At 57.1% G+C, this 230686-nt stretch carries 210 protein-coding genes, 7 tRNA genes, 1 other RNA gene, 2 pseudogenes, 2 riboswitches and 1 other annotated feature (1 of these 223 cut by a window edge); of the genes and pseudogenes, 113 read left to right on the top strand and 107 right to left on the bottom strand.

Going from position 1 to position 230686, the window contains the following annotated elements; genetic code table 11:
- From DV520_RS00005 to DV520_RS00020, 4 genes and pseudogenes are all read right to left on the bottom strand, one after another.
- Positions 1 to 468, bottom strand: a pseudogene (locus tag DV520_RS00005) (threonine--tRNA ligase); the annotation flags it as partial.
- 458 nt (positions 469 to 926) lie between these two features.
- Positions 927 to 2855 (bottom strand): ABC transporter ATP-binding protein, encoded by a 1929-nt coding sequence (locus tag DV520_RS00010; RefSeq protein ID WP_117141381.1) that lies wholly within the window; start codon positions 2853 to 2855, stop codon positions 927 to 929.
- A complete protein-coding gene (locus DV520_RS00015; protein ID WP_021919849.1) occupies positions 2855 to 4603 on the bottom strand; it encodes an ABC transporter ATP-binding protein in 1749 nt (582 codons plus the stop codon). The genes DV520_RS00010 and DV520_RS00015 overlap by 1 nt, the downstream gene beginning before the upstream one ends.
- Complete coding sequence (locus DV520_RS00020; RefSeq protein ID WP_021919850.1) at positions 4566 to 5066, bottom strand: MarR family winged helix-turn-helix transcriptional regulator; 501 nt, start codon at positions 5064 to 5066, stop codon at positions 4566 to 4568. The genes DV520_RS00015 and DV520_RS00020 overlap by 38 nt, the downstream gene beginning before the upstream one ends.
- A gap of 271 nt (positions 5067 to 5337) precedes the next feature.
- Between DV520_RS00020 and DV520_RS00025 the strand changes: the two genes are divergently transcribed.
- On the top strand, positions 5338 to 6747 hold the full coding sequence (locus DV520_RS00025; protein ID WP_117141383.1) for a polysaccharide deacetylase family protein: 1410 nt from the start codon (positions 5338 to 5340) through the stop codon (positions 6745 to 6747).
- Between the two features lie 78 nt (positions 6748 to 6825).
- On the opposite strand, the gene DV520_RS00030 is transcribed toward DV520_RS00025, so the two are convergent.
- Together DV520_RS00030 and DV520_RS00040 are read right to left on the bottom strand one after the other, a co-directional pair.
- Positions 6826 to 8265 (bottom strand): S-layer homology domain-containing protein, encoded by a 1440-nt coding sequence (locus DV520_RS00030; protein WP_117141384.1) that lies wholly within the window; start codon positions 8263 to 8265, stop codon positions 6826 to 6828.
- A 299-nt stretch (positions 8266 to 8564) separates the two neighbouring features.
- A complete protein-coding gene (locus DV520_RS00040) occupies positions 8565 to 9746 on the bottom strand; it encodes a coenzyme F420-0:L-glutamate ligase (protein ID WP_117141386.1) in 1182 nt (393 codons plus the stop codon).
- Between the two features lie 217 nt (positions 9747 to 9963).
- Between DV520_RS00040 and DV520_RS00045 the strand changes: the two genes are divergently transcribed.
- From DV520_RS00045 to DV520_RS00055, 3 genes are all read left to right on the top strand, one after another.
- Positions 9964 to 11088, top strand: coding sequence for a radical SAM protein (locus DV520_RS00045; protein ID WP_021919854.1), 1125 nt, complete (start codon positions 9964 to 9966; stop codon positions 11086 to 11088).
- 102 nt (positions 11089 to 11190) lie between these two features.
- A complete protein-coding gene (locus DV520_RS00050; RefSeq protein WP_021919855.1) occupies positions 11191 to 11811 on the top strand; it encodes a recombinase family protein in 621 nt (206 codons plus the stop codon).
- Between the two features lie 206 nt (positions 11812 to 12017).
- Positions 12018 to 15671 (top strand): S-layer homology domain-containing protein, encoded by a 3654-nt coding sequence (locus DV520_RS00055; protein ID WP_117141388.1) that lies wholly within the window; start codon positions 12018 to 12020, stop codon positions 15669 to 15671.
- Positions 15672 to 16396: 725 nt separating this feature from the next.
- On the opposite strand, the gene rplL is transcribed toward DV520_RS00055, so the two are convergent.
- From rplL to rpmG, 7 genes are all read right to left on the bottom strand, one after another.
- Positions 16397 to 16774 carry a 50S ribosomal protein L7/L12 gene (rplL, locus tag DV520_RS00060; RefSeq protein ID WP_021920283.1) on the bottom strand — a complete coding sequence of 126 codons (378 nt, stop codon included), beginning with the start codon at positions 16772 to 16774 and terminating at the stop codon, positions 16397 to 16399.
- A 69-nt stretch (positions 16775 to 16843) separates the two neighbouring features.
- Positions 16844 to 17383, bottom strand: a complete 540-nt coding sequence (gene rplJ, locus DV520_RS00065; protein WP_021920282.1) for a 50S ribosomal protein L10 — start codon at positions 17381 to 17383, stop codon at positions 16844 to 16846.
- A gap of 29 nt (positions 17384 to 17412) precedes the next feature.
- Positions 17413 to 17547: a sequence feature (ribosomal protein L10 leader region), on the bottom strand.
- 80 nt (positions 17548 to 17627) lie between these two features.
- On the bottom strand, positions 17628 to 18320 hold the full coding sequence (gene rplA, locus DV520_RS00070; RefSeq protein WP_117141389.1) for a 50S ribosomal protein L1: 693 nt from the start codon (positions 18318 to 18320) through the stop codon (positions 17628 to 17630).
- Positions 18321 to 18337: 17 nt separating this feature from the next.
- Positions 18338 to 18763 carry a 50S ribosomal protein L11 gene (rplK, locus tag DV520_RS00075; protein WP_021920280.1) on the bottom strand — a complete coding sequence of 142 codons (426 nt, stop codon included), beginning with the start codon at positions 18761 to 18763 and terminating at the stop codon, positions 18338 to 18340.
- A gap of 79 nt (positions 18764 to 18842) precedes the next feature.
- Positions 18843 to 19361, bottom strand: a complete 519-nt coding sequence (nusG, locus tag DV520_RS00080; protein WP_021920279.1) for a transcription termination/antitermination protein NusG — start codon at positions 19359 to 19361, stop codon at positions 18843 to 18845.
- Positions 19362 to 19377: 16 nt separating this feature from the next.
- Positions 19378 to 19692: a preprotein translocase subunit SecE gene (gene secE / locus DV520_RS00085; RefSeq protein WP_021920278.1), complete on the bottom strand. Its 315-nt coding sequence runs from the start codon at positions 19690 to 19692 to the stop codon at positions 19378 to 19380.
- A 41-nt stretch (positions 19693 to 19733) separates the two neighbouring features.
- Positions 19734 to 19898: a 50S ribosomal protein L33 gene (rpmG, locus tag DV520_RS00090; RefSeq protein WP_021920277.1), complete on the bottom strand. Its 165-nt coding sequence runs from the start codon at positions 19896 to 19898 to the stop codon at positions 19734 to 19736.
- Between the two features lie 401 nt (positions 19899 to 20299).
- Here rpmG and ruvX point away from each other — a divergent pair, with 401 nt between their 5' ends.
- From ruvX to DV520_RS00135, 9 genes are all read left to right on the top strand, one after another.
- Complete coding sequence (ruvX, locus tag DV520_RS00095) at positions 20300 to 20740, top strand: Holliday junction resolvase RuvX (RefSeq protein ID WP_329989613.1); 441 nt, start codon at positions 20300 to 20302, stop codon at positions 20738 to 20740.
- Positions 20737 to 21522 (top strand): uridine phosphorylase, encoded by a 786-nt coding sequence (gene udp, locus DV520_RS00100; RefSeq protein WP_117141391.1) that lies wholly within the window; start codon positions 20737 to 20739, stop codon positions 21520 to 21522. The genes ruvX and udp overlap by 4 nt, the downstream gene beginning before the upstream one ends.
- Positions 21519 to 22172 (top strand): DUF1847 domain-containing protein, encoded by a 654-nt coding sequence (locus DV520_RS00105; protein WP_021919201.1) that lies wholly within the window; start codon positions 21519 to 21521, stop codon positions 22170 to 22172. Before udp ends, DV520_RS00105 begins: the two co-directional genes overlap by 4 nt.
- 71 nt (positions 22173 to 22243) lie before the next feature.
- Positions 22244 to 22801: a hypothetical protein gene (locus DV520_RS00110; protein ID WP_133308813.1), complete on the top strand. Its 558-nt coding sequence runs from the start codon at positions 22244 to 22246 to the stop codon at positions 22799 to 22801.
- A gap of 82 nt (positions 22802 to 22883) precedes the next feature.
- Positions 22884 to 23288: a Mini-ribonuclease 3 gene (locus tag DV520_RS00115; RefSeq protein WP_117141393.1), complete on the top strand. Its 405-nt coding sequence runs from the start codon at positions 22884 to 22886 to the stop codon at positions 23286 to 23288.
- Position 23289: 1 nt separating this feature from the next.
- Positions 23290 to 25041: an Rqc2 family fibronectin-binding protein gene (locus DV520_RS00120; RefSeq protein WP_117141394.1), complete on the top strand. Its 1752-nt coding sequence runs from the start codon at positions 23290 to 23292 to the stop codon at positions 25039 to 25041.
- Positions 25042 to 25056: 15 nt separating this feature from the next.
- Positions 25057 to 25254 carry a hypothetical protein gene (locus DV520_RS00125; RefSeq protein ID WP_021920560.1) on the top strand — a complete coding sequence of 66 codons (198 nt, stop codon included), beginning with the start codon at positions 25057 to 25059 and terminating at the stop codon, positions 25252 to 25254.
- A gap of 114 nt (positions 25255 to 25368) precedes the next feature.
- A complete protein-coding gene (locus DV520_RS00130; RefSeq protein ID WP_021920561.1) occupies positions 25369 to 26505 on the top strand; it encodes a cysteine desulfurase family protein in 1137 nt (378 codons plus the stop codon).
- A gap of 227 nt (positions 26506 to 26732) precedes the next feature.
- Complete coding sequence (locus DV520_RS00135) at positions 26733 to 28112, top strand: uracil-xanthine permease family protein (RefSeq protein WP_021920562.1); 1380 nt, start codon at positions 26733 to 26735, stop codon at positions 28110 to 28112.
- Positions 28113 to 28229: 117 nt separating this feature from the next.
- Here DV520_RS00135 and brnQ read toward each other — a convergent pair whose 3' ends face one another.
- Genes brnQ through DV520_RS00150 form a run of 3 tightly spaced genes read right to left on the bottom strand, consistent with a single transcriptional unit; the run spans position 28230 to position 31809 of the window.
- The gene (brnQ, locus tag DV520_RS00140; RefSeq protein ID WP_021920563.1) at positions 28230 to 29516 is read right to left on the bottom strand and encodes a branched-chain amino acid transport system II carrier protein; all 1287 of its coding nucleotides are present in this window, start codon (positions 29514 to 29516) and stop codon (positions 28230 to 28232) included.
- Positions 29517 to 29573: 57 nt separating this feature from the next.
- Positions 29574 to 31322 (bottom strand): arginine--tRNA ligase, encoded by a 1749-nt coding sequence (gene argS, locus DV520_RS00145; protein WP_021920564.1) that lies wholly within the window; start codon positions 31320 to 31322, stop codon positions 29574 to 29576.
- A 34-nt stretch (positions 31323 to 31356) separates the two neighbouring features.
- Positions 31357 to 31809 (bottom strand): YwiB family protein, encoded by a 453-nt coding sequence (locus DV520_RS00150; RefSeq protein ID WP_021920565.1) that lies wholly within the window; start codon positions 31807 to 31809, stop codon positions 31357 to 31359.
- A gap of 288 nt (positions 31810 to 32097) precedes the next feature.
- On the opposite strand from DV520_RS00150, the gene DV520_RS00155 reads away from it, so the two are divergent.
- The 3 genes from DV520_RS00155 (at position 32098) to DV520_RS00165 (ending at position 33628) form a co-directional block, all read left to right on the top strand.
- Entirely contained in the window at positions 32098 to 32517 is a 420-nt protein-coding gene (locus DV520_RS00155; RefSeq protein WP_021920566.1) for a hypothetical protein, read from the top strand.
- A 168-nt stretch (positions 32518 to 32685) separates the two neighbouring features.
- Positions 32686 to 33345: a GOLPH3/VPS74 family protein gene (locus tag DV520_RS00160; protein WP_021920567.1), complete on the top strand. Its 660-nt coding sequence runs from the start codon at positions 32686 to 32688 to the stop codon at positions 33343 to 33345.
- A 19-nt stretch (positions 33346 to 33364) separates the two neighbouring features.
- Positions 33365 to 33628: a helix-turn-helix domain-containing protein gene (locus DV520_RS00165; protein ID WP_021920568.1), complete on the top strand. Its 264-nt coding sequence runs from the start codon at positions 33365 to 33367 to the stop codon at positions 33626 to 33628.
- A gap of 58 nt (positions 33629 to 33686) precedes the next feature.
- Here DV520_RS00165 and DV520_RS00170 read toward each other — a convergent pair whose 3' ends face one another.
- The 5 genes from DV520_RS00170 to DV520_RS00190 form a co-directional block, all read right to left on the bottom strand.
- Positions 33687 to 34820, bottom strand: a complete 1134-nt coding sequence (locus DV520_RS00170; protein WP_117141395.1) for a D-alanyl-D-alanine carboxypeptidase family protein — start codon at positions 34818 to 34820, stop codon at positions 33687 to 33689.
- 130 nt (positions 34821 to 34950) lie between these two features.
- On the bottom strand, positions 34951 to 36687 hold the full coding sequence (locus tag DV520_RS00175; RefSeq protein ID WP_117141396.1) for a phospho-sugar mutase: 1737 nt from the start codon (positions 36685 to 36687) through the stop codon (positions 34951 to 34953).
- A gap of 57 nt (positions 36688 to 36744) precedes the next feature.
- Complete coding sequence (rlmH, locus tag DV520_RS00180) at positions 36745 to 37227, bottom strand: 23S rRNA (pseudouridine(1915)-N(3))-methyltransferase RlmH (RefSeq protein ID WP_117141397.1); 483 nt, start codon at positions 37225 to 37227, stop codon at positions 36745 to 36747.
- A gap of 117 nt (positions 37228 to 37344) precedes the next feature.
- Positions 37345 to 38643, bottom strand: coding sequence for a UDP-N-acetylglucosamine 1-carboxyvinyltransferase (locus DV520_RS00185; protein ID WP_117141398.1), 1299 nt, complete (start codon positions 38641 to 38643; stop codon positions 37345 to 37347).
- 565 nt (positions 38644 to 39208) lie between these two features.
- Entirely contained in the window at positions 39209 to 39445 is a 237-nt protein-coding gene (locus DV520_RS00190; RefSeq protein ID WP_021920573.1) for a hypothetical protein, read from the bottom strand.
- Between the two features lie 213 nt (positions 39446 to 39658).
- Here DV520_RS00190 and DV520_RS00195 point away from each other — a divergent pair, with 213 nt between their 5' ends.
- Genes DV520_RS00195 through DV520_RS00215 form a run of 5 tightly spaced genes read left to right on the top strand, consistent with a single transcriptional unit; the run spans position 39659 to position 44528 of the window.
- Positions 39659 to 40204, top strand: coding sequence for an NUDIX hydrolase (locus tag DV520_RS00195; protein ID WP_021920574.1), 546 nt, complete (start codon positions 39659 to 39661; stop codon positions 40202 to 40204).
- A 20-nt stretch (positions 40205 to 40224) separates the two neighbouring features.
- A complete protein-coding gene (locus DV520_RS00200; protein ID WP_021920575.1) occupies positions 40225 to 40935 on the top strand; it encodes a response regulator in 711 nt (236 codons plus the stop codon).
- 27 nt (positions 40936 to 40962) lie between these two features.
- Positions 40963 to 42738 carry an ATP-binding protein gene (locus DV520_RS00205; RefSeq protein WP_117141399.1) on the top strand — a complete coding sequence of 592 codons (1776 nt, stop codon included), beginning with the start codon at positions 40963 to 40965 and terminating at the stop codon, positions 42736 to 42738.
- A complete protein-coding gene (locus tag DV520_RS00210) occupies positions 42735 to 44021 on the top strand; it encodes a hypothetical protein (protein WP_117141400.1) in 1287 nt (428 codons plus the stop codon). The genes DV520_RS00205 and DV520_RS00210 overlap by 4 nt, the downstream gene beginning before the upstream one ends.
- 12 nt (positions 44022 to 44033) lie before the next feature.
- Complete coding sequence (locus DV520_RS00215; protein WP_117141401.1) at positions 44034 to 44528, top strand: hypothetical protein; 495 nt, start codon at positions 44034 to 44036, stop codon at positions 44526 to 44528.
- A 78-nt stretch (positions 44529 to 44606) separates the two neighbouring features.
- Here DV520_RS00215 and DV520_RS00220 read toward each other — a convergent pair whose 3' ends face one another.
- The 6 genes and pseudogenes from DV520_RS00220 to dusB all read right to left on the bottom strand — a co-directional run bounded on the left by DV520_RS00220 (position 44607) and on the right by dusB (position 50744).
- The gene (locus DV520_RS00220; RefSeq protein WP_117141402.1) at positions 44607 to 45797 is read right to left on the bottom strand and encodes a glycoside hydrolase family 3 protein; all 1191 of its coding nucleotides are present in this window, start codon (positions 45795 to 45797) and stop codon (positions 44607 to 44609) included.
- A 161-nt stretch (positions 45798 to 45958) separates the two neighbouring features.
- The gene (locus tag DV520_RS00225; protein WP_117141403.1) at positions 45959 to 48034 is read right to left on the bottom strand and encodes an elongation factor G; all 2076 of its coding nucleotides are present in this window, start codon (positions 48032 to 48034) and stop codon (positions 45959 to 45961) included.
- Between the two features lie 184 nt (positions 48035 to 48218).
- Complete coding sequence (locus tag DV520_RS00230; protein WP_117141404.1) at positions 48219 to 49163, bottom strand: anti-sigma factor family protein; 945 nt, start codon at positions 49161 to 49163, stop codon at positions 48219 to 48221.
- A pseudogene (locus tag DV520_RS00235) lies at positions 49160 to 49603 on the bottom strand (RNA polymerase sigma factor); the annotation flags it as partial. The pseudogene DV520_RS00235 and the gene DV520_RS00230, both read right to left, overlap by 4 nt.
- Before the next feature lie 15 nt (positions 49604 to 49618).
- Positions 49619 to 49774: an RNA polymerase sigma factor gene (locus DV520_RS12465; protein WP_242984609.1), complete on the bottom strand. Its 156-nt coding sequence runs from the start codon at positions 49772 to 49774 to the stop codon at positions 49619 to 49621.
- Positions 49755 to 50744, bottom strand: a complete 990-nt coding sequence (dusB, locus tag DV520_RS00240) for a tRNA dihydrouridine synthase DusB (RefSeq protein ID WP_021919335.1) — start codon at positions 50742 to 50744, stop codon at positions 49755 to 49757. Before dusB ends, DV520_RS12465 begins: the two co-directional genes overlap by 20 nt.
- 206 nt (positions 50745 to 50950) lie before the next feature.
- Here dusB and DV520_RS00245 point away from each other — a divergent pair, with 206 nt between their 5' ends.
- From DV520_RS00245 to DV520_RS00260, 4 genes are all read left to right on the top strand, one after another.
- Positions 50951 to 52285, top strand: a complete 1335-nt coding sequence (locus DV520_RS00245; RefSeq protein ID WP_117141405.1) for a chloride channel protein — start codon at positions 50951 to 50953, stop codon at positions 52283 to 52285.
- A gap of 205 nt (positions 52286 to 52490) precedes the next feature.
- Entirely contained in the window at positions 52491 to 52841 is a 351-nt protein-coding gene (locus DV520_RS00250; protein WP_021920062.1) for a PadR family transcriptional regulator, read from the top strand.
- On the top strand, positions 52823 to 53497 hold the full coding sequence (locus tag DV520_RS00255; protein ID WP_117141406.1) for a hypothetical protein: 675 nt from the start codon (positions 52823 to 52825) through the stop codon (positions 53495 to 53497). The genes DV520_RS00250 and DV520_RS00255 overlap by 19 nt, the downstream gene beginning before the upstream one ends.
- A gap of 116 nt (positions 53498 to 53613) precedes the next feature.
- Complete coding sequence (locus DV520_RS00260; protein WP_117141407.1) at positions 53614 to 54042, top strand: EamA family transporter; 429 nt, start codon at positions 53614 to 53616, stop codon at positions 54040 to 54042.
- Between the two features lie 69 nt (positions 54043 to 54111).
- On the opposite strand, the gene DV520_RS00265 is transcribed toward DV520_RS00260, so the two are convergent.
- The 9 genes from DV520_RS00265 to DV520_RS00305 form a co-directional block, all read right to left on the bottom strand.
- Positions 54112 to 55017, bottom strand: coding sequence for a bifunctional riboflavin kinase/FAD synthetase (locus DV520_RS00265; protein WP_021920059.1), 906 nt, complete (start codon positions 55015 to 55017; stop codon positions 54112 to 54114).
- A gap of 4 nt (positions 55018 to 55021) precedes the next feature.
- Complete coding sequence (truB, locus tag DV520_RS00270; RefSeq protein ID WP_117141408.1) at positions 55022 to 55891, bottom strand: tRNA pseudouridine(55) synthase TruB; 870 nt, start codon at positions 55889 to 55891, stop codon at positions 55022 to 55024.
- On the bottom strand, positions 55884 to 56834 hold the full coding sequence (locus DV520_RS00275; protein ID WP_117141409.1) for a DHH family phosphoesterase: 951 nt from the start codon (positions 56832 to 56834) through the stop codon (positions 55884 to 55886). The genes truB and DV520_RS00275 overlap by 8 nt, the downstream gene beginning before the upstream one ends.
- Complete coding sequence (gene rbfA / locus DV520_RS00280; protein ID WP_117141410.1) at positions 56831 to 57190, bottom strand: 30S ribosome-binding factor RbfA; 360 nt, start codon at positions 57188 to 57190, stop codon at positions 56831 to 56833. The genes DV520_RS00275 and rbfA overlap by 4 nt, the downstream gene beginning before the upstream one ends.
- A gap of 69 nt (positions 57191 to 57259) precedes the next feature.
- On the bottom strand, positions 57260 to 59668 hold the full coding sequence (infB, locus tag DV520_RS00285; RefSeq protein WP_021920055.1) for a translation initiation factor IF-2: 2409 nt from the start codon (positions 59666 to 59668) through the stop codon (positions 57260 to 57262).
- Between the two features lie 109 nt (positions 59669 to 59777).
- Entirely contained in the window at positions 59778 to 60248 is a 471-nt protein-coding gene (locus DV520_RS00290) for a L7Ae/L30e/S12e/Gadd45 family ribosomal protein (RefSeq protein ID WP_021920054.1), read from the bottom strand.
- Positions 60241 to 60516: an RNase P modulator RnpM gene (rnpM, locus tag DV520_RS00295; RefSeq protein WP_021920053.1), complete on the bottom strand. Its 276-nt coding sequence runs from the start codon at positions 60514 to 60516 to the stop codon at positions 60241 to 60243. The genes DV520_RS00290 and rnpM overlap by 8 nt, the downstream gene beginning before the upstream one ends.
- A 31-nt stretch (positions 60517 to 60547) precedes the next feature.
- Positions 60548 to 61804 (bottom strand): transcription termination factor NusA, encoded by a 1257-nt coding sequence (nusA, locus tag DV520_RS00300; protein WP_117141411.1) that lies wholly within the window; start codon positions 61802 to 61804, stop codon positions 60548 to 60550.
- A 25-nt stretch (positions 61805 to 61829) separates the two neighbouring features.
- Positions 61830 to 62285 (bottom strand): ribosome maturation factor RimP, encoded by a 456-nt coding sequence (locus DV520_RS00305; protein ID WP_021920051.1) that lies wholly within the window; start codon positions 62283 to 62285, stop codon positions 61830 to 61832.
- A 426-nt stretch (positions 62286 to 62711) separates the two neighbouring features.
- Here DV520_RS00305 and DV520_RS00310 point away from each other — a divergent pair, with 426 nt between their 5' ends.
- Positions 62712 to 63827, top strand: a complete 1116-nt coding sequence (locus tag DV520_RS00310) for an LCP family protein (protein WP_021920050.1) — start codon at positions 62712 to 62714, stop codon at positions 63825 to 63827.
- Positions 63828 to 64295: 468 nt separating this feature from the next.
- Complete coding sequence (locus DV520_RS00315; protein ID WP_021920049.1) at positions 64296 to 65789, top strand: hypothetical protein; 1494 nt, start codon at positions 64296 to 64298, stop codon at positions 65787 to 65789.
- 197 nt (positions 65790 to 65986) lie between these two features.
- Here the strand turns inward: DV520_RS00315 and dcd are convergent, their stop codons facing one another.
- On the bottom strand, positions 65987 to 66526 hold the full coding sequence (gene dcd / locus DV520_RS00320) for a dCTP deaminase (RefSeq protein WP_117141413.1): 540 nt from the start codon (positions 66524 to 66526) through the stop codon (positions 65987 to 65989).
- A 63-nt stretch (positions 66527 to 66589) separates the two neighbouring features.
- A complete protein-coding gene (locus tag DV520_RS00325) occupies positions 66590 to 66922 on the bottom strand; it encodes a DUF3870 domain-containing protein (RefSeq protein ID WP_117141414.1) in 333 nt (110 codons plus the stop codon).
- Positions 66923 to 67188: 266 nt separating this feature from the next.
- On the opposite strand from DV520_RS00325, the gene DV520_RS00330 reads away from it, so the two are divergent.
- The 7 genes from DV520_RS00330 to DV520_RS00360 all read left to right on the top strand — a co-directional run bounded on the left by DV520_RS00330 (position 67189) and on the right by DV520_RS00360 (position 77175).
- Complete coding sequence (locus tag DV520_RS00330; protein WP_117141415.1) at positions 67189 to 68463, top strand: 4Fe-4S binding protein; 1275 nt, start codon at positions 67189 to 67191, stop codon at positions 68461 to 68463.
- Positions 68460 to 71990 (top strand): pyruvate:ferredoxin (flavodoxin) oxidoreductase, encoded by a 3531-nt coding sequence (gene nifJ, locus DV520_RS00335; protein WP_021920044.1) that lies wholly within the window; start codon positions 68460 to 68462, stop codon positions 71988 to 71990. Before DV520_RS00330 ends, nifJ begins: the two co-directional genes overlap by 4 nt.
- Positions 71987 to 73354 (top strand): FAD-dependent oxidoreductase, encoded by a 1368-nt coding sequence (locus tag DV520_RS00340; protein ID WP_021920043.1) that lies wholly within the window; start codon positions 71987 to 71989, stop codon positions 73352 to 73354. Before nifJ ends, DV520_RS00340 begins: the two co-directional genes overlap by 4 nt.
- A 76-nt stretch (positions 73355 to 73430) precedes the next feature.
- A complete protein-coding gene (locus DV520_RS00345; RefSeq protein ID WP_117141416.1) occupies positions 73431 to 74198 on the top strand; it encodes a GNAT family N-acetyltransferase in 768 nt (255 codons plus the stop codon).
- 107 nt (positions 74199 to 74305) lie between these two features.
- Positions 74306 to 75157: a penicillin-binding transpeptidase domain-containing protein gene (locus tag DV520_RS00350; protein WP_117141417.1), complete on the top strand. Its 852-nt coding sequence runs from the start codon at positions 74306 to 74308 to the stop codon at positions 75155 to 75157.
- A gap of 27 nt (positions 75158 to 75184) precedes the next feature.
- Complete coding sequence (locus tag DV520_RS00355) at positions 75185 to 76183, top strand: DUF4003 family protein (protein ID WP_117141418.1); 999 nt, start codon at positions 75185 to 75187, stop codon at positions 76181 to 76183.
- Positions 76184 to 76356: 173 nt separating this feature from the next.
- Entirely contained in the window at positions 76357 to 77175 is an 819-nt protein-coding gene (locus tag DV520_RS00360) for a MerR family transcriptional regulator (protein ID WP_117141419.1), read from the top strand.
- Positions 77176 to 77240: 65 nt separating this feature from the next.
- On the opposite strand, the gene DV520_RS00365 is transcribed toward DV520_RS00360, so the two are convergent.
- Positions 77241 to 77570: a helix-turn-helix domain-containing protein gene (locus tag DV520_RS00365; RefSeq protein ID WP_021920038.1), complete on the bottom strand. Its 330-nt coding sequence runs from the start codon at positions 77568 to 77570 to the stop codon at positions 77241 to 77243.
- A 132-nt stretch (positions 77571 to 77702) separates the two neighbouring features.
- Here DV520_RS00365 and DV520_RS00370 point away from each other — a divergent pair, with 132 nt between their 5' ends.
- On the top strand, positions 77703 to 78041 hold the full coding sequence (locus DV520_RS00370; protein WP_021920037.1) for a hypothetical protein: 339 nt from the start codon (positions 77703 to 77705) through the stop codon (positions 78039 to 78041).
- 64 nt (positions 78042 to 78105) lie between these two features.
- Here the strand turns inward: DV520_RS00370 and DV520_RS00375 are convergent, their stop codons facing one another.
- Genes DV520_RS00375 through DV520_RS00400 form a run of 6 tightly spaced genes read right to left on the bottom strand, consistent with a single transcriptional unit; the run spans position 78106 to position 82189 of the window.
- A complete protein-coding gene (locus DV520_RS00375; protein ID WP_021920036.1) occupies positions 78106 to 79272 on the bottom strand; it encodes an iron-containing alcohol dehydrogenase in 1167 nt (388 codons plus the stop codon).
- A complete protein-coding gene (locus DV520_RS00380) occupies positions 79262 to 79606 on the bottom strand; it encodes a carboxymuconolactone decarboxylase family protein (protein WP_187422444.1) in 345 nt (114 codons plus the stop codon). The genes DV520_RS00375 and DV520_RS00380 overlap by 11 nt, the downstream gene beginning before the upstream one ends.
- Before the next feature lie 36 nt (positions 79607 to 79642).
- Complete coding sequence (locus DV520_RS00385) at positions 79643 to 80485, bottom strand: aldo/keto reductase (RefSeq protein WP_117141558.1); 843 nt, start codon at positions 80483 to 80485, stop codon at positions 79643 to 79645.
- Positions 80486 to 80520: 35 nt separating this feature from the next.
- Positions 80521 to 81246, bottom strand: coding sequence for a RibD family protein (locus tag DV520_RS00390; RefSeq protein ID WP_021920033.1), 726 nt, complete (start codon positions 81244 to 81246; stop codon positions 80521 to 80523).
- 9 nt (positions 81247 to 81255) lie between these two features.
- Positions 81256 to 81675, bottom strand: a complete 420-nt coding sequence (locus tag DV520_RS00395; RefSeq protein ID WP_117141420.1) for a cupin domain-containing protein — start codon at positions 81673 to 81675, stop codon at positions 81256 to 81258.
- 1 nt (position 81676) lies between these two features.
- The gene (locus tag DV520_RS00400; RefSeq protein WP_117141421.1) at positions 81677 to 82189 is read right to left on the bottom strand and encodes a flavodoxin; all 513 of its coding nucleotides are present in this window, start codon (positions 82187 to 82189) and stop codon (positions 81677 to 81679) included.
- A 126-nt stretch (positions 82190 to 82315) separates the two neighbouring features.
- Here DV520_RS00400 and DV520_RS00405 point away from each other — a divergent pair, with 126 nt between their 5' ends.
- From DV520_RS00405 to DV520_RS00415, 3 genes are all read left to right on the top strand, one after another.
- Positions 82316 to 83242, top strand: coding sequence for a LysR family transcriptional regulator (locus tag DV520_RS00405; RefSeq protein WP_117141422.1), 927 nt, complete (start codon positions 82316 to 82318; stop codon positions 83240 to 83242).
- A gap of 73 nt (positions 83243 to 83315) precedes the next feature.
- Positions 83316 to 84698: an MATE family efflux transporter gene (locus tag DV520_RS00410; RefSeq protein ID WP_117141423.1), complete on the top strand. Its 1383-nt coding sequence runs from the start codon at positions 83316 to 83318 to the stop codon at positions 84696 to 84698.
- Positions 84695 to 85297, top strand: a complete 603-nt coding sequence (locus tag DV520_RS00415) for a TetR/AcrR family transcriptional regulator (RefSeq protein ID WP_117141424.1) — start codon at positions 84695 to 84697, stop codon at positions 85295 to 85297. Before DV520_RS00410 ends, DV520_RS00415 begins: the two co-directional genes overlap by 4 nt.
- A 37-nt stretch (positions 85298 to 85334) precedes the next feature.
- On the opposite strand, the gene DV520_RS00420 is transcribed toward DV520_RS00415, so the two are convergent.
- The 4 genes from DV520_RS00420 to DV520_RS00435 form a co-directional block, all read right to left on the bottom strand.
- Positions 85335 to 86042, bottom strand: a complete 708-nt coding sequence (locus tag DV520_RS00420; protein WP_117141425.1) for a Crp/Fnr family transcriptional regulator — start codon at positions 86040 to 86042, stop codon at positions 85335 to 85337.
- A gap of 126 nt (positions 86043 to 86168) precedes the next feature.
- Entirely contained in the window at positions 86169 to 89060 is a 2892-nt protein-coding gene (locus DV520_RS12470; protein ID WP_117141426.1) for a DUF11 domain-containing protein, read from the bottom strand.
- A 5-nt stretch (positions 89061 to 89065) separates the two neighbouring features.
- Positions 89066 to 90703 (bottom strand): SdrD B-like domain-containing protein, encoded by a 1638-nt coding sequence (locus DV520_RS12475; RefSeq protein WP_117141427.1) that lies wholly within the window; start codon positions 90701 to 90703, stop codon positions 89066 to 89068.
- Between the two features lie 140 nt (positions 90704 to 90843).
- Positions 90844 to 91686 carry a TrmH family RNA methyltransferase gene (locus DV520_RS00435; protein ID WP_117141559.1) on the bottom strand — a complete coding sequence of 281 codons (843 nt, stop codon included), beginning with the start codon at positions 91684 to 91686 and terminating at the stop codon, positions 90844 to 90846.
- Between the two features lie 267 nt (positions 91687 to 91953).
- On the opposite strand from DV520_RS00435, the gene DV520_RS00440 reads away from it, so the two are divergent.
- A complete protein-coding gene (locus DV520_RS00440) occupies positions 91954 to 92340 on the top strand; it encodes a metal-dependent transcriptional regulator (protein WP_021920024.1) in 387 nt (128 codons plus the stop codon).
- A gap of 126 nt (positions 92341 to 92466) precedes the next feature.
- Here DV520_RS00440 and DV520_RS00445 read toward each other — a convergent pair whose 3' ends face one another.
- The 6 genes from DV520_RS00445 to DV520_RS00470 form a co-directional block, all read right to left on the bottom strand.
- Complete coding sequence (locus DV520_RS00445) at positions 92467 to 94170, bottom strand: ABC-ATPase domain-containing protein (protein WP_117141428.1); 1704 nt, start codon at positions 94168 to 94170, stop codon at positions 92467 to 92469.
- A 118-nt stretch (positions 94171 to 94288) separates the two neighbouring features.
- Complete coding sequence (locus tag DV520_RS00450) at positions 94289 to 95428, bottom strand: endonuclease NucS domain-containing protein (RefSeq protein WP_165849998.1); 1140 nt, start codon at positions 95426 to 95428, stop codon at positions 94289 to 94291.
- 82 nt (positions 95429 to 95510) lie between these two features.
- Complete coding sequence (locus tag DV520_RS00455; protein ID WP_117141430.1) at positions 95511 to 96248, bottom strand: hypothetical protein; 738 nt, start codon at positions 96246 to 96248, stop codon at positions 95511 to 95513.
- Positions 96249 to 96334: 86 nt separating this feature from the next.
- A complete protein-coding gene (locus DV520_RS00460) occupies positions 96335 to 97024 on the bottom strand; it encodes a tyrosine-type recombinase/integrase (protein WP_242984610.1) in 690 nt (229 codons plus the stop codon).
- A gap of 452 nt (positions 97025 to 97476) precedes the next feature.
- Positions 97477 to 98670, bottom strand: a complete 1194-nt coding sequence (locus tag DV520_RS00465; protein ID WP_133308815.1) for a DUF4417 domain-containing protein — start codon at positions 98668 to 98670, stop codon at positions 97477 to 97479.
- 136 nt (positions 98671 to 98806) lie between these two features.
- Positions 98807 to 98882, bottom strand: a tRNA-Pro gene (locus tag DV520_RS00470).
- Positions 98883 to 99043: 161 nt separating this feature from the next.
- Here DV520_RS00470 and DV520_RS00475 point away from each other — a divergent pair.
- From DV520_RS00475 to DV520_RS00540, 14 genes are all read left to right on the top strand, one after another.
- A complete protein-coding gene (locus DV520_RS00475; RefSeq protein WP_021920016.1) occupies positions 99044 to 99886 on the top strand; it encodes a transketolase in 843 nt (280 codons plus the stop codon).
- A gap of 1 nt (position 99887) precedes the next feature.
- Positions 99888 to 100847 carry a transketolase family protein gene (locus DV520_RS00480; RefSeq protein WP_021920015.1) on the top strand — a complete coding sequence of 320 codons (960 nt, stop codon included), beginning with the start codon at positions 99888 to 99890 and terminating at the stop codon, positions 100845 to 100847.
- A 207-nt stretch (positions 100848 to 101054) separates the two neighbouring features.
- Positions 101055 to 101139: riboswitch (glycine riboswitch) on the top strand.
- A 150-nt stretch (positions 101140 to 101289) separates the two neighbouring features.
- The gene (locus tag DV520_RS00485) at positions 101290 to 102693 is read left to right on the top strand and encodes an alanine/glycine:cation symporter family protein (protein ID WP_021920014.1); all 1404 of its coding nucleotides are present in this window, start codon (positions 101290 to 101292) and stop codon (positions 102691 to 102693) included.
- A 315-nt stretch (positions 102694 to 103008) separates the two neighbouring features.
- Entirely contained in the window at positions 103009 to 104412 is a 1404-nt protein-coding gene (locus DV520_RS00490; RefSeq protein WP_117141433.1) for an alanine/glycine:cation symporter family protein, read from the top strand.
- A 163-nt stretch (positions 104413 to 104575) separates the two neighbouring features.
- Positions 104576 to 104656, top strand: a riboswitch (ZMP/ZTP riboswitch).
- A 90-nt stretch (positions 104657 to 104746) separates the two neighbouring features.
- Positions 104747 to 105238 carry a 5-(carboxyamino)imidazole ribonucleotide mutase gene (purE, locus tag DV520_RS00495; protein ID WP_117141434.1) on the top strand — a complete coding sequence of 164 codons (492 nt, stop codon included), beginning with the start codon at positions 104747 to 104749 and terminating at the stop codon, positions 105236 to 105238.
- 28 nt (positions 105239 to 105266) lie between these two features.
- On the top strand, positions 105267 to 106688 hold the full coding sequence (locus tag DV520_RS00500; RefSeq protein ID WP_021920011.1) for an amidophosphoribosyltransferase: 1422 nt from the start codon (positions 105267 to 105269) through the stop codon (positions 106686 to 106688).
- Positions 106689 to 106699: 11 nt separating this feature from the next.
- On the top strand, positions 106700 to 107737 hold the full coding sequence (purM, locus tag DV520_RS00505; protein WP_412246388.1) for a phosphoribosylformylglycinamidine cyclo-ligase: 1038 nt from the start codon (positions 106700 to 106702) through the stop codon (positions 107735 to 107737).
- Positions 107731 to 108345 (top strand): phosphoribosylglycinamide formyltransferase, encoded by a 615-nt coding sequence (gene purN, locus DV520_RS00510; RefSeq protein ID WP_021920009.1) that lies wholly within the window; start codon positions 107731 to 107733, stop codon positions 108343 to 108345. Before purM ends, purN begins: the two co-directional genes overlap by 7 nt.
- On the top strand, positions 108342 to 109052 hold the full coding sequence (locus DV520_RS00515; protein WP_117141436.1) for an IMP cyclohydrolase: 711 nt from the start codon (positions 108342 to 108344) through the stop codon (positions 109050 to 109052). The genes purN and DV520_RS00515 overlap by 4 nt, the downstream gene beginning before the upstream one ends.
- Before the next feature lie 15 nt (positions 109053 to 109067).
- Positions 109068 to 110246 carry a phosphoribosylaminoimidazolecarboxamide formyltransferase gene (locus tag DV520_RS00520; protein ID WP_021920007.1) on the top strand — a complete coding sequence of 393 codons (1179 nt, stop codon included), beginning with the start codon at positions 109068 to 109070 and terminating at the stop codon, positions 110244 to 110246.
- A 16-nt stretch (positions 110247 to 110262) separates the two neighbouring features.
- A complete protein-coding gene (gene purD / locus DV520_RS00525) occupies positions 110263 to 111537 on the top strand; it encodes a phosphoribosylamine--glycine ligase (RefSeq protein WP_117141437.1) in 1275 nt (424 codons plus the stop codon).
- The gene (locus DV520_RS00530; RefSeq protein WP_117141438.1) at positions 111538 to 115224 is read left to right on the top strand and encodes a phosphoribosylformylglycinamidine synthase; all 3687 of its coding nucleotides are present in this window, start codon (positions 111538 to 111540) and stop codon (positions 115222 to 115224) included.
- A 17-nt stretch (positions 115225 to 115241) separates the two neighbouring features.
- Positions 115242 to 116747, top strand: a complete 1506-nt coding sequence (locus tag DV520_RS00535) for an IMP dehydrogenase (RefSeq protein WP_021920003.1) — start codon at positions 115242 to 115244, stop codon at positions 116745 to 116747.
- 105 nt (positions 116748 to 116852) lie between these two features.
- A complete protein-coding gene (locus DV520_RS00540) occupies positions 116853 to 118520 on the top strand; it encodes a formate--tetrahydrofolate ligase (RefSeq protein WP_117141439.1) in 1668 nt (555 codons plus the stop codon).
- Positions 118521 to 118570: 50 nt separating this feature from the next.
- On the opposite strand, the gene DV520_RS00545 is transcribed toward DV520_RS00540, so the two are convergent.
- The gene (locus tag DV520_RS00545; protein ID WP_117141440.1) at positions 118571 to 119761 is read right to left on the bottom strand and encodes a tRNA(Met) cytidine acetate ligase; all 1191 of its coding nucleotides are present in this window, start codon (positions 119759 to 119761) and stop codon (positions 118571 to 118573) included.
- Positions 119762 to 119923: 162 nt separating this feature from the next.
- Here DV520_RS00545 and DV520_RS00550 point away from each other — a divergent pair, with 162 nt between their 5' ends.
- On the top strand, positions 119924 to 121141 hold the full coding sequence (locus DV520_RS00550) for an acetate/propionate family kinase (RefSeq protein ID WP_021920000.1): 1218 nt from the start codon (positions 119924 to 119926) through the stop codon (positions 121139 to 121141).
- Positions 121142 to 121225: 84 nt separating this feature from the next.
- Here the strand turns inward: DV520_RS00550 and DV520_RS00555 are convergent, their stop codons facing one another.
- Entirely contained in the window at positions 121226 to 123604 is a 2379-nt protein-coding gene (locus tag DV520_RS00555) for a cation-translocating P-type ATPase (RefSeq protein WP_021919999.1), read from the bottom strand.
- Between the two features lie 150 nt (positions 123605 to 123754).
- Positions 123755 to 125134: a radical SAM/SPASM domain-containing protein gene (locus tag DV520_RS00560; protein ID WP_117141441.1), complete on the bottom strand. Its 1380-nt coding sequence runs from the start codon at positions 125132 to 125134 to the stop codon at positions 123755 to 123757.
- A gap of 527 nt (positions 125135 to 125661) precedes the next feature.
- Between DV520_RS00560 and DV520_RS00565 the strand changes: the two genes are divergently transcribed.
- Positions 125662 to 126327 (top strand): DUF2461 domain-containing protein, encoded by a 666-nt coding sequence (locus tag DV520_RS00565; protein WP_117141442.1) that lies wholly within the window; start codon positions 125662 to 125664, stop codon positions 126325 to 126327.
- A 3-nt stretch (positions 126328 to 126330) separates the two neighbouring features.
- Here the strand turns inward: DV520_RS00565 and DV520_RS00570 are convergent, their stop codons facing one another.
- From DV520_RS00570 to DV520_RS00595, 6 genes are all read right to left on the bottom strand, one after another.
- Positions 126331 to 126984, bottom strand: a complete 654-nt coding sequence (locus DV520_RS00570) for a Crp/Fnr family transcriptional regulator (protein ID WP_117141443.1) — start codon at positions 126982 to 126984, stop codon at positions 126331 to 126333.
- A gap of 87 nt (positions 126985 to 127071) precedes the next feature.
- Entirely contained in the window at positions 127072 to 128325 is a 1254-nt protein-coding gene (locus tag DV520_RS00575) for a CapA family protein (RefSeq protein ID WP_021919995.1), read from the bottom strand.
- A 104-nt stretch (positions 128326 to 128429) separates the two neighbouring features.
- Complete coding sequence (locus DV520_RS00580) at positions 128430 to 129722, bottom strand: hexokinase family protein (protein ID WP_021919994.1); 1293 nt, start codon at positions 129720 to 129722, stop codon at positions 128430 to 128432.
- Between the two features lie 162 nt (positions 129723 to 129884).
- Positions 129885 to 131039: an iron-containing alcohol dehydrogenase gene (locus DV520_RS00585; RefSeq protein WP_021919993.1), complete on the bottom strand. Its 1155-nt coding sequence runs from the start codon at positions 131037 to 131039 to the stop codon at positions 129885 to 129887.
- 332 nt (positions 131040 to 131371) lie between these two features.
- Positions 131372 to 131563, bottom strand: a non-coding RNA gene (gene ssrS / locus DV520_RS00590) — 6S RNA.
- A 40-nt stretch (positions 131564 to 131603) separates the two neighbouring features.
- Positions 131604 to 131903 carry a DUF1292 domain-containing protein gene (locus DV520_RS00595; protein ID WP_021919992.1) on the bottom strand — a complete coding sequence of 100 codons (300 nt, stop codon included), beginning with the start codon at positions 131901 to 131903 and terminating at the stop codon, positions 131604 to 131606.
- A gap of 248 nt (positions 131904 to 132151) precedes the next feature.
- Between DV520_RS00595 and DV520_RS00600 the strand changes: the two genes are divergently transcribed.
- The 11 genes from DV520_RS00600 (at position 132152) to DV520_RS00650 (ending at position 146488) form a co-directional block, all read left to right on the top strand.
- Positions 132152 to 134581, top strand: coding sequence for a transglycosylase domain-containing protein (locus DV520_RS00600; protein ID WP_117141445.1), 2430 nt, complete (start codon positions 132152 to 132154; stop codon positions 134579 to 134581).
- 187 nt (positions 134582 to 134768) lie between these two features.
- Positions 134769 to 135209 (top strand): ACT domain-containing protein, encoded by a 441-nt coding sequence (locus tag DV520_RS00605; RefSeq protein WP_021919990.1) that lies wholly within the window; start codon positions 134769 to 134771, stop codon positions 135207 to 135209.
- A 49-nt stretch (positions 135210 to 135258) separates the two neighbouring features.
- Entirely contained in the window at positions 135259 to 136449 is a 1191-nt protein-coding gene (locus DV520_RS00610) for a homoserine dehydrogenase (protein ID WP_021919989.1), read from the top strand.
- Between the two features lie 107 nt (positions 136450 to 136556).
- Positions 136557 to 137771 carry an aspartate kinase gene (locus DV520_RS00615; RefSeq protein ID WP_021919988.1) on the top strand — a complete coding sequence of 405 codons (1215 nt, stop codon included), beginning with the start codon at positions 136557 to 136559 and terminating at the stop codon, positions 137769 to 137771.
- A gap of 384 nt (positions 137772 to 138155) precedes the next feature.
- The gene (locus tag DV520_RS00620; protein ID WP_021919987.1) at positions 138156 to 138965 is read left to right on the top strand and encodes an electron transfer flavoprotein subunit beta/FixA family protein; all 810 of its coding nucleotides are present in this window, start codon (positions 138156 to 138158) and stop codon (positions 138963 to 138965) included.
- Between the two features lie 21 nt (positions 138966 to 138986).
- Positions 138987 to 140006, top strand: coding sequence for an electron transfer flavoprotein subunit alpha/FixB family protein (locus tag DV520_RS00625; RefSeq protein ID WP_021919986.1), 1020 nt, complete (start codon positions 138987 to 138989; stop codon positions 140004 to 140006).
- Positions 140007 to 140090: 84 nt separating this feature from the next.
- Positions 140091 to 141236: an acyl-CoA dehydrogenase gene (locus tag DV520_RS00630; protein ID WP_021919985.1), complete on the top strand. Its 1146-nt coding sequence runs from the start codon at positions 140091 to 140093 to the stop codon at positions 141234 to 141236.
- 80 nt (positions 141237 to 141316) lie between these two features.
- Positions 141317 to 141886 (top strand): prolyl-tRNA synthetase associated domain-containing protein, encoded by a 570-nt coding sequence (locus DV520_RS00635; protein WP_117141446.1) that lies wholly within the window; start codon positions 141317 to 141319, stop codon positions 141884 to 141886.
- Positions 141887 to 141977: 91 nt separating this feature from the next.
- Positions 141978 to 143588: an NAD(P)/FAD-dependent oxidoreductase gene (locus DV520_RS00640; RefSeq protein ID WP_117141447.1), complete on the top strand. Its 1611-nt coding sequence runs from the start codon at positions 141978 to 141980 to the stop codon at positions 143586 to 143588.
- Between the two features lie 234 nt (positions 143589 to 143822).
- Positions 143823 to 145517, top strand: a complete 1695-nt coding sequence (locus DV520_RS00645; RefSeq protein ID WP_117141448.1) for a glutamine--tRNA ligase/YqeY domain fusion protein — start codon at positions 143823 to 143825, stop codon at positions 145515 to 145517.
- 161 nt (positions 145518 to 145678) lie between these two features.
- Positions 145679 to 146488, top strand: a complete 810-nt coding sequence (locus DV520_RS00650; RefSeq protein WP_117141449.1) for a hypothetical protein — start codon at positions 145679 to 145681, stop codon at positions 146486 to 146488.
- Positions 146489 to 146540: 52 nt separating this feature from the next.
- Here the strand turns inward: DV520_RS00650 and DV520_RS00655 are convergent, their stop codons facing one another.
- Positions 146541 to 147161 (bottom strand): thiamine diphosphokinase, encoded by a 621-nt coding sequence (locus tag DV520_RS00655; protein ID WP_117141450.1) that lies wholly within the window; start codon positions 147159 to 147161, stop codon positions 146541 to 146543.
- A gap of 128 nt (positions 147162 to 147289) precedes the next feature.
- On the opposite strand from DV520_RS00655, the gene DV520_RS00660 reads away from it, so the two are divergent.
- A complete protein-coding gene (locus DV520_RS00660; RefSeq protein WP_117141451.1) occupies positions 147290 to 147937 on the top strand; it encodes an HAD family hydrolase in 648 nt (215 codons plus the stop codon).
- A gap of 63 nt (positions 147938 to 148000) precedes the next feature.
- On the opposite strand, the gene DV520_RS00665 is transcribed toward DV520_RS00660, so the two are convergent.
- From DV520_RS00665 to DV520_RS00675, 3 genes are read right to left on the bottom strand one after another with little or no spacing between them, the layout of a single operon-like run.
- Positions 148001 to 149401 carry a GH25 family lysozyme gene (locus DV520_RS00665; RefSeq protein ID WP_117141452.1) on the bottom strand — a complete coding sequence of 467 codons (1401 nt, stop codon included), beginning with the start codon at positions 149399 to 149401 and terminating at the stop codon, positions 148001 to 148003.
- Between the two features lie 26 nt (positions 149402 to 149427).
- A complete protein-coding gene (locus tag DV520_RS00670; protein WP_021919977.1) occupies positions 149428 to 149976 on the bottom strand; it encodes a hypothetical protein in 549 nt (182 codons plus the stop codon).
- A gap of 25 nt (positions 149977 to 150001) precedes the next feature.
- Positions 150002 to 151342 (bottom strand): AI-2E family transporter, encoded by a 1341-nt coding sequence (locus tag DV520_RS00675; RefSeq protein ID WP_021919976.1) that lies wholly within the window; start codon positions 151340 to 151342, stop codon positions 150002 to 150004.
- 289 nt (positions 151343 to 151631) lie between these two features.
- On the opposite strand from DV520_RS00675, the gene DV520_RS00680 reads away from it, so the two are divergent.
- Complete coding sequence (locus tag DV520_RS00680; protein WP_021919975.1) at positions 151632 to 152066, top strand: NfeD family protein; 435 nt, start codon at positions 151632 to 151634, stop codon at positions 152064 to 152066.
- 53 nt (positions 152067 to 152119) lie between these two features.
- Positions 152120 to 153055: an SPFH domain-containing protein gene (locus tag DV520_RS00685; RefSeq protein WP_117141454.1), complete on the top strand. Its 936-nt coding sequence runs from the start codon at positions 152120 to 152122 to the stop codon at positions 153053 to 153055.
- An 84-nt stretch (positions 153056 to 153139) separates the two neighbouring features.
- Here DV520_RS00685 and DV520_RS00690 read toward each other — a convergent pair whose 3' ends face one another.
- Positions 153140 to 153652: a ferritin gene (locus DV520_RS00690; protein ID WP_021919974.1), complete on the bottom strand. Its 513-nt coding sequence runs from the start codon at positions 153650 to 153652 to the stop codon at positions 153140 to 153142.
- Between the two features lie 209 nt (positions 153653 to 153861).
- On the opposite strand from DV520_RS00690, the gene DV520_RS00695 reads away from it, so the two are divergent.
- The 3 genes from DV520_RS00695 to DV520_RS00705 all read left to right on the top strand — a co-directional run bounded on the left by DV520_RS00695 (position 153862) and on the right by DV520_RS00705 (position 157098).
- On the top strand, positions 153862 to 154614 hold the full coding sequence (locus tag DV520_RS00695; protein WP_165849999.1) for an alpha/beta hydrolase: 753 nt from the start codon (positions 153862 to 153864) through the stop codon (positions 154612 to 154614).
- Between the two features lie 176 nt (positions 154615 to 154790).
- Positions 154791 to 155642 carry a DegV family protein gene (locus DV520_RS00700; RefSeq protein WP_021919972.1) on the top strand — a complete coding sequence of 284 codons (852 nt, stop codon included), beginning with the start codon at positions 154791 to 154793 and terminating at the stop codon, positions 155640 to 155642.
- A 133-nt stretch (positions 155643 to 155775) separates the two neighbouring features.
- Positions 155776 to 157098 (top strand): murein hydrolase activator EnvC family protein, encoded by a 1323-nt coding sequence (locus DV520_RS00705; protein WP_117141457.1) that lies wholly within the window; start codon positions 155776 to 155778, stop codon positions 157096 to 157098.
- 129 nt (positions 157099 to 157227) lie between these two features.
- Here DV520_RS00705 and tsaA read toward each other — a convergent pair whose 3' ends face one another.
- A complete protein-coding gene (tsaA, locus tag DV520_RS00710) occupies positions 157228 to 157917 on the bottom strand; it encodes a tRNA (N6-threonylcarbamoyladenosine(37)-N6)-methyltransferase TrmO (RefSeq protein WP_021919970.1) in 690 nt (229 codons plus the stop codon).
- A 206-nt stretch (positions 157918 to 158123) separates the two neighbouring features.
- Between tsaA and DV520_RS00715 the strand changes: the two genes are divergently transcribed.
- On the top strand, positions 158124 to 159767 hold the full coding sequence (locus DV520_RS00715) for an acyl CoA:acetate/3-ketoacid CoA transferase (RefSeq protein ID WP_021919969.1): 1644 nt from the start codon (positions 158124 to 158126) through the stop codon (positions 159765 to 159767).
- A 12-nt stretch (positions 159768 to 159779) separates the two neighbouring features.
- Positions 159780 to 160610 (top strand): NAD(+) diphosphatase, encoded by an 831-nt coding sequence (gene nudC / locus DV520_RS00720; RefSeq protein WP_021919968.1) that lies wholly within the window; start codon positions 159780 to 159782, stop codon positions 160608 to 160610.
- A gap of 111 nt (positions 160611 to 160721) precedes the next feature.
- Here the strand turns inward: nudC and DV520_RS00725 are convergent, their stop codons facing one another.
- Complete coding sequence (locus DV520_RS00725; RefSeq protein WP_117141458.1) at positions 160722 to 161429, bottom strand: DUF554 domain-containing protein; 708 nt, start codon at positions 161427 to 161429, stop codon at positions 160722 to 160724.
- A gap of 301 nt (positions 161430 to 161730) precedes the next feature.
- Here DV520_RS00725 and DV520_RS00730 point away from each other — a divergent pair, with 301 nt between their 5' ends.
- From DV520_RS00730 to DV520_RS00750, 5 genes are all read left to right on the top strand, one after another.
- Positions 161731 to 163278 (top strand): ABC transporter ATP-binding protein, encoded by a 1548-nt coding sequence (locus tag DV520_RS00730; RefSeq protein ID WP_021919966.1) that lies wholly within the window; start codon positions 161731 to 161733, stop codon positions 163276 to 163278.
- The gene (locus DV520_RS00735; protein ID WP_117141459.1) at positions 163275 to 164531 is read left to right on the top strand and encodes an ABC transporter permease; all 1257 of its coding nucleotides are present in this window, start codon (positions 163275 to 163277) and stop codon (positions 164529 to 164531) included. The genes DV520_RS00730 and DV520_RS00735 overlap by 4 nt, the downstream gene beginning before the upstream one ends.
- Complete coding sequence (locus tag DV520_RS00740; protein WP_117141460.1) at positions 164528 to 165559, top strand: ABC transporter permease; 1032 nt, start codon at positions 164528 to 164530, stop codon at positions 165557 to 165559. Before DV520_RS00735 ends, DV520_RS00740 begins: the two co-directional genes overlap by 4 nt.
- Positions 165560 to 165658: 99 nt before the next feature.
- On the top strand, positions 165659 to 166174 hold the full coding sequence (locus DV520_RS00745; RefSeq protein ID WP_117141461.1) for a cysteine hydrolase family protein: 516 nt from the start codon (positions 165659 to 165661) through the stop codon (positions 166172 to 166174).
- Positions 166175 to 166197: 23 nt separating this feature from the next.
- Positions 166198 to 167091, top strand: coding sequence for a carbohydrate kinase family protein (locus DV520_RS00750; protein WP_165850000.1), 894 nt, complete (start codon positions 166198 to 166200; stop codon positions 167089 to 167091).
- 41 nt (positions 167092 to 167132) lie between these two features.
- On the opposite strand, the gene DV520_RS00755 is transcribed toward DV520_RS00750, so the two are convergent.
- On the bottom strand, positions 167133 to 167789 hold the full coding sequence (locus tag DV520_RS00755) for a CatA-like O-acetyltransferase, family 2 (protein WP_276876880.1): 657 nt from the start codon (positions 167787 to 167789) through the stop codon (positions 167133 to 167135).
- A gap of 46 nt (positions 167790 to 167835) precedes the next feature.
- Positions 167836 to 168042 (bottom strand): helix-turn-helix transcriptional regulator, encoded by a 207-nt coding sequence (locus DV520_RS00760; protein ID WP_021919961.1) that lies wholly within the window; start codon positions 168040 to 168042, stop codon positions 167836 to 167838.
- Positions 168043 to 168302: 260 nt separating this feature from the next.
- Between DV520_RS00760 and DV520_RS00765 the strand changes: the two genes are divergently transcribed.
- Entirely contained in the window at positions 168303 to 169637 is a 1335-nt protein-coding gene (locus tag DV520_RS00765; protein ID WP_165850001.1) for a Na+/H+ antiporter NhaC family protein, read from the top strand.
- 41 nt (positions 169638 to 169678) lie between these two features.
- Here the strand turns inward: DV520_RS00765 and DV520_RS00770 are convergent, their stop codons facing one another.
- The gene (locus tag DV520_RS00770) at positions 169679 to 170557 is read right to left on the bottom strand and encodes an MBL fold metallo-hydrolase (RefSeq protein WP_117141464.1); all 879 of its coding nucleotides are present in this window, start codon (positions 170555 to 170557) and stop codon (positions 169679 to 169681) included.
- Between the two features lie 145 nt (positions 170558 to 170702).
- On the opposite strand from DV520_RS00770, the gene DV520_RS00775 reads away from it, so the two are divergent.
- Genes DV520_RS00775 through DV520_RS00790 form a run of 4 tightly spaced genes read left to right on the top strand, consistent with a single transcriptional unit; the run spans position 170703 to position 175760 of the window.
- The gene (locus DV520_RS00775; protein WP_117141465.1) at positions 170703 to 172781 is read left to right on the top strand and encodes a M56 family metallopeptidase; all 2079 of its coding nucleotides are present in this window, start codon (positions 170703 to 170705) and stop codon (positions 172779 to 172781) included.
- Position 172782: 1 nt separating this feature from the next.
- Positions 172783 to 173148 (top strand): BlaI/MecI/CopY family transcriptional regulator, encoded by a 366-nt coding sequence (locus DV520_RS00780; protein WP_187422445.1) that lies wholly within the window; start codon positions 172783 to 172785, stop codon positions 173146 to 173148.
- A gap of 1 nt (position 173149) precedes the next feature.
- A complete protein-coding gene (locus DV520_RS00785) occupies positions 173150 to 175204 on the top strand; it encodes a M56 family metallopeptidase (protein ID WP_165850002.1) in 2055 nt (684 codons plus the stop codon).
- Complete coding sequence (locus DV520_RS00790; RefSeq protein ID WP_117141467.1) at positions 175194 to 175760, top strand: hypothetical protein; 567 nt, start codon at positions 175194 to 175196, stop codon at positions 175758 to 175760. Before DV520_RS00785 ends, DV520_RS00790 begins: the two co-directional genes overlap by 11 nt.
- Positions 175761 to 175825: 65 nt before the next feature.
- Here DV520_RS00790 and trxA read toward each other — a convergent pair whose 3' ends face one another.
- From trxA to DV520_RS00805, 3 genes are all read right to left on the bottom strand, one after another.
- Positions 175826 to 176134, bottom strand: a complete 309-nt coding sequence (gene trxA, locus DV520_RS00795) for a thioredoxin (protein ID WP_021919954.1) — start codon at positions 176132 to 176134, stop codon at positions 175826 to 175828.
- A gap of 222 nt (positions 176135 to 176356) precedes the next feature.
- Positions 176357 to 177067 (bottom strand): response regulator, encoded by a 711-nt coding sequence (locus DV520_RS00800; protein WP_021919953.1) that lies wholly within the window; start codon positions 177065 to 177067, stop codon positions 176357 to 176359.
- A 17-nt stretch (positions 177068 to 177084) separates the two neighbouring features.
- The gene (locus DV520_RS00805; protein ID WP_165850003.1) at positions 177085 to 178698 is read right to left on the bottom strand and encodes an ATP-binding protein; all 1614 of its coding nucleotides are present in this window, start codon (positions 178696 to 178698) and stop codon (positions 177085 to 177087) included.
- A gap of 196 nt (positions 178699 to 178894) precedes the next feature.
- On the opposite strand from DV520_RS00805, the gene DV520_RS00810 reads away from it, so the two are divergent.
- The 9 genes from DV520_RS00810 to sigK all read left to right on the top strand — a co-directional run bounded on the left by DV520_RS00810 (position 178895) and on the right by sigK (position 186003).
- Complete coding sequence (locus DV520_RS00810; RefSeq protein WP_021919951.1) at positions 178895 to 179584, top strand: F0F1 ATP synthase subunit A; 690 nt, start codon at positions 178895 to 178897, stop codon at positions 179582 to 179584.
- A 48-nt stretch (positions 179585 to 179632) separates the two neighbouring features.
- Positions 179633 to 179851: an ATP synthase F0 subunit C gene (gene atpE, locus DV520_RS00815; RefSeq protein ID WP_021919950.1), complete on the top strand. Its 219-nt coding sequence runs from the start codon at positions 179633 to 179635 to the stop codon at positions 179849 to 179851.
- A gap of 15 nt (positions 179852 to 179866) precedes the next feature.
- A complete protein-coding gene (atpF, locus tag DV520_RS00820) occupies positions 179867 to 180352 on the top strand; it encodes a F0F1 ATP synthase subunit B (protein ID WP_021919949.1) in 486 nt (161 codons plus the stop codon).
- Positions 180352 to 180876: an ATP synthase F1 subunit delta gene (gene atpH / locus DV520_RS00825; protein WP_117141469.1), complete on the top strand. Its 525-nt coding sequence runs from the start codon at positions 180352 to 180354 to the stop codon at positions 180874 to 180876. Before atpF ends, atpH begins: the two co-directional genes overlap by 1 nt.
- On the top strand, positions 180873 to 182390 hold the full coding sequence (gene atpA, locus DV520_RS00830; protein ID WP_117141470.1) for a F0F1 ATP synthase subunit alpha: 1518 nt from the start codon (positions 180873 to 180875) through the stop codon (positions 182388 to 182390). The genes atpH and atpA overlap by 4 nt, the downstream gene beginning before the upstream one ends.
- Positions 182378 to 183331, top strand: coding sequence for an ATP synthase F1 subunit gamma (atpG, locus tag DV520_RS00835; RefSeq protein WP_117141471.1), 954 nt, complete (start codon positions 182378 to 182380; stop codon positions 183329 to 183331). The genes atpA and atpG overlap by 13 nt, the downstream gene beginning before the upstream one ends.
- 17 nt (positions 183332 to 183348) lie before the next feature.
- Complete coding sequence (atpD, locus tag DV520_RS00840; protein ID WP_021919945.1) at positions 183349 to 184746, top strand: F0F1 ATP synthase subunit beta; 1398 nt, start codon at positions 183349 to 183351, stop codon at positions 184744 to 184746.
- Complete coding sequence (gene atpC / locus DV520_RS00845) at positions 184746 to 185147, top strand: ATP synthase F1 subunit epsilon (protein ID WP_021919944.1); 402 nt, start codon at positions 184746 to 184748, stop codon at positions 185145 to 185147. Before atpD ends, atpC begins: the two co-directional genes overlap by 1 nt.
- Before the next feature lie 169 nt (positions 185148 to 185316).
- A complete protein-coding gene (gene sigK / locus DV520_RS00850) occupies positions 185317 to 186003 on the top strand; it encodes an RNA polymerase sporulation sigma factor SigK (protein ID WP_021919943.1) in 687 nt (228 codons plus the stop codon).
- Between the two features lie 58 nt (positions 186004 to 186061).
- Here the strand turns inward: sigK and DV520_RS00855 are convergent, their stop codons facing one another.
- Positions 186062 to 187345: an adenylosuccinate synthase gene (locus tag DV520_RS00855; RefSeq protein ID WP_021919942.1), complete on the bottom strand. Its 1284-nt coding sequence runs from the start codon at positions 187343 to 187345 to the stop codon at positions 186062 to 186064.
- 234 nt (positions 187346 to 187579) lie between these two features.
- Between DV520_RS00855 and DV520_RS00860 the strand changes: the two genes are divergently transcribed.
- The 9 genes from DV520_RS00860 to DV520_RS00900 all read left to right on the top strand — a co-directional run bounded on the left by DV520_RS00860 (position 187580) and on the right by DV520_RS00900 (position 190892).
- A complete protein-coding gene (locus tag DV520_RS00860; protein ID WP_021919941.1) occupies positions 187580 to 187888 on the top strand; it encodes a YerC/YecD family TrpR-related protein in 309 nt (102 codons plus the stop codon).
- Positions 187885 to 188655, top strand: a complete 771-nt coding sequence (locus DV520_RS00865; RefSeq protein WP_021919940.1) for a class I SAM-dependent DNA methyltransferase — start codon at positions 187885 to 187887, stop codon at positions 188653 to 188655. Before DV520_RS00860 ends, DV520_RS00865 begins: the two co-directional genes overlap by 4 nt.
- A gap of 12 nt (positions 188656 to 188667) precedes the next feature.
- On the top strand, positions 188668 to 189543 hold the full coding sequence (hslO, locus tag DV520_RS00870; protein WP_117141472.1) for an Hsp33 family molecular chaperone HslO: 876 nt from the start codon (positions 188668 to 188670) through the stop codon (positions 189541 to 189543).
- 149 nt (positions 189544 to 189692) lie between these two features.
- Positions 189693 to 189768: transfer RNA gene (locus DV520_RS00875), tRNA-Val, on the top strand.
- 7 nt (positions 189769 to 189775) lie between these two features.
- Positions 189776 to 189852 (top strand) — tRNA-Asp (locus DV520_RS00880).
- A 29-nt stretch (positions 189853 to 189881) separates the two neighbouring features.
- Positions 189882 to 189957: transfer RNA gene (locus DV520_RS00885), tRNA-Phe, on the top strand.
- A gap of 26 nt (positions 189958 to 189983) precedes the next feature.
- Positions 189984 to 190059 (top strand) — tRNA-Gly (locus tag DV520_RS00890).
- A 3-nt stretch (positions 190060 to 190062) separates the two neighbouring features.
- Positions 190063 to 190136: transfer RNA gene (locus DV520_RS00895), tRNA-Cys, on the top strand.
- Positions 190137 to 190208: 72 nt separating this feature from the next.
- Positions 190209 to 190892, top strand: coding sequence for a response regulator transcription factor (locus DV520_RS00900; RefSeq protein WP_021920624.1), 684 nt, complete (start codon positions 190209 to 190211; stop codon positions 190890 to 190892).
- Positions 190893 to 190993: 101 nt separating this feature from the next.
- Here DV520_RS00900 and hydF read toward each other — a convergent pair whose 3' ends face one another.
- The 4 genes from hydF to DV520_RS00920 form a co-directional block, all read right to left on the bottom strand.
- Positions 190994 to 192187 carry a [FeFe] hydrogenase H-cluster maturation GTPase HydF gene (gene hydF / locus DV520_RS00905; RefSeq protein ID WP_117141473.1) on the bottom strand — a complete coding sequence of 398 codons (1194 nt, stop codon included), beginning with the start codon at positions 192185 to 192187 and terminating at the stop codon, positions 190994 to 190996.
- A gap of 1 nt (position 192188) precedes the next feature.
- Positions 192189 to 193172, bottom strand: coding sequence for a biotin synthase BioB (locus tag DV520_RS00910; RefSeq protein WP_021920622.1), 984 nt, complete (start codon positions 193170 to 193172; stop codon positions 192189 to 192191).
- Between the two features lie 36 nt (positions 193173 to 193208).
- Positions 193209 to 194222 (bottom strand): ABC transporter substrate-binding protein, encoded by a 1014-nt coding sequence (locus DV520_RS00915; RefSeq protein WP_117141474.1) that lies wholly within the window; start codon positions 194220 to 194222, stop codon positions 193209 to 193211.
- A gap of 181 nt (positions 194223 to 194403) precedes the next feature.
- Positions 194404 to 194781 carry a desulfoferrodoxin gene (locus DV520_RS00920; RefSeq protein WP_021920620.1) on the bottom strand — a complete coding sequence of 126 codons (378 nt, stop codon included), beginning with the start codon at positions 194779 to 194781 and terminating at the stop codon, positions 194404 to 194406.
- 163 nt (positions 194782 to 194944) lie between these two features.
- On the opposite strand from DV520_RS00920, the gene DV520_RS00925 reads away from it, so the two are divergent.
- Positions 194945 to 195595 (top strand): Crp/Fnr family transcriptional regulator, encoded by a 651-nt coding sequence (locus DV520_RS00925; RefSeq protein ID WP_117141475.1) that lies wholly within the window; start codon positions 194945 to 194947, stop codon positions 195593 to 195595.
- A 90-nt stretch (positions 195596 to 195685) separates the two neighbouring features.
- Here the strand turns inward: DV520_RS00925 and DV520_RS00930 are convergent, their stop codons facing one another.
- From DV520_RS00930 to DV520_RS00960, 7 genes are all read right to left on the bottom strand, one after another.
- The gene (locus tag DV520_RS00930; RefSeq protein ID WP_021920618.1) at positions 195686 to 196084 is read right to left on the bottom strand and encodes a cell division protein SepF; all 399 of its coding nucleotides are present in this window, start codon (positions 196082 to 196084) and stop codon (positions 195686 to 195688) included.
- 279 nt (positions 196085 to 196363) lie between these two features.
- Positions 196364 to 196753 carry a metallopeptidase family protein gene (locus tag DV520_RS00935; protein ID WP_117141476.1) on the bottom strand — a complete coding sequence of 130 codons (390 nt, stop codon included), beginning with the start codon at positions 196751 to 196753 and terminating at the stop codon, positions 196364 to 196366.
- A gap of 103 nt (positions 196754 to 196856) precedes the next feature.
- Positions 196857 to 198410 (bottom strand): putative ABC exporter domain-containing protein, encoded by a 1554-nt coding sequence (locus tag DV520_RS00940; RefSeq protein WP_117141477.1) that lies wholly within the window; start codon positions 198408 to 198410, stop codon positions 196857 to 196859.
- A complete protein-coding gene (locus DV520_RS00945; RefSeq protein ID WP_021920615.1) occupies positions 198407 to 199111 on the bottom strand; it encodes an ABC transporter ATP-binding protein in 705 nt (234 codons plus the stop codon). Before DV520_RS00945 ends, DV520_RS00940 begins: the two co-directional genes overlap by 4 nt.
- A 40-nt stretch (positions 199112 to 199151) precedes the next feature.
- On the bottom strand, positions 199152 to 199928 hold the full coding sequence (locus DV520_RS00950) for a hypothetical protein (protein ID WP_133308816.1): 777 nt from the start codon (positions 199926 to 199928) through the stop codon (positions 199152 to 199154).
- On the bottom strand, positions 199912 to 200805 hold the full coding sequence (locus DV520_RS00955) for an ABC transporter ATP-binding protein (RefSeq protein WP_117141479.1): 894 nt from the start codon (positions 200803 to 200805) through the stop codon (positions 199912 to 199914). Before DV520_RS00955 ends, DV520_RS00950 begins: the two co-directional genes overlap by 17 nt.
- Positions 200795 to 201163 (bottom strand): GntR family transcriptional regulator, encoded by a 369-nt coding sequence (locus DV520_RS00960; protein ID WP_021920612.1) that lies wholly within the window; start codon positions 201161 to 201163, stop codon positions 200795 to 200797. Before DV520_RS00960 ends, DV520_RS00955 begins: the two co-directional genes overlap by 11 nt.
- Positions 201164 to 201387: 224 nt before the next feature.
- Between DV520_RS00960 and DV520_RS00965 the strand changes: the two genes are divergently transcribed.
- Positions 201388 to 203757, top strand: a complete 2370-nt coding sequence (locus DV520_RS00965) for a M13-type metalloendopeptidase (protein ID WP_117141480.1) — start codon at positions 201388 to 201390, stop codon at positions 203755 to 203757.
- Between the two features lie 14 nt (positions 203758 to 203771).
- On the top strand, positions 203772 to 204191 hold the full coding sequence (locus DV520_RS00970; RefSeq protein ID WP_021920610.1) for a PaaI family thioesterase: 420 nt from the start codon (positions 203772 to 203774) through the stop codon (positions 204189 to 204191).
- A gap of 89 nt (positions 204192 to 204280) precedes the next feature.
- Here the strand turns inward: DV520_RS00970 and dapA are convergent, their stop codons facing one another.
- Together dapA and asd are read right to left on the bottom strand one after the other, a co-directional pair.
- Positions 204281 to 205171 (bottom strand): 4-hydroxy-tetrahydrodipicolinate synthase, encoded by an 891-nt coding sequence (gene dapA / locus DV520_RS00975; RefSeq protein ID WP_021920609.1) that lies wholly within the window; start codon positions 205169 to 205171, stop codon positions 204281 to 204283.
- A 115-nt stretch (positions 205172 to 205286) separates the two neighbouring features.
- Positions 205287 to 206372, bottom strand: a complete 1086-nt coding sequence (gene asd, locus DV520_RS00980; RefSeq protein ID WP_117141481.1) for an aspartate-semialdehyde dehydrogenase — start codon at positions 206370 to 206372, stop codon at positions 205287 to 205289.
- A gap of 356 nt (positions 206373 to 206728) precedes the next feature.
- Between asd and queA the strand changes: the two genes are divergently transcribed.
- Entirely contained in the window at positions 206729 to 207760 is a 1032-nt protein-coding gene (gene queA / locus DV520_RS00985; protein ID WP_021920607.1) for a tRNA preQ1(34) S-adenosylmethionine ribosyltransferase-isomerase QueA, read from the top strand.
- 127 nt (positions 207761 to 207887) lie between these two features.
- On the opposite strand, the gene DV520_RS00990 is transcribed toward queA, so the two are convergent.
- The 3 genes from DV520_RS00990 to DV520_RS01000 are packed head-to-tail and all read right to left on the bottom strand — an operon-like array spanning position 207888 to position 209760.
- On the bottom strand, positions 207888 to 208646 hold the full coding sequence (locus DV520_RS00990) for an ABC transporter permease (protein WP_117141482.1): 759 nt from the start codon (positions 208644 to 208646) through the stop codon (positions 207888 to 207890).
- On the bottom strand, positions 208643 to 209560 hold the full coding sequence (locus DV520_RS00995) for an ABC transporter ATP-binding protein (RefSeq protein WP_021920605.1): 918 nt from the start codon (positions 209558 to 209560) through the stop codon (positions 208643 to 208645). The genes DV520_RS00990 and DV520_RS00995 overlap by 4 nt, the downstream gene beginning before the upstream one ends.
- Positions 209557 to 209760: a PLDc N-terminal domain-containing protein gene (locus DV520_RS01000; RefSeq protein WP_117141483.1), complete on the bottom strand. Its 204-nt coding sequence runs from the start codon at positions 209758 to 209760 to the stop codon at positions 209557 to 209559. The genes DV520_RS00995 and DV520_RS01000 overlap by 4 nt, the downstream gene beginning before the upstream one ends.
- 169 nt (positions 209761 to 209929) lie before the next feature.
- Between DV520_RS01000 and DV520_RS01005 the strand changes: the two genes are divergently transcribed.
- The 5 genes from DV520_RS01005 (at position 209930) to DV520_RS01030 (ending at position 214462) form a co-directional block, all read left to right on the top strand.
- Positions 209930 to 210499, top strand: a complete 570-nt coding sequence (locus tag DV520_RS01005; RefSeq protein ID WP_242984611.1) for a helix-turn-helix domain-containing protein — start codon at positions 209930 to 209932, stop codon at positions 210497 to 210499.
- Positions 210500 to 210674: 175 nt separating this feature from the next.
- The gene (tgt, locus tag DV520_RS01010; protein ID WP_021920602.1) at positions 210675 to 211805 is read left to right on the top strand and encodes a tRNA guanosine(34) transglycosylase Tgt; all 1131 of its coding nucleotides are present in this window, start codon (positions 210675 to 210677) and stop codon (positions 211803 to 211805) included.
- Between the two features lie 99 nt (positions 211806 to 211904).
- Complete coding sequence (yajC, locus tag DV520_RS01015; RefSeq protein WP_021920601.1) at positions 211905 to 212183, top strand: preprotein translocase subunit YajC; 279 nt, start codon at positions 211905 to 211907, stop codon at positions 212181 to 212183.
- A gap of 497 nt (positions 212184 to 212680) precedes the next feature.
- On the top strand, positions 212681 to 213286 hold the full coding sequence (locus DV520_RS01025) for a hypothetical protein (RefSeq protein ID WP_021920599.1): 606 nt from the start codon (positions 212681 to 212683) through the stop codon (positions 213284 to 213286).
- A gap of 192 nt (positions 213287 to 213478) precedes the next feature.
- Positions 213479 to 214462 (top strand): tyrosine recombinase XerC, encoded by a 984-nt coding sequence (locus DV520_RS01030; protein ID WP_117141484.1) that lies wholly within the window; start codon positions 213479 to 213481, stop codon positions 214460 to 214462.
- Between the two features lies 1 nt (position 214463).
- On the opposite strand, the gene DV520_RS01035 is transcribed toward DV520_RS01030, so the two are convergent.
- The 7 genes from DV520_RS01035 to murD all read right to left on the bottom strand — a co-directional run bounded on the left by DV520_RS01035 (position 214464) and on the right by murD (position 222695).
- On the bottom strand, positions 214464 to 214793 hold the full coding sequence (locus tag DV520_RS01035; protein ID WP_021920597.1) for an ArsR/SmtB family transcription factor: 330 nt from the start codon (positions 214791 to 214793) through the stop codon (positions 214464 to 214466).
- A 127-nt stretch (positions 214794 to 214920) separates the two neighbouring features.
- Positions 214921 to 216924, bottom strand: coding sequence for an NAD-dependent DNA ligase LigA (ligA, locus tag DV520_RS01040; protein WP_117141486.1), 2004 nt, complete (start codon positions 216922 to 216924; stop codon positions 214921 to 214923).
- A gap of 41 nt (positions 216925 to 216965) precedes the next feature.
- Positions 216966 to 218216, bottom strand: a complete 1251-nt coding sequence (locus tag DV520_RS01045; protein WP_117141487.1) for a methionine gamma-lyase family protein — start codon at positions 218214 to 218216, stop codon at positions 216966 to 216968.
- A gap of 22 nt (positions 218217 to 218238) precedes the next feature.
- Positions 218239 to 219228: a M42 family metallopeptidase gene (locus DV520_RS01050; RefSeq protein ID WP_117141488.1), complete on the bottom strand. Its 990-nt coding sequence runs from the start codon at positions 219226 to 219228 to the stop codon at positions 218239 to 218241.
- Between the two features lie 11 nt (positions 219229 to 219239).
- Complete coding sequence (locus DV520_RS01055) at positions 219240 to 220268, bottom strand: M42 family metallopeptidase (protein ID WP_117141489.1); 1029 nt, start codon at positions 220266 to 220268, stop codon at positions 219240 to 219242.
- Complete coding sequence (locus tag DV520_RS01060; protein WP_242984612.1) at positions 220258 to 221298, bottom strand: zinc-binding metallopeptidase family protein; 1041 nt, start codon at positions 221296 to 221298, stop codon at positions 220258 to 220260. The genes DV520_RS01055 and DV520_RS01060 overlap by 11 nt, the downstream gene beginning before the upstream one ends.
- 11 nt (positions 221299 to 221309) lie before the next feature.
- Positions 221310 to 222695, bottom strand: a complete 1386-nt coding sequence (murD, locus tag DV520_RS01065; RefSeq protein WP_117141490.1) for a UDP-N-acetylmuramoyl-L-alanine--D-glutamate ligase — start codon at positions 222693 to 222695, stop codon at positions 221310 to 221312.
- Between the two features lie 429 nt (positions 222696 to 223124).
- Here murD and DV520_RS01070 point away from each other — a divergent pair, with 429 nt between their 5' ends.
- Positions 223125 to 223490: a metal-dependent transcriptional regulator gene (locus DV520_RS01070; protein WP_021920590.1), complete on the top strand. Its 366-nt coding sequence runs from the start codon at positions 223125 to 223127 to the stop codon at positions 223488 to 223490.
- 81 nt (positions 223491 to 223571) lie between these two features.
- Here DV520_RS01070 and glnA read toward each other — a convergent pair whose 3' ends face one another.
- The 5 genes from glnA to vanR form a co-directional block, all read right to left on the bottom strand.
- Positions 223572 to 224990: a type I glutamate--ammonia ligase gene (gene glnA, locus DV520_RS01075; RefSeq protein WP_117141491.1), complete on the bottom strand. Its 1419-nt coding sequence runs from the start codon at positions 224988 to 224990 to the stop codon at positions 223572 to 223574.
- A 220-nt stretch (positions 224991 to 225210) separates the two neighbouring features.
- Positions 225211 to 227730 carry a heavy metal translocating P-type ATPase gene (locus DV520_RS01080; protein WP_117141492.1) on the bottom strand — a complete coding sequence of 840 codons (2520 nt, stop codon included), beginning with the start codon at positions 227728 to 227730 and terminating at the stop codon, positions 225211 to 225213.
- Positions 227731 to 227789: 59 nt separating this feature from the next.
- Positions 227790 to 228092, bottom strand: coding sequence for a metal-sensing transcriptional repressor (locus DV520_RS01085; RefSeq protein WP_117141493.1), 303 nt, complete (start codon positions 228090 to 228092; stop codon positions 227790 to 227792).
- A 159-nt stretch (positions 228093 to 228251) separates the two neighbouring features.
- The gene (locus DV520_RS01090) at positions 228252 to 229379 is read right to left on the bottom strand and encodes a sensor histidine kinase (protein WP_242984613.1); all 1128 of its coding nucleotides are present in this window, start codon (positions 229377 to 229379) and stop codon (positions 228252 to 228254) included.
- Positions 229372 to 230067, bottom strand: coding sequence for a VanR-ABDEGLN family response regulator transcription factor (gene vanR / locus DV520_RS01095; RefSeq protein ID WP_021920585.1), 696 nt, complete (start codon positions 230065 to 230067; stop codon positions 229372 to 229374). Before vanR ends, DV520_RS01090 begins: the two co-directional genes overlap by 8 nt.
- Before the next feature lie 237 nt (positions 230068 to 230304).
- On the opposite strand from vanR, the gene DV520_RS01100 reads away from it, so the two are divergent.
- A tRNA-Ser gene (locus tag DV520_RS01100) sits at positions 230305 to 230396 on the top strand.
- 72 nt (positions 230397 to 230468) lie between these two features.
- Here DV520_RS01100 and DV520_RS01105 read toward each other — a convergent pair.
- Positions 230469 to 230686 carry the 3' end of an ABC transporter permease gene (locus DV520_RS01105; protein WP_117141495.1) on the bottom strand. 1930 nt of this gene lie beyond the right edge of the window, so the window shows 218 of its 2148 coding nt (coding positions 1931-2148); the start codon falls outside the window, past its right edge; the stop codon is at positions 230469 to 230471.

Below are 230686 nucleotides of genomic sequence, written 5' to 3' on the forward strand. Positions count from 1 at the left end.
CCCCCGCCAGTAGGCGGCGTTGCAGGCGGTGAGCTTGATGGCGTTGCCCTTAATGCGCCCGGTGGAGTCCAGGTGGGGGCCGGCGCACAGGTCGGTGAATTCCCCCTGCTTGTAGAAGGAGATGGTGGCGTCCTCGGGCAGGTCGTGGATGAGCTCCACCTTGTAGGGCTCTCCCTTCTCCTCCATAAACTGGATGGCCTCGGCCCGGGGCAGCTCGAACCGCTCCAGCTTCAGCTTTTCCTTGCAGATCTTCCGCATCTCCGCCTCCAGCTCGGCCAGCTGGGTCTCGGAGAAGGGCTCGGGGGTGTCAAAGTCGTAGTAGAAGCCATTCTCAATGGCCGGGCCGATGGCCAGCTTCACCTCGGGGTGCAGGCGCTTCATGGCCTGGGCCAGCACGTGGGAGCAGGTGTGCCAGTAGGTCTTTTTGAATTCGGGGTTTTCAAAGGTGTACAGGTTTGCATCAGACATGGTGTGTTCCTCCTTGTAGCATTTGGGGCAAAGAAAAATCCCGCCCCTGATGATGTCAGGGGCGGGACGGATATCGTCTCGCGGTTCCACCCTGCTTGCCTGTCCTTGGGGACAGGCCGCTTCGTTTCCGCTGTAACGGGCGGTGCCCGGCCCAGCCTACTGCCCAGAGGGGTTCGGGGGGCGGCTCGGGGAGGGTGCTTGATCCGGTCCTGGGGGCAGGAGCGCTTGCAGCCGATGACGCTCCCTCTCTGTGCGCCGGGACCGGAAAGGTTCCCGTCGTTGCCTGTTTCTGATGGGGGTATTATATGCCTGCTGGCGAGAAATGTCAAGGCTTTGCCCGGCTGGGTAAGACAGGATTCTCTGTTGCTTCAGCGTTGTGAAAAAATATCCCTGCCCCACAGGGGCGAAGAGCCTCGCCCCCATAGGACAGGGAATAGAACTGCGATGGGACAGGCGCCTCACGCTGGCGGATTGCCGGTGTAGAGCTGGTAGTAGCGCCCCTTCTTCTCCATGAGTTCGTCATGGCTGCCCCGCTCGATGATCCGGCCCTGCTCCAGGACCATGATGCAGTCGGCGTTGCGCACAGTGGACAGCCGGTGGGCGATGACGAAGGTGGTCCGGCCGTACATGAGGCCGTCCATGCCCTGCTGCACCAGCATCTCGGTGCGGGTGTCAATGGAGGAGGTGGCCTCGTCCAGGATGAGCACCGGGGGATCGGCCACCGCAGCCCGGGCGATGGCCAGCAGCTGGCGCTGGCCCTGGCTGAGGTTGGCGCCGTTGCCGGTGATCCAGGTGTTGTAGCCCTCGGGCAGCCGGCGGATGAATCCGTCGGCGTTGGCCAGTTTGGCCGCGGCGATGCACTCTTCGTCCCGGGCGTCCAGGCGGCCGTAGCGGATGTTGTCCATGACGGTGCCGGTGAAGAGGTTGGTGTCCTGAAGGACAATGCCCAGGGAGCGGCGCAGGTCAGCCTTCTTGATCCGGTTGATGTTCACCCCGTCGTAGCGGATTTTGCCGTCCTGAATGTCATAGAAGCGGTTAATCAGGTTGGTGATGGTGGTCTTGCCCGCCCCGGTGGAGCCCACAAAGGCGATCTTCTGACCGGGGGTGGCGTAGAGCTTGATGTTGTGCAGGACCATTTTCTCGTCGGTGTAGCCGAAGTCCACGTCATCGAAGGTCACGTCTCCCTCCACCCGGACATAGGTGGGGGCCTGCCCGTCCTGGCCGGGGCGCTTCCAGGCCCACACGTTGGTGCGCTCTTGGGTCTCCACCAGAGTACCGTCGGCCCCTTCCTTGACGTTTACCAGTTCCACGTTGCCTTCATCGGTTTCGGGAACCTCGTCCAGGAGACGGAAGACCCGGTCAGCACCGGCCAGGCCCATGATGACCGCGTTGAGCTGCATGCTGATCTGGGCGATGGGCATGTTGAAGCTCTTATTAAAGGTCAGGAAGCTGGCCAGGCCGCCCAGGGTGAAGCCACCCACTCCGCCCAGGGCCAGGATACCGCCCAAAATGGCGCAGAGGACGTAGCTGATGTTGCCCAGTTGGGCGGAGACAGGCATGAGCATGCTGGCGAAGGTGTTGGCGTTCTGGGCGCTCTGGAAGAGGGCCTCGTTGCGCCGGGTGAACTCCTCCACGTTTTTCTCCTCGTGGCAGAAGACCTTGACCACCTTCTGGCCCTCCATCATCTCCTCGATAAAGCCGTTGAGGCTGCCCAGGTTTTTCTGCTGGGCCACAAAGTACCGGCCCGACAGACCGGAGAACTTCTTGGTGGTGAAGAGAACCACCGCCACCATGGCCAGGGTGAGGAGGGTCAGGGGGATGCTGAGCACGATCATGGACACCAGGACGCTGACCACGGTGATGGTGCAGTTGAGCAGCTGGGGCATGCTCTGGCTGATCATCTGGCGCAGGGTGTCAATGTCGTTGGTGTAGATGGACATGATGTCCCCGTGGGCATGGGTGTCAAAATACCGGATGGGGAGGGTCTGCATGTGCTGGAACATCTCATTGCGCAGGTCCCGCAGGGCCCCCTGGGTGACATAGATCATCACCCGGGCCTGGAGCAGGCTGGCCAGCACGCCGCAGGCGTAGAAGAGGGCCACCCGGGTGATGGCGTGGATCAGGCCGGAGAAGTCGGCGGTGCCGCCGGCCTGGACGGTTTTCACCAGGGGCAGGATATAGCTGTCGATGAGGGTCTTGGTGAACAGGGTGCCCTGGACCATGGACAGGACACTGACCACAATGGCAATGACCACCACGATCAGGTGGAGCCAATACTTTTTCCCCACAAACCCCAGCACCCGCCCCAGGGTCTGCATGGGGTGCTCCAGCTTGGGTTTGGGGCCCCGGCCTCGGGCGCCCGGTACGGTTCTTGCCTTTTCTGCCATCAGTGATCACTCCCTTCGTCAAAGTCGCCGTTTCCGCTGGTCTGGGATTCGTAGACATCCTGGTAGATGGGGTTGGTTTTCAGCAGGTTCTCATGGGTGTCAAACCCGCTGATGACCCCGTCGTCCAGCACCAGAATCCGGTCGGCGCCGGACACGCTGGAGACCCGCTGGGCGATGATAAATTTGGTGGTGTCCGGGATTTCCCGGGCAAAGGCCTGGCGAATGCGGGCGTCGGTGGCGGTGTCCACCGCGGAGGTGGAGTCATCCAGGATGAGCACCTTGGGCTTTTTCAGCAGGGCCCGGGCGATGCACAGCCGCTGACGCTGCCCGCCGGAGACGTTGGTGCCCCCTTGTTCCAGGTAGGTATCATAGCCATCGGGCATCTTTTCGATGAACTCATCGGCGCAGGCCAGCCGGCAGGCCCGTTTGCATTCCTCCAGAGAGGCGTTCTCGTCGCCCCAGCGCAGATTCTCCAGAATGGTGCCGGAGAAGAGGACGTTTTTCTGGAGCACCACGGAGACCTGGTCCCGGAGGGACTCCAGGTCGTATTCCCGCACGTCCCGTCCGCCCACCAGCACCTGCCCGGCGGTGACGTCGTACAGCCGGCTGATGAGACTGACCAGGCTGGTCTTGGCGCTGCCGGTGCCGCCGATGATGCCGATGGTCTCGCCGGAGCGGACGGAGAGGTTGATGTCCTTGAGGACCGGCTTGTCGGCGTTTTTCCGATAAGCGAAGTCCACGTGGCGGAACTCCACGGAGCCATCGGCGATGGTATGCACTGGATGTTCCGGGTTCACCAGGTCGGGCTCCTCCTTCAAAACTTCACAGATTCGCTCGGCGCTGGCGGTGCTCATGGTGATCATCACAAAGACCATGGAGAGCATCATAAGGCTCATGAGGATGTTCATGCAGTAGGTCAGCAGGTTCATGAGCTCCCCGGTGGTCAGGGAACTGCCCACGATCATGTTGGCCCCCAGCCAGCTGATGAGCAGGATGCAGGCGTACACGGTGAAGTTCATCAGCGGCGCGTTCCAGGAGAGAATCTTCTCGGCGGAGAGGAAGGTCTTGTAGATATTCTGGGAGGCTTTCTGGAACTTCTTGTTCTCATGGTCCTCCCGGACGTAGGCCTTCACCACTCGGATACCGGTGACGTTCTCTTGGACGCTGGCGTTCATGTCATCGTACTTTTGGAAGACCTGCTTAAAGTATTTCATCGCCCGGCTCATGATGAGGAAGAGCAGCACGCCCAGCACCACCACCGCCACCAGGTAGATACTGGCCAGCTCGGCGTTGATGGAGAAGGAGAGCACCATGGCCACCAACAGGCTGGCCGGGGCCCGGCTGCACATCCGCAGGATCATCATGTAGGCGTTCTGGACGTTGGTCACGTCGGTGGTCAGACGAGTGATCAGGCTGGAGGTACTGAACTTGTCAATGTTGGAGAAGGAATAGGTCTGAATCTTTTCAAACATGGCCTGCCGAAGGTTCCGGGCCAGACCCGCTGAGGCCTGGGCGCCAAACCGGGCGCTGAGCAGCCCCAGGCACAGGCTGACCACCGCCAGCAGCAGCATCCAGAGGCCGGTGGTTTTGATGTGGTCGATGTTTCCCGCCGTGACGCCTTCGTCGATGATGGAGGCCATGAGCAGGGGAATGACCATCTCCAAAATGACCTCCCCCAGCACAAAGACAGGGGTGAGGATGGAGACCCGCTTAAACTCCTTGACTTGGGACAGAATGGTTTTTAGCATGGGCACACTCCTTTTGGGGAATTAGATTGGTTTGGATGGCATCGCACAGGGACAAGAAGGTCTCCACCTGCTCCGGGGACAGCCCCCGGATGGCCAGGCCTTCCACGTGGTGGAAGGCCTCCATGGACTGCTCACAGGCCCGGGTGCCCAGGTCTGTGAGGGAGAGTTTTTTCAGCCGGGCGTCTCCCTGGACGCTTTGGCGGAGGATGTAGCCCTTTTGTTCCATCAGTTTCACGATGCCCGCCACAGAGGAACGGGTGATGTTAAAGTGTTCCTCAATATCTTTCTGGTAGACATCCTTTGGTCGGCTCCAGTAAAGATACCCGAGGATCCGGCCGTGCATGCTGGTCAGTTCCTCCACACCGTTGGCGCGGGCGGTCTCCATGAATTTACGGTTGAACGCATGGTATAAGAACTTGATCCGGGGACCGAGGTACCGGTCCGGGGTTTCCAGGTGACGCACAGGCATCCCCTCCTCTTAGAAAGTTCGGACATGAACTGTTCGGTAACGTACATTTTAATCAAATGGTGTTTCTTTGTCAACTGTGATTTTTTACAATACCCTACCAGTTTAACGGGGAAATTTTTTAGGGGGCGGTGGGGCGCCGCCGGGCCGCCGAAACAAGGGGAGAACACAGACCGGCGGTTGACATCTGAGGAAGAATCCGGTATCTTGGTCTTAGTAAAGTGTCTCCGAGATCCGTCCCGGACCACGGAAAGAGAGGAACTTGCCCATGAAAACCTGGAGGAAACGGCTCGCTGCCGGGCTGCTCACCTTGGTGCTGGGGGTTAGCCTGGTGCCGGGGGCCTTTGCTGCCTCGGCCTATGACTGTCCGGGCCAGAAACTGGCCGCACTGACCTTTGACGATGGTCCCGGGCGCTATTCCGCTGCCATTCTGGACACCCTGAAGGCCCACGGGGCCAAAGCTACCTTCTTTATGAATGGGTATAATATTTGGATTTATGCGTCCCAGGTGCAGAGAATGGTGGCGGAAGGGCATCAAGTTGCCAACCATACCTACAACCACCCCGATCTGGTCCAGAGTTCCGACGCTTTGGTCCGGCAGGAGGTCGACAGCTTGGCCCAGGCCCTCACCCAGATCACCGGGCTGAAAGGGACGGGGAATACGAGCTTTTACCTGCGCCCGCCCTTTGGCAGCCGGAACCAACGGGTGCTGTCCCTGGCGGGGACCCCGGTGGTCTGCTGGTCGGTGGACTCCAGCGACTGGAAGTACCGGGACGCCAACCATTTGGTCAGCTACGTCTCCTCCCAGACCAGGGACGGGGACATCATCCTGGTCCATGAGACGGTGCCCTCCACCGCCCAGGGGCTGGACCGGCTGCTGACCCAGCTGCAGTCCCAGGGCTTTGAACTGGTCACGGTGGAGGAACTGTTCTGGCGGCGGGGCATCACCCCCCAGGCGGGCAAGCTCTACTTCTCCGCCCAGAACACCGGGGTGAACCGGTGCGCCAAGGCCCTGTATTTTGACGAGAGCAAGCTGGATACCCACTGGGCCTACCCCGCCATCTCCTTTGCCCTGGAGCAGGGCTTCATGTCCAAAAACCAGTATGGGGAATTTACCCCCAACTTCCCTCTGACCCGGGGCATGTTTGTCACCGCCCTGGGCCGTCTGGCGGGGGGAACGGCGGAAGAGGTGGTGCCCTCGGGCTTTACGGACATTCCCATAGACCACTATGCTGCGCCTTACGTCACCTGGGCCAAGGAAACCGGCATCATGAACGGGGTCTCGGCGGACACCTTTGGGGTGAACAGCCCCTTGACCCGCCAGCAGATGGCGGCGGCCCTGGCCCGGTATGCCCGGTACCAGGGGGCACAGCCCGGTGCCTTTGATTTGAATACCTATTCCGACAGTGCCTCCATTGCCGCCTGGGCCCGGGAGGACGTGGCTGACTGCTCGGCCCTGGGCCTGCTCAACGGGTCCGACGGTGCCTTCCGCCCGGAGGAGACCACCACCCGGGCCATGGGGGCGGCCATCCTCCAGCGCCTGGCCCGCTACCCCTGGCCCGAGATTCCCACAGACCCCGATGTGCCGACGGACCCGGATGTGTCCACCGATCCCAACATACCTTCTGTTCCGGAAACTCCCACGGACCCGGACACGACCCGGCCGCAAAACACCTGATGGCGAACAACCAAAACGCCCCCGCATCCCGGAGATGGGATGCGGGGGCGTTTTTCAGAATGTGGTGGGGCAGCGTCCTCATACCCAGAGGGGAGAGCCCAGGTAGCGCCAGAGCATGGCGGCCACTTGCCCTCGGATGGCGGGTTCCCTGGGAATAAGGGTGCCATTGTATCCCTGGACGATCTTCTGGTCCACGGCCCAGGTCATGGCGTCCGTAGCCCAAGTGGAGAGGTCAGCCAGGTCGGGGAAGTCCATAACCGTGCCCGCACTGGGCGCAGGGCTGCCGTCGTAACGCCAGAGCATGGTGGCCAGCTGCTCCCGGGTGACCTGGCTGTCAGGGGAGAAGGTGGTGGGGCTGGTACCTTGGATGACCCCTTTCTCCTGGGCCCAGGCCACAGCCTGGGTGTACCAGGTGTCGGCGGGTACGTCGGAGAAGGTGACGTCGCCGGAAACCGCTGGCTCCCCGGCCATGCGGTAGAGGACGGTGGCCACCATGGCACGGGTCATGGGGGCGTAGGGAGAGAACGTGGTCTCACTGGTGCCCTGCATGATGCCGGCGGCATAGAGATAGCTGGCAGCAGTGGTGGCGTAGTAGGGGGCAGGGTCTTCGTAGGGGTAGACCAGGGGGTCGGATAGTACAAAGTTGACATGGACTTGGAAGGGAGAGGCGGGCATGACAAAGGAATAGCGTCCGTTGCCCAGGTCTTTATAATCCATGGCAAGGAAGAGCCGTTTTAACTTGTAGTGGGGGGCGGGGGTGACGGTGAAGGTGACGGTGTCCCCCTTGGCAGGGTTGGTGTCGGAGAACGTCACCGTGCCCTCTCCCTCAAGGATGACAGCACTGACGGGATAGTGAAGGGGATCGCCGCCGGTCTTGGGGAAGACGGCGGTGACAACTCCTCTGTTGTCATAGGAATAGGAGACTTCCGTGGCACCGGGAACCTGGAAGAAGTCCTCGCTGAGTCCGTCCAGGGTGTAGGTGGGCTTGGCCTCCAGATAGACGGTGGCGGTGTAAACGGTGTCGGGGGCGAAGGTGCCCTCATGGAGTTCAGGGTCCCAGAAGATCCCGCGGGGAAACCGGTACTGGTCGGTTTCGGGAAGTTCCTGCATGGGGACCTCCCCGGCCACCGGTGGGGTGATGGCCAGTTGGCGCAGGGTGATGTCATTTAGGCGGGCGTGGAGGGTAACCACCTGAGAGGCGATGGTTTTCTCCCCGCTGGTGGCCAGACAGCGGTACTGCCAGCCGTCCATATCCGGGTAGACTCGGGAGATGGTATAGGTAGGCTGAGTGACGAGGAACAGGTTTTCCCAGGTATCACTCTTTTTCAGCTGCCACTGATAGGTAGGAGCGGGATCGCCCACGGCCTGGACGGAAAAGACAGCGGTATCTCTTCCGGGCATGGCAGTACAGTCCTGGGGCTGCTGGGTGAAGGCCAGCTGGGTCCCCGCCGCACCGGCCCCCAAGGGAAGGACACTCAGCAGCAGGACCACGGCCAACAAGAGGGAAACGCGTTTCATGGTACATTCACTCCTTTTCTCTGGGGATGGCTTCCATTCTATTCATAAGACGAGCGCAGCCCCCCAAAAGTCTCTCCTTTATGATACAAGAAACCGGGAGAAAAAGCAATTTATTTTGTCAAAAATAACAAAAACGACGCCCCGCCAAAAAAGCGCAGCAGACTTCCAGCGCCCGCAGGCGCAGGAACAAATGAGCCCCCAAATGTGAACTCCCCGGCCGAAAGCGGCCGGGGAGTTTGCGCGCAGGGGAGCGCGGCCCCTCAAATTTGGGAGCCCAGCGAAGGGGGTCCCCAATTTCCTCACTCTGCGTAGTTGGTGAAGTAGTTCTGAATGACGATGAAGGGGGTCCCCTTATCGCCGGAGCCGGAGGTCAGATCGCACAGGGAGCCCAGCAGGTCGGTGTACTGCCGGGGGGTGGTGCCCTCGGAGCTCATGTCCCCCACCAGGTCGGCGTTTTTGGCCTTGATCTCCTGGCGGATGGCCTCTTGGAGGGCCTCCCCGGACAGGTCGGCAAAGTCGTTGTCGGCCAGGAACTTCAGCTTCAGCTCATTGGGCTTGCCCGCCAGGCCGGCGGTATAGGCGGGGGAGACCACCGGGTCGGCCAGCTCCCAGATGCCGCCCACCGGGTCTTTGAAGGCCCCGTCGCCGTAGACCATCACCTCCACGTGCAACCCCCGCTCCTTTGCGATCCGGGCCTGGATGCTGTCCACCACTGGCTGGCAGTTCCGGGGGAAGAGCTTCAGCTTCTCCTCGGTGGCCTTGTTAGAGCCCAGCATGCCGTACTTGTCGTGATAGCCGCTGCCGTTCACCGGGGCGGACATCACGTCAGCCAGGGTGAAGACGGTCTTGCCCATGGCCTGGAGCACGTCCCGGGTTTCGTTCCGGGTGTGGATATCGCAGCAGAGCACCTGGTCACAGAAGGAGGCGATGTAGCGGCAGTCGTTGGAGAAGAGGAAGGTGGCCTTGGCCCCCTCGCTCTCAATGACCTCCCGGTAGAAGTCCAGGTAGTTGACCCCGGTGAAGGGGTGGACGGGGGAGCCAAAGGTTTTGACAAAGTCGGCCTCCTGGAAGTCATAGACCCCGCTGTACCGGTTCTTCAGATAGGCCGAGCGGACCATGAGGGGGTTGCCCACCTCGTCGTTGGGGTAGCTGAACAGAATGACCACCTCGTCCATGGCCCGGGCGATGCCCTTCAGGCACATGGAGAACCGGTTCCGGCTGAGAATGGGGAAGACCAGCCCCAGCTTCTTCGCGGGGAATTTATTGCGGATATCCTGGGCAACCTGATCCACAGTGACATAGTTGCCCTGGGCCCGGGCCACCACGGACTCGGTCACGGCGATCACATCCCGGTCCTGCAGGGTGTAGCCGTCTGCCTGCTCAGACGCATAGACACTGTTTACCACGATATCGACGATGTCGTCCCCCTCGCGGATGATGGGGCCTCGGATGCCTCTGGAAATAACGCCTGCCATGGTCATGTCCTCCAATATAGTTCAAGAATAGGATCATTTCTTCCGAAAAAATACCGCAACTATTATACAGGGATGTGCCCGGAATGGCAAGTTCTTTTTTGGCAAAAACGGGGGTTTTCCCCAGGTTTCTTCCCGGTCCGGCGGCGCCGGGGGGAGAGAAGCCTTGCAGGGGCGGGGAAGTTCCTGTATAATGACCTCAAAAATCAAAAAGGAGGACCCTGCTTTGCAGAAGATCACACCATACAACGGGTTCGAGCTGGGGCCCATCCGTCCCCCCAGTGAGGCGTACAGTCTGCTGCTGCGGATCAACCGGGGCTGCGGCTGGAACAAGTGCCGGTTCTGCGGCTTTTACCGGGACGTGCCCTTCAGCATCCGGCGGGCCGAGGACGTGAAGAAGGACATTGACCTCATCAAATACTGGGTGGATGTCTTTCAGGGGAAGCAGCCCCCCCGGCAGGCCAAGTCCGAGGGGGATTACGAGGCCTGCTCCATGGCCTATCACTGGGTGCAGAGCGGCATGGAGTCGGTGTTTTTCCAGGACGGCAACAGTCTGCTCATGCCCCCTGACCAGCTCACTGACGTGCTGGAGTACCTCAACGCCGCTTTCCCCCAGATCCAGCGCATCACCACCTATGCCCGGTCGGACACCATCAACCGCCTGAAGCCCGAGCGGCTGCAGCGCTATGCCCAGCTGAAGCTCAACCGCTTCCACATCGGCCTGGAGACGGGCAACGACGAGATTTTGAAGCGCATGCGGAAGGGGGTCACCAAGCAGGCCCAGATCGAGGCCGGCATCAAGGCCAAGGCCGCCGGCATTGAGATCAATGAGTTCTACATGCCCGGCATGGGGGGGCGGGAGTACGCCCGCCAGAGCGCCCTGGACACCGCCGACGTGATGAACCAGGTGAACCCCGACTTCATCCGCATCCGCTCCATGGCCCTGGCGGAGAATCTGGAGATGTACGAGGACTATGAGACTGGCCTGCTCACCCGGCCCAACGATGTGGAGACCATTGGGGAGATCCGCCTGTTTCTGGAGAACCTCCACGGCATCACCAGCTGGGTGGACAGCGACCACATTTTGAACATCCTGCTGGAGCTCAAGGGCCGGCTGCCCCAGGACAAGGACCGCATGCTGGCCCTCATCGACCGGTTTTTGGACCTGCCGGAGGACCAGCAGATGCTCTTCCGCCTGGGCCGCCGCCTGGGCCTCATGGGCCAGCTGCGGGACCTGAGCAACCAGGTGCTGGTGGACAAGGTGAAACAGACCATGGACCAGGCCAACATCGACAAGACCAACATTGACGCCGTGTGTGACCGGCTGATGATCCGGGCCATTCCCATTTGAAGGGGGGACCGGGCAGCGGACGCGAAAGGCTTCCTACCCAGGGAGGATGGGTGGGAAGCCTTTGTTTTTTTCTGCCGGAGAGAGAACAGGAGGGGTTCAGGGATGAACTATGGGTACATCCGGGTCAGCACCCGGGACCAGAACGAGGAGCGGCAGCGGCTGGCCATGGGGGAGCTGGAGATCCCGGAGAAGAATCTGTACCGGGACCACCAGTCCGGCAAGGACTTTGACCGGCCCCAGTACCGGAAATTGGTGCGGCGGCTGAAGCGGGACGACGTGCTGTACATCAAGAGCATTGACCGGCTGGGCCGGAACTATCGGGAGATCCTGGAGCAGTGGCGGGTGCTGACCAAGGAAAAGGGGGTGGATATCGTGGTGCTGGACATGCCCCTGCTGGACACGAGAAGGGGCAAGGACCTGATGGGGACCTTTCTCAGCGACATTGTCCTCCAGGTCCTCTCCTTCGTGGCGGAGAACGAGCGGGCCGCCATCCACCAGCGCCAGGCGGAGGGCATCGCGGCGGCCAAGGCCCGGGGCGTCCGCTTTGGCCGCCCGCCCCGGCCCCTGCCGGAGAATTTTCCCGCCGTGCACCGGGCCTGGCGCAGCAAAAAACTGACCCTCAAGCAGGCCGCGAAAGCCTGTGAGATGCCAGTGGGGACCTTCTATTCCAAGGCGGTGCAGTGGGAAACCACGGCCGCACTGCCGCCCGGTTTGGATTTGTAAAGGTGTACTTTTTCAAATTACTTTATGGGAAAAGTACCTATCAAAATAATACATGTATTTTTCCTTTTTTGCAAGATTTTTGGGGGAAATGAGGCAATTATTTTTTTGTCTGAAAAAGTACACTTTTTGAAAGTGTGGGGGGTGATTGCTCTGCATTTAACACCTGCGAGACCCCAATAAAATCAGAAAGGAAGGAAAACAAACCAATGAAGAAACGACTTTTGTCCATGTTCCTGTGCCTGTGCATGCTGCTGACCATGGTTCCGGCGGCGTTGGCGGCGGGAACGACTGGTACTGCTGCGCCGGCGACGGAAGACGAAGGCGAGACCAGCGGGAATCAGATTACCGCAAGCACCACGACATTGACGACAGGGAACTATGTCCTTGAGAGCGATGTTACGTTGACCAGTGGTGCTTTGAAAGTGGAAGCGAACAATGAAGTTACGCTCAATCTGAATGGCAAGAAGCTGACCAACCAAGCCGGTGCAAATACCATTGAAGTCGCCGCAGGCGGTACACTGACCATTGAAGGTCCCGGCACAGTTGACAATGTATCTCATCAAAAGGCTGCCGTTAATAACAGCGGTACGGTTGTTTTGAATGGAGGCACGTATACTCGCAGCCAAGAAAAGGGTACAAGCGAAGAGGATAGCGGAAGCAATTCTTATTATACCATTCTGAACCATGGTACCATGACGATCAATGAGGGCGTCACCGTTAACCAGGGGGAAAATGGAGCAGGAAAGTTTTCCAGCCTCATCGAAAACGGTTGGTATAACGGAAACAACAATACAGGTGGAGAGCTCTCCGTCATGACGATCAATGGCGGAACCTTTAGCGGCGGCCTGAATACCATCAAGAATGATGATTATGGCGAACTGACCATCAAAGGCGGCACGTTCTCCAGCTATGCACAGGCCTGCCTCCTGAACTGGAATGTGGCGACAGTGGAAGGGGGTACCTTCGAAGGAAAGGACTCCACGAACGCGACAATCCTGAATGGATATATCAATGACACGATGGATAAAGGCCAGTTGACGATTCAGAAAGGAACCTTTACCGGCCCGTATATCTTGGAACAGATGGGTGGAGGTAGCAGCATTGGTTCTGTTGTGATCAAAGGAGGTTCTTTCACCGGGTCAAGCGGGATTGTGAACCAGGAGCAAGGACAGGACCTTGGGAATGGCACCATTGAAATTTCTGGCGGTACATTCTCTCATGATGTCGGAGAATTTTGTGCTACGGGCTATGCCTGCGCAAAGGATTCTGACAACAAATATGTAGTTAATGTTGCCGATGGCGCGCAGGTTTCTACCGATAAGGATGAGAGCGGCAATGTGATTGCCACGGTAGATGGCAACTACAGCGGAGGTGAAACCCCCGAGAGTGGCGGCAACGGCAGCATCTCCACCGACAATTCCGGCAAGGTTACGATTGATGTGTCTTCCGACGATGGTGGGGAAACTACTACTGGCACAGCAGCTGAAATTACGGTCGGTTCCAATGCCCTGACCTCCATCAATAAGAATGAGAAGGTGAAGGAAGTCGAGCTGAAAACCGACGTGGGCACTCTGACCATCAGCGACGCGGCCTGGAACGATATGACGGCCAAGGCGACCGAGGTTGATAAGACCGCCAGCGTGGTCATCAAGTTGGAGGACAAGTCTAAAGAGGGCAGCAACCCAGTCTACGAAGTCACCGCCACCGTCGGGGAAGAAAACGCTTTCGACGGTAGCGGCGATGGCGCTGTGACCATCTCTGTACCTTATACCGCAGACGGGGGAAAAGGCAACGTCAAGGTGTACTGCACGGATAATGGAAAGATGGAGGACATGAATGCGGCTCTGTCTGATGGCATCCTGTCCTGGACAACCAGCCATTTCTCCACCTTCGAGGTTGTTGCCTATGACGGGACTGCCGAGGTTACATACCAGACTACGAAAGATGGAACCACCTCTGTCTCTTCCGGTTCCTTTAGTGATGCCCTGACCGCCGTAGCGAGCAACGGCGGCACCATCACGCTGCTCAAGGACGTGACAGCGACCAATTTCAATACGACCATCTCGAAAAATGTCACGATCCAGGGCAAAGAAGGCCTCAAGATCAATCTCACAACCGGCAGCACAAGCAGAAATAAAGCGTTTACGGTTTCCAAGGATGCTAAGCTGACACTGGATGGCGTGACGATGATGATCTCCGGTTCCGGTGAAGAAGGTCAAGGGATTGGGGACGGCTTTGACGTGCAGTATGGTGGTGCGTTGGAGTTGAACAATTCTAACGTGACCCTCTCTAATCTGGAAGCTGCTACCATCTCTGCAAAGCCTCAGAACAGCGGTGAGGTAGGAACGGGTATCTTTACACTCAATCACTCGACAATCACCGCCACCGGTATCCGGGGCAACTTCTCCAATGGTGGAGTCTGGACGCTTGATAGCGAATCTGCCATTGAGATCGACGACTGTGATGCCCATGGTTTCAGTGCTGATCGTATCGAAGTCAAAGGGAATTCCAACATCAACGTTGACAACACAGCCTATCGCGGGATCAGTATCAATAGCACAGGTCTTGGAGAGGACACGAATGGCGGGCTAATCATCGAAGCTGGCAGTGCAGTGTCTGTGACCAACTGTGGCGACAAAGAACATCCAGCTGTGTTTATGACGAATGATCATGCCGCGAACCTGATTGTAAACGAGGGCGCGATCCTCAACGTTTCTGCTACGGAGGAAGGAAAGAGCAATACGATTTCTCTCAGTACCAATAATGGTTCGCAGGATACTCTGAATGGTGCAGTGATCGGAACAGTGACCAAGGGAGAAGAAAGCCCAACGACCTATTATGAGATCACCTTCAATGTGACTCCGTCTGACGCCAACATCGTTGTCAAGGGTTCTGATGGTAAAGCAGTAAGCGCGGTCAACGGGAAGTATGCGCTGGAGAAGGATAAGACTTATACCTATGAGGTCTCCAAGAGCGGCTACCGCACGCAGACCGGTACGTTCACCGTCACCGAGGCAGAGACCATCTCCGTCACCTTGTCTTCCAGCGGTGGAGGCGGCGGAGGTGGCGGTTCCGTCACCACCAAGTACACCCTGAGCTTTGACACCAACGGCGGCTCCGCCATTGCCAAGGTGACCAAGGAGAAGGGGACCACCGTGGACCTGGGGCAGTATGTACCCACCCGGGAGGGCTACACCTTTGCCGGCTGGTACAGCGACGAGGCCCTGACCCAGAAGGTCACCTCCGTGAAGCTGAACGGCAACACCACTGTGTACGCCAAGTGGACCGAGAACGCCGTGACACCCACCCTGCCCTTCACCGATGTGAAGAGCGGCGATTGGTTCTATGAGGCAGTCCAGTATGTCTACGACAAGGGCATGATGACCGGCGTTTCGGCGGACCGGTTTGCCCCTGCCTCCACCACCACCCGCGGGATGATCGTGACCATCCTCTACCGGCTGGAGAACGAGCCCGCGGTGTCCGGCGGCAGCGCCTTCACCGACGTGGAGAGCGGCGCCTGGTATGCCGATGCCGTTGCCTGGGCAGCGGCCAACGACATTGTCAACGGCACCAGCGCCACCACCTTCGCCCCCAACAGCCCCATCACCCGGGAGCAGATGGCGGCGATCCTGTACCGGTATGCCGCCTACAAAGGCTATGACGTGAGCCAGAAGGCGGACCTGTCGGGCTACACCGACGCCGCCTCCATCAGCGGCTACGCCAAGGACGCTCTGGCCTGGGCCAATGCCCAGAAGCTTATCACCGGGGTGACGGACACCACCCTGAACCCCCAGGGCAGTGCCACCCGCGCCCAGGTGGCCACCATCCTCATGCGGCTGTGTGAGACCGTGGTAAAATAATCTACAAACTACCCGAGACCGGGGAGGGAGCTGCGGCTCTCTCCTCGGTTTTTTCTCTGGATTGGGGGCAGAGAGCGATGGGGGCTTTTTCCATCGCCGTTGGAACGGGCGGGAACGGAGCCCTCCCGGGCGGGGCCCTATTTCTTTGAAGAAATAGGGGAAAGAACACCAAGGGGAAGGAGGTTCCTTCCCCTTGGAACCCCATTCTCTGGTGGGAGGAATGGGGGAAGGTGGTTGGTCAGGTAGGGGCCTGGCCTGCGGCCTCCAAGACCAACGCCTCATGGCCCGCCCACCGGCTCGGGCGGGCGGGAGAGGTGGTTCGTTGACGGGAGGAAAAAGTAGGAAAAAGAATGGTTTTTCTCCTCCTTTTCCCAAAGGGTACCTGTCCACGTCCCCAGCCCGCCCAGCCGGTGGACGGGCCGTTACGGGCCTTTCAATGTGAGGGCCGCAGGCCAGGTATCCCGTAAGAGGTACAGCCTCCCCCCCACATAATCCCACCAGAGAAGGGGGTTCCGGGGGAGGAACCTCCTCCCCCGGGGGTTCTTTCCCCCATTTCTTCCCAAGAAATGGGGCCCCGGCCGGGCAGGCCAAGGTTCCCTGCCGTTCCAACGGCTGGGAGGCCCCAACAGGGACCAGGGTTCCAACCCCCGGCCGGCTTATCTTCCAGGGAAACAAAAAAGTCCCCGCCGCATACGCGGCAGGGACTCATGTAGCTGTTTATTTGATTACTTCAGCTCAACCTTAGCGCCAGCCTCTTCCAGCTTCTTCTTCAGGTCCTCGGCCTCATCCTTGGAAACGCCTTCCTTGATGGCCTTGGGAGCGGCCTCAACAACAGCCTTGGCGTCAGCCAGGCCCAGGCCGGTGATCTCACGGACAGCCTTGATGACCTTGATCTTCTCATCGCCGAAGCTGGCCAGAACCACGTCGAACTCGGTCTTCTCAGCAGCGGCCTCAGCAGCGGGAGCGGCAGCGGCAGCAACAGCAACGGGAGCAGCGGCGGAAACGCCGAACTCGTCTTCCAGGGCGTGAACCAGCTCGGACAGCTCCAGAACGGTCAGAGCCTTAACTTCTTCGATCAGAGCAGTGATCTTCTCGCTTGCCATAGTAGTGTACCTCCAAATAGTAAAGTAAAATAAAATGTTTTAACATCAGTGCGGAGCCAACCGGGGCGTTTACGCACCCTTCTGGTCGGCAATGGCCTGCATCACGCGGGCCAAGCCAGAGATGTTGGCGTCCAGAACGGTTGCCAGCCCTCTGACGGGGGCGATAAGGGTGCCCAGAACGGTGGCCACCAGGACCTCTCTGCTGGGCAGGTCGGCCAGGGCCTTGACCTCGTCCACGGAAATGACTTTGCCATCCACGAAACCGGACTTGATCACGAACTTCTCCTGGGCGGCCAGCTTCTTGGAGAACTCAGCCACCACCTTGGCCGCAGCCACAGGGTCTCCCTCGCAGATGGCGATGGAAGTGGTGCCCTCCAGGACGTCGCACAGTTCGTCCAGGCCGGCGTTCTTGGCGGCAAAGCGGGCCAGCGTGTTCTTCACCACGAAGTATTCCACGCCGTTCTCGCGCATCTTGGCGCGCAGCTCGGTGTCCTCTGCCACGGTGATGCCGCGGTAGTCCACAATGACGCCGGCGGCGGCATTCTGGAACTTCTCGGTCAGGGAAGCCACAATGGCCTGTTTCTCGCTGAGAATCTTTGCGTTAGGCATGCTGTTGTTTCACCTCCAGAGTGAGAATGGAACCAAAGAAAAAACGTTCCCGCGCCAAAAGACACAGAAACGTGAAGCAATCATAGATAGAGCTATCTGATGAACTGCATCCTCGGCAGGATTTATGGGGCACCTGCTGTCTTTGGAACGCTGTAATATTTTATCATTCCGGAAAGGCGCTGTCAAGCGCCTTTCCGGAAAATGACAACGGAATTTGCACTTTTTCTGGGAAAACCCGGAAAAATCAGCCCAGCTTCGCGGCGTTGACCTTGATGCCGGGGCCCATGGTGGAGGCCACCACGCAGCTCTTGATATAGGTGCCCTTGGCGGCGGCGGGCTTGGCCTTCAGGATGGCGCCCATGAGGGTGCTGAAGTTCTCGCCCAGCTTCTCCGCGCCGAAGGAGACCTTGCCGATGGGGCAGTGGATGATGTTGGTCTTGTCCAGACGGTACTCCACCTTACCGGCCTTGGCTTCCTGCACGGCGCCGGCCACGTTGGGGGTGACGGTACCGGCCTTGGGGGAGGGCATGAGGCCCTTGGGGCCCAGCACCTTACCCAGACGGCCCACCACGCTCATCATGTCGGGGGAGGCGATGACCACGTCGAAGTCGAACCAGTTCTCCTGCTGGATCTTCTGGGCCAGATCGGCCTCGCCCACGTAATCGGCGCCGGCCTCCTTGGCTGCGTCGGCCTTGTCGCCCTTGGCGAAGACCAGCACGCGGGGCACCTTGCCGGTGCCGTGGGGGAGCACGATGGCGCCGCGGACCTGCTGGTCGGCGTGACGGGAGTCAACACCCAGCTTCACATGGAGCTCTACGGTCTCGTCGAACTTGGCGGGGGCGGTCTTGACAATCAGATCCATGGCCTCTGCGGTGTCATACAGATTGGCCTTGTCGATCTGCTTTGCGCTGTCCTGATACTTTTTTCCTCTAAACATATCTCTACCCTCCTGCCTTACTCGCCAACGACAATGCCCATGGAGCGGGCAGTACCGGCAATCATGCTCATGGCGGCCTCGATGGTGGCGGCGTTCAGGTCACGCATCTTGGTCTCGGCAATCTTGCGGACGTCTTCCTTGCTGATGGTGGCAACCTTATCCTTGTTGGGCACACCGGACCCCTTCTCAATGTTGCAGGCCTTCTTGATGAGGACCGCGGCGGGGGGGGTCTTGGTGATGAAGGTGAAGGAACGGTCGGCATAGACGGTGATGACCACGGGGATGATCAGACCCACGTCGTTCTTGGTGCGCTCATTGAATTCCTTGGTAAAGGCGGCAATGTTGATGCCGTGCTGACCCAGAGCGGGGCCAACAGGGGGCGCCGGCGTTGCCTTGCCGGCGGGAATCTGCAGTTTAACGTATCCAGTTACTTTCTGTGCCACTTAGAGCACCTCCATTATGAAAATGTGGTTGGACGGAGCGGAAGACCACTCCTCCCACGCCCGCGGGACTGCCGCGGGGTCAGATGGACTCGATTTGATCCAGGTCCAGTTCCACCGGGGTCTCCCGGCCGAACATGGACACGACCACCCGCACCTTCTGACGCTCGGTGTCGATCTCTTCCACGATGCCGAGGAAGGACTCCAGCGCGCCGTCGGTGATGCGGACGTTGTCGCCGACCTGGTAGGTCACAAGGACCTCCCGCTTTTCCACGCCCAGGGAGGCGATCTCCGCCTCGGTGAGGGGAATGGGCTTGTTTCCAGAGCCGACAAAGCCTGTGACCCCCCGCACATTGCGGACCAGATGCCAGGTCTCGTCGGTCATCACCATCTTGACCAGCACATAACCGGGGAAGACCTTTCGCTCCACGGTTTTGCTGCCGGCGTCGGTGATCTCGGTGACGGTCTCCAGAGGAATGTTGACCGCCAGGATCAGGTCGCCCATGTTGCGGTTTTCCACGGCCTTTTCGATGGTGGCTTTTACGGTGTTTTCATAACCCGAATAGGTGTGAGCCACATACCATTTCGCTTCTTCAGCCATACGCGTTCCCCTTTCGTCAATGCTGGCCGAAAAGGGAGAGGAGAGCGTCGATGACGGAGCTTGCAATGCCATCGAAGATCCAAACGATGATGCCTACGACGATGACGCAGACAATGACGATCCCCGTCTTTTTCAGGGTATCTGCCCGGGTGGGCCAGGCGACCTTTTTCAGTTCCGCCTTCAGCTCCCGGAAGAACCGCCCCACGCGCTTGAAAAAGCCGGGCTTTTTGTCCTTGTCGGACTTGGCCTTGGCCTTTTCCGCCTTGGCGGGTTTGGTCTCTTTCGCCTTCTCCTCCGTCCCGTCCTGGTTCATCTTTTCTTTTTCAGACATTCAGTTCCACCCTTCTTTCTTACAGGGAATGTGGGCCATCATCACTTAGTCTCGCTATGAACGGTGTGCTTTCTGCAGAAGGGGCAGTACTTGTTCATCTCTAAGCGGTCGGGGGTATTCTTCTTGTTCTTCATAGTGTTGTAATTGCGCTGCTTGCATTCATTGCATCTGAGGGTGATTTTCACCCGTGCGCCGGCTTTTGCCATTTGCGGCACCTCCTTTACGATGTTCGGCCCCGGGAAAAACAAAACGCCGGAAGTCGGCCTTTCGCCTGTCCACAGGCGATTCCGATCCCGGCGCATGCACAGCAGCCCAAATGGGCATAAAAAGAAAACACGGCTGGATCGGCATCGTTTGCCTCCCTATGTCCAAACGGTCCAGGGTTTGCGCCCAGATACCGTAATCTGCGCACAAAAAATAAGCCCTTTTCATAGGTGTTTCCATGATACCACAGGCCTGTCCCCATTGTCAAGACATTTTTCGGATCCAGAGGGGCTTTCTCTTCCCCTGGCGGCGGGGCCGGGAAGGGGGCCTTGCCCTTGACAAGGGGAGGGCTTCACGATAAGATACCATTAAAACAACTAAGGAAGTGATCGCTGTGCGTATTATGGCCATCGACTATGGCGACGCCCGCACCGGGGTGGCCCTGTCGGACCCCACCGGATTCCTGGCCGGACAGACTTTTTTGATCAAGAGCCGGAAGCAGGAGGTGGTCCTGGAGGAGCTGGCCGCCCTGGTCCAGCGGCAGGGGGCCCAGGAGCTGGTGATGGGCTATCCCAGGAACATGGACGGGACCTTAGGGCCCCGGGCGGAGAAGTACGCCGCCTTTGCCCGCCGGCTGGAGGAGGCCACCGGCCTGCCGGTGGCCCTCTGGGACGAGCGCCGGACCACGGTGGACGCCCACCGGATCTTAGGGGAACAGGGGGTGCGGGCCAAGAACCGGAAGGACAAGATTGACTCGGTGGCCGCCACCTTGATTTTGGAGGGCTATCTGGACTGGAAGCGCCTTCAGGCCCAGCGACAGGAAAGGGAGGAAGAGACCCCATGAAACAGGAAGAGCGTTCCGTACAATTTCACATCCAGTGTGCCCCCGGGGACGTGGGCCGGTACTGCATTCTGCCGGGCGACCCAGGCAGGAGTGAGATCATCGCCCGCTATTTTGACAACCCCATCCATGTGGCCTACAACCGGGAGTTTAACATCTATACCGGCACCCTGCTGGGGGAGAAGGTCAGCGTCTGCTCCACGGGCATCGGGGGACCTTCGGCGGTGATCGCCTTGGAGGAGCTCTGCGCCATCGGCGGGGATACCTTTGTACGCACCGGCACCTGTGGCGGGATCAAGCTGGAGGTCCAGAGCAATGACCTGGTCATCGCCACCGGCGCGGTCCGCCATGAGGGGGCCAGCCGGGAGTATGCCCCCATTGAGTTCCCGGCGGTGCCCGACTATGAGGTGCTCTCGGCCCTGGTGGACACCGCCAAGGCCCTGGGCCATCCCTGGCACGCGGGGGTGGTGCAGTGCAAGGACTCCTTCTATGGCCAGCACGCCCCCGGCCGGATGCCGGTGTCCTATGAGCTGGAAGCCAAGTGGGAGGCCTGGAAGCGCCTGGGGGTGCTGGCCAGCGAGATGGAGTCAGCGGCTCTCTTCACCGCCGCCGCGGCCCTGGGGGTCCGCTGCGGCTCGGCGTTTCACGTGATTTGGAACCAGGAGCGGGAGAAAGCCGGCCTGGACCAAAAGGAGTCGGAAGATGTCACCCTGTCGGTGAAGCTGGCGGTTGAGGCGGTCAAGGAGCTCATCCGCCGGGACCGGGCTAAGGAGGGACGGGCATGAGCCAGGAGATCCGCCGGTCCTGCATTGACTGTGCGGTGACCCGCTGTGACAACCACACCTCCACCCGCCCCCACCCTGCCTTCTGCGTCAGCCAGCAGGTGACAGAGGAACAGCGGGCGGCCTCCCTGAACCAGTATCTCACCGACCAGGAGGACCGAAAGCTGGCCCAGGTGGCCGCGGGCATTGAGTCCGACGGGTACCGGAAGTGGCCCCGGGTCCAGGAGACCATCCTGTTCGCCAAGCGGATGGGCTACCATAAGATTGGCATTGCCACCTGTGTGGCCCTGCTCCGAGAGAGCCGGATCTTGGCCAAGATGCTCCGGGCCAATGGTTTTGAGGTCTTCGGCGTGGGGTGCAAAACCGGGGAGATTTTTAAGACTGAGCTGGGCATCGACCAGGCCCACCAGGGCCCCGGCCCCGTGGCCTGCAACCCGGTGCTCCAGGCCCAGCTGCTCAACGAGGCGGGGACAGAACTGAACATTGTCATGGGTCTGTGCGTGGGCCATGACAGCCTGTTTTATAAGCATGCCAAGGCGGTGACCACCACCCTGGTGGTGAAGGACCGGGTCCTGGTCCACAACCCGGTGATGGCCCTGTACACCGCCGAGGGGTATTATGCCAACCTCATGCGGCCTTTGGAAGACGAATGAATCCCTCCCGCCCCTCCGGGGGCGGGATTTTTTCCTTCGGGGGCGCATAGGTTATGTTTGGGGTGGTGGGTATGGAACAAAAATTTCCCATGGAACAGGGCTGGCTCCTCTGCCGGGAGACCGGCGGGCGGGCCGAGCTCACCATGGAGGTCCCCGGCGGGAGCCGGGGACTCTACCGGGGGTATGTCCTGGGGGAGCGGGGCCTGATGGACCTGGGCACCCTTCTGCCTGAGGGGAATGTCCTCCGCCTGCGCCGGACATTTCCCGTGGAGCGCCTGCGCAGCCAGGGATGCTGGCCGGTCACCGGGGGCAGGGTGCAGATGACCTATGCTTTCACCGGCCAGCCCGCTGCTGCTCCGCCCCGGGGCTGGAAGGAACTGGACCATCCGGAGACCCTGTTTCCCCAGGACCCGGTGCTGGCCCAGGCGGCCCGGGCCGGGGGGCGGGGGATGCTCTGCCGGCGGCAGGATGAGACCTTCTGCCTGGCCTACCCCTGGGACCCCCGCCGTCCCTTTCCCCTGACACCGGCTTTCTGTCTGGCCCGTGTCAAGCTTTTGCGCGGGCAGCCCCATGTGATCTTCCGATTTCGTCCCGAGGGGGTGCCCATCCCCCCAGCGGAGGAGGAATGAGCCTGCACCGGGGAAGATGGGTTGCCATCTGCCCCAAACTGGGGTAAAATGGGGGAAATGCCAAAGACAACGGAGCGACACTATGGATTATTTTCACCTGTCTGAGGACAAACAGGACATTTTGAACATGAGCAGCCTGGGGCTGGCCTACCTGGGGGACGCGGTCTATGAGGTCATGGTCCGCTCCTGGCTGTGTCTGCGGGGCAAGCTCACCCCTGGGGCCCTGCACCGGTCGGCCCTGGACTATGTGGCCGCCCCCCGCCAGGCGGCTCTGCTGGAAAAGCTGCTGCCGGTTCTCCGCCCGGAGGAGACCCAGGTATTCAAGCGGGGCCGCAACGCCAATCCTCACTCCCATCCCCGGGGTGCCACCCGCCGGGAGTATCAGGTTGCCACAGGACTGGAGGCCCTGTTTGGCTGGCTCTATCTCCGGGGAGAGACCGGACGGCTCAATGAGCTGTTTGAGATGATGATGGAAGGAGAGGACTGACATGCCCATGGACGCCCTTTGCCTGTCCGCCGTCTGCCGGGAGGTGGAGCCGGCGGTGCTGGGCGGACGGATCGACAAGATTTACCAGCCCAGCCGGGACGAAATTCTGCTGCAGATCCGGGGCCGGGCGGGGAGCTGCCGCCTGCTGCTGTCGGCCAACCCCAGCCGGCCCCGGCTCCAGCTCACCGATCTGCCCCGGGAGAACCCCGCCGAGCCCCCCATGTTCTGCATGCTGCTGCGGAAATATCTGGCGGGGGGAAAAATCCTGGCCCTCCGCCAGCCCCCGATGGAGCGTCTGGCGGAGCTGGTTGTCGAGGCCGCCAATGAGATGGGGGACAAAGTCCGCCGCCGTCTGGTGTTGGAAGCCATGGGCCGCCGGACCAACCTCCTGCTGTTGGACGGGGAGGACCGGATTGTGGACTGCCTGCGCCGGGTGGAGGGGGACCTGACCCAGGCCCGCCCCCTGCTGCCGGGGATGTTTTATCAGTACCCCGCCCCCCAGCCGGGGAAGAAGAACCCGGGGGCCCTCACCCCCGCCGACCGGACGGAGCTGCTGGCGCTGGGACAGGGGGCGGGCCCGGCGGACCGGTTCCTCCTGGATCACTGCATGGGCCTGTCGCCCCTGCTGGCCCGGGAGCTGGCCTTTGAGGCCTTTGGCGAGGTGGACGCCCCGGTGAGCCGGGACCCGGCAGCCCTGCTGGACAAGCTGGAGAGGCTGCTGGCCCGCCTGTCCCAGGGGGAGGCTGTGCCCACCCTGCTGGTCCGGGAGGGCAAGCCGGTGGATTTCTCCTTCCGGCCCATCCTCCAGTACGGCCCCGGCACGGAGAGCCGGGCCTATCCCACCTTTGCCGCCCTCCTGGACGCCTTTTACCAGGCCCGGGAGACCGCCGACCAGGTGCGCCAGAAGGGGCAGGATTTCCTCAAAACCCTCACCCAGGCCCGGGAGCGGCTGGCCCGGAAGATGGCCCTCCAGGAGAAGGAGCTGGCCGCCACAGGCGACCGGGACCGGGACCGGATGTACGGGGACCTGATCACCGCCAACCTCTACCGCATGGAGAAGGGGGCCCGGGTGCTGCGGACGGAAAACTATTACGACCCTGACGGCGGCCAGGTGGAGATCCCGCTGGACCCCTTGAAGACGCCCCAGCAGAACGCCGCCCGCTACTATAAGAACTATACCAAAGCCAAGACCGCCGAGACCATGCTTACCCTCCAGCTGGAGAAAGGGGCCCAGGAGGCGGCCTATCTGGACAGCGTTCTGGACAGCGTGTCCCGGGCGGAGGGGGACCGAGACTTGGAGGAAATCCGCCAGGAGCTGGTGGAGACCGGCTACCTCCGCCGCCGGGCCAAGGCCAAGGACCGGATGAAGCGGCCCGGCGCAAAGCCCTTGGAGTTTCGCTCCACCGCCGGCCTGCGGATCTCCGTGGGACGGAACAACCTGCAAAACGACCGGCTGACCACCAAGCAGGCGGGGAAATGGGACTACTGGTTTCATACCCAAAAGATTCACGGTGCCCATGTGATCCTCTGGACCGAGGGCCGGCAGCCCGACGACCAGAGCCTCCGGGAGGCCGCCGCTCTGGCCGCTTGGTTCTCCCAGGGGCGGGAGGGGAAGAAGGTCCCTGTGGACTACACCCCGGTGAAATACGTGAAGAAACCCGCCGGCGCCCGGCCGGGGATGGTGGTTTACACCACCTATCAGACCGCCTATGTGGACCCGGACCCCGCCTTGGCGGACACGCTGCGTGCATGAGAGGAGGCAAATCGGATGGCGTCTTTTGTCTGTTACCGGTTCCAGTGTCCCCGGTATCCTGATTGCGCCCTGGCCGCGGGAAAGGGCTGCTGCATCGAGCGGGACCCGGACCAGCAGGAGGTCCCGGAGGGGGCGTGCACCAAGGAGAAGGAGTATCCCTATTTCCGCCCTGCTCCGCCGAATCCTGTCCATGCCTGGCTGCGCCGGAAGTGAAAAATCTGTCTGCATAAGCCGGGCGGATTTGCCGCACACTGAAGAGAAGAGGCGGCCCCTCGGAGAGGCCGCGATCAGGGAACGTAAGGTTCCGGGAAGAAGGGGAAATACCAGATGATCTATTTTGACCACGCCGCCACCACCCGCGTCCTGCCGGAGGCGGCCCAAGCGGCGATGAAGACCATGACAGAGGACTACGGCAATCCGTCGTCCCTGTATCAGCTGGGGGTCCAGGCCGCCAAGAGGATGGGGGAGCACCGGGAACAGGTGGCCCGGGCCTTGGGCTGTCAGGGGGAAGAGGTCTATTTTACCTCGGGAGGAACCGAGGGGGACAACTGGGCCGTTGCCCTGGCGGTCCATCTGGGCCGCCACAAGGGCCGGCACATCATCACCACGGCGATCGAGCACGCCGCGGTGCTTCAGCCCTGCAAGGAGTTGGAGCGCCAGGGATATGAGGTCACCTACCTCCACCCCGACGCCTCCGGCCGGGTTCGGGTGGAGGACCTGGAGGCCGCCCTCCGGCCGGACACCGTGCTGGTGTCCATGATGCTGGTGAACAATGAGACTGGGGCCCTCCAGCCGGTGGCCCAGGCGGCCCAGCTGCTCCGGCGGAAGCAGTCGGCAGCCTTGCTCCACACCGACGCGGTCCAGGGCTTTTTGAAGATTCCCTTCACCCCGAAGGGGCTGGGGGTGGATCTGCTCACCATCAGCGGCCACAAGATTGGCGCCATGAAGGGGTCCGGTGCCCTCTATCTCCGCAAGGGCCTTCGGGCGGTTCCCCTGATCCGGGGGGGCGGACAGGAGCGGGGCCTTCGCTCCGGTACGGAGGCCACCCCCCAGATTGCCGCCCTGGCTGCCGCCGCGTCCCTGGGCAGGGAGCGGATGGAGGAGCACACCGCCGCGCTGACAGACCTGAAAGCCTATGCCCTGGAGACCTTCCAGCGGGGGGTGCCCGGCCTGGCGGTGGTCTCCCCAGGGGACGCGCCCCACATCTGCGCCATCTCCCTGCCGGGGTATCCCAGCCAGGTGGTGGTGCGCTGGCTCAGTGACCGGGGCTTCTGCGTCTCCTCCGGCTCTGCCTGCCATCGGGGGAAGGCCAGCCATGTCTATGCCGCCATGCACCTGTCCAAAGGGGTGCGGGACGGGGTGCTGCGGATATCCTTCGGCCCAGAGAACACCCGGCAGGAGGTGGACCAGCTGGCCCAGGCCCTTCTGGAGGCCACCCGGGACCTGGTGCCTGCAAGGGGATAAATTGCGAGGGAACCGCTCCCACCGGGAGCGGTTCTTTTATGGGGCGAAGGAAAAAGTCTTGCAATGACGGGGCGGCTCCTGTACAATAAAGGAAAACAGGGAAAGGGGGGGATGGTCATGTCGGCGGCAGCTGTACCAAGCCAAGGGTTTGAAGGGTCATCCCTATGGTATCGGCGGAAGTGCCGGTATTTTTTTTGCGGTTTTCCCTGGGGAGAGGAGAAGAGAAGATGAAAGAAAAAGACACGACCATTGGACAGGCGCCCATTCGGGACGCCCGCACCCTGGGGGCGCCCAGGATGTTGGTGCTGGGCCTGCAGCACATGTTCGCCATGTTTGGGGCCACGGTGCTGGTTCCCATTCTGGTGCAGAGCTACGGCCTGCCCCTGAGCACCCAGACCACCTTGTTCTTTGCCGGCTTTGGCACCCTGTTTTTCCATCTGTGCACGAAGCTGGAGATTCCGGCCTTCCTGGGATCATCCTTTGCCTTTCTGGGCGGGTTTTCCGCCATGGCGAATTTAGACACCGGCAAGTACGCTGCCATGGCCCCCGGCGAGAAGCTCCAGTACGCCTGCGGCGGCATTGTGGTGGCGGGGCTGCTCTATGTGATCCTGGCCCTGGTGGTCAAGGTGGTGGGAGTCCATCGGGTGATGCGCTTTTTGCCCCCGGTGGTCACAGGCCCCATCATCATTCTCATCGGGCTGAACCTGGCCCCCTCGGCGGTTTCCAATGCCTCCACCTGCTGGTGGCTGGCGCTGGTCTCCATGGCGATCATTGTGGCTGCCAACATCTGGGGCCGTGGCATGGTGAAGATCATTCCCATTCTGTTGGGGGTTGTGGGGGGCTATGTGGCAGCCCTGCTGGCCGGCATGGTAGACTTCACCGGCCTGTCCGGCAGCACCCTGCTGGGGGGAGAGAACCCCATCCTGGGCTTGCAGCCCTTCTTTACCGATTTTTCCGGCAGCGTGGCCAAGTTTGACCTGTCCGCCATCCTGGTGATGGCCCCCATTGCGGTGGCCTCCATGATGGAGCACATCGGTGACATCTCCGCCATCTCCGCCACGGTGGGGGAGAACTTCATTGAAAAGCCCGGCCTCCACCGCACCCTGGTGGGAGACGGGGTGGCCACGGCGCTGGCGGGCCTTTTTGGGGGGCCGGCCAACACCACCTACGGGGAGAACACCGGTGTGCTGGCCCTTTCCCGGGTCCACGATCCCCGGGTGATCCGGCTGGCAGCCCTGTATGCCATGGTGCTGTCCTTTTCCCCGGCCTTTGCCTACCTGGTCAATACCATTCCCGCCGCCATCATCGGTGGGGTCAGCTTCATCCTCTATGGCATGATCTCCGCCATCGGGGTGCGCAATGTGGTGGAGAACCGGGTGGACTTTACCAACAGCCGGAACCTCATCATCGCCGCGGTAATTTTGGTGTGCGGCCTGGGCTTTACCGATGGCCTGACCTTCCATGTGGGGGGCGTGACCATCACCCTGACCTCTCTGGCCGTGGCGGCCATCGCCGGCATTGTTCTCAACGCCATCCTACCGGGCAACGACTTCCACTTCGGCAAGTCGGAAAGCGGAGACGACGTGGCCTCTCTGGGCCGGTATTGAGCATCGCTGACAGCGGAAAAAAACCGCCCCCTTCCACTGCTGGAAAGGGGCGTTTTTTTTCAAAAAACGACAGGCCCTTGGCGTTTCCAAGGGCCTGTCCGCATGTAAAAGGTGGCATCAGGAGGCGAGGGATTTCTTCTTCCCGTGGGGAATAAAATGCCCGATGACGCCACAGAGCAGGGCGGGCACCACCCAGGCAAAGCCCAGGGAGGCCAGGGGCAGATGGGACAGGAAGGCGATCTCCAGACCGGTATAGGAGCTGATTACCTCCAGCAGACTGATCACCAGAGCGCCCAGAGCGGCCAGGCGGAACACCCAGTCGTTGCGGATGCGGCGGCCGAAGAGGGCCAGAACGATCAGGGCCAGCGTGGGGGGATACACCACGCTGAGGATGGGCGAGGCGATGGCGATGATCTCATTGATGCCAAAGTTGGAGACAACGGCGCTGAACAGGCAGATGAGACAGACCAGGACCGGATAGGAGAGTCTCCCGCCGGAGAGGCCGGAGAAGTAGTTGGCGCAGGCGCTGACCAGGCCCACCGCCGTGGTAATGCAGGCCAGGGCCACCACGATGGCAAAGAGGATCAGCCCCCCATGGCCCAGCAGCTGCTGCACAATGGAGGTGACCAGGTAGGTACGGTCCACGGTGATGTCAAAGAGGTTTGCGGTGGTGGCGCCCAGATAGGTCAGACCCAGATAGACCACCAGCAGGCCGATGCCCGCCACCAGGCTGGCGCCGCTGACCACGCGGATCTGCGCCTTGGCCTTGGTGTATCCCTTGGCCTGGGCACTTTTGAGAATGATGAAGCCAAACAAAAGGGTGGCCAGAACGTCCATGGTTTGGTAGCCGGCCTCGATGCCGGTGGCGGCCACGTTCTCCACCAGGGCCTGGTCCCCCACCGGGCCGATGGGGGAGACCACACCCACCACAATGAGGATCAGCAGGCCGATGAGCAGGGCGGGGGTGAGGATTTTGCCCACGATGTCCACCACCGCCCGCTCCCGCACGCAAAGCAGCAGGATCAGCAGGAAGAAGAGCACCGAGAAGAGGACGGGGCTCACACCGGAGACCAGGGGAGTCACCGAGGTCTCAAAGGTGGTGGCGGCGGTCCGGGGAATGGCCAGCATGGGACCGATGCACAGCACGATGGCGCACATCAGCAGCACGGACGGGACCTTCCCAATGCGGGAGGTGACCTTTTCCGGGCTGCCCTGCCGGAGAATAGCGAACATCGCCAGCAGAGCCAGGCCGATGTCCGCGATGTAGTAGCTGATGAAGCCCAGCAGCCAATGGGGGCCGGACTCCAGCCCCAGGTAGGGGGGGAAGATCACGTTCCCCGCCCCAAAAAACATGGAAAACAGAGCAAAGCCAATGATGAAACTGTCCTTCAATGGTTTCTTCATAGAGAACCTCCCTTTCTGCGATAGGACTGTGTTGATAGACGAACAGAAAAAATACCCTTACATTTTTTCAGGGGCTGTTACGCCTAAGAGTCCCAGGCAGTTGGCCAGGACAGAACGGACGCTGTCCGCCAGCTTCAGGCGGGCAGCCAGCAGGGCAGGGGTCTCCCCCTTAATGCGGCAGGCGCTGTAAAAACGGTGAAATTCTCCGGCCAGCTCCACCAGATAGCGGTTGATCCGGGAGGGGTCGTAGTCCCGGGCAGCAGCGTGGATCTCCTCCGGCAGGCGGGCCAGGGCCCGGATGAGGGAGGTCTCCTCCTGGCTGGAGAGCAGCTCGGACTGGACCTCCGCTGCCTTGGGAACGGCATACCCCTCCCCGGCCAGGCGGGCGATCAGGGTACAGATCCGGGCGTGAGCGTACTGGACGTAGTAGACCGGATTCTCGCTGTCCTCCCGGACCGCCAGATCCAAGTCAAAGTCCACAGGACTGGTGGCGGAGCGGGAGTTGAAGAAGTACCGGGCGGCGTCCACACTTACCTCATCCAGCAGGTCGTGCAGGGCGATGGCCTTGCCCGACCGCTTGGACATCCGCACAGGCTGCCCGTCCTGGAGAAGGTTCACCAGCTGCATGAGCACCACCACCAGCCGGTGGGAGCCGTCCAGGCCCAGCCCGTCCAGGGCCGCCTGGAGCCGGGCCACGTGACCGTGGTGATCGGCCCCCCACACGTCGATGCTCTTGTCAAAGCCCCGAACCTCCAGCTTGTTCCGGTGGTAGGCGATGTCGGCGGCAAAGTAGGTGTAGAAGCCGTTGGCCCGGCGGAGGACATCGTCCTTCAGGTCCAGCTTGTCTACCTGCTTCTGACTCTTGCCCTCGGCCAGGTACTTGTTTTTCAGCAGCTGGGTGGTGTTCAGCCACAGGGCGCCGTCCTTTTCGTAGGTCCAGCCCTTCTCCGTCAGCAGACCCACCGTCTCGGCCACATAGCCGGAGGTGTGAAGGGAGGACTCGAAGAACCATTGGTCGTACTCGATGCCGTACCGGCGCAAATCGGCCTGCATCTTGGGGATGTTCCGCTCCAGGCCGAAGGCCGCCAGGGCCTCCAGGCGCTGTGCCTCTTCTACGTCCCGGTACTGGTCTCCGTGGAGGTCGTAGAAGGCCTGGGCCAGTTCCCGGATATCATCGCCGTGATAGCCGTCCTCGGGAAAGGGCACCTTCTCCTCCCCCAGCAGGAGCTGGAGGTAGCGGGCCTGAATGGACACGGCGAATTTGTGAATCTGATTGCCGGCGTCGTTGACATAGAACTCTTTCCAGGTGTCGCAGCCGTCCCGGCGGAGAATGTTGGCCAGGGTGTCTCCCAGCACCCCGCCCCGGGCATTGCCCATGTGCATGGGACCGGTGGGGTTGGCGGAGACAAACTCCACCATCACCTTCTGGCCCCGGCCCTCGTCACTCTGTCCGTAGAGGGGACCTTCGGCCTCAATCTCCGCCAGCACATCCCCATACCATTTGGCGCCCAGCCGGAAATTCAGAAAGCCCGGGCCGGCGATCTCCACCGAGGCGAAGAGGCTGTCTGTCAGGTCCATGTGGTCCACCACCGCCTGGGCGATGGCCCGGGGGGCCATTTTCATGGCCTTGGCGCCGGCCATGGCGAAGGAGGAGGCGTAGTCCCCGTTCTGGGGGTCTTTGGGAATTTCCACAGACCCCTTTACTTCCACCCCGGGGGGGAGGACCCCCGCGGCGGCGGCGGCGGCGTAGGCCTGGGCGGTCAGCTGGCTGACCTGGTCCTTTGCGTGCTGAATTAAATTCGCCATAATCGTTCTCTCACCTTTTCTCTGTTTAATGGGGTCACTGACCCGGTGCGGGGGCGGTCAAATGAGGCTCGGTCACCTGAATTTCAAAGGAGTTCTCCCCAATGGGCTGGCTGTCCACTTCCAGGGCATAGCGAATGGAGAGGCGCCCCCCCGCCGTTCCCAGGTCCGCCTTGGCCCGGTGGGTGTTCACCCCCAGCATCAGGCCCCCATAGGGGGTCTCATACAGGGAGACGTGCTTCTGCCCCTCCTGAAAGATCATCTCCGAGTTGAGTGTGCCCTCCCGCCGGAGGGTGATCCGGTCCGGCGCGATGCGGAAGGTGGTGGTGGTGCCCTCCAGGCCGGTGAGCTCACTTTCCAGATAGCTCAGGGAGAAACCCTCTCCCTCCTCCTGCCGGAGGACGCCCTGGGTGACCAGCTCCATCACGTCTTCCTCCCCGGGCTCCAGGCTCTGTACCCCTCGGATTGAGATAATCACTGGTTTTTCCATGAATACAATACACCCATTTCTTTTTTGTTGGTGTTCACTGAAATGTAAACTATTATACATGATCGTACAACAAATGTAAAGTAGTCCCAGGACGCGCTTTGGCAGATTCAGGAGAGAAAACTGAGGCCTTTCGGGGAGAATTCGTGGAGTTTTCCTGCTTTCCACCTTTGACAATCGGCCTTGGGAACACTATAATAGATGGACGACCAGGCAGGGGCAACTTTTCCCCTGTCATCGCTTATAATAGTAAGGACCCATTGTTTCATTTCACAGCGAGGAGGTCATGGTATGCAGCTGGAATTGAGCAAAAAGGAATTCCGACGTCTGCTGGATATGGTCTATATCGGCAACTGGATTCTCAACTCCACCCGGGGAGAGGATCGTTTTCAGGACTACGACAAAGTGGAAAGCCTGCTGTTTGAAAAGGCCCGGCAGGAAGGCATGGGGATCTTGGCGGAGACCTACCAAGGTGAGACCATCCCCTCCCGCCCCTTCGTGGAGGGGGGCATCCATGAGGCCATTATGGAGTATGAGAACAACGTCTTTTTTGATATCCTGGCCGAGGATCTGGCCCGCCGGGATATGAACGACGCCCCCATTGACGAGAGCAACTACGCCGAGCTCACCCACCGGATTGAGGCGTATATCAACGAGTTTGAGGAGAATGGGACGGACAACATTTTGGTGGATATCGACATAGCGCCCTGAGTGAAGACCCATAAAAACCCGGAGCCCCTGTGAGGGGGCTCCGGGTTTTTGCATGGCGGCGCAAGAGGGGATTGACAGGAGGGAAAACTGTGGTATACTGTAAATCGTAAGTGATAAGTAGTAAGTAGATAGTAAACGGAAACCTGTCTGCTGTATGAAGGAGGACGTATGCGAGATTTAACTCTGAGCCAGGAATATTTGCTCTGTGCAGTGAACGAGAAGGGAAGACTGCCCCATCTGGGGGTGGAGAGAACGGTCTGCCTGGTGGCGGCGGCGCTGCTGGAGCTCCAGCTGGAGGGCTGTGTGGCTGTGGACAAAAAGTATGTGACTGTGACAGGACCCCTGCCGGAGGGGCAGGCGCATTTACGGCCCCTCTATGCGTTTGTCAACCGTCCAAAGCCGATCCGAAAGGAGAAGCTGCTGGAGGAGTACACCTATACTGTCACCGATGCTCAGCGCGATGAGCTGCTGGAGAGCATTGGGCGCTCCCTGGCGGACCTGGGACTGGTCCAGCCGGTAAAGGTGGGACTGCTGGGGAAAAAGAAGGGATATGCCCCCACCCCGGAGGCTATCAGCGGTGTGGTGGATATGATCCGCGCGGAGCTGCTGGAGGAGGGGGAGATCACCGAGGACGTGGTGTCTCTGGTTGTTCTGATGGAGAAGGGCAACTGCCTCAAGCCCTACTTCTCCGCCTTTGAGCAGAAACAGATGAAGCAGAGGCTTCGGGCCCTTGGCGAATCCCCCACTGGAAAAATGGTCCAAGAGATGGTAGAATACGTGGAGAACATGATGGCCATAGCGGTTGGTCTTATTGCAGTGTATTCTTGACGGGAGAACGGGGGGCGCCATGTCCAGGCAGCGAAAATTAGAGGTCATCCAGCAGGCGGAGGACGTGACCATCGGGGAGTTGGTCCGTCTGACCGACGTGCGGTACAGCACCTTGAAATTTTACACCGAGCAAGGGATGCTGCCCTTTCAGCAGGCGGAGGAAAACCTGACCCGTCGCTATAAACGGGAGGAGAGCATCCGCCGGATTCAGTGGATCAAGGCGCTGCGGCAGGAGGGAAAATCCATCCAGCAAATTAAGCAGATGCTCCACGCCCAGGGGTGAGAAGGGCGGGGAGGAAGCAAAGAAACCGGGGCACCCAGTACAGGGTGTCCCGGTTTTTTCAGGTTCCGCAGAAGAGGGTGCCCAGCAGGGATTGATAGACAGCCCAAAGGGTCAGCCTGGGGACCTCCTCTTGGGCCACCAGGGGGAGCTTTTGATTCTCTTTCCCATCCACCAGGACGGTGAGGCTTCCCAGCTCCTGCCCCTTCTCCACCGGGGCCTGGAGGGTGTCCGGGAGGGAAAGGGTGGTGGAGACCTTGCCTGCCTCGGCCTTGGGAAGGAGAATTTGGCTCTCCTGGGTGAGCACCGGCTGCACGCTGTCGGCGGTGCCCAGGGTGACGGGAATGGGGGAGATGGGCTCGGAGGGGGCTACTGTGACCAGGGAATATCCCGCGAAGCCGTAGTTGAGCAGCGCCTTGGCGGTTTCAAATCGGTCCGCAGAGGTGGGGGAGCCCAGCACCACGGCGATGAGCTCCATCCCGTCCTTTTCCGCGGTGGCGGAGACACAGTAGAGGGCGGCGTCGGTGGAGCCGGTTTTCAGACCGGTGGCCCCCTCGTAGAATCGGATGAGCTTGTTGGTGTTGGCCAGCTGGAAGGTTCCGTCCCGAAGGGTGTCCATCCAGATGGTGGTGTAGGTGCGGATATCCGGGTGGTTTTGGATCAGCGCCCGGGACATGAGGGCGATGTCATAGGCAGAGGAGTGATGTCCCTCGGCAGGCAGACCGGTGCAGTTGACAAAGACGGTGTTTTCCATGCCCAGCTCCGCCGCTCTGGCGTTCATCTTTTCCACAAAGGTGCTCTCGCTGCCGGCCAGGTATTCCGCCATGGCCACACAGGCGTCGTTGCCGGAGGCCACGGCGATGGCCTTGAGCATGTCATGGACGGAGAACGATTCCCCCTCCTTCATGTAGACCTGCGAGCCTCCCATACCCGCCGCGGTGGCGGAGACGGGGACCATGGTTTCCTTGGTGATGGTGCCCTCTTCCAGGGCCTCCATGATGAGGAGCATGGTCATTACCTTGGTGACGCTGGCCAGCTCCAGGGGATCGTGGGCGTGCTCCTCATACAGGACCTGGCCTGTGGTCTTCTCCATGAGCAGAACGGCCTTGGCGTTGACCTCCGGCCCCGCCGCCTGGGCGGGGAGGAGGCCCCCGCACAGGACCAGACAGAGAAAGGTGGCGAAGAATTTCTTCATAGAAGGACCTCCTGGTGATCTCGGTTGTCTCCACTCTATGTCTGGACAGGGAGAAGTATGCAGGAAAGACCCCTGTCATTGAAAAAAGAGAAACCCCGCCGGTTTGCCCGGCGGGGCGAGGGAAAGGAGGTCAATCGGCCCAATGCCGCAGGGTCTCGGCCCAGGCGGTGTATTGCTCCACTTTTCTTTGGCAGTCAGCGCTGTCGGTGCCGGAGGCCAAAACATAGACTTTGATCTTGGGTTCGGTGCCCGAGGGACGGACCACCAGGGTGGTGCCGTCGGCCAGCTGGTATCCCAGCACGTTGGACCCTGCCAACTCCATGGCGGTAGTCTCTCCTGTGGCAGTGTCCCGTTCGGTGCCGGTCTGGTAGTCCCGCTGGAGGCAGACCGTGGTGCCCGCGATCTGGTCGGGGGGTGTCTGCCGGAGAGCAGCCATGATGGCCTGCATTTTGCCCATGCCCTCCAGGCCGGGCATCACCAGGTTCAGGGTGTTTTCGCCATAATAGCCGTATGTCTCATAAATGGCCTGGAGAGCGTCCAGCAGGGTCATGCCCCGGGCGGCGTACCAGGCGGTCATCTCCGTGAGCAGAAGGGCGGCGGTAACCGCGTCCTTGTCCCGGACGTAGTCGCCGATCATGTAGCCGATGGACTCCTCATAGGAGAAGATCACGTGGCCCTGGCCGGCGGCCTCCAGCTGGTTTTTCTTTTCCGCCATGAACTTAAAGCCGGTGAAGGTGTTGTAGCACCGCACCCCATTGGCCTCGGCCACCACCTGGGCCAGCTGGGTGGTCACCAGAGACTTGAGGGCCACCGGGTTCTCCGGCAGGGTCCCCGCCCGGCGCTTGGCGCCGATGAGGTAGTCCAGCAGGAGCACCCCGGTCTGATTGCCGGAGATCTGGACATAGTCTCCCTTCCGGTCCTTTACCTGAATGGCCACTCGGTCCGCGTCGGGGTCGGAGCCCAGGATCAGCTGGGCGTCCACCTCCTTGGCCAGCTTCTGGGCCAGGGCAAAGCTCTCGGGGGTCTCCGGGTTGGGGGATTTCACGGTGGGGAAGGTGCCGTCAATGACCATCTGTTCCGGCACGCAGTGCAGGTACCGGATGCCCAGCTGCTCCAGCACATAGGGAATCTGCTGGTATCCCGTGCCGTGGAAGGGGGTGTAGACCATGCGGAAGGCGTCGGTCACCTGGGCCACGGCCTGCCTGTCGTTAATCTGATCCAGCACGTGGGAGAGGAATTTGTCATCGGTCTCCCGGCCCAGCAGGGTGATGAGCCCCTGGGCCCGGGCCTGTTCGTAGTCCATGGTCCTGACATCGTCAAAGACATCCAGGGCCTCCATCTGGGCGGCGATGGCCGCCGCGTGCTGGGGGGGCAGCTGGGCGCCGTCGGACCAATAGACCTTGTAGCCATTGTACTCCGGGGGATTGTGGCTGGCGGTGACGTTGAGTCCGGCCACACAGCCGTACTCCCGCACGGCGAAGGAGAGCTCCGGCGTGGGGCGCATGGCCTCAAAAAGGCGCACGGGGATGCCGTTGGCGGCCATCACCCCGGCGGCGGCCCGGGCAAATTCCTGGGAGTGAACCCGGCAGTCATAGCAGATGGCCACCCCCTGGGCGGCGGCGGCCGGTCCCTCGGCCAGGATCACCTGGGCAAAGGCCTGGGTGGCATGGCGGATCACATGGACGTTCATCCGCCGCAACCCCAGGCCCATCACCCCCCGCAGGCCGGCGGTGCCGAACTCCAGCAGGCCGAAGAACCGGTCTTCCACCTCTTTGGGGTCGTCGGCAATGGCCTGCAGCTGGGCTTTCTCCTCCGGGGACAGGGCGTCGCTGTGCAGCCAGCGATGGAATTGCTGCTGATAGGACATAGAAAGGCTCCTTTCTCAGAGGGGGCCGGCAGGATGGAACCCGAGCCCTCCTCCGGACTATTTGTGGTAGCGGGTGCCTGCGGCAATTTGGAAGGCCCGGTAAACCTGCTCCAGCACCATGACCCGGGCCAGATGGTGGGGAAAGGTCATGGGGGACATGGACAGACGCAGGTGGGCCGCCTCCTTCACTGAGGGGTGCAGGCCGAAGGACCCGCCAATGATGAGGGTGAGATGGGAGGCCCCTTCCACCATCCACTGCTCCATCTGGGCGGCCAGGGCGGGGCTGGACAGCTGAACTCCCTCCACGCACAGGGCGATGACCTTGGCGCTTTTGGGGAGCTTGGCCAGAAGGGCCTCCCCCTCCCTGGCCAGCGCCCCCTCCACCTGGGTGGGGGTGGGGTGCTCCGGCAGCCGGACCTCCGGCAGCTCTGTGACAGTGAGCTTGCAGAAGGCCCCCAGACGCTTTTGATATTCCGCGCAGGCGGCGGAAAAATGCTTCTCTTTCAGCTTGCCCACGCAGAGCAGTTGGATGTTGACCATGGAAGGACTCCTTACAAGATGGTACGAAGAAAAGTGGACGGCAGGCCTGCCCGCCGTCCACAGACGAAGTGACACATTCCGTCTCCCGGACAGGGGACGGGGCATAGGGGGCGGAAGTCAGCCCACACTGTTTCCGCTGCGCCAGTCCTCCTCGGGAATGGCTTCCTCGTGGATGTCGGCGCCCAGTTTGGCCAGCTTTTCCACAATGCCTTCATAGCCGCGCTCAATGTGATAGACCTGGTCGATCTCCGTGATGCCGTTGGCGGCCAAGCCGGCCACGATCATGGCCGCGCCCGCCCGAAGGTCACAGGCACAGACCGGGGCGCCGGTGAGGGCGTGAACCCCTTCGATCACCGCCACCTTGCCGTTGACCTGGATGTTGGCGCCCATGCGGCGGAATTCATCGGCGTAGCGGTACCGGTTGTCCCAGACACCCTCGTTGAGGATGCTGGTCCCCTCGGCCAGGCACAGCACCGCGGCAATCTGAGGCTGCATATCGGTGGGGAAGCCGGGGTAGGGCATGGTCTTTACATTGGTGCTGGTGAGCTTGCCCGACCGGCGGACGATGAGGGCGTCCCCATCCTCCTGAATCTCCACCCCCATCTCCACCAGCTTGGCGGTGATGCAGTCCAGATGCTTGGGAATGACGTTGTTGATGCGGACCTCGCCGCCGGCGGCGGCCACGGCGGTCATATAGGTGCCCGCCTCGATCTGGTCGGGGATGATGGAGTAGAAGCCGCCCCGGAGCTTTTCCACCCCTCGGACCTTGATGACGTCGGTCCCGGCCCCCATGATGTCAGCCCCCATGGAGTTGAGGAAGTTGGCCAGGTCCACGATATGGGGTTCCTTGGCGGCGTTTTCGATGATGGTCAGGCCATCCGCCAGGGCGGCGGCCAGCAGAATATTCATGGTGGCCCCCACCGATACCACGTCCAGATAGATCTGGGCGCCGTGGAGGCGGCCTGTGGGGGAGGCGGCGTAAATAAAGCCGTTTTCCACCTGAATCTCCGCCCCCATGGCGGAAAAACCCTTCAGGTGCTGGTCAATGGGCCGCACCCCCAGGTCACAGCCGCCGGGAGGGGGCACCTCGGCCCGGCCGAAGCGGCCCAGCAGGGCGCCGATGAGGTAATAGGAGGCGCGGATCTGGCGGGCCAGCTCATAGGGGACATTCTGTTTATAGACATGGGAGCAGTCCAGCTCCACTGTGGTCTGGTTGATCATGCGTACGTTGGCGCCCAGATCCCGCATAATCCCCAGGATCATGGTCACGTCGCTGATGTTGGGAACATTTTCGATCCGGCAGACTCCGTCCACCAGAAGGGCTGCGGGAAGAATGGCCACAGCGGCATTCTTCGCGCCGCTGATCTCAACCTCGCCGTGGAGGGGTTTTCCACCGCTGATCACGTATTTTGTCAAAACGGCACCTTCTTTTATATGGTTCTGAGAAATGAGATAGGTAGCAAAGCAATCAGAAACGCGAAGCCGGGACCGTCTCCGGTTCTCTCTCTATCATATCCGAATTTTCCGGACAAATGTACCCGGATTCGGCGCGGGAGACGGCTGGTCCGAAAGCTGCATTCATGTCACCTTCTGTCCCGAAACAGGGACGGAAGGAAACAAACTGTTACACTTTGTTCGAAACCCGGGGCCAAAAAGGAAATTTTGGCGCACGCTTCGCCCAACGGTGGACATACCACCGCCTATAATTTGACCTCATTATAGCATCAAGGGGCTGAAAAAAAAAGATAAATTTTAACAATTTCTCAGTTTATTTTGAAAAGAAGATGGGCCGCGCGGCGCCATCGTCCCAGGAAAACGGTGGAAAAGCCTTGGCATATCTACGTTTTTCTCTCCGGGCGCTGCGGCCAAGGGAAACAAAAAAGAAGGGAAAAATTTCCGATTCTTTTGAAAATTTAGGGGGGAAACTCCAAAAATGACAGCCTGGAAAAGGGGAAAAAGGAGGGATTCCGGCGAAAATCCCTCAGCAGAGCGGGGCGGCGGCGGTCTCCTCCGGCAGCCGGGGCAGGACAAAAAACAGCACCCCTTGGCGGGAGGAAAAGGACTTCACCTCCATGGCCGGCGGGATGGGGTGGCGGGCCTTGGCCAGGGCCCGGCGGATGAGGGGAAGGACCGCTTCCTGGGTCAGCGGACGGACCGTGGGAAGCTCGTCGTGGGAGAAATAGAGCACCGAACCGGTGTCAATGGCGGAAATGGTCATGGGTACCTCCTGAGGGTGGAATGGATGCTCCCCATTATAAAGCACCCTGGGGCCTGGGGCAAATGTAAAGGTTGCCAGTGGGAAAAGAAGTTGGCAGCGGGACGGAAATATGCTATAATTCTTAGCATCATGGGACTTGCTCTCCCCGGCGGGGCGCCGCCGCCCCGGGGGAACAGGCCGCCGCACATTCCAGAGAAATCGAGGTACCAGCCAATGGAATTGAAGGAAGAAATGGTCTCCCAGCAGACCGTGTACGAGGGGATCATCGTCAATGTCCGCCGGGACAAGGCCCGGCTGTTGGATGGCCGGATCGCCAACCGGGAGGTGGTGGAGCACCCCGGCGGGGTGGCGGTGTTTGCCATGGACGGGCAGGGCCGGGTGGCGCTGGTCCGCCAGTTCCGTTACCCCCTGGGCGAGGTGACCCTGGAGCTGCCCGCCGGGAAGCTGGAGCCCGGAGAGGACCCCCGGGCCAGCGGCCTGCGGGAGCTGGCGGAGGAGACGGGACTGACCCCGGGGACCTTCCTGCCTCTGGGCAGCATCGCCTCCTCCCCGGGCATTCTGGCCGAGCGGATTCACCTCTTTTTTGCCCGGGATTTGGTCCAGGGGGAGGCCCGCCCCGATGACGGGGAGTTTGTGGAGACCCTCTGGGTTCCCTACCAGGATCTGCTGGACATGGCCCGCCGGGGAGAGATTCAGGATGGAAAGACCTTGGCGGGGATTCTCAAGGCGTCCTTCCTGCTGGAGGCGCCCCAAACCTGAGACAAGGGGACAGTGGCGTTATGGAGAAAAAGCAAAAGGTCCTCATCGTCGAGGACGAGAAAAATATTGTGGACATCCTCCGCTTTAACCTGCGCAAAGAAGGCTATGATACCCTGGAGGCCTTTGACGGCGTCACCGGCCTCCGCCTGGCCCTGGAGGAGAGTCCCGACCTGATCCTGCTGGACCTCATGCTGCCGGAGATGAACGGCTTTGAGGTGTGCAAGCTCCTCCGGGACAAGGGGAAAAACACCCCGGTGCTGATTATCACCGCCCGGGAGGAGGAGAAGGACAAAATTCTGGGCCTGGACCTGGGCGCGGACGACTACATCACCAAGCCCTTCTCCGTCCGGGAGCTGATGGCCCGGGTCAAGGCCCATATCCGCCGGGTGGCGCTGATCCGGCAGTCCGCGGGAAACCAGGAGGACCGCCTGGATTTTGGCCGTCTGGTGATCCACAAGGAGAGTGCCCAGGCCACCAAGGACGGGGAGAGACTGGAGCTCACCCAGCGGGAGTTCGAGCTGCTCACCTATCTGGCCTCCCACGCCGGCCGGGTATTCTCCCGGCAGGAGCTGATGGAGCGGGTGTGGAACTATGAGGGCTATGTGGGGGATGTCCGGGGCGTGGATGTGGCCGTTCGGCGGCTCCGGGAAAAACTGGAGGACGACCCGGCCCAGCCCAAGTACATCATCACCCGCCGGGGGGCGGGCTACTATTTCCAAAAAGACCTGTGACCGGGGAAGACAGAGAGGGGGAGGACCGTGCTGCGAAGCCTGCACATCAAGCTGGTGCTGATTATGATCCTGCTGGTGGTCTGCCTGATGGCCATTGCGGGAGCCTTTCTGATCAACTCCGTCAACCGGTTTTATCTCAATGAGTTTTACACCCAGATGGTGGAGGTGTTCAGCGAGGACACGGAGTTTGTCCGAGACCTGGTCACCGCCCGGGAGGGGGAGCAGGATGGGGGAGAAGCCATCGACCAGATCCTGCTGGCCAAAATGGGTCCGCTGGGGGTGGACGGGAAAAACCGGAATTACTATATCCTGGACGGGGAGACAGCGGAGATCCTGGCCAGCTCCGATGACGACGGTGCCCAGACCCTGGAAAAGCTCACCCCCAACCTCCTGATTGCCCTCAATGAGAAGCGGGAGGGAAATGAGAGCGATCTCACCGCCAATTATATGGACCTGGCTCTGCCCATCCAACGGGGCGGGCAGGACTATATCATCTATATTCTGGATCAGCGGGCCACGGTGCGGGAGCTCAACAGTCAGCTGTTCCAGCTGATCATTGAGGCCCTGGCCTTTGGCCTCATTATCTCAGTGCTCCTCTCTTTCCTCCTCTCCCGGGCCATGGTCACGCCCATCCGGGCGCTGACCCGGGGGGCCCAACGGGTGGCGGAGGGGGATTTTGACCACAAGATCCAGGTGGAGTCCCACGACGAGATCGGGGTGCTCACCAACGCCTTCAACGCCATGGCCGGCCAGCTTCAGTCCACCCTCCAGGCGGTGGACAGCGAGCGGACCAAGCTCAGCACCCTGTTCCTTCACATGACCGACGGGGTGGTGGCCTTCAACCAGAGCGGAGAGGTCATCCACGCCAACCCCGCTGCCGAGGAGATGCTGGACATGGAGATTCCCCTGGGGGGAACGGTTACCTACCAGGATCTTTTTGGGGAGATCGCCCCGCTGGAGACCATCCTCACCCTGGAGCGGGACTGCCTGGAGAGCGAGACCGTCCGGGGAGAGCGCACGCTGCTGTTCCTCCTGGCGCCCTTTGACCGGGAGAAGCAGGTGGGGGTGCTGGTGGTGGTCCACGATGTCACCCAGCAGGTGAAGAACGAGACCATGCGCAAGGAGTTTGTGGCCAACGTCTCCCATGAGCTCCGAACCCCCATCACCAACATTCGCAGCTATGCCGAGACCCTGGAGGAGAACCCCGACCTGCCCCCGGAGATGACCGGTGACTTTTTGAAGGTGATCCTCAACGAGAGCGACCGGATGACCCATATTGTCCAGGACCTGCTCACCCTGTCCCGGTTTGACTCGGGGTACAGCCAGCTCAACCTGACCAGGTTCCCCTTTGCGGCGGTATTGGAAGACAGCTATCAGGCGGTGCGGATCGAGGCCCAACGCCATGGCCACCAGCTCCTACTGGAGGGAACGGAAGGACTGCCCAATGTTCGGGGGGACCGGGAGCGGATTTTGCAGGTGATTATGAATATCCTCTCCAACGCCATCAAGTATACCCCAGACGGTGGGCGGATTGTCATGTCCGCCGGCGCCGACCGGGAGCGGGTCTGGCTGGAGGTGGCCGACAACGGCATCGGCATCCCCGACGGGGATCGAGAGCGAATTTTCGAGCGGTTTTACCGGGTGGATAAGGCGCGCTCCCGGGAGTCCGGCGGTACGGGCCTGGGACTCTCCATTGCCCAGGAGATCATCCGCCAGCATGAGGGCAGCCTCAGCCTGGTGGAGCGGTCCGGCCCCGGCACCACCCTGCGGATGGAGCTGAAGAGGGAGGGGCCCAAGGGATGAGACGGAAGCTGAGCCGCCGGGAGATTGACCGGCTGGAAAACCTCCTCATCCTCCTGCTGGTCTGTCTGGCGCTCTTTCTCATCCACAGGACCGGGATGTTTCAGAGCGTCACCGAGCAGGGGAGCGGAACAGGGGACGAGAGTCTCTTTGCGGGGGTTCAGGATACCGCCCTGTCCCGGGGAACCCCGGTGCGCTTGATGGTGCAGAACGGAACAGGACGCTATGGGGTGCAGTACGATCAGACAACGGTGAACCGGCTGTACCACGATGGGCTGAACGACCTGCTGACCCAGTCTCTGGACACCATGGCTTCCCCCCAGGCCAGCTCCCGGGAGGCATGGGAGCGCGCGGTGAGCCAGGGGAGCAGCTGGGTGTACTATGACTTTCTCTATAATGTCTCCTTTACCAGCCAGAGCAGCCGGGGGGAGGGGGAGGCCCGGTCGTTTCTGATCACCGCCCGCAATGGGCGGGCGGATGCCCTGTACTACTACAACGAGGAGACAGGGGATTACTATATGGCCCAGCTGCGAGAGGCCAGTCTGGTTTTGCCGGCTTTGCTGGAGGACCTGGTCCCCAACGGAGGCCAGTTTGCCTTTGAGAATTCCTCGTTGGCGGATACCCTGGCCCCCTATATGATGCTGCTTCCCCAGCCGCCCCTCTGCCCTGTCTACACAGGGGCCAATCCCCTGGACGACTGGGACACGGCGGACCAGGAGGCCCTGCTGGAGGCGCTGGATTTCAATCCCCGGGCCTCCGCGGTCTATGAGGCGGTGGACGGCACGGTGATCCAGGAGGGATCGGACACCCTGCGGATTCAGAAGAACGGGAAAATCACCTTCCACGCTGCGGAGAGTGGGCAGGCTCGGTTTCAGGCCCTCTCCGCCCGGGAAAAGGACCTGCAGATCAAGGCGGAGGAGATTTTGGACGGGGTCACAGCGGGACACCTGGGGGAAGGCACGATGTTCTGCCAATCCATTGAAACCCAGGAGGATGGCAGTGTGGCGCTGGTGTTCTGCTATCTGCTCAACGGCACCCAGGTACAGCTGTGGGAGGAGGGGTGGAGCGCCCGGTTCCTCTTCGAGGGCAGTGACTGCACCGCCTTCTCCGTCTGCCTGCGGGAGTATACGCTCACGGAGCGGTCCCAGCAGGCTCTTCCCGAGCGGCAGGCCGCCGCCGCCGCCGTGGCCATGGGGCAGACGGGGAAAGAGCTTCAGCTGTGCTATCTGGACAATGGCACCACCCCGGAGATTGCAGCCGATTGGACGGTCCGGGAGCGGACATAAGGAGGGCGGTGTATGGAACGGTCCAAACTGAAGCTGACGGTGATTTTTCTCCTGACGGTGCTGGATCTTTTTCTGCTGGGAAGTGTGCTCATGCAGTGCCACCAGTCCCGAGACTACGCCCGCACCACCCAGACGCAGATTTTGGTGTACCTGGAGCGCAATGGGATTGAGGTCCAGCAGGAGACCATCCCGTGGGAGAGCGGCCTCTCAGCCCGGCGGGAGGACCTGGCAGACCAGATTCTTCCGGACAGTGAATGGCCGGCCCAGGGCCTGCCGGACAACTGTGAGGTACAGCCCGCCCGGGAGCCCGCCACGCTGCTCATGGACTTTGTCCGCGGCCTGTCCGAGCTGGGGCAGACCTGTGAGACGATCCACGGGATTCAGGAGGGCTATTGGTACAGCGGCGAGGAGGACCGGGCGGTTCTCACCCCCATGTGGGAGATTGAGACCGACCAGGGGACCTTTCTGCTGGACTGTGCCCAGGGGCTTCTGACCAGGGCGACGTAGGAAAGCGGCAGCCGACATAGGCTGCCGCTTTTTATTTGGAAAATGACATCCCACCGTGGAAACCACGGTGGGATGTTGTCAAATTAGGTCATATTTTTCCTTCAGCTGCAAAATCCGCAGAACACTTTGATCCAGCCGTTCCTGGGAAATGGTCCCCTTCTCCACGGCGGAGAGGAGGGCGTCGTAGGCTTCGGGGAGGTCCTCCGGCATCAGCAGCAGATCCGCGCCGGCCTGGAAGGCCAGCAGGGCGGCTTGGCCGGCGGAATAGGTGTCGGTGATGGCCTGGGCGGACAGGGAATCTGTGAGGATCACCCGCTGGAACCGGAGCTCTCCCCGCAGTTTCTCTGTGATCATTTCCCGGGAAAGGGAGGCGGGCAGGCCGTCTTGAACGGCGTTGGGGGCAGTCATGTGGGAGACCAGGACGGCGTCTGCGCCGGTGGCCATCCCCGCCTGGAAGGGATAGATTTCGCAGGTCAGCATCTCCTGCCAGGTTTTCTCGGTGGAGGCCCGGCCCGTTTGACTGTCCCAGCGGGCGCTCCCCTCCCCGGGGAAGTGCTTCAGGGCACAGGCCACGCCTGCCTCATGGAAGCCGTCCACCGCCGCGCTGACCAGCATGGCGGTCTGCTCAGGGTGGGTGCCAAAAGAACGGTTGCCCAGAACCGCGTTGTCAGGGTCGGTTTTCACATCGGCCACGGGGGCCAGATCCAAGTGAAAACCCAGGTCCCGGAGAAAGCTGCCCAGAGCCAGACCGGCCTGCTTGGCCTTGGCCGGGTCTCCGTCCGCGCCCACTGTGGCCATATCCGCCACCTGGGGGGAGGAGAAGGTCTCCTTCCCGGCAAAGGGAGAGCGGCTGCCGCCCTCTTCCTCGATGGCAAAGAGGGGAGGGACCCGGGAGGACTGGGAGAGACGGGTCATCAGAGACTCCAGCTGGTCCGGGTCCTGGAGCTGTTTCGCTGTGCAGACAAAACCGCCCACAGGGTAGTCTTTTAGGACGTTCCGGGCGCTGGCGTCCACCTGGGTGAGCCCTGGCTGATTGGGGTCCTGGCGCTGCTGGGGGGTCTGGGTGGTGTCCAGGGCGTCAGGGGAGATCAAAAAGAGTTGGCCGACCTTCTCCTGGACGGTCAGCTTGGCCAGCAATTCCTCCGCGTTTCCCGCTGTGACCGGTTCTACCGCGCCGGGTTCCTCCTGGATGGGGGGCTCCTCTTTCTTGCCGCAGCTGCACAGCAGCCCGGCCATGAGCACGGCGCAGAGTATCCATTTCCATTTCATTGTGGTTCATCCTCTCTGGGGGGGTGTTGGAAAGACGGGTTCCAAGGGATAGTATACCCTTTGAACCAGAAAAGCACAAGGGGCATTCCCTGCTTCCGCCGCCTGAAAAAACGCGCGTACCGAACCTCGGTACGCGCGTTTGGCAAGGAAAAAGGAGGGGATTATCCTTCTTCCTGGATGGCTTTGGCGTCGTCGATGGCCTTTTGCTGGGCGGCGGGGGGAGCCTCCTCATAGCGGACGAAGTGGAAGGAGAAGGTGCCGCGGCTCTGGGTAATGGAGCGCAAGTCAATGGCGTAGGAGGTCATCTCCGCCATGGGGACCTCGGCCTCCAGAATCTGATTGCCGTCGTCGGTGGGGTTCATGCCCATCACCCGGCCCCGGCGCTTGTTCAGGTCGCCCATGACGTCGCCCAGATAGCTGTCGGGAATGGTTACCTTCAGCTCTCCAATGGGCTCCAGAATGGTGGGGTTGGCGTTGGCAATCCCCTCTTTGTAGGCCAGCTGGGCTGCGGTTTTGAAGGCCATTTCGTTGGAGTCCACAGGGTGATAGGAGCCGTCATACAGGGTGGCCTTCAGCCCCACCAGGGGATAGCCGGCCAGCACGCCCTTGTTGGCGGCCTCCCGCAGGCCCTTTTCCACGGCGGGGAAGAAGTTCTTGGGGACGCTGCCGCCGAAGACCTCTTCGGCGAAGATCATGTCCTCGGACTCATACTGGGGCTCAAAGCGGACCCACACGTCGCCGAACTGGCCGGAGCCGCCGGTCTGCTTCTTGTGGCGGCCATGGGCCTCCACCTTTTTCTTGATGGTCTCCCGATAGGGGACCCGGGCGGGACTGAGCTCCGCCTCCACCCCGAAGCGGCTCTTTAGGCGGGAGACCAGCACATCCAGCTGCATATCGCCGGTGCCGGAGAGGACCACCTGGCGGGTCTCAGGATTGTTGACCACGGAGAAGGAGGGGTCCTCCTCGTTCATCCGGGCCAGACCTGCGGCCACTTTGTCGTCCTGGCCCCGGGTCTTGGGGGCAATGGCCTTGGAATAGCAGGGCTCGGGGAAGGGGATACCCTTCAGGGCGACCACTTTCCGGCTGTCACACAGGGTGTCGCCGGTCTTTACCTTGTCCATTTTGCCGATGGCGCCAATGTCGCCGCAGGAGAGCTCCTTGACCTCTTCGGCTTTCTTGCCGCACATTTTGTACAGGCGTCCCAGCTTTTCCGCCGCGCCGGTGCGGGCGTTGACCAGGGGAAGATCGGAGGTGATCACCCCGGAAAGGACCTTAATCATGGAGTATTTGCCGTACTGGTCCGAGATGGTCTTGAAGACGTAGGCCGTGGGCACGCCGCCGGGGGAGACCACGAAGTCCTCGGTCTCGCCGTTCTGCATGGTGGCCTTGTGGTGGTTGCCCTCCATGGGGTTGGGCAGCAGATCCACGATGTAGTCCATGAGCATCAGTGAGCCGATGCAGTTGATGGCGGAGCCGAAGAGGACGGGGAACATGGACAGCTCCCGCACGCCCTGGCGCAGGCCCTGAATCATCTCTGCATAGGTGAAGGACTCGCCGCTGAAGTATTTGTCCATCATTTCATCCGAGGTCTCGGCCACGGACTCCTTCAGGGCTTCGTTGAATTCCGCCACCACGTCGGCCTTTTCCGGGGGAATGTCCACCTCCACCCGCTTAAAGTCCTGCATCTCATAGGCCCGCTTGTTGAGCACGTCGATGAGGCCGGTGGTCTTTTTGTCGGCGTCCCACATGGGGACCACCAGGGGGGCGATTTTGTTGCCGTACCGCTCCCGCAGGGCGTTGAAGGTGGCGTTGTAGTCACTGTTTTCTTCGTCGGTTTTGGAGATATAGATAAACCGGGGCATATCCCGCTCCTGGCAGTATTTCCAGACCTTTTCAAAGCCCACGGAGATACCGTCCTTGGCGGAGCAGACCAGGATGGCGGCGTCGGCGGCCCGGAGGGCCTCCATTACCTCGCCGGAGAAATCGAAAGCGCCCGGGGTGTCCAGCAGATTGATTTTACAGCCCTTATACTCCAGGGGGGCGACTGCGGTGGAGATGGAAATCTGGCGGCGAATCTCCTCGGGATCGTAGTCACAGACGGTGTTGCCATCGGCGCTGTTGCCCATGCGGTTGATGGCGCCGGTCATAAACAGCAGGCTTTCTGCCAGGGCAGTCTTGCCGTTGCCGCTGTGGCCCACCAGACAGACATTTCGGATGTTTTGCACAGAATAGCTCATAGCAATCTTCTCTCCTTATTTCAGATGGGACAGGGAGGGAACCCCCTCTCCTGTGCCCCGACGGAGTCACGCACTCCATAGTCATGGACTTAGTATACAACAAGAGTGCGTCAATGACAACACAAAAAATAAAAAATAACTAAAAAATTTGTAAAAATCAGAGAAAAATTTCATTTCCTTCCGGTTATCCCAGTCCGGGCCCCGTGGAGGACGGCGGGACGGGAATCTCGTGAATCTGTCCTGTGGAGCAAGAGACCATCAGGAACGTGACGGCGTTGCCGTTGGCATCCCGGCCGGAAAAGCGCCAGTAACCTTGGTTGGGACTGGAGTCCAAAGGCACCAGGGTGAGGGTCCGTCCCTGCTGGGCCAGATAGGCCGTGAGCAGCGACTGGGCTTCCTGCCGGCTCACCGCGGGGGCGGGGGGATCGTCGGGTTTGTCCCCTGTGTTGTTGTCGGGAGGTGTGTCTGTGCCGGGGTCCCCTGGGGCGGGATCACCGGAGGGATTGGAGGGGTTGTTGGGGGTTTGGTTGTTATTGGGCGGGGACTGCGGGTCCTCCGTGTCGTTTGGGGCGGTGGGCCGGTCCGAAGGGGACGGGGCCTCCCCCTGGGCGTCTCCTCCGTTCTGTTCTGCCTGCTGCTCTGTATCCTTCGAAGGGTCTTGCGGGCTGTCTGGGTTGTCGGGGGCGGCGGGATCGCTTTCCTCGCTGCCAGCGGCGGGGTCCTGCTCGGGCCGCTGAAAGACTTCAATGACTGCCTTTGGCAGGAGTCCATCTGCTCCCCCTGGCAGGAGAAGCTGGCAAAGGCCCACAACCAGCACCACGGCGGCCGCAGCGCAGGCCAGCCACGGAAGCAAGTGCCGTCGCTTGGAGGGGGAAGCCGTTGGGGAACGGGGCGGGGAAGAGGAGGCGGACTTACTCCAGTCCTGGCTGGCCAGAGCGTCCTTGAGGGAGTCAGGGGGCTCGACCCAAAGGGAGGTCATCTGGGTTTGAAGGTCCTCCAGCTCCTGGGCCAGCTGGCGGCAGTGGGGGCACTGGGCCAGATGGGCATGCAGCTGGGTCTCCTCCTTGAGAGAGAGCGCCCCGTCCAGCCGGGCGCTGAGGAGAAGCTCATATTCTTCGCATGGGTTCATTTTGACATCCCTCCTTTCCGCCCCAGTTGATTAGACGGGGAACCGGTGGGAAGGTTCCCCTTTTGCAGCAGAAGTTTTCGCAGCAGCAGTCGGGCCCGGGCCAGCCGGGATTTTACAGTGCCCTCCTCCAGGTCCAGTGCCTGGGCAATCTCGCGGTAGCTCAGCCCCTCAATTTCCCGCAGCAGCAGGGGAATGCGGTGGGGCTCGGGCAGGGACTCGATGGCCTGCCACAGGAGCTGCCGCCGTTCGTGCTCCTCGGACAGCTCCTCTGGGGAGGGCCCCCGGTCCGGGACGACGGGCAGGTCGGGGTCATCCAGGGAAAGGGCACCCTGGTGTTTTTTTCGCTGACGGAGCAGGTCAATGGCGGCGTTGACCGTCAGCCGGTACAGCCAGGAGGAAAACGCTGCCTTCCCCTGAAAGGACGGCAGCCCCTGCCAAGCCTTGAAGAAAGCGGTTTAGGTCACTTCTTCCGCGTCGTGGTGGCTCCCTGTTTTGCCCAGGGCCAGGTTGTAGACCATCTTCTGGTGGCGCTCCACCAGGCGGGTGAAGGCATCCTGGTCTCCCTCCCGGGCCAAGGTCACCAGCTGCCGGTCATCCATCGTCGCTTGCATCTTTCAGCTCCCGCTTGATGCCGGCGGTGACCCGATAGACGTCGGCCAAGGTGGAGATTTTGGAGATTTCGCTTTTCCAGTACCCGGCATAGGGGACCCCTTTCAAATACCAGGCATAGTGTTTCCGGGCCTCCAGACAGGCGATTTTCTCGCTCTTGTACTGGGCGGCCAGTTCAAACTGACGCACGGCGGTGTCGCACCGCTGGGACAGGGGAGGGAGGGGAGGAATGGGCCGCCCGTCTATGGCGGCCTGGGCTTGCTGGAAGATCCAGGGGTTGCCGAAGACACCCCGGGCAATCATAACCCCGTCTGCCCCGGTGTAGCGGAGGATACGCGCGGCATCCTGGCCGGAGAAGACGTCTCCGTTGGCGATGACGGGGATGGACAGGGCCTGTTTCACCCTCCGAATCCAGTCCCAGTTGGCGGTGCCGGCATACATCTGCACCTTGGTCCGCCCGTGGAGGGTGATGGCGGCGATCCCCAAGTCCTCCAGGCACTGGGCCAATTCCAGGCAGACGATGTTTCCCTTGTCCCAGCCCAGGCGCATTTTCACGGTGACGGGGATCTCGCCGGCTCCTTTCCGAACGGCCTCCGCCACCCGGCAGGCTTTGTCCAGGTCCCGGAGCAGGCCGGAGCCGTCCCCGTTGTTGGCGACCTTGGGGACGGGGCAGCCCATGTTGATGTCGATGATATCTGGGTGGGCCACCTCCCGCACAATGGCGGCGCCCTCCTCCATACAGGCCAAGTCGCTGCCAAAGATTTGCACGCCTGCTGGATGCTCGTCTTCCCCCAGCCGCATCAGGGGCAGGGTCTTTTGGTCTTGGTAGCACAGGGCCTTGGCGCTCACCATCTCCGTTATGGTATAGCCCGCCCCCAACTCCCGGCAGATGGTCCGAAAGGCTAAGTCCGTTACCCCTGCCATGGGGGCCAGGACCAGAGGGGAGGGAATGGATACAGAACCGATCCGCAAAGGGATCACCTCATTTCAAAAAAGTAGAGATTTCGCACTGTTTTTATTATCTTATCATAGATCGACGCTTTCTGACAACCCGGAGGCCCTGGTAAACCAGGGAAAGGAAGAAAATCCCGGGCCCACGGGCCGTGCGTCCCCATTGCAAAGGCAGGGAAATGTGATATGATGGGAGGAAAGCACAGCGCAGAGAGGCGGGGGGAACCATGGAAGAGCAAAAAAGAGAGCGCCACACCAGGCACCACCCGGTCCGGGCCTTCTTCCGGGGGATGTATACGGAAGTGGCATTCAGCGGAGAGAGCCTTCGCATCAACGGCCGGGGGCTGTTGTTTGGTCTGGTGGTGGGGCTGCTTGTGGGGGTCTGGGGTGGCTTGTTCGCCCGTCTGTTGGGGGCGGCGAACCACCTGCGGGAGGGCACCGGATGGGCGATGTTCCTGCTGCCCCTGGCCGGCTTGCTGGTGGTGTGGATGTACCGCCGGGGCGGCATCAAAACGGCCGGGGGAACCGACCTTATCATCCAGGCTGCCCGGGGGGAGCAGCCGGTCTCCCGTCTGCTGGCCCCGGTGATCTTCGCGGCCACCCTGCTCACCCATGGTTTTGGAGGATCGGCCGGCCGGGAGGGCGCGGCCCTGCAGCTGGGAGGCTCCTTGGCCGAGCTGGTGCGCAAGGGGGGAAAGCTGGGGGCCGAGTTTCAGGACCTGGCGATCATGTGCGGTATGAGCGCGGGCTTTTCTGCGGTCTTCGGCAGCCAGATTACCGCGGCGCTGTTCGCGCTGGAAATCTCCTGCGTGGGGATTCTGCCCCTGGGGGGCCTCTTTCCCTGCGTGGTCTCCTCTCTGGCCGCAGGGACGGTGGCCCGGGCCATGGGCGTGCGGGCCATGCGCTTTTATCTCTCCGCCTCCACCCCCGACGTGTTGTTCTATGGACAGGTGCTGGTGCTGGGGATTGCCTGCGGCCTGCTGAGTATTTTGGTCTGCTATACCTTTTCCGGTGTCCGGGCGGGGCTGGCGCGGCTGTTTCCCAACCCCTATCTCCGGGTGGTGGTGGGGAGCGCCGGTGTCATGGTTCTCACCTTAATTTTGGGCACAAAAGCCTATCTGGGGACAGGGGAGGCCCTCATTGCCCAGGCCATTGACCAGGGGAGGGCGGCGCCCCAGGATTGCCTTCTTAAACTGTTGCTGACTGCGTTGACCCTGGGCGCGGGACTCAAGGGGGGCGAAATTGTGCCCTGCTTTGCCATTGGGGCCTCCTTTGGCTGTGTGGTGGGTCCCTTGCTGGGGCTGCCGGCACCCTATGCCGCAGCTGTTGGCATGGTTTCCCTCTTCTGCGGGGTGACAAACTGCCCCCTCACCGCCCTGATGCTGGGGTTTGAGGTCTTTTTCTTCTGCAATCCCGGGGGCTTTCTCATGGCGGTGGCCGCCAGCTTTCTGGTCTCTGGGTACAGTGGACTCTACGCCAAGCAAAAATTTGCCTTTTCCAAGACCGCCAGCCCCGAGGGACTGGCCCATGAGGCGCGCCGGGAGCGCACCGGTCCTCTGTGAGGAGCGCGCGCCCGGCCCTGCCGGCGCTGCGCACGCGGGGCTGCGGCTGGGATCAGAACCCACGGACGAAAATCTCATTTTCTGTTAGACGCCCCCTGGGGAGAAAAGTTCCTTTTTCCCCCAGGGGACTTGACAAATTTCTCTACCTTGTATTACAATGTAGCTATACCTTGCGATGCAAGGTAGCTGGAAGGAGAGAGGAGCCTTGATTCCATCCCAGATGCTCAAAGGTGTCCTGCAGGGCAGTGTGCTGGCCATCCTGGGCCAGCGGGAGACCTATGGCTACGAAATCGTGCAGGCCCTGCATGGCTATGGATTTGGCAGCGTTTCCGAGGGGACGATCTATCCCCTTTTGCTCCGACTGGAGAAGGAGGGATGGGTTTCCGCCCGGTTTATGGACTCGGACCTGGGACCGCGGCGGAAATACTATACCCTTACCGACCAAGGCCGGAGGGAGCTGGCGCAGTTCCGGGCCAGTTTCCGGGAGATGACGGCGGCAGTGGAGCGGCTGCCGGGATTTGGAGAGGAGGAGATGACATGCGGAAGTCCTCTGTGAGGACCTTGCGGCAGGAGAACAACGCCCGGGAGAGGGCGCTTTCCCGGGAAAGTCAGCGGGAGATGACCGATGTGGTGGTCTATCTCCGGGGGCAGGACCTGAGCCCCTTGGACCAAGAGGAGATCCGCCGGGACATTTTGGAGATGGTTTGGGAGGCGGAGGCCCGGGGGGAGACCATGGCCCAAGTGGTGGGGCAGGACTACCGGACCTTTTGCCAGGAGATTGTAGCTGCGGTGCCCCGCCGGTCCCGCCGGGTGCGGATGGCGGCGGCGGTGGAGGAGCTTCTGCCTGCGCTCAGCGTTTTGCTGGGCATTTGGCTGGTGAAAAAGGTGGTGGAGGCTCTGCTGCGTGGAGAGGCCGTGATGCACCTCACCCTGACGCTGGGGGAGGCGATCTCCATGGGGGTTCTGCTGGCGGCCTCTGTGGGGATTGTGACCTATCTCTGCCGGACTGCTTTGGAGGGAGAGAGAGGACGATCCCGGGGAAAAGGGTTTTTCATGGCCTGGGCATTCTGTGTGGCCCTGCTGGCGGCGATCTTTTTGCCCACTTTCTTGCTGACGAACCCGCTGCTGACACTCTGGCTTCCTGTGGCTGTGGCCGTGGTCATCCTGCCGCTGCTGGTCCATGGGGTACTTGCCAGATGGATGGAAAGATGATATAATAAACAAAAAGCGACAACAATGGCGCCGACGGCGCCATCGGGTGAGCACCTACCGGATGTAAGGCTATCCTTGCATCCGGTTTCATTTTGAGACAAAAGGAGAGAACCATTATGTGGAACCTACTCTGGCCCATGCTCATGGTGGTGGGGGCCAACACGGTGTACAACATCTGTGCCAAATCCACCCCGGAGAAGCTCAATTCCTTCGCCGCCCTAACCATCAACTATGGGGTGGCGGCGGCACTGTCCCTGCTGCTGTTTTTTGTGACCACAGGGGGAGAGAAGAACCTGATACAGGAGATCGGCAAGACCAACTGGGCCCCAGTGGTGATGGGGCTGTCCGTGGTGGGCCTGGAGCTGGGCTATATCCTGATCTACCGGGCGGGATGGAAGGTCAGTGTGGCCTCCCTGGTGGCCAACCTTGCCCTGGCGTGTATCCTGGTCCTGGTAGGGGTACTTTGGTATAAGGAGGTACTGACCGGCCACCAGATCCTCGGCATAGGCGCCTGCGTGGTGGGCATTCTGCTCATCAGCCGCTGATCTGATCCCGGTAAAAATACAGCATGCCCCCAGCAGGGAACGTGAGCCCTGCTGGGGGCATGCTGCGTTTCAGGGATGGGCGGCAAAATATTCCCGGGTCTGCTCTGCGTTGTGCATCACTTCCGCAGTCAGGGCCGCGAAAGAGGGAAATTTGCGCTCCTCCCGCAAGTACTTATAAAACTCCATTTGGATTTTCTGGCCGTACAGGTCTCCCTGAAAATCCAGGATAAAGCCCTCAATGGTCAGCTGATTCCCGTCGTCCACCGTGGGGCGGGTGCCCACATTGGTCACAGCGGGGTGGGTCTCCCCATTTTCCAAAATCACCTTGGTGGCATAGACCCCTTTGGCGGGGGAGAGGACGTTTTCCTTCAGCCGGAGGTTCACGGTGGGAAAGCCCAGGGTGGAGCCCAGCTTCTTCCCGTGGGACACCCGGTCGCTGAGGGTGTAGGGGTGGCCCAGAAACTCGTTGGCCCGCTCAATTTCGCCCTGGGCCACCAGGGTGCGGATATAGGTGGAGGAGACGGTGATGCCCTCCTGCTCCACCTTGGGGATGATGTCACAGCCGATGCCCAGGGCCTGGCAGGTCTGCTGGAGCCGCTGGGGATTGCCCTCCCCTTTGTAGCCGAAGTGGTAGTCGTGACCGGCCACCAGATGGACCGCGCCCAGGTCCCCCACCAGGGTTTCCTCTAAAAATTCCCGCCAGGGCTGCTTCATCCGCTGGGGGGTGAAGGGTTCCACGATCACATCCTGGATGCCGTAGTATTTCCGCATCAGGTCCGCCCGGTCCTCGGGGGAGGTGAGCAGGGGCATGGGCCGGCCCAAAATTACGGTTTGCGGATGGGGATCAAAGGTAAAGGCGGCGGGAGTGGCGCCGATTTCCCGGGCCACCTGGGCGGTGCGGCGCATCAGCGCGGCGTGGCCGTTGTGCACGCCGTCAAAAAAGCCCAGGGCGATCACACGTTTTTTCTGTTCCAACTTCTTACACCTCGAAAAAACTTTTAATAGTGGTGAGGGCACCCTGCTCCAAACGGCTCAGGGCGAGAAAATCTCCCCCTCGGCTGTAAACCCGGTAGACACCGTCCTGCCCCTCCAGCGTCAAACGATTCCCGTTTCGAAGTTTTTTCTCCGCGGTCCCATGTCGCAGGGTGAGGGCGGGATACCGGCTGAAATAGCGGTCCACCGACAGCAGAAGCTGTTGGGGGGCCGGATGGGCCGACACTTGGTCCATGGTGACCGCCTGGTCCAGGGAAAACCCGGCCGACTGGGTTCGACGCAGGGAGAACAGAGCGCCGCCGCAGCCCAGGGCCTGTCCGATGTCGTGGCAGAGGGTACGCACGTAAGTCCCTTTGGAACACCGTACCCGCAGGGTGTATTCTGTGGGGGAGACCTGATCCAGCAGGTCCAAGGCCTCAATGGTAATGGGCCGGGGCTGCCGCTCCACCTCCTGGCCCCGCCGGGCCAGCTCGTAGAGCTTCTTCCCCTCCCGCTTGATGGCGGAGTACATCGGGGGAATCTGGGTGATCTCCCCCCGGAACCGGGCCAGTACAGCCTCTACCTGGGGACGGTCTGCACAGACCGGATGGGTCTCCAGCACGGTCCCCGTGGTGTCCTGGGTGTCGGTGACCACACCCAGGCGGAGGCCGGCAAGGTATTCCTTTTCCCGTTCCGCGGCGAATTCCACCGCCCGGGTGGCCCGCCCCACGAAAACCGGCAGAACGCCGGTGGCCATGGGGTCCAGGGTGCCGGCGTGGCCGATCCGTCTCTCCCGGAGAAGTCCCCGGAGCTTGGCAACCACATCGTGGCTGGTCCAGCCGGCGGGTTTGTCGATGATTAAAATTCCGTTAGCCATGCTGCACCTGCTCAATGGCGGCCAGCATGGCTGCTTTGGCCTGGGCGGGGGTCCCCCAAATGGTGCATCCAGCGGCGGCGGGATGTCCTCCCCCTCCGTGGAGGGCACAGACAGCGGAGGCGTTGAGGGTCTTGCCGTCGGTGCGCAGGGAAATTTTGCACTCCTGGGGGGACAGCTGGCGGATGGTGACCGCGTTGTCCACTCCTTCCACCTGACCGATGAAGGAGGAGATATCCTCCAAATCCTCCTCTGTGGCCTGGAGATCGGCGATGAGAGCCAGGGTGACATAGGCGAAGGCCAGCGTGCCCCCCTGGGCCAGCTCCATCTCCTGTACCAGGCGCCCCTCCAGCTGCATCCGCTTGAGGGACTTGACCCGGAAGTGGCGCCGGTTGACCCATTGGGCGTCAAAGCCCACCGCCATGAGGGCGGCGGCGATCCGATGGGTCTCCGGGGTGGTGTTGGAGTAAACGAAACAGCCGGTGTCGGTGGCAATGGCCATATACAGGAGCATGGCAATTTCCGGGGTGAAGGAGATCGCCATGGCCTGGAAGATCCGGTAGAGCAGCTCTCCGCAGGCGGCGCAGCTGGGGTCCACACAGGTCTCTCGACCGTATCCCTCGTTGGAGCCGTGGTGGTCGATCACCAGGTCGATCCGGTCCTTGTAGGCCCCGGCGCTGTCAGGGAGCATGCCCAGGGATGCCACATCCACCGCCACAACATGCTGGGGCAGAAACCCCGCCGGGGCCAGGACACCCTCCAGATAGGGGGTGAAAAGACCGTGGGCGTCCTCGTTGGGCAGGACCCAGGCGGTTTTTCCCAGCTGCCGGAGCGCCAGGCACAGGGCGCTGGCACAGCCGATGGTGTCCCCATCGGGCCGGCGGTGGGTGAGGATCAGCACTTGATCCAGTGCCGCCAGCCGGCGGGCGGTCTGGTGGTCTGTCATGGGTTGCCTCCCGTCTCTTTCCGTTCGATGTCGTTGAGGAGCTTTAAGATATGGGTACCCTTGTCAATGGAGTCGTCCTCCTGGAACAAGAGCTCTGGGGTATACCGCAGGGAGAGAGCCCGGCCCAGCTCCCGGCGGAGATACCCGCCGGCGGATTTGAGGCCCCGGATGACTTCTTTTCCGTCCTGCTGGTTGAGCACGCTGACGAAAACCTTGGCGTACCGGAGATCCGGTGTGGTGTCCACGTGGGTGATGGAGACCAGCCCGTGGACTCTGGGGTCCTTGACGGTGCGCAGCAGGGCTGCCAGCTCCCGCTGGATTTCTTCATTGATCCGACCAATTCGATTGGAGGCCATAACGCCCCTCCTTTCCAGGGTAACCCCGCCCGGGCAGCCTGCCGGAGCGGGCCGCGGGCGGGGAGTCGGTTACACTTCGATCTGCTCCATCACGAAGGCTTCGATGATATCGCCTACCTTGATGTCGCTGTACTTTTCGATGCCAATGCCGCATTCGTAGCCCTGGGCGACCTCTTTCACCGCGTCCTTAAACCGCTGGAGGGAGCTGAGGACCCCCTCGTGGATCACGATGCCGTCCCGGACCAGACGGACCTGGGCGTTGCGCTGCACTTTGCCTTCGGTGATATAGCAACCGGCGATGATCCCGGCGCCGGTGATCTTGTAGACCTCCCGCACCTCGGCTGCACCCAGGGCCACTTCCCGGAACTTGGGAGCCAGCATGCCCTTCATGGCGGCCTCCATCTCGTTGATGCAGTCGTAGATGACCCGGTACATTCTCATATCCACCTTCATCCGGGCGGCGTAGTCCTTGGCATTGGCGTCAGGACGGACATTGAAGCCCACGATGATGGCGTTGGAGGTGGAGGCCAGCATAGCGTCCGACTCGTTGATGGCGCCCACGGCGCAGTGGATGACCCGGACCCGGACCTCTTCGTTGGAGAGCTTTTCCAGGGAGGCCTTTACCGCTTCGGCGGAGCCCTGCACGTCGGCCTTGACGATGATATTCAGGTCCTTCAGCTCCCCCTGCTGGATCTGGGAGAACAGATCGTCCAGGGTGACCTTTTGGCTGGAGGCACTGGCGGCCATTTTATTTTCATGCTTACGCTGCTCCACCAGGGTTCTGGCCATGCGCTCGTCGTCCACGGCATGGAAGTCGTCGCCGGCGCCGGGGACCTCCCCCATGCCGGTGATCTCCACAGGGACCGAGGGGCCGGCCTCGGTGATTTTCCGGCCTCTGGCGTCGGTCATGGCCCGGACCCGGCCCACGGCGGTGCCGGCGATGATGACATCCCCCTGACGGAGGGTACCCTTCTGCACCAGCAGGGTGGCGATGGGGCCCCGGCCCTTGTCCAGGCGGGCCTCGATCACCGCGCCGTGGGCGGAGCGGTTGGGGTTGGCCTTCAGCTCCCGCATCTCGGCGGTGAGGACCACCATCTCCAGCAGGCTGTCAATGCCCAGACCGGTTTTGGCGGAGATGGGGCAGCAGATGGTCTCGCCCCCCCATTCCTCAGGGACCAGGCCATATTCGGTCAGCTGCTGCTTTACCCGGTCGGGGTTGGCCTCGGGCTTATCCATTTTGTTGATGGCCACGATCACGGGGATCTCCGCGGCCTTGGCGTGGTTGATGGACTCCACCGTCTGGGGCATGATGCCGTCGTCGGCGGCCACCACCAGAATGGCGATGTCGGTGATCATGGCGCCCCGGGCCCGCATGGCGGTGAAGGCCTCGTGGCCGGGGGTGTCCAGGAAGGTGATGGGGGAGCCGTTCACGTCCACCTGATAGGCGCCGATGTGCTGGGTGATGCCGCCGGCCTCGCCTTCCGCCACCTGGGAGTTGCGGATGTAGTCCAGCAGGGAGGTCTTGCCGTGGTCCACGTGGCCCATGACCACCACCACGGGGGCGCGGGGGGCCAGATCCTCCTCTTTGTCCTCAGCGGTGTCGATGAGCTTTTCCTCAATGGTGACAATGACTTCCTTCTCCACCTTGCACCCCAGCTCCATGGCCACCAGGGCGGCGGTATCGTAGTCGATGATCTCAGACAGGGAGGCCATAACCCCCAATTTCATGAGCTGCTTGACCACGTCGGCCCCGGTTTTTTTCATCCGGGAGGCCAGTTCGCCCACGCCGATTTCGTCGGGAATCTTGACGGTAAGGGGGGTCTTCTTGGCGATTTCCAGCTGGAGCCGGCGCATCTTCTCCTGCTCCTCCTGGCGGCGCTTGTTGCCGAAGTTGCCGCCCTTGCGGTGGTTGCCGCGGCTTTGAATCTTCTGCTTGCCGCTCTGCATCTTGTTGGCCCGCTCCGGCGCCAGGTTCTCCAGGTGCTCGTCGTACCGGGCCAGGTTGACGTTGCCCGCTTTCCGGGTGTCCACCAGCTTCTTCTCGGGGACCCGGGTGGTGGGGCGGTTGGCGGCCTGCTTGGCCTGCTGTCCCTGTTGGGGGGCGGCCTTTTCCCGGGGCGCCTCGCCGTTGTTCCGGGGGCCATCGTTCCGGGCCGGGCGGTCCCCGCCCCGGCTGGATTTGTTCCCCTCACCCCGCTTCTGCTGGCCCTGCTTCCGGCCGCTGTCCCGGTTGTCCCGGGGGCGGTCGTTTTTGGCGCCTTCCCCCGCCTTGGGGGCGTTGGCGAAAACGGCCTGCAGGTCCGCGACCTGGTTGTGCTGGGTCAGGTATTCAAAGATGATGGACAGTTCCTTGTCGTCCAGCACCTGCATGTGGTTTTTCGGGGTTGTAGCGTATGTGGTGAGGATCTGGGTGATGTCCTTGGTCTGTTTCCCAAAATCCTTGGCTACTTCATGCACACGATATTTTTCAAAACTCAAATAAAGCCACCTCCATCACAGCCAGGCCCAGACAGGGACCGGCTGCTTGCTCTTTTCTCTCCGCGGCCGGGGACCCGGCGCGGCTACCTACAAAGTATGGGAACGGCGCTTATCCATTCCCTTGGCTGCCGTCGTTGGATGGGCCGTCCGGCTTTCGTTTTCCGGCCCGGCGCGCGCCCTTGTTTTTGTGGGGGGAGCGCTTTTCCGCGCGGCGTTTCTTGACCCGGGCGGCCTTGTTGGACAAGGTCTCCCAGGCGGGGCCATAGGCCTCGGGGTCCAGCTGGGCCAGCTTTTCCGCCACCGCCGCGGCAAAGCCCACGTCGGTCAGCGCCAGCATGGCGCAGGAGGCACGGCCCAGCCCGCTGCCCAGCTCCTGTTTGGTCAGGGGGAGGGTGAGGCAAATGGTTTTTCCGGCTTGGCAGAAATGAAGGGCCCGGCGGATGGTGTTGTCCGCCGCGTCGCTGGCCAGCAGCAGCAGGTACCCCTTGTGGCACCGGCAGGCGACCCCGACGGGCTCCTCCCCCACGGCAAGCCGCCCTGCTCTGAGCGCGAGGCCCAGCAGGGAGGGAATGCTATCCATCCAGACCACCTCCCTCCATCTGTGCGGCCAGGGCGTCATAGACCGGGTCTGGGATGGGAAGGGCAAAGGCCCGCTCCAGGGCTTTGGCCTTGCGCGCCCGTTTCAGACAGTCCGGACTGGGGCAAAGGTAAGCGCCGCGCCCGGGTTTCTTTCCGTGGAAATCCAGGGAGATCTCTCCCTCCGGGGAGCGGACCACGCGGATCAGCTCCCGTTTTGGCTTCATTTCCCGGCAGCCGAGGCATTGGCGCAGGGGGATTTTTTTTGGCACGGTGCCACCTCCTTATAGGTTGTATGGACGGTCAGCTCTCGCTGTCGGTCTCTGGGATGGGATCGGGCTGGGGGTCGGGGGAGGGAGTCTCCGGGGCTGTTTCCTCCGGGGACTGGAATTCCTCCTCCAGGCCAGCTGCTTCCGCCGCTTCTTGGGCAGCCCGCTGGGCTTCCGCGTCCTCCTCCTCCCACTCGTGGGCGGCGGAGGCGGCCTTGATGTCAATCTTGTAACCGGTGAGCTTGGCGGCCAGCCGGGCATTTTGCCCCTCCTTGCCGATGGCCAGGGAGAGCTGGTCGTCCGGCACCACCACCCGGCAGCTCTTAGTGCCCTCCAGAGGGAGGACGGAGACCACGTCGGCGGGGGAGAGGGAGGCGGCCACATACTCGGCGGGATCGTCGCTGTACTTGATGATGTCGATTTTCTCACTGCCCAGCTCGGCCACCACGTTGTTCACCCGGGCGCCCTTGGGGCCCACGCAGGCGCCGATGGGGTCCACGTTTTCGTCGGCGGACCAGACAGCCAGCTTGGAGCGGCTGCCGGCCTCCCGGGCGATGGAGCGGATTTCCACAGTGCCGTCGTAGATTTCAGGGACCTCCAGCTCAAACAGACGCTTGACCAGGCCGGGATGGGTCCGGGAGATGAGGACCTGGGGCCCCCGGCTGGAGCGGCGGACCTCCACCACATAGACCTTCAGCCGGTCGCCTTCCCGCACCACTTCGCCCCGGACCTGCTCCGAGGGGGAGAGATAGGCGTCGGTGGACTCCCCGTTGCTGGTGATGCGCAGGGAGACCGCGCCGTTGCGGGGGTCTACCCGGGTAACAGTGCCCAGAAGCATCTCGTGCTCTTTGGAGCTGAACATGTCATAGATCATGCTGTGCTCCGCCTCCCGCATGCCCTGGATGATCACCTGGCGGGCGGTCTGGGCGGCGATGCGGCCGAAGTTGCGGGGCTTGATCTCAATGCGGACCACATCCCCTGTCTGGGCGGAGGGGAGGCTCTTGCGGGCCTCGTCCAGGGCGATCTCGGTGAAGGGGTTGGTGACCTCCTCCACGATCTCTTTTTTTACAAACATGCGGACGGTCTCGGTGATCTCGTTGGCCTCCACAAAGACGTTGTCGGTGATGCCCTCGTGGTCCCGTTTATAGGCGGAGACCAGGGCCTGGGTGATCTTTTCCAGCATATAGCTTTTGGGGATCCCCTTTTCCTTTTCAATCAGGGCGATGGCGGCAAAGAATTCCTTGCCGTCCAGCTCGTTGCTTTTTGCGGTTTTCGATGTTTTCTTAGCCATGACTTAGATTCTCCTCAATAGAATGTTAAAAGCCAACGTGCAAACGGACGAAAGCGATCTCCTGCTTGGGGAAAGTGACGGTGTCCTCCCCCATGGTTAAGGTGACCGCGCCATCCTCATAGCCGGCCAGGATGCCTGTGCAGGTCTTCTGCCCGTTTTTTGCCTGGTAAAACTTCACGTCTACCTGGGCGCCCAGGTAGGCCTGGAAATGCTCGGGCTTTTTCAGGGCCCGGTCCGCGCCGGCGGAAGAGACTTCAAAGGTGTAGGGGTCCTGAATGGGGTCGGCCTCGTCCAGCAAGTCGGACAGGACCCGGCTGACCGCCTCGCAGTCGTCGATGGAGACGCCGGTCTCCTTGTCAATGTATACCCGCAGATACCAGCTGCCCGCCTCCTTGACATACTCCACGTCCCAGAGGGAACAGCCGTTGGCCTCCACCACAGGGCGGGCCAGCTGGGCCGTTAAATCGGTGATTTTGGACATCATAACCTCCCCGCGCCCCATGGGCGCTGCAATCCAAATCGAAGTGGTTCAGACACCGGACCGGTCCCCCCCGCCGGAAAAGGGAGCGGGCCCGGTCCAGTTCATAAAAGAAAGAGCGGGGCAAGCCCCACTCTACCTAACTTACATCTTAAAATCGTGCTTATTATAACACATGAATGAAAGGGTTGCAAGGGGTTTCCGGCAATTCCTTGGAAAAACCCCGGCCGGACCCATCGCCGGGGAGAGCAGGAAGGGCGCCTGTGTATTTGTTTGTACAAACGAAAAAAAGATACAAAAGTGGGTAGGAATTATGAATAATACGAAAGTTAAGGACAAAGACTTGCCGAAAATGGGCAAATTATGTACACTACATTTATACATGCTTTTTTGACCCCTTGGAAAACACAACAAAAGGAGGCCAGAGCCTTGGCCAAACAGAAGAAACGTCGATTGAAAAAAAAGTACCGTGTCCTGCGGGGCATTTATGCCGCTGTGGTGGCAGTTGCAGCTGTCATTGTGATTGGATATGGTGTTTATAAAGTAGCCGTTCCAGCCCCTGAGATGAAGCCCGCCGCAGCGAATGCCACCCAAGAGGAGGAAGTGGCGCCGGGGATGGAACAGGGCAGCCACACCAGGAGAGAGCAGACCTACACCTTCTTGCTGGCCTGCCCGGACCAGGTCAGCGGCAATGCCGATGCCATCATGCTGGTCACCTACGATGTGCCCAACCAGAAGATCGGAATGCTCTCGGTGCCCAGAGACACGCTGGTGGATGAGTCCAGCCCGAAGATCAATTCCTCGCTCCATGGAGGGATAGAGAACCTCCAGGATGTGGTGTCCGACCTGGTGGGGTATCCCATTGACTTCTATATCACCATCGACCTGGATGGGTTTGTGGAACTGGTGGACGCAGTGGGCGGCGTGGAATTTGATGTTCCCGTGGAGATGTATTACAGTGATCCCACCCAGGATCTGAACATCTTCTTCCAGCCGGGCATGCAGCACCTGGATGGCCAGGCGGCCATGGAGGTCTGCCGGTTCCGAAAGAACGGGGATGGCACAGGGTATCCCTTGGGGGATATCCAGCGCAGCGAGACAGTGCGCAACCTGATGGTCACTGTGGCCAAGAAGCTGGTCTCCAACATCGGGAAGCTGGATCAGTTCGTGGATATTTTCCAGCGGAACATTGAGACCAATCTCTCTGGGACGGACATCACCTGGTTTGTTACCAAGGCCATTGGGGTGAATTTGAGCACCGGCGTGACCGGTGGGGCGCTGCCGGGAGATGGCAATACCACCTATCGGGGGACAAGCTACTGTTATGAGCTGGAGCCGGCGGAGAGCCTGACTATGATCAACCAGCTGGTCAACCCCTATACCACCTCCCTGACCCCGGAGGATGTCAACTTCTTCCAGGTCAACGACGCCAACGGCAGGGGTATGCGGGCAGACGCCAGTATGTTTAAGACCGCAGAGACCGAAGACGGATCGGCGGGCACGGGCAGCGCGGACACCTCTGTCCGGGACCCGGAATATGACTGATCCAGCGGAAACGCGAAGAGCAGACGAGGCTTCGGCCTCGTCTTTTTTTGCGGCAAGGGAGAGAATTGACGGATATAAAATAGTGGCTTGCAAAATGAAATTGGACAGGATTACGAAACGATGTGTTTTGTAGGGAACGCAGGGGGTATTTCGTAAAAAAATTGAGAAAATGTTGAATTATTATTCAGTTGCTTCACAAATTGTACACAAAAAATTCTGATTTCAGCCAAATAAATTAAAGAAAACGATCAGGAAGCGCCTGAAAAGGAATGATTTCTTGTGCAAATAGTACACGTTCGTGGAAAATGACGAAGGGATATCTGTTGCGTTTTGGTGAAAACGTGCTATAATGACGTTGTATCGATTGAAAAGATGTGGAAAAGAAGAAAAGGAAATGCGCTCATGCGTTTTTCCGACAGAAAAATTGCAAGTCAAAGCAATGTGTATTTTTATGAGGAGGGACCGTAAATGAATCTCATGCTTCCAACCGCCCGGCGGAAAGACGGTGAGAAGCAGCCCTGCATCAAAATCTGGAAGTTCGACCTTCGTATTCCCTTTGTCCATTACGAATGGGAAATTCCGGAGATGATTCAGGCCTGCGTCGTCTTTATGACCGGCTCTGCGGCCACTGCGTATCTGCAGGACCTGTTTGGCTTTACTTTTGAGATGGCTTTGTCCATTGTGTTTGTCCATGAGCTGCTGTACATGGTCAACAACACTTTGGGCGACCCCCTGATCGGCGGGTGGATTACGCCGGCTGTGCCGCTCATCACCGCGTTCCTATTGAATTTTGAGGGACCGGACCGGATGTACGCCCTGGTGGGGCTGGAACTGATCCTGGGCCTGATGTATGTTATCTTGGGCGTCACCGGCATTGCCACAAAGATCATTGACATTTGTCCGCAGAGTTTGAAAGCGGGGATTCTCATAGGCTCCGGCTTTGCCGCCTGTTGTGGCCAATACGGCTTTAAGGCGTTGGAAGACGGCGGGGCCGGCTTCTTCAAATATCCCATTTCCTGGTCCATTGGCTGTGCGCTGGGTCTGTTCCTGCTGTTTTCCAATGGGTTTGGCAAGGTGAAATTTGGCAGTAAAAGCAAACTCATTAAACTCATTACCAAGGCTGGCTTTGTCCCTGCCATTATTGTAGCGGGTGTGATCGCTATGATCATTGGGGAGTGCGATCTGCCGGACTTCTCTACGGTAACCAGTTTCTGGTTTAACCCCTTCCCGGGCCTGCAATGGGTATGGAACAACTTCTCTATTCTGGGCATTGGGATTCCGCCCGCCCATATTTTGCTGCAGGACCTGCCCATGGCGATTATGTGCTACGTCATTGCATTCGGAGATATCGTGGGCGGCACGGCCTTCCTGGAGGATACCAAACGGTACCGGGAGGATGAGTACATCGACGTCAACCCCGACCGCACCAATATGTGCTGCGGATTCCGGAACCTGATCGAGGCTTTCTTCAGCCCCACCTGCACCATGTCGGGTCCTCTGTGGTCCGCCATGACGGTGTCCGTGGCCGAGCGTTATAAGACAGGCAAAGAGAACATGTACTCCATTTTCGGCGGTGCCTGTACGTTTAATACCACCAAATGGATCTGCCAGCTGATTGTCCCCTTGATGGCGCTGATCCAGCCCATCCTGCCTCTGGCCATGGCGCAGACCCTGATTATTCAGGCCTTCGGTTCCTTCTACGTGGGCATCAACATGTGCCGCACCAATGTGGAGCGCGGCGTGGCGGGCATCACCGCCGGCGCCATCGCCACCTGTGCCAACCCGTCCTATGGCCTTTTTGTGGGCATTGCGCTGTGTATCGTCATGGAGATCATTGGGATGTCCAAGAAGGAGCGCCGTGCCAATGTGGAAGAGGGCATTGAGATTTATCTGAAGAACACCCGTGCTGAGCTGGATGAACAGGATGCTAAGGCAGCTGCCAAGCTGAGCAAGAAGGCTTGAGCAGAGTCCATCGGGTCGATCGCGTCAAATCATTGTTTTCCAAAATCCAATCAATCGATCTCGTTCTTTTTAGGCATCGTCCCGGCTCTTTGTCAAAGGCAAAGAGCCGGGCTTTGTTTCCAGGGGAAAGGGATGAAAAATCCCCTCTGCCGACGGGCAGAGGGGAACGGTGAAAAGGGGGGCAGGGCAGGGGAGGATCACTTGCCGCTGCCGTCCTCCCGCAGAAAATCTTTATACAGCATGCTGGGCTGAACGCCGGTGTTGTTCTGGTATTTCCCAGAGTCGTACTTTTGATACTCGCCCTGTATGGTGTGGTAATAAATCTGGCAGATCTCTACATTGGGATAGATCACAATGGGGTGGATGCAGAACATCTCCAGGGTCCAGTACCCTGCAAAGCCCACATCGCCAAACCCAGCGGTGACATGGATAAATAGGCCCAGCCGCCCCACAGAGGAGCGCCCCTCCAGCATGGGGACAAACTGCTCTGTCTTGGTGTACTCCAGGGTGCGGCCCAGGTAGAGCTTATTGGTCTCCAGCAGTAGGCCGCTGTCCGGGATGGTTAGGTGTCGGACAGGATTGTTGGCCTTCATGTCCAGGGTGTCGGTGTCGTAGACCAGCAGCTCGTTGGACAGGCGTAGATTGTAGCTGTTGGGGTTGAGCTGAGAGGGGTGATAGGGTTCGATGATAATGTTCCCACCCAGATTCTTCTGGATTTCCTCACCGGACAGCAGCATGTGGGTCCCTCCTTATTTTATTATAGGGCAATGACAATGGGGAAACGAGAGCGTAAAGGCGGTCTATTGGGCGGCGGTACTGCTCCGGGAGAGTTCCCCATACTGAAGGCAGATCCCCTTGATACAGGTCTGCAGTGCCTTACGCAGATGTCCGTAGTAGCTTTGATTCAGCCGTTCCACCAGAGGGTCTGGCCCTCGGGTCAGCGCGTAGCCCACCAGAAGCTCCCGGATGAACCGTCGCCCCAACTCGGTGGCCATAGTGCAGTCGGCATCCAGGATGGTCCCCGTGGAGGACTCTGCGGTGACCACCAGGACCAAGTGGTTGTACAGTTTTTGCGCCGTGGTGTTGTCCGGCAGCTTGGCATAACCAGAGAGAAAAACCTTGGGCACGGTCATTTCCCCTTCCTTTTTTATGGACTTTACTCTATCACAGGCAGTCTGGGATGTCAATATAAGGGTAGGAGCAGCTGAAAGGGGGCAAGAAAAGTGGAGTTAGCGAAAGATAACAAAATGTTGTGAACACCCGGTCGAAGAAATCACGAAAAATCCAAAAAAACCAGAAAAAATCTCTCGATTTCTGTTGACATTCTGTTTCAATCGCGCCATAATGTCCATGGATTTTTATGACCCCTGCAAAGCATTATTGAAGGATGTGAATATGTATGCAGCCAAACAATCTTGCAAAAGAAGTCCGGAAGCTGCTTCCGGGCACGGACTGCACTGGCCGAGGCGGATGCGGATTTGCCACCTGTGACGAATGCGCCGCTGCCATCGCGGAAGGTGGTCCGGCAAACCTATGTCCTGCGTGCAAAGAGGAGGACATTGCTGCCATTGTCGCTTTGACAGGCGGCGAGCTCGTCCCCGCCAGGCAGGAAACCGCGTTTATCAAATGTTCCGGTTGCGCGGCCGGGAAGTCCAGACTGAAGGTATACGGCTCCTGCGAGGAGGCGGTGAAGAGCGGCTTTGCCGAGCATGAGTGCGTCTATGGATGCGTAGGCGCCGGTTCCTGTGTGGCCGCCTGTACCTTTGGGGCCCTGTCTATTGTGGATGGCAATGTCCAGGTGGACAAGGAAAAGTGCAACGGCTGCGGCGCCTGCGCCAACGCCTGTGTACAGAACCTGATCCACATGGTGCCGTCCGATGCCTCCAACTTCGTCCCCTGTTCCAATCAGGACGAGGAGGCGCGTGCCATCCGCCTGTGCGGTTACAGCTGCATTGGCTGTGGCGACTGCGTGGAGGCCTGTCCCGAGGGCGCCATCTCCGTGGTGGACAACTGCGCCCAGATCGACTACGACAAGTGTGTAGGCTGCGCGGCCTGCACCGTCTCCTGCCGGAAGAAGATCATTGTGGACACCTATCATGACCTGACCAAGCTGAAGTCCACGGTCTCCTTTGTCCGCTGCCGCGGCGGCTGGCATAACCATGAGGTCTATGCCAAGGCGGGGGCCACCTCCTGCCGTGAGGCGGTGAAGATGGCCCTGGATGGCCACTGCAACTATGGCTGCGCCGGCTTTGGCGACTGCGTGAAGGCCTGCCGCTTTGACGCACTGGAGATTGTCCAGGGTACGGCCAAGGTCAACCCCGACAAATGCGTGGGCTGTACTGCCTGCGTCCATGTCTGCCCCCAGGAACTGCCCGTCATCGTGCCCTACAAGGGCGCCAAGATGGTGCCCTGCGCCTCCAAAGACGACCCCGAGGTCCGCAAACAGCTGTGCTGGGTGGGCTGTATCGGTTGCGGCGACTGCGTGGACAACTGCCCGGATGGGCTGATCCACTTGGAGGACGGCCGTGCTGTTATTGAACCCGACCGGTGTGAAGACTGCAACATCTGCTCCTATGTCTGCCCCAACGGTGTCATCACCGCCCGGGAGATGCCGGAGTTTACCTATGTTCAGGTTCGTGCCATGGCAGCACAGAAAGGAGGCGCAGCGAAATGAGAGATACCAGACCCTTTAAGAGTATGGACGCCAACGCGGCCGCCGGCCACGTGGCGTATGCGTTTACAGAAGTCGCTGCCATTTACCCCATCACGCCCTCCTCTCCCATGGCGGAGCATGTGGACGAATGGGCCAACCAAGACCGTAGAAATATTTTTGGACACCGCGTCAATATCGTGGAAATGGAGTCCGAGGCCGGCGCCGCAGGCGCGGTCCATGGTTCCCTGTCCACCGGCGCGCTGACCACCACCTTTACCGCCTCCCAGGGCCTGCTGCTCATGATCCCCAATCTGTATAAGATTGCAGGCGAGGGGCTGCCCGGAGTCTTCCATGTGGCGGCGCGGACCCTGACCACCCACGCCCTGTCCATCTTCGGGGATCACCAGGATGTCATGGCCTGCCGGGGCACCGGCATGGCGATGCTGGCCTCCGGCACCCCCCAGGAGGTGATGGACCTGGCGCCGGTGGCGCACCTGTCCGCCATCCAGGCCAGCATGGGCTTTATCAACTTCTTCGACGGCTTCCGCACTTCCCACGAGATTCAGAAGCTGCGGACCTGGGACTATGAGACCCTGAAGGGGATGGTGGACTGGGATGCCATTGACCGCTTCCATGCCCAGGCGAACCTGCCCCATCATCCCTACCACCGCGGCTCCAATGAGCCCCCGGAGACCTTCTTCCAGCACAGAGAGGCCTCCAACACCGCCTACAACCACCTGGTGGACGTGGTGGTGGAGAACATGAACAAAGTCAATGCCGCCATCGGCACCAATTATAAGCCCTTCAACTATTACGGCGCCCCGGACGCCACCGATGTGATTGTAGCCATGGGCTCTGTCTGCGGTACCCTGGAGGAGGTTGTGGATGTCATGACCGCCCAGGGCAAGAAGGTAGGCGTGCTGGAGGTCCACCTCTTCCGCCCCTTCTCCGCCAAGCACATGCTCTCTGAACTGCCGGAGACCGTTCAGCGTCTGGCGGTTCTGGACCGCACCAAGGAACCCGGTGCCTTTGGCGAGCCCCTGTACCTGGATGTGGCGGCGGTGCTCAGCGACGCCGGCCGCACGGACATCCGGGTGATCGGCGGCCGCTATGGCCTGTCCTCCAAGGACACCACCCCCGCCGACATGTATTCTGTCTTCCAGCATCTGGCCAAGGGCGGCCACAACCACTTTACCGTCAGCATCCTGGACGACGTGACCAACCTGTCCATTGACCGGTGCGAGTTTGCCCTGCCGGACGATCCCACCCAGGCTTCCGTCAAGTTCTGGGGCATCGGCTCGGACGGTCTGGTGGGCGCCTCCAAGAACACCTCCAAGATCATCGGCGACCACACGGACAAGTATGTGCAGGCCTATTTCCAGTACGACTCCAAAAAGTCCGGCGGCCTGACCATCAGCCATCTGCGGTTTGGTGACAAGCCCATCCGCTCCTCTTACTATGTGGGCGCTGCCGACTGCGTGGTCTGCGGCAACCCCGCCTACATTGGCAAGTATGACATGGTCCGGGATGTGAAGCCCGGCGGCATCTTCCTGCTCAACTGCGACTGGGAAGGGGAGGAGCTGGAGGCCCGTCTGCCTGCGGAGATCAAGCGGGCCATTGCCCAGAAGCAGATCAAGTTCTATACCTGTGACGCGGTGAATATCGCCCGGAAGATCGGTCTGAAGGGGCGGATCAACACCATCATCCAGTCCGCTTACTTCAAACTGGCCGACCTCATTCCCGCAGAGGATGCCATCGAGTATATGAAGCAGGGCATCATCAATGACTACGGCGCCAAGGGACAGAACATCGTGGACATGAACGTGGCCGCGGTTCTGGCTGGACAGACCGCTGCCAAGGAGGTTTCCGTCCCCGCCAGCTGGGCCAACGCCCAGGACGGCGAGAAGCCGGTGCTGCAGCTCAACACCGTCAACGCCGAGCAGGACGCCTATGTCCGCAATATCCTGATTCCCACCAACAACCTGGAGGGCGACGCGCTGCCTGTCTCCGCTTTCCTGCCCTATGTCACTGGCAAAGTGCCCTCCGGCACGGCCGCCTTTGAAAAGCGCGGCATCGCGGTGGATATCCCCGTGTGGCATGCGGAGAACTGCACCCAGTGCAACTGGTGCTCCACCGTCTGCCCCCATGCGGTCATTCGTCCCTTTATCCTCAAGCCGGAGGATGCCCAGGGCCTGACCACGGTGGATTGCAAGAGTGCCCCCGGCAAGCGCTTCCTGATTGCCGTGTCCGCTGAGGACTGCACGGGCTGCGGCTCCTGCGCGGAGATGTGCCCCGCCCACGGCAAGGCGCTGTTTATGGAGCGCGCTGCCGGCCGGATGCACGACGATCAGGAGACCTTTGAGTACGCCAAGAAGGTGGGCGTCCAGCAGGGCTCGGGCAAGAATGTGAAGGAGGCCCAGTTCCTGCGTCCCTATCTGGAGTATTCCGGCGCCTGCCCCGGCTGCGGCGAGACCCCCTATGCCAAGATGGTCACCCAGCTCTTCGGGGACCACGCCATCATCGCCAACGCCACCGGCTGCTCCTCCATCTGGGGCGCCTCCGTGCCCAGCATGCCTTATGTAGTGGATGAGAAGGGCCGTGGCCCCGCCTGGGCCAACTCCCTGTTTGAGGACAACGCAGAGTTCGGCTACGGCATGTCCGTGAGCATGCGGACCCGCCGGGAGGGCATCAAGACCGTGGTGGAGCGTCTGGCAAAGAATCCCGCCTTCGGCGGCATTGCCAACGCCTGGCTGAAGAATCGAAACACCGCCGAGGCCAACCATCTGGGCGAGTCCCTGGTGGAGCTGTGCAAGGTCTATCCGGAGAATGAGGACGCGCAGTTCGTTGTCAAGAACGCCGACCTGCTGCCCCGTCCCTCTATGTGGATTTTCGGCGGCGACGGTTGGGCCTACGACATTGGCTACGGCGGCCTGGACCACATCCTGGCCTCCCGGGAGAACTTTAACGTGCTGGTCTTTGACACCGAGGTCTACTCCAACACCGGCGGGCAGTCCTCCAAGGCAACCCCCACCGGCGCGGTGGCTCAGTTTGCCGCCGGCGGCAAGCCCACCGGCAAGAAGGACCTGGCACAGATCGCCATGACCAACGGCCATGTCTACGTGGCTCAGGTGGCCATGGGCGCCAACCCCGCCCAGACCCTGCGGGCCCTGAAGGAAGCCGAGAGTTATGACGGCCCCTCCCTGATCATCGCATACGCCCCCTGTATCAACCACGGCCTGAAGGCTGGCATGAACCGCTCCATGGTGGAGATGAAGAAAGCCGTCCGGGCTGGGTATTGGAATCTGCTGCGCTTCGACCCCCGTCTGGCGGAAGAGGGCAAGAACCCCCTGCAGATCGACAGCGCGAAACCCAATGAGGATTACCAGAGCTTCCTGCGGGGCGAGGTCCGCTATGCCTCCCTGCGCATGAAGAACCCCGAGCACGCGGATGCCCTCTTCGCAGAGTCCGAGAAGAATGCACTGGGCCGTTATGAGAGTCTGATTCAAAGACACAACAGTCTGGAGCCGAAGGAGGGACTGGCGAGATGATTAACAACGTAAGAGAAAGAAATCCCATGCCGGAGCAGGCGCGGGAAGTTCGCTGCACCAACTTCAACGAGGTGGCTCTGGGCTATACCGAGGCCGACGCCATTCGGGAGGCCATGCGCTGCCTGAACTGCCGCAAAAAGCCCTGCGTGGCCGGCTGCCCCATTCACCAGCAGATCCCCGAGTTCATTGCCCGCGTGGCAGAGGGGGACTTTGAAGGGGCCTATGACATTATCACCGTGCGAAGCACCATGCCCTCCATCTGCGGGCGGGTCTGCCCCCAGGAGCAGCAGTGTGAAAAGAACTGCGCCCACGCGGTTAAGGGTGAGGCCGTGGGCATCGGCCGTCTGGAGCGGTTTGTGGCCGACTGGTACGCCGCCCGCCATCCCGTCTCCGCCCCGCAGGTGGAGAAGAAGGGCAAAAAGGTGGCGGTGATCGGGTCCGGCCCCGCCGGCATCGCCTGTGCCGGTGACCTGGCCGCCATGGGTTATGACGTGACCATTTTTGAGAAACTGACCTATGCCGGCGGCATTCTGACCTACGGCATTCCCCAGTTCGTCCTGCCCAACTCGGTGGTGGACCGGGAGATCGAAACCCTGAAGGCCCGGGGTGTGGAGATCGTCACCGGGACGCCCATCGACAAGGACAAGAGCGTGGACGACCTTTTTGCCGCGGGCTATGAGGCCATCTTTGTGGGCAATGGCGCCGATGTGCCCCAGCCGCCCAGAGGGCTGGACACCAGCCTCACCGGGGTGTGGTCTGCCAACGATTACCTCACCCAGGTGAACCTGCACAACGACACCCTCCCCGCCAACATCAAGGACGCCAAGCGCGTTCTGGTGGTGGGCGGCGGCAACGTGGCGGTGGACGCGGTCCGCTGCGCCCGGCGCCTGGGGGCGGAGACCATTATGGTTTACCGCCGCACCATCGCCGAGGCCCCTGCCCGCCGGGATGAGATTGCCCACACCTACGAGGAGGACATTGAGATCAGGGAACTAACCAACCCGGTGTCTTGTTACAGCAAGGATGGGGTTCTCACCGGGGTCAAGTGTGAGAAGATGGTGCTGGGCGAACCCGACGAGTCCGGCCGCCGCCGCCCCGTGGGGACAGGCGAGTTCTTCGACGTGGACTGTGACAACCTGGTCATCGCCACCGGTACCTCGTACAGTGACGCCGTGGTGGATACCACCACCGGCATTGACAAGGACAAGTGGGGGGGCATTGCCACCGACGCATCCGGCAAGACCAGCCGGCCCGGCGTCTTCGCCGGTGGCGACGCGGTCACAGGCCCCCAGACGGTGGTCAAGGCCATGGGTGCCGGCAAGCAGGCTGCGGTCAGCATTGACGCGTACCTGTCCGGCCGATAAGCAAAGATATTTTACGGTTTTTTGTTCACGGGACCGGGGCAGCCGCCCCGGTCCCGCGTTGTTTTTGGAGGCGTCTATGATTCAAATTGTGCGGTCCATGGCCTCTGTGGCCCCTCTCTTTGCTGGCTGGCAGGAGACCATCATCTGGTCCTGCCTGCAGGGGGAGATGGGGGAAGTTTATGCCCCGGTGGGGGAGGCCCCCGTCTCGGCCCTGGCCACGTTGGGGGATTTTACCTTTCTGGCGGGGGAGCCCCGGGAGGAGTTGGTCCGGTTCCTTCCCCCAAGCCGCCGGCCAGACTATCACATTCTGGTTCCCCAGAACGAGGGATGGGCCCGGTGCATTGCCGGGGTGTACCCCCAGGCCCGCCGGGTGACCCGCTATGCCACGGAAAAGACAGGGATGCTATTTGACCGGACCCGTCTGGCCCGTCTGGCCGCCCGCTTGTCCCCGTCGGACCAGCTCTGTCCCGTGAATACAACCCTTTATCAACGGTGTTTGGCCAGTCCCTGGAGCCGGGATCTGGTGGCCCAGTTTCCCACCCCTGCGGTCTTTGCCCGCCGCGGTCTGGGGATGGCGGTCCTCCGCCGGGGGAGACTGGTGGCCGGGGCTGCCTCCTATTCCCGGTATCGGGGGGGCATCGAGGTGGAGGTGGACACCCACCCTGCCTGCCGGGGCCAGGGATTGGCCACGGCTGCCTCAGCGGCGCTCCTCCTGGCCTGCCTGGACCGGGGGCTCTACCCCAGTTGGGATGCCCACACCAGGCAGTCCCTGGCCCTGGCGGAAAAATTAGGCTACCGATACAGCCATGCCTATCCGGCCTATGAGGTGGCCTGGACCCCATGAACCCCACGGACCCCCGTCCGGGCAGAGAAAGCGCCCGGACGGGGGTTGTTTCTTGGACTGTTTTATGATAAGGTTCTCTCGGATAGACAAGAAAAAGGAGGTATTCCATGAGAAAACGATGGGTTTGGGGGCTGATCTGTCTGCTTTTGTGCCTTCTCCCGGCCTGCGGGCAGGAGAAGCCCGCTGCCAATGACGTCCCCCCGGCCAGTGAGAGCCCCGTGGAAGCGGCCCCGCAGAAGCGGGAGGCGGATTTTTCAGCGGCGTTTGGAGGGATTCAGGGCTGTGCGGTTCTCTATGACCCGGGGACTGATCAATGGACCTTTTACCAGGAGGAGATGTGCCGGCAGCGGGTGTCCCCCTGCTCTACCTTCAAGATTGTCTCCACCCTCATGGGCCTTCACACAGGGGTTTTGTCCGGACCGGAGAGCACCATGACCTACTCCGGCCTGACCTACCCGGTGGCCGCGTGGAACCAAAACCTGACCCTGGAGCAGGCGTTTCAGTCCTCTTGCGTCTGGTATTTCCGCCAGGTGATCGACCAGGTGGGCCGACAGGCGGTGGCGGAGCAGCTGGCGGCACTTTCCTACGGCAACCAGGACATCTCCCAATGGGCGGGCAGCGGCCAGAATCAGAGCCAGGAGCTCAATGGTTTTTGGATTGACTCCTCCCTGAAAATCTCTCCCGTGGAACAGGTCCAGGTGCTGGCCGAAATTTTTCAGGGGGAGAGCCCATACACCCCGGAGGAGGTGGCCACCCTCCAGAAGATCATGCTGGTCCAGGACCAGGGGGAGCAGCAGGTCTATGGGAAGACGGGCACCGGCTTTGGCGAGACTGGCTGGTTTGTGGGTTTCACCCAGGAGAATGGACAGAAGACCTATTTTGCGGTATATTTGAGCGATGAGAGCCGGGAGATTTCCGGCAGTGATGCGCAAGCGGTTGCTCTGGCCCTGCTGGAGTAACCTGAAAAGGGAGAAAGGAAGAGGCTGATGCGTACAAGCTTGTCCCACCGGTGTGCACGATTTTTGGATGCCCGCGATATGCTCCGGCGGGCGTTCCCATTTGCGCATGCCCAAATGATCCCGATCTGTGCCGGGATGGCTGCCGGCCAGGACCGCCCCTGGGACGCGGGGCGTCTGTATGCCTGCCGGGATTTGATCCAGGAAGAAACCGGGCTGTTCTCGAACTTCCGGGGCGCCGGCCATTTGGCCGTGATTACGCTGCTGGCCCTGAGCCCCGCGCCGGAGGAGCGGATGGCGTTTGCACTTCAGGGCTACAAGGTTCTGCGGACGCGGTTTTACGCCTCCCAGTACCTCCCTCTGGCCGCCCTGCTGCTGGCAGATTGGGCGCGGGGAAGGGACCTGGATGGGGTGGCCGCCCGGGCGGAGGAGATTTACCGGCGGATGAAGCGGGAGCACCCCTTTCTCACCGGTGCGGAGGACAGTGTGTTTGCGGTTCTGCTGGCCCTGTCCCCCGATACAGAGCAGGCGGTGGTGGATCAGGTGGAGGCCTGCTACGACGCGCTGAAACACCCGTTTGGCACGGGGCAGTATACCCAGGCGCTCAGCCATGTGCTGGCGCTGGGGGAGGGGAGTGCCCAGGAGAAACGTGACAAGGTCCTGGGGGTGTACCAAGGTCTCAAAGCAGCGGGCCGGAAGTACGGCGCCGGCTATGAACTGGGGACACTGGGGAGCTTGGCGCTGCTGCCCGCTCCGGTGGAAGAACTGACAGCGGATGTGCTGGAGGTAGACGAGTTTCTGTCCCATCAGAAGGGGTATCGGGGGATACTGGGCCTGCCGAAGAACCAGCGGCTGATGCACAGCGCCATGCTGGTTTCCGGGGATTATGTTGACCAGAGAAAAACTTCTGTCATGGGAGCCGCTGCGGTCAGCGGGACCGTGGCGATGATTGCGGCGCAGGAGATGGCCCTCTGTGCGGTGATGGTTGGGGGCATTGGTGCCTCTGCTGCTGCAAATAACGACGGTTGAGCGGGGAAGAGGCTTCCGCTGCCCAGAGGTGACCGGCGCGGCGCTACCTGGCAGCGCCGCGCTTTTTGATGGGAAGTGCAGAAAATTTTTGCTGTTTCCCCTTGACTCTGACACGGTGTGAGGGGCTATTCTGTGTTTGTGCACAACCAAAACAGATCTGTGAGGACGAAACAATGCTGAAAATCGGAGAATTTTCCAAGCTGTCCCGGGTCAGCGTCCGCATGCTGCGCCACTATGACGAGATTGGCCTGCTGCCCCCGGCATCCATTGATTCCGCCACCGGCTATCGTTATTACAGCGAGGACCAGCTGCCTGTGGCTGGGCGGATCACGGCGCTGCGGGATATAGGGTTTGGCCTGGGGGAGATTCAGGCCTGCCAGCAGGGACGGGAGAATCCCCAGGTGCTGGCGGCGCTCTTCTCTGCCCGGCGCGAGGCGCTGCGGGGGGAACTGGCGGCGCTGCGGCGGCAGCTGCGCCTGTTGGACACCTTGGAACAGCGACTGAGAAAGGAAGACAGCAACATGGAATACCCTGTGAATTTGAAAACCCTGCCCCAGCGGCAGGTGGCCAGTGTCCGCATGACCATTCCGGCCTATGACCAGGAGGGCATCCTCTGGCACACCCTGGTCCGGGAGACGGAGCACCTCCAGCTCCAGCCGGACGACCCCTGCTACTGCACGGTGACCTTCCACGACGGGGAGTACAAGGAGACCGATGTGGATGTGGAGGCCCAGAAAACCGTCCGGGGAACCTATCCCGACACGGAGCACGTGGTCTTTAAGACGGTTCCCCCGGTGACCTTTGCTTCGGTGACCTTCCAGGGACCCTATGACAAGATCCAAGCGGCCAACGCCGCGGTGGCCGCCTGGGTTCGGGACAACGGCTATGTTTTCGACGGCCCCGCTTTCAACATTTACCATGTCAGCCCCCACGAAACCGACAACCCCGAGGAATTTATCACCGAGGTCTGCTATCCTGTGCGGCAGGCCTGACCCAACCCCTGGAGAAAAAACGGCGCCCCCTGGAATGCTCCAGGGGGCGCCGGTCGTTGGCGTCGTTATTTTGGCGGCTGTTCGTTGAGCCAGGTCAGGAAGCTCTGGGCCAGGGACAGCTGGTCCGGGGAGAGGGGACGCAGAAGTTCCGCCACATCCCGCCAGGCCTCATCCTGCTGGCGGACCGTGCCCACCAGAAATTCATCTGGTGTGGTGTCCAGCGCGATGGCCAGACGCATGAGGACCTCTGTGGAGGGAGTGGAGGTAGCCCGTTCGATACAGGAGAGATATTTCTCCCCAATATCTGCCATTTCCTCCACTGTGGCCTGCTTTAATCCCAGTTGTTTTCGGCGGTGGGCAATGCGCCTTCCGATTTCTTTATAGTCAAGTTTCATACGGCACCTCTCCTACTGATAGGATATGAGAAATGCCTGATAATAAAACGGTCTAATAACTGGAATACGGCTTGACAGAAGAAAAAATAGATAATATAGTCGAATTATAAACTGGAAAGTAGGTGAAGAGACGTGAAAAAGAGTGTAAAAGAATGCTTGCAGGAGTGGAAGGTTCCCCGACACTATGTGGGGTACCAATACCTGCTGGATGCCGCCGACCTCTATGCCCAGGGTGTGCCGGTGGGGTGGCCAATGCTGTTCCAGATTGGAGAAAAGCGCGGCCGGGCGATGTTCCGGGTACGCAAAGGGCTGTATACGGTGGTTAAGTATGTGCGCGCCACGCCGTTTGGGCTGGCCTGGCAGGCGGCCAAGGGTCACCCCCTTCAGGTGGGGGAACTTCTGTTTTACCTGTTGGAGCCGGAGGGGCAGGGAGACCCGCTGGGGGAAAGGCCGGCCAACGAGGAGGGGTAGCCCCATGGGAGGGAAAAGAACAGCCCGGGGGAAGCGTCGCTTTCCCCCGGGCTGTTCTCTTTCGTTATAGGCTCTGCCGCAAAATATCCACAATCTCCTGGTGGGTGAGGACTTTATAGCCCCCCTCCATGATAAAGGACCCCTTGGCAATGCCGTCCAGCATATCCTCGGTGACGCCCAGCTCCGCCAGGTGGAGCACCAGGCCCATCTCCTTCATCCAGTCCTCCATGGCGGCCAGACCTTCCTGGGCGATGGCCTCATCGGTTTTTCCCTCTGGGCGCACCCCCCAGACGTTCACTGCGAACTTCTTGAACTGATGCAGGCCGTAGGGCATCACATACCGGTAGTAGGGCAGGGAGACCGCCGACAGGGTCATGCCGTGGGTGGCGTCGGTGTAGGCGCCCACCGACTGGCCGATCATGTGAACCATCCAGTCCGTGTCCTTTCCTTGGGCTACCAAAGTGTTCAGGGCCCAAGTGGCGATCCACATCAGGTTGCTCCGGGCCTCATAGTTCTCCGGGTCCTTCACTGCGATCCGGCTGCTGTGGAGCAACGAGCGCATCAGGCCCTCCATGAGGTAGTCCGAGGTGCAGTCATCCTCCCCGGAGAAATACTGCTCGGTGATGTGGTTCATAATGTCGTAAATGCCGGCCACCATCTGGTACTTGGGCAGGGTATAGGTATACTTGGGGTTGAGGATGGAGAACTTGGGAAAGACCTCCTCCCCGAAGACGTGGCCGATCTTCTGCTTGGTGGCGTGATTGGTGATTACCGAGCCCCCGTTCATCTCGGAACCGGTGCCCACCATGGTCAGCACACAGCCCACGGGAATGAGGCGGTTGGCAGGCTCCTCCATGCGGACATAGTATTTCTCCCAGGGGTCCTCGTCGCACCAGGCGGAGACGGACACGCCCTTGGCATAGTCGCAGCAGGAGCCGCCCCCCACCGCCAGGAGAAGGTCCACGTTGTTCTCCCGGGCGATTTTGCACCCTTCATAGAGTTTTTCCGTTGTGGGATTGGGCATGACCCCGGGGTCCTCAAAGATTTCTTTGCCTGCGGCCTTCAGGATGGATACCACCTGGTCGTAAATCCCGTTTTTCTTGATGGAGCCGCCCCCGTAGATCAGTTGGACCCGCTTGCCGTAGTGGGCCAGCTCACCGGCCAGGGCATCCAAAGCCTCCGGGCCGAAATGGAGTTTCGTGGGGTTGCAGTAGCTGAAATTACCGAGCATTGTGAGAATCTCCTTCGCTATAAACTTCTTTCGCCATCCGCAGGGCGGCCCAGGCCTTGGGCCAGCCGGCATAGAAGGCGGCGTGGGTGAGAATTTCCGCCATCTCCTGGGCGGTGACGCCATGGTTTTTGGCGTTTTGTATATGAAAGGAAAGGGAACTGTCCAAAATCCCGCTGGCCATCAGGGCGGTTACCGTGACCATGGACCGGTCCCGGGGAGAGAGTTCAGCCTGCCGGGACCACACCTCTCCGAATAAAACATCGTCGTTGAGCTGGGCAAACTTGGGGGCGAATTCCCCCAACTCGTCCCGGCCAGCTGTTACCTTTTCCATCATAAATGATCTCCTTTCCACTGTCAAATCAAACTATGGTTAGAGCTCCAACCCGGTGATGAATTCCACCGTAGCGGGGTCGTAGTGGGAGAAAAAGGCGCTCTCCTCCTGGTCCAGGGCCTGGATGGCCGCCATATCCTCCGCATCCAAACTGAAATCAAAGACCTGGAGATTTTCCGCCATCCGCGCTTTGTGCACGGATTTGGGGATGACCACCACATCGCTCTGCAGCAAAAACCGCAGGGCGACCTGGGCCACGGATTTGCCGTGCTTGGCCCCCACCGCCGCCAGAACCGGGTTGGTGAAGAAATCCTTCCGCCCCTCGGCAAAGGGGCCCCAGGACTCATGGACGACGCCATACTTCTCCATGATGGCATGGGCCGCCTTTTGCTGGTACAGGGCGTGGGTTTCCACCTGGTTTACCATGGGGCGAATCTCCACGAACTGGCACAGGTCCACCAGACGGTCGGGGAAGAAGTTGGAGACCCCAATGGCCCGGACCTTCCCAGCCTTGTAGGCCTCTTCCATGGCCCGCCAGGTGCCATAGTAGTCGTTGAAGGGCTGGTGGATGAGCAGCAGGTCAATGTAGTCGGTCTGGAGTTTCCGCAGGGATTCCTCAATGGAGGCCCGGGCCTTTTCCTGCCCGGCGTTGGAGACCCAGACCTTGGTGGTAAGGAAGATGTCTTCCCGGGGCAGGCCGGAGCCTTTGATGGCCCTGCCCACGCCCTCCTCGTTGTGGTAGGCCTGGGCGGTGTCGATGGCCCGATAGCCCACCTCAAGGGCCTCCCGCACGGAGGCCTCGCAGGTGGTGGGGTCCACTTGGTATACGCCATAGCCCAGGCGGGGCATTTTGACGCCGTTGGAGAGGGGAATGGATTCCAGATTCATACGAATTCCTCCTGATATAGTGACATGGTTTATTTCTTAGCGTTGACCTGATAGCGCAGCCAGAGTGCGCTGCCCGCTCTGGCTTCCGCGCCAAGCAGGGTAAAGGAGATGGGCTTGTCGGTGCTCAGCCCCTCCTGGGCCCGGAAGAGGGATTGGGTGCGGGGGTTGCCATCGGCGGCGGGGGCCACCACAAGGCTGAGCTCATCGCACATCCCCGCCTGGAGGAAAGACCAGTTGAGCACGCCGCCGCCCCCCAGCATCAGCACCTGGATGCCAAACAGCCTTTTCAGCTTTTCCAGGGCCAGGGCGTAGTCCAGGGTGTCTTTTCCCGCCAGGAGGTAGGAGATCCCCAGCCGCCGCAGGAAGGCTTTGTAGTCATTGCTGGCCTGCTCTGTGAGCACTTCCACCACATGGGCGGTGGTGGTCTCGTAGGTCAGCGTGTCAGACTGCCACCCCAGTTTCCCCTTGGGGTCCACGGAGACGTAGTACATGGGCGCCTGCCGGGCGACAAAATCCCCGGCGGGGACGGTGGGGGCGTGGGGAATCAGGTCAGGCGTTCGGTAGTGGGTAAAATTGTCGTCGGTGGTTACCCGTCCAGACAGCCATCCCTGGTGGCGGTAAACAGGCTCGGGCCCAAAGGCGATGTCATAGAACAGATCACTGGCCGCCTCACAGGCGGGCAGGTCCATATAGTTTCCCATGATTTTCCCATCCAGGGAGACAAACATGTGGCAGAAAATATAGGGTCGATCCACAGGGACACCTCACTTTAGTCGATTGTATTCGTCCGGGTCCACCGGTTCCAGCCATTGGCTGCCGGTGTCCTGGCCGGGGACCTCAATGGCCAGGTGCTGGAAGGGGCTGTCCGGTGCGGCCCCGTGCCAGTGCTTGACGTTGGGGGGAATGTGCACCACGTCCCCGGGGTGAAGCTCTTGGGGCGGCTGTCCCCATGCCTGGTAGTAGCCCCGGCCAGCGGTGACCAGCAGGATCTGTCCGCCCCCCTGGCTGGCCTTGTGGATGTGCCAGTGGTTCCGGCAGCCTGGGGCGAAGGTTACGTTGCCCACGGCCACCTGATCCAGGCTCAACATATGCAGGTAGCTGGTGCCGTCAAAGTAAGGGGCGTAGGCGGTATTCTCCTCCCCCACGGGAAAGAGACTGTTTTGTATCAAGTGCTGTAAAGTCATATTACTTTCCCCTTTTTACCCAGGCGGCCAGCGCCGCCTCCTCCCGGCAGACGGCGGTGCCCAGAATGGCCAGCCCCCTGCCCACCCGGGCCCCGGGGCATAGCCGGCGGATGTCGGCCTCGCTGCGGCCCAGGCCGCTGCCCTCATGGGTGCAGAAGGGAAGGATGGTCTTGCCGGTGAAATCAAAGGATGCTAAAAAGGTGAAGACGCACATGGGCATGGTTCCCCAGTAGTTGGGATAGCCCAGGTAGATGGTGTCATAGTCCTCCAGATGATCCGGCAGGGCCCGCAGGGCGGGCCGGGCATCCTGCCGCTGGTCGGCCTGGGCCTGCTCAATGCACTGGTTATAGTTGTCGGAGTAGGGATGGACAGGCTCCAGTTGGAACAGGTCCGCACCTGTGAGCACTTGCAGACGGCGGGCGACCACCTCTGTGTTTCCCACGGACAGCGGCTGAATGCGGCCGCTGACATAGTTTTCTCCCCGGCGGGAGAAATAGACGATCAGTTGTGCCATGATGACCTCCTTCATTGACGGGATCCCTTTTGATGCCCTTATTTTAACGCGCCTTCTCTTGACAGGGAAGAATCAATCTTGTACCATGGCAATAACAAAAAGTTAGAACAAAAGGAGGGACCCCCTGTGTACAACAGCCAGCTGACCACCTTTGTCCAGGTGGCGGACAGCGGCAGTTTCAATAAGGCTGCGGAAGCCCTGTATATCTCATCCACGGCGGTGATCAAGCAGATCAACGCCCTGGAAAAGCATCTGGACCTTACCTTGTTCTCTCGGACCAACCACGGCATTGCCCTGACAGAGTCCGGGCGGATCATTTACAAGCACGCGAGAAAGCTGTTTGCCTATTCGGAAAAAGCGATTGCGGAGGCCCGTCTGGCCGCGGCAGAGGCGGCCACAACCTTCTGCGTGGGGACGTCCATCCTCAACCCCTGCAAACCATTTATGGACCTTTGGTACCGGGTCAGTGAGCAGCTGCCTGGCTTCAAGCTCCACATTGTCCCCTTTGAGGACGACCACGAGGGAATTCTCCGGGAGATCGCGGCCCTGGGGGAGAAGTTTGACTTTCTCATCGGTGCCTGCGACTCCCGACAGTGGCTGGACCGGTGCAATTTTCTTCCCCTTGGAGTGTATCGTCACTGCGTGGCCGTTCCCCGGGAACATCCTTTAGCCCGGAAAACCAAGCTGACCATCCAGGACCTGTATGGACAGACGCTGATGATGGTCAAGCGGGGGGACTCCCCCACAGTGGACCGGGTCCGGGACTATGTGGAGAAACACCCTGCCATTGCCATTGAGGACACCCCTCAGTTCTACGACATGGAGGTGTTCAACCGCTGCGTGCAGACGCGAAATCCCCTCATGTCCCTGGAGTGCTGGGGGGAGGTGCATCCCGCTTTGGTGACCCTCCCTGTGGACTGGCCGTTCACTATCCCCTATGGGATTCTCTATCCCCTTCACCCGGACCCGGATACCCTGCGGTTCCTCTCCCTGGTCCGGCAGGAGATGGCGGGAGCGCCGGACCTCCCCCAGGGAGAAACTCCGTCGCCTTGACAAATTAGGACTATCGTGCTATTTTGTTTGTACGATAGTCCTAATTTTTGCTGCCAAAGAGGAGGAACCTGCCATGACCGCGCCCCCACGCCAAACCATGCTGGCCACCGCGCCTGTGAGCAAGCTGATCTGGACCTTTGCCATTCCCGCCATTCTCAGCCAAGTGGTCAATTCCATGCACAATATTGTGGATCAGACCTTTCTCGGCTGGGGCATTGGAGATTTGGCCATTGCCGCCACCAACATTGCCTTTCCTCTGTCTACCTTAACCACCGCCCTGGCGGCCCTCATCGGCATGGGCGGCGCGGCGGGATTCAGCCTTGACTTGGGAAAGAAGCAGGCACGCTCCGCCCGAAAGAATTGGGGCAACGCCATTGTGCTGTCGGTGGGGCTGGGCTGCCTGCTGGCGGTGCTGGCTGTGGCCTTTTTGGAGCCGATGCTCTACCTCTTCGGCGCCACAGAGGCCATGATGATTTATGCGGTCCCGTACGCCCGGATCATCAGTATGGGGCTGCCCTTTGCCATTTTCTCCATGGCCATGGCCCATTTTATCCGGGCCGACGGCAGCCCCAAGTTTTCCAGCGGGGTTCTCCTGTCCGGGGCCATTTTCAATATGATTTTTGACCCGATTTTCCTCTTTGCCTGTTCCATGGGCATCCAGGGGGTTGCTCTGGCCACGGTGCTGGGACAGGGACTCTCCAGCTGTCTGGCCCTCTATTATCTGGTGCGCCGGCGCCACATGGTGACCCTGGAGCGGGAGGATTTCCGTCTATCTGCTGGTACGATCAAAGGGATCGGCGCGCTGGGGGGCGCCATCTTTTTCAACCATGTGATTATGACCGCAGCCCAGGTCATCCTGATGAACATGCTGCGTACCTACGGGGCCCAGTCGGTCTATGGCAGTGAGATCGCCATCGCCGGGTCCGGGGCGGTGGGAAAGGTGATGATTGTCTTTCTCAGCTGTGTCATCGGGATTGCTCTGGGTTGTCAGCCGATTTTCGGCTTCAACTATGGCAGTAAACGGTATGACCGGGTCATTGAGGCCTACCGGAAGGCGTTGCGCTACGGCACCACCCTGGCGGTGATTGCCTTCCTGTGCATCCAGCTGTTTCCCCGGCAGATTTTGAGCATCTTTGGCTCAGAGGACCCGCTGTTTTATGAGTTTTCCATCCACTATATCCGCATTTATCTGCTTATGACCTTTGTCAACGCCTTTCAGCCCATTACCTCCAACTTCTTTACCTCCATTGGCAAGGCCAAGCTGGGATTTTGGATGGCGTTGGTCCGGCAGGGACTGCTGCTAATTCCGCTGCTGTTGCTTCTGCCGCTGGCCCTTGGTATGGATGGGGTCCTCTGGGCGGGACCCATTTCCGATGGAGTGGCAGCGGTGCTGGTCCTGGTTCTGGGGGCCCGGGAGGTCCGCCGGCTCACGGTGCAGCAGGAGGAGACCCCATGAAGCGAGATACCCGACGGGCCATTCTGGACATGGCCAAAACGCTCTTCAGCCAGCAGGGGTACAACGCGGTCTCCATTGGGGAGATTGCCGGTGCCCTGGGGATCAGCAAGGGCAATGTGACCTATCATTTCAAAAGGAAAGAGGACATCATGGAGGCCCTGCTGGCCGAGGCGAAGCCCACCTTTTTTCAAGAGCCCCCTCGGACCATGGAGGAACTGGACGCCTTTCTGGAGGACATGGAACAGGCCCGGGAGAACTATGCCTTTTACTTCCAGCACCATGCCCAGCTGGGCCAGCTCTCCCCCGCGATCCGGGCGCGGCAGCAGGCGATTTATCACAGCCAGTCGGCACTGTTTGCCCAGGCGCTGTCCATTCTGGCCCGTCAGGGCATGTTTCGAGGGGAGGATTTTCCCGGGGCGTATGCCCGTGTGGCGGATACCATTTTCCTCACCTCCCTTTACTGGCTTCCCTTCTGTGCGGTCAAGGGGCGGAAGGAGGATTTCCGGACCCAGGCCTGGTCTGTGCTGTATCCCTTGCTGACCCCTTTGGGCAGACAACGGGGGCGGGAGCTGGGCCTTCTTCTTGGGGAAGATCCATAACATAAAATAAGCCTGCGCGGGAAATCCCCGTGCAGGCTTATTTTTGTGGACGAGGCGTTCTCTCTTCCACAGAGGCCATTCCCGTGAGACGCCGGAGCTTTTCCCGGTCCAGAATGGTGATGGTCCCCCGGCGCAGTGCGACAATGCCCTCCTGGGCGAAGTATTTCAGCACCTTGGTGACCACTTCCCGGGCGCTGCCGATGTAGCGGGCCATCTCGTCATGGGTGATCCGGAGGACGGGGCCCTTTTGGGCGGACTCGTCCCACAGAAAAATGGCGGCCCGCCGGTCCATCCCCATGAAAAGAATTTGCTGCATGGTCCACATGATATCGGAGAAACGCTCACTGGCGGTCTTGTAGAGAAAGAGTTCGATCTCCGGCCGCTGCTGAGCCAGGGGAGAGAGGGCTGTGACGGGAAGGGTGATCACATGGGTCTCCTCAATGGCCTCGATGAGTACGTCGAAGACGATGGCGTCCATCAGGCAGGAGGAGGAGAGAACACAGGTCTCACCTTCCCGCACCCGGTACAGTGTCACCTCCCGCCCTTCCTCGGACAGAAGAAAGGCCCGAAGCTGGCCGGACAAAAGCAGCAGGATGCCCTTGCAGTCCTGGTCCGCCCGGTGGGTGATGGTCCCCTTGGGCAGGGTGGAGGGAACGCTGGCCTCCCGCAGGGCCATCTGTTCCTGTGGGGTTAGGTGTTCCCAAAAGGGAAGCATCTGGGAAAATATATCGTCCGGTTGTTTCATGAAAACCTCCTTGGGAGAAGCTGGTTGCCCTGTTGGATCGGATGCGTTGAGTGTACCATAGGTCGGGGAAAGATGCAAATGGGATTTCCCCGGGGAACCCAGGCGGCGCCCCGGGGATGAAAGGGGTCAGCAGCCGGTTCCATGCCAGACGGGCCTGTAACCCTGGGGTGGCCAGACCGGAGTGGTGACTGCGGCGGTGCTCTGTCCGGCGGTCTGGGAGGAGATCACCGCTGTGTTGGTAATGGTTCCCTGGGCGCAGGGGTGGACCACCCCGGCCACGAGGAGTGTAGCCGTTGCGCCGGGCGCCAGGGTGCCGAAGGAGAGCAGGCCCTGCCAAGGCCGCCAGGTGATCCCGCCGTCAAGGGAATAGACCCCGGCGGAGAGCGACGGCGGCAGATGGTCCTGTACCACCACGCCCTCTGCCGGGATGCTGCCCCAGTTGACCGCCACCAGGCGGTATACCAGGTATTGACAGGGGACTGCCCAGCAGGGGGAGGTTTTGGTCAGACGAAGCTCTGTGCTTCCCTGGACAGGGACCAGGCTGGTGGCGGTGTTGCTGTTGGGGTTTGGGTCCGGGGTGGAGCTGGCCACCACAGCGGTGTTTACAAGGGTGCCCTGGGCAGAGGAAGACAGGCTGCCGCGCAGCAGCAGGGTTCTTCCCTGACCGGCTGGAAGCGCTCCCAGGGAATAGGCCCCGGTCCACGGGGTCCAGGTGCGCCCGTTGTCCAGGGAAACTTCCACGCGGGACAGACCGCCGGGAGTCTGGTCGGTGAGAAGAACATCCTGGGCGGTGGCAGGGCCCAGGTTGGCGATGGTGAGCGTATAGGTCAGCAGGCCGCCAGGGGCAGCAGTGTCGGTATCGGCCACCTTGGTGATGGCCAGGTCCGCAGCGGGCTGAAGGGGGTCCTCCCGCTGGGCGGTGTTGTTGGTGAGATCCGGGTCCGGGGTGGAACTGGCCGCCACAGCGGTATTGAGAAGGGGAAGGGTAGCGGCGGGGTCGATGGTCCCCCGCAGCAGGAGGGAGCGGGAGGCACCTGCGGCCAGGGTACCCAGCAGATAGGGGCTGTGCCATGGGGTCCAGGTGGCGCCGTTGTCTGTGGAAAACTCCGGCGTCCAGAGTTCCGCCGGAACCGCGTCGGTGAGAAGCACGTCCTGGGCATCCGAGGGCCCGGCATTTTGTAGGGTGATGGTGTAGAGAAAGGGAGTGCCGGGGACAGCAGAGCCTCCGGTGTTCTCCTTCCGTACGGAAAGGTCTGCGGAGGGGAGAAGGGGAACCTCCACGGTGTCCTCATTGTTGTCCGGATTGGGGTCTGGGGTGGAGCTGGTCACCAAAGCGGTGTTCTCCAGGGAACTGGCTGTCGTGGAGGGGTCCACCTGCCCCTGGAGGAGAAGGGTGGCGGTGGTGCCTGGGAGAAGAGTGCGGAGCACGTAGGTACCGCTCCAGGGCTGCCAGGTTGCCCCGCCGTCAGCGGAGAATACTGGGGACAGAATGGCTGCCGGCAGGGGGTCCTGGAGTACCACGTCCTGGGCCGCGGAGGGACCTGCGTTGGTAACTTGAAGGGTGTAGGTCAGAGTCTCGCCCGGATGGACGCGGGCAGGTTGGACCTGCTTGAGAACGGCCAGGTCCGCAGCGGTGTCGATGGGCGTGCGCTCTGTGGCCTGGTTGTTGTCCGGGTTGGGGTCTGGGGTGTCGCTGGTGACAACAGCAGTGTTGACCAGAATCCCCTCTGCCTCCAGGCTGACTGTGCCCCGCAAAAGGAGCTCTACACGCTGGCCTGGGGCCAGGCTGCCTGGCTGCCATGTCCCTGCCCAAGGCTGCCAGGTTGCCCCGACGTCTGTGGAGAACGCCGGTTCCAGCAGAAGGGGCGACAGGGGATCGGTGAGCACCGGATGGACCGCAGGATCGGGGCCCAGATTGGTCAGGGAAAGGGTGTAAACCAAGGCCTGCCCGTGGAGCACCGGATTGGGTGCCCCAGATTTAGTTAGAGCTAGGTCCGCAGCGGTGTCCACCGGGGTGAGTGCTGTGGACTCGTTGTTCTCCGGCCGGGGATCTGGGGTGTCGCTGGCGACGGTAGCGGTATTGGTCAGGGTGCCGCTGGTCCCTTGGGCCACGGTTCCCCGCAGCAGAATCTGGCGGTGGTCCCCGGCGGGCAGGGTTCCCAGGGCCAGGGAACCCGTCCAGGGCTGCCAGGTGCCCCCATTGTCCAGAGAGTATGCGCCGTCAGAGAGGGGTGGGGGCAGGGGGTCGGTGAGGGACACGTTTTGGGCATCGGCGGGGCCCAGATTGGTTAGGTCCAGGGTGTACGTCAGCAGACCGCCGGCGGACACTGGACTGGGGCTGCCCAGTTTGGTGATGGCCAGGTCCGCAGCCAGCTGGACAGGCAGCTCCTCCGTGTCGGTGTTATTGTCTGGGTTGGGATCGGGCGTGTCGCTCTGTACGGTTGCGGTGTTGATCAAAAGAGCGTCGGCGGAGGCCCGCACGGTTCCCCGAAGCAAAATTGTCTGGGCCTGCCCGGGAAGAAGGGTCCCCAAGGCCAGTGTCCCCGCCCAGGGCTGGAAGGAACGTCCTCCGTCCAGAGAGACCTCAGGGGAGGCCAAGGCATCGGGGAGGGGGTCAGAGAGTACGGTATTTTCCGCGTTCACAGGCCCGGCATTGGCCACGGCAAGGGTGTAGGTGACAAGGTCCCCCACAGCGGCGGGCTTAGGAGCGCCCACTTTTACCACCGATAGATCGGCCTGCTCTGTCACGGGGGTTTCCACTGTGGCGGTATTGTTGTCTGGATTGGGGTCCGGCGTGGGAGAGGAGACCTGGGCTACGTTGGTGAGGATGCCTGTGGTGAGGGGGTCTACCACCCCCCGCAGGAGAACCGTAACCCGTTCTCCCACGGCCAGGTCCCCAATGGATTGGGACCCAGTCCAAGGCTGCCATGACAGGCCGCCATCCAGGGAGTATTCCGGGCGCAGCAGCCCCCGTCTGTCTTTGGGCTCCGCCAGAGGCCCGGAGATGATATCTGCCATGGAGATCAGCTTCCTTTCCGATGGATTCTTCCCCCGGTTCGGGTGGGAAGGGGGTCAGTCAATGTGACATCCCGGGCGGGAGAGGGCCCGGCGTTGGAGATGGTGATGGTATAGGTTAGGGGCGCGCCGGGATCTACTGGGTCCGGGGCGGCGGTTTTCTCCACGGCCAGGTCTGCTGCCTCCAGCACCAGTACGGGAACCTCATTGGTGGAGACGGGAAACGGAATGGGAATGCCTCCCTCCACTGGGGTGTAGGCGTAACGCAGGTCTGCTCGGTTCCAGGCAGGGTTGGGCACAGGCAGGGCATCGGCTTTGGCCTGAAAGGAGACGGTGATGGTCTCTCCGCCACGGACATCGGGCAGGCCAAAGCCCAGCTGCGGGTCGGCGGCGGGGAACGGAGTGCCATTGACCTGAACGGTGTCTGGCACAAAGGAAAAGCCGCTGGGAAGCTGGTCCTGCAAAAAGAGATCGGTCAGCGGGCTCTGGCAGGCATTGGTCAGGCGGACGGTGAAGAGGACGGTCTCCCCTACGGTGATTACCTGGCGGTCTGCGGTTTTAACTGGCAGGAACAGGGGCACTTGAATGGGGGAGAGGGCGATGTCGTCGATGACGTAGTCGTTTCCGATGACCTCAGGCCCCTCGCTGAGAAATTCAACGGTGAGCCGGGTGTTCTCCTGGGAGGAGAGAACGCTGCCGATCTGTTTCCACTCTGGGGCGTTTGGGCTGACAGGGATGAGGGCGCCCAGGGTGGCGGCATACAGGGGATTACCGACCTGGTCCAGGACCCGTACGCCCAGTTCCGGGTCTGGGTACCCCGTAACTTTGAACAGGTTCAAAATCCAGGCGGTGAAGAGATAGTAGTGGTTGGGCTCCACGGCTACCTCAGCGCGGAAGAAGACGGCGCCGGGGTTGTAGCCGTTGACCACCAGCATCCGTCCAGTCTCGTTGCCCTGGGTGTGGTCAGCCACCCGCCACCAGGCGCCGATCTGCTGGCTCAAGGCATCGGTCATAAGATTTTGAACGGTGTACTCTCCGCCGGCCGGGGTGTAGACAGCGGGGTTGGGCAGGACGTATGAGAAATCCGGTGTAACCCCAGGATAGGGTTCTGTGGGCGCGCCCGTGTTGGCGGGGGTCCCTGGGGGGAACGTCCCAAAGGTCCCGCGGTCGGCGGCCTCTAAGAGGTTTTCCTCGGAGACTGCGGCGCAGGGATCAAGAATGGTTTCAATGGGGGAGTAGATGACAGGGCCGCTGAGGAAGGTCTGCTCTCCTATGTCTGCCCCCGTCACAGTGAGAAACCGGGTGTTGGGCGTAACTGCGTCTAGATGGGTGGCGCCTGCCGGGGGATTGGGGGCCGCGGAAATGGGGGGATTGCCTCCCACAGGGACAGGCCCGACCGCCGCGCCGGAGAAATCGGCGGGGGAGGGAAGCCCATCTGTTTCGTAGGGAGCCTGGACCAGGCGGTACGCTCCGGCGGGGACGTGAAGAAAGGCATAGTCTCCGGCCTGGTCCGTGAAAACGGTGCATCGTGCCCCGGTGTCCAGATTTTGCAGGACCACGGGAATCCCGGGCAGGCCGGCATCCCCACTGGAGCGGGTGGCGCTGCGGTCCCGGTCAAATAGGACGCTGCCTGTTATGGTTGCCATGGCTTCCACCTCACTTAATTGCGCAGCTGCGTTTTCTACTATCTTATGCCCGCCTGGTGCAGGGGGCGCATAAGACGAGGGGAGCACGACAAAAAGCCCTGCCGCAAGGAGCGGCAGGGCGAAGAAATAGAGCGGGGAAGTCAGGGGAAGCCAGCCGGACGGGCCCGCAGCTGCCAGAAGGCGACGGCGCTGGCGGCGGCTACATTGAGCGAATCCACACCGTGGGACATGGGGATGCAGGCGGTGTAGTCACACCGGGCGATGGTGGCGGCGGCCAGGCCATCTCCCTCGGTGCCCAGGACAATGGCCAGCTTTTCCGCGGCCATCAGCCGGGGGGCGTCGATGGGCAGGGCGTTGTCACTGAGGGCCATGGCCACGGTTTGAAAGCCCAAGGCGTGCAGGCGCTCCAGGCCGCCGGCGGGCCAGTCCTCTGCCCGGTCACCCAGACGGGCCCAGGGAATTTGAAACACGGTGCCCATGCTCACCCGAACAGCCCGGCGGTTGAGCGGATCACAGCAGGTGGGAGAGAGAAGCACGGCGTCCATGTGCAGGGCGGCGGCGGAACGGAAAATGGCGCCCACATTGGTGGTGTCCACAATGCCTTCCAGCACCGCGACCCGGCGGGCCCCCTGGCAGATGTCCTCCATGGCGGGCAGCTGCGGCCGCCGTATGGCGCATAGGATTCCCCGGGTGAGGGGATAGCCGGTCAGGGCGGCCAGAACGTCTCGGTCTGCGGTGTAGACAGGGATGTCCCCGCAGCGGGCCAGAAGGGATTGGGCCTGTCCCTGCACATGCTTGCGCTCCATGAGAAAGGCCACGGGGGCGTGGCCGGCATCCAGAGCCAGCTGAATCACCTTCGGGCTCTCCGCGATAAAAATCCCCTTTTCCGGCTCCAGCCGGTTGCGGAGCTGGGCCTCGGTCAGCCGGGCGAAGAGATCCAGCCGAGGGTCAGTGAGGTCAGAAATTTCTATTATACTGGGCATGACAGCCTCCTGTTCGTTTTTTTGCATGATACCATGGCGGGCAGAGAAAGGCAAGTCTCCTACCATCAGGCGGTGTTGCCGCAGGAAATGGTTTGCAGAGCAAAACACTGCCTGCAGGCCGGAGAGGGCGGAACCCTGTGGGAAACCGCCTGCTTGCTCAAAGCTGTGTTTGATGCTATGATAAACAGAAGAAGTACGACGCAGTGGAGTCCGTTTCCAGGGCGTGGGCTGCATGCGTTGGCATGACGGGAAAAGGAAGGCGATGGGATGAAGTGCACCGTTTCACAGGAAAACTATTTGAAAGCAATCTACCTTTTGCAAATCCAAAAGGAATCTGTCCGGGCTGTTGACGTATCCAACTATATGGCGCTCTCCAAACCGAGTGTGAGCAATGCGCTGAAAAAGCTGCGGACAGAGCGTCTTTTGACCGTGGACAAAGAGAAAAATCTGATCTTAACAGACGAGGGGCTGCAGGCGGCAAGAGAGATTTTCTCCAGGCACTCCTTTTTTGAGCGGCTGCTCATTGACGCGGGGGTGGACGAGGGACAGGCCCATGAGGATGCCTGCTCTTTGGAACACGCCATCAGCAGGCAGAGCTTTGCGGTACTGAAAGACCGGCTGGAAGGCTTGGCAGCCCAAAAGGCCGCGGACTGACTGGTTCGATTACAAAAGCTGGGGCAAAGACGGAAAGAGCGGTACTTCCGCCGCATTGAAAAAAGACAGAGCCGACCACAGGAGAGGCCTCTCTCGTGGTTGTCGGCTCTGTTTTTTGCTGTTTGATTACAAATTCAGACCTCTGTATCGGTTGAAGCAGGCAAAGATCTCCTGCCGCCTGGGCCGGGCCAGGAAGGGAATGCCGGACTGGCCCTCACACAGACCGGCCAGGGTCCGCTGCTGGATCAGCCGGTCCAATTCATCCACCACTTGGCGGAGGGTCTTTTTCCCGTCCAGAAGGTGCCGCTGGGCGTACAGAACACAGTACCCCAGCGCGGCGGTTTGTTCGCTGTCGGTCAGCTGCTCCACGTACCGCAGGTCGATGGTTTCCCGTTGAATCGACACCCCATCCCGCCCCAGTGCTTTGAGCTTCCAGCGATCGCCGCGCCGGAATTCTGGCGAGGCCTTGGGCCGGCGGTCCAGGTTGGGGAGACCGGTCGACTTCGGCGCTGTCCCGTCCGGGGGGAAAGCCAGGGCCTCCTGCTTTGCCCGGACGGTGATATCCCGGGGGAGGTACCGGTCCATCTGGATGATCCGGTCAGCCACATGAAAGTAAGCCCCGGAGCTGCCAGCCACCAGGATGGTGGAGATGCCCTGGTCCCTGTACAGGGCTTGTATCCGGTCAATGAAGGGGGTGATGGGCTCCATGTCCCGGTGGATGACCCGCTGCATCAGGGCGTCCCGGACCATGAAATTGGTGGCGCTGGTATCCTCGTCAATGAGAAGCAGGGAGGCGCCGGCCTCCATGCTCTCCACCACATTGGCCGCCTGGGAGGTGCTGCCGCTGGCGTCTTCCGTGGAAAAGGCCGTGGTGTCCTTGCCGTTGGGCAGGTTGCTGATCCACTGGGAAATGTCTGTGCGTCGGATGCTTCGGCCATCCTCAGCCCGGATTTTCATGGCAGTGTCTTCGGTGATCACATACTCCCGGCCGTCCCCGGTGATGTGGTTGTAGACCCCCAACTCCAGCGCCTCCAGCAGGGTGGACTTGCCGTGGTAGCCGCCTCCCACAATCAAGGTGATGCCCGTTGGAATGCCCATGCCGGTGATCTGTCCCCGGTGGGGCAGGTCCAGGGTGACCGCCAGTTCCGGCGGAGACTGGAAGGCCACGCCGTTCTTCATGGAACGGGCAGAGACGCCGGAGGCCCGGGGCAGAATGCTTCCGTTGGCCACAAAGGCGCACAGGCCCATCTGGGGCAGGGCGTCCCGAATGTACTGCTGATCCTCCGCCAGATCCGCCACGGCCTGCAGCTGTTTGCTGTCTAAGTTCCGATAGAACAGGGTGGCATGGATACACTGGGGAAGAAAGTCAAATAGAATTTTTTCCAGTTCCCGGGCCTGAATGGTCCGCCCCTGGGCGGGGAACCCCACCTCCAGGCGCAGGCAGAGATCACCGTGCGTGGGGTCCAGACAGCAGGCGGTGCGCTCCAAGACCTCCTGCCCGCAGCGGCTGACCGAGATCTGCCCGCTGTGTCCCGAGCCCTTGGCCCGGAAGGACACGGCTTCCGCCTGCCGGGCGAACCGACGGGTCAGCGCATCCTGAAGCGCGATCCGCTGAACAGGAGTTCGGTAGAGGGACGGAGGAAAAGCCGCAGCGCTTCCCCTCACGTGAATACTGACTTTGGAGGGGGCGGCAAAGGGGTCCCCCTGTACATGGTCGATGGACAGCACATAGTCCGGGAATTGGTATGCGCCTTTGGTGTCTTTGTAGGCCGGGTAGCCCTTCCGGTCGATTCTGGCCAGCAGGTTTCTCAGGTCAGTTGCAGTCTGCATGATATTGTTCCTCCATTGAGTTGCCCCGCACGGCAAAGGGAGCTGGTGTTCAGGGCGGAGTGGATTTCAAGAGAGCTATCTTGACAATAGTCCATTTCCAGGCGGTTGTCAAAAGTTTTTATGGGTTTGCAGGATGGCATTCGAAAAAAGTCCCTCGATCGTGCGGCTTTATTGTTTCAAGGATCTCTCGGACAAGTGATTGGTTTTTCTCGGCATATATTTGGAACAATACAGGCAGAGCAACTGGGCCGCAAGGGCGCCATTTGGCGTCTTGGAGGGTAAAAAACCCAGTGGCGGTGCCGTGTAAAATATCAAATCGGTAGGACTGATACTGGGCGCCAAGATCTTCGACAAGATAGCTGTCCCGCTCGTCCCTGCCGCCCCAGGTCACGGTTTCAAGCAGGGCGGCAAGACTGCCATGGTAATATTTTTTTATGAGCTGCGAGAACGTCAACGCCGGTCCCTTGGGCATGAGGAGAATGGCGTTCTGTGCTTCCTCGAAAAGAGCTTCGTCACAGGAAATGATCTGCAGGCATGTTTCGTCCGGGAGCATTTGGACAGCGGCGTATGCCATGTACTCATAGGTTGGAGGGGAGAAGCTGGCAAGCGAGGCGAACAGCGACGCCTGTGGAACCTTCAGCATATTTGCAACCTCAGACAGCAGGGCGGCACGTCGCTCTTCCGGGGGAGAGGGATCCGGCAGGTAAAAGGAAACGATCACATAGTCGTCAATTCCCTTCGCGCTGTACGCCCCTTCAATGGCAGCAATCCCTCTTTGAAGGGCATCTTTGTCCGTGTACCAATAGATGTGATGCCATGGTGCGATGAGCCGCCCCCGGATGGTTGCAAGAGGCGATATAGGGCGGGCCTGACAGTCAGAATGATCCTCCGTTACGTCAATCTGTATTTTTTCGATGGAAAAACCGGCGTCCTCACAAAAACGAGAAAAGGGGAGAAGCAGCTCTCCCCATTCGGTGGAAGCAATGATCGCGAATATCTCGGAATCCTTTGCGCCAAAGTGCTGCTTGACTTGTTCTACATATTTGCTGACTTCATGGAGTGCTTGCCGCGCAGCGGTATTGCTGCGTTTCAATTCAATCAGAACATGGCGCCCCTTCTCATCCCTGGCATATAGGTCGATGAAGCTCTTCGTGCCGTGCTCACCCGGGATATACTGCTCTTTTTGAAGCAAGGTCAATCCCGGTTTTAATTGAGAAATTTTCTGTGCGATCAAATCACGCAGTGCAGATTCTTTCATAAATACTCCTGTTTTTCCTCTGATATGGTTCATCTTCGTGAAGTGCAGAGAGGCAGGGACAAAGGGGCAAGACAATGCCCCTTCAGCAAAAAGGATTTTGGTCTAAGAGCGTCTGAAGATGCGCTTTCAGCGTCTGCTCTCCCAACCGGTCACATGCTGCAATCAATTCTTCCTGAGGGCTGTCTGCGTAAGCACTTTGAAATAGCTGCCGTGCCAAGCGGTCGTCCTGCTTGAGCTGCGCCAGGAGCTTGGGCTGAATGCTTTCATTCTGACAGAAATCATATAGATCGTTTCCGAGCAGTTGTTCAGCGGCCTCCGTTTCCTGGAGGTGTTCCTCTGCTGTGTCCAGCAGCAATTTCATCATCTGAATGGCGGTGTTGGGATCTTGCTCGCCAGTCTCGAGCAAAAGTTCCATGGTGTCCATCTTCAAAAGTTCCTCTACCGTCCAGCGGCCGACTGTGTCAGGAAAGGCGGCAATCAACAGGTCGCGGCAGATCCACTCATTTTCTGAGAAATCCCACCGACGGACTGCGGCCTCCAGCGCAGCGCGATCTGGCTGGAGAATGGGATAAGCGCGCCAATGGGAATTCAAGGCGTTCTGAAGGGCATCCAACTGGGCCGGGCTGCCCTCGCCGGAAAAAAAGCATGCGATCTGGCTTAGGCCATCCACCGTCTGAAAAAGCCAGTTGGGCCAGGGTTTGCATGCCTCATAGCGTGGCAGCTTGGGCAGCAGAGAGGCCCAGAAAGATCCGAGCTGCTCTTCGGTGAGCAGAAATTGCGCTTCAAAGGCCGGCCTTCCGGTGTGGGCAGCGCGCAGCACCTCTTCCGCTGTGCAGAAAGGATAGTTTTGGAAAAATGACTGGAGGAGAGCGCCATTACGCTGGGTTTGCTTCCTTAGAAGGAGAACTATGTGATAATCAGCCCCATGCGCTCCAACTGCCGCTGATGGACGCCGCCACTCTCCATGGTATAGATACGGGTGGTGTTCACGCTGGAATGGCCCAGAATGTCCGCCATCCGGGACAGGTCTTTTTCCAAAGAGTAGTAGGTCCTTGCGAATAAATGACGCAGATTGAGGGGGAATACCTTGCCTGGTTCCACGTCCGCGCTCTCGCAGAGGGCTTTCATATCCCGCCAGATATTTGACCGGTCCAACGGCCTGCCCGTCCGGGTGGTGAATACCGCTCCGGCGGTCTTTTTTTGCTTCTGAAGGTATTTCCGCAGCAGCCGGCGTAGCCGGCCCGGGAGGAAGACCGTGCGGCGTTTGCCCTTGTTGCAGATCTCGGCCCGCCCCGTAGTCACGGCCTCAACGGTGATAAAGCGCAGCTCGGACACGCGGGTACCAGTGGCGCAGATGGTCTGCATGACCAGGGACAGCCGCTCATTGCCCACCTTCTGAGCTGCGCTGACCAGCCGGGCATACTCCGCGCGAGTCAGCTCCCGGCGTTCATCGCAGAAGAGGGCCTTTTGTATCTTCAACAGCTTTACAGCGATGTCCTTCCAACCCATGAAGCGAAAGAAACCATTGACGGCGGCCAGGATGGAGTTGACGGTAGCTGGGGCGTGGCTGGTGGGCACCCGCAAAACTAGGGTCAATGTCTCGTGCTTCGTGATACCGAAATCATCCAGGCGCTTTGTAGTTAGAAATACGCTGGTAATTCTGGCTGTTTCATCCTGGTATAGCGCCACAATCGCATCAGATACCGGGATGTGGGAATTGTTTTGGTGTTTGCCTTCCCAGAAATTTCTTCCCGCGGCAACTGAACCACGATATCCACTTACAATATTGAGAGGAATAAAATCCATCCAATTCTACTGTTTTATAATAGGCGAGATACTGATATTGTTCCATTATTTTCTATCTATATATCTTTCGCGCATAATCCTTAAAGCAACCTCAAGGGAATCATAATGACAAACTGCAGGGGAAAACGCAGAAAAACCACCTAAATAGGCGGTTTTTCAGTAAAAAGTGGTCCGAGTGTAATTATAGGACTTGGAAAGATCCAGTCATATCAATGGTTTTAGCGCAGCAAGAGGTTCTTATCTCAAATTGTACGATCCAAAACTGTAACACGTGTAATCACATCACGCAAGCGGTCTGAACCAACCATATACTCCAACGCATCATCAGCGGTGTCAAAGCAGCATTCCGTTTCAGGACGATTCCAAACATAGATTGTGATTTTATCATCTGTCCCATATCGGATAATGCCATAATGAATGCCGTTCCATTCGATTTCTACTTCTCCACCACATTTCATACACCACTTGAAATCGCTGATCGATTTAAAACGGTTATCTTCCAGTGAATTTTGAGATTTTAAAATGTGATAGGACATATCATACCTCCAATATGACTTGAAATCAGGAATATCTCCATCCCAATAGTTTTCTGCTTTGCCCCAGTTTGGTCGGTTTCCTTCCCATGAAATGGTATGGTCGTGAGGAATAGAGTGTTGTTTGGGACTGCCGTGATCTGAGTAGTGCCGCTCCTTGACTGCCCTTCCGTCTGCACCGATTTTAGTTTCTCTTAAATTCCCGTTACGATCTGTTGTGTGGTTGATACTGCCGGGTTCACCTATAAAACGTCCATCATCCGGCTTAGACGGTTTCCACGCTCCGCCGTATGCGCTGCCTCCGCCTTTTCCAATCAGGTACGGTTCTATTGTATCACGATTCCCGATTGGTGCACCATCCATTTTGAACGCATCCAACTCTTCTTTTGGGAATGAACGCTCGTAGTTTAGATACCGCCAAGAACTGCGTTCGTAATCGACATAGATGAGATTGCCCTGCATTTCGGGAAACGGTGTATTGTAACAGATGATTTTTTCCGGCTCAATATGCCGCAGCATTTCGTTGTAGCCTGCCATGAACCATTCTTTCTGGTCGCAGCGGTTGTCGTGCTCTGAGGCCATATAAGTGGAGACGGCAACAACGCTTCCTTTTTCAATCCCCTCAAAGCAGAAATCAAATGTGGATTCATCGCCCCAGTTGACGGTAGGAATCACGCGAATCCCTTTGGATGCCCAGTAAGCGCCGCACCAGCGATTGCGAAATACGTTGTAAAGCTGCATGACAGACGCCATCTCCAGGTACATACTGAAATCTGGCGAAAGCACCGCACGGTGGCGGGACAGTTTTTCAATGTCGTTGTCCGGATTCTTCCACACCCGCTCAAAGCGATAGTCGTATAGGAAGAAGTGGACCATGCGGTCCAGGTGATTCTGATCCTCCACATGTTTTTTTCAAAACCGATCAGCAAAAGATTATCAAAGTCTCCGGGCCTTTCTTGGAACCTGGGAATGATAGGGATTTTGAACTTTCCTTTTACAAAAAATTAAAAAACGGGTAAGTCCTATACAGACTTACCCGTGGTCCGAGTGGGGAGACTCGAACTCCCGGCATCCTGCTCCCAAAGCAGGCGCGCTACCAACTGCGCTACACCCGGATAGGAACCAAAGCTACCTCGTGTGAAGGAGAGGAACGAAAAACATTATAAAGGAAACAAACAAAAATTGCAAGGCGAGAAAGAGAATTGACCAAAGAAAATTTCCGTGTTACACTGTAACTGATTGTAGATTCCTGTGGCTTGTTGGAGGAGGCAACGATATGAAAACAGAAATACGCACGCTGGAGACCGTTGCGGCGAAGGGACGGCTTCTGGGGTTGGACATGGTGTACCATTGTGCGTCGGGGCACCTGGGGGGTTCTTTTTCTGCCATGGACATCCTGACGGTTCTCTATTTTGAGGTAATGAATGTAGATCCCAAGAACCCTGCGGACCCGGATCGGGATCGCTTTGTTTTGTCTAAAGGGCATTGCACACCTGCGCTTTACCCAATCTTGGCGCAGAAAGGGTATTTTCCCGAGGAGGATTTGGCGCTATTCCGCAGCGTGGAGGGCCATCTGTCCGGGCACGCGGAGATGAACCATGTCAAAGGAGTAGATATGTCCACGGGTTCTCTGGGGCAGGGGATTTCCGCGGCAGTTGGCATGGCGCTGGCCGGGAAGATGGACAAGAAAGCGTATCGGGTTTATACAGTTTTAGGAGATGGAGAGGTGGAGGAAGGACAGGTTTGGGAAGCTTTCCTCAGCGCAGCCAAATACAGATTGGACAACCTCTGCGCGGTCATTGATGTCAATGGTCTGCAGATTGATGGAAAGACAGCGGATGTTATGCCCACAGAGCCGCTGGATCAGAAGCTGAAAGCATTTGGCTGGCATGTCCTTTCCGTGGACGGCCATGATCTGGCTGGGTTAACGGCGGCGTTTGCACAGGCGAAAACGCTCACCGGAGCGCCGACTATGATTTTGGCCAAAACGATCAAAGGCAAGGGGGTTTCCTTTATGGAGAACCAGGCTGGATGGCATGGCAAGGCCCCCAACGCGGAACAGTATCAGCAGGCGCGGCAGGAGCTGGCCGCTGCCTTGGCGGAAAAGGAGGGGAAGTAAGATGGCAGAGAAAATTGCGACCCGTGCCGCTTATGGCAAGGCACTGGTGGAACTGGCGGATCAGGAGCCGAATCTGGTGGTTTTGGATGCTGACCTGTCTGGCTCCACAATGACCAAAGAGTTTGCCGCAGCCCACCCTGACCGTTTTTTTGATATGGGGATCGCGGAGGCCAATATGGTGGGGGTGGCTGCTGGACTGGCCACCTGTGGAAAGAAACCCTTCGTCAATTCCTTCGCGATGTTTGCCGCTGGACGGGCTTGGGAACAGGTGCGCAACAGTGTGGCGTATCCTGGCCTGAATGTGAAAGTGGTGGGTTCCCATGGCGGATTGTCTGTTGGAGAGGACGGGGCAACCCATCAGTGCATTGAGGATCTGGCCATTATGCGTGCCATTCCCAATATGACGGTTTTGTGCCCCTGCGACGGCTATGAGATGCGGGAGGCGGTCCGGGCGCTTTTGGCTTATGAAGGACCGGCCTATATGCGTTTGGGACGCCTGGCAGTGGAGACGGTGACAGATCGTGTGGAGGGATACCAGTTTGCCATTGGCAAGGGGGCGTTGCTCCGGGACGGACAGGATGTTACCGTGGTAGCTGTGGGTATGATGGTGCAGATGGCCCTGCAGGCGGCGGAACAGCTGGCAGGAGAGGGAATCTCCGTTCGGGTCATCGACATGCATACGCTGAAGCCCCTGGATACAGAGATCCTTTTGACAGCAGCACGGGAGACCGGCTGTGTTGTAACGACAGAGGAAGCCAACGTGATTGGGGGCTTGGGCAGCGCGGTGGCGGAATATCTTTCGTCTGCATGCCCGGTTCCTGTTGTCCGTCACGGTGTGGCGGATGAATTTGGACGTTCCGGCGCGGCACAAAAAGTTCTGGAGGCGTATTCCTTGACAACAGAGGGAATTGTTGACAAAGTGAGGCAGGCGGTTTCTATAAAACATGCTTTGACACTTTGATTAGTTTCAGTTGAAAACAACAAATTTTCGGGTCTGAGAAGAGAAAATTAAATTAAGAATTGATTAAGGCTTGCTTTTTTGGCAAAACAAGATTAAAATGAATCTTGCAAAGTGAATCCCGTCAGATGAATTCTTCGGTGGCTGGTATCCATTTCCACTCCTGGAAATAAAATGGTAAGGAGAAGGGAGGGAACCGGTGCCGCGGATGGATGGCAATCTGGAGACATCTGCGTATTGCAGGGGCCGAAGGGGCAAGACCAAGACTCTCAGGCAAAAGGACAGACTCATAGGACGAATTTACAGTGCAAAAAACGAAGTAAAGAGCCCTATTTGAATGGAACTTTTGAACGGAGTGCTGCGGTCTTGCGGCACTCCGTTTTGTGATCTCAGAGGCGGACATTTGCAGTTCGAGCGAAGAGAATTGAGAAAAGGAGAGATTTGCATGGAATTGATCGCAAGTATTAACAGTGCAATCAATGGCTTTGTCTGGGGCGTCCCCATGCTGGTCCTTCTGGTGGGCGGCGGCATTTTGCTGACCATCCGCAACAGAGGCGTCCAGTTCCGGAAGTTCGGCTATGCCATGAAGAACACCATTGGTAAAATCTTTAAGAAGGGGGAAGCAAAAGAAGGCGAAATTACTCCCTTCCAGGCGATGAGTACGGCGCTGGCCGGCACGGTGGGCACCGGTAACATTGCGGGTATCACCACCGCGGTCACCTTGGGCGGCCCTGGCACCATCTTTTGGCTGTGGATTACAGCTCTGATTGGTATGGCCACCAAATATTCCGAGGTTCTTCTGGCGGTGAAGTTCCGGGAAAAGAATAAGTATGGCGACTGGGTAGGCGGCCCGATGTACTACATCAAGAACGGTTTGGGCAAAAATTGGAAGTGGCTGGGTGCTATCTTCTGTATCTTTGCCGCTCTGGCCGCCTTTGGCATCGGTAACGCGGTTCAGGTGGGCAATATCACCGACTCTGTCAACACCGTAATCCTTTCCTTTAACCCTGATTTCAGTGGACAGTCCACAGTGAATGTGGTGCTGGGTCTGATTCTGGTGGTGCTGACCGCAATCGTTCTGTTCGGCGGCATTAAGCGTCTGGGCGCGGTGACGGAGAAGCTGGTTCCCTTCATGGCTGTGGTATACATTGTGGCATGCGTGATCGTGCTGGTGTACTATGGAGCCTATCTGCCTGCTGTGTTTTCCAAAATTTTCACCGGCGCTTTCTCCCCTGAAGGCGTGACAGGCGGTGCAGTAGGTTCTGTTATTCTGGTTATCACTTGGGGCGTGAAACGCGGCGTGTTCTCCAACGAGGCCGGCCTTGGTTCTGCGCCTATGGCTCATGCGGCAACCTCTGAGACCGATCCTGTAAAGCAGGGCCTGTATGGCATTTTTGAAGTGTTCATGGACACCATCGTGATCTGCTCTCTGTCCGGCCTGACCATTCTGTGTGCGGCCGAGGGCGGTGCGCTGAATCTGAACATTGGTACGGAAGGAACCACTGCGTTGAACGCCCAGGCGTTGGGATCTGTCTTCACCCAGAAGGGCGGCGCAATTATCATCGCTGTGGGTCTGGCGCTGTTTGCGTTCTCCACCATCCTGAGCTGGGCGCTGTATGGCACCCGGTGCTGCGAATTCCTCTTTGGCTCTAAGGCGATTAAGCCCTATCAGATCATCTTCTTGGTGATCATCTTCGTCGGCGCGACGATGGAACTGAGCCTGGCTTGGAGTATCGCTGACACCCTGAACGGCCTGATGGCAATCCCCAACCTGATTGCGTTGGTTGGCCTGTCCGGTGTTGTGGTCCGGGAAACCAAACGGCACTTTTCTGAAAAAGTAAATAAGTAATCTTTTTTAGAGGAAAGAATTTCGATCCGCAGGACAACATAGTTGTCCTGCGGATTTTTTAGATGGAAATTTTCTGGGACTTGGGAGGGAGCGCATGATAGGGGGAATCGTCCTAATTTGCATGCTGTTTTGAAACATCTTGCACAGACGAGATGTCGAAAATCGAAAAAAAACGCTACAATTTGTGGATTGTAGAAAGAAATGCTGATATAGTATACTACTTTCGCAATTTGAAAAAGACGGGAGCTTGGCAAAAATTTACAAATTGAGGGGAAACAGCCGGCAATCCGTCAAAAACGAAAAAGGGAGAAGCGTATGGAATTGATTGCACAAATCAACGGCGCGGTGAACAGCTTTGTATGGGGGGCCCCCATGCTGATTCTGCTCATTGGCGTCGGTATTCTCATGACCGTACGGAATAAGGGGCTGCAGTTCCGGAAATTCGGCTACGCCATGAAGAATACCATTGGGAAGATTTTCAAAAGGACCCATGCGGGGGAGGGGGAGATCACCCCGTTTCAGGCGGTTTCGACGGCGTTGGCCGGTACGGTTGGCACCGGAAACATCGCCGGAATCACCACGGCGGTTACCTTGGGCGGACCGGGTACACTGTTTTGGCTGTGGGTGACAGCCCTGATTGGTATGGCCACCAAGTATTCCGAGGTGCTTCTGGCGGTGAAGTTCCGGGAGCGGAACAAGTACGGAGACTGGGTAGGCGGCCCCATGTATTACATTAAGAACGGCTTGGGGAAGAACTGGAAATGGCTGGGCATCATCTTCTGTGTTTTTGCTGCACTGGCTGCGCTGGGCACGGGCAATGCCATTCAGGCGGGCAATATTGTGGGTTCCATTCACACAGCAGTTCTGGCGTTTAATCCTGATTTCAGTGGAGAAGCCACCCTGAACCTGGTGTTGGGCATTGTGCTGGCGATCTTGGCGGCAGTGGTCCTCTTTGGTGGAGTAAAGCGTCTGGGTGCGGTGACGGAGAAGCTGGTGCCTTGTATGGCGGTGGTCTATATTTTAGCGTGCCTGGCGATCATTCTTTACAATGCCTCCAGCCTGCCCACAGTATTTCACGACATTTTTGTGGGGGCTTTTACACCCAATGGTGTGACAGGCGGTGCTGTGGGCTCCATGTTCCTGGTCATCAGCTGGGGGATGAAACGGGGGATTTTCTCCAATGAGGCCGGTTTGGGTACTGCGCCCATGGCCCATGCCACCACGTCTGAGCGGGAACCTGTCAAGCAGGCGCTCTATGGCATTTTTGAAGTCTTTATGGATACGATCATCATCTGCAGCCTTACCGGTTTGACGCTGCTCTGCTCGGGGATTGATTTGAATTATGGTGTGACAGGCGAAATTTCTCTGGTGTCTGAGGCGCTGGGTACCCTGTTCACCCAGAAAGGCGGCGCATTGGTGATTGCAGTGGCACTGGCGCTCTTTGCCTTTTCTACGATCCTGGGGTGGGCGCTTTATGGCTCGCGTTGCTGTGAGTTCATCTTCGGGTCTAAGGCCATCAGACCCTATCAGGTCATCTATGTCCTAATGATTGTGGTAGGTGCCACAGTTGATTTGGAGTTGGTTTGGAATATTGCCGACACGCTGAACGGGCTGATGGCTCTGCCCAACCTGATTGCGCTGGCCCTTTTGTCCGGCGTGGTGGTCAAATGTACCAAGGAGTATTTTGCCAAGGGAAAATCTCTGGAAGAACCGAAATAAATTGGAAACAAGAATCCCATGGAACAGGAAGGTGTTCCATGGGATTCTTTGATTCTTGGAGAAGAAAGATTGTACAGAGGAGAAAGGGGAAAATGCGCAAACCTTTACAATCTATCGCTTGCGAAACCAGCGTGGTTATAGTATAATCGAACGTGTAAAATCAAGAACTTTTTGTGACTGACGGAAGTGGGAGAACCACAGGGAGCAAAAAGCATAGTTGCGGCCGACCGTCTGGGCAGTTCAATTTTCACACAAAGGGAATTGGACTGCCTTTTTTTCGTAGGATAAAAACAAAGAGGGCCTGATCAATCATGGAAAAGAGAGGATGGTTTGTATGAAAAAAGTAGGCGTTATCATGGGCAGCGACAGTGATTTGCCTGTTGTGGAGAAAGCCATTGACAAGCTCAAGGAATACGGGGTTCCCTATGAGGTCCACGTGTACTCTGCCCACCGGACCCCAGTCCAAGCAGGGGAGTTTGCCCGGACAGCCCAGGAGAACGGATTTGGGGCGATCATCGCGGCCGCGGGGAAGGCGGCGCATCTGGCAGGGGCGCTGGCGGCCAACACCACGCTGCCGGTGATTGGGATTCCCGTCAAATCCTCCACCTTGGACGGGCTGGACGCGCTGCTGTCCACGGTGCAGATGCCCACAGGAATCCCTGTGGCCACCGTGGCTATTGACGGGGCGGCCAACGCGGCCTTGCTGGCCATCCAGATTTTAGCAGTTTCAGATATGGCGCTGGCAGAGAAGATCCGTCAGGCCAGGGCTGCGGAATCCCAGAAGGTTTTGGAGAAAAACGCCGGAGTTGAGGCAAAATTCAACTAAGGGCATATCAGAAATGGAGGAATGAACCATGGGTGGTTTTTGCGGCGCTATCTCCAGCCGGGACGTGGTGTTGGATGTCTATTTTGGGACAGACTATCATTCGCACTTGGGAACCCGCCGGGGCGGTATGGCTGCCTGGGACCCGGAACTGGGATTCCAGCGGGAGATCCATAACATTGAAAACGCCCCCTTCCGCACCAAGTTTGACAGGACGGTGGGGGAAATGGTGGGCAAGTGCTGTATTGGCAGCATCAGCGACACGGACCCGCAGCCTCTGCTGGTCCGCTCGGTCCACGGAACCTACGCCATCTGCGTGGTGGGGGTCATCAAAAATGAAGATCAGCTGATTCAGCAGCTGCTGGATCAGGCTGACGGCCACTTTGAGGCCATGAGCGGCGGACGGGTTAATTCCAATGAGCTGGTGGCTACTTTGATCAGCCAGCGGCCCACCATTGCCGAGGGAATCCGCTACGCCCAGGAGATGGTGGAGGGGACGGTATCCGTCTTAATTATGACGCCGGACTGCCTCATCGCTGGCCGGGATAAATTTGGCCGTTTGCCCATTCATGTGGGACAGGATGACGAGGGCTGCTGTGTGGCCTTTGAGTCCTTTGCCTACCAGAAGATGGGCTACCATGACGCCTATGAGCTGGGTCCGGCAGAAGTGGTGAAGATCACGGAGCGTGGTTGGGAGACCCTCCTGCCGGCGGAAAAAGAGATGAAGGTCTGCGCCTTTCTGTGGACCTATTACGGCTACCCCAACTCCAACTATGAGGGCGTGAACGTGGAGGTCATGCGCAACCGCAACGGGGTGAGCTTGGCCAAGACCGACCGGGAGAAAGGGGTGGCCCAGGATATCGATTATGTCAGCGGGGTGCCCGATTCCGGCACCCCCCACGCCATTGGCTATGCCAATGAGAGCGGCATTCCCTTTGCCCGGCCCTTTATCAAGTATACCCCCACCTGGCCCCGGAGCTTTATGCCCACCAACCAGAAGGAACGGGACCGGGTGGCGAAAATGAAGCAGATTCCTGTGCACGATCTCATTGAGGGGAAAAAGCTGCTCTTTGTGGATGACAGCATCGTGCGGGGAACCCAGCTCCGGGAGACGGTGGAGTTTCTCTACGCCAATGGCGCCAAGGAGGTTCATATCCGCTCGGCCTGTCCTCCCATTATGTATGGATGTAAGTTCCTGAATTTCTCCACCAGCCGCTCCCCCATGGAACTGCTGGCCCGCCGCACAGTCTATGAGCTGGAGGGAGAAGAGGGAGATAAGCACCTGGAGGAGTACAGCGACCCCAACACCGACCGGGGTAAAAAACTCCGGGAAACCATCTGTGAAAAGCTCCATTTTACCTCTCTGGAGTATCAGTCCCTGGACAAGCTCATTGAGGCCATCGGATTGGAGCCCTGCAAGGTATGTACCTACTGTTGGAACGGAAAGGAATAAACGCGATGAATATGCAATCAAGATCGGACAGTTACGCCGCAGCGGGCGTGGACATTACCGCTGGCTATCGGGCCGTGGAGCTCATGAAAACCCACATCGCCAAGACCATGACGGCGGGCGCCCTGTCTGACATCGGTGGATTTGGCGGCCTGTTTGAACTGGACCTGACGGGGATTTCCCGTCCTGTTTTGGTCTCCGGCACCGATGGGGTGGGAACCAAGCTGAAGCTGGCGTTTTTGATGGACAAACATGACACAGTGGGCATCGACTGTGTGGCTATGTGTGTCAACGATATTATTTGCGTGGGGGCCAAGCCCCTTTTCTTCCTGGACTATATTGCCTGCGGCAAGAATATCCCGGAGAAGATTGCGGACATTGTCTCCGGCGTGGCCGAGGGATGCGTGCAGTCCGGGGTATCTCTCATCGGCGGGGAAACCGCCGAGATGCCGGGCTTCTATCCGGTGGATGAGTATGATCTGGCCGGATTTTCTGTGGGTGTGGTGGATAAGGCGAAGGTGTTTGACAAAACCACCATCCAGCCCGGAGATGTGATTCTGGGCCTGCCCTCCTCTGGGGTTCATTCCAACGGCTTTTCCCTGGTCCGGAAGGTCCTGGATGTGGAGCACGCTGACCTGAAGGCGCCGGTGGAGGCCCTGGGCGGCCGGTCTCTGGGAGAGACCTTGCTGACCCCCACCCGTATCTATGTAAAGAGCATCCTGGCCCTCATGGAGCAGGTGCAGATCAAGTCTGTCTCCCATATCACAGGGGGCGGATTCTATGAGAACATTCCCCGCAGCTTGCCCCAGGGGATGACAGCCAAGATCAAGGAAGCCAATGTGCCAGTGCTGCCCATCTTCACCCTCATTGAGAAGGCCGGCAGTGTTCCCCGCCGGGAGATGTTCAACACCTTCAACATGGGCATCGGTATGACGGTGGTGGTGGCCCGGGAAGAGGCGGAGAAGGCCATGGAGGTTCTGCAAGCCGCTGGGGAACAGCCCGTTCGTCTGGGCGAAATTGTCGCCGGCGACGAGGGTGTCATCCTATGGTAAAAACAAAGATTGCCGTGCTGGTCTCCGGTGGGGGCACCAATCTGCAGGCCCTGCTGGACGCCCAGAGGGAGGGGGTGCTGACAGATGGAGAGATCGTCCTGGTCATCTCCAGCAACGACAGCGCCTATGCCCTGACCCGGGCTGCCCAGGCCGGGGTTCCCGCTGTGGTGTGCAGCCGAAAGGCACTGGGAAGCCAAGCGGCTTTTGAAGCGGCCATTTCCCAGGCACTGTCCGACCACGGCGTGGAACTGCTTGTCCTGGCGGGCTTTATGAGCATTCTCAGCGCGGACTTTACCAGCCGGTGGCCCCGGCGGATTCTCAATGTCCATCCCTCCTTGATTCCCGCGTTCTGTGGAAAGGGATTCTATGGTCTAAAGGTACACCAGGCCGCGTTGGACTACGGGGTGAAGGTCACCGGTGCCACGGTCCACTTTGTCAACGAGGTGCCGGATGGGGGAGAGATTCTCCTTCAGAAGGCGGTGGAGATTCAGCCGGGGGATACCCCAGAGACACTGCAAAGGCGGGTGATGGAGCAGGCGGAGTGGAAGCTGCTGCCCCAGGCCACCCAGATGATATCAGAGGAGATCAGGAGGGAGAAGGACCAATGAACGTCTATGAAACCCACGACCTGACGGCCCTGCTGGCCGCCAATTCCTACCCGGGACGAGGGATTGTGCTGGGAAACACAGCCGACGGAAAACAGTCGGTGGCGGCGTATTTCATCATGGGCCGCAGCGAAAACAGCCGGAACCGGATTTTCGTCAAGGAGCCCGATGGACTCCGTACCGAGGCCTACGACCCGGCCAAGCTGGCTGACCCCAGTCTCATTATCTATCACCCCGTTCGTCAGATGGGACGGGGACTCATTGTCACCAACGGGGACCAGACGGACACCATCCGGTCCTTCCTGGAACGGGGCCTTCCCATGGAGCAGGCGCTGCGGACCCGGGAATTTGAACCGGATGGGCCCAACTGGACCCCCCGCATTTCCGGACTGCTCTCCCCGGACGGCAGTTATAAGCTGTCGATTCTGAAGAGTGCGGATGCCCAGGGCAGTGCCTGTGCCCGCTACACCTTTGAGTATCCTGCCCTGGCCGGGGTGGGTCATTTTCTCCACACTTATGTCTGCGATGGAACCCCCATCCCCACGTTCCAAGGGGAACCAGAGCGGGTGACCATTTCCGGCACCATGGAGGAGTTTGCCCACGGGATTTGGGATCATCTGAACCAGGAGAATAAGATTTCGCTGTATGTCCGATTTACCGATTTGGCTTCTGGGACGTACCAAGAGATCATTCTGAATAAAAATCAATAAGCGGGGGAGCGAACGATGAAACAACTGGAACTGAAGTATGGCTGCAATCCCAACCAGAAGCCAGCCAGTATTTCTGTCAATGACGGCCGGGACCTGCCCATTGAGGTGCTCAATGGCAAACCCGGGTACATCAACTTTATGGACGCCCTGAATTCCTGGCAGCTGGTGAAGGAGCTCAAGGAGGCCACGGGACTGCCGGCGGCGGCGTCCTTTAAGCACGTCTCTCCCGCCGGCGCGGCGGTGGGGCTGCCCCTCAGTCAGACCGACCGGGCCATCTACTTTGTAGACCCGCAGGCCGAGCTGACCCCCATGGCCTGCGCCTATATCCGGGCCCGGGGGGCGGACCGCCTGTGCTCCTATGGTGACTGGGCAGCCCTGAGCGATACCTGTGATGCCGCCACGGCGGCCTATCTGAAGCCGGAGGTCTCTGACGGGATCATCGCCCCCGACTATACCCCGGAAGCCTTGGAAATCTTAAAGTCCAAGAAAAAGGGCGGATACAATATTGTGAAAATTGACCCGGCCTACGTTCCTGCGGTGCAGGAACACAAGGATGTCTTTGGCATCACCTTCGAGCAGGGACGCAATAACTTCAAAATTGATGCGTCTTTGCTGACCAACCTGGTGACAGAGAATAAAACCCTTCCGGATCAGGCCAAAATCGACATGATTGTGGCCCTGATTACATTGAAATACACCCAGTCCAATTCCGTCTGCTATGTAAAGAACGGACAGGCCATCGGCGTGGGGGCGGGCCAGCAAAGCCGCATCCACTGCACCCGCCTGGCGGGGAACAAGGCGGACAACTGGTATCTTCGCCAGCACCCCAAAGCTCTGGGTCTCCAGTTCCTGGATACCCTCCGCCGTCCGGACCGGGACAACGCCATTGACGTGTACCTGTCCGATGAGTATGAGGATGTGCTGCGGGAAGGTGTATGGCAGACCAAATTTAAGGTGAAGCCGGAACCCCTTACAGCCCAGGAGAAAAAGGAATGGATTGCGACCCAGACCGGTGTTACCGTGGGCAGCGATGCGTTCTTCCCCTTCGGGGACAATGTGGAGCGGGCCAGAAAGTCCGGTGTCTCCTACATTGTGGAGCCCGGCGGTTCGATCCGGGATGACAACGTCATCGAGACAGCAAACCGATATCACATGGTCATGGCCTTTACCGGCATGCGCCTGTTCCATCACTGAGGCAGAGGAGGTCCCTATGAAAATTCTTGTGGTAGGCGGCGGCGGCCGAGAGCACGCTATCATCAAAAGCTTGAAAAAAAGCCCTCGGGTGACGGAGATTTACGCCGCTCCCGGCAATGGCGGCATCGCCGCCGATGCCATCTGCACCGGCATTGGGGCGAAAGACCTGGCGGGCATCACAACCTTTGCCAAGGACAACGCCATTGATTTTGCGGTGGTGGCCCCGGACGATCCCCTGGTCCTGGGGGCAGTGGATCTGCTGGAAGAGGCGGGAATTGCCTGCTTTGGCCCCAACAAAGCGGCTGCCATTCTGGAGGGGAGCAAGGTCTTTTCCAAGGACCTGATGAAGAAGTATCACATTCCCACCGCCGAATACCGGGTTTTTGACAACATGGACGAGGCGCTGGACTATCTAAAGACCGCCCCCATCCCCACTGTGGTTAAGGCCGATGGCCTGGCCCTGGGCAAAGGCGTCACCGTGGCCATGACACGCCAGGAGGCGGTGGCGGCAGTGCGCGCCTGCATGGAGGACAAAATCTTTGGAGAGAGCGGCAGCCACATTGTCATCGAGGAGTTCCTGACGGGCCCCGAGGTCTCGGTTCTCTCCTTTACCGATGGCAAGGTGGTCGTTCCCATGGTCTCCTCCATGGACCATAAACGCATTGGGGATGGGGACACCGGGCCCAACACCGGCGGCATGGGCACCATTGCCCCCAATCCTTACTACACCGAGGACGTGGCCAAGGTGTGTATGGAGACCATTTTCCTGCCCACCATGCGGGCCATGAATCAGGAGGGCCGGACCTTCCGAGGCTGTCTCTATTTTGGCCTGATGCTCACGGAGAAGGGCCCCAAGGTGATTGAGTACAACTGCCGCTTTGGGGACCCGGAGACCCAGGTGGTTCTCCCCTTGCTGGAGAGTGATTTGCTGACCATCATGGAGGCCACTGCCAAGGGCACGCTCTCGGAGACCCCGGTGCAGTTCAGCGACAAGTCTGCCTGTTGTCTGGTGCTGGCCTCCCAGGGGTACCCCAAGTCCTATGAGACAGGGTATCCCATCACCATTCCCGCGGACCTGGATGCCCAGGTCTTTGTGGCCGGTGCCAAGCTGGAGGAGGGCGTGCTCAAGACCTCTGGCGGCCGGGTCCTGGGGGTTACTGCCGTGGGAGATACCCTCCAGGAGGCCATTGACAAGGCTTACCGGGAGGGGGCCAAGGTGACCTTTGAGAACGCGTACTACCGAAAGGACATTGGTGCCCGGGCTCTGCGGGCAAAGGAAGAGGTAAAATAAATGGTATATCGGGTCTATGTAGAAAAACGCCCAGGGCTCACAGCGGAGGCTGATGCCTTGGCCAGCGATATCCGGACGCTTTTGGGGATTGCTTCTCTGGAGAGACTGCGTCTGCTCAACCGCTATGATGTGGAGAACATCACGCCGGAGCTCTTCGATTACAGTGTCAAAACGATCCTCTCAGAACCGCAGCTGGATCTGGTGACGGATACACTGCCCCAGGAGGGAATTGTCTTTGCCGTGGAGTATCTCCCCGGACAATTTGACCAGCGGGCTGACTCCGCTGCCCAGTGCATCCAGATTCTCTCCCAGGGGGAGCGGCCCTTGGTGCGCTCTGCCCGGGTGTATCATCTGACGGGGCAGCTGACCGCGGCGGAAGTGGCGTCCATTAAGAAATATCTCATTAACCCGGTGGAGGCCCGGGAGGCCTCTCTGGAGCCCTTTGAAACCCTGGCCATGGACTATGCTGTCCCCGAGACGGTGGCGACGCTGACCGGCTTCCGGGAGATGGAGGAGACGGAACTGCAGGCCATGGTGGCCGAGTATGGTCTGGCCATGGACCTGGATGATCTGCGGTTCTGCCGGGACTATTTCCGCACCGAGGACCGGGACCCCACCATGACCGAGCTGCGGGTCATCGATACCTACTGGTCGGACCACTGCCGGCACACCACGTTCCTGACCACCATTGACGGGGTGGAGTTTGCCAGCCCCATTCTTCAGCAGACCTATGAAGAGTATCTGAATACCCGCAAGCGACTGAACCGGACCAAACCCATCAACCTCATGGATATCGGCACCATTGTGGCCAAGTACCTCAAAAAGCAGGGGAAAATGCCCAAGCTGGATGAGTCCGAGGAGATTAACGCCTGCACGGTCAAGATCAAGGTGGACACCGAGGCGGGGAAAGAGGACTGGCTGCTCCTGTTTAAGAATGAGACCCACAACCACCCCACGGAGATCGAGCCCTTCGGCGGGGCGGCCACCTGTGTGGGCGGCGCCATTCGGGACCCGCTTTCGGGCCGTGCCTATGTATACTCCGCCATGCGTTTGACAGGCGCAGCGGACCCGCTGACGCCCATTGAGCAGACCATGGAGGGGAAGCTGCCCCAGCGGACCATTGTCACCAAGGCCGCCGCCGGCTACTCCTCCTATGGCAACCAGATCGGCCTGGCCACAGGCCAGGTGGACGAGCTGTACCATCCTGGTTACGCGGCCAAGCGCATGGAGATTGGCGCGGTCATCGCCGCGGCGCCTGCGGCCAATGTCCGGCGGGAGCGTCCCGCCCCGGGGGATGTGGTGATTCTGCTGGGCGGCCGCACAGGCCGGGACGGCTGCGGCGGCGCCACGGGGTCTTCCAAGTCTCATACCACAGAATCCCTGGAGACCTGCGGTGCCGAGGTCCAAAAGGGCAACGCCCCGGAGGAGCGGAAGCTGCAGCGCCTGTTCCGAAATCCGGAGGCCTCCCGTCTGATCAAACGCTGCAACGACTTTGGGGCCGGCGGTGTCTCCGTGGCCATTGGCGAGTTGGCCGAGGGCCTGGAGATTGACCTGAACAAGGTACCGAAGAAATATGAGGGCCTGGACGGCACGGAACTGGCCATCAGTGAATCCCAGGAGAGAATGGCCGTGGTGGTGGAGGAGAAGGATGCGGCCCGCTTCATGGAGCTGGCTGACCAGGAAAATCTGGAGGCCACCGTGGTGGCGGCTGTCACAGGCAAGGGCCGCCTCACCATGACCTGGAATGGGAAGAAGATTGTGGACATTGCCCGTGCTTTCCTGGACACCAATGGGGTGGAAAAGCATATCACCGCGGTCACAGCCCAGCCGGAGTCCATTCTGAAGGAGCAGGTTACAGCGTTCCGGCAGGGCTACCTGGACCTGGCCGGGGACCTGAACGTCTGCTCCAAACGGGGACTGGCAGAACGGTTTGACGCCACCATTGGCAGTGGTACGGTCCTTATGCCTTTTGGCGGTCAATACCAACTGACGCCCACTCAGGCGATGGTCAATCAAATCTCCATGGAAGAGGGGAGCACCGACACCTGTTCCCTGATGTCTTGGGGCTATAACCCCTATATCACAGAAAAGAGCCCCTATCACGGGGCCTACCTGGCGGTTGTGGAGTCGGTTTCCAAGCTGGTGGCCACCGGCGCGGGGCTGAAGGAGACCTATCTCAGCTTCCAGGAATACTTCCCCAAGCTGGGGAAGGACCCGCACCGCTGGGGTCAGCCCCTGGCTGCCCTGCTGGGGGCTTTCCGGGCCCAGAAGGAGCTGGAGATTGCGGCCATCGGCGGCAAGGACTCCATGAGCGGTTCCTTTGAGGACTTGGATGTGCCGCCGACCCTGGTGTCCTTTGCGGTGACCACCGACCAAGTGGGGCATATTGTCTCCCCTGAGTTCAAAGGGGCGGGCCATCCTGTGGTTTGGCTCTGCCCGGAGTACGGTCCCGACGGACTGCCCGTGGCGGCCTCGCTGAAGAAGGTCTATCAGAGTGTGAACCGGCTGATGAAGAAAGGAAAGGTTCTGGCAGCCTATACGGCCACCTTCGGCGGTGTGGCGGAGGCTGTGCTGAAGATGGCCCTGGGCAATGGGATCGGGTTCCGGTTTGATGAGGGCTGTACCCTGGATGAACTCTTCGCTTACTCCTATGGCTCCTTCGTGCTGGAGCTGACAGAGCAGGAGGAGATCGGTCTGCCTCTGGGGGTTACCACGGAAGAGGGGAGCTTTACCTGGCGGGAGGAGAGCATCCCGCTCCAAGAACTCCAGGAGGCCTATGAGGGCAAGCTGGAGCCCATCTATCCCTGCAACATTGCCCAGGGCCAGAAGGAGATTCCTACGCTGTCTGCCCATGGTGACAGCTGGAAGAAGCCGCTGATCAAAGCGGCAAAGCCCCGGGTGCTGATCCCCGTTTTCCCTGGCACCAACTGTGAGTATGACGCGGCCAAAGCCATGGCTGCGGCAGGAGCCGAGCCGGAGATTGTGGTGATCAAAAACCTCACCGCCGGGGCCATTGCACAGTCCATGGAGCATGTGGCCCAGCGGCTGGCCCAGGCCCAGATTGTCTTTTTGCCCGGCGGCTTCTCCGGCGGGGACGAACCGGACGGGTCGGCCAAGCTGATCACCTCTTTCTTCCGGTCCGGTCAAGTGAAGGAGCAGGTGAACGAACTGCTGAAGAACCGGGACGGCCTGATGCTGGGTGTGTGCAATGGGTTCCAGGCGCTGATTAAGCTGGGGCTGGTACCCTATGGAGAGATTGTGGACACCGACGAGACCTGTCCCACCCTGACCTTCAACACCATCGGGCGGCATCAGTCCCGGCTGGTGCGTACCCGGGTTGCCTCCAACCAGTCGCCTTGGCTGATGAAGACCCAGCCGGGGGAGATTTATACCGTTCCCATCTCCCACGGAGAGGGGCGCTTCCTGGCTTCGGAGGAACTGGTGCGGCAGCTGGCGGAGCGGGGGCAGATTGCCACCCAGTATGTGGACCTGGCGGGCAATCCCACCTCGGATATTCACTACAATCCCAACAACTCTGTCTGGGCCATTGAGGGAATCACCTCCCCCGACGGTCGTGTGTTCGGCAAGATGGGCCACAGTGAGCGGACGGGCCCGGGCCTGTACCGCAACGTCCCCGGTGACTATGACATGAAGCTCTTCCGCGCGGCGGTGGAGTATTTCCAGTGAGAAAGGAGGAGCCCGTTATGGCTTTTTATTATCCCGAACCCTCTCATACCTTCAGTGAGTACCTGCTGGTGCCCGGCTTTACTTCGGAAGAGTGTATTCCCGACAACGTCTCGTTGAAAACCCCCCTGGTCAAGTATCGCAAGGGGGAGGAGGACTGCCCCATCAGCTTGAATATCCCCATGGTCTCCGCCATCATGCAGGCGGTGTCCAACGACACCCTGGCGGTGGCCCTGGCCAAGGAGGGCGGCCTATCTTTTATCTATGGCTCTCAGTCCATTGAAGACGAGGCCGCGATGGTGCGCCGGGTGAAAAGCAGCAAGGCCGGTTTTGTCATCAGTGCCTCCAACCTGACGCCCGACGCCACCCTGGCTGATGTGTTGGCCTTGAAGGAGAAGAACGGCTTCTCCACTGTGGCCATCACCGAGGACGCCACGCCCACCGGCAAACTTTTGGGGCTGGTGACCAGCCGGGACTACCGAATCACGCGGATGAGCACGGACATTCCCGTCCGGGAGTTTATGACCCCCCGGGAAAAGCTCATTACGGCGCCTGCGGCCACCACGCTGAAAGAGGCCAACGACATCATCTGGGACAATAAGCTCAACGCGCTGCCTGTGGTAGACGATCAGGACCACCTGATGTATTTTGTTTTCCGCAAGGACTATGCAGAACATAAGGAGCACCCCTTGGCCCTTCAGGACGCGGACAAGCGGTACCTGGTGGGTGCCGGGATCAACTCGAAGGACTATGCGGAACGGGTTCCTGCCTTGGTGGAGGCCGGCGCGGATGTGCTGTGCATTGACTCCTCGGAGGGATATTCCGTCTGGCAGAAAAAGACCATTGACTTTATCCGGGAAAAATACGGCGACACGGTCAAGGTAGGTGCCGGCAACGTGGTGGACCGGGAGGGCTTCCGGTACCTGGCTCGAGCTGGTGCGGACTTTGTCAAGGTGGGCATCGGCGGCGGTTCCATCTGTATTACCCGGGAAACCAAGGGCATTGGACGGGGGCAGGCTTCCGCCCTCATTGAGGTAGCGGCTGCCCGGGATGAGTATTATAAGGAGACCGGCGTCTATGTGCCCATCTGCTCTGACGGCGGCATCGTGTTTGATTTTCACATGACCCTGGCCCTGGCCATGGGGGCGGATTTCCTGATGCTGGGACGCTATTTTGCCCGCTTTGACGAGAGCCCCACCAATAAGCTGATGGTCAACGGTGCCTATGTGAAGGAATATTGGGGTGAGGGGTCTAACCGGGCCCGGAACTGGCAACGCTATGACCTGGGGGGGAAGAACGACCTGGCGTTTGAAGAGGGTGTGGATTCCTATGTGGCCTATGCCGGTTCCCTTCACGACAACGTGGAAAAGAGCCTGTATAAGGTGAAGTCCACTATGTGCAACTGCGGGGTGATCAATATTCCCGATCTGCAGAAGAACGCCAAGCTTACCTTGGTCTCCGCCACCAGCATTGTGGAGGGCGGATACCATGATGTCACCCTGCGGACCACAGGTGGGGGACAGTAAGAGGTTCGGGTTCTCAGAAAGGGGAACCCGTGCCCCCTCACCGGTTTAGAACGGTTGGAAGCACGGTGCGGTTTTTCAAAGTGCTTGAAAGGAGAGCGGATTCCCATGAAGAGTGACATTGAGATTGCGCAGGCTTGTCCGATGAGACACATCCGGGAGATTGCCCGGGAAGTGGGCGTGGAGGAGCGATATCTGGAGCAGTATGGCAACTATAAGGCCAAAATTGACGACAAGCTGCTTCAGGAGAAAAAAGGACCCGATGGCAAACTGATTCTGGTCACCGCCATCACCCCCACCCCCGCCGGGGAGGGAAAGACCACAACCACAGTGGGCCTGGCGGACGGCCTGCGGAAGCTGGGCAAGAAGTCCGTGGTTGCTCTGCGGGAGCCCTCTCTGGGACCGGTGTTCGGACTCAAGGGCGGGGCTGCCGGCGGCGGCTATGCCCAGGTGGTGCCCATGGAGGACATCAACCTGCATTTTACCGGGGACTTTCACGCCATTGGCGCGGCCAACAATTTGCTGGCCGCCATGCTGGACAACCATATTCAGCAGGGCAACGCCTTGGGGATTGATGTGAAAAAGATCACCTGGAAACGCTGCGTGGATATGAACGACCGGCAGCTGCGCAACATTGTGGACGGCCTGGGCGGACGGGCCCAGGGGGTGCCTCGGGAGGATGGATTTGACATTACCGTGGCCTCGGAAATCATGGCCGTGCTCTGCCTGGCCACCTCCATAACAGATCTGAAAGCGCGCCTGGGACGGATGGTGGTGGGCTACACCTATGAGGACAAGCCCGTCACCGCCAACGACCTGAAGGCGGCGGGGGCCATGGCGGCGCTGCTCAAGGATGCGATCAAGCCCAATCTGGTGCAGACGCTGGAGGGAACGCCGGCCCTGATCCACGGGGGCCCCTTTGCCAACATCGCCCATGGGTGCAACTCGATCATGGCCACCCGGGCGGCGCTGAAGCTGGGTGACTATGCTGTGACAGAGGCCGGGTTCGGCGCGGACCTGGGGGCGGAAAAGTTCCTGGATATCAAATGCCGCATGGCCGATCTGCAGCCCAGTGCCGTGGTGGTGGTGGCTACCGTCCGTGCCCTGAAGCACCACGGCGGCGTGGCAAAGGCCGACCTGGGGAAGGAGGATCTGGCCGCGCTGGAGCGCGGGCTGCCCAACCTTCTGCGCCATGTGGAGAACATTACCACGGTGTTCCGCCTTCCCTGTGTGGTGGCCATCAACCGCTTCCCCTTGGACACGGAGGCAGAGCTTGCGCTGATTGCTGACAGATGCAGGGAACTGGGGGTCCATGTGGCCCTCTCCGAGGTCTGGGCCAAAGGGGGCGAGGGAGGCAGGGCCCTGGCGGAAGAGGTGGTGCGTCTGTGTGAGCAGCCCAACCAATTCCAGCAGGCCTATCCGCTGGACTGCTCCATCGAGGAAAAGCTCCGGGCCATTGTCACCAAGATTTACCGGGGCAAGGATGTGGTTTTGACCCCCAACGCACAGAAACAGGCCAGACAGCTTACAGAGCAGGGCTTCGGGGGATATCCCATCTGTATGGCCAAGACCCAGTATAGCTTCTCGGACAACCAGGCTTTGCTGGGGGCGCCGGAGGACTTTACGGTGACCGTCCGGAACCTGAAGGTCTCTGCGGGCGCTGGGTTTATTGTGGCCCTGACCGGAGACATCCTCACCATGCCAGGTCTGCCCAAGGTGCCTGCCGCGGAGAAGATTGACGTGGATGAGACGGGAAAGATTACCGGCCTTTTTTAAGCAAAATATCTTAAAAAAAGCGACAGCACCGGGGCTCCGGTGCTGTCGCTTTATAGACGGACGGGATTCTGCGTGTACTCATTTTTCCCGGGAACCCGCCCGAACTCTCTGCGGCAAAGATCGTACAGCGCGGTGCAGCGGGCTTCCAGGGCAAACACCCGCCTGGCCTCTGAGGGGAGCTTGGCCCCATGGGCGGGTTTAACTATCACGGGCAGAGTGGCGGTGGTTTTCATCTGGCGCAGTAAGTTCTGTCCCTTGGCTGTGAACCCCAGAACCCGCAGGTAAGGGGGCGCATCCAGGCGGTCCTGGGCGGTCAGCCCCAAAAAGGCCCACAGCACCAGCCGGCGGATTCGGGCCAGGGGATACCGTTTCGTTTTGACCAATTGGTAGAGTGCCGGCAGAGAGTCAGCGGACTGAACCGCATCATACAGGCGGTGACTCAGACCTTCTCCGCTGTCAGGTAGTTGGGAAAAGTCTTCTGCCTCCATGCCCCGCAGACGGGCCAAAACCCCCTGGGTGCAAAATGCCAGGCTGGCAGGGTTGGCCCGCAGGCGCGCTTCCGCCTGGGGGGAGAGATGGGGGGCCAGAGAAGTTTCCCCAGGTTCTTCCAAAAGCCTTTCCCGCAGGTAAGAGGCGGAGACATGAGACAGGCCGGTTTGCCCCTGGTCGTGGCCCGCCCCCAGGCGGGGGATGGTGTGGGGAACCAGGGGGGAGCCCAGGGACCGAAGCGCCCGCAGATATTCAATGCCCAGGTTGTTGTTGGGATGGCGCAGGCACTGGGCGTTTTCTCCCAAAAGGGCGGTGGCAGCCCGCTGACGGGCCACGGGAAAGGAGAGGCCCTGCGCCAGTGTCTGGCGCAGCAGGCAGCGCCAGGCCTCGCTCTCCAGACAGTCTGCCACTGCCTGGAGGGGGGATAGGATGCCGGCCTCACTGCCGAAGCTGAGGGTATCCACCACGCCTGTGGCAGTCAGAAGCGCCACTCCGCCCCGGGCAAAGGATTCCGCAGAGGAGACAGCCCAGAGGGTGGGAAGCTCCAGAATCAGGTCGGCCCCTTGACGCAGGGCCAGTTCCGCCCGGGTCCACTTGTCCGCCAAGGCGGCGTCTCCCCGCTGTACCCAGTTGCCGCTCATGACGCAGACCACCGCGCAGTCCGGTCCGAAGGTCTGGGAGAGCATGCGAAGATGATGACCGTGGCCGCTGTGAAAGGGATTGTATTCCGCGATGACGCCGATTGTATGCATAGACCAACCTCGCTTCAGAAAAAATTTGAAATTTGGGGAAAAAACAGTTGTCCTTTTCATAAAAATGGGCTAAGATAAATGCGTATGAACTATTTTACCCTGAATGGGTAATCCAAGCAAGAACCTATCGCAATGATTAACAATTAAGGAGTGGAAAATACCATGAAAGTTTTGGTTATCAACGCGGGCAGCTCTTCCCTGAAGTATCAGCTGCTGGACCCCGATACGAAGGAAGTCCTGGCCAAGGGCCTTTGTGAGCGGATCGGGATCGATGGCCACATTAAACATACCCCCACCGGGAAGGATGTCTATGATGCAGACCGCTACATGCCGGACCATGAGGCTGCTATCAAGCTGGTGATGGAGGTTCTGACCCATAATTACTATGGCGTTATCAAAGATATGTCCGAGATCGACGCTGTGGGCCACCGCGTGGTGCATGGCGGCGAGGAGTTCACCCACTCTGTGATCATTGACCGGGCGGTGATGAAGGGAATCCGGGACTGCATTCCCCTGGCACCCCTCCACAACCCTGCCAACATCACTGGCATTGAGGCTTGCCAGGATGTGATGCCCAATACCCCCATGGTGGCGGTGTTTGATACGGCATTCCACCAGACCATGCCCCCCAAGGCCTACATTTACGCAGTGCCTTACCGCTGGTATACAGAGAATAAGGTTCGCCGCTATGGCTTCCATGGCACTTCTCACCAGTATGTTTCTCAGCGTGCCGCGGAGATGCTGGGCCGCCCCATTGAGGAACTGCGCATTGCCACCTGCCACCTGGGCAACGGCGCCTCTACCTGCTCGGTGAAGTTTGGCAAATCCATTGATACCTCCATGGGCTTTACGCCCCAGGACGGTCTGCCCATGGGCACCCGCGCCGGTGCCATTGACGCGGCCATCACGGAGTATATCGTGGATCAGCGCGGCTATTCCGGCAAGCGCGTGGAGAGCGCCCTGAATAAGGAGTCCGGCATGCTGGGCATTTCCGGCGTTTCCTCTGACTTCCGCGACCTGGAGGCTGCCGCGGCAGAGGGCAACGAGCGTGCGCAGCTGGCCATTGACGTCTTCTGCTATAAGGTCACCAAGCGGATCGGTTCCTGTGCCGCCGCCATGGGTGGTCTGGACGCTGTGGTATTCACCGCTGGCGTGGGTGAGAACTCCGCGACCCTCCGTGCCAAGATCATGGAAGGGCTGGAATTCCTGGGCCTGAAGATGGACCCTGAGAAGAACAACGTCCGGGGCAAGGAGGCCATCATCTCCACCGATGACTCCCCCAATAAGATTCTCCTGATTCCCACCAACGAGGAACTGGTGATCGCGTTGGATACCGCCAGACTGGTCAGAGAGCAGGAAGCTGCAGTCAAAGAAGACTGATTGAATCTGACGGCAATAAACCGAAAGCGGAAAACGCTGGGTCCTGTATAGCAGGGCCCAGCGTTTTTTAGATCGGTCAGGGAGTTATGCGGTGTATTTCCCACCACTGGCTTTATGAAATAAAAGACTCAGACCTTCCAGGGCTTTGTTCAGCAGCCAGATGACAGAGGGAATCAGTAGAATAAATACCGTGAGAACCAAAATACCGCCGAAGGACAGCGGAGACAGAGAGAAGAGACCGGGGATGACTGCGATGATGAAGAGCAAAGCAAGGATTAGTCCCCCCATCATGCCCAGATGGAGCCGGTTGACAGGCTTGGCCACCCGCCAGACCATAAAGAATCCCACGATGGTGACCAGCAGTGCGGTGATGGTGGAAATTTCGTTGTTGCTGATTTGGAAAGCTTGCTGGAAAAGAAGTACAAAAATGATGATAAACAAATCTGTAAACGCCGCCGGAAGAGCCCGGACGATGGCGTTGCGGAGAAATTTTCCACTGACCAAATTTTCGTTGGGCTCCAGAGCTAGGATCAGGGAGGGGATACCAATGGAAAGCAGACTCATCAGTGTCAGCTGCGACGGAGAGAGGGGATAGGAGAACACAGCGGTAATGGAGATCACAGCCAAGATCAGGGAGAAAATATTTTTCACCAGATACAAGGAGGCCGCCCGTTCAATGTTGTTGATGACCCGGCGCCCTTCCGCCACCACAGAGGGCATGGAGGAGAAGTCAGAGTTCATGAGAACCAGATCGGAAATCTGGGCGGCCACGTCACTGCCTGAGGCCATGGCCACGCTGCAATCGGCTTCCTTCAGGGCCAGCACGTCGTTGACACCGTCACCGGTCATGGCCACCGTGTGCTTGTTGCTTTGCAGGGCCTGGATCAGAAGCTTTTTCTGATTGGGCTTCACCCGGCCGAAGACGTTGTACTCCTCGCAGGCGGCTTCGATGTCCTCATAGGTCTCCAGGGTGGAGGCATCCACGTAGCGGTCCGCACCCTCAATCCCGGCCTCCCGGGCAGCTGCGGAAACGGTGACAGGGTTGTCCCCGGAGATGACTTTCACGGTGACGCCCTGCGCGTGGAAGTAGGCAAAGGTCTCTTTGGCATTTTCCCGCACTGGGTTGCGCAGCAAAACGAAAGCCAGAGGCAGAGGAGAGGAGATACCCCGTCCGTTGGGGCCAGGCTGGCAGGCGGCAAAGAGCAGTACCCGGCTGCCGTCGGCCATGGCTTCCTCAGCCACGGAGCGGTAGGGAGCGTAGCCCTCAGCACCCAAAATAAACTCCGGCGCCCCTAACACATAGCTCTCTTGGCCGCCGTAAGATACCGCGCTGTACTTGGTCTCCGAGGAAAACCCCAGCACCTGCAGAGCCTTTCGGGCGGTGTCAGAGCGCAGGGATTTTTGCAGGGCCTGCATAGTCTCATTGTCGGGTTCCATGTTGGAAACAAAGTCCGACAAAAGCTTTTCCAGCTGTGCCTCCGTGACCTGGGTGGCCAGAGGGAGCATGCCGCAGTATGCCATCTCCGGTTGGGTGATGGTTCCTGTTTTGTCCACACACAGCACGTCGACCCGGGCCAGCGTTTCCGTGCATTTGAGGTCCTGTACTAAGGTGTTCTGGGCGGCCAGGCGAAGAACGCTGGCGGCCAGCGCCAGGCTGACCATCAGATATAGCCCCTCTGGGATCATTCCGATGACTGCGGCGGCGGTGGTCTCAACCCCTTCTTTGAGGGAGAGGCCCAACAGAGAGGTTTGCCGATAGAAGAGCATCCCGCCGATGGGGACAATGAGGATGCCGATGGCAATCAGCAGCCGGTTGAGAGAGCGCATCATGCCGGGGAGATGATTTTTTTTGGATTTCTTGGCCTCATTGGTCAGCTGGGAGGCGTAGGAATCTGCCCCCACGTGAGTAAGAATGGCGTAGCATTTTCCAGAGACGACAAAGCTCCCAGACAGAAGCTCGCTGCCCACGCCCTTGGAAATTTCGTCGGACTCTCCTGTGATCAGGGATTCGTTGACCTGCACGGAGCCGGAAACCACCTTGGCATCGGCGGCAATCTGATTGCCTGCGGATAGAACCACCAAGTCATCCTTCACCAGATCGGCGGTGGGGATGGTGGTGACTTTGCTGTCCCGAATGACCTGGGCCCGGGGGGCGGAGAGAAGAGAGAGGGCGTCCAATTTCTTTTTTGCATGGAGCTCCTGGATGATGCCGATGGCGGTATTCGCGGCGACCACCAGCAGGAAGATCAATTCTCCAAAAGAGCCAACGGCAATCAAAAAGCCGGCAATGATGAAAAAAATCAGATTGAAAAAAGAGAACAAATTTTCCAGTACAATCCGCTTCACCGACTTGGTGGGGGACTCCGGCGGGGTGTTGACCTGACCGGCTTGGATTCGTGCCCTGACCTGGGACGCTGTCAGACCAAGGGGACTTTGGCCGGCGGGTTGGTGCAATGACGGCATACGCACGCCTCCGATTTCTGGGAGATTTCTGATGCGAAAAACCGGAGGCCCGGGGGCATAGATCCCATGGGGCCTCCGGTTTTTGCAACCAAAGGTAGTATACTATTTTTCGTCAAAAATAACAACGAATAGATTGTAAACAATTCCCGGTTACTTTCCCACAGCCACCTTGCCGCAGGTTGCACAGTTGTGAGAGCAGTCCCACAGATGCTCGGCGGTGGGAGCCCAGTTCTCCGCGTAACTGTCGCATTTGGCGCACAGATCATCCACGTCTTCCAGGGCGGTTACGTCACTGGGGTGTGCCCCGGATTTGTGGACCATTTCCCGCAGTTTTTCCGGATTCTCCAGCATGGGGCAGGGCCGCAGATGGTTTTCATTGAACGGTTGACCATCGTGGTATGCCATGAACAGGGGAGAGCACAGTGCTTCCAGCAGAGTCTTTTCCCGGATGTTGGAATCGGAATAATGAATGAACACGCAGGGATCGCAGTCACCGTTGGCGTTGATGTGGAGGTAACGGCGGCCGCCGGCGATACATCCGCCTACATACTCGCCGTCGTTCTGGAAGTCCAGCATGAAGATGGGCTTCTTTCCCCGGAGCTCCCGAATCTGGTGATACATATATTCTCTCTGTTCCGGCGAGGGGAGCAGTTCCGGCACCGCATCCTTGCCCACAGGCATGTAGTGGAAGTACCAGACAAAATAAGCGCCCCATTCCACCAACTGGTCCACATAAGCCTCTGTGCTGACGTCTTTGATATTGGCGCTGGTGTAGCAAGTGGAGATGCCGAAAGGCAGACGATTGCGCTTAAGCAGATTCATGGCGTTAACGGCTCGTTGATATGTGCCATTGCCCCGACGGGAGTCCGTCGCTTCTTCAAAGCCTTCCACACTGATAACAGGCACAAAATTCTTTACTTTCAGCATGTTCTGTGCAAACTCTTCGTCGATCAGAGTTCCGTTGGTAAAGCACATAAAGATGGCGTCAGAATGCTTTTCGCAGAGCTTAATCAGGTCTTTTTTCCGCACCAGGGGTTCACCGCCGGTGTAGATATAGAAGTAAGTGCCCATTTCCTTACCCTGGCGAATGATATCATCAATTTCATCATAGGACAGGTTCAACTTGTTGCCGTACTCTGCGGCCCAACATCCCTTGCAATGAAGGTTGCAGGCAGAGGTGGGGTCCAGCAGGATGGCCCAGGGCACGTTGCAGTTGTACTTGGTGCGGTACTCGTCCTGCTTTTTCCAGCCGGTGATGCTGGCGTTGAGGAAAAGGTTGGACAATAAGGTCTCGGTAAAGCCCAGATCCATTTCAGTCATCATACGAAGCACCAGCTTGTGGGCGGTGGAGTCTTCGTTGTTGATGGCGTCACGGATGGCCTGGCGCTGACGGGGGAAGGACTGGGGACCGTCACCCGCGAATTTGTCCACCATGTCCATTACATGGGTTAAGTTTTTGATGGGGTCCTTTTCAATGTAGGAAAAGGCCTGACTCAATGCGAATTTTTTGATGCTGTCGCCTAACATAATAAATTTCCTCCCTTATGTGCGATATCAAGAAAGCTCCGACCAAAATAAGAATAGAGTGGAAAGCAAGAATCAAAAGCGGTCAGTGTATATCATAGTACGTTCTGTTGCATTTTGCAAGCGTCAACCCATACAAATAGTGAGAATACCATGAAAATAAGCCAGACCATTTTGATCGGAGGAGAGGCAGGAAAAGCCTGTCGCTTATTATAGGACTTTATTTTTTATTTTGCAAGTGTTTTTTACAAAAGTAGTTACATAAATGGAAAAATGGAGTTTGCAATCCATATTTTTCCAAATAATTGAAAATGAGCGCGTGTTATGTTACAATACAAAATCTGAGCATATGAGGAGAGGGGGGCGGGAAGGGACGGTTAAATCGTTGTTTACCGGTTCCCAAAAGAATCGGCAACGGAAGGTTGAAAGCGTAATAAAGGCCAAAGAGACATGAGTAACATGGCCATTTTATGAGATTTTATCCACGAAAAAGAAATATTTCTTTACAGTCTGAGCAAATAGGAGGGATAGACATGTTTCAGGGATTTTCCCAGCAGACCAATGACTTTCTCTGGGGGATACGCTTTAACAATGAGCGGTCTTGGTTTGAGGCGCATAAGCAGGAATACCTGGACTACGTACAAAGCCCCCTGCGCCAGCTGGCCCAGGAGGTCTATGCACGGTTTTCTGCGGCCCATGAGGAACTGCCTTTGATGGTGCGGGTCAGCCGCATCTATCGGGATGCCCGCCGGCTCTATGGCCGTGGGCCCTATAAAAGCCATCTGTGGTTTTCCCTGCGGATGTCCGGGGAGAACTGGGCGGAGCAGCCGGTGTTCTGGTTTGAAATTTATCCAGCCGGCTATGCCTATGGTCTTGGTATCTATGAGGCCCGGCCGGCTCTCATGGCAAAGTTTCGTAAGGCAATGGACGAACATCCCGAGGATATGCTGCCGTTGGCAAACGCCTTTCAGAGGCAAACCCGGTTCCGGCTGGGAGCAGAGGAATACAAGCGCCCCAAAGGCACCGCACAGCCCCCTTTGGACCAGTGGTACAATCGCAAAAACCTGGATCTTACCTGTGACCGGGAGATTGATGACCTTCTCTACAGCCGGGCGTTGGTGGATGAACTGCTGCAGGCTTATGAGGCGCTGATGCCCTATTACCGCTATTTCTCCAGGATTTGCAGCCAAGGGGAATGAGAGCTACTTTTTTAAGATGCGGAACCAATTATGGTGGTAATCGATGATCCCTTCCCGGCGCATATTGGACAGTTCTCTGGACAGAGCACTGCGGTCAGCGCCTAAAAAATTGGCCATACTGGCCCGGTCAAAGGGAACGGTAAAGGAATCGCCCTGGGCAGCGGCGTATTGGGAGAGAAAGGTGGTCAGCTTCATCCGCAGGGTGTTGCGGGAGAGAATCTGAATTCGCTGGTTCATGTGCAGCGTCCGGGTGGCCAGGGCGGAAATGAAGCGGTTGGACAGGGCCCAGTCCAAGGGACGAAATGGTGGCATCGGCGCTTTGATCCGGTTGGGACTCATCCAGAGAATTTCCGATTCCGTGACGGCGCAGATGTAAATGGGAGCGTCGGTCCCCAAGAAGCAATAGGCCTCTCCAAAGAGCCCCCCTGCGCCCACACTGTTCATGATGATGTGGTGTCCGTCCATGTCGTCCATATAGACCTGAACGGTTCCGGAGAGAACCAGACCAAAGCGTTCCAAAGGGAAGGAAACGTGGTGGAGAAATTCCCCTTTTTCATAGGTCTTTGTCTTTGCATCAAAGTAGGAGAGTGCGTATGCCTGCTCTTCCGGCGTGAGGCCCTGAAACAGCGGGCATTGTTCCAATTGGGGGTGGTGCATCGTGGTTGCCTCCCTGGGGGATTAGAATAGTGTATGCACCTTATTATAGAAAAAGTCCGTTGCTTTTGCAACGGACTTTTTGGAATTTCAGGCGGCACTGCCGGCAGGGGGACTTCCCGCAGTGTCGTACTTTTCCCCTAAGATGGTGTGGCATCCTTCCAGAGCGTATTCCAGTTTCTGGTAGACAGCGTCAGAGACAGTGGTGGTATTGCCTGCTTTGTACTCTGCTATCGCGGCGTTTACATCCAGAATGATGTAGCGGTCTTGGACATTGGCCCCCCGGTTGAGGACCAGGAGAGGAACGTAATTGATATGGGAGACGGTCGTTTCCCCCGTTGCGGGGTCTTTGGTGAGTTCCAGGTTCAAAATAGCAGTGGTATCGGTATAGTTGACATTGACCGTGGCAGGGCTTTGGTTGGAGACAAAGTTTCCCAGGGAATAGCACACCAGACCCGACCGGGTAGAGCCGTCATCCAGCGTGACGGTGCGGGTTTCCAATGGCTGAGGGACATGAGAGTGGCTACCTAAAATCAGATCGGCTCCGTGAGAGATCAAAAAGTCAGCCACTTGCTCCTGATATGCGTTTTGCGTGGTCTGATACTCAATGCCCCAATGGACCATCACAGCGATCAAATCTGTCCCCAGACTTTCTGCGTAAGCCAGCTCCTGCTGCAGCTTTTCCTGGTCCAGGGTGGCGCATGCGCCAGTGTAATCGGTGTTGAACCGATTCAGAGAAAAATCCTTATCCTGAGGAACTGCAATCCCGTTGGTTCCGTAGGTGTATCCCAGAAAAGCCACGGAAATTCCTCCCACGTCCGCTACAATGACACCGTTGTTCTGGGTGAACGCTTCCTGGGTCCGGTAGGTTCCCACGTGTTGGAGCCCCGCCTGGTCCAAAACGTCCAGCGTCCGGGCAAGCCCTTGAAAGCCCTTATCCATGCTGTGATTGTTGGCCGTGGTGACCAGATCGAATCCGATGGTTTTCAGGTCATACGCCAGGGCATCGGGAGCACAGAACTGGGGATACCCTGAGTAAGGGGGACCATTGAGGGTGGTTTCGAAGTTGGCCACGGCATAGTCCGCGGCTTCGATCCAGGAGGAGACGGACTGAAAGCAGGGGAGATAGCTGTATGTGTCCGTGGCAGCGTCATAGGCGTCGTTGGTCTGGGGAGAGTGGCTCATAATGTCCCCGCAGACTGCCAAGGTAGCGGTAATAGGTTCCTTGTTGTCCTGGGAGGCTGTGCTGCCAGCGGGGGCGGCGTTTTGTCGAAGCCCTAAAAAGATGAAAATAACGCAGAGAAGAACGAGGATCAAAGCTGAAAAAAGCAGTTTTTTCTTCATGTGACTTCCTTTCATTCTGAGAAGCCCCCTGCTCGATGACACAGGCGGAGTAAACGTGGCATTTGTTGCCACCAGACAGGATGGGAACAATCAACAGGGAGCGGTCAGGTGCGGTAGAGTGCGGCAGCGGCTGTCCCCACAGGAAGGGCATTGTCACCCTGCCAGAGTGTGACGTGAAGGCCCAAAGTGTCTCGCAGATAGGCTTGGACCTGTGCTTCAAAGATGGCCATGAGGGGAGGCGCAGAGAAGGCGCTTCCCTGGAGGGACAAACAGACCGGTGCGTTGGCGTCCCGTCCGCCGCCAATGAATTGGATGACAGCGGCCAGATTCGCGCAGACCAGACGGGCTGCTCGTTCCAGGGCGGCCTGAGCAACAACCAGGGCCACCTCTCGGTCCTCTGGCTCCCGGCAGAAATGAGCCAGGGTCCCTCCTGCCTGGGGATCGGCCATGAATTGCAGCACCGTCTCCAGGTCCAGTTGGGTAAGAGAGAGGATATCCCGACTGCACCCAAAGGAAAGGAGCTTCCGTTCCGCAGCCTTGATCATGACCAGACGGAAGATCTCCCCCAGATAGTCAGTGGAGACCATTTTCAAATATAGGTCCAGACCAGGGGCATAGCAGTCTCTGTCTTTGCTGTAATCCACCAGGCCAAAGGGGACGCACTGGGCCTGGGAGAATCCCCCGGTAAAGAGGGTCAGATCCCCCGGAATCCCCGGCCAGCGGAGCACAATGCTGCCTGGGGCGACAAAACCCACATCAATGCTGCTCCCCCAAGTCACCCCCAAGTACCGGCCTTGCCCCGGATTTTGCACCCCCGCTGCCAAAAGGACAGCGTCTGATTCATTGATGAGGGTCATAGGAGGAATGGGGCAGCCACGGCTCTGCAATTCCTCCCGCAGGGAAGCCAGCACCGGTTTTTCAGAGAAACCGTGGATGGTCATGGAGCCGGGGAAACGGGAAATGGTGCCGTCCCCCTTGCCGTCATAGACCACGGGGAAGGGGAGACAGAGGGCCAGCCCCTGTGCCCGGTCCAGAAGGGGCTGCGTCAGTTCCCCAATGGCATAGATCAGGTCCTCCCAAGGCGCAGGATATTCCCGGCCGGGGATAGGAAAACGATCCTGGTCCGAGAAGTGAGCCTCGCCGTGGGAGAAGGTGACCAGAGAAACGCGGATTTCCTGATCGTCCAGTTCGGCGACAGCGATAGGTTTGTTTTCAGTGAGGGTCCCAAAAGGCGGCAAGAAGGTGGGGAACATCGGGATGGAAGCGACCCCGCCATAGAGAGAGATCCGCATTTGAGAGAGAAAAAGTTGGGTTAGGGTAGACCCATCCAGCGTATCTGGGGTCATGCTGTTGGCCCGAAGAAGGTTGGTCAATTGTTGCTGGACAGCTGCATTCATAGAAAAGCCTCCTCAGGGGTGGGAAGATGAAAGCTTCCCGTGAAAATATCAATAGATAAGGATAGTATACCATGTTTTCCCGAAAGATAAAGAGCAAAAGACAAAAAAAGAGACCGGAAAAACCCGGTCTCTTTTTTATAGATTCCTCCTATGTTGGAAGAATTATTTGTACATAGCCTTGTGATACAGGGCCTCAACATCCTTCACGGTGGTGATTCTGGGGTTAACCATGACGTTGCCGCTCTTCATGGCGTCAACAGCCATCTGAGGAATCTTGTCCTCGGTCACACCCACGTCGGCCAGGCAAGCGGGGATGCCCAGGTCATTGTTCAGCTGACGCAGAGCGTCGCAGAGCATCTGGGGCACGAAGTCGGGGCCGGCTTCCTTACCAGTGATGTACTGATAAATGTTGGCATAGCGCTCGTCAGCAGCCAGAGCGTTGAACTCGAAGATGGTGGGCATCAGAACGGCGTTGGCCACACCGTGTGCAACATGGAAGAAAGCGGACACGGGGTGAGACATAGCGTGGATGTCACCCAGACGGTTGTTGGCGAAAGCGATACCGGCAAAGGTGGAGCCCAGCATCATGGCACAGGCAGCATCGGGATCGTTGCGGCGTGCGACGAACTTGCGGATGTTGCCGCCGATGAGCTCCATAGCCTTCTCACCCATTGCCATGGCGAAGGGGTTGGCATCGGTGTTGATGTAGGATTCCATGGCGTGGATCAGAGCGTCAACGCCGCAGGCAGCAGCCACGGAAGCGGGAGCGGTCATGATGAGCTCGGGATCCAGAACGGCATAGGTGGGAGAAATCTCGGGGCCCAGGACGGACAGCTTGTAGTTACGAGCTTCGTCGGTGATAACAGCGGCCACGGTGACCTCGGAGCCGGTACCAGCGGTGGTGGGCACAGCGATCAGGGTGTCGATGGGGCCGGGCACCTTGCCGACGCCTTCATAGTCACCGATGGTGCCGCCGAACTTAGCAACAACGCCCACAGCCTTGGCAACGTCCATGGGGGAGCCGCCGCCCAGAGCGATGATGGCGGTGCAGCCAGCAGCCTTGTACTGTGCGGCACACTCATCCACGATGGTGGTGGTGGGGTTGGGCAGAACATCCAGGTACTCGCTGTACTTCAGGTTGGCACCCTTGATGATCTCACGGACTTTGTCCACAACACCGATGGCTTCCAGGCCACGGTCGGAGATCAGCATAACATTGTCGGAACCGGCAGCTTTCAGGAAGTCAGGCAGCTTCTTCAGCGCGCCCATACCGAACTGGCAGTTCTGAGGGATGATGAAACCAAAATCTTTAATCATAGGGAATCGCATCCTTTCCAAGTAACTCAAATGTGTTTATACGGTTTAACCACAAAGAATGGCTAAACTGTTGACAGCTTTAGTATACCATTGATAAAGGGTGCTGGCAAGTTGTTAGCCGATGAAAATATGCAACAAGAATAGAAAGCATTTTTTGGGCACAATGTATACTTGACAAAAAGAATAAAGGAAAAGAATTGGAGAAAAGATGCTATCCCCGTCGTTTTGCAAAAAAGTGTCCAGATGAACAGAGGGATAACAGCAAAAAAACTCTGTCCGCTTGCCTTGAGAAGGGACAGAGAAGAAAAAAGCGCACACAGCGCACAATTTTAGAAAGCCCCGCTCTGGCCGTGGGGACCCAATTAAAACCTGCACGAGATGGCAGGTGGGTTGCCTCCGCGGTGCTTCGTTGCTTCCAACTTCCAGCCGAGGCTGGGAGGCCTGCAGTTCACACAGCGAGTGAGCGTCCCGTTTCAAAAATGTGGGTTTAAAAGGGTCCAGTTCCACGCACCGAGCAGGGCGTCCTTGCTCCATGATAACAACAACTGATGCAGAGAAAGGGAGTTATTCCGGGGCCTCTTCCTCTTCGGCGAAGAGCTCTTTCATGAATTCGTTGTAGACCGCGTCAATCTCTTCGTCACTGTCCAGAGTGGAAAGGATTTCCTCTCCGTTTTCCTGGATTGCTTTGAGAATCACCAGGCCCATTTCTTCCTCGTTCTGGGCTTCTTCCCCATCCTGGACAGCGGGGAAAAAGGCCAGATAGGTCTGCCCCTGAAACTCGATGGTGTCCAGATGCTCCAGTTCGAACTCGTTGCCTTCCTCGTCGGTTACGGTGATAAAATTTGCGCCGTATTCTTCGCTCATGAAATATTCTCCTTTGCTTATCTGCCTGTATTGTACCTTGTGAAAATGAAAAAAGCAAGCCCAAAGGGGAGAAAAGTTTCAGTAAAGTTTCCTCAAAAACCTGCCCTCTCACGGATAGACAAATTGGAATCCTGTGGTATAATACATAAAATAGGCACGGTTCACAATCATTGCACGACAGAAACAGACGCCTTTTTCGGAAGTGCGTCGCGCTTTTCATCATAACGATCGAATTCGGAGGTGTCAATTTGGACTATCATCGTGAGACACGCCCCTCCCGTGACCGGCGGGATCCTGGAGATCCCCGCAATCGGCAGGGGAAAAATGCCAAACGAAAACGAAAAAAGCATGGGAAGACCTTTAAGGTTGTCATGACCATCGTGCTGATTTTTGTCATCACGGCTGCCATGCTGCTCTGTATGGCGGCGGCCTATATTAAGAATGTGATTATTCCCAATGCGGGCCTGGAGATGACGGCTTATGACTTAAACCTGACCAGTACGATTCTATGTAAAGACCCGGAAACAGGTGCCTATAAAGTGACCCAAAACCTTTATGGAGCTGAGAACCGTGTTTGGGTGGACATCGAGGAGATTCCCAAGAATCTTCAGAATGCCGCCGTGGCCATTGAGGACAAGCGTTTTTATAAGCACAACGGCGTGGACTGGGTCCGGACGGCGAAGGCCGTATCCTTGATGTTTACTGGCAAGGACATCCAGGGCGGGTCCACCCTCACCCAGCAGCTGATTAAAAACATGACCAGCGACAATGAGGTGACCGTCAAGCGAAAGATCATGGAGATTTTCCGCGCCTTGGAGTTTGAGAAAAAGTACAGCAAGGAAGATATTTTGGAGGCGTACCTCAATTACATTTATCTGGGGCAGGGATGCAACGGGGTGTATACCGCCTCGTACACCTATTTTGGCAAGCACGTTTCGGAGCTTTCTCTGGCGGAATGTGCCAGCCTGATCGGGATTACCAACAACCCCTCGAAGTATGATCCCCTGGGTACCCTGGAAGTGAAAGATGAGGAGACAGGAGAGGTTAAGACCTCCCGTGACTTCAACAAAGAGCGCCAGGAGACCATTCTGAACGCTATGCTGGAGCAGAAGTATATCACCCAAGAGGAGTACGATGCTGCCGTGGCGGAGGAGCTTGTCTTCAACGAGGATGGGCAAAACGAAGGAGAGGTACAGACCAACAGCACCATCTATTCCTGGTATGAGGACCAGGTCATCAACGACGTGATTGAGGACCTAATGGAGACTTATAACTGGTCTGAGCAGTATGCCAAAGACAAGGTGTTCTCCGGCGGTTTGGAAATCTATTCCTGTATGAAGCCCGAGGTCCAGGCTGCGGTGGACAAGGTCTATCAGGACCAAAACAACCTGAATGTGACCTCCAGCAGCGGACAAAAGCTCCAATCGGCCATCACCATTGTGGACAATGAGACCGGTGAGGTGGTGGCCATGGCCGGCGGCATGGGAGAAAAAACCGCCAGCCGGAGCCTGAACCGGGCCACCAGCAGTAAGCGTCCGCCGGGCTCCTCCATTAAGCCCCTGGCGGTTTATGCCCCGGCCATTGAGTTGGGGAAGGTGACCCCTGCCACCATGGTGGAGGATAGCCCTTATGGGAAAGTTGACGGGCGAGATTGGCCTGTGAACGCCACTGGCGTGTACCAAGGCAACGTCTCCGTGGCGAAGGCGGTGCAGGAGTCTATCAACACGGTGGCCGTCAAGGTGCTGGATATGGTGGGGACAGAGACCAGCTTTAACTTCATGCAGGATAAGTTCCACATTAAGCTCATCAAGTCCCTGACCAAGGGGGGAACGACCTATACAGATATTGGCCTGGCGCAGCTGGCACTGGGAGGCCTGACGGAAGGTGTCAGCACCTACGAGATGGCAGCGGCATATTCGGTATTCCCCCGCCAGGGCACTTACGTTGAGCCGAAAACCTATACCATGGTCATCGACAACAACAAACAAGTGCTGCTGCGCAACGAGTCCGAACCAGAAAAGGATGTCCTTTCCCAGCGCACCACCTATTATATGACAGAGATGCTGCAGCGGGTTGTGACCGGCGGCAGCGGCGCCACCGGCAAGGCAGCCAACTTTACTGGTCAGGATATTGCAGGCAAGACGGGTACGACCACATCCCGGAAGGACCTGTGGTTTGTGGGATATACGCCCTATTATACTGCTGCGGTCTGGACGGGCTATGACCGGCAGGAACGTTTGTCCAGCCACTTGGGCAATCCCTCCACAACATTGTGGCGGCAGGTGATGTCTGAGGTTCACAAGACGCTGCCCTATAAGGAGTTTGCACAGCCGGATGCCTCGAGTCTGAAGACGGTGACCTATTGTCTGTCCAGCGGCATGCTGCCCGGCCCCGCCTGCGGCGGCCATTTGGCGACGGGTACGTTCTTCGCAGAAGATGTGCCTACGGGAACCTGTACCTATCATAAGGTTCAGAAGCCTGCGGACACAAATGGAAGCAATGGTTCCGATGGGAACGGCTCCAGCACAGATCCCGGCGACAATACAACAGATCCCGGAACCGATCCCGGCGGGGGCACGACAGATCCCGGCGGCGGCACCACACCGGAAACACCGCCGGCGGAGGGGGGCGGAACAGAGACCACGCCCCGGCGCCGACGCATGGCAGCGGCCGGCTGATCTGCGGAAAGAGAGCGGACCCTGATGTTTCAGGGTCCGCTTTTGCTTGATCTGACTGAAATCAGGAGAAAGGAAGGAGAAAAACTGTCGTCCAGACAAATACTTTGGGTTGCCATACACGGACAGATGTGATAGAATATCCCTCGCACGAATCAAAATGACGATCGAATGGGAACGGAGGCGAATCATGTCAAAGGCGCCAAACTATTACATTGTAGACGCGGAGGCTCTTCCGGAAATTTTCCGCAAAGTGGTGGATGCCCGGCGAATGCTGGATACCGGAGAAGCTGAGACGGTGAACCAAGCGGTTCAGCTGGCCGGGATCAGCCGCAGCGCCTTCTATAAGTATAAAGACGCGGTCCGGCCCTTTCAGGATATGCTCCATGGCCGGATCGTCACCTTCCAGATCATGCTGAAGGATGAGCCTGGAATCCTCTCCCATGTGCTCAATCTGTTCGCGGGGTCCGGGGCCAACATTTTAACCATCAATCAGGGCATCCCCATCAACGGATGCGCGGTGGTGACGGTCAACGCAGAGACCTCTGGCCTGGAAGGGAGCCTGCAGGAGCTTCTGGCCCGCCTCAACGGGGCGGAAGGCGTCCTCCGGGGTGAGATTTTGGCGGGGTGACCGCCGGCAGCATGGGATGATCAGATCAAAAAAGGATGGGATAGAAAATATGGTAAACGTAGCAATTTTAGGCTTCGGCGTGGTGGGTTCCGGTGTAGCGGAAGTGCTTACTGGCAATGGCGCCGGGATCAGCAAGAAAGCGGATGAATTGATCTCATTAAAATATGTACTGGATGTGCGGGATTTTCCGGACAGCCCTTTTGCCGCTTGCTTTGTCAAGGATTTCTCTGTCATTGAGCAGGATCCTGAGGTCAATGTGGTGGTGGAGACCATTGGCGGTGTGGGCGCTGCCCTGGATTTTACAGAACGGGCATTAAAAGCGGGAAAAAGCGTCGTTACATCCAATAAAGAGTTGGTGGCCACCCACGGACGCCGCCTGCTGGAACTGGCGGCAGAGCATCAGGCGGTCTATCTGTTTGAAGCCAGTGTTGGAGGAGGTATTCCGATCCTGCGCCCCTTGAGTGAGTGCATGGCAGCCAACGATATTTTGGAAATCTGCGGCATTCTCAACGGCACGGCCAACTACATTTTCACCCGGATGGTGCAGGATGGCATTCCCTTTGCGCAGGCTCTCAAGGGGGCGCAGGCCAATGGCTATGCAGAGCAGAATCCCGCTGCTGATGTGGAGGGGCAGGATACCTGTCGCAAGCTCTGTATTCTATCTTCCATCGCTTTTGGCTGGCACCTGCTGCCGGAACAAGTGCCTACCACAGGTATTACCAGCATTACCCTGGCTGACGAGGCCTATGCAGATGCCTGCCAGCGGCGGATTAAACTTTTGGGCCGGGCCATTGCCAGGGAGGATGGTACCGTCTGTGCCTATGTGGAGCCCCATTTTATCAGTCTGCAAAATCCCCTGGCCGGTGTGGACGATGTCTTTAACGCCATTTTGGTCAAAGGGGATGCCACGGGAGATGTGATGTTCTATGGACGGGGAGCGGGAAAACTTCCCACCGCCAGCGCCGTGGTGGCCGACGTCATTGCCGCTGCCCGTCAGCTGGAGCGAGCCAGCTACCGGCCTTGGCAGCCCAACCGCCCGTCCAGCGTGGTCTCTTCTGACCAGCTGGCCAGCCAGTGGTATGTCCGATTGGCGGAGGGCACCTGTTCTGGAGAGCGTCTGACCATTTCCGGCGGGAAGGAAGGGGAGAGCGGCTGGATCACGCCTGCAATGACCCGTCCACAGCTGGACCAGATGTTGGAAGGTAAGCAGGTGCTGGCAGTGATTCGGGTGCTGGATTGACCTTTTTCGTCCCTGCAACATAAGATGAAGGGACAACATATTAAAATAAAAACAATCTCGTTCCCCCTGACGCGGCGGTCCGTGTCGGGTGACAGGAGGTATGTGAGATGGGACTGATTGTACAAAAATTTGGCGGCACCTCCGTGGCCAATGCGGAGCGGTTGCGCAATGTGGCGCAGATCATTGCCGACACCTATCGCCAGGGCAACCGGGTGGTGGCTGTGCTATCCGCGCAAGGTGACACCACAGATGACCTGATTGAGAAGGCACGGGAGATTAACCCCAATGCCTCCCGGCGGGAGATGGATATGCTTTTGTCCACAGGGGAGCAGATTTCCTGCGCCCTCTGCGCCATGGCCATTGAGACGATGGGACTGCCGGTGGTTTCTCTGACTGGCTGGCAGGCGGGCATTCAGACCAACAGCAGTTACAGCAGTGCGCGGATCAAGAAGATCAATGTGGAGCGTGTCCAGTCTGAACTGGACCGGAGCCACTCCATTGTCATTGTGACGGGCTTCCAAGGGATCAACAAGTATGGAGATGTGACCACCTTGGGCCGAGGGGGATCGGATACCTCCGCTGTGGCATTGGCCGCGGCGCTGAAGGCGGACCTGTGCCAGATTTACACCGACGTGGATGGGATTTACACTGCGGACCCCCGGCATGTGACTGGGGCGCGGAAGTTAGAGGAGATCACCTTTGACGAGATGCTGGAACTGGCCAGCTTGGGTGCGCAGGTGCTCCATAACCGTTCTGTGGAACTGGCAAAAAAGTATCAGGTGAATTTGGAAGTGCTGTCCAGCTTTGAGAAAAAGCCGGGCACGAAAGTCAAGGAGGTTGCGAAGCAAATGGAAAAGACCCAGATCAGTGGTGTGGCAAAAGACAAGAACGTAGCCCGTTTGGCGCTGGTGGGGGTGGAAGATAAGCCCGGAATCGCCTACAAGGTCTTCTCCCTGCTGGGGCAGCAGAATATCAATGTTGACATCATCCTGCAGTCCATCGGACGGAATGAAACCCAGGATATCAGCTTTACCGTCCGCCGCAGTGACGTGGATCAGGCAGTTGCCCTGCTGGAGGAACACAAGGCCAGCCTGGCATTTGACCACATCGACGTGGATAAGAGTGTGGTCAAGGTGTCCATTGTGGGGGCCGGTATGGTGGACAATGCCGGTGTAGCGGCTAAAATGTTTGGTGCGTTGTACGATGCGGATATTAATATCCACATGATTTCCACCAGTGAGATTAAAGTTTCCGTCCTGCTGGATGAGGTGGATGCCAATCATGCAGTGCAGGCAATTCACGACAAGTTCTTTGGCGAATAACGTTGGAAATGGAAGAAATTTGGGGAGCCGGGCAGCAGAACCGGCTCCCGGCAAAGCTCCCCTGTCATATTTAGGCGAAACAACCAAATTCCAGGGAGAAGCAGGAAAAAATTTTTTTTGATGCGATACTTTCCCGGCTTGTAATTTGAAAAAACCTTTGTTATAATACACACCGTAATGTACTGGAAGGGCGTAAATTTGTACTCTTCCGGCGAAACGTCTGCCACCGGAGGCGACTTCGGGTCGGCGTTTATCTGGCAGAGCGGTTTGGAATTTTTTCCGGTGGAAACGGGGATTGTCATGCGATGATTCTGAGGTTTCACGGGGGAGAGAGCGGCCGGCCATGCCAAAATAAAACAAATCAAAAATAGGGGGAAATCAGAAATGAACATACTTGTTTGCATTAAACAAGTGCCGGACACGACCATTATCAAAATTGATCCCGAGACCAACACCCTGATGCGTGAAGGCGTTCCCGCCATTGTCAGCCCCTTCGATGCTTATGCACTCGAAGCTGCTGCCCGTATTAAGGACAAGGATAAGGATACCAAGATCGTCGTCCTGTCCATGGGTCCCGAGCAGGCTCTGGCCGCTCTGAAGGAGTGCCTGTCTGTCGGCGGCGACAAGGCTTATCTGGTCTCTGACCGTGCTTGCGGCGGTTCCGATACCCTGGCCACTGGTTACATTCTGTCCAAGGCTAAGGAGAAGATTGAGGAGCTGGAAGGCATCAAGTTCGATATGCTCATGTTCGGTAAGCAGGCTATCGACGGCGATACCGCGCAGGTTGGCCCCCAGGTCGCTGAGGATCTGGACATTCCCCAGGTTACTTACGCTTGGGAAGTTTGGCCCACCGAGGATGGCAAGAGCGTGCGCGTGAAGAAGGAGCTGGAGGAAGGCTTCGAGATTCTCGAGATGGCTTGCCCCTGCGCTGTGACCGTGACCAAGCCTGACTATGAGCCCCGCTTCCCCACCATCAAGTCCAAGATGGCAGCCAACAAGGCTAAGATCCCCGTTCTGAGTGCTGCTGACTGCGGCCTGGACGTGGAGAGATCCGGCCTGAAGGGTTCTCCCACCAAGGTTAAGAAGAGCTTCACTCCTCCTCGTAAGGAAGGCGGCCTGAAGATCAAGGAAGAGACTCCGGAAGAGTCCGCAAAGAAGCTGTACGACCTGCTCAAGGACAAGGGCATTATCTAATAGAGGGGAGGACAAAGAACAATGTTACAGACAAGCTATGAAGCAAAGACCAAGGACGTATGGGTCTTTATTGAAACCAAAGATGGTAAGGCAAGAAATGTCGGCCTGGAGCTGCTGAATCCCGGCCGTCGCCTGGCTGGCATCCAGGGCGGCAAGGCGGTTGCTCTGGTCATCGGCCACAACTGCGAGGACGCTGTGAAGGAAGCCATTGCACACGGTGCTGACAAGGTTCTTCTGGTGGACAACGAGGTGTATGGCCACTACAGCACCGACGCTTACACCGCCGCTATCGTACACTGCGTTGAGGCGGACTGCCCCACCACCATTCTGATGGGTGCATCCCCCCTGGGCCGTGACCTGGGCCCCCGTGTGGCTGGCCGTCTGAAGACCGGTCTGACCGCTGACTGTACTTCTCTGGACATCGACGAGGCCACCGGCAAGGTTGCTTGGACCCGTCCCGCGTTCGGCGGCAACCTGATGGCCACCATTCTGTGCCCCTTCACTTTCCCCCAGATCGGCACCTGCCGTCCTGGCGTGAATAAGAAGCTGGAGGCTGATTACTCCCGCACCGCTGAGGTGGAGAAGGTTGATTTTGTCTTCCCCGCTGATAAGATCCGCATTAAGCTGATCGAGACCATCGCTGAGGAAGGCGAGAAGGTAGACCTGGAAGGCGCTGAGATCATCGTCTCCGGCGGCCGTGGCCTGGGCGGTCCCGAGGGCTTCGAGACCACCATTAAGCCTCTGGCTGACGCACTGGGCGGCGTGGTTGGTTCTTCCCGTGCCGCTGTTGACGCTGGCTGGATTCCCCACTCCCATCAGGTTGGCCAGACCGGTAAGACCGTTGGCCCCAAGCTGTATGTCGCCTGCGGTATCTCCGGCGCAATCCAGCACCTGGCTGGCATGGGCTCCTCTGACTTCATCGTCTGCATCAACAAGGACCCCGAGGCTCCCATCTTCGGCGTGGCTGACCTGGGTGTTATCGGCAACCTGTATGATGTCTGCCCTGCACTGACCAAGCTGATTCTGGCGGACAAGGACTAATTTGTTAGCAAAAAAAATTTAAATATACCTTGTGGGGCGCTCTCCTTTCGGAGGGCGTCCTCCAGGGGAAAGAAAGGAAAAATTATGGATTTCAAACTGAACGAGATGGAGCAGGAAATTCTCGACATGCTCCACGACTTCTGCCTGAAGGAAGTCAAGCCCATCGCTGCTGAACTGGACGAGAAGGAAGAGTTCACCCAGAACGCCCGCGAGAAGCTGGCTGAAATGGGCATGCTGGGTACTTACATCCCCGAGGAGTACGGCGGCGCTGGTCTGTCCTACCTGACCTACATCGTCTGCTGCGAGGAGCTGGCTAAGTACTGCGCTTCCACCTCCATCATGTTCTCCGTTCACGGTTCTCTGTGCTCCTGGCCCATCCTGGAGTTCGGTACCGAGGAGCAGAAGCAGAAGTACCTGGTTCCCCTGGCACAGGGCGAGAAGCTGGGTGCTATGGGTCTGACCGAGCCCGGCGCTGGCACCGATGCCAACGGCGTTCGCACCACCGCTGTGCTGAAGGGTGACAAGTACATCCTGAATGGCACCAAGATCTTCATCACCAACGGCTATTATGCTGACACCTATGTGGTCTTTGCCCGTACCAACCCCGATCTGAGCGTGGGCCACAAGGGTCTGTCCGCTTTCATCGTGGAGAAGGGCTTCAAGGGCTTCAGCTTCGGCACCAAGGAGAAGAAGATGGGTATCCGTGCTTCTGCTACCTATGAGCTGGTCTTCGATGACTGCGAGGTCCCCGCTGAGAACCTGCTGGGCAAGGAAGGCGAAGGCTTCAAGATCGCTATGATGCTGCTGGACGGCGGCCGTATCGGTGTTGCTGCACAGGCTCTGGGTATTGCACAGGGCGCCATTGACGAGTGCATTCCTTACCTGAAGAACCGCAAGCAGTTCGGCAAGCCTCTGTCTGCTTTCCAGAACACCCAGTTCGAGCTGGCTGATATGCAGACCAAGGTGGACGCTGCTCGTCTGCTGATCTATCGTGCTGCTATGGCCAAGCAGAACCACGAGCCTTACAGCCACCTGGCTGCTATGGGCAAGATGTTCGCTGCTGATGTGGCTTCTGACGTGACCCGTCGTGTTGTTCAGCTGGTCGGCGGCTGCGGCTACACCCGTGAGTATCCCTTCGAGAGAATGATGCGTGATGCTAAGATCACCGAGATCTATGAGGGTACCACCGAAGTTCAGAAGATGGTCGTTTCCGGCTGGATGCTGAAGTAATCAAACGATTCTTTCGATGTGATCGTGAAAGAGAGGGCAGTGGTTCGCCACTGCCCTCTTTTTTAAGAGAGGTGGCTCAAATGACAATTCATCCCATTCGTTTTACGGGCAGGCCGACGGGTGAGACAGACCGGCTGCCGCAGGAGATTGCATGCTATGATTTATTGGATCAGCTGGGGATCTCTTATGACCGTGTGGATCATACAGCGGCCCACACCATTGCGGACTGTGCTGTGATCGAGAAGGTTTTGGGTGCTCCGATTTGTAAGAATCTGGTGCTCTGCAACCGCCAGAAGACCTCTTTTTATCTCCTTTTGATGGAAGGGGAAAAGCCTTTCCGTACTAAGGAGCTGTCGAAGCAAATTGGCTCAGCCCGGCTTTCTTTTGCCTCTCCAGAGGATATGGAAGCGTATCTGCATGTAACCCCTGGTTCTGCCACCATTTTGGCACTTATGTTTGACCGGGGTCATCGGGTGCAGCTTATTTTGGATCGTCCTGTTGCAGAGTGGGTGCGAATTGGATGCCATCCCTGTATCAATACCTCTACGCTGAACCTCTCTATGGCGGAGATTCGAAATAAGTTTCTGCCCTATTTGGGTGTGGAGCCAATTTTGGTGGAGCTCCCGGAGGAGCGGGAGGAGGTCCACTGAGTAGGCGGACGGACCCATACTGCCGGCATGTTCCGGCGGCGTGGGTCTTTTTGTCTGTACAGTGTAAACTATCGGCGGAGAGGAGACGACCATGGTACGAGTTTCAAATATAATCTTGCCTCCAGAAGGAGATTTCTTACTATTGAAGAAGAAGGCCGCCCGAATTTTAGGGGTTCCTATGGGTAAGATTCATCGCTGTGTTCCTGTGCGCCAGTCCATTGACGCCAGAAAGAAGTCGGATGTTCATTATGTGATGACGGTGGATGTGGCCCTTTCTGGGGAGGCCGATGTGGTGGCGCGGGTAAAGAGCAGTCAGGTACGCCTTGCCGAGGAGGGACCCGCCTACACTTTTCCCGTTGTCACCCGAACCTCCCAGAAGCCTCCTGTGGTGGTGGGCAGCGGTCCGGCAGGGCTGCTGGCCGCACTCTGCTTGGCGCGGGCAGGCCTACGGCCGATTGTCTTAGAGCGCGGACAAGCGTTGGAACAGCGTGTGAAGGATGTGGAGGCATTTTGGAGGGGCGGGGATTTGAATCCCGCCTCCAATGTTCAGTTTGGAGAGGGGGGCGCAGGGACTTTTTCCGATGGAAAATTGACCACGGGGACCCACGATCCCCGCCGGTCCTATGTCATGCGCACCTTCGTAGAGGCAGGGGCACCGGAGGATATTCTCTGGCAGCATAAGCCTCATGTGGGGACCGATCTGCTTCGGAATGTTGTCAGGCATCTTCGGGAAGAGATTCAGAATCTGGGCGGAGAAGTGCGCTTTGGGCACTGCTTTAGCGGCCTCACTGTGATCGGGGGCCATTTAGAGGGAATCACTGTGGCAGAAGAACAGGGAAAGTATGATCTGCCCTGCGATGCACTGGTTTTGGCACCAGGTCACTCTGCCCGGGATACCTTTCAAATGTTGCGGGAGGCTGGCGCCGCCATGGAGCAGAAGCCCTTTGCCATTGGCGTGCGGATCGAGCATCCGCAGGCCCGCATCAGTCAGGCGCAGTTTGGGGAGAGCTGGGAAAAGCTGCCCCCTGCGGATTACAAATTGGTCTGCCATCTGCCCAACGGCCGGTCTGCCTATACCTTTTGCGTCTGCCCCGGGGGCCAGATTGTGGCGGCTGCTTCGGAACCGGGGGGAATCGTGACCAACGGCATGAGCAACCGGGCTCGGGATGGTGAATTTATCAACGGAGGCTTCCTGGTTGGGGTTGGCCCCAGTGATTTTGGAAGCGCGGACCCTTTGGCTGGCGTTGCGTTTCAGGAGATTTGGGAGAGAAAGGCTTATCAGTTTGGGCGGCCCGGCTATGAAGCACCGGCGCAGCGTGTGGGGGATTTCCTGCGCGGATTGCCCACCCCCAAGGGCCTGGCCCATCGGAGCACCTATCGTCCGGATGTTTTCTTTGGGGATCTGCGGGAGACCCTGCCCGATTATGTTGCCCATACCCTGGCGCTGGCGCTTCCCACACTGGATCGGAAACTCCATGGCTTTGCCGCGCCAGATGCTTTGGTGGTGGGGGTGGAGACCCGCTCCTCCTCCCCGGTCCGTATTCTGCGTGACAAGACCCTGCAGTCCAATCTTCGCGGGCTGTACCCCTGTGGAGAGGGGGCGGGGTACGCTGGTGGCATTGTATCTGCTGCTGTGGATGGAGTCCGGGTGGCGGAGGCAGTGGCCCATCCTCTGCTTTGCGGGGAAATGCCTGAAAAATAGAGGGAATTCCGCTTCTTTTTCAAAGAGACGGTTGCAATCTTATCCTAAAACAGTGTATAATAAAACATTATTGACAGAGACTGCATGACCGGCAGCGGACAGAGGTTCCCGCAGGGATATACACTGCGGGGCTGTTTTGTGCACACCCAAGGGAAAGCGGGGGACGCGGGGGACGACCGGCGTCTTGCGGTTGCGGTCAACGGGTTTGGAAGATTCTTGTAAGGAGTGAATACCATGGCGGAAGAGACCATGAGCACCAATTTTATTCATAGCATCATTGAAGAGGAGCTGGAGCCCGGCGGGCGCTGTGCGGGGAAACAGGTGCACACCCGGTTCCCGCCAGAGCCCAACGGCTACCTCCATATCGGACATTGCAAGGCGCTGACCATTGATTTCGGTACGGCGGAAAAGTACCACGGCATCTGCAATCTGCGTATGGATGACACCAACCCGGCCAAGGAGGACACAGAGTATGTGGATGCCATCCAAGAGGATATCCACTGGCTGGGCTTTGACTGGGGAGACCGTTTCTATTATGGTTCTGATTATTTTGAGCAGACCTACGAATTGGCGGAGGACTTGATCCAGAGGGGACTGGCCTATGTTTGTGAACTTACGCCGGAGCAGTTCCGGGCTTATCGAGGGGATACCACTACCCCGGCACAGAGCCCTTGGCGGGACCGTCCGGTGGAAGAGAGCCTGGAACTGTTTCGACGGATGAAGGCGGGCGAGTTCCCGGAGGGAAAGTATACACTCCGGGCGAAGATTGACTTGGCCTCGGGCAATTTTAATATGCGGGACCCGGTGCTCTACCGAATCCGCTATATTGAGCACCATCGGCAGGGGACAAAATGGTGTATTTTCCCCATGTATGACTTTGCCCACCCCATTCAAGATGCCTTGGAGGGGATTACGCACTCTCTGTGTTCGTTGGAGTATGAAAATCACCGTCCCCTTTACGACTGGGTAGTGGAGCACTGTGATCTCCCCAGCAAGCCCCGGCAGATTGAATTCGCCCGTTTGGGGATCAATTATACGGTCATGTCCAAACGGAAGCTGCGGGCTTTGGTAGAAGAGGGACGGGTCTCGGGATGGGACGATCCCCGCATGCCCACCCTCTGTGGCCTGCGCCGCCGCGGATACACCCCCAGATCCATTCGGAATTTTTGTGAGCGCATTGGGGTGTCTAAGGTGGACTCCACCGTGGACTGGGCGTTTCTGGAGTCCTGCCTGCGGGAGGACCTGAACGAGACCGCCCAGCGGGTGATGGCGGTTCTTCGCCCGGTAAAGCTCACCATTACCAATTACCCGGAGGGGCAGCGGGAGACTGTCACCGTGGAGAACAACCCCGTAGACCCGGAGGCGGGCGTGCGGGAAGTGCCTTTTTCCCGCACACTCTACATTGAGGCGGACGACTTTTTGGAGGAACCAATTCCCAAATACAAACGTCTTACTCCTGGTGGACAGGAGTGCCGCCTGAAAGGCGCCTATCTAATCCGCTGCACAGGCTGCATGAAGAATGCGGCAGGGGAAGTGATTGAGGTTCTCTGCGAGTATGATCCCGCCTCAAAGGGCGGCAATCCCGCCGATGGGCGGAAGGTCAAGGGAGCGACCATCCACTGGGTGGAAGCGGAGACCGCTGCGGATGCGGAGGTACGTCTGTACGACGCACTGTTTACCGACCCCGCTCCCGACGGCCCAGAAAAAAATTTCCTGGATTTCTTAAACCCGGAGAGCCTTCAGATCTTGACCCATTGCAAAGTGGAACAGGGGCTGGCCCAAGCCCCCATGCCGGAGGCTGGGAAGACAGCGAAGGCCTATCAGTTTATGCGTCAGGGGTATTTTTGTCTGGACAGTCAGGATGCCTCTCCAACGCACTTGGTGTTCAACCGGAGCGTTTCTCTGAAGGATAGTTTTAAGAAAAAGTAAAATCGGACCCTGGAAAGCTGGAAATTTTGGGGAAAGCAGGGAGGAGAAAACCCCTTCTCTACCTTGCGAAACCCCACGTTTTCTGGTACAATAGCAAGGATCATGTAAGGATGTCCCTGTCAGGGGAGGTCCGTTCCTGGAATTGGGAGTGTTTTCACCGTATGAAGAAAAACGAGATAAAAACCGGAAGAAACAAGCCGCCGGAAGTGCGTACCCGAGAACAGATTGAGGATCGTGCGTTTAACCGGATGCTCCTCTGGCTGGCCACTGCCGCAGTGGTTGAGGTGGTGATGGTACTCATCAATCGCTTCTATGTTCACACCCGTGTCAGTGAATTGGGAATTAAGATGCCGCTGTACAAGGTGTTGACGGTCTTTCCCATTGCGGGTGCTGTGCTTTTTGTGCTGTTCCTGGTCTGGGCTGTGAAGGTTCGGAACGGAGACAGCGGAAAAGACGGAACCCTCCAGGCGGCTGTGGCCTGCGGATTTCTGTGTATGGGCATAGGCGGCCTTTTGATGCGGAATTTGGAGACCACGGCGGCCCCCATGGTACTGGCGGTGGTGCCTGGCCTGGGTGTGCTGATGATGGTGTTCTATCTATATCAAAAGGAATTTTTTGGCTGTGCCGTGATAGGCGGCATGGGGCTGCTGGGCTTTTGGGTGTATCGGACATTTCTCAGCGGCGCGGTGTACTACGGCTATTTGGCCCTCACCCTGGTAATCGCGGCAGTGGGGGTGGCATTGGCCCTCAAGCTGAAACAGAAGGATGGTGTATGGACGATTCGGGGCAAGGAGATTGTGGTTCTCCAGCCTGGCGCGGCCTATCTGCCGTATTATTTGACGGCGGCGGTGACAGCCATTCTCCTTTTGGCGCCGCTGGCGCTGGGGGCTGCTGTGGCTTACTACGCGATGTGGATTATGGCTGCGTGGCTGTTTATCCTGGCGGTTTATTTCACCTCAAAATTGATGTAAAAACAAAGACAGGCCCCATCGAATAAGATTCGATGGGGCCTGTTTTATTTAATTATGGGATTTCCCAACCGATGAGAAGACAGCCCGTTTCCACCTGAATGGTCACGGGATTTCCTTGGAAATGGTTGCTCACACCGATGGGAAAGAAAGGAGAGACGGGGACACGGTCCAAAGGGTATTGGGCGCCGTGAATCGAAACCCCCTGAGCCTCCTGCCCCAAGCAGAACAGGGAGAAAATCCCTTCTTTCCGGGCGGGGAGGGTGAGGGAACCATTGCGGAGGGCAGTGAAGAGATAGCTTTTTCCGTAGAGATAGCCCGTTGCCCCCGCCTGGGCCAAAAACCCCAAGGCCTGAAGGTTGGCCAGGGTGTGATCCGGACGGCCGCCGGTACCGCCGTAAAGGTGGAATGTGCGGTATCCCTCTTTCAGGCCGTATTTAATGGCCAGCATTGTGTCGGTGTCGTCCTTTTCCACAGGGAAGGTGTGAATGGGAATCCCCTTGGGGAGGTCATTCAGAGAGTCGAAATCGCCCAGCAGCAAGTCGGGCTGCAGCCCGGCGGCTTGACAGTGGCGGTAACCTCCGTCAGCGGCGAAAACAACATCCCCTGGGGCTGGGGAGACTGGCAGACCAAAGAAAGGGCCGGCACCAAAGATAAAGCAGGCGGGAGGAGACATAAAAATCAGCTCTTTTCCAAAGGATTTTTGGGGATGGTTCCATCATACCATGTTCTTCCAGCCTTGACCAGAGGGGAATTTTTTGTTAGACTGAACCGGCAGAATTTTAGCATGAGGAGGGCGGAGTGATGATCCAAGGGGCAATTTTTGATGCGGATGGCACCCTGCTGGATTCCATGGGAATGTGGGATACGGTGGGGGAGCGTTACCTGGCCTCCCTGGGGGTGACAGCCCGTCCGGGTCTTCGGCAGATTCTTTTTCCCCTCAGCTTGTCCCAGTGCGCGGCTTACCTGCGGGAGAGCTATGGTCTGTCCCTGTCAGTGGATGCCATTGAGGTGGGCATCAATGGTTCCATCCGCTCATTTTATTGTGAGCAGGTGGTGTGCAAGACCGGCGCAAAGGAGTTTTTGCAGGCCCTCCGGGAGAGGGGAATCCCCGCTGTTTTGGCCACTGCCACAGACCGGGCGGTGATGATGGAGGGGCTCCGGCGGACAGGCCTGCTGCCGTTGTTGGACGCAGTGTACACCTGTGGTGAGTTGGGAGTGGATAAACGGACCCCCGCCCTGTTTCACCATGCCCGGGCACAAATGGGGACTGCCATAGAAGCCACTTGGGTGTTTGAGGACGCTGTCCATGCGGCCCAGACCGCCTATCAGGCGGGCTATCGGGTGGCCGGTGTGGCCGATCCATACAGCGACCAGGAGGCATTGAAGGCCACCTGTCATTGGTATCTTACTGACTGGACAGATTTTGCTGGGTTCTATCAGCAGGCATAAAACGACCGCACGTCTGAGAGGGGTTCTCAGACGTGCGGTTATTTTTAGAAGGGAGACCACAGATTAAGTTTTGGGGATCATTTGGATATTCAGGTCAACATTACCTTCAATGCCGGGGACCTTACCAGTGCTGGAATACTGCCACATATCAAAGTGGTAGTAGAAGGTTGGCGTTTTATTGTACTGCGCCAGCCAAAGTGGAAAGTCAACCAGCTTGGACAGATCATAGTGGAGATAGAAATAGGTCAAATTGGAGTATACCATACTGTCATACCCATTTGCCTCCACTGCCTGACAGAAGGCAACGGCGCACTTGGTCAGCATCTCGTCGGAGAGTCCTTCCGTGCGAGGATGCAGGCTACTGTCATAGGGTTCCCAGTCAAACACAATGGGATAGGTGATGGAGTAGTCCTGAAGCAGGTCCATACAGAATTGGGCTTCCTCCACGGCCTCTGCCTCATTGATGGCCTGGGAGAAGAAGTAGACGCCGACTTCAATTCCATTTTCCAAAGCGCCTTGGATGTTCTGATAGAAGTAGCTGTCTCTTACAATGGCGCCGGTGCCGTATCCCCGGTAACCCAGACGCAGCATAGCAAATTCAACCCCGGCGTCTTTGACTGCCGCCCAATCAATGCTGCCCTGGTAACGGGAGACATCAATGCCGATCTTGCTGGTGTATTTGTCGCTGTCGTACGTCAGGAAACCATTTTCGTTGACCTGGAACAGAGAGGAATCATAGGTCCGTTTGGGCATCTCCTCCACCACATAGACTTTTTTCCCGCCAAAGTAAAAGTAGTCACCGGTGGGTTCCTCAGGCTCTTCCGGTTCTTCCGGGAGGTCAGGGGGATTGTCTGGTTCTTCCGGCTCTTCGGGGGTTTGATTTTTGAGTTCATAAACACGCCAAATTACCGTGGTAATCTCTGCCCGGGTGATGTGGTCCTGGGGCTGGAAGAGAAGCTCCCCATTGACCTGATTCCCCTGGAAGATGCCGTGGTCGTAGAGAATCAGGGCGGAAAGATCCTCGGTGTCCGCAAATGGAGAGGGATCATGGGAGGTGCGGGAGAGATCCAGGACATTGACGATGATCTCTGCGATTTGAAGACGGTTGATGGGGTCATTCAGCCCCAAGCTGAGGCCAGAGGGGAGAAACCCGTTCTCCTGGGCCAGCTGATAAAATCCGCTGGCCCAATGGGAACCGGTGGGTATTTGATCGCCATAGCCGGCGGACATAAGGACCAGCTTCAGGGCTTCTCCCAGCGTCACTTGCCCCTGGGGGGAGAAGGTGGTGGGGGTGGTGCCGTGGACAATGTCATTGTCGTAGAGGTCTTTGACATAAGTATAGTACCAGTCATCTGGTGCCACGTCGGTAAAGTTCATTTCACCCGCTGCGGAGACCGGCGCGGCCAGCGAAAAAACCAAGGCCACAAGCAGGAAGAGGGAAAAAATTCTCTGTTTCTGTTTCATTGGAAAAATACCTCATCGTTTCTTTCTCAGGAAAAATGGTGTGGGAAAAGTTTGGGACGCAGACGGTAAACGTACAGGTCACCGATCCGTCCCAGCAGAACGTCGTACAGCAAAAAAGTCACATTACCCAGCAGAAGCATTCCAGCCAGAACCAGGCCTGTCCAGGTCTGTGCCTCTGCCTGGAGGTCGGGCATGACAAACACAAACAGCAGGAGCGCGAAAATGACTGCCAAGGCCAAGTTGAAGAGGAGCAGCTTCAGTATGATCCGCCAAGGCTTACGACGCAGGTGCTGGAGCTTGGGACGGAGCAGGGGATACCAGCCAAACAGCAGGACGAAGAACAACGCGGCCTCCTTGTTGGGGGAGAGAATCAGGCTTAGCAAAGCCACGGCCAGGTAGAGCAGAGCGCCGGTGCGAAAGCCAAATTCCCAGACAACCGGGAGCAGAAGGACCCCTGCCAGAGCCGGACAGATGTAAGTGGTTGTGGGAATCATGGTTCCCAAGAGCATCACGGCAATCATGAGGGCGGCCAAAACGCCGCAGAAAGCCACCCGGAAACTGAGTCGGTTACGCATAAGAAATCACCTCCAAGGAAACAGATTAGGATGACGGATCATCATCAGACGGGGGATTGTCTGGGGGGGAATCCTGGGACGGGGAGAGGGGGTGGCGCAGGCGCCGCCGAAGCCGGGCCCACAGACTGTCCTCCCCCCGGAACAGAGGATGAAACTCAATGACAGGGGGCGGCAGATAGGAGATGGAGCCCTTCTCGTCAATCCCGGACACATGGACGTATTCCTGGGTCTCCAGAGGAAGGGACTTTTTGCGGAGCCGGGCATTGATGAACTCCCGGAGCAGATAGTAGAACGAGGCGAACAAAGGAACCCCCAGGAGCATCCCCCAAAATCCCATCAAGTGGTTAAACAGCAGCAGGGCAAACAGGACCCAGAACGCGGAAAGCCCTGTGGAATCCCCCAGAATCTTGGGACCAATGATATTGCCATCCACTTGCTGTAAAATAATGACAAAGACAATGAAAATGAGACATTTTCCAGGGTCGGTGAGCAGAAGGATAAAAGCGGAGGGAATGGCGCCAAAGAAAGGCCCAAAGACAGGAATGATGTTGGTAATGCCCACAATGACGCTGATGAGCATGGCGTAGGGCATGTGGAGAAGCGACAGGCAGATGCCGCAGATAATGCCGATAATCAGGGAATCCAAAAGTTTGCCGGAGACAAACCCGCTGAAAATCCGATTGATGGCCCGCAGGTGCTTCAAAATCACATCACAGGTGCTCCGCTTCCGGCATAAGGCAAACAATATCTTTTTTCCCTGTCCCACGAACTGGTCCCGGCTCATTAGCAGGTAAACCATTACGATAATGCCGATGATGAAATTCAAAACACTCTTGGCCGCGGCGGCCACCCGTCCTGCCAGGTCCACCAGGGCGGACAGAGGGTCGTCCTGAAGCCATGCGTTGAAGGCAGCGGTGATTTTTTCAGAGACAGTGGTAATGATGGTGGTCGGCTGTCCATGGGCGGTGAGGTAATCTGAAATTCGTTGCGAAAAATCCGAAACCATGTTGGGCAGGTTTTGGATCAAAGGCGGGACATTGAAGACCAGCTGAGGAATGATGAAATAGGCAAACAGCACAATGAGTGCCAACAGGACAAAGGTGGAGAAGGCAGTGGACAGAGAACGGGCCGTTTTCTTTCTCACCTTATGGTATAGAAGAAACTGCTCGGAAAAACGGGTAAGAGGATAGAGAAGGTAAGCCATCACGCAGCCCAGGACAATGGCCCGCAGAGAACCAAAAATGCCGCGGACAGTATTGCCCAATGCGTCCAGATTGAGCAGGACGCGGCAGACCAGAAAAACCACGACCAGGCCCAACAAGACCATGCCGCTATAAAACAAGATCTTTTTGATGGGAACCTTCAACAGTTCGCCCTCCCATTCCTGTGCCAATTCCTTCCGACCAAAAACGGTTGGAGATGCAAAAAATAAATTGGAACATATATTTTATAGTATAGCAAAGCTGGCGGTTGCTTGCAAGCGGAAGGAAACAATTGGGAAAATTTCTTCGGGGAAATCAGCGCAGGGACGGGAAAGCAAGCGAAAACAGGGAAAAATAATGGTTGCGGCGTTTCTATGCCTATGATACAATTATCTTACCAGTTCAGAAATGAAATTCGTTGGATTTGATGGAAGAGAAAGGAGGAGTGAGAGCTTGAATTACCAGATCCTATGGCTGGTGCTGCTCATCGCATTTGCGGGCATTGAGGGGATCACGGCGGGGTTGGTTTCCATTTGGTTCTGCGCGGGCAGCTTGGTGGCGCTCATTGCCACTTGGCTGGGGGCGTCCCTTCCGGTGCAGATTGGTCTGTTCGCGGTGGTCTCTGTGGCTGCCATGGCGCTCATCCGTCCCATGGCCCGAAAATGGCTGCATCCCAAGATGGAAAAGACCAACGCGGACCGTATTCTGGGCCAGGAGGGCGTGGTGGTGGAATCCATAGACAACCTCAGCGCCTCCGGACAAGTGAAGATCGACGGCGCCGTCTGGACGGCCCGTTCTGCGGGAGACGAGATCATTCCAGCGGGAACACGCATCCAGGTGGAGCGAATTGAAGGGGTCAAAGCCATTGTCATCCGAAAAGAAACCTAACGAGAAGAGAGAAGCTGCCGCTTATGTCATGAGAGAAAGGAAAAGGTACTTGCATGGAAACAAAAATTGTTTTGATTGTTCTCATTGTGGTCATTCTGGTCATCCTGGCCCGATGCGTCCGGGTGGTCCAGCAGTCCAAAGCCTACGTGATTGAACGTTTGGGCGCGTTTCACACAGTCTGGAGTGTGGGGCTTCATTTCAAGGTTCCCTTCATTGACCGGGTTCTACGGGTGGTCTCCCTGAAGGAACAGGTGGCTGACTTTCCGCCCCAGCCTGTGATTACCAAGGACAACGTGACCATGCAGATTGACACTGTTTTGTACTATCAGATTACAGACCCGAAACTCTTTGCCTATGGGGTGGAGAACCCCATGAACGCCATTGAGAACCTCACTGCCACCACACTGCGGAATATCATCGGTGAGCTGGAGCTGGACCAGTCTCTGACCTCCCGGGATATTATCAATGCCCGGATGCGCTCGATCCTGGACGAGGCCACGGACCCCTGGGGCATTAAGGTCAACCGGGTGGAGCTGAAAAATATCCTGCCCCCCAAGGATATTCAAAACGCCATGGAAAAGCAGATGCGGGCGGAACGGGAGCGCCGGGAACAGATCCTCCAGGCAGAGGGGCAGAAGCAGAGCCAGATCCTGGTGGCAGAAGGAGAGAAGGAATCCCGCATTCTCCGGGCGGACGGCGAGAAGCAGGCTCGGATCATGGAGGCCGAAGCCGAGGCGGCCGCCATCCTTCGGGTGAATGAGGCCATGGCCAACTCCCTGAAGCTTCTTAACGAGTCCAACCCCACGGACCCGGTCATTCGAATTAAGGCGCTGGAGGCGTTCCAAGCGGCTGCCAACGGCAAAGCCACAAAGATTATCATTCCCTCGGAAATTCAAGGCCTGGCCGGTCTGGCGGAAGGGATTGTGGAGACAGTCAGACGTCCCGACACAGGCAGGGCCGCGCCTGGTCCAGGTGGTCCCAAAGCATAATTCACGTTGTATGCAACAATAAAAACCTATGAAAAAATCCCCCTGTCACCTACGGTGACAGGGGGATTCAATATTTTAGGCGGATTACAGGGTCAGAGAGGGGGCGGTGTAGGTCCGGGCGGCCATCTCAGCGTCCAGCGCATACAGCCCTTTCACATCAGAGGCGAAAAGGTCGAAACGCCCCAGCAGGTCGTTGGCGTTCTTCTCTTCCTCGCCCTGCTCCTTTACAAACCAATCCAGGAACTGCAGGGTGCGGAAATCATTGGCCTTCATGGCCTCAGCATAGATGGCGTTGATGAGGGAGGTGACATACTCCTCGTGGACCAGAGAGGCGGCCAGAGGATCGCGGAAGGACTCATATACCTTGTCCGGGGCGTCGATGGCGCCCAGCTTGGGGCACTCACCGTTGTTCTGGAGATAGGTCAGGAAGAGCATAGCGTGGTCTCTCTCCTCCTGAGCCTGAATCTTAAACCAGTTACCGAACCCATCCAGGTTCTTGGAGTAGTAGTAATTGGACATATCCAGGTACAGGTAGGCGGAATAAAATTCCTTGTTGATCTGCTGCTCTAACAGCGCGGCGACTTCTTTCTTCAGCATAACAAACATCCTTTCTGAAATATCATTCTTATCTTGTGCGGAATCAAAGAAAACCCTTGACACCGTATGGGAAAACATAGTGATTTTGTTTGGTAATCATACCATATCTTGGGCATACTGTCAATTCCCATTCCGAAGGAGGTGTGGTGTGCGGTCTCTTGACGGAAGGGAAGAACTGTGCCAGAATGGAGAAAAAGGAGGCGAAAACGGTGAAAACAGTATGGCTGCCAAGCAGGCGGGGGGATCGGATTCCGTGCCATGATAATTGGGAAGGGCAATCCCGTGTGGTGATCGTTTGTCACGGGTTTGGAAGCAGCAAGGAGAGCCCGATGGTGCAGGCCCTGCATCGAGCGCTGCCCGAACGGGGGATCGGTGTATGGAGCTTTGATTTTCCGGCCCATGGAGACAGTCCAATGGGGCAGGAGGGACTTCGGGTTCCCTTCTGTATGGATGATCTGGAGACGGTGGAAGCCTGGATTCGGGCAAAGTCTCCCCAAGTGGAGGTGTGCTATTTTGCCTCCAGCTTTGGAGCTTATATTACCTTGCTTTCCCTGTCCCGTGCCCCCCGTAACCGGCCCCGGGCCTTCCTGCGTTCGGCGGCGGTGACAATGCCCCAGCTGGTGGCACGCTGGCTGACGCCTCGGGCCAAGAAGGACCTGGAGAGACGGGGATACTTTGTACCAGACTATGCATACGTTCGGGAGATGCGGATTACCCCTGCATTTCTTCGGGACCTGTGGGAATATGATCTGTTTTCCCGTTATACGCCGGAGTTGGCCTCCCTTTTTATGGTCCATGGAGCGCTGGATGAGGTGGTGCCCGTAAAGGATGCCCGTCGGTTTGCTGAGACTTTTGGGGCCCAGCTGCGGATCTTTCCCCAGGGAGAGCATCCGCTGATGGGCAACGGGGAGCTGGAAGCGGTTTTGGCCTGGGCGGCGGACTTTTTCTTGGGAAAAGAATGAGGTAGGCAGGCAAGAAAAAGCAAGTGTTCCCTTGAAATTCGTGGGGATTGCAGGTATAATAAAAATGTATTGGTCTGCATTTTCACAATGCAGAGAGAAAGAAAACCATGTTGCTCCCTCACGCCATGGGGAGGGCAGGGCGCGCCCAAAGGGCGCGGAGAAAGGAAAGGAATGTTATGAGCAAGCCAGTATACATTACCGCCGACAGCACCTGTGACCTGACGCCGGCGTTGTTGGAGCGGTTCCATGTGAAGACCATTCCTCTTCACATTGTCTTGGGAGAGGAGAACTACTTAGATGGGGTGGATTTTACCCAGGAAATGATCTATGAGCGATATGCCAAGGACAAGGTGCTTCCCCGGACAGCTGCGGTGAGTCCCCAGGAGTTTACAGACTTCTTCACGCCTTTGGTAGAGGCGGGGTATGAGGTTGTGTTTCTGAGCATCAGCTCTGGCTTGTCCGGGACGTATCAGAATGCGGTCATTGCGGCCCAAGATCTGCCTGGAGTCTACCCGGTGGACTCCCTTCAGCTGACCACTGGTATGGGAGAGATGGTGCTGGCGGCATGTGAAATGCGGGATGAGGGAAAAGACGCAGCCTCCATTGCCCAGGCGATGCAGGACCTTATTGGCAGGGTCAATGTCAGTTTTGTCATTGATACGCTGGAGTACATGTGGAAAGGTGGGCGCTGCACCGGCGTCACCGCGTTTGGCGCGAATCTTTTGAATCTAAAGCCCTGTATTGAGATGCGAAATGGAAAGCTGGAGGTCTGCAAGAAATACCGGGGCAACATCGAAAAGGTATATGAGAAGTATATTGCGGAGCGCCTGAAGGGAAAAAAGGTGGACCCCAGGTACATTTTTATCACCACTTCCAACGCGCCCACACCGGAGCTGGCAGCACGGTTGGAGAGCGCGGTTCGCAAAGCGGTCCCCGAGGCGCAGGAGATCTTTTTCACCCGGACGGGCTGTACGGTAACCTCTCACTGCGGACCTGGCACCATGGGGGTTCTTTTCCTGGAGGCCTAAGGACAGCATTCACACTTTTGTTACAGTTTTGTTAAACTTTTGTTTTTTCTTGCAATGATTGGGAAGATATGTTATACTGTACCTGTCGATAGTGGAAGCATGCGAAATTTAAGAACCACGAGGTGAGTCTACTATGCAGCACATCTTATGCTCGAAGGGGCGGGGAAAGCGGCTTGGCGCACTGGTGATGACGCTGGTGATGGTATTCTTTGCCATGACAGCGGCACTGCCCGCAGCGGAGGCTGTGACCCAAAAGGACATTGACAATTTGAAGTCTCAGGCAGCCAGCCTGAAGGAACAAAAGTCTGATATCCAGAAGAAGCTGGACAAGCTGTCCAATTCGAAGAATTCGGCGCTGGACCAGAAGTTTTTGCTGGAGGAGAAGATCAATGTTCTGCGGGAGCAGATCGCCCTTTCTGAGCAGTCCATCCAGGAGTATGGTAAGCAGATCGATCAGAAGGAGGAGGAATTGGCCGCTGCCAAAGAGGAAGAGGCCAAGTACTACGATGAATTCTGTGAGCGGGTCCGCAGCATGGAGGAGCGGGGCAACGTGTCCTATTGGGCCGTTCTCTTCAATGCCAACAGCTTTTCGGACCTGCTGGACCAGATCAACGCCATCTCTGAAGTGATGGATTACGACAACGAGGTCATGGACAATCTGGCCGCCGCCCGTCAGGCGGTAGCTGATGCCAAGGCTGAGCTGGAGGAGAGCAAAGCTGCCGAAGAGAGTGCAAAGGCTGACCTGGAGACACAGAAGGCCGACCTGGTGAAAGAGCAGGCCAGCGTGGAGGCAACCATTCAGGAGATTACCAGTCAGTCCTCTGTCTATGCGCAGAAGATGGACGAGCTGGAGGATGATTCCGCCAGCGTCTCCAGTCAGATTGCCCAGGCGGAAAAGACCTATCAGGCTCAAATCGCGGCCCAGAAGAAGGCGGAGGAAGAGGCTGCCCGGAAAAAGGCAGAGGAGGAAGCGAAGAAGCAGCAACAGCAGCAGAATCAGAACAACTCCAATTCTAACTCCAACTCCAAACCTTCCGGTGGCGGTGGCACGGCCGGTTCCGGCGGCTACCTGTGGCCGTTGTCGGGGTATACCCGGGTGTCTTCTCCCTTTGGCTATCGAAACTGTCCCTTCCACGGGCAGGAGCTCCACGGTGGCTGTGATATTCCCGCCCCCTATGGCACGCCCATCAAGGCGGCCAAGAGCGGCGTGGTCATCATTTCCACCTACGGCTCTTCCTATGGCAACTATGTGACCATTGCCCACAGTGATGGCTCCCGTACGATGTATGCCCATCAGTCCCAGCGGGCGGTGTCCGCAGGACAGACGGTATCTCAGGGTGAGGTCATTGGTTACGTAGGTTCCACCGGCAGTTCGACCGGAAACCATTTGCACTTTGAGCTTTGGCTCAACAGCTCCAGCAGCAGCCGGGTCAACCCCGTCGCTTACTGTTTCTAAGAGCAAACCGACAAAGAGCGGACCGCCCAGTCTGGGCGGTCCGCTTATATTTTTGGTACGAAAGGACATCCTATCCAAGCTGTATAAAGAGAAAGCTCCCTGGACAGGAAGAGACAAGGGAGCTGAATTTTACGGTTTCTCCACGGATAACACCGTGAGGACCCCGTCCTGGACGGAAAACTTTACCTCAAGTCCCCCGAAGGCCATGCCATAGACCCGTGTGGGGTCTTCCTGGTAGGAAGGACGGGGGTCTTGGGCCAGCACGCCCCGCAGGGCGGCCTGTTTCTCAGGGGGGACCTTTTTCAGAAGGTCTTCTGGAAAGCGGACTGTGAGATGATATCCCTCGTAGTCAGCGGTAAAGCCGCTGGAGGCCTGGGGATGGGCATCGGTATAGGGGAGGTATGGCTTGATGTCAAAAATAGGGGTCCCATCCATGAGATCTGCCCCGGCCACGTGAAGGACAGGACCCAAGGTTGGGTGCTGTACAATTCCTTTCAGCCGGACTGAGGACAGACCAATGGGGTTGGGACGGAAGGGGGAACGGGTGGCGAAGACCCCCATTCGGGTATTTCCTCCCAGGCGGGGCGGACGGACCGTCGGGGACCAATGCGGACGAATGGCCTGGGAAAAGGACCAAATCAGCCATAGGTGGGAAAACCCCTCCAAGCCGCGCAGGGCATCCGGGTTTCGATATTCTGGCTCAAACACGACGGTGGCTTCAAGGTCTTCCACCAGGCCGCTTTGCCGTGGAATCCCGAACTTTGTGGGAAAGGCACCATGCAGAGTGGCGATGATTTTCATGGGAATGGAGCTTTGCATAACACACCTTCAATCGTTGAAAAATGGGAAGGATTCTTCCCTTAGTATACTAATTGGCCCGGCCCGATGCAAGAAAATAGTTCAAAAAGAGGAGAAAACCACACCCGCTGCTTGCTCCCAGAAAAAACCATGCTATAATAGGGAGAAAAAAGAGATTGCCTGGCCTCCAAGGGATTTGGGGCCGAAAGCAAAGGAGAAGGAATAACATGAGCAAGATCATCACCGCGGCCCAGGCAGCGGCGCTTGTGAAGGATGGCTGTACGCTGACCACCACGGGCTTCAACGGGTTCGGCTGCCCAGAGGACCTGATCATGTCCCTGGCCGCTCACTATGACCAGACTGGACATCCCAAAGATGTGACGCTGGTGAAGTGTACCAGCCAAGGGGATGGACAGGGCCGGGGGGTGAGTCATCTGGCGGAACGGCCTGGCATGTTCAAGGAACTCATTCTCTCCCACATGGGATATGATCCAGGCCTGCGGAAACTGGTTCAGGAGGAACGGGTGGCCTGCTTTATGCTGCCGCTGGGAAACTTGATGCAGCTCTTCCGGGCCATTGCGGGAGGCCTTCCCGGCGCCATTGCTACCACGGGACTGGGGACCTTTGCCGACCCGAGAAATGGCGGCGGCAAGGCCAACCAACGGGCCCGGGACACCGGGAAAGAGGTGGTTTCTCTGGTGGAATTGGGCGGCAAAGAGTGCCTGTTTTATCCGTCCTTCCCCATTGATGTCTGCTTTATTCGGGCGACCTATGGGGATGAGGCGGGCAACCTGTCCATTCAGAACGAGGCCATGAATATTGAGCAGTTCGAGGTGGCCGCTGCGGTCCACAACTCCGGAGGAATTGTCATTGCCCAGGTTGATCGGGTGGTCAAGCAGGGGAGCATCCCCGCCAAAGAGGTTTTGATCCACGGATTTATGGTGGATTACCTGGTGGAAGGCCGGCCGGAGTACAGTATGCAGAGCTTTGAGACAGATGCGTTTCGTCCTGAAATTGCCGGCCTTGCCAGCATTCCCGCGGTGGGGTTTGACCCGCTGCCCATGGGACCGCGGAAAATCTGCTGCCGCCGGGCGGCCATGGAGCTGCGTCCGAACTCTCTGATCAATTTGGGCATTGGCATGCCGGGCGGCATTGGTTCTGTGGCGGAGGAGGAGGGACTCACGGACCTATTTACGTTGTCTCTGGAGTGCGGTCCTCTGGGAGGGATTCCGCTGGGAGGGATTGACTTTGGCGCGACCATCAATCCGGAGGCCATGTACCGGATGGCGGATATTCTGCAGCTTTACGATGGCGGCGCACTGGATATGGCAGTGCTGGGCTTTGCCGAGGTGGACCGCTTGGGGAATGTCAATGCCCACAGCTTCAACAACCGTATGGTGGGAGCGGGGGGCTTTATCGACATCACGCAGAACGTCAAAAAGCTCTGCTTCATTGGAACCTTTACTGCGGGGAAGCAAACTGTGAAAATGAAGGGGGATGGCCTCTCCATTCACACCCAGGGCCCCCAGAAAAAGTTCTTGCACCAGGTGGAGGCCATTACCTTCTCAGGACGGGAGGCTGTGCGCAAGGGGCAGGAAGTTCTCTACATCACAGAACGGGCGGTATTTCGTCTGGAGCAGGAGGGGCTTACCCTGGTGGAGATTGCCCACGGCGTGGACCTCCAGCGGGATATTTTGGATCAGATGGAGTTTAAGCCGGTGATCCCGGAATATGTTCGGTACATGGACCCCCGACTGTTTCGGGAGGGACCCATGGGCCTCACTCCAGAGCAGATGGAGATGCTGGACCCTGAATATGAATTCTGGCGGGACCTCCGGCCCGGTGGAGAGGGCGGAGAGAGCCGCGGATGAGAAGGAGTCATTATGCTGCAGGAAATTGCACCCAAACAATATCATGTGGAGTTTGCGTTCCGTGCCCCAAAGGAAAGCGGCCGCTGCGTTGTGTTTCGTGGAATGGAGATTTTGGAGCGGCTGCAGGATGGCCAGTTGTTTCTGCCTACCTACGGGGAACTTCAGGATCGGGTGGCAGAGTGCTGCTATCTCTTCCGCATTGATGAGGAGGAGTATTATCTCACAAGCCTGCAGGAAACGGCCTCTGTGCCGGAGGGATATGGCTGGTGGAGTCTCCGAGAGAGCCGGGCAAAGAAAGCCCGGGACCTGCATTTTGCAGAGACCACGGCCTACCATCTCTCCGTTTGGTACCGGGACAATCGCTTCTGTGGACGGTGTGGGAAAAGAACCCAGCCGGACCGCAAGGAGCGCATGCTTCGCTGTCCGCACTGCGGAAATTTGATTTATCCGAAAATAGCCCCGGCCATTTTGGTGGCGGTGACCCATGGAGACAAGCTGCTGATGACCCGTTACCAGGGGAGAGCCTACAAGGGATATGCGCTGATCGCGGGATTTACCGAGATCGGGGAGACCGCGGAGGACACGGTGCGACGGGAAGTGATGGAGGAGGTGGGGCTCCGAGTCAAGGACATTCGTTACTATGGCAGCCAGCCCTGGGGCATGGACTCCAATTTGCTGATGGGCTTTTATGCCCGTCTGGATGGGGAGGCTGAGATTCACATGGACCGGCAGGAGCTGTCCCAAGCAGGATGGTACCGCCGGGATGAGATTTCGTTGCGGCCGGATGGGTACAGCCTGACCAATCACATGATCCAGGCCTTTCTGCGGGGAGACTGGCAGTAAAACTGGATAAGCTGTGGGTACAGCAAGGAGACACTGTGTAAAACAGTGTCTCCTTTTGTGTTTCTGAAGGATAGGAAACTATGTTCCCTCCGGTGCGGTAAAAAGCTGCCCTTACCCAATCCACTGCCCAAACAACCAGGAACTGGGCCAGATCAGCACCAGAGCGGGGAGAAGATTGACCGCACTGATGTGCTTGATCTGTGCAATGCTCAGACCCAGGACCAAGGTGAGCAGTCCGCCCACGGCGACAAAGTCCTGAAGCATGGCTTCGGTGGTTAGAGGCAGGATAAACCGGGCGCCATAGAAGCAGGCACACAAAATCAAAAATTGCGGCAATACAATGAGATTCATTGCCCGCCCGAGGGTGGTGGCGAATAGGGTAGCGGCGAAGATATCCATTACCGCTTTGGAGAGAAGGATGGTGAAGTCGCCGGAGATCCCTTCGTTGATGGCACCAAAAATATTGGTTCCACTGGCGCAGAATGTGACGGTGACAATCAGGTAGAAGCGCATATAAACTTCTTTGTCGCCGTGAATTTGGAACCGCAGCCTCTCCAAAATCCGCTGAAAGAGCGATTTGATTTTGTCATCTAAATTGACAGCTTCCCCGATCAGTCCGCCCAGAATAAAGGCCAGGATCACAGCGGGCAGAGAGTGCAGCTTTACCACAGAGGTGATGCCGATGGCAATGGCAGAGAGGCCGAAAATTACGTTCATCGGCTGGTTGATCCGCGCGGGGATGTGATTTTTGATGGCGCTGCCCAAGTTGGTTCCCAGCAGGACGCACAGGCAGTCCAAGATAATTCCTTTTGGCACCATAGCAATTCTCCTTCCTGTGGGCCTGCCATTTGACAAAGCCCAAAAAGATGGAGCATTTTAACATATCGCACCCATGTGCGTCAAGAAGGATCTTTTATAGAGGCGAAAATGGGAGAGGCAGTCGATCGAAAAGGGAAAGCGGGAGGCAGATTGCCTTATTGGGGGGAGGAGACAAGTATTTTCTACAATTTGTCCCGATAAATTGATGTGGAATCTTGCAACTTTTTGTCACAGCCATTATAATAGACTGCGAATCATGGCCATAGCGTGGCCGAGAAAAGAGAGGAAAGTAGGTGACGGCATGGAGAATGCTCCGCAATATGTGATTGAGATGCTTCACATCACCAAGGAGTTTCCGGGAATTAGGGCCAATGACGACATCACACTCCAGCTGAGGAAAGGGGAGATCCATGCGCTGTTGGGGGAAAACGGCGCAGGGAAGTCGACGCTGATGTCTATCCTCTTTGGGATGTATCAGCCAGATGCTGGAGAGATCCGCAAGGATGGAAAACCAGTGACCATCCAAAACCCCAACGATGCCACGGCCCTGGGCATTGGTATGGTGCATCAGCATTTTAAGCTGATTGAAGTCTTTACGGTGTTGGATAATATTATTTTGGGGGCGGAGGACACCAAGCTGGGGTTCCTGAAAAAGAAAGAGGCGCGCCGGAAGGTGATGGATCTCTCCCAGCGGTATGGTTTGAAAATTGACCTGGACGCCAAGGTAGAAGACATTACGGTGGGGATGCAGCAGAGAGTGGAAATCCTGAAGATGCTCTACCGGGACAATGAAATTCTGATTTTCGACGAGCCCACCGCAGTGCTCACGCCCCAGGAAATTGATGAGCTCATGCAGATTATGAAAAGCTTAGCTGCAGAGGGAAAGTCCATTCTGTTTATTTCCCATAAACTGAATGAGATTATGACGGTGTCTGACCGGATTACGGTTTTGCGTAAGGGGAAGTACATTGGTACGGTGGAGACCAAGGACACCGACAAACAGGCGCTGTCCAACATGATGGTGGGACGTCCAGTTCAGCTGGAGGTCAATAAGTCGGAGGCGAAACCGGGGGAGGTGGTTCTCCAAGTAAAAGAACTTCGGGTCCCCTCCAAGCTGCATAAGAAAGACGCGGTGCAGGGGGTCAGCTTTTCGGTTCGGGCCGGGGAAATCGTCTGCCTGGCGGGAATTGACGGCAATGGACAAAGTGAGCTGATCTATGGGCTCACCGGGCTGGAAAAGTGCTCTGGCGGCTCGATTACCCTGTGTGGGGAAGAAATTTCCCATACCTCCATCCGAAAGCGGCTGAAGAACATCAGCCATATTCCAGAAGACCGGCACAAGCACGGCTTGGTACTGGATTTTACGCTGGAGCAAAATATGGTTCTCCAACGGTTTCAGGAGCCTAAATTCCAAAAGTTTGGGTTTATTAAGCAGGACGCGGTGCGTTCCTATGCGGAGGTCTTGATTGACCAGTACGATGTACGCAGCGGCCAAGGTCCCATTACGGTGGCCCGAAGCATGTCCGGCGGCAATCAGCAGAAGGCCATTATTGCCCGGGAAGTGGACCGGGACAAACCCTTGATTGTGGCGGTGCAGCCCACCCGCGGTCTGGACGTAGGCGCCATTGAGTATATCCACAGCCAGCTGGTGGCGGAGCGGGACAGAGGGAAGGCGATTTTGCTGGTTTCCCTGGAGTTGGATGAGGTGATGAGCCTGTCCGACCGAATTCTGGTCCTCTACGAAGGGGAGATTGTGGGAGAGCTGGACCCCAAGAAGACCAATATACAGGAGCTGGGCCTCTATATGGCCGGTGCCAAGAGAGCGGAGAAAGGGGGCGGCACGGAATGAAACCACGGATGTCTGGACTGATGAAGAAGGAGGCCACCCGATCTATTTTAGCCTCCATTCTCTCCATCATCATTGGGCTTGTGGTGGGCTGTGTCATTATCTTGATTGTGGGGATGACCAGCGATACCCTCTCTCCCTCCAGTGCGTGGGATGGAATCCGGCTGATTTTTGGCGGCCTGTTCAGCACAGGCCGGGATGCAGCGGGAGCCTTGACCTTTGGATTTAACCCCACTAACATCGGGAACATGCTTTTCCGGGCGACGCCTTTGATCCTGACAGGACTCTCCGTGGCGGTGGCTTTCAAGACGGGCCTGTTCAATATCGGCGCCCCGGGACAGTATCTGATGGGCACCATGGTGACCCTGATGCTGGCGCTGGGCATCCCTTCCGAGGTGGTCCCTGCGTGGCTGATTTGGATCATTGCCTTTGTGGGCGGCTGTTTGGCCGGTGCGGTTTGGGGAGCGATCCCTGGGCTCTTGAAGGCGTTTCTCAATATCAATGAGGTGCTGGCTTGTATCATGACCAACTGGTTGGCAGCCAACCTGGTTACCTGGATGTTCGACATCAGCAATTTCAAAAACGTGGTGGAGAATACCAAGTCGGGATACATTTATAAGACCACCTTCAACGGTGTGGCAACGCCCAAGATGGGATTGGATCATCTCTTCCCCAATTCCCAAGTCAACATGGGGATTGTCATTGCCATTCTCATCGCCATTCTCATGTACATCATCATGAGCAAAACGACCCTGGGCTACCAGCTCAAAGCCTGCGGTGCCAACCGTCACGCTGCCCGGTATGCCGGGATTCAGGACAGACGGAATATTGTGCTGTCCATGGCCATTGCCGGCGCGCTGGCGGCGGCGGGTGCTTCCTTGTATTATCTGTCTGGAAACACGGAGTTTTATTGGTCCACCTATCAGTCCCTGCCCAGCACGGGATTCAATGGCATTCCCGTGGCGCTGCTGGCGGTGAACAATCCCATTGGGGTTATTTTCACAGGCTGCTTCATGTCCATGCTGGATATTTCGGGACTCCAGCTGACCAATTTGACGGCGTATAATGAGTATATTACAGACGTTATTATCGCCACCATCGTCTATCTGAGCGCGTTCTCGCTGGTGATCAAAATGTTCATCAGCGGACGGAAAAAGCGGAAAGCCAAAGCCTCTCTTGCGGCGGCTTCAGATTCCGGCGGAGCTGAAACGCCGCCTGCAGGGACGAAGCCGGAGAAAGGAGGCGAGGGCGCATGACCTTTTTGGTACAGCAGACACTAATCTACGCGGTTCCCCTGATGATTGTGGCGTTGGCCGGCGTCTTCGCGGAACGAAGCGGCATCATCAACCTGGCCCTGGAAGGCATCATGATTTTTGGCGCGTTTATAGGCGTCCTTTTCGTGCGGACCATGCAAGGATCGGAGGTTTTCGCAGCGGCCAAGGCAGCGGGAGATTACGCCACCCTGCAGGGGCTGGAAATCATGGCGATGGTGGTGGCGGCGCTTCTGGGGGCGATTTTTTCTCTGCTTCTGTCGTTTGCCTCCATCAACCTGCGGGCGGACCAGACCATCGGCGGTACGGCGCTGAACCTGATGGCGCCCGCCCTGGTGCTCTTCTTCATCCGTATTATCGCCAACCAGAATACCCTGCAAATGGCGGACGGAGATGCTGCCAGCTGGTTCATGATCAAAAAGACCATGTTTGGATATGGACGGATGGAGGACATGGGCCCCTTGGGGGAGACCTTCATCAACCGAACCTATCTGGCCACTTACCTGTGCATCCTTCTTTTCCTTGTTTTGGCGGTCCTGCTGTATAAGACCCGGTTTGGTCTGCGGCTGCGTGCCTGTGGTGAGAATCCCCAGGCGGCGGATTCTTTGGGCATCAACGTGTACAAAATGCGGTATGCCGGCACCACCATCTCGGGCGCTCTGGCGGGAATGGGGGGCTTTGTCTATTCCTTGACCACGGCCAACTGCACCGCCAACGGGGACGTGGCTGGGTTTGGCTTCTTAGCCCTGGCGGTTATGATTTTCGGCAACTGGAAACCGCTGAACATTGCTGGGGCCTCTCTCCTGTTCGGCCTGTTTAAGTGTATCGCGGCCAGCTATTCCAGCATTGATATCAACGGGGACGGGGTTTACCTGTTGGCGGACCTGGGAATCAGCGCCCACTTCTATCGGATGCTGCCGTATCTGATTACCCTGATCGTTTTGGCCTTCACCTCGAAAAATTCCCGTGCGCCCAAGGCGGAAGGCATTCCCTACGATAAGAGTACCCGTTAAACCCTTTCGCGCCGCCTGGTACCAGGCGGCGCGTCTTTTATCAGGAAAGGTTTCACGATATTTTACAAACCAAATAGAAATGAGAGGAGTGGAACAGGGATGAAGTCCTTGTTGGTGGTTGTCGATATGCAGAGAGATTTTGTCTCCGGCCCATTGGGGACGAAGGAGGCGCAAAACATTCTGCCCGCAGTGGTTCGCCGTATCCAGGAATTCCAAGGGGATGTGGTTTATACCCGAGACACGCATAACGGGAATTATTTGCAGACCCAGGAGGGGCAGCAGCTTCCGGTGGTCCATTGCGTGCAGGGGACCCCAGGTTGGGAGATTGTGCCAGAAGTGCGGGACGCGGGGAAGGGAAAGACCGTGGCGGTCATCGACAAACCGACGTTTGGGTCGGTGGCCCTCTGTGATTTTGTGGAGGCCGGCGGATACACGGCGGTAGAATTGGTGGGCCTGTGTACCGACATCTGTGTGATCTCCAACGCCCTTTGTCTGAAAGCACGATTGTGGGAGATTCCAATTTCTGTTCGGGTTTCCTGCTGCGCAGGTGTTACGCCGGAAAGCCACGAAAATGCCCTTGCCGCCATGAAGATGTGTCAAATCCATCTGGTGTGACTGGGGTAAGGGAGGAAACCGTTGTGGAGAAAGAAATTCTTCTCTTTGGAGGGCTGCTGCTGGACCACTATTTTTCCGTTGATCGGTGGCCGCAGCGGGGACAGGATGGATATGTTGTTGGGCAGGCGCGCTTTGTCGGCGGATGTGCCGCCAATATGGCAGTGACCATCCACAACTTAGGCGGGCATCCCCACGTGGTGTCCTGCGTGGGCAGTGACCGGTCGGGGGAGACCATCCAGCGCTATTGGAGAGAGCACGGCCTGTCTCAGCGATTCATTTTAGAGACCGAAGGGGAGACCGGAAGCTGCTTGGTTTTTTCTGAGCCGAATGGGGAGCGCACTTTTTTGACCCGGAAGGGGGTGGAACTCTCTTTTCCGGCTGACTTGGCGGAAGCGGTGCTTTTGTGCGAGCCGGCGTGGGCGGGGGTAACGGGATACTATCTTCTGGGGGAGGAGGGGCCGCAGATCCTTTCTTGCCTGGAGCGTCTTCACAGAAGAGGGACGCGCATTCTCTTTGATCCCAGTCCCTTGGCAGGGGACATTGCTCCCGCACTTCGCAAGAGAATTTTGGCGATCAGCGATGTGCTGACCCCCAGTGAAAAGGAATTGGACGCGCTTGGCGGGCATGAAGGGGGGGAGCGGCTGGTCCAGGCTGGCAAAACGGTTGTTTGGAAGCAGGGGGCACGGGGCGGTGTGGTACAGGCACCAAGGGAGAGATTTTCCTACGAGGCAGAACCCTGTCTTTCGGTGGATACCACTGGGGCGGGAGACAGCTTTTCAGGTGCGCTGCTGTACGCCCTGGCACAGGGTGGTACCCTCCGAGAGGGCATTGTGCTGGCGGCCCGGTGTGCGGCCAAGACAGTGGAACTTCGCGGCCCCCATGGATTTTGGAAGAAGAGAGACGGTTTCTCTCTTTGAAAATAAGCAAAAAAGCCCTAAGGGATGGCCGAAATGGTCGGTTATCCCTTAGGGCTTTTCGGTACGATGGAAGCCTTCTGAATGGTTTGAATTTCTTGTTGCAGGCGGGAGAGGAATTGTGCGGCAGGAACACCGTCCAACTGTGTGTGATGGAACTGAAAAGAGAGCAGCAGGGTACGTTTGAGAAAGCCCTTTTTATACTTCCCCCAGATGAGAAAGGGATTGTTGTAAAAGCCGGCATAGAGATTCACAGCGCCATCAATGTCATACTGAGAAAGGGCAGAGGTGCCGATCACCATGTATTCTTCCGCCAGGTTATACGCCTCTCCCGTGTCGTGTACACGCCGTGTCAGATTCAGATAGTCCTGCTGGAATTGGGAGAGGTCTGTGGAGAAGGGAATGTCACAGGTGCTGATTGCGTGATCTGCGGTGGGCACCACTGTGCTGATGGCCAGTTTGTCGTATTGGATCAATTTTTGGTCCACCGGCAACAGGTAAAACGCTTCGGTTTGTGAGGCGGCTCTTCCAATACACCAACACAGCAGCATGTGGAACTTGCAGCCCGTTCTGCGGCTGTATCTGACCAAAGGCGTGACATCAAGCGTTTTGAATAGGGTAATCATCGGCATGGGCGCATGCATCCAGAGGGAGAATGCTGCGGCGCGTTTGGTTTGCGTGGGATCAATTTCTTGGATCATGGGGCCTCCTTTTTGCTGAAATGTACGGAATGTTTGTGCAGAGGCGTCAAAAGTAGAAAAGCTCTTCAAATTTTTTGTCCAGAGCGATACAAAGGATCAACGCCAATTTCGCGGTGGGGTTAAACTGCCCGGTTTCAATGGAACTGATGGTGTTTCGTGACACGCCAACCAGCTGCGCCAAAGCGGACTGTGACAGCTTTTTCTCTGTGCGGGCTTCTTTCAGCCGATTTTTCAGGATCAATGCGTCTTTCATAAAATCACTCCAATCGGCCAAGTTTTCTTGGAGTATAGTATACCTGTGCACAGTTTTCTTGTCAATGTTTTTTCAGGGCCTTTGTTGTTCAATGAAATGGGGACTTCACCGAAGAAAAATGGGAGAAGCTTTCTGTTTTTCACAAAAATTTCAAAAGAATTCTTGACGGAACCGGATAATATGCTTTACTATGATAAAATAGAATGCCATTTTTGGCCATTGTATACCGCAAAGATGTTTTTCAGAGAGGATGTGAGGGAATGGAGAACTATGGTGTGCTGAGCTTATTGCCGGTAGCGGTGGTGATTGTCCTGGTGTTTTTGACCAAGCGGACGACGGTCTCCCTTTTGGCGGGAACGTTGGTGGGGGCGGTGATGCTCTACGGGGTCCACTTTGCCAAACCGTGGCTGGAGGTGGTCTACGGGGTCATGGGCAGTGAGCTGTGGATTTGGCTGGTGCTGGTCTGCGGCTTTTTCGGCAGCCTGGTGGCGTTGTTTGAGGCCTCCGGGGGGATCTATGGCTTTACCGACATCGCTGCTAAAATCTGCAAAGGGGAGAAACGAACGCTGCTCGCCGGCTGGCTGTTGGGGATTGTCACCTTTGTGGATGACTGGCTGTCCATCCTCTCTGTGGGCACAGCAATGCGGCGGGCCACGGACCGGTTTCACATTCCCCGGGAAATGCTGGCCTTTCTCAGCAATGCCACGGCGTCTTCTATCTGTGTGATTGTTCCCACCTCTACCTGGGGTGTTTTTATGATCAGCCAGTTGGTGGCAACTGGCGTTTGTCCGTCGGAGGCTGGGATGGCGACCTTTGTGGCCACGCTGCCGTTTTTGTTTTATCCATTTGCGGCGCTTCTCTGCGGACTTCTCTACGGGGTGGGGGTTCTGCCCAAATTTGGCCCCATGCGAAACGCATACACGTTGGCGCAACAGAGGGAAGTCCCGGTGGAGCAGACAGAGGAGAGCAGCGGAAAGAAACCCAAGGCACGGAACTTTTTGCTTCCGGTGATTCTGGTCACTGGGATCACCATTGCCACAGGGGAGATTCTATATGGGACGTTGGCCAGTTTGGTGTTCTGCGCCCTTCTGTATCTTCCGCAGAGGCTTATGAGCCCGGGAAAATATTTGGATACCATCCTGACCGGATTCAAGGACATGATAGGGGTTTTGTTTATTGTGACCAGTGCCTTTATTCTCCGGGATATTAACAGTCTCTTGGGAATGCCAGAGTTTGTCATCGGAATGGCAAAGACGGCCATGAGCCCGCAGGTTCTCCCCGTGGCGGCGTTTTTGATTGTTACCCTCCTGGCGGTGGCGGCGGGAAACTTTTGGGGGGTCTGCGCCCTCTCCTTTCCGGTGATCATCCCCATCGCGCAGGCATTGGATACCAATGTGCTGCTCACGGCTGGAGCAATCATTTCCGCCACGGCGGCGGGGTCCCACCTTTGTTTCTTTGGGGCGGAGGCCACATTGGCCTGCTCCTCCACGGGGATTGAAAATGTTCGTTACGCCCAGACTTCCGTTCCGATGCTGGTGATCCCCGTGGGGATCAGCATCCTTTTGTATTTAGCGGCGGGGTTTTTCATTGGATAATACAAAAAGCCAGGGCAGTTTGGCCCTGGCTTTTTGAGAAATTACAGCCGTTTCCATAGGGGAATCCGCGTGTCAAAGGAGACAGAAAGTGCCCCTTTGTCCTTTAACCAGGACAGGTACGAGCGAACCGTGCTGCCCACCAGAACATATTGGGAGAAGTCCATGGTCAGGTGATAGAGATCGAACAATTTTTGCAGCAAATGTTCAAAGCAGATGGGCTCTTGGCACAGGGTAAGGATGTGCTCCGCCACTTGGTGGGTGTGGTCAATGTTATATTGGGCCAGAGGAGCAATGTCGTCTGTGGCCTCTGCGTGGGCGGGAACAAAGCAGTGGGCACGGAGGGTTTTGACCCGCTGCAATGTATCCAAGTAGGCCCCCACATCATAGAGAACGCCGATTTGGTATTTTGCCAAGGTCTCTTTGCTGGAGAGGCAATCGGCCAGGTAGATGACGCCGTCCTCCGTCTCGAACCCTACCATATTAAAGAAGTGGCCTGGGAGGGGAAGCATTTTCCAGCCCTTGGGCAGCACATCATCGGTGAGGTACTCGGCTTGGCTTGGCTGTGCCAGGAGGAATTTGTGGCGCAGGTCTTTGGGAGGGAACCCGCCGTACAGGTAGGAGGGCTCCAGCAGTGGATGTCGGGTCAGGGCACACTCTATGCCAGGGGCGTAAATATGGCATCCGGTCTGTTTTTGCAGGTATTGATTTCCCCCAATGTGATCGGCGTTGGAATGTGTATTGAGAATCATTTGCAGCTGCCACCCGTGTTGCTCCAAGAGCTGCCGAATTTTTCGCCCGGCGTCTTTGTCATTTCCGCTGTCAATCAGGCAGACTTGATTGTCTTGCAAAAGGGAGAGGCCAATTTTAACCGGTGCGTTGATATAGTAGCTCCGCGGCCCAACCTGAATCAGTTCATACATAATGGCGGTATCCTTTCCCGTGGAATTTTTTTCATTATAACAGAAAAAAGAAAAAAAGTCATCCGGGACAGGAAGATCGTTGACGACGTTCTACAAATGTAGTACAATACGGAGGGATGTGTTCTACTAATGTAGGAGGTGGACCATGACAAATCTATGGGGCGTTTTGCTGCAAACCTGTTCCGTTTCCCTGGTGGCCGGACTGCTTCTGGGGCTGAAAAGGGTATGGAAGCAGACCCTTTCCCCACGCTGGCAGTCTGCTTTGTGGGGAATTTTGGCGGTCCGAATTTTATTTCCGGTTACTATGACAGGAAAGTTCCTGCTTTTGCCCCTCCCTTTTTGGGTGGAGACGTTAAAAACTGTGGTTGAGGGGCACCTGTCCTCCTCCTATACGTCTTTTTACGAGATGACGCAGGTGACAGCCCCTATTCCATGGATTGCTGGCCTTCCATCCAGCGTGACAGACTGGCTGTTCCTTCTTTACAGCTTCGGGGTGGGGGTGATGCTGCTGCGGTATCTTCTTGCCTATCTCCGGCTGCGCTGCTGTCTTCGACTGGGGCATCCGGCACCATTGGAAGTCCAGAGAACCGTTCATGAAATAGGGAAGCGGTATGCTTTGCGGGTTTGCCGGGTGGTTGTTTTGCCTGGGCTTTCTTCCCCTCTGGTCTTTGGTGTGCTGCGTCCTGTGATGGTGCTGCCGGAGGGAACGGTGGATGAGGCGATGCTTCTCCATGAGCTGCTCCATATCAAGTACTGGGATGCGCTGCAAAATAGCGTTTGGTGCATTTGCCGGGCTCTGCATTGGTGCAATCCCCTGGTTCTCCTGGCTATTGACCGTGCGGAACTGGATATGGAATCCCTCTGTGACCAGCGGGTGCTGGAGCGGTTGGAGGGGGAAGCGCGGCGGGCTTACGGGTATACGCTTTTGGCTATGGCCGATGGCTGCTATTCTTGCATTCCGGGGACCACTTCCATGGCCGACGGCAGCCGAAATATCGGCCGGCGCATTGAGGTGATTGCTCGGTTCCGGCGGTATCCCAGAGGAATGGCCCTTGTGGTGGCCTGTATGATGGTTTTGCTCTTGGGAGGGACCGTGCTGGGAACAGGGAGCCAGGGAGTTCGACCGATGCTTTCCGAGGGGCAGACGGGAGGCTGGGAGAAGGCTGCGGCGTTGGCTTCGCTTCGCCTGGCACACTGCTCCACTGTGGCCGGTGCACTGGACACCTACGCGAAAGGAATGATGACAGGGGAACCCACCTACCTCGCCATAGCCTCTCCGCGAGAGGTTCGAAGAGAATGGGAGCGAGAACTCTCACGGGCACTGTATCAGGGAGAGAAGATGGAACCAATAGAAATGGGGACGGACCTTTCTGTCTATGTGCTGGACCGTGGGGAGGAAGGGAGTGTCCCTATCTATACGGGACAAAGCACGGATATCTCTTTGCAGGGAAATGCGGAGATGTATACGATCCACAATCTCCGGGAGGAACCAGACGGGACGATGACAGCGCAGCTGTTGTTCTCGTTGGAGGACCTGGATGGAATGGAACCATCGGAGGGCAGTTCAGGTGTTCTGCGCTATGGAGTGCGGATCATGCCAGAGGAAGGTTGGGTGGTAGAAGGGACAGGACTGCGGGAACTTTATTTGGGGGACTTGGCCCGGGAGAATATGTCGGGAGTTTTTCTGGATGTTGCGGTCTATCCCGGCGGCCGGACGCAGAGGGCGGAGGGGGTATATGGTACGGTGACGCGGAGGACGCTGACGGAACACCATATTCTGACAGAGGGAGAGGAAGCCGAGGGATTCTTTGGAAATGCCTGGGATTCCTCCGAACTGGTGCCGGATCTGGATGCGGTGTTTGACAAAGTGAACGAGTCCAGTGTGACGACCTGTGTGTTCCGGCGCTGGGAGGAGACGGATTCAAACCGGGTCGATGCGGGACTCCAAGTAGCGAACCGAAGAGAGTACGGAGGAGTGCCCGACTTCCCAGAGACACTTTTGGTAGGAGAAGGTGGCTGGGGAACGGAGTTTGGTTCGGAAACAGGGGACTATAAGCGGTCCGTCTACAGAAAAGATTGGGATGGTATCCTGACAGTGAGAGGAATCCACAGCTATTCAGAAAGAGAGTACCAGGCCACAGGGTTTGCCGTTCAGCTCTGGCTGGAGGGGGAACGTAAGGAGATGCTCCTTTTGAAAGAAGTGACGGAGGAAGGGGGAGTTTGAGATGATTCGATTGACAGAAGGGGAGTGGGCTATTTTAGAGGTCCTCTGGTCAGGGGAACGCTTTCCCCTGGGAGAGATTGTCTCGGCCCTGCGACCGAAGATGAACTGGCGGAGGAACACGGTGCACACTTACCTCACGCGGATGGAATCCAAGGGATTGGTGAAAATTCATCGGGAGACAGAACCCCATCAGTACGCCGCGGCTGTGAGCCGGGAAGCGTGTGCCCAGCAGGAGCGGAAACAGCTGCTGGATAAGGTATACAATGGCGCGGCGGGAGAGCTCATCGCGGCCTTTTTGAAAGAGAGCCACATGACGCAGGCGGAACGGGACCGTTTGCGGAAGCTGTTGGATGAGATGGAGGTATGATATGGAAAATATATGGAGCTTTTTGCTTCAGACCTTGTCGGTCTCTCTGATCGGGCTCTTACTGCTGGTGGTGAAGCTGCTGCTGCGGAACAGACTGTCTCCGCGCTGGCAGTACGCTGTATGGGGGGTGCTGGCGGTGCGATTGATGGTGCCTGCGTCTACCTATGGAAAGGATATTTTTCTGCCGCTCCCCCTCTGGGTGGAAACGGTGAAACTGACGGTGGAGCAGGGGTTGTCCTCGGCCTATACTGCTTTTTATGAGGCGGTGCGTGTCGTGGCGCCGGTTCCCTGGCTTTCTGGGGGGCCGGTCAGCGTGACGGATTGGCTCTTTCTCCTGTATATTCTTGGCGTCTTTGGGATGCTGGGATGGGAACTGTTCGCGTCCCTCCGGCTTCGCCGGCGATTTCAAAACGGGGAACCGGTTTCTGCACAGGAGTTCCGGCGGCTGCAGCGAATGGGGGAGCGGGAAGGGAGGACAATCTGTGCCGCTGTATTCCTTCCGCAGCTGACGTCCCCTATGGTCTGTGGTGTTTTCCACCTTGTTTTGGGTCTGCCGGCGAACAAACCCGTGGAGGAGACGGCAATTCTCCATGCGTTTCTCTATCCAACTCGTTGGAATATCCTGCAAAGTGGGTTCTGGCGGGTTTGCCGGGCGCTCCACTGGTGTAATCCTGTGATGTGGTTCTTTCTCAGGCAGGTGAACCATGATTGGGTATCCTTCTGCGATCATCAGGTGTTGGAGCGGTTACAGGAGGAGGAACAGGAGGGTTATGACCCGGGGAGGTTGACTGGGACGAGTGCCATTTTCGATGGGGAAAAGGACCTGAAAGAGCAGGCGGAGGCAGCGGAGCGGCGTTCGATTGCGCCCAAGGGAAGGACGCTTGTCGCAGTTTGTGTCACAGTGGTCTTGCTCTGCTCCTCTCTTCTGGGGACGGTGGAGAAAACAGTGGAAATTCGTCCCTGGTGGGAGGGCGATGGATCGAGGCAGGAGATGGTGGCGATTTCCCATTGCAATCCCTGCACGACGGCGGCAGGAGCGCTGGACACATATGCGAAGGGAATGATGCAGGAAAACCCGTTGTACTGCGCTATGGCCTCCCCCGAAGCGCGCCGGAAACAGCTGGAGGATGGGTTTCTCCGGGGAGAAGGACAGAAAACGGCTTCGGAAACCGTTTTGCTGTATCCGGCGGTGTCTTATGACCAGGCAGCGGAGGCGCCCGTCAAGGTACGTCTGGAAGATGGATACCGATTTGACACCGATCGAGGGTATCGTGTGCAGAACCTGAAGGAGAAGGATGGCGGCCAGACAGGACTTCTGATCCTCTACTTGTATACAGTGCCCGAGGGAAAGGAATTTGTGGAGAAGGATCGTTTCGATGACATGGAATTGACGGAGAGCTATCTTCCCAGCGGACAACTGGTATGTCCCGTCCGTGTGTGGCGGGAGGAGAACCGCTACGTGGTGGAAGAAACGGGGGAACGAGCCATTTACTTATCCTATGATATACCAAATGGGGGGGCGGAGTACTGCGAGCGAATGGTGCCGGAACTGGAAGCAGAGAAGGCAGTTGGGAAATATGGAACCATGACGGTACATCGCTGGTCTGTCTATCAGGTGGACAACGAGGAGAAGGCCGAGACCTCTGTTTGGGACTGGGAACGCGGGAGCGGTTTCTGTGAAATCCCCAAACCGGACGCAGCATTTTCGGTTATTCGATGGCCTTGGAAAGTATCCTATCAGTGTGTGGATGGCTGGCAGGACCGGGAGAACTTACAGATGGTAGGTTTGCATGTGATGCCTCTGATCGAAGAAGGAGAGCAACCGGACTTTTCGGAACTGGATGCGTATTTGGACATTTCAAATCTGAATGCGTCCGGGAGTGACAACCGTGGCGTTTCCTGGAACCATTGCAGAGTGGATGAGACCTGGGATGGTGAAGTGACCGTGGAGGGAGTTTGTGAGACGGACACGCAGGGTTTGGCCGTTCGGTTGATTTGGAATTTTGAGGAGAAAGAGAGCTTCACAATCAGAGGAGGTGTAAACGATGGACCGTAATAGGGTGGCCCGCGCTGTGGGTCTGATTGCTTGGGGATATCTCCTGCTGTGCTTCCATTTGACAGTGGGTACCATTGTTCTGGTACCAAATTGGCTTTGCTATATTTTTTTCTTAAAGGCAATGGGGGGACTGGAACCAGTTGTCCCCGCTGTGAAGCTGCTGTTTCCTCTGGGGGTGCTTCTGGGAGTCTGGGAGGGGCTGCTGTGGGGGATGTCCGCTGTGGGGATACAGGATTTTACCCTGCTGTACGGCCTTCAGCTGGTTGCCTCCGTGCTGATGATCTACTTTCATTTTCAGTTTCTGACCAATTTGGCGGAGATTGCGGCGCAGGCAATGCTTCCCCAACGCATCCCCCTTCTCTGTCTGCGCACCATCCGTACGCTGTTTACCACAGTCACGGCGCTCCCGATTGCCTGGACGGAGGTTTATCCTCTGGCGGTTGTACTTGGAATTGTCGGTGTGGTGATTGGAATTTGTACCTGCGTGGTTTTGTTTGGCCTGCGGAAAGCATTGAAAAGAGGCGGCCTGCCGCTGCAGCCGGAGATGGGAAAGTAGAAACCGAGGCGTTCTAAAAAGAACGCCTCGGTTTCTGTTTGGAATTTCTTATGAGGAGGAGAAAATCATTTCAAGAACGCTTCCAGCTCTGCCTTGGATTTTACCCCCACGGAGACATCCACGGGTTCTCCATCCCGGAAGAGCAGGAGCGTGGGAATGGCGGAAATTTGATAGCGCTGTGCCAGTTCAGGGGCTTCGTCTACGTTGACTTTTCCAAAGGAAATTTCCGGATGCTCTTCCGCCAGTTCTTCCACCACGGGAGAGAGCATGGAACAGGGCCCGCACCAGGCAGCCCAGAAATCCAGCAGCACAGGGGCAGAGGACCGGGTGACCTGATCATCAAAGTTTTCCTGGTTGATGGTGGTGATTGCCATAGTCAGCACTCCTTTTTGCAGATAGTTTGTTTTGTTGTGGATAGCATACCCGAAAATCCATCCTTTTACTGTGATCAAGACACATAAAAGCACAGGATTTCAAAAAACTTTTCAGGGTTTGCGCTGGATTTCTGGGATTTCCGTGCTTCCCATGGTTATTTTAGCAGGCCTTATTGGAAGAATAGAGGGGGGCGGGCAATGCGCAAGCCGGGTATTTGGGGGTTAGGGTTCCGCAGACAGGGGATCATCCGTGTCGCGGATGTGATAGATGATGCAGGGACGACCACCGGTATTGTAGTCCATGTCGCTGGTAATAATACGCTGTTCAACCAGATAGTTCATATAGCGCCGCACGGTGACAACGGACAGCCCGACATGGCTGGCAATGTCATCACAGGTATGTCCCTTCTGGGCGGTGTCACGGAGGTAGCCTTCAATGAGGGAAAGGGTCTGGCTCTGCAGCCCTTTGGGCATGGCAGAGGAGCTGCCGGCTCCCGTGGAGGAGATATGGAGCAGGGCGGAATCCAGTTTGGTCTGGGTGAATTTTCCGCTGTGGATGGCATTGCGGCGCTGGCAGAAGGTTTTCAGGGCCAGCTGAAACCGCTCATATCCAAAGGGTTTAATTAGATAATCTGTTACACCGAGACGCATGAAGGCTTCGATGGTGGTGGCGTCGTCTGCGGAAGTTACCATGATAACGTCTGCGTCCACGCCTTCCGCGCGAAGCGCCCGGAGCAGGTCCAGTCCGCTCATCTGGGGCATGTAAACATCCAAAATAATCAAATCCACAGGGTTGCTGCGCAGCCAGAACAGAGCGGGATGAGCAGCGGAAAAAGTCTGAACCACACAAAAGCGGTTGTCCATTTCAACATAGCGGCGGTTCAAATGGGTGATGACAGAATCGTCTTCAATGATGACAGTACGGTACAGCATAGTGATCTCCTGTTTCTTTATGTGTGGTCAGTCAGCGTGATAATAAATGAAGTGCCAACCCCCAGGTCGGATTCTACCCGGATGGTTCCATTGTAGGTCTCTATGATATCTCGGACCAAGGCGAGCCCCGTTCCACGGCCATCCCCTTTGGTGGAGAAGCCCCGCTCAAAGATATGCTGCTTGACTTCCTCCGTCATGCCGGGCCCGGTGTCGTCTACGCTCAGAAGGAGACCGTGGGCCCCCTCCCGGATGCTGACGGTGACTTCACTGGGGACATCTGCGGGGGCGCCCCGCATGGCATCAAAGGAATTCTCGATGAGGTTGCCCAGAACGGTGATGAGACCAGTGACTGGCAAATACTGCCCATTTCCATGCAAGGTGCTGGCAGGGTCCAGGGTGAACAGGATATCCAGTTCCGCCGCGCGATAGGCTTTTCCAATCAGCAGAGCGGCCACGGAGGGGTCCTGTATCCGGTCACTGATGTAGCCGATGGACTGCGCGCGGGTTTCGGTGATTCGGAGCACATACGCCTCGGCGTGCTGGATGTCGCCCAGCTGCAGCAGCCCAAGGATTACGTGGAGCTTGTTGGTAAACTCATGGGTGTAGGCTCGCAGTGCCTCGACGATGTGCTGTACCCCGGTCAGGTCCTGGGCGAGCTTGGTTACCTCTGTGCGGTTGCGGAAAATCGCCACAGCCCCCTCAATTTTTCCGTTGTGCCAAAGGGGAATCCGATCGGAAAGGACGGAGACATGGGTGATGGATTCCAGACTGATATTGTATTCCGGCAGGCCGGTCCGCATTACCCGGGGAATACTGGAGCGGGGATAAACCGCCTTCAGTGGCTGCCCCAGCGCGGCGGACTGATCAATCTGCAAAATTTCTGATGCTGCCCGGTTGAGATAGGTGACACACTTGTTTTCATCAATGGCCAGCAGGCCTTCATCCAAGGCGTCCAGGATATCCATACGCTGAAGAAACAGCTTGCGAAAGGCGTCGGGCTCATAACCGAGCAATTCCTCCTTGATATTTCGGGACAGGCGCAGACTCAGGAGGCTGCCGGCGATCAGCGCGACCACACAGGCAAGCAAGTGAAACAGCAGCATACGCAGGACCATCATTTGAATGGAGCGCATATAGATGCCCACCATAACAAAGCCGGTCAGTTCTCCTTCGGAGGAATAGATTGCCGCATAGGCACAGCGGTCAGTCCCGGAGGGGGCCTCCCCATTGTAGAGCATGGTGTCGTTGCCCGCAGTGAACCACGCCATCACACTCTCGCTCAGCGGGGTTAAGAGCGTAGGGTCATCTGCGCCGGAGGCCAGGTCATAGAACGCCACGGGAGCGCCGCTTTTATCATATACCGCGAAGACATCAATGCTGGGAACATTGCGGACGGTGCGCCGGATGTACTCAGTGGCCTGGGTATGGTGGATGTCCTCCATCAAGACAGGGGTGTTTGCGGCCACCTGCGCGGCGCTGGAGAGGGTCTGGTCCCGGGAACGGCTTTCCTGGATTAAGTTGAGCAGAAAGCTGACACCAAGGGAAAGTCCCAGGGCAATCACGATACCCAGTAGGAGCATTTTCCGGATTTGAACATAGATCTTAGGACTGGTGTTTTTTTTCTTGTGCATGGGCAGCATGAACCTCTGAACAATAAAATTTCCTGTTTATCATATCACATCCGTCAAGCGGCATCAAACCCGTTTGGAGGGGAAAGGGATGGAAACCGTCATTTTGCGCGGTTTGCGTTTTTTACTTTTTTAAGATTGCCTTTCTTCTTTGGAAGACTAAAATAAGGTGCGATCTGAAAAACGAAAGAGGTGGTACATGTTGGATGAAATTCAAGCGGCGCTCAATGAGCAGCTTCAAAACAAGACGGCATTTGAGATCCCTCTGTTTGGCGGGATTCCGGTGCCGGCGTCTGCGGTGGTCACCTGGGTGATTATCCTATTGCTCACGCTGCTTGCCATTTGGTTGACCCACGACCTAAAAGAACGGCCGGGCAGGCGGCAGGCGGCGGCAGAGATGTTTGTTGGGTTCATCAACAATTTCTGTCAGGAAATCTTGGGGGAAAAATATTGGCGTACCTTTGCGCCTTATCTTGGTACCATCGGCCTGTATCTTTTGTTTGCGAACCTATCCGGGCTGTTTGGGGTGGCACCGCCCACCAAAGATTTGAATGTGACAGCGGGCTTGGCGATCATGAGCCTGGTGCTGATCTACGGTTCCCAGTTCCGCTATCACGGGCTGGGCGGTGGACTGAAGAAATTTGGCCAGCCGTCCGTGATCATCACGCCGCTGAACGTGATGGAGGTTGGCATCCGGCCGCTCGCCCTGTGTATGCGGCTGTTCGGCAACATTTTAGGGGGCTTTATCATTATGGAGCTGATTAAGACGGTGGCTCCTGCTGTGGTTCCCGTTCCGTTTAGCCTATACTTCGATATCTTTGACGGGGTATTGCAGGCGGTTGTGTTCGTGTTCCTGACAACACTGTTCCTTTCGGAATCTTTGGAGTAAGCAGAGAAAACATCCTGAGAAAAACATTTTATTGAGGAGGAATTTAACATGGGTATTGCAGCACTTGGCGCGGGGATCGCGGTTCTGACTGGTCTTGGCGCGGGAATTGGCATCGGCATTGCCACAGGAAAGTCTTCAGAGGCCATTGCACGTCAGCCGGAGCAGGCCGGGCGGATCAGCCGGAATATGCTTCTTGGCTGCGCAATGGCAGAAGGTACCGCGATCTTTGGACTGCTGATTGGCATTCTGCTCATCTTCATGAACTGATCGGGGGCGTGACCGTTGGTTCTGAATCTGAACTGGGAGATCATCTGGGTTTTTGTTAATCTGTTGATTTTGTTCCTGCTGATGAAAAAGTTCCTGTTTGGCCCCATCACCAAGCTACTGGACGAGCGGGCCAAAGGTGTCGCGGACACTTTGGATCAGGCGGAGACGCAGCTGGCGGAAGCGGAGCGGCAGAAGGCGGAGTATACCCAGCAGCTGGCAAGTGCCCGGGGAGAGGCGGCCCATATTGTGGAAGAAGCGCGGAAACGGGCGGACTTGGCGTACAGCCGACGCATGGATGAGGCGGCCCAGGATGTCCAGCGCCTTAATGAGCAGGCGGCCCGTCAGAGAGCAGCGGACCGGGAGGCCATGCTGGCCTCGGCACAAAAGCAGGTGGCTGACTTGGTGCTGCTGACCACGGCCAAGGTGTCACAGCGTACGCTGGACGCGGACGCCGACCGTGCCATGCTGGACGCCCTCCTGGAGGAGGTCGGTGACGAGTGATGAGCACACCTGCATTCCGCTATGCAGCGGCGCTGTACCGCACGGGCTGCCCTGTGGAGCGCCTGTGTGAAACAGCGGATTACCTGACGGACAGCCCGCCTTTGTGGGAGGCATTGTGCAGCCCTGTGGTGGAAGTGCGGGAGAAAACTGCGGTGCTGGCCCGCCTGCCCTCTTTTACAGAGGATGTGCGGCTGCAGCATTTTTACGCGCTGCTGGCGGAGAAGGGCCGGTTCCCGCTGCTTCCTGACATTGTGGAGGAGTACCAGCGTCTGGAAAGAAAGCAAAAGGGCGAAGGATTGTGCCGTCTCCGGTGTGCCCGGGACCCGGGGGACCAGGCGTTGGGTGCCCTGGCCCGGCGTTTGTGCAAGAAGTATGGGTATCAGTCCCTCACCTTCGCCATTGAACTTGATCCAGCGGTATTGGGTGGTTTCGTGCTGGAGATTGACGGGGTAACTTACGATAAGAGTGTGCAGGGGCAGCTGCATGCCTTGGCACAAAATCTCCGGGAGGGGGGAAAACATTGAAGCATTCAGAGGAAATTATATCCATTCTCCAGGAGGAGATTGCCCAGTATGACAACCGAACCCGCCGCAGCGAAAGCGGTACGATCCTGGAGATTGGCGATGGCATTGCTACGGTTTATGGGCTGGACCGTGTGGTCTATGGAGAACTGGTGGAATTTGAAACGGGTGCGCGGGGCATTGCCCTGAACCTGGAACGCGACAGCGTAGGCGTTGTGCTGCTGGGCAGCGAGGCGGGCCTGCATGAGGGTTCCTGGGTCAAGCGCACAGGACGTCCGGCGGATGTCCCTGTTGGGGAGGAACTCATTGGCCGGACGGTCAACGCATTGGGGGAGCCCATCGACGGCTTGGGGCCCATCGCTTCGGTGGAGACCCGTCCCATTGAGCATGAGGCCTCCGGCGTTGTCACCCGGGAGCCGGTGAACCAGCCCCTGCAAACCGGCATTCTGGCCATTGACGCCATGGTGCCCATTGGCCGTGGGCAGCGAGAACTCATCATTGGAGACCGCCAGACGGGAAAGACTGCCATTGCCGTGGATACCATTTTGAACCAGAAGGGGCAGGATGTCATCTGCATCTATGTGGCCATCGGCCAAAAGGCCTCTACCGTGGCCAAGCTGCGGGGGACGCTGGAGAAATTTGGTGCGCTGGAGTACAGTATCATCGTGTCTGCCACCGCGGCGGATTCTGCCCCGCAGCAGTATATTGCGCCCTATGTGGGAGCTGCCATCGGGGAGTATTTTATGGAGAAGGGACGGGATGTCCTCATTGTATATGATGATCTCTCCAAGCACGCGGTGGCATATCGGACCCTGTCCTTGCTGCTGCGCCGCTCCCCTGGACGGGAGGCCTATCCAGGGGACGTGTTCTATCTCCATTCCCGCCTGTTGGAGCGGGCCTGCCGCCTGACCGAGGCATACGGCGGGGGCTCCATGACAGCTCTGCCGATCATTGAGACCCTGGCGGGAGATGTGGCGGCTTATATTCCAACCAATGTTATCTCCATTACGGACGGTCAGATCTATCTGGAGAATGACCTGTTTTTTGCCGGTCAGCGGCCTGCGGTCAATGTGGGGCTGTCGGTCTCCCGTGTGGGCGGTTCTGCCCAGACAAAAGCAGTGAAGAAGACGGCGGGAACGCTGCGGATTGACTTGGCCCGGTTCCGTGAGCTGGAGGTATTTACCCAGTTTAGCTCGGACCTGGATCAGGAGACCCGCCAGGCGCTGGACCATGGCAAGTGCCTCATGGAGATTCTCAAGCAGCCGCTGCATCATCCTATGGCGGTGTGGAGACAGGCGGTGATCCTGTATATTGCCACAAGCAATCTGCTGTCTGACGTGCCCTTGAACCGAGTCAATCGGTTTGTCCAGGAATTTGCCGACAGCCTTCAGGCGGAGCACGGCGGCCTGGTGGAGGAAATCCAGTCCACGGGCACACTGCCCGGGGCGGTGACGGAGCAAATTCGCGGGGCACTGGAAGCGTACAAAAAGCAGGTGAGCGTATCATGGCAGGAATAAAGGAGATCCGCACCCGCATTGACAGCGTACAGCAGACCCTCAAGATTACCAATGCCATGTACCTGATCTCCTCCTCTAAGCTGCGAAAAGCCCGGCAGCAATTCAATGCAGTACAGCCTTTTTTTCAAAAGGTGACGGAGACCATTTCGGACATCCTGCACCACTCCCCGGCGATGGAACATGTCTATTTTGACAAGCGTCCCCATGTATCGGAACATACCGTGGGCTACATTGTGATCACAGGGGACAAAGGACTGGCAGGGGCGTACAACCACAATGTGCTGCGCCTGACAGAGGAGCGGCTTGCCCAAACCCTGCGGCCCATGCTGTTTTTGATTGGTCAGGTGGGACGCAGTTATTTTTCAGAGCGGGGCGTGCCGGTGGATGGAGAATTCATGTACACGGCCCAGGACCCGACATTTTCCCGTGCGGAAGAGATCAGTGACACGTTCATCCAGTTGTTCCGCCAGGGAAAGTTGGATGAGGTCTATGTGGTGTACACGGACATGGTGACACCCATGCGGCTGGAACCCAAGGTGCAGAAGCTGCTGCCTCTGGATATGGATGCCTTTTCCTGGACGCCGCGGCCGGAAGAGGAGGCTGGATACCGGCAGATGGTAACCTATGTCCCCAATGAGCACCAGGTACTGAGTCACATTGTCCCGGGATATGTCACGGGGGTACTGTTTGGTGCATTGGTGGATTCCTTTTGTGCAGAGCAGAATGCCCGCATGATGGCGATGGACGCCTCAAGCAGCAACGCGCGTGATATGCTCAAGGAGCTTTCCCTGCGGTATAACCGTGCCCGGCAGGCGGCCATTACCCAGGAGATTACGGAGATCGTCGGCGGTGCACAGCAGCAAATGGAAGCGCAGCCTTCCCACCCCAGGAAAGCGCCGGTTCGAACCGTCCGTTTCCTGGCGGACGGCAGCCGCGCATAGAAAGGGAGGAATGGACAATGGAACGGAAGGGAACAGTGGCCCAGGTTCTTGGGCCGGTGGTCGATGTGGAGTTTTCGGAGGGAAGCCTGCCGGAAATCAATGAGGCGCTCACCGTCGAACTGGACGGGAAAGCACAGGTCATGGAAGTCGCCCAGCACATTGGCGGGGACACGGTCCGCTGCATTATGCTCTCTCCCAGTGAAGGGCTTGGCCGGGGCGTTGGCGTGACCGCGACAGGGCATACGATTCAAACACCGGTGGGAGAAGGGACGCTGGGCCGGATGTTTAATGTGTTGGGAGAACCCATTGATGGGAAAGGGGCGGTGGATGGATCGGAGCGGTGGTCTATCCACCGAGACGCACCGTCTTTTGCCCAGCAGAACCCCACCACGGAACTGTTGGAAACCGGCATCAAGGTCATAGACCTTCTTGCTCCCTATGCCAGAGGCGGGAAGATTGGTCTGTTTGGCGGCGCGGGCGTTGGGAAAACGGTGCTGATCCAAGAGCTGATCCGAAACATTGCCACAGAGCATGGCGGATATTCCATTTTTACCGGTGTGGGAGAGCGCACCCGGGAGGGGAATGACCTGTGGCGGGAGATGAGTGACTCCGGCGTTCTGAGCAAAACCGCCCTCGTTTTTGGACAGATGAACGAGCCGCCAGGGGCACGGATGCGGGTTGCACTGACCGGTCTGACCATGGCGGAATATTTTCGGGACCGGCAGAAGCAGAATGTCCTGCTCTTCATTGATAATATTTTCCGCTATGTACAGGCTGGATCGGAGGTATCTGCCCTGATGGGACGGATGCCCTCCGCAGTGGGGTATCAGCCCACCCTGGCCCAGGAGGTGGGGGCGCTGCAGGAGCGGATTACCTCCACGCAGAACGGCGCCATTACTTCGGTACAGGCGGTCTATGTTCCGGCGGACGATCTGACGGACCCGGCGCCGGCGACCACCTTTGCCCACTTGGACGCAACCACGGTCCTCTCTCGTAAGATCGCGGAGCAGGGAATTTATCCTGCGGTGGACCCGCTGGAGTCCACCTCCCGCATTCTGGAGCCGGATGTGGTGGGAGAGCGGCATTACGCGGTGGCCCGTGGCGCGCAGGAACTGCTGCAGCGTTACCGTGAGCTGCAGGATATCATTGCCATTCTGGGCATGGAGGAGCTGAGTGCTGAGGACCGGAAAACGGTGGACCGCGCGCGCCGGATGCAGCAGTATTTCTCTCAGCCCTTTTTTGTGGCGGAGACCTTTACAGGTCTGGAAGGGCGGTATGTCCCCTTGGAGGAGACGATCAAAGGATTTGAAGCCCTTCTGGGCGGGGAACTGGATCGGTATCCCGAGTCGGCGTTTGCCATGGTGGGCACGGTGGATGAGATCCGCGAGAAGGCAAGGGCCCAGGGAGCGGTGTGATGGAGAAGACATTTCAACTGGAGATTATGACCCCGGAGAAGCAATTTTTCAAAGGCCAAGCGGAGGGGCTGATCATGCCGGCGCTGGACGGAGAGTATGGAGTGCAGCCGGGCCATGAGCCCATTGTGACCGCGCTGGAGCCCGGCACAGTACGGTACTGTGTAAAGGGGCAGTGGGATGACGTGATTGTCGGCCAGGGATTTGCCGAGGTGATGCCGGACTATGCCATTCTTCTGGTGTCCACGGCGGAACGCCCAGGGGAGATTGACAAAGCCAGGGCGGAGCGGGCCAAAGCCCATGCGGAGGAATGCCTGCGTCAGAAGCAAAGTGTGCAGGAGTATCACCGTTCCAAAGCGGCCCTGGCCAGGGCAATGGCACGGCTGAAAGCGGCGGCCAAATAACTGGATTAGGATTCGAGAAGAAACGCGGTGTTTCCTCATGGGAGAGGAACACCGCGTTTCTGTATACCTTGCTGGATCAAAAGGGCAGCCATGGAAAGGGAATGGGAAAAACTTGCGGAAATAGAGACAGGCTGGGAGGGAATAGAGTAGAGCACAGGAGGTGCTGCCCATGATTTCAGCATGGATATTACTGCTGCTCAATACCCTCTGCTTTCCCCTCCGGTTGGGAAACGCCGGGTCATTTCCCCGCCCCTTGAAGGCGGAGGAGGAGCGAGAATACTTAGAACGGTTTGCCAATGGAGACTTGGAAGCCCGGAACAAATTGGTGGAACATAATCTTCGCCTGGTTTCCCACATTCTCAAAAAATATTATGTACAGGCCGGAGATCAGGACGATTTGATTTCCATTGGAACCATTGGTTTGATTAAAGGGATTTCCACGTTTAAGCCGGACAAAAAGGTGCGGCTGGCCACCTATGCCAGCCGCTGTGTGGAGAATGAGATTCTCATGCATTTTCGCAGCCAGAGAAAGTACCAGGGGGATGTCTCCCTGTCCGATTCCATCGACTCCGACCGGGAGGGAAACGCGCTGTCACTGATGGATGTTATCAGTGTGGAGGACGATATGCTGGAGAACCTGGATGCCCGGGATTCCTGTGCCAAAGTTCGACGCTGCGTTGAACACTGCTTGACAGAACGGGAAGCCAAAGTGATTTCCCTGCGTTACGGTTTGGACGGCGAGGGGCCGCGCACCCAGCGAGAGATCGCGTCTTCCTGTGGCATCAGTCGTTCCTATGTATCCCGCCTTGAAAAGAAAGCTTTGGGAAAACTCCGGGAGGCAATGGAGAAAGGATAACAGGGAACCGGCCCGGGACCTGTAAAATACAGGTCCCGGGCCGGTTGGAGCGGTCAGGTCAGGGGTGCAGTGCGATTTCATGACGTTTGGGGCCGGTGGAAACCATTTTAATAGGAGTCTGAATTTCCTGGGAGATAAAGTCTACATAGGCTTTGGCGTTGGCAGGCAGCGCCTGGTAATCTGTGATTCCGCGAATGTCAGATTTCCATCCGGGCAATGTGGTGAAGATGGGTTTGGCACGGGATAACAGAGCGGGAACGGGAAACGATTTGGTAACTTGACCATCCACTTCATAGGCGGTACAGACCGGGATTTCATCCAGATAGCTCAAAACATCCAGACAAGTCAAAGCCACTTCCGTAGCGCCCTGCACCATACAGCCGTACCTGGTGGCCACCGTGTCAAACCAACCCACCCGGCGGGGCCGTCCTGTGGTAGCGCCGAACTCCCCTTGGTCTCCTCCCCGGCGGCGAAGTTCTGCCCCGGCTTCTCCCAGAAGCTCACTCACGAAAGGCTCTGTTTGCGCACCGACACAGGAGGAGTAGGCCTTGGTGACACAGATGACATCGTGAATCGCGGTGGGTGGAACCGGGGCGCCCACACAGCCAAACCCGGCTAACGTATGGGAAGACGTGGTCATGGGAACCATGCCCAAGTCAGGGTCCTTCATTGCCCCTAATTGTCCTTCCAGGAGGATGGACTTGCCGTTCTGCAGGGCCTGATGCAGGTAGGTCACGGTATCTCCCACGTAGGGGGAAATGATCTCACGCAGCTCAAGCAGCTCACGGAATAGGGCTTCCGCGTTGATGGGAGGTTTATGATACAGGGTTTGGAACAAGATATTTTTTACCTCAACAGCTCGCTCTACATGCTCCCGTAGACGAGGAGGATCAAACAGGTCGCAGACCTGGATACCAATTTTGGCATATTTGTCTGAGTAGAAGGGGGCAATTCCGCTTTTGGTGGACCCGAAAGCGTGTCCTCCCAGACGCTCCTCCTCATAGGTGTCTTGAAGGATGTGATAGGGCAGCAGCAGTTGGGCCCGGTCAGAGATCATTAAATTGGGGGTGGGAACGCCTGCCTCAGCAAGATGACGGAGTTCACTTGTAATCTTTTGCATGTCTAAGGCCACGCCATTTCCAATGACATTGGTAATATGGGCGTAAAAAACGCCTGAGGGCAGGGTGTGCAGCGCAAAACGGCCGTAGTCGTTGATAATGGTGTGCCCCGCGTTGGCGCCCCCTTGAAAACGAACCACAATATCCGATGCTTCCGCCATTAAATCCGTAATTTTTCCTTTGCCTTCGTCACCCCAGTTGGCGCCGACAATCGCTTTTACCACAGAGATCCCTCCTTGCAATGATTCATACGATACACGTGCACCGCACGATGAGACTTGGTCCCGCATAAGAAATACAACTCATTATAATACTCGGTATTTCAAGATGCAAGAGTAGAGTCGAAAAATTTCATTTTTATTTTGGGGAATTCAAAATTCTGAAGAACTCCCTCTTTACATTCACGATTTACCTTGCTAAAATAAAAAAGCAGTTGAGAATAAAAGGAGAAGAGTTTCATGAAGCAAACGCCAAAAGAGGACCATGACTTGCTGTATGAGAGCCTTCTGCAACTGAACAATGTGGAGGAGTGCCGGCGGTTTATGGAGGACCTGTGCACGGTAACAGAGCTGAAAGCCATGCGGCAGCGCATTGAGGTTGCGATGTACCTCCGGGAGGGAATGATTTATCAGGACATTCTCAAGCATACGGGAGCCAGCAGCGCCACCATCAGCCGGGTGAACCGCTGCCTGCAATATGGCGCGGATGGCTACCAGACGGTTTTGCCGCGGCTGGACCCCATTTGGGAGGAGAAGAAAAAGCCGTGAGCCATTGGAATGAGACCTATGACGCCTTAGCTGGCTGCTATGACGATATGACAGAGGATGTGAACTACCCAGGTTGGGCGGATTTTTTGGAAAAGCTCTTTTCCCGGGGAAAGCACCCAGTACATACGGTATTGGACCTGGCCTGTGGCACAGGAACCATGTCTTTTTTGCTGGCCGCCCGGGGATATGAACTGATCGGGGTGGACTTCTCTCCGGAGATGTTGGCGATTGCCGCAGAGAAAACATTGGAAGGGGAAGGCGAACCGCCTATTTTTCTCTGCCAACCAATGGAAAAGCTGGACCTCTATGGGACGGTGGATGCCTGTGTTTGTCTGCTGGACAGTGTAAACCATATAACCCAGCCGGGAAAATTGCGCAGGGCATTTGAGCGGGTCCGGCTTTTTTTAGAGCCCGGTGGACTTTTCGTCTTTGACGTTCACACGCCTGAACACTTGGCGGGGTTGGACGGTGGTATTTTTTTGGATGAAACGGAAGACGCTTATTGTGTATGGCGCACGGATTACCACCCCCGGCGTCAGATTTGTACCTATGGCATGGACATCTTCCGCCGGGAAGGGGAGGCCTGGCATCGGGAGACGGAGATGCATGAAGAGCGGGCCTATTCCGTGGAGGAATTGACGAACTATTTGCAGCAGGCGGGCTTTGTGGAGATCCGCCAATATGGCAACTTAAAACTTCGGAGACCGGAGGCAGGGGAGGAACGGATCTTTTTCACGGCCCGAAAGCCGAAGGAAACAAAAAAGTAGGAGAGACATCGCATGGATTATATTGTTAGAATGATTGCAAAGGATGCGCCCATCAAGGCGATGGCGATTCAGGGGAGGGAAATGGTCCAGCGGGCCAGAGAGATCCACCATACATCTCCGGTTGCCACAGCGGCCCTGGGGCGCACGCTGATGGCGGCCTCCATGATGGGACAGCAGATTAAAGAGAAGGACGGCTCTGTGACGATACGGATCAATGGCGGCGGTCCCTTGGGAAGCATTCTGGCCGTCTCGGACAGCGACGGAAATGTCAGAGGGTATGTGCAGAATGGGCAAATTGACGTTCCCCTCAAAGGACCGGCAAAATTGGACGTGGGATGGGCGGTTGGCACGGCGGGCTCCCTGACGGTCATTAAGGATCTGCGGATGAAAGAGCCCTATGTAGGAACCATTCCTCTGGTTTCTGGAGAGATTGCAGAGGACATCACGGCATATTTTGCCGAAAGTGAGCAAATTCCCACGGCCTGCGCCTTGGGCGTCTTGGTAGAGAAGGACCTGTCTGTCGCTGCGGCGGGCGGTTACTTGATTCAGTTGCTGCCTGGTGCCAGCGATGCCGACATTGATAAGATTGAGGCGGGTATTGCACAGGTGGGCCAGGTGACCCATCATCTGAGCCAAGGTGTCAGCCCGGAAGAGCTGCTTCGGATGGTACTTTGCTCGTTTGATTTGGAGACCTTAGAGAGCGTTCCGGTGTCGTATCGGTGCTACTGCAGCCGGGAACGGATGCGCAGCGCACTGGCAAGCATGGGCAAGGAAGAACTCCGGGCCTTGATTGCCGAACAGGGACGGGCGGAGATGACCTGCCAGTTTTGCGACGCAGTCCATGTCTTTGAAAAAGAGGAGTTGGAGGCATTGGCTGATTCCCTGTGAGGGGCTCAGTGTCTGCCTTGTTTCCTGGGATTGCCTGCGTTGTAAAAAAATAAAAAGATTTGAAAAAAGCTATTGACAAATAGGGTGGTCTTCGATATAATAAACTACGCTGCTTGAGGGTTGCGAGAGCAAACAAGGGTAGCTTCACCGGGAGCATAGCTCAGCTGGGAGAGCACATGCCTTACAAGCATGGGGTCACAGGTTCGAGCCCTGTTGTTCCCACCACCCACATGGCGCGGTAGTTCAGTTGGTTAGAACGCCGGCCTGTCACGCCGGAGGTCGAGGGTTCAAGTCCCTTCCGCGTCGCCAGAGGGGTACGAACTTGTACCCCCCTATATGCCCAGGTAGCTCAGTTGGTAGAGCAGCGGACTGAAAATCCGCGTGTCGCTGGTTCGATTCCGGCCCTGGGCACCACGTTGTGGCTGTGCCACAACGTATTTGCGAGTGTAGCTCATCTGGTAGAGCGCCACCTTGCCAAGGTGGAGGTAGCGAGTTCGAGCCTCGTCACTCGCTCCAGATGGCGCCATAGCCAAGTGGTAAGGCAGAGGTCTGCAAAACCTTTACCCCCAGTTCAAATCTGGGTGGCGCCTCCATGAGAAAGCCTTGTCGAAAGACAAGGCTTTTTTCCGTATTGTCATGACCTGTCAGAAACAGAGGTACGGACGATGATTTATTTTGTTGAAGACGATGCCAGCATTCGAGAGCTGGTTCTCTATACCTTAAACAATGCGGGCTTTCAGGCAGAGGGCTTTGAACGTCCTTCCGCCTTTTGGAAGGCAGTGGGGCAGATGCGCCCAACCCTCATTCTTCTGGACATCATGCTGCCGGAAGAAGATGGACTGTCCATTTTGCGAAAGCTACGGGCGGACCCGGACACCCGAGCCACGCCGGTGATGATGCTCACGGCAAAGGGGACAGAGTATGATACTGTATTGGCGTTGGATGCTGGCGCAGACGACTATGTACAAAAGCCCTTTCGCATGATGGAGCTGCTCTCCAGGATTCGTGCATTGATTCGGCGGTCAGAGGGGTATGGTACACCGGCAGGAGCAGTGGAATATCAGGCAGAGCATTTGGAAGTGTCGCCCGCCCGGCACCTGGTCCGCGTGGATGGAAAAGATGTGACACTGACGTTGAAGGAATTTGAACTGCTCTGCCTCCTGCTGGAAAATAAGGGGATTGTATTGTCCCGGGACCGGATTTTGGATAAAGTCTGGGGGGATGCCATGGGAAGAGAGAGCAGGACAGTGGATGTTCATATCCGGACGCTCCGACAGAAATTGGGGCCTGCAGGCGGCTGTATTGAGACGGTCCGGGGAATTGGTTATAAGTTAAAGGGAGCGGATTGAAAGGACGACTTATATTGGTATGGTTGGTTTCAGTGATGCTGCTTGGTTTTTACACAACACGCCGTCGGAGAAATCCGACGGCGTGTTGTGTTTGGGGGAATTCAAGTGTGGCTGACCTGGTCTAAGATGCCGGTCAGGTAGGCCAAAACCACACCATAGTTGGAGATGGGAATCCCTTGGGCGTTGGCCTGGGCGATTCGATGGATGACGTGGCGGCGGTTGAACATACAGGCGCCGCAGTGGATGATCAGATCATAGGGAGAGAGGTCTTGGGGAAAGTCGTTTCCCCGGAGGAAGGTGAAGGAGAGTCCTTGCCCCACCCGCTGCCGGAGCAGACGGGGAATTTTTTCGCGGCCAATGTCCTCGGTTGTAGGGGCATGGGCGCAGGCTTCCGCAATGAGGACCGTGGAGTTCTCAGTCAAAGATGCAATGGCTTTGGCCCCATGTAGGAAGGTCTGAATGTCTCCTTTGTAACCAGCAAAGAGAATGGAGAAGGAGGTCAGCAGGCTCTCCGCGGGTTTTGCCTTCCAGACGGAAGGGAAAACCTGGGAATCGGTTATAATCAACTTTGGGGGGATGCGCAGGGCCTCCAAGGTTGCTTCCAAGCAGTCTGCCGTGCAGCTCATAACGGAACATCGCTTGTCCAAAAGTTCCCGCATGGTTTGGACCTGCGGAAGGATCAAACGTCCTTTGGGGGCTTGAAGATCCTGAGGCATGACCAGCAGAACCAGATCACCGGGCTGCGCCAAAGAGCCGGTGATGGTAAGCTCCCAAAAATCATCTGGAAGGGCTTGCGCGATGGCCTGGCGAAGCTGCGGAATCTGTTCCCCTGTTTTTGCGCTGACCGGAAAAACGGGCAGGCCACCCAGCTGCTGCGACAGGTATGCTTGCACAGCAGGGACATTTTCCATTCTGTCGCATTGATTTAGGACCGGCAAGATGGGGACTTTTTTCTCCTGGAGCCATTGAAACCAGGAAAGCTCCTCTTTCATCGGGCCCGTCAGGACGAGGATTGCCAAGTCCATGGTATCCACAGCCTGCCTGGTCTTTTCCACCCGAAGGGTTCCCAGGGGACCCGTGTCGTCTAAACCGGCAGTATCAATAAACACCACAGGACCCAGACGCTCTAACTCGAAAGTTTGATAAACCAAGTCGGTGGTTGTCCCCTCCACAGGAGAGACCAAGGACTTGGCCTGTCCTGTGATTGCATTAAGAAGGGAAGATTTCCCGGCGTTTCGATTGCCGAACAAACCGATGTGCGGCCGGTTGGCCCGGGGTGTGTCCTGAAGTCCCATGTTAAACCCCTCCCAAATCCAAGGTAAGCCCTGTCAGCTGGGCGATTTCTTCACAGTGGGCCAGACCGGAGACATGACGCTGGTCAATGGGACGGAACGCTTTGGCCTGGGCATCCGGCAAAAGGTCACAGAAGAGGAGATTGGCGCCACAGGCAATGGCGTTTTGGTTGCCTGTTTTGTCAGCCAGGCCTGCTTTGGGGTGAATTCCCGGCTGCTGTGCGGTGATTTTAATGTCTGGAAGCATCAGTCGAAGGATTGCCATTTCCTTGTTGTTCAGCAGGAAGTCACCCGGTCCGCCTTCCAAGGCCAGAGGCGTGTTGGCGGCGGGAAGATAGGGAATGTTGGGGGCCCAGCTGATCTCCAGTTCTTTCATCAGCAAGATATCGTCGGCCAGTTCATCTAAGGTCTGCCCGGGCCAGTCTACGATATTGCCGGAGGCCAGTTTCATGCCTGCTTCCTTGATCCAATGGGCACATCGCATCCGCTTTGCGTAGCTGGTAGAGGGGTTGAGGCGCTGGAAGCTGTCTGGGTGAGACATTTCAAACTTCAGGACATATTCCTCCACGCCCGCGTCGTGCAGTTCCTGATATTGGCTTGCCTCCAACTCTCCGGCCCCCAAGGCGATGGAGTAGCCCTGTTGCCTCAAGCCAGAGACCAACTGCAGCAGATGATCGAAACCGTAGTTGCGGTCTTCTCCCGCCAGGAGGAACATGCGTCCCAGCCCGTCTAACTTTGCCTGCTGGGAAAGAGAGAGAATTTCTGCAGGGGGAATGCGATAGCGGGGAATGGGGTTCCCCGCTCGCATCCCACAATAAAGACATTGGTTTTTGCATATATTGGTATAGGCCAGCATGGCGGTTACCAAGAGGGTGTTGCCAAAGTGGTCTTGGCAAGTTTTCCGGGCAGCGGGGGCAACCTGTGCCCAAAATACCGCTTCGGGAAGAGACAAGATGTCCAAAACATCTTGTTTTGTTTGGATGTTCATAATAAGCTTCCTTTTTGGAATTCCTGCGGAGGACCGTTACTGGCCCAAGTAATAGAAGTCGTCACCTGGCAGGGCACCGCCCACCGACTGGGGATTTTGATCGAAAAGAACCTGGAAATAGCCCTGCACGGAGCTCTTCATCTCTTCTCCCGTAATGCAGACGATATTGCAGTAGGGAATGGCCTTCTCCGCCACAGCGGCCTCTACAATATCATACTGGGCCACCAGCTGGGCGGCCTCCGAGACATTTTCATTGACATATTGGGTGGAGGCGGCATATTCTTTCAAGAAAGCGGCCACAGCCTCCGGGTGCTCTTTGGCAAATTCGGTGCGGACCACCAGCCCGGCGGTGTTGAGCTGACTGCCGTTGTCCAAGGCATCCCATTCCTTAGTTAAATCCAGGCGGATTGTAAGATCGTCAAATTTAGACTGTGCGACAGTGACAAAGGGCTGTGGCAGCATGGCGATGACGTGGTCTTCCGCAGCCATCTGCGCCACGATTTCAGAGGGCTCGCTCTTCCATTCAATCGTCACATCCGCGGCGGGGTCCAGGCCGTTTTCCTCTAAAAGATAGTTCAGCGCATATTCCGGGGTGGAGCCCTTTCCGGTGGCGTAAATGGTCTGCCCCTTCAGGCTGTTCCAATCTGTGACGGTTTGGCCGCCTTTCTCCACCAGATAGATCACCCCCAGAGTATTTACGGCCAGCAGCTGCACGGCGCCATCGGAGTTGTTATAAAGGACGGAGCCCAAGTTGACAGGGACGGCCAGAATGTCCAGTTCCCCCTGGAGCATTTTGGGGGTGAGTTCATCTGCGGAACCAGCCATGGAAAATTCATAATGATTGGTGGTTTTCCCTGCATCGTTGTCTGACAGGAGCTTGACCATTCCCATGGAGGTGGGCCCTTTCAGACCGCCTAAGCGAACGGTAACGGGTTCCTCTGGGGTGGTTGTGGTGCTGTCGTCTTCTGCGGGGGTGGGCGTGCTTCCGCATCCGGCACACAGTGCGGCAACCAAGCAGAGCGAAAGCAAAAGCGCAAGAAGTTTCTTCATAACAATACCTCGATTTCTCGCCGATGGCGTTAATGTTTTTATTGTAGCGCGCAGACAAAGAAAAACACGTTGCAGATGCAACCGGGAGAGGACATTTTTTGATAAAATCGGGTAAACAGGCAAAAGGAAATCCCTCTCCCATCTTATAAAAGATAGGAGAGGGATAAGACATCAAACTAAATTATGCCTTCTTCCACAGGCCGTGGAGGTTGCAGTACTCATAGGCGGCCACGAACTTGTCGCCGGGAGCCATGGCGAAGGTGACGGTGGGCTCCTGACCGGGCTTCAAAGCTTTGCGCTGATTTCCCTGCTCGGTCTGCAGGCTGATCCACTGGATGTAGTGTTTTTCCTCCATGGGGTGGGTAACAGAACCAACGGAGACAGTGACCTGGTTACCGTCCACCGTTACCACAGGGACATGTTTTTCCGTGGCGGCGTCTGTGGTGTTTGCCACCATTTCCTTCATCTCTTCCCCGCAGCAGACAACTTTAGGACCGTTGTCCTGAACGTAGGCAACGATGTTGCCGCAGTGGGAACATTTGTAGAATTTCATATCCATGATCATAATCTCCTTTACAAGATAAATTAAAATAGTGGTTGTGCTTGCTTTCCTGTCTATGGTATGATGATACTACAAAATTGCGAATTATCACAGTGATTTTGTCACCCAAGAAGGAAAAATTTGAAATACACCGCATTTTCTGCCGACGGAGGGCCTTCCAATGAATCGAGAAATTTCCTTTTATCAGTATTTAACCCCGGAAGAACAGGATCTTTTGGACCGCTCCATGCAGCAGGTACCATGTCGAAAGAGCCAGGTGGTCCACCGGCATGGGGACAGCTGCGTGGGGCTGATTTTTGTGCGGAAGGGCCGGCTGGCGTTTTCCATCCTGTCGGAAGAGGGGAGAGAGATTACCGTATTCCGCATTGAAAAAGGAGAATCTTGTATTCTTTCAGCGGCCTGCGTGCTTCAGAGCTTGGAGTTTGAAAGTCATATCACCGCAGAGGTGAATTCTGAGATTGCAATCCTGCCCGCACCGACGCTCTCACAGCTGATGAACAGCAACCCGGATGTGGAACGGCTGGTCTATAAGCAGGCGGTGATTCAGTATTCCGGGGTGCTGCGGACCATGCAGCAGATTATATTTCTCAGCCTGGAAAAGCGATTGGCGACCTTTTTGTTGGAGGAGAGCCAGCGGAGACAGTCTCCCTCCTTTTCCGCGACCCATGAGCAGATCGCCCGGTATATCGGTTCCTCCCGGGAGGTGGTGACCCGGATGCTCAACCAGTTTGCCGGCCGGGGCATTGTTTCCCTGGGGCGGGGGACGGTTACTGTTTTGGACCCGGAGGCATTGGAAGACGTGTTGATGTAAAGAAACCGAGGAAAAACTGCTGACCGGATAAAAATAAGAAAAAACACAGGTGCATGGAGCCGCCGTGCACCTGTGTTTTGCTCTTTTTCATTAAAAATAAAGCTCGTCGCTCTCGCCGGGGGCTCCCAGCAAATCTACAAAATAGGGGGCAACCACATAGACATTGGTGGCGACTTTCATAATGTGGCCATCCTCAGTATAGATCACGCCGGACACAAAATCCAATAAGCGGCGGGCGACATCCCGCTCCGTTTTGGCCAGGTTCAGCACCACAAACTTCATATCCCGGAGAAGGTCAGCGATCTTGGATGCATCCTTGTACTCCTGGGGAGCCACCAAGACGATCTGCATATCTGCAACGCTGTGGATGGGCTGAACTCCCTCGGATGCCCAGTCCTGTCCCTCGTCCTCGTAGGCATAGCTTTCTTCGTAATCCTCGTACAGGTCCTCTTCTTCCGGCTTTCGGCGCAACGCGCTAAAGAATGACATGTGCGTACCTCCTCTGTATTGATATGCTCTCTCTTGGTCGAAATCCCCAATGTGACAAGAACACAACTCTTGCTTCTATCAAGCGTTTTTACCATGATACTACAAAAGATGATGAATTTCAAGGCTTTTGTGGAATATTTTGTGAACGTTTGTAATTCTTTTTCAATATATTGAAACCGTTCTGCAACTTTTTCCGGCCTTCGACAAAATTCGTCAAGGGACGGGCCAAAAGAGACCACAATATATAGAGGGGAAACAAGCGGACACAGGGCTCAGGCATCAGGGAGCGTCCCGATATTTCTCCAAAAGACGAAGCAGCTCTTCCTCATCTTTGTCATCCAAACCGTGGGCGTTGGCCAGGGATTCCACGTGGTGGGTAAACTCGTGGGCCAGCGTGGTGTAAAGCTCTTCCCGCCAGGTTTCCTCTGACCAACTCTCATTGCGGGCGGAGGCCAGGAAAGAACCATAATATAAGTTAATATATCGGCCCAGGTAACTGTCCTGAACGTATTCCCCCATGAAGTAGACCTCGCCCTCGGGAAACATGGGGTCCGGCTTGGCCTCTTCTTGGAGAAGAATGCCTCCGTTCAGTTGCTCAAAGAACACAGGTGGAAAAGTCTCGGCCATCTCATCCAACAGATCGGCCACTTGGTCAAAGGTATATTCCATCGCAAGCTCCTCCTCTCGAGTATCCTCCATTTTACAATAGTTTTTGGAACACTGCAAGAAAAAGCCTCTGGCCCAGAAAAAGCTGAGCCAGAGGACAGAGGCGTTAGCGGTTGTATTCGGCGTACTGCAGCATGTCACGCAGGAGGTACAAAAGGAGCAGTGCCACCGGAATATTGATGATTCCAGCCACCAGAAGTCCGCCGCTGACACCGCCGGGCAAGTTCAGAAGCACCATCAAAAACACTGCAATGAGGATGCCGGGCAGGGTCAAGAGAATTAGAATCAAGAAATAGAGGAACATGATCAGAGCCTTGCTGGCGCCGCTCCAAAACCGTTCCAGCAGAAGGTTGCCGCTTTGAAACAGGAGAGCATAGCTCATCCGAGCGAAGAGACAGACCAGAATAGCACCAGGCCCCATGCCTAAAATCAGGCCCACAGGGACAAAGACCACAATGGCTTCCGCCAGCGCGGAGGGGACGAGTTCCCGCAGACAGTGCAGAAGCTTGGAGAAGGAGGACTCTGGCACCAGGTAAATAAAGGGTTTGTAGAGTTCTCGATTGATTCTGCTCTGTCCTGCGGTGAAGAGTTGTAGGTACACCGCAAAGGCGAACACAGGGAGGATGCCGCTCTCTCGCATGAAAAAGGAAAAGCCAATGAGCACCACGGCAAAGATCAGGCTGGCAGGGGGCAACAGCATCCAGCTGCCCCGCCGGTTCTCAATTTTGTGTTTATAATAGAAGGCCGAGGCACCCCATCCCTTCTTCAAGCCGGTTGCTCCAATACGGACTTTGCCTGGGACAGACTCCATGGTGCCTTCCTTTTTAGCGACAATGGCGGATTGGGCCAGCTCAGCGGTACGGAGGACATCTTCGTACCAATCCCGGTCGAAGTGTGTCAAAAGGAAGAGAAGGAGGAAAAACCAGGCCAGGCAGAGAAGAAGCCCAGGCCACCAGGTACCCAGCCCAAGGCAGGCGGAGAAAACCCAGCCCAGCCAACCGCCCACTGGAAAGAGCTGTACCGGCAGACTGACCGAAGCGTCAATTACTCCGGCCAACCGTTGGTCGGGGGAGGTCCAGAATCCCCAGAAGAGCCATCCAGCCACCAAAAGCAGGCAGAGAATGATCAGGCCCTTTAAGAGTTTTTGGGCTCCCTCATGGCTGCTGGTAAAGGTGTAAATGGTCATGGCGGTGACTTGTCCCAGAAAGACCGCTGCGGTGTAGCATAGAAAGAGCGCGACCATGGACGCCATGGTGATGCCATAGAGATTATGAAGCCATCCATATTGGTAGAAGAGAAAGATGCCCAGCAAGAGTGCTGTGCTGATTTGCCGCAGGAGGCCGTAGAATAGCGTGCGGGTCCGGTGAATGGGGGAGGGGAAGAGAAGGTTCACGTCGGAGAGGGAAAAAATCGTTCCCCCTTTCGAGAAGCCGTTCCAGACAGTGAGAAGGAAGATAAAGAGGAACAGGGCGGTCGCCATGGCCACCACTTCACGAAGGTCCCGGTAGCTCTCTGGAGGGTATGTGCTGCCGCTGCCCTGCACAGCGAAAACCAAGAGGGCCAGCAAAAAAACAACATAGATCAGCCGGGCAGGTTTCCGCAGCAGGTCTCGAATCCCGTTTTTCAGCCGGGTCAGCGTCAGATAAGTCAGGGCGCTCATGACGGTTTTCCTCCCTCTGTAATGGCAAAGAAGAGGTCCTCCAGACTGCGGGCCTTCAATTCCTCTGGCCTGTTGTATTGGGTGGCGGCAAAACGCCCATTCACCATGATGTGTGTGACATCCCAGTAATCCTCCACACTGTCAATCATGTGGGTGGAGATGAGGAGGGCGGCGCCTTGGGCCTTTTGCTCCCGGAAAAGCAGCTTTAATTCCTTGATGGCGTGGGGGTCCAGCCCCACCATGGGCTCGTCAAAAATGATCAGCTTTGGGCGATGAACCAGCCCACAGCAGATGGACAGCTTCTGCTGCATTCCTTTGGAGAGGTCACGGCCCAGCTTATCCCGTTTGTCTGCCAGTTCAAAGCGTTCCAAGAGTCTCTCGCCATACCCGTCGTCCTCTATGCGGTAGGCCCGCCGGATAAACTCCAGGTGCTCTGAGACGGTGAGCATGTCATACACCGCTGGTGTTTCAGGGATATAGGCCAGCAGACGTTTGGCCTCGGTGGTTTTGTTTCCGTGGCCACCGATGGTAATGTCACCCTGGAACCGGAGAAGCCCGGCAATGCACTTGATGATGGTGGATTTTCCAGCGCCGTTGGGCCCCAGAAGAATGGCAATCTGGCCGCTGTCAACCTGGAAACTGATATCGTCGTTGGCCAGATTTTTTCCGTAGTATTTTGTCACGTGATTGAGCGTTAGCATAGAGAATCTCCTTTTTGATGGTAAGTATGCGCTGAAGAGGTTACTTGCTGGAAAGCATTCCGCCTCGGATATTGGTCCGGCGAATGAGCAGCCACCCGATGAGGGAGAACAAAAGAACGACGACCAGAAGGAGCAGGATTGCACCCCACGGCGAGTGAAAGAAGGTGTCGCCCAGAGTGAGAAACAGGGTGCGAACAGGGGGAAAAACTTCTTCTGCTTTTGCCAGCAAGGGGGGAAAGCCGATCAGAGAGGCCGGGATCGCCAAGGCCGCGACAATACAGCCGACCTTGTTCAGCCGCCAAAATAGAAAGGTGAAGAAGAGGCCGAGGGAGTAACAGGCCAGCATACAGGCAGCGGAAAAGAGAATAGAGGCGGTGTGCTGAAGGAAGGTCAGGGGAAGCCCCTGCTTGAGATAGATCATACTAAACAGATCAGAGAACTCCAACTGAAATTGGGTATGGTCAGCGGCAAACTGGGCCAGGGACAGCAGCAGTTCTCCCGCCAGAGAGAGGCAGACAGCGGGCAGCAAAGCGGAGAGAAAAAGACTGAGAAAGGTTGTCCGGCGAGAGACCCCCATCTGTACGCACAGGCGAATGGCCTGGCGGGGAAGGATCAGTCCAAAGACCAAGAAGAAGATGGCACAGGCAAAACCATATCCGTTGTATGTGTAGCCGGAGCGGTCCCCGCTCCCCAGGTTGAGGGATAACACGAGAAATCCTATGCCAATGAGAAGGGCATTGATGGCCCAAAAGACAAGGCAGCTTACCAGGTATTCTCGGAGCTGGTAGCGAATGGCGGGTTTAAGATTCATAGACATGGTTTGCATCCTTTCTCTCTGTCGTGCCGTCCTCTGCTTCCTGCAGACTGATGAAGTAATCCTGTAAGCGCATAGAGCTTCGTTCCAGGCCGGCAGGCAGGGGTTCGGTGGATTCCTCCTGCAAGGTAACCGTCTTCAGGCCGCCCAGAGAATGGCTGGTCAGGATCTGCTTTCCTTCGGTGTACTGCTCCACCAGCCCGGCAGGACCGGAGAGGGTGTAGGCGGAGGTAAGCAGTTCTTCTGTCGGCGCGTTGCGCAGAATGCGCCCTTCCCGCAGGATGATGGTGTGGTCGATGAGGTTCTCCACCTCAGAAATTAGGTGGGTGGACAGAAGAATGGTACAGGACTGTGCCATGAATTTTTCCACCAGAAGACGGTAGAAGAGCTCCCGATGCTGGGCATCCAGGCCCAAAACCGGCTCGTCAAAGATAACATACGGCGTGTTGACGCTGAGCCCTAAGATCAGGCGAAAAATGGAGGAGTATCCAGTGGAAAGTGCCGGGATTTTTTTCTTGAGCGACAGGCCAAACTGTTTGGCCAGTCCATGGGCGCGGCGCAGATCGAAATCGGGGTAAAAATAGGTCATGGTGTGCAGTGCCCGTTTGATCTTCATGTCTTCGGGGAAAAAGTTCTGCTCTCCCACCATGAAAACTTTGTGTAAGGCGGCATCGTTGTTTCGCACGGGCTGTCCATCCACGGTCACTGTGCCTTGGTCAGGGAGCTGACGGTCGGTCAGGATACTGAGCAAGGTGCTTTTTCCAGCACCGTTGTTGCCCAAAAGGCCGTAGATATGACCGGGTTCCAGCGTGAGGGAGACTTGATCCAGGGCACGTGTGCTCCCAAACTGTTTTGTAATGTCTTTGCATTCAATGGACATCTTGAAATCCTCTCCTTATCAAGTCGGTGAGCTGTGCGAGGGTCAAGCCCAGACCTTTGGCCTCTCGGACCATTTTTTCCACGTAGTCGTGATAAAAGGCCTCGGAACGCTGTTTTCGCAGGTTTTCCTGGGCGCCTTCGGCGACAAACATACCAATTCCTCTCTTTTTGTATAAAAGACCGGCATTCACCAGTTGATTGATCCCTTTCAGCGCGGTGGCGGGATTGATCTTATAGGTGGCAGCGTATTCTGTGATGGAGGGAACTTGGCTCCCCTCTGGATAGGCGCCAGAGAGAATCCCGTCCTCCAGCTGCTCCGCCAACTGGAGAAAAATCGGTTTTTCACCTTGGAATTGCAAGGAGACCCCTCCTTTCCTTGAGTGGTTAGTTAGTTGACTGATTAACCATAAGCCGAATATAGCAGACCGGGCGCGGCTTGTCAAGAGGGGATGTGTTCTTTTCCAGTTTTTTGCAGATAAATTTATGAAAAGTGGGAGAAGCAACCGTTGACAAGAGAAATAATATACGGTAGAGTTTTGACCATCGGCAATGCCGAAGTTGGAAAAGAAAGAAGGAATCCTATATGAAGTGGCTGAAACGAACTGCCGCAGCGGGCATGACAGCGGTTATGCTGTTCTCCTGCCTTCCGGCGGCCGGTGCGGTGCAACCGGGAGAGGAACTGACCCGGGGAGAGACCGCGTCGATCCTGCTGGAAGCGGCAACGGATTACAACGCGGATGTGACCTATGGAGACATTCTCAAGGGGTATCCCGGCGGAGACCTAAACGAGGATGGCGCTGTTACCCGGGCCCAGGCGCTGGTGATGCTCCAGCGGGCCTTTGGCGGTCTGCCTGAGCCCAAGGGAGACAACGCCCGCAGCGGCTATCCCGCGGCAAACTTTACGGACATCCCCGCCTGGGCGCAGGCGGAGCTGGAAGATGTGCTGGCATCCGGCATTGTGGCGGGAACCAGTGCAACCACCTTTTCTCCCGACCGAAAGATTACAAAAGAGCAGCTGGATCTCTTCCTCCAGCGGACCTATGCCCTGGAGGGCAGCAACCTGAAGGATGACTTCTACGCTACGGTCAACAAAGAGGCTCTGGATAACAGCGTCATCCGGCCGGGTTATCTGGGGGCCAGTGCTTTCTATGACTTGGGCGCAAAGGTGGACGAGGAGATTGCCGGGATCATTCAGGAACTGGTTGACGGCGGCGCCAAAACAGAAGGGGAGAAGAAGATCGTCAACTTCTACCGGAACATTCTCAATACCGAGGCACGAAATGCGGAGGGAATTGCCCCCATTCAGCCCTACTTGGATGCCATTGATCAGGCGAAAACCATAGAGGAGCTGATGGCGGTTCAGAACCGTGTCTATGAGGAGACAGGCGGAACCCTTTTTATGGGCTTTGGCCTAAACATTGACGTGAAGGATAACACGGCATATACACTTCTCTTTGACGGAATCACGCCTTCCCTGGGGCAGGGAGGATACAGCACTGCCACGCCGGAGCAGAAGGCGGCCTATCAGACCTATGTCCGCACCATGCTGACTTTGGTGGGGCAGAGTGAGGCGGCTGCGTCCGCGGCGGCGGATACCATTTGGCGGGTAGACGCCAAAATTGCGGCGGCGTCCTTGAGCAACCAGGAACTGGCGGATGTAGACAAAACCTATAATATTTACACCATGGAGCAGCTGCAGGCCATGTTCCCCCGGGTGGATTTGGAGGCGCTTTTTGCGCTGACCGGACTGACACAGACCAACCACATTCAGGTCATGGACCCTGGAAAGCTCCAGGCATGGGCGGAGATCTTTGATGAGAGCAAAACCCCGGACGGATTGGAGATTCTGAAGACGTATGCCCGTCTGTATTTGGCCGCAGGTTTTGGTCCGGCGCTGAATGAGGAATTCACAGAAGCGGGCAACGCATTTAATGAGGCTTACATGGGCTCTTCCGGTGCCCTTTCCCTGGAGGACAGTGCTGCGCAGTATGTCCAGCAGGTGATGAGCGACTATCTCGGCCAGGCCTATGTAGACCGCTATTTCTCCCCAGAGGCCAAGGCGGATGTGGAGAAAATGGTTCAGGACATCCTGGCGGTTTACCGGGACCGGATTGAAACGCTGGATTGGATGAGCGAGACCACCAAGGAAAAGGCCATTGAAAAGCTGGACACCATCCAGATTAACATTGGGTACCCGGATGACTGGGACGATACCCTGAAAGATGTGGAGATCCTGTCGGCGGAGCAGGGAGGTAGCTTCTGTGACAACCTCATTGCCATCCAAAAAGGAACCAACAAGCTGCTGGCAGAGCTCCAGAAGACCGGGGTGGATGAAAATATCTGGCCAATGACGACCTACACGGTCAACGCCGGGTATCTCTTTACCGCCAACTCCATCACCTTCCCCGCGGGCATTCTGCAGGAACCTTTCTATGACGTGGATGCTTCCTATGAGGAAAACCTGGGGAAGGTAGGCTATGTCATTGCCCACGAAATTACTCATGCCTTTGACAACAACGGGGCGAAATACGATGAAAACGGCAATGCCGTGGACTGGTGGACACAGGAGGATTATGCGGCCTTCCAGACGTTGTGTGAGAAAGTGGTCAAGCTCTACGATGGGAAGGAGTCCGCACCGGGAATCACCTGCAATGGTGCCCTGACCCTGTCTGAGAACATTGCCGATCTTGGCTCCGTGGCTTGCCTGACCGAGATTGAAAGTAAGCGAGAGAATCCTGACTATGCCGCGCTGTATACTGCGATGGCAGAGATTTGGTGCAGCAGCTATCCCCGGGAGACTCGACTCTATCTGGCTCAGGCAGACGTTCACGCGCCGGATAAGCTGCGCGGCAGTCTGGTCCTGCAAAACTTCTCGGAGTTTTACGAGGCCTTTGACATCACAGAAGAGGATGCCATGTGGCTGCCGCCGGAAGAGCGCGTGGTTATCTGGTGAGGGGGCGGGGTTGCATGGATCAGAATCTTTGCTGCCTCCAGGAGAAATTCATCAAAGACCTCTTTGTTTCCGAGGGCCTGGGTGCTGTCATTGACGAGGCGTCCTATGGGTATGCCAGGTGCTCCATGGAAATTGAGCCCCGGCACTGCAATGCTTTGGGAATCCCCATGGGAGGGACCATTTTTACCTTGGCGGATTTTGCATTTGCCGTGGCTTCCAATCAAAAGGGAAGAGATGTGGTGACCCAGGCGTCTCAAATCACATTTCTGAAATCCGCAAAGGGAAAGCATCTGACGGCAGTGGCACAGCAGGTGAAAGATGGGAAGCGAATTTGTTTCTATGAGGTGAAAGTCACCGATGAGCTGGGCACCGAAGTGGCCTTTGTGACAGTGAATGGCTATGTTGTCCATGACAACGGCCGGGGAGAGACCTAAAAGGACAAAGAAAAGCCCCCTTCTTGGACAGGATATTTTCCTGGACAAGAAGGGGGCTTTGGTATGGAGGAAGAAGAAAGGACAGGCGATTAAGAGAGCAACCCGAAGGCGGCCAGGGTTTCTCGGAGTTCCTTGCAGGGCTTTTTGTCCATTGCCCAGAGAGGGCGGCGGAGGCTTCCGCTGTCAAGGCCCAGTTCCGCCATAGCAGCCTTGATGGGAATGGGATTTACCTGGGAAAACAGGGCTTTCATCAGGGGGAGATAGGAGAGCTGAAGCTCTCGGGCTTCCTCGATTTCTCCCCGGAAATAGCTGTGCGTCAGCTCTGCCATGGGCTCTGGAACCAGATTGGCTGTGACGGAGATCAGCCCCTTTGCGCCCAGAGCCAACATGGGGACGGTCTGGTCGTCATTGCCCGACCACACATTCAGCTCATCTCCGCAGAAAGCCATGGTTTCTGCCAGAAGAGAGAAATTTCCAGAGGCTTCTTTGGTGCCGTTGATCCGGGGATGCTGGCTTAAAATACGGTAGGTCTCTGCGGTAAAGGACAGTCCGGTACGGGAGGGCACGTTGTAGAGGATGACGGGCAGGTCTGTTTTGTCTGCCAGATATTCATAGTGGTGGATCAGGCCGGTTTGCGTGGTTTTATTATAATAGGGGGTGACCAGAAGAAGGGCGTCTGCGCCGGATTCCTGGGCATGCTGACAGAGATAGAGCGCGGCGGCGGTGTCGTTGCTGCCGGAGCCGGCAACCACTTTGCACCGGCCTGCTACGTGGGACACGCAGTAATCCACCAGATGGACATGTTCCTGCACAGTGAGGGTGGAACTTTCCCCTGTGGTGCCGCAGACACACAGCGCGTCCACGCCGGATTCCAGCTGACGGTCCATCTGCCGGGCAAAGGCGGCATAGTCGATGGAACCAGAGGCCTGAAAGGGGGTAATCAAAGCGGTACAGGTGCCAGTGAACACAGGTGTTTTCATAAAGACTCCTTTCCAGATAACAAAAACGTAAAAAAGCACGGACCAGATTGATTTCTGAAGAAATGCTTTCGTAACAGAATATCAATCTGGTCCGTGCTTTGAGAGATGAATTCTCTCAGCGGGGAAGAATGTAGCCTTCCGCGCAGAGCAGTTCCGCCAGCAGAACGCCGCCGCCGGCCGCGCCGCGGAGGGTATTGTGGGACAAGCCGACAAATTTATAGTCGTACTGGGTATCCGGACGGAGACGGCCCAAGCTGACCGCCATGCCGCCCTCAAGGTCCCGGTCCAGCTTGGCCTGGGGCCGGTCGTTTTCCTCAAAATAATGAAGGAACTGTTTGGGGGCGCTGGGGAGAGCCAGTTCTTGGGCACGGCCCTGGAAGTTTTTCCATACAGTTTTAATTTCCTCCACCGAGGGCTTTTCACGGAAGGAGACAAACACAGCGGCGGTATGGCCATCCGATACAGGCACCCGTAGGCACTGGGCGGTGATGGAAGGGGCGGCGGCGGGGACAATCTGCCCATGTTCCACGGTGCCCCAGACCTTTAAGGGCTCCTGTTCCGACTTTTCCTCCTCTCCACCGATGTAGGGAATGACGTTGTCAACCATCTCAGGCCAGGTTGTAAAGGTTTTTCCCGCTCCAGAGATGGCTTGATAGGTACAGACCAGTACCTGTGTTATGCCGAAGCGGCGCAGGGGATGTAGCGCGGGGGCGTAGGATTGAATGGAACAGTTGGACTTCACCGCAATGAAACCGCGCCGGGTTCCCAGCCGGGATTTTTGGGCCTGGATTACCTGGAGATGCTCTGGATTGACCTCTGGAATGACCATGGGGACATCGGGGGTCCAACGGTGGGCACTGTTGTTGGAAATAACCGGGCATTCCAACTTGGCATAGGATTCTTCCAGGGCACGAATTTCTTCCTTTTTCATGTCAACGGCACAGAAAATGAAGTCGACGGAGGACGCAATGGTTTCTCGGTCTGCCAGTGCATCCAGGACCACCAGGGACTTGGCTTCCTCAGGGATCGGGGTGGTCATGGCCCAGCGGGGACCGACAGCCTCTTCATAAGATTTTCCAGCGGAACGGGCACTGGCCGCCACGACAGTCAGCTGAAACCAGGGATGGTTTTCCAGCAGGGTCACAAAACGCTGGCCCACCATCCCAGTGGCACCGACGACACCGACAGTATACTTTTTCATGAGAAGGACCTCCTGATCTTGTTGAAACTACCTGAAAACAGCCCGTTCTGCTGGGAAGTGAGAAACAGCAGTTGAAAAGCTGATGGTATTTGTACTATAATAAACTGTATTTTGTCTCTTAGAAGAACAGAGTGTTTTTGAGAAAGAGACAGATGTTTGCTTAGTAAAGATAGCACAGATTATTTTTGCTGTCAACGCCCAAAGTCCTTCCCGGGGAAAAAATGTCGTGGAACCGTGAAAATCGGGTCTTTGGAAACAGTCTCACCATGGGTTTCCGGTCCATACTATGCCGGGCGAGGCGGTTTTGTCACCGAGACGGCTGACGGCAGAAGGTTCAGTTGATGTAATGGAGATGGATGGCTATTAAAACACACGATTTTTACTATGAATTACCCCCTGAACTCATTGCACAAACGCCGATCCAACGTCGGGACGCCTCCCGGCTGCTGACGTTGGACAAGAGGACGGGGGAGATCGGACACCATCATTTTTATGATTTGCCTCAATTTCTTCGGCCAGGGGACTGTTTGGTCCTCAACGATTCCCGGGTGCTGCCGGCCCGTTTGCTGGGCAGACGGGAGCCCACAGGGGGAGCCTGCGAGGTGGTGCTTCTCATTGACCGGGGAGAAAATGTCTGGGAGTGTCTGGTCCGGCCTGGAAAAAAACTGCGGGAGGGGGCGAAGCTGTCTTTCGGGGATGGCGCCCTGACCGCAGAGGTGACCGCTGTGTTGGAAGGGGGAAACCGGCTGATCCGCTTTACCTATGAGGGTATTTTTTTGGAATTACTGGAGCGGCTGGGGAAGATGCCGTTGCCGCCCTATATCAAAGAAGAACTCCAGGATGCCGAACGGTATCAGACGGTCTATTCTCGGGAGGTTGGCTCTGCGGCAGCCCCTACGGCGGGCCTGCATTTTACCAAAGATCTGCTGGATTCCATTGAAAAAATGGGGGTAAAAATCTGCTATGTGACGCTCCACGTGGGGTTGGGAACCTTTCGCCCAGTAAAAGCGGAGGAGATTACGGACCATGCTATGCACAGCGAGTATTGTGTCATTTCTGCGGAGACAGCGGAAACCATCAACCAAACCAAGCGGGATGGAGGACGGGTGATCTGTGTGGGAACGACGTCCTGCAGGACCATTGAGAGCTGGGCAGAAGAGGATGGCACACTGCGGGAGAGCGCGGGATGGACGAATATTTTTATTTACCCTGGCTATCGGTTCAAGGTACTGGATGGGCTGATTACCAATTTCCATCTGCCGGAATCCACCCTCATTATGCTGGTTTCCGCATTGGCTGGACGGGAACCCATTTTAGCGGCCTATGAGGAAGCGGTCCGGGAACGCTATCGCTTTTTTTCCTTTGGAGATGCGATGCTGATTGTGTGAGAGAACCTGCGGAGAAGGGCCTGCAAAATGGCGGTATTTAGCTTGCCGTTTATGCCCTGGGTCAGGGCCTTTTCGGTTTCTCATGCTGCATGTTCTGAGCTTGGATGAAAAGGCCTCTTTGTAAGTTTTACAGCTGCTTTTTATTAAATGCGCTGATTGCCGCCACTAAAAATACCACGGACAAAACCACGGAGATGATAAAGGGAACCGTAAATTCCGTTATGGAAATCTTTCCTGAAATCAGGTCAACATTTCGTGAGGCAAGGACAATCGGGTTCAGGGCGGACAATGGTCTCACCATACTGAAAATGGAAAAAAGGGCTACGATCCCGCCAGTGAATAGGATGCTGGTGAAAGTCTGCTTGAATAGGACACAGCCAAGTATGAGAATGCTAAGGTATAGAAATCCAATCATCCACATGAAAAACGCAGACGGTACGATATAGGAAAGAGAAGTATCTGGCCAAAGATGATCGGTATATCCATAGGCACCGACAAAGCTCACCCAGAAACTGACCGTCATAGACACAGCCGCTACGGTGTACTTTGTCAAAATCACTGCCGGTCTTGCCAGACCCTTTGTTACCAGCAGAAGCAAAGTGCCTTTGGAATACTCACTGGACATACAGCTTCCGAACAGGATAATCAATGCGCTGAATCCGACCCCAGAAATATTTTTATAAAACTGCTGCCATGCGTCAAGGGCGACAGGTTCCTCGGTGGCTTCGAATCCAGCTCCCAGAGCCTCTATAATCTCTGGTGTGAATTTTGCCAGAAATGCACTGGACAACCCGAAAATCGCAAAGATAGTAAACAGGATAAAAAAGCGATAGTTTTTAAGATTTTCTACAAACTCCTTTTTTATAAACGCAATATACCCTTTCATTTTATCACCTCCAAAAACAAGCTTTCAAGGGACGGTTCCATGAGTGCCACCTTGACCGGCGCAAGATCTGCCTCGGCCAAAGTGGAAAAAATAGTATGCTGAGCCTTTTTCATCTCCCGGCTGTGTATGATCATTTCCCGCCCCTTTTCTTCTGATCCAATCAGAAGCGGTTGCTTCGCCATAGAAGCCTTGAACTGTTGCAGGTCGGCTTCGCTGGAGAATTCGATCAGTAAGCTGTCATGGCTATGTAGCGCCTTTATCTCTGAAAGCGTTCCGCCAACAGCAATATAACCATCATTCAAAAGTGCCACATGGTCGCAAATACGTTCCACATCGGACAAAATATGCGTCGAAAACAAAACCGTTGTTGTCCCACGGATTTTGTAGAGAATATCCAAGATTTCTTTTCTTCCCACCGGATCAAGGGCACTGGTAGGTTCATCACAAATCAGCAGTTTGGGGTCGGCCAGCAACGCTTGTGCAATTCCAAGACGCTGCTTCATGCCGCGGGAATAGCCGCCGATCCGTTTCTCAACGCCATCCAGACCGACAAGGGAAAGTAGCCTTTGTCCTTTTTGAGAAATGATTTTTTTTGACAACCCGACAATTTCCCCGCACAGTGTTAAATACTGTATGGCGGTCATGTAGTTGTAAAATTCCGGCACATCTGGTAAATAGCCAATATACTGATTGGTTTTGGTCTGTCCAAAGCGAACTGGCTCATTACACACGCGGATTTCTCCCTCATCAGGCTGCAAAAGTCCTAATACCATTTTCATTGTTGTTGTTTTTCCGGCGCCGTTCTGTCCAATAAAGCCAAAGACACTTCCCTCTGGAACAGACAGATTCAGATTTTTTATAATTTTCTGCTCTCCGAAACTTTTAGACAGATTGCATATAGAAAGTACATTCATTTTTCCTCACCCCGCCCAAAAACAAAATAGATAATAGGACCGAACATAACAACAACCAGAGAGAGTACAAGCCACATGGCCCTGTTCCCAAAACGATAATGTGGATGCCAGAGGATATGCCGGACAGCGGCCACAGCAAGGATTACATCAAGCACAAAAATGGGAATCAGAAGCGGAAACATTTCCTGCAACAAAGACATACTAATTACCTCCTTAGTCGTAACTCGTATCTGTATTTACGGGACAACGGTGTTTTTTTGCTTGTTACTCCCATATAGGATATATTACCGCAATGGAAATAAAAAAGCAATATTACTCCTTGAATTTTTGTTTCCAGAATGGTAATATTTTTGTAAAAGGAGGTTGCATATGGGAAGCAAGAACTTGAATGAGAAAATTATGGAATGTATTTCCAATCCGGCCAAGAGCCGTTTGATGATCGAAATCATGCGGCGGGGGAAAGTGACCGCAAAGTATCTGGCTGAAAAGTGCGTGGATATCCCCCAAACGACGCTTTATCGCTATTTGAAACGAATGACCGATGATGGGCTATTGAAAATTGTGGGCGAAACACCAATACGAGGAACAGTTGAAAAGACTTATGCATTGACCTTTGACCCGTCTGATCCACCGTCGGTTCTCGGACAAAATTCTGGGGCTATGTATATGCAGATGTTCTTTCAATATTTTTTGACGTTTGCAAAGATTTTCCAAGATTATTGTGACACACCAGGTATTGACATAAAAAAGGATCGGTCTGGTCTTAGCCTTTCCCATGTTTATTTAACGGATGAAGAGCTGGAAAAAGTAGCAGCAGATATGGCCCAAATCTTATATCCGCTGCAAGAGAATAAACCAAAGCCGGAACGTAAATTGAGAACAGTTGGGTTGATTATCTCCCCGGAACATAAAACAGGCGAAACGGGGACGGACTGGTAGCAAAGTGCCAACGCATTTAACATCACAAAGCGTGTTGATGCTTTATTTTCATATTGACTTTCAGAAAAAAGTTTGCTATTATAAATAAGTAAATGCGGTGTAGGGGAAGAGCCCTTGCACCGCTCATTTTTTCCAAAAGGCCATGTTCATTTTGTAAAACAAGGAGGATTCTGCGTTGTTTACGCTGTTGAAAACCGAAGGCCGCGCCCGACGCGGGCAATTGACCTGTGCCCATGGCACCGCGCAAACGCCCGTGTTTATGAACGTGGGAACGCAAGGGGCAATTAAAGGCGCGGTGTCTGCTCAGGATCTGCGGGAAATTGGCTGTCAGATTGAGCTCTCCAATACGTATCATCTCCATTTGCGCCCAGGGGATGAACTGGTGAAGGAGATGGGGGGGCTTCACCGCTTTATGCGTTGGGACGGCCCGATTCTCACAGACAGTGGGGGGTTCCAAGTCTTTTCTCTGTCCGGGAGGCGGAAGATTCAGGAGGAAGGGGTCACCTTTGCCTCCCACATTGATGGGCGCCGTATCTTTATGGGGCCGGAGGAGAGTATACAGATTCAATGGAACCTGGGTTCGGACATTGCCATGGCGTTTGATGAGTGTGTGGAGAATCCTGCGCCCTATGCGTATGTGAAACAGTCCTGTGAACGAACCTTTCGTTGGCTGGAGCGATGCAAAACGGAGCATGCGCGTCTCAAGCAGCTGGCAGATGGGGTCAACCCGCAGCAGATGCTGTTTGGCATCAATCAGGGAGGGATCCTCCCGGACCTGCGCGTCTGGCACATGCAGCAGATTGCCTCTTTAGACTGCGATGGATATGCCATTGGAGGCTTGGCGGTGGGGGAGCCGGCGGAGACCATGTATGAAATCATCGAGGCCGTAGAACCCTATATGCCTGCGGAGAAACCACGGTATTTGATGGGGGTGGGAACCCCGGTGAATATTCTGGAAGGCGTGGCCCGGGGCGTTGACATGTTTGACTGCGTGCTTCCAGCCAGAAACGCACGGCATGGAAAGCTGTACACTTGGAACGGAGCCATGAACATCAAAAATGAGAAGTACAAGCGGGATGAACAACCCATTGACCCGGCATGCCGCTGTCCTGTCTGCCGGTCTTTTTCCAGGGCTTACCTCCGCCACCTGTTTGCAGCAGGGGAGATGCTGGCCATGCGGCTGGCCGTTCTTCATAATTTGTATTTTTACAATGCACTGATGGACAGGATTCGCCTGGCGCTGGAGGAAGGTACTTTTGAAGCTTTCTATCGGGAATACAGAGAAAAATTAGGCGCACGAATGTAATATAGAAAAAGTAACAGGGAAACAAAAAAATACTTGTCAAATGGAGAAAACTCTTCTATAATAAAGAGAAAGTTTATTTTTACAGCGGAGGGAATCACCTTGGAAATTTTGATTATCGTCCTCATTGTTTTCTATATCGTTATTTTCTATTTCTTGAAAATGCGCCCTGAGAAGCAGCGGAAGAAAGAGATGGAGGCGATGAAGCGATCTCTGGCACCTGGTGACGCAGTCACCATGATTGACGGCATTGTTGGAAATATCTGTGCCGTGAAAGAAAAGACGATTGTCATTGAGACCGGCGCAGACCGTGTTCGTCTGGAGTATGCGAACTGGGCCATTATGAACAAGGGCGTGGCGGTTGACCAGGCCCAGCAGTAAAAGAATCACAGCATAGAACGCTCCCTCCCCGCATAGAATCCATCACAGATTCTCTTCGGGGAGGGATTTTTATGGTTAAAAACGGGGAAGAAACCGCCAAAAAAGAGGGGAAGACGACAGGAAATGTCTTACCTGTTTTACTGGGAACGGGGACAGGATTGGTTTTGCTTCTGCTGCTGACTCTGCTGGCGGCGGGCCTGATTTGGAGCGGTGTTTTACCTGTCTCCATTGCGGGAATGAGTCTGACCATTGCGGCGGGGCTTTGCGCCTTGGTGGGAGGCCGAGTTGCGGTGAACAGGGGAAGTGGGGGATCCCTGCCCATGGGAAGCGCAGCAGGAGGCCTTCTTTGCCTCATCTTGGGATTGGTCTGCCTGGGAACCACTGGAACCGAGGGGTTTCATGGGCAGTTTGTGGGAATCCTACTGATGACATTGGCTGGAGGCTGTTTGGCTGGGCTAATGGGGAAGAAGAAGCGGAAGAAAAAGAAGCGATAAAAAATGATGAAGATTGCAAAAAAAGCGGAGCGGGCTTTGGACCGGAAAAAAGAAACGGAACAAAAAAATCGAGACACAGTACTGTTGATTCTTTCCGTTGGATTCTTGGTCGGGGGCGTATTGGGGTGCCTGCTGGAGGGAAAACTGTCCACAGAGCATTATATCGGTCAGTTTTTCCAGCAGGCAGCACAAATGTCCATTGCGCCGTCTCTGTGGCGTGAAGTTTGGATCGTATTCCGCTGGCCCGTGGCGGTGATCCTGTTGAGCCAGTTGCCACTGGCCGGTGTGACAATCCCAGTGGTGTTTTTTCTCCGAGGCTTTTTCCTCTCCTATGGCATTGTGGCTTTGATGGAGGGAATGGGGCTCTCTGGTGTTCTGTGTGCTGGTGTGGTGTTTGGGCCAACCTGTCTGTTGGCTGTGCCGGTACTATTTGTGCTGGGAACCACAGGTCTGCTGCGGAAGGCGGAAAGTCAGCCGAAGGGCATTCCGTTTTTCCGCCGTATGGTAGCCAGCCTGCTGGTTTTGGCACTCTGCGTGTTTTTGGATCAGGCAGTGGTTCCTAAGCTCCTGGGGATTCTGCTGAAAGCATTGACCATGGTCTCTGGCTAAATGTGCGGAGCTCTGTCTGAAAAGATGTGTATTCCTTTCCAGTTCCTCTTGTATTTTGGAAAAGAGAAGTATATAATAAATCTATTCCTTATGATGGTGTGCTCCCAAAAGGGAGCATGCTTTTTAAGAAAATAACTTCGCATAATGTAGATTTTGCGAAGTTAAAGACGTGAGAGAAAGGAACGCAAATCTATGGCAAAGTATTGGCAGGAGTCACCTCCCATTTTACAGGAGTTTTTGAATTACCATGCGTCTATCCTCTCCCATTCCGCCAAAACAGTGGATGAGTATTTTTTGGATCTACGCAGCTTCTTTCGTTATCTAAAAGTACGGCGGAACCCTGCATTGGCCCAAACGCCGTTTTCGGAAATTTCAATTTTAGATGTGGACTTGGAATTTGTCTCTCAGACGCAGCTGTCAGAAATCTATGGTTTTTTAACCTTTCTCTCCGGCGGCGCTCCAGCTGGAAAAGCGGAATCTTCTACAAGAGCGAGAAAATGCGCGTCCATTCGATCCTTCTATCACTATCTCTGCGTCCATGCCCATCAAATGGAACAGGACCCCACCCAGTCTTTGAATAATCCGAAGCTAAGGAAAACACTGCCCCGCTATTTATCCCTGTCAGAAAGCATTCAGTTGCTGGAGGCCGTATCCGGCCCCAATGAGGTTCGGGACTACTGTATCCTTACTCTGTTTCTCAACTGTGGCCTGCGTGTAGGAGAACTGGTGGGTTTGAATGTACAGGATATTCGAGAGGACACGGTTCGAGTGTTAGGAAAAGGAAACAAGGAACGGCAGCTCTACCTCAATGAAGCATGTTTAGATGCCATACAAGCCTATTTGGTGGTTCGTCCAGAGCCGAAGGAGGAGTTCCGCCATAAAAACGCATTGTTTGTCTCCCGCAATAAAACACGGCTTACCACCCGAGCCGTAGAGAATATTGTACAGAAAGCGGTGCGGCAGGCGGGGTTGGACCCCAAATATTCACCGCATAAACTGCGCCACACAGCAGCTACACTGATGCTGAACCACGGTGTGGACATTCGGACCCTTCAGGACGTTTTAGGCCATGAGAATTTGGGGACAACACAGATTTACACCCATATATCAGATGCCAATATGAAGCAGGCTGTGGAAGCCAATCCCCTGTCCCGCGTGAAGAAGCGAGAGGAGTAACTTATTCCAGAATGTGATCCAAGCCCTGGGCAAAAATAGTTCGAACGTGGTCATCTGCCAGGGCATAATATACCATCTTCCCTTCTCGACGGGGCTTTACCAGCCGGGCCTGCTTTAGAATCCGGAGCTGGTGCGAGATGGCGGACATGGTCATGCCGAGCAGCCGCGCAATATCCCCTACGCCCCGCTCTTCTGTAAAGAGGGTGTAGAGAATTTTGATTCGGGTGCTATCCCCAAAAATTTTATAGAGCTCTGCCAAGTCATCCAGAAGTTCCGCATTGGGCGACAACTGCTCCGGCAACGGGACGGAGGTGAGATCATGGTGGTGCACAGTGGAACCCTCCTCTACCATTGATTGAATGATTGCTCAATGATGGATAGTATATACCCAATGGAAAAAAAGTCAAGAATGAGAGAGAAATCCGTATGTTTTCCGGGGAACATACGGATTTCTTTTCTCATGCCTGCAGTTTTTCCTGGAGCTCGGATAAGCTGAGAACTGGAATGCCTAAGGATTCTGCCTTGGTCAATTTGCTGCCGGCATTGTCCCCCGCCAGTAAGAAAGCAGTTTTTTTGGAGACGCTGCTGGTTACCTTTCCCCCGTGGCTCTGGATCAGCTGCGTGGCTTCTTCCCGGCTCATATCTGGCAGTGTTCCAGAGATGACAACGGTCTGCCCGGAAAGGGACAGGTCCTCCTGGGGAAGCGTTACAATATCCTGCTCCATATTGACACCGGCGTCCTTTAACTTTTGCAGAACCTTTTGGTTGTGCGCTTCTCGGAAGTATGCATAGACGCACTGGGCAGAGATTGGGCCAATGTCGTCCACAGCCATCAAATCTTCTTCCTGCGCGTGAGAGAGTGCGTCAAAGGAGCCAAAGTGATTCATGAGGACCTGGGCGGCGGATTTCCCCACATTGGAGATTCCAAGGCCTGTCAGAAGGCGATCTGGTGAGTTTCGTTTGGCTTTTTCAATATTTCCCAAGAGTTTGTCGGTGTTTTTCTCCTTGCCAATGATCCCCTGTTCAATCAGCTCCTCCCGGTGCTGAGAGAGGGTGAAGATATCTGCCACATCGGTAAGATATCCTTTCTCAATGAGATCGTGAATATAGACCACACCAAACCCTTTGATATCCATGGCACTGCGGCCGACAAAGTGACCAATCAGCCGTTCCAGCTGGGCAGGGCAGTTAAGGTTAACACATTTGATGTCTGCGGTGGCTTCCCGGACAGCGGGTTTCCCACATACAGGGCAAACCATGGGAATTTGGAACGGACGAGCCGCAGCGGGCTGTTTATCCGGGACTACCCCCACGCATTTGGGGATCACTTCGCCGGATTTTTCAATGAGCAAGGTGGAACCCAGGCGGATGTCCAGGCTGGAGATAAAATCCTGGTTGTGGAGCGTACATCGGGAAACTGTGGTACCGCACAGGCGAACAGGATCAAACACAGCGGTAGGCGTGATTTTTCCGGTTCTGCCGACGGACAGTTCAATTTGCCGCAGCCTGGTTTCTTTCCGTTCTGGAGGGTATTTATAGGCGACTTGATACCCCGCATTTTTGGCGGTGTCTTTCAGCTGCGCCCGTAAAGCGAGTTCGTTGACCTTGACCACGGCACCGTCAATATCATAAGGTAAGGTACCCCGCATATCCCCAATGGCTTCAATGGCCCGCCAGACTTCTTCTGAGGTTTTGCAGACAAAGCGGTGGGCAATGACGGTAACACCGCAGTCCTCCAGAAACTCGTAAGCCTCCTGGTGGGTGGATAGGTCCTTTCCCTGGATATCCTGAATATTGAACACAAAAAAGGAGAGATGCCGTTCTTTGGTAATAGAGGCGTCCAGCTGGCGCAGGGTGCCGGCGGCACAGTTGCGGGGATTGGCAAATGGCTTTTTCCCCAATAACTCCTGCTTCTCGTTGACGGCTTCAAAGGCGGCATTGGTCATATAGACCTCTCCCCGCAGCTCCAAATAGGCAATGGGATGCCGGAGGGTGACGGCGACATCGTCAATGACTTTGGCGTTGGCGGTGACATCCTCACCGAAATTTCTGCCATCCCCCCGGGTGATGGCCGTGACCAATTTTCCGTCTTCATAGCGCAATGCCATGGAGAGACCGTCAATTTTGGTCTCGACCAAAAAGGTGATCCCCTCCCCTAACTTCTCCCGGCAATCGTCCATGAAATGGTCAACCTCTTCTCGGGTAAAAAGATCCTGCATCGACAGCATGGGAACCCGGTGGGCGACCAGGACACCAGCCGTCCGTTTGGCGGTTCCCCCCACCTTTTGGGTGGGAGAATCCGGGACGATCAGTTCGGGATGGGAGGACTCGAGCATCTTAAGCTCCCGCATGAGAGCGTCGTATTCCTGGTCTGAAATGGTGGGGGCATCTTCATTGTAATAGAGGTTACTGTGGTGATTCAACAGGGCGCGAAGCTCCTCTGCTCGTTTGGATGCGTCCATGGTCCAAGGTCTCCTTTGCAACAGTATACCGATATTATTTATTATTTCCGCAAAAGCGCGTCCGCAGCCAGTAGAATGCCTAATTTTCCAGATTCATAGGTCAGGCCGCCCTGCAAATAGACTGTGTAAGGAGGGCGCATGGGGGCATCAGCGGACAGTTCAATGGAAGCGCCCTGAATGAAAGCACCGGCGGCCATGATGACCGGGCAATCGTAACCGGGCATATCCCAGGGAACGGGCGTAACATAGGAGTCTACAGGTGCGCCGGACTGAATGCCATGGCAGAACCGTTCCACTGCTTCCGGGGTTTCCAAGTGGATCATTTGGATAATGTCGTGGCGGATCTCCTGAGACATAGGATCAGTACGGTAGCCCAGCAATTCCATGACCTTGGCGGCAAACACCGCAGTTTTGGTGGCCTGTGCCACCGTGTGCGGGGCCAGGAAGAGCCCTTGATAAAGCGCACGGTTGTTCCCCAACGAGGCACCACATTCCCGGCCAATCCCGGGTACTGTCATCCGCGTGGCGGCGCATTCTACCAAATCCCGGCGCCCGGCTACATATCCTCCCATAGGAGCCAGACCGCCGCCCGGATTTTTAATGAGTGACCCCATAATCAAGTCGGCGCCGACTTGTGTGGGCTCGGTGGTCTCCACAAATTCGCCGTAGCAGTTGTCTACTAAAATGTAGACATGGGGGTTGTGGGACCGGATGACTTGGCAGATTTCTCCGATGCGTGCCACAGAGAGGGAGGCCCGAGTGGCGTATCCGCGGGAACGTTGGATAAGAACTGCTTTTACTGCAGGGTCCTGGACTGCCTGGGCAATCCCAGGCAAGTCAGGGGTGTTTTCCGGGGTCAAATCCACCTGGCGGTAGGTGATCCCGAATTCTTTGAGAGAACCGTTGCCATCTCCAGTGATCCCAATGACGCCTTGCAAGGTATCATAAGGGGCACCAATGGCGGAGACCAGCACATCCCCCGGGCGCAGAACCCCGTATAGAGCAGACGAGATTGCATGGGTTCCGTTGACAAAGTTGATACGAACCATGGCGTCCTCTGCGCCAAAAAGATCGGCGTAGATGGCCCCGAGGGTTTCCCGGCCAAGGTCATCATAACCGTAGCCAGTGGTTCCCTGGAACATAGATTCCGCCACTTTGTGTGTTTGGAAGGCGGAGAGAACTTTTTGTGTATTGTATTCCGCGATGGCGTCAATGCGGGCAAACTGCTCTGACAATGCGTCCTGTGCTTGTGCACCTAACGCACGAACGCGGTCGCTTATCTGTAAAGGCATTTTACATTACATCCTTTGAAATTTATAGTTTTTTCTGGGCGAACGCTGTCATAAGACGCACGGTGGCAGTGACGTCGGACAGGTCTACCATCTCCACGGGAGAGTGGAGGTACCGACAGGGAATGGAGATGCCGCCAGTGCGGACACCCTCCCGTGCAACATGGATCGAGCCGGCATCTGTTCCGCCGGAAACGATGACATCACGCTGGAAAGGGATTTTACTTTCCATAGCAAGTGTTTCAAGGAGTTTTATGACATCTGGATGACAAATTACGGAACTGTCCATAATCTTCACCGCGGCTCCGTCGCCCAGGATAGAGCTTCCCTTTTGGGGATCATCCCAGGTCTCTCCGACTGTGACATCCACAGCAATGCCGTAGTCAGGATCAATGGAGTAGGCAGCGGGCTTGCTTCCGCGGAGCCCCAATTCTTCCTGTACAGTAAAGACAAAGTACAAGTCGTTGGTGTACGCCCGGATATGGCTCAAAGCATCCAGCATGGCGGCACAGGAAATTCGATTGTCCAGATAGGGAGAGACTAACTTGGTCTCTGTGGTAAAGGAGGGCATCCGGGAAACAGCGGTATCCCCTACCTGAACCAGGCGGCGGGCATGCGCTTCGTTTTTGGCGCCAATGTCTAAGTACAGGTCTTGGATCGTCATGTCTTTGAGAGAGACACCAGGACGGAGTGCGACCACGCCGCACACGCCGTTTTTGAAACGGAATGGTGTGTGCAGGATACTTTCCGGATGGACGCCCCCCAATTTTCCAAAGGAGAGATAGCCCTCTTTGTGGATGTGCGTGACAATCAGGCCGATGGAATCCATATGCGCGGCAAACATGACCTTGGGTCCGGGACCTTTTTTATGGACAATGAGATTGCCCAGGGTGTCGATGTGGCACGTATCGGCGTATGGTTCCGCCAGACGCTTTAAGGTGGTGGCGATCTGCCGTTCATCTCCTGATGGCCCATGGCAAGCGTTGAGCATTTCAATAACAGAAAGATAGTCCATATATTTTCTCCTTATTCCATTGTGGCTACGGCCTGTAAAAAGCGGCGGGCCAGAATGAGGATGTTCTGGCAGTCCTCCAGGGAAGCGACACTGGAGGGGGTGTGAAGATACCGCACAGCGGCGGAAATGGCCGCCACCCGCACCCCTTCCTTGGTACGCTGTATGGCAGAGGCGTCAGTTCCACCGGAGAGAAATTCTTTGGTTTGCCAGGGAATGTGGCCGCGTTCTGCTAAGGTGCGGAGAAGCTCAAATAGTTCTCGGTCATAAACGGTGCCCCCATCCATATAGGGAACCACAGGCCCCTTTCCAGGCAGGCATACCTTCTGGTGACTCTCCATCTCCGGCAGGTCGGCGGCGGTGGTTCCCTCTAAAATCAGGGCAATGTCAGGGGTGACAGAAAAGGCGGCCCCAAAAGCCCCTCTGGTTCCAACTTCTTCTTGCACGGTAAATACAAAGGTACAGTCCATGGGAAGAGGTTCTTTCAAAAGCTCTACCATAACAGTGCAGCCGATGCGGTCATCAATGGCTTTAGCTTTCAGAAAGCCATGGCCAAATTCTAAGATATCTGTGTCGAAACACACGATATCTCCGGGGGAGACATGGCGGAGGGCCTCTTCCCTGCTGTCAGCCCCGATGTCAATGTAAAACTCCGTCAGCTTAGGGATGGATCTTGCCTCTTCCCCGCTGGTCAGATGGTATGCTTTTAGGCCAATGACCCCGGGCAGTTTCTGCTTTCCCACCAGGACCGGTTTTCCGAGCAGAACACGGCGGTCGATTCCACCGACCGGACGGAATTTGAGGTATCCGTCCTCTGTAATGGTGTGGACCATCAGCCCAACTTCGTCCATGTGGGCGGCCAACATCACTTTTTTTGTGCCAGGGCTTACCCCTTTTTTCTCAATAATTAAATTACCCAGGGTGTCTGTATAGGACCGGTCAGCGTAGGGGGCGGTGATTGCGCGGATGTAATCCCGTACGGCGTCTTCACAGCTGGACACACCGGGGAGGGCACAGAGCTCTTTCAAGGTCTCAGTCAGCAAGAAATTCCCCTCCTTCTCGTGCCAGGTCCTGGACGAAAGCAGCCAGCAGGGCGGCGGAGTGCTCTAAGTCATCCAGGTCCAGGGTTTCTACCGGGCTGTGCATATATTTCAGCGGGAGGGAGACCACTGCTGTGGCGATACCCTCTCGGGCAACCTGTACCCGCCAGGCGTTGGTTCCACTGTGCCCGGTCATCACTTCAGGGGACCAGGGAATGCCCCGCGCCTCTGCTTTTGTGATGAGACGGTCTGTCATCCAACGGGTCATATTGGGGCCGATGCCAATGACTGTTCCCCCGCCAGCGGGAAAAGTTTCTTCCTTGGGAGAATCGGGGGTACGGGCGTGGGTGACATCCACGGCGATAAAACAGTGGGGCGCAAGAGAAAAGGCGCCGACCACGGCCCCGCCGCCGTTGGTTTCCTCTCGGCTGCTGCCCATAAGATACAGATCGACATCCAAAGGGGTGTCCCGAAGCAGTTCAGCGGCCCGCAGAAGAGTGACAAAGCCCGCACGGTCATCCAATGCTTTGCTGCTGACGCGGCGTCCCAGAAGGGCGCGAAAAGGTTCTCTGGGCACAACAAAGGTTCCCACCAGAGCTTCCCCCTCTTTCTGGGTCAGTCCGGCGTCAATATACAGACCCGACAATGGAGTGCTCCGGTTGGAGTCGCCTGCCTTTTGAACATGGGGAGGCAGGACAGCCACAAGACCAAACTGGGGGGGCTGGGAGAGGATGATGACTTCCCGGTTGGGAAGCATCCGAGGGTCTACCCCACCAACAGGGCGAAAGCGGAGAAAGCCGTCTTTGGCGCCGGTGATCACCAGGCCAACCTCATCCAAGTGGGCGTCCAGCACCACCCGTTTGGCGTTTTCCGTGCCGCAACGCCGAATCCCAATCACATTTCCGAAACGATCTTTCTTCACTTCATCCATCAGGGGACGTAGCAGTTCCATCGCTTGGCTGGCCACGGCGTCCTCCCTTCCAGAGGGGCCGGGGCAGCTGCAAAGTGCTTCTAAGCTTGCTTGAATATCCATGGGAACCTCCCTCACAGCCCATTGACGATGGCCTTGAAGGTTTGGCCGCGCTGGGCAAAGTTTTTGAAGTGGTCAAAGGAGGCACAGGCTGGAGAGAGCAGAACCACATCCCCATCTTCCGCCATACGGGAGGCTGTCAGCACGGCCTGAGAGAAATCCTCTTCCATGACAATGGTAGGCTGGCCCTTCTGATACCCTTGTGAAGAGAGTACAGCCTGACGGATTTTATCTGCTGTATGACCCGTTAGAATCAAGGTTTTCACATGGTCTTGCACCGCCTGACCCAGTACATCAAAGGGAATCTTTTTGTCATAGCCGCCGGCAATGAGGATGACCTTTTGGGGGAAGGAACGGAGACCGGCAATGGTGCGGGTCGGGCTGGAGGCAATGGAATCGTTGTAATACCGGACGCCGTGCAGAGTACGGACCAATTCAATCCGGTGCTCCACGCCGGGGAAGGTCTCTGCCGTGTGAAGGATCACATCGTCGGGGACCAACCCTTGTACGGCGGCGATGGCGGCCAGATAGTTTTCCACATTGTGTTCTCCGGGAATCAAAATCCGGTCTGTGGAGAAGAGAGGCCGTTTTTTTCCATTTTGTGCGACCACAATGGTGCCGTTGTCGACAAAGACGCCCTCCTCCAAAGAGGTGCGGCGGCTGAACTGCAGGACCCTTCCAGGCGCCCGGCAGACCATGGCGTGGGTCAGGTCATTGTCCCGGTTGAAGATGGCCAAGTCATTTTCTCCCTGATGGGAGAAGATGTTCTCCTTTGCCAGGGCATATTCTTCCATGGACTTATGAATATCCAAATGGTTGGGGGACAGATTGGTAAAAACCGCAATATCCGGACTGGCAGAGAGCGTCATCAGCTGGAAAGAAGAGAGCTCCAAAACCGCGATATCGTCTGGAGATATGCTGCCGGCTTCCGAGAGGAGCGGTTTTCCAATATTTCCTCCCAGATGGACGGTATAGCCGGCATTCTTCAGCATTTCGGCGATGAGGGTGGTTGTGGTGGTCTTTCCGTCGCTGCCAGTGACAGCGATGATTTTACAGGGACAGACCTGAAAAAAAACCTCCATTTCAGAGGTTAGCGCACTTCCCTTTTCCATGGCGGACAGAAACGGTGGAATATCGGGACGAATTCCCGGAGAGCGGAAAATGACATCCTGGTCGAGACCATCCAGATAGGCATCCCCCAGATGAAGCACTGCACCCATGGACTCCAACTCGTCAGCCAGGGCACCGAATGCTGTGCGGGGGGCTTTGTCACAGGCGGTAACGGAAATCCCCGCCTGAAGCAAGGTCTTGATAAGCGGCGTATTGGAAACCCCAATGCCGATGACAGCGACGCGTTTTCCCTGAAGAGAGGTAAGATAGTCTTGCAGTGTAATGGCCATGTGCGTTTCCTCCTAATTGATTGAGAGCAGCTTGCTCAGTCTATGGACTTAAAACGGTAAAAGAATCCGCTGCGCGGTGTTCTGGCGTTGCAAATGAAAAATAGACACTTCATTATACGCCGAAGCGGTAGGAATTTCAAGAAATCCTTCTGTGAGAATCACAAGAAAAGGAAGTATGGGTTTGCGCTCCCCTCTGAGAAGTATGTGGAGAATTAGCAAAAATTAAAGAAGGTTTTTTGTAAAATTGACAGCCGTATCAGGTGTTCTGGAAAGGGCCCGTTTGTCAGCTTTTCTAAATGATTCTTAAGTACAAATGGAGCGGGTGTGCAAAGTCATGACGGAAGGAAAAAGAACGCTTGAAAAGTTTCTTCCTTTATGGTATTTTATATAATAACTATAAAAAAATTCTGCGGAAAGGGAGGCCCTTTTATGCACTTACAAGAATCTGGAGAAATGTACTTGGAGACCATCCTGATCCTTTCAAAGAGCGGCAAAGATGTGCGCTCTGTGGATGTGAGCGAATATATGGGCTTTTCTAAGCCCAGTGTCAGCCGTGCCATTGGCCTGCTCAAGTCAGGCGGTTATGTGACAATGGACAAGGGAGGACACCTGGAGCTGACAGAAGAGGGGCGTGCAGTGGCTGAGAATATTTATGAAAAGCACACCTTGCTGGCACAATTTCTAATGACCCTGGGCGTGGATGAGGCCACTGCCACGGAGGATGCCTGCAAAATGGAACACGTGATCAGCGATACCTCGTTTAAGGCCCTTAAAAAGCACGCAGGAATGGAATGATGATAGAAAAAAGCTCCGGTCTCGGATTTCGAGACCGGAGTTCCTTTTTGGCATACTGGTTTCCTATGAGAGAGAAGGCAGTTACAGGTCATAATACATGGCGAACTCTGCGGGGGTGGGCTGACGGTCAATTTCTTCCAGTTCTGCCCGCTTTTTTTCGATCCAAATCTCAAGCAGGCGGGGAGGAAATACACCGCCTTGGGTTAGGTAGTCGTGATCTGCCTCCAGTGCATCCAAGGCCTCCCCCAAGGACTTCGGCAGGCTGTCAATTTGCGCTTTCTCCTGGTCTGAGAGAGTATAAAGGTTAAAGTCATAGGGCCCCCACCCTCTTTCATGGGGATCAATGCGGTTTTGAATCCCATCCAGTCCCGCCATCAGAATGGCAGCGAAGGCGTAATAGGGGTTGCAGGTGGCGTCCGGGTTCCTTAGCTCGAACCGCTTGTTTTTGGGGGCTTTGGCGTAAGCGGGAATCCGAACGACAGCACTGCGATTGGCCATGGCGTACCCGATGGTGACGGGCGCTTCAAAGCCGGGGACCAGTCTCTTATAGGAATTGGTGGAGGGATTGGTGATGGCACACAGGGAGGCCGCATGCTCCAGCATACCGCCGATGAACCAAAGCGCCGTTTGGCTCAGCTGTGCGTAGCCTGTTTCATCATAGAAGATGGGCTTACCTTCTTTGAATAAGTGCATATGCACATGCATTCCGCTGCCGGCCTCCCCTGCCACTGGCTTGGGCAGAAAGGTGGCGGTGCGTCCTTCTTGAGCGGCGGCATTTTTGATAATGTACTTCGCGACCATGGTGTTGTCTGCCATCTGGGTCATCTCTCCCAGTTCCACCTCAATCTCCATTTGGCCGCAGCCGCCCACTTCCGGGTGATGGTATTTGACTTTCACACCCCACTCCTCCATTAGGAGACAGATACGGTTTCGCAGGTCCTGTGTGACATCCATGGGAAGGCTGGTGTGATATCCCCCTTTTCTGGGGACCTGATATCCGTTGTTTTCTGTGCTCCATGCGGCCTGCCGTGCGGAGATGGAGAAGCTGGCATGTTGAGGCTGGGTGGTGTAGGATACCTGGTCGAAGATATAAAATTCATATTCAGGCCCTACGATCATCTCGTCTGCGATCCCCAACTCTTGCATATAGCCAATGGCCCGTTTGGCCACATTCCGGGGATATTGGTCAAAGGGCCGGTTGGCCGGACGATCAATGATCATCACGTCTCCGATCATGGTGAGGGTGGGAACCTCTGCAAAGGGATCAACTGTGGCAGAATCCAGGTCGGGCACGAAAACCATGTCGCTGCTCTCCACCGGGGCATAGCCGTAATTGGAGCCGTCGAATCCAATCCCGTACTGCATAGTCTCCTCGTTGAGCCGGCCGACAGGAATACTGAGATGGCGCCATCTTCCGTCAATGTCAGTCATTTTGAAATCGACAATTTGAATGTCTTTCTCTTGGCAAAGATCTAAAATCTCCTGCAGTGTCTTTCCCATGGAGGGGCCTCCTTTGTGATAAAATAACCCGAGTGGTTACAGGTGATATTCTCGCTTGGAACTTTTTCAAGATACCGATTTTTGGAACAAATGTCAAGAAAAGAAACGATGTTTCTGTGGGGTACCAAATGATATGTTATTAAAAATAAGATAAAATTAGAAAAGGCCAGAGATTGGAACGATATCGTCCCAATCTCTGGCCTTTTAGAAGGAGGAGAAATTATTGAATGAAGGTTACAGGGTAGTCTTGGGCTTCCACTGCGTTTTTCAGAACATCATCTGTTACATCCTCAGAAAGTGTCACCACGGCAGTTCCTGCCTCATGGCTGACCTTGGCCTGTTCCACGGCATCCAGTGCTTCCAGTGCCTTCTTCACGCGGGCTTCACAGTGGGTGCACATCATGCCTTCGATCTTCATTGTTTTTTCCATGGTACGTTGCTCCTTTACAGTGATTGAAATGGATTTGATCTTTTTATCCTTGCTCCCGTCGTGCATGCGGAAAAGATTCAGACGCAGAGCATTGGTGACAACACAGAAACTGGACAAACTCATGGCGGCTGCTCCGAACATGGGGTTCAGCGTCAAACCAAGGGGAATAAAAACGCCGGCGGCCAAGGGGATGCCGATGGTATTGTAAAGAAAGGCCCAGAACAGATTCTGGTGAATGTTCCGAAGGGTGGCCCGGCTGAGCCGGATGGCGGCGGGAACATCACGCAGGCGGCTTTTCATGAGGACAACGTCAGCCGCGTCAATGGCCACGTCGGTCCCCGCGCCAATGGCGATCCCAATGTCCGCCCGGGTGAGCGCGGGAGCATCGTTGATACCGTCCCCCACCATAGTGACCTTCCCCTGCTCTTTCAGCTGCCGGATGACACGCTCTTTCCCATCGGGCAGGACGCCGGCGATTACGTGATTGACGCCAGCCTCTTTTCCGATGGCTTGCGCTGTGCGTGCATTGTCTCCTGTCAGCATCACGACTTGAATCCCCATGGACTGTAATTCTTGAATGGCCTGGGGGCTGTCCTCTTTGATGACATCCGCCACGGCGATGATGCCGGTCAGGTGACCATCTTGGGCAAAAAATAAGGGGGTTTTTCCAGCTTGTGCCAGGGTCTCCCCCTGTATCCGCATAGATTCCGGGACTTGGGACTGGCGGCTGATAAAGGTATAGTTCCCACCCTGAAGGAGCGTGCCCTGCCAGGTAGCGGTGAGGCCATTGCCGGGAAGCACCTGGAAATCCGAGACAGGTTCAGGGGACAGGTTTCGTTCTTCTGCCCGGTGGAGAATGGCCCGGGCCAAGGGATGTTCGCTCTTTTGCTCCAAGGCAAATGCCAGGCGCAGAAGTTCCTCTTCTTGGACACCGGGAGCTGGGATCAGATCTGTGACCTTGGGCTCTCCCGAGGTGATGGTGCCGGTTTTATCCAGAACGACAATCTGCGTTTTTCCGGCGTTTTCCAAGGATATAGCGTTCTTAAAAAGAATTCCGTGCTTGGCGCCCATTCCGTTGCCCACCATAATGGCCACAGGGGTGGCAAGGCCCAGAGCACAAGGGCAGGAGATCACCAGCACAGAGATTCCGCGGGCCAGAGCAAAACCGATTTCCTGCCCCAAAAGCAGCCAGACAATGGTGGTAAAAACGGCAATGGTGATGACTGCCGGGACAAAGATGCCAGAGACTTTATCCGCAATCTTGGCAATGGGCGCCTTGGTGGCCGCAGCATCACTGACCATTTGAATGATTTGAGAAAGTGTGGTGTCCTCCCCCACCCGAGTTGCCTGGCAGGTCAAAAATCCTGATTGGTTGAGCGTGGCGGCGGAGACCAAATCACCGGTTGTTTTATCCACAGGAATGCTTTCCCCGGTAAGGGCAGATTCGTTGACTGCGCTGCTGCCCTCTATGACGACACCATCTACGGGGATGTTCTCCCCTGGCCGGACCACAAAGACGTCGTCCTTTTTGACTTGCTCGATGGGGACAGTGATCTCTGTGCCGTCCCGTAGAAGGGTGGCAGTTTTGGGGGCCAGCTTCATGAGCCCCTTGAGTGCGTCTGTGGTCCGTCCTTTGGAACGGGCTTCCAGCATTTTTCCCACAGTGATCAGCGTCAGAATCATGGCCGCGGATTCAAAATAGAACTCCATCATGTAATCCGCAACAGCGGCCATGTCGCCAGCTGCCTGCGCAGCGGTCATGGCGAAGAGCGCATAGGTGCTGTAAACAAAGGCGGCGGTGGCGCCCAAGGCAACCAGTGTGTCCATGTTGGGAGCCCGATGCCAAAGGCTCTTGTACCCGCTGATGAAAAACTTCTGGTTGATGACCATGACCACTGCGGTTAGCAGCAGCTGGGTCAAGCCCATGGCGATGTGGTTTCCGTGATAAAAGGCGGGGACTGGCCATCCCCACATCATGTGTCCCATGGAGAAATACATGAGGATGACCAAGAAAACAAGGGACCAGATGAGACGCCGTTTCAGCACGGGTGTGTCATGGTCTGCGAGGGCGTCTTCTGTCTCAGCAGTATGATTTGCGCTGGCAGCTGCGCTGCCCTTCTCGGAGGCACCGTATCCAGCGTTTTCTACCGCGTGGATAATATCCTGGGGAGAAGCAGTGCCTTCCACCCCCATGGAGTTGGTTAAAAGGCTGACGGAACAGGCCGTCACGCCAGGTACTTTGGATACCGCTTTTTCTACCCGGGCGCTGCAGGCGGCGCAGCTCATGCCGGTTACATTGAATTGTTCCATCGCGTCGACCCCTTTCTGGTTTGTGCGGTCAAAATTAGGATTTCCCTGGAGGGGGGCACTTATTTCATCAGTTTTTGCAGGGTGAGCACCAGCTCATCAATGACATCCTCTTTGCCATCCCGAATGTCTGTCACTACACAGGTGCGGATGTGATTGGCCAGAAGGTCCCGGTTAAAGGCGTTCATGGCGGCGGAGACTGCCGCTGACTGTACCAAGATGTCCGTACAATAGGCGTTTTTTTCTACCATTCCCCGGATGCCCCGAATTTGTCCTTCGATCCGGCTGAGGCGATTGAGAAGCTTTTTGACTTCCTCTTCCGTGCGTTCCTTGGTCTTATGGCAGCAGCAAGTTTTATCTTCCATCTGCAGTACCTCCTTGTAAATACCCCCAAGGGGTATTTTGATAATATACCCCTTGGGGGTATTTGTCAACGGTTTTTTGCTCCTTTCCATGAGAAAACAGAGCGGCACGTTCTCCGCTCTGTTTTTTCCTGATCCTGTTTGCAAAACCCTTGTGCCAGATTAGGAACTTCTTGGCTGAGTCAATGGAAGGGTTACGGTAAAGGTAATCCGTTCTTTGGCGCTTTGGGCACGGATGATGCCGTTGTGCCGTTCTACGATCTCCTTGGCAATGGCAAGCCCCAAGCCAGCGCCGCCGGAAGAACTGGAACGAGAGGAATCCAACCGAAAAAACTGTTCAAAGATTTGATCCAATTTGTCCTGAGGAATGGTACGGCCTTGGTTTTCCACAGAGACGATGACGGCGTCCTTCTCTTTAAGCATGGTGACGCCAATAGGGGTGTTTGGATTGCTGTAATTGACGGCGTTACGTAAAAGGTTATCGAAAACACGTTCTAATTTTTCTGGATCACAGGCTAAGATAACATCGGGCGTGAATTGAAGGGACAGGGAAAGGCCCTTTTCAGCCAAGATGGGCTGAAACTCGAAGGTCACCTGCTCCAATAGCCGGGTGAGATTTACTTCTTCCAGGCGCAGAGAGAGCTGCGTTAGGTTAAAGCGAGTAATTTCGAAAAATTCATTGATCAGTGCCTCCAGCCGTTCCGCTTTTTCCAAGGCGATCCCGGTGTATTTGGCGCGCATTTCCGGGGAGATCTGCGGCTCATCCCGAAGAAGGGAGAGATAGCCGATGACGCTGGTAAGAGGGGTCTTCAGATCGTGGGCGAGATAGACGATCAGATCGTTTTTTCTCTGCTCTGCCTCTTTGGCGTACATGGCACTGCGCAGGGCACCTTCCCGGACGATGTTCAACTCATCCTGAATACTCTCCAGAGGAGGCGAAAGCCGGATCGGAGTGTCTGCGGGGTGAGCCAGTTCTTCGGCTGCTTCAATGACTTCATCCAAGTAGTCCAAGGGTTTGGAGATGGAACGGTAAGTGAGAAGAAAGACACCCAGAAGAACCACGCCGCTTCCCCAGAACATGGCGGTGTCCTCCAAGGCTTTGAGAAGGCGGTACAGGGGCTCATGGGGCTGCCAAATGAAAAGACGGCAAAACACCCATCCCAGGAAAAACAGCAGTACCAGCCCCCCAATCATCCCGAGGACACTGAATACATACCGGATCAGAATTTGTTGGGAGATCTGGTTATGGCGTTTCCGGCGGGGCGGCCATAGGAGTCGACGCTTACTCAATGGTATACCCCACCCCCCAAACGGTTTTGATGAACTTTGGTTTCCGGCTGGGCTCCTTCATTTTCTCCCGCAAGCGGGCGATGTGTGCCATGACCGTATTGTTTCCATCCATGTATTTTTCTTTCCAGACTGCTTCAAACAACTCTTCCGAGGAGACGACTTTCCCACGGTGCTCACAGAGATACCAGAGAATGTTAAACTCAATGGGGGTGAGGGTGAGGTCTTCTCCGTTGAGGGTACACTGGTGGCTATCCTGACAGATGAACAGGCCGCGGAAGTCGTGTTCATTCCGCTCCTGCTCTCTGGGGTCTGCGGTGTTATAGCGTGTGTACCGGCGCAACTGGGTCTTTACCCTGGCCACCAGTTCCAAGGGGCTGAATGGTTTAGTAATATAATCATCTGCACCCAGCGTGAGGCCCATGATTTTGTCCATGTCTTCCACCTTGGCGCTGAGCATCAGAATGGGATACAAATGGGACTCTCGAATTTTTTGGCAGAGGGTAAATCCATCCATGTCCGGTAGCATCACATCCAAGATGGCTAAACTAAGCTCTTTTTGGGCGATGATCTCCAAGGCTTCGGCAGCGGTGTATGCTTTCAGAACGGGAAAGCCTTCGTTTTTCAGATAGACTTCCACCAGATCGGCAATTTCCCGTTCATCGTCTACAACAAGAATAGTTTGCTCCATGATAACAACTCTTTCTATATGGGGTTTCAAAGGGAAAACGGATTTTAGACATTGTTATTTTATCATAAAATTCTTAAGGAATCGTTCCAAATATCATACAAATTTATGACATTTTGGAAGCGTTTCTCACGGAATGTAATTTGATTGCATCCCCAAAAAGATTCCCATTGACGAACCAGATATTTGCATGTATAATATTATGGTAATTTTCAAAACGAGTGGAAACACTCTTCATAAGGAGCGGTATCGAAGTGGTCATAACGGGGCTGACTCGAAATCAGTTTGCCGGTAACTCCGGCACGTGGGTTCGAATCCCACCCGCTCCGCCAAACAGCTCTCCAGTGTGGAGGGCTGTTTTTTATGAAAAGGAACTCCACCGGCCGAAGCCGGTGGAGTTCCTTTTAATGGGGAAAAGCTGTTTTGGAATCGATGGTAACTGAGCAGACCTTTTTCAAGGTGAGGCGGTAGACAAGATAGAGAAGGAGAGAAACCACGGCGATCACACCCAAGCAGGTGATCATGCCGGAAGCCTCACTGGGCGTGATGCCCATGGGCTCTCCGTTGGAGTACATGATAAGGGTATAGAACGCGTAGATCAGGATGGTTCCCACCAGAATGG

It is taken from the genome of Evtepia gabavorous, from assembly GCF_003425665.1.
In the GTDB taxonomy this organism is placed as follows: Bacteria; Bacillota; Clostridia; order Oscillospirales; family Oscillospiraceae; genus Evtepia; species Evtepia gabavorous.

Coding starts and splice junctions, on each gene's coding strand:
- DV520_RS00010 (WP_117141381.1), bottom strand. CDS start 2,855: ATGGCAGAAAAGGCAAGAACCGTACCGGGCGCCCGAGGCCGGGGCCCC.
- DV520_RS00015 (WP_021919849.1), bottom strand. CDS start 4,603: ATGCTAAAAACCATTCTGTCCCAAGTCAAGGAGTTTAAGCGGGTCTCC.
- DV520_RS00025 (WP_117141383.1), top strand. CDS start 5,338: ATGAAAACCTGGAGGAAACGGCTCGCTGCCGGGCTGCTCACCTTGGTG.
- DV520_RS00030 (WP_117141384.1), bottom strand. CDS start 8,265: ATGAAACGCGTTTCCCTCTTGTTGGCCGTGGTCCTGCTGCTGAGTGTC.
- DV520_RS00040 (WP_117141386.1), bottom strand. CDS start 9,746: ATGACCATGGCAGGCGTTATTTCCAGAGGCATCCGAGGCCCCATCATC.
- DV520_RS00050 (WP_021919855.1), top strand. CDS start 11,191: ATGAACTATGGGTACATCCGGGTCAGCACCCGGGACCAGAACGAGGAG.
- DV520_RS00055 (WP_117141388.1), top strand. CDS start 12,018: ATGAAGAAACGACTTTTGTCCATGTTCCTGTGCCTGTGCATGCTGCTG.
- rplL (WP_021920283.1), bottom strand. CDS start 16,774: ATGGCAAGCGAGAAGATCACTGCTCTGATCGAAGAAGTTAAGGCTCTG.
- rplJ (WP_021920282.1), bottom strand. CDS start 17,383: ATGCCTAACGCAAAGATTCTCAGCGAGAAACAGGCCATTGTGGCTTCC.
- rplA (WP_117141389.1), bottom strand. CDS start 18,320: ATGTTTAGAGGAAAAAAGTATCAGGACAGCGCAAAGCAGATCGACAAG.
- nusG (WP_021920279.1), bottom strand. CDS start 19,361: ATGGCTGAAGAAGCGAAATGGTATGTGGCTCACACCTATTCGGGTTAT.
- secE (WP_021920278.1), bottom strand. CDS start 19,692: ATGTCTGAAAAAGAAAAGATGAACCAGGACGGGACGGAGGAGAAGGCG.
- rpmG (WP_021920277.1), bottom strand. CDS start 19,898: ATGGCAAAAGCCGGCGCACGGGTGAAAATCACCCTCAGATGCAATGAA.
- ruvX (WP_329989613.1), top strand. CDS start 20,300: ATGGCCATCGACTATGGCGACGCCCGCACCGGGGTGGCCCTGTCGGAC.
- udp (WP_117141391.1), top strand. CDS start 20,737: ATGAAACAGGAAGAGCGTTCCGTACAATTTCACATCCAGTGTGCCCCC.
- DV520_RS00105 (WP_021919201.1), top strand. CDS start 21,519: ATGAGCCAGGAGATCCGCCGGTCCTGCATTGACTGTGCGGTGACCCGC.
- DV520_RS00110 (WP_133308813.1), top strand. CDS start 22,244: ATGGAACAAAAATTTCCCATGGAACAGGGCTGGCTCCTCTGCCGGGAG.
- DV520_RS00115 (WP_117141393.1), top strand. CDS start 22,884: ATGGATTATTTTCACCTGTCTGAGGACAAACAGGACATTTTGAACATG.
- DV520_RS00120 (WP_117141394.1), top strand. CDS start 23,290: ATGCCCATGGACGCCCTTTGCCTGTCCGCCGTCTGCCGGGAGGTGGAG.
- DV520_RS00125 (WP_021920560.1), top strand. CDS start 25,057: ATGGCGTCTTTTGTCTGTTACCGGTTCCAGTGTCCCCGGTATCCTGAT.
- DV520_RS00130 (WP_021920561.1), top strand. CDS start 25,369: ATGATCTATTTTGACCACGCCGCCACCACCCGCGTCCTGCCGGAGGCG.
- DV520_RS00135 (WP_021920562.1), top strand. CDS start 26,733: ATGAAAGAAAAAGACACGACCATTGGACAGGCGCCCATTCGGGACGCC.
- brnQ (WP_021920563.1), bottom strand. CDS start 29,516: ATGAAGAAACCATTGAAGGACAGTTTCATCATTGGCTTTGCTCTGTTT.
- argS (WP_021920564.1), bottom strand. CDS start 31,322: ATGGCGAATTTAATTCAGCACGCAAAGGACCAGGTCAGCCAGCTGACC.
- DV520_RS00150 (WP_021920565.1), bottom strand. CDS start 31,809: ATGGAAAAACCAGTGATTATCTCAATCCGAGGGGTACAGAGCCTGGAG.
- DV520_RS00155 (WP_021920566.1), top strand. CDS start 32,098: ATGCAGCTGGAATTGAGCAAAAAGGAATTCCGACGTCTGCTGGATATG.
- DV520_RS00160 (WP_021920567.1), top strand. CDS start 32,686: ATGCGAGATTTAACTCTGAGCCAGGAATATTTGCTCTGTGCAGTGAAC.
- DV520_RS00165 (WP_021920568.1), top strand. CDS start 33,365: ATGTCCAGGCAGCGAAAATTAGAGGTCATCCAGCAGGCGGAGGACGTG.
- DV520_RS00170 (WP_117141395.1), bottom strand. CDS start 34,820: ATGAAGAAATTCTTCGCCACCTTTCTCTGTCTGGTCCTGTGCGGGGGC.
- DV520_RS00175 (WP_117141396.1), bottom strand. CDS start 36,687: ATGTCCTATCAGCAGCAATTCCATCGCTGGCTGCACAGCGACGCCCTG.
- rlmH (WP_117141397.1), bottom strand. CDS start 37,227: ATGGTCAACATCCAACTGCTCTGCGTGGGCAAGCTGAAAGAGAAGCAT.
- DV520_RS00190 (WP_021920573.1), bottom strand. CDS start 39,445: ATGACCATTTCCGCCATTGACACCGGTTCGGTGCTCTATTTCTCCCAC.
- DV520_RS00195 (WP_021920574.1), top strand. CDS start 39,659: ATGGAATTGAAGGAAGAAATGGTCTCCCAGCAGACCGTGTACGAGGGG.
- DV520_RS00200 (WP_021920575.1), top strand. CDS start 40,225: ATGGAGAAAAAGCAAAAGGTCCTCATCGTCGAGGACGAGAAAAATATT.
- DV520_RS00210 (WP_117141400.1), top strand. CDS start 42,735: ATGAGACGGAAGCTGAGCCGCCGGGAGATTGACCGGCTGGAAAACCTC.
- DV520_RS00215 (WP_117141401.1), top strand. CDS start 44,034: ATGGAACGGTCCAAACTGAAGCTGACGGTGATTTTTCTCCTGACGGTG.
- DV520_RS00220 (WP_117141402.1), bottom strand. CDS start 45,797: ATGAAATGGAAATGGATACTCTGCGCCGTGCTCATGGCCGGGCTGCTG.
- DV520_RS00225 (WP_117141403.1), bottom strand. CDS start 48,034: ATGAGCTATTCTGTGCAAAACATCCGAAATGTCTGTCTGGTGGGCCAC.
- DV520_RS00230 (WP_117141404.1), bottom strand. CDS start 49,163: ATGAACCCATGCGAAGAATATGAGCTTCTCCTCAGCGCCCGGCTGGAC.
- DV520_RS12465 (WP_242984609.1), bottom strand. CDS start 49,774: ATGCAAGCGACGATGGATGACCGGCAGCTGGTGACCTTGGCCCGGGAG.
- DV520_RS00245 (WP_117141405.1), top strand. CDS start 50,951: ATGGAAGAGCAAAAAAGAGAGCGCCACACCAGGCACCACCCGGTCCGG.
- DV520_RS00255 (WP_117141406.1), top strand. CDS start 52,823: ATGCGGAAGTCCTCTGTGAGGACCTTGCGGCAGGAGAACAACGCCCGG.
- DV520_RS00260 (WP_117141407.1), top strand. CDS start 53,614: ATGTGGAACCTACTCTGGCCCATGCTCATGGTGGTGGGGGCCAACACG.
- truB (WP_117141408.1), bottom strand. CDS start 55,891: ATGGCTAACGGAATTTTAATCATCGACAAACCCGCCGGCTGGACCAGC.
- DV520_RS00275 (WP_117141409.1), bottom strand. CDS start 56,834: ATGACAGACCACCAGACCGCCCGCCGGCTGGCGGCACTGGATCAAGTG.
- rbfA (WP_117141410.1), bottom strand. CDS start 57,190: ATGGCCTCCAATCGAATTGGTCGGATCAATGAAGAAATCCAGCGGGAG.
- DV520_RS00290 (WP_021920054.1), bottom strand. CDS start 60,248: ATGGATAGCATTCCCTCCCTGCTGGGCCTCGCGCTCAGAGCAGGGCGG.
- nusA (WP_117141411.1), bottom strand. CDS start 61,804: ATGGCTAAGAAAACATCGAAAACCGCAAAAAGCAACGAGCTGGACGGC.
- DV520_RS00305 (WP_021920051.1), bottom strand. CDS start 62,285: ATGTCCAAAATCACCGATTTAACGGCCCAGCTGGCCCGCCCTGTGGTG.
- DV520_RS00315 (WP_021920049.1), top strand. CDS start 64,296: ATGAATCTCATGCTTCCAACCGCCCGGCGGAAAGACGGTGAGAAGCAG.
- dcd (WP_117141413.1), bottom strand. CDS start 66,526: ATGCTGCTGTCCGGTGAGGAAATCCAGAAGAATCTGGGTGGGAACATT.
- DV520_RS00325 (WP_117141414.1), bottom strand. CDS start 66,922: ATGACCGTGCCCAAGGTTTTTCTCTCTGGTTATGCCAAGCTGCCGGAC.
- DV520_RS00330 (WP_117141415.1), top strand. CDS start 67,189: ATGCAGCCAAACAATCTTGCAAAAGAAGTCCGGAAGCTGCTTCCGGGC.
- nifJ (WP_021920044.1), top strand. CDS start 68,460: ATGAGAGATACCAGACCCTTTAAGAGTATGGACGCCAACGCGGCCGCC.
- DV520_RS00340 (WP_021920043.1), top strand. CDS start 71,987: ATGATTAACAACGTAAGAGAAAGAAATCCCATGCCGGAGCAGGCGCGG.
- DV520_RS00345 (WP_117141416.1), top strand. CDS start 73,431: ATGATTCAAATTGTGCGGTCCATGGCCTCTGTGGCCCCTCTCTTTGCT.
- DV520_RS00350 (WP_117141417.1), top strand. CDS start 74,306: ATGAGAAAACGATGGGTTTGGGGGCTGATCTGTCTGCTTTTGTGCCTT.
- DV520_RS00355 (WP_117141418.1), top strand. CDS start 75,185: ATGCGTACAAGCTTGTCCCACCGGTGTGCACGATTTTTGGATGCCCGC.
- DV520_RS00360 (WP_117141419.1), top strand. CDS start 76,357: ATGCTGAAAATCGGAGAATTTTCCAAGCTGTCCCGGGTCAGCGTCCGC.
- DV520_RS00365 (WP_021920038.1), bottom strand. CDS start 77,570: ATGAAACTTGACTATAAAGAAATCGGAAGGCGCATTGCCCACCGCCGA.
- DV520_RS00375 (WP_021920036.1), bottom strand. CDS start 79,272: ATGCTCGGTAATTTCAGCTACTGCAACCCCACGAAACTCCATTTCGGC.
- DV520_RS00380 (WP_187422444.1), bottom strand. CDS start 79,606: ATGATGGAAAAGGTAACAGCTGGCCGGGACGAGTTGGGGGAATTCGCC.
- DV520_RS00395 (WP_117141420.1), bottom strand. CDS start 81,675: ATGACTTTACAGCACTTGATACAAAACAGTCTCTTTCCCGTGGGGGAG.
- DV520_RS00400 (WP_117141421.1), bottom strand. CDS start 82,189: ATGGCACAACTGATCGTCTATTTCTCCCGCCGGGGAGAAAACTATGTC.
- DV520_RS00410 (WP_117141423.1), top strand. CDS start 83,316: ATGACCGCGCCCCCACGCCAAACCATGCTGGCCACCGCGCCTGTGAGC.
- DV520_RS00415 (WP_117141424.1), top strand. CDS start 84,695: ATGAAGCGAGATACCCGACGGGCCATTCTGGACATGGCCAAAACGCTC.
- DV520_RS00420 (WP_117141425.1), bottom strand. CDS start 86,042: ATGAAACAACCGGACGATATATTTTCCCAGATGCTTCCCTTTTGGGAA.
- DV520_RS12470 (WP_117141426.1), bottom strand. CDS start 89,060: ATGGCAGATATCATCTCCGGGCCTCTGGCGGAGCCCAAAGACAGACGG.
- DV520_RS12475 (WP_117141427.1), bottom strand. CDS start 90,703: ATGGCAACCATAACAGGCAGCGTCCTATTTGACCGGGACCGCAGCGCC.
- DV520_RS00435 (WP_117141559.1), bottom strand. CDS start 91,686: ATGCCCAGTATAATAGAAATTTCTGACCTCACTGACCCTCGGCTGGAT.
- DV520_RS00440 (WP_021920024.1), top strand. CDS start 91,954: ATGAAGTGCACCGTTTCACAGGAAAACTATTTGAAAGCAATCTACCTT.
- DV520_RS00445 (WP_117141428.1), bottom strand. CDS start 94,170: ATGCAGACTGCAACTGACCTGAGAAACCTGCTGGCCAGAATCGACCGG.
- DV520_RS00450 (WP_165849998.1), bottom strand. CDS start 95,428: ATGAAAGAATCTGCACTGCGTGATTTGATCGCACAGAAAATTTCTCAA.
- DV520_RS00475 (WP_021920016.1), top strand. CDS start 99,044: ATGAAAACAGAAATACGCACGCTGGAGACCGTTGCGGCGAAGGGACGG.
- DV520_RS00480 (WP_021920015.1), top strand. CDS start 99,888: ATGGCAGAGAAAATTGCGACCCGTGCCGCTTATGGCAAGGCACTGGTG.
- DV520_RS00485 (WP_021920014.1), top strand. CDS start 101,290: ATGGAATTGATCGCAAGTATTAACAGTGCAATCAATGGCTTTGTCTGG.
- DV520_RS00490 (WP_117141433.1), top strand. CDS start 103,009: ATGGAATTGATTGCACAAATCAACGGCGCGGTGAACAGCTTTGTATGG.
- purE (WP_117141434.1), top strand. CDS start 104,747: ATGAAAAAAGTAGGCGTTATCATGGGCAGCGACAGTGATTTGCCTGTT.
- DV520_RS00500 (WP_021920011.1), top strand. CDS start 105,267: ATGGGTGGTTTTTGCGGCGCTATCTCCAGCCGGGACGTGGTGTTGGAT.
- purM (WP_412246388.1), top strand. CDS start 106,700: ATGCAATCAAGATCGGACAGTTACGCCGCAGCGGGCGTGGACATTACC.
- purN (WP_021920009.1), top strand. CDS start 107,731: ATGGTAAAAACAAAGATTGCCGTGCTGGTCTCCGGTGGGGGCACCAAT.
- DV520_RS00515 (WP_117141436.1), top strand. CDS start 108,342: ATGAACGTCTATGAAACCCACGACCTGACGGCCCTGCTGGCCGCCAAT.
- DV520_RS00520 (WP_021920007.1), top strand. CDS start 109,068: ATGAAACAACTGGAACTGAAGTATGGCTGCAATCCCAACCAGAAGCCA.
- purD (WP_117141437.1), top strand. CDS start 110,263: ATGAAAATTCTTGTGGTAGGCGGCGGCGGCCGAGAGCACGCTATCATC.
- DV520_RS00530 (WP_117141438.1), top strand. CDS start 111,538: ATGGTATATCGGGTCTATGTAGAAAAACGCCCAGGGCTCACAGCGGAG.
- DV520_RS00535 (WP_021920003.1), top strand. CDS start 115,242: ATGGCTTTTTATTATCCCGAACCCTCTCATACCTTCAGTGAGTACCTG.
- DV520_RS00540 (WP_117141439.1), top strand. CDS start 116,853: ATGAAGAGTGACATTGAGATTGCGCAGGCTTGTCCGATGAGACACATC.
- DV520_RS00545 (WP_117141440.1), bottom strand. CDS start 119,761: ATGCATACAATCGGCGTCATCGCGGAATACAATCCCTTTCACAGCGGC.
- DV520_RS00550 (WP_021920000.1), top strand. CDS start 119,924: ATGAAAGTTTTGGTTATCAACGCGGGCAGCTCTTCCCTGAAGTATCAG.
- DV520_RS00555 (WP_021919999.1), bottom strand. CDS start 123,604: ATGCCGTCATTGCACCAACCCGCCGGCCAAAGTCCCCTTGGTCTGACA.
- DV520_RS00565 (WP_117141442.1), top strand. CDS start 125,662: ATGTTTCAGGGATTTTCCCAGCAGACCAATGACTTTCTCTGGGGGATA.
- DV520_RS00570 (WP_117141443.1), bottom strand. CDS start 126,984: ATGCACCACCCCCAATTGGAACAATGCCCGCTGTTTCAGGGCCTCACG.
- DV520_RS00575 (WP_021919995.1), bottom strand. CDS start 128,325: ATGAAGAAAAAACTGCTTTTTTCAGCTTTGATCCTCGTTCTTCTCTGC.
- DV520_RS00580 (WP_021919994.1), bottom strand. CDS start 129,722: ATGAATGCAGCTGTCCAGCAACAATTGACCAACCTTCTTCGGGCCAAC.
- DV520_RS00585 (WP_021919993.1), bottom strand. CDS start 131,039: ATGATTAAAGATTTTGGTTTCATCATCCCTCAGAACTGCCAGTTCGGT.
- DV520_RS00595 (WP_021919992.1), bottom strand. CDS start 131,903: ATGAGCGAAGAATACGGCGCAAATTTTATCACCGTAACCGACGAGGAA.
- DV520_RS00605 (WP_021919990.1), top strand. CDS start 134,769: ATGTCAAAGGCGCCAAACTATTACATTGTAGACGCGGAGGCTCTTCCG.
- DV520_RS00610 (WP_021919989.1), top strand. CDS start 135,259: ATGGTAAACGTAGCAATTTTAGGCTTCGGCGTGGTGGGTTCCGGTGTA.
- DV520_RS00615 (WP_021919988.1), top strand. CDS start 136,557: ATGGGACTGATTGTACAAAAATTTGGCGGCACCTCCGTGGCCAATGCG.
- DV520_RS00620 (WP_021919987.1), top strand. CDS start 138,156: ATGAACATACTTGTTTGCATTAAACAAGTGCCGGACACGACCATTATC.
- DV520_RS00625 (WP_021919986.1), top strand. CDS start 138,987: ATGTTACAGACAAGCTATGAAGCAAAGACCAAGGACGTATGGGTCTTT.
- DV520_RS00630 (WP_021919985.1), top strand. CDS start 140,091: ATGGATTTCAAACTGAACGAGATGGAGCAGGAAATTCTCGACATGCTC.
- DV520_RS00635 (WP_117141446.1), top strand. CDS start 141,317: ATGACAATTCATCCCATTCGTTTTACGGGCAGGCCGACGGGTGAGACA.
- DV520_RS00640 (WP_117141447.1), top strand. CDS start 141,978: ATGGTACGAGTTTCAAATATAATCTTGCCTCCAGAAGGAGATTTCTTA.
- DV520_RS00645 (WP_117141448.1), top strand. CDS start 143,823: ATGGCGGAAGAGACCATGAGCACCAATTTTATTCATAGCATCATTGAA.
- DV520_RS00650 (WP_117141449.1), top strand. CDS start 145,679: ATGAAGAAAAACGAGATAAAAACCGGAAGAAACAAGCCGCCGGAAGTG.
- DV520_RS00655 (WP_117141450.1), bottom strand. CDS start 147,161: ATGTCTCCTCCCGCCTGCTTTATCTTTGGTGCCGGCCCTTTCTTTGGT.
- DV520_RS00660 (WP_117141451.1), top strand. CDS start 147,290: ATGATCCAAGGGGCAATTTTTGATGCGGATGGCACCCTGCTGGATTCC.
- DV520_RS00665 (WP_117141452.1), bottom strand. CDS start 149,401: ATGAAACAGAAACAGAGAATTTTTTCCCTCTTCCTGCTTGTGGCCTTG.
- DV520_RS00670 (WP_021919977.1), bottom strand. CDS start 149,976: ATGCGTAACCGACTCAGTTTCCGGGTGGCTTTCTGCGGCGTTTTGGCC.
- DV520_RS00685 (WP_117141454.1), top strand. CDS start 152,120: ATGGAAACAAAAATTGTTTTGATTGTTCTCATTGTGGTCATTCTGGTC.
- DV520_RS00690 (WP_021919974.1), bottom strand. CDS start 153,652: ATGCTGAAGAAAGAAGTCGCCGCGCTGTTAGAGCAGCAGATCAACAAG.
- DV520_RS00700 (WP_021919972.1), top strand. CDS start 154,791: ATGAGCAAGCCAGTATACATTACCGCCGACAGCACCTGTGACCTGACG.
- DV520_RS00705 (WP_117141457.1), top strand. CDS start 155,776: ATGCAGCACATCTTATGCTCGAAGGGGCGGGGAAAGCGGCTTGGCGCA.
- tsaA (WP_021919970.1), bottom strand. CDS start 157,917: ATGCAAAGCTCCATTCCCATGAAAATCATCGCCACTCTGCATGGTGCC.
- DV520_RS00715 (WP_021919969.1), top strand. CDS start 158,124: ATGAGCAAGATCATCACCGCGGCCCAGGCAGCGGCGCTTGTGAAGGAT.
- nudC (WP_021919968.1), top strand. CDS start 159,780: ATGCTGCAGGAAATTGCACCCAAACAATATCATGTGGAGTTTGCGTTC.
- DV520_RS00725 (WP_117141458.1), bottom strand. CDS start 161,429: ATGGTGCCAAAAGGAATTATCTTGGACTGCCTGTGCGTCCTGCTGGGA.
- DV520_RS00730 (WP_021919966.1), top strand. CDS start 161,731: ATGGAGAATGCTCCGCAATATGTGATTGAGATGCTTCACATCACCAAG.
- DV520_RS00735 (WP_117141459.1), top strand. CDS start 163,275: ATGAAACCACGGATGTCTGGACTGATGAAGAAGGAGGCCACCCGATCT.
- DV520_RS00740 (WP_117141460.1), top strand. CDS start 164,528: ATGACCTTTTTGGTACAGCAGACACTAATCTACGCGGTTCCCCTGATG.
- DV520_RS00745 (WP_117141461.1), top strand. CDS start 165,659: ATGAAGTCCTTGTTGGTGGTTGTCGATATGCAGAGAGATTTTGTCTCC.
- DV520_RS00755 (WP_276876880.1), bottom strand. CDS start 167,789: ATGATCCAAGAAATTGATCCCACGCAAACCAAACGCGCCGCAGCATTC.
- DV520_RS00760 (WP_021919961.1), bottom strand. CDS start 168,042: ATGAAAGACGCATTGATCCTGAAAAATCGGCTGAAAGAAGCCCGCACA.
- DV520_RS00765 (WP_165850001.1), top strand. CDS start 168,303: ATGGAGAACTATGGTGTGCTGAGCTTATTGCCGGTAGCGGTGGTGATT.
- DV520_RS00770 (WP_117141464.1), bottom strand. CDS start 170,557: ATGTATGAACTGATTCAGGTTGGGCCGCGGAGCTACTATATCAACGCA.
- DV520_RS00775 (WP_117141465.1), top strand. CDS start 170,703: ATGACAAATCTATGGGGCGTTTTGCTGCAAACCTGTTCCGTTTCCCTG.
- DV520_RS00780 (WP_187422445.1), top strand. CDS start 172,783: ATGATTCGATTGACAGAAGGGGAGTGGGCTATTTTAGAGGTCCTCTGG.
- DV520_RS00785 (WP_165850002.1), top strand. CDS start 173,150: ATGGAAAATATATGGAGCTTTTTGCTTCAGACCTTGTCGGTCTCTCTG.
- DV520_RS00790 (WP_117141467.1), top strand. CDS start 175,194: ATGGACCGTAATAGGGTGGCCCGCGCTGTGGGTCTGATTGCTTGGGGA.
- trxA (WP_021919954.1), bottom strand. CDS start 176,134: ATGGCAATCACCACCATCAACCAGGAAAACTTTGATGATCAGGTCACC.
- DV520_RS00800 (WP_021919953.1), bottom strand. CDS start 177,067: ATGCTGTACCGTACTGTCATCATTGAAGACGATTCTGTCATCACCCAT.
- DV520_RS00805 (WP_165850003.1), bottom strand. CDS start 178,698: ATGCACAAGAAAAAAAACACCAGTCCTAAGATCTATGTTCAAATCCGG.
- DV520_RS00810 (WP_021919951.1), top strand. CDS start 178,895: ATGTTGGATGAAATTCAAGCGGCGCTCAATGAGCAGCTTCAAAACAAG.
- atpE (WP_021919950.1), top strand. CDS start 179,633: ATGGGTATTGCAGCACTTGGCGCGGGGATCGCGGTTCTGACTGGTCTT.
- atpH (WP_117141469.1), top strand. CDS start 180,352: ATGAGCACACCTGCATTCCGCTATGCAGCGGCGCTGTACCGCACGGGC.
- atpG (WP_117141471.1), top strand. CDS start 182,378: ATGGCAGGAATAAAGGAGATCCGCACCCGCATTGACAGCGTACAGCAG.
- atpD (WP_021919945.1), top strand. CDS start 183,349: ATGGAACGGAAGGGAACAGTGGCCCAGGTTCTTGGGCCGGTGGTCGAT.
- atpC (WP_021919944.1), top strand. CDS start 184,746: ATGGAGAAGACATTTCAACTGGAGATTATGACCCCGGAGAAGCAATTT.
- sigK (WP_021919943.1), top strand. CDS start 185,317: ATGATTTCAGCATGGATATTACTGCTGCTCAATACCCTCTGCTTTCCC.
- DV520_RS00860 (WP_021919941.1), top strand. CDS start 187,580: ATGAAGCAAACGCCAAAAGAGGACCATGACTTGCTGTATGAGAGCCTT.
- hslO (WP_117141472.1), top strand. CDS start 188,668: ATGGATTATATTGTTAGAATGATTGCAAAGGATGCGCCCATCAAGGCG.
- DV520_RS00900 (WP_021920624.1), top strand. CDS start 190,209: ATGATTTATTTTGTTGAAGACGATGCCAGCATTCGAGAGCTGGTTCTC.
- hydF (WP_117141473.1), bottom strand. CDS start 192,187: ATGGGACTTCAGGACACACCCCGGGCCAACCGGCCGCACATCGGTTTG.
- DV520_RS00910 (WP_021920622.1), bottom strand. CDS start 193,172: ATGAACATCCAAACAAAACAAGATGTTTTGGACATCTTGTCTCTTCCC.
- DV520_RS00915 (WP_117141474.1), bottom strand. CDS start 194,222: ATGAAGAAACTTCTTGCGCTTTTGCTTTCGCTCTGCTTGGTTGCCGCA.
- DV520_RS00920 (WP_021920620.1), bottom strand. CDS start 194,781: ATGGATATGAAATTCTACAAATGTTCCCACTGCGGCAACATCGTTGCC.
- DV520_RS00925 (WP_117141475.1), top strand. CDS start 194,945: ATGAATCGAGAAATTTCCTTTTATCAGTATTTAACCCCGGAAGAACAG.
- DV520_RS00930 (WP_021920618.1), bottom strand. CDS start 196,084: ATGTCATTCTTTAGCGCGTTGCGCCGAAAGCCGGAAGAAGAGGACCTG.
- DV520_RS00935 (WP_117141476.1), bottom strand. CDS start 196,753: ATGGAATATACCTTTGACCAAGTGGCCGATCTGTTGGATGAGATGGCC.
- DV520_RS00940 (WP_117141477.1), bottom strand. CDS start 198,410: ATGAGCGCCCTGACTTATCTGACGCTGACCCGGCTGAAAAACGGGATT.
- DV520_RS00945 (WP_021920615.1), bottom strand. CDS start 199,111: ATGCTAACGCTCAATCACGTGACAAAATACTACGGAAAAAATCTGGCC.
- DV520_RS00950 (WP_133308816.1), bottom strand. CDS start 199,928: ATGTCTATGAATCTTAAACCCGCCATTCGCTACCAGCTCCGAGAATAC.
- DV520_RS00955 (WP_117141479.1), bottom strand. CDS start 200,805: ATGTCCATTGAATGCAAAGACATTACAAAACAGTTTGGGAGCACACGT.
- DV520_RS00965 (WP_117141480.1), top strand. CDS start 201,388: ATGAAGTGGCTGAAACGAACTGCCGCAGCGGGCATGACAGCGGTTATG.
- DV520_RS00970 (WP_021920610.1), top strand. CDS start 203,772: ATGGATCAGAATCTTTGCTGCCTCCAGGAGAAATTCATCAAAGACCTC.
- dapA (WP_021920609.1), bottom strand. CDS start 205,171: ATGAAAACACCTGTGTTCACTGGCACCTGTACCGCTTTGATTACCCCC.
- asd (WP_117141481.1), bottom strand. CDS start 206,372: ATGAAAAAGTATACTGTCGGTGTCGTCGGTGCCACTGGGATGGTGGGC.
- queA (WP_021920607.1), top strand. CDS start 206,729: ATGGCTATTAAAACACACGATTTTTACTATGAATTACCCCCTGAACTC.
- DV520_RS00990 (WP_117141482.1), bottom strand. CDS start 208,646: ATGAAAGGGTATATTGCGTTTATAAAAAAGGAGTTTGTAGAAAATCTT.
- DV520_RS00995 (WP_021920605.1), bottom strand. CDS start 209,560: ATGAATGTACTTTCTATATGCAATCTGTCTAAAAGTTTCGGAGAGCAG.
- DV520_RS01000 (WP_117141483.1), bottom strand. CDS start 209,760: ATGTCTTTGTTGCAGGAAATGTTTCCGCTTCTGATTCCCATTTTTGTG.
- DV520_RS01005 (WP_242984611.1), top strand. CDS start 209,930: ATGGGAAGCAAGAACTTGAATGAGAAAATTATGGAATGTATTTCCAAT.
- DV520_RS01025 (WP_021920599.1), top strand. CDS start 212,681: ATGATGAAGATTGCAAAAAAAGCGGAGCGGGCTTTGGACCGGAAAAAA.
- DV520_RS01030 (WP_117141484.1), top strand. CDS start 213,479: ATGGCAAAGTATTGGCAGGAGTCACCTCCCATTTTACAGGAGTTTTTG.
- ligA (WP_117141486.1), bottom strand. CDS start 216,924: ATGGACGCATCCAAACGAGCAGAGGAGCTTCGCGCCCTGTTGAATCAC.
- DV520_RS01045 (WP_117141487.1), bottom strand. CDS start 218,216: ATGCCTTTACAGATAAGCGACCGCGTTCGTGCGTTAGGTGCACAAGCA.
- DV520_RS01050 (WP_117141488.1), bottom strand. CDS start 219,228: ATGGACTATCTTTCTGTTATTGAAATGCTCAACGCTTGCCATGGGCCA.
- DV520_RS01060 (WP_242984612.1), bottom strand. CDS start 221,298: ATGGATATTCAAGCAAGCTTAGAAGCACTTTGCAGCTGCCCCGGCCCC.
- murD (WP_117141490.1), bottom strand. CDS start 222,695: ATGGCCATTACACTGCAAGACTATCTTACCTCTCTTCAGGGAAAACGC.
- DV520_RS01070 (WP_021920590.1), top strand. CDS start 223,125: ATGCACTTACAAGAATCTGGAGAAATGTACTTGGAGACCATCCTGATC.
- glnA (WP_117141491.1), bottom strand. CDS start 224,990: ATGGGAAAGACACTGCAGGAGATTTTAGATCTTTGCCAAGAGAAAGAC.
- DV520_RS01080 (WP_117141492.1), bottom strand. CDS start 227,730: ATGGAACAATTCAATGTAACCGGCATGAGCTGCGCCGCCTGCAGCGCC.
- DV520_RS01085 (WP_117141493.1), bottom strand. CDS start 228,092: ATGGAAGATAAAACTTGCTGCTGCCATAAGACCAAGGAACGCACGGAA.
- vanR (WP_021920585.1), bottom strand. CDS start 230,067: ATGGAGCAAACTATTCTTGTTGTAGACGATGAACGGGAAATTGCCGAT.